Source organism: Mesorhizobium sp. M3A.F.Ca.ET.080.04.2.1 (genome assembly GCF_003952525.1).
GTDB lineage: Bacteria > Pseudomonadota > Alphaproteobacteria > Rhizobiales > Rhizobiaceae > Mesorhizobium.
The window spans coordinates 1,909,286-2,139,971 of record NZ_CP034451.1 but is presented as its reverse complement, the minus strand read 5'-3'; the positions used below and the strand labels follow the sequence as shown (position 1 = coordinate 2,139,971).

The 230,686-nt window shown below is 63.7% G+C and carries 193 protein-coding genes and 2 pseudogenes (2 of these 195 cut by a window edge); 95 read left to right on the top strand and 100 right to left on the bottom strand.

From position 1 onward, the window contains the following. The 6 genes from EJ074_RS10320 to EJ074_RS10295 all read left to right on the top strand — a co-directional run. Positions 1-985, top strand: the 3' portion of a protein-coding gene (locus tag EJ074_RS10320) for a DUF692 domain-containing protein (protein ID WP_129553263.1). The gene continues 50 nt to the left of window position 1, outside the view; the window shows 985 of its 1,035 coding nt (coding positions 51-1,035); its start codon lies off the left edge, out of view; the stop codon is at positions 983-985. Beyond that, positions 972-1,757, top strand: a complete 786-nt coding sequence (locus EJ074_RS10315) for a DNA-binding domain-containing protein (RefSeq protein ID WP_129553262.1) — start codon at positions 972-974, stop codon at positions 1,755-1,757. Before EJ074_RS10320 ends, EJ074_RS10315 begins: the two co-directional genes overlap by 14 nt. An 11-nt stretch (positions 1,758-1,768) precedes the next feature. Further along, on the top strand, positions 1,769-2,239 hold the full coding sequence (locus EJ074_RS10310; RefSeq protein WP_095809018.1) for a DoxX family protein: 471 nt from the start codon (positions 1,769-1,771) through the stop codon (positions 2,237-2,239). Between the two features lie 23 nt (positions 2,240-2,262). Continuing rightward, positions 2,263-2,769, top strand: coding sequence for an NAD(P)H-dependent oxidoreductase (locus tag EJ074_RS10305; protein WP_207210062.1), 507 nt, complete (start codon positions 2,263-2,265; stop codon positions 2,767-2,769). A 445-nt stretch (positions 2,770-3,214) separates the two neighbouring features. After that, a complete protein-coding gene (locus tag EJ074_RS10300; RefSeq protein ID WP_129553261.1) occupies positions 3,215-4,291 on the top strand; it encodes a class I SAM-dependent methyltransferase in 1,077 nt (358 codons plus the stop codon). Positions 4,292-4,342: 51 nt separating this feature from the next. After that, a complete protein-coding gene (locus EJ074_RS10295) occupies positions 4,343-4,648 on the top strand; it encodes an antibiotic biosynthesis monooxygenase (protein ID WP_095809020.1) in 306 nt (101 codons plus the stop codon). Positions 4,649-5,347: 699 nt separating this feature from the next. On the opposite strand, the gene EJ074_RS10290 is transcribed toward EJ074_RS10295, so the two are convergent. Further along, on the bottom strand, positions 5,348-6,160 hold the full coding sequence (locus EJ074_RS10290) for a LuxR C-terminal-related transcriptional regulator (RefSeq protein WP_245454823.1): 813 nt from the start codon (positions 6,158-6,160) through the stop codon (positions 5,348-5,350). Positions 6,161-6,278: 118 nt separating this feature from the next. Here EJ074_RS10290 and EJ074_RS10285 point away from each other — a divergent pair, with 118 nt between their 5' ends. From EJ074_RS10285 to EJ074_RS10265, 5 genes are all read left to right on the top strand, one after another. Beyond that, the gene (locus EJ074_RS10285) at positions 6,279-7,415 is read left to right on the top strand and encodes an ABC transporter ATP-binding protein (RefSeq protein WP_129553259.1); all 1,137 of its coding nucleotides are present in this window, start codon (positions 6,279-6,281) and stop codon (positions 7,413-7,415) included. Beyond that, positions 7,396-8,559 carry a spermidine/putrescine ABC transporter substrate-binding protein gene (locus EJ074_RS10280; protein ID WP_129553258.1) on the top strand — a complete coding sequence of 388 codons (1,164 nt, stop codon included), beginning with the start codon at positions 7,396-7,398 and terminating at the stop codon, positions 8,557-8,559. The genes EJ074_RS10285 and EJ074_RS10280 overlap by 20 nt, the downstream gene beginning before the upstream one ends. Before the next feature lie 77 nt (positions 8,560-8,636). Then, positions 8,637-9,500, top strand: coding sequence for an ABC transporter permease (locus EJ074_RS10275; protein WP_129553257.1), 864 nt, complete (start codon positions 8,637-8,639; stop codon positions 9,498-9,500). Next, complete coding sequence (locus tag EJ074_RS10270) at positions 9,500-10,312, top strand: ABC transporter permease (protein WP_129553256.1); 813 nt, start codon at positions 9,500-9,502, stop codon at positions 10,310-10,312. The genes EJ074_RS10275 and EJ074_RS10270 overlap by 1 nt, the downstream gene beginning before the upstream one ends. Positions 10,313-10,323: 11 nt before the next feature. Next, the gene (locus tag EJ074_RS10265; RefSeq protein ID WP_129553255.1) at positions 10,324-11,085 is read left to right on the top strand and encodes a glucose 1-dehydrogenase; all 762 of its coding nucleotides are present in this window, start codon (positions 10,324-10,326) and stop codon (positions 11,083-11,085) included. Between the two features lie 156 nt (positions 11,086-11,241). Here the strand turns inward: EJ074_RS10265 and EJ074_RS10260 are convergent, their stop codons facing one another. Both EJ074_RS10260 and EJ074_RS10255 read right to left on the bottom strand, forming a co-directional pair. Next, a complete protein-coding gene (locus tag EJ074_RS10260) occupies positions 11,242-12,498 on the bottom strand; it encodes an ABC transporter substrate-binding protein (RefSeq protein ID WP_129553254.1) in 1,257 nt (418 codons plus the stop codon). 331 nt (positions 12,499-12,829) lie between these two features. Continuing rightward, positions 12,830-13,870, bottom strand: coding sequence for an aminopeptidase (locus EJ074_RS10255; protein ID WP_129553253.1), 1,041 nt, complete (start codon positions 13,868-13,870; stop codon positions 12,830-12,832). Positions 13,871-14,117: 247 nt separating this feature from the next. On the opposite strand from EJ074_RS10255, the gene EJ074_RS10250 reads away from it, so the two are divergent. The 16 genes and pseudogenes from EJ074_RS10250 (at position 14,118) to EJ074_RS10175 (ending at position 25,328) form a co-directional block, all read left to right on the top strand. Next, positions 14,118-14,597 carry a hypothetical protein gene (locus EJ074_RS10250; protein WP_129553252.1) on the top strand — a complete coding sequence of 160 codons (480 nt, stop codon included), beginning with the start codon at positions 14,118-14,120 and terminating at the stop codon, positions 14,595-14,597. Continuing rightward, positions 14,594-15,814 carry an Nramp family divalent metal transporter gene (locus tag EJ074_RS10245; RefSeq protein WP_129553251.1) on the top strand — a complete coding sequence of 407 codons (1,221 nt, stop codon included), beginning with the start codon at positions 14,594-14,596 and terminating at the stop codon, positions 15,812-15,814. The genes EJ074_RS10250 and EJ074_RS10245 overlap by 4 nt, the downstream gene beginning before the upstream one ends. Then, positions 15,814-16,173, top strand: coding sequence for a hypothetical protein (locus EJ074_RS10240; RefSeq protein WP_129553250.1), 360 nt, complete (start codon positions 15,814-15,816; stop codon positions 16,171-16,173). Before EJ074_RS10245 ends, EJ074_RS10240 begins: the two co-directional genes overlap by 1 nt. A gap of 2 nt (positions 16,174-16,175) precedes the next feature. Continuing rightward, the gene (locus tag EJ074_RS10235; protein WP_129553249.1) at positions 16,176-16,517 is read left to right on the top strand and encodes a hypothetical protein; all 342 of its coding nucleotides are present in this window, start codon (positions 16,176-16,178) and stop codon (positions 16,515-16,517) included. 45 nt (positions 16,518-16,562) lie between these two features. Continuing rightward, a complete protein-coding gene (locus tag EJ074_RS10225; protein ID WP_245454822.1) occupies positions 16,563-17,282 on the top strand; it encodes a hypothetical protein in 720 nt (239 codons plus the stop codon). Next, complete coding sequence (locus EJ074_RS10220; RefSeq protein ID WP_095807959.1) at positions 17,279-17,671, top strand: phage holin family protein; 393 nt, start codon at positions 17,279-17,281, stop codon at positions 17,669-17,671. The genes EJ074_RS10225 and EJ074_RS10220 overlap by 4 nt, the downstream gene beginning before the upstream one ends. After that, positions 17,668-18,501 (top strand): DUF3618 domain-containing protein, encoded by an 834-nt coding sequence (locus EJ074_RS10215; RefSeq protein WP_129553247.1) that lies wholly within the window; start codon positions 17,668-17,670, stop codon positions 18,499-18,501. The genes EJ074_RS10220 and EJ074_RS10215 overlap by 4 nt, the downstream gene beginning before the upstream one ends. A gap of 129 nt (positions 18,502-18,630) precedes the next feature. Beyond that, a pseudogene (locus EJ074_RS10210) lies at positions 18,631-18,960 on the top strand (DUF892 family protein); the annotation flags it as partial. Further along, positions 18,872-19,126, top strand: a complete 255-nt coding sequence (locus tag EJ074_RS30160; RefSeq protein WP_245454868.1) for a hypothetical protein — start codon at positions 18,872-18,874, stop codon at positions 19,124-19,126. The pseudogene EJ074_RS10210 and the gene EJ074_RS30160, both read left to right, overlap by 89 nt. Before the next feature lie 73 nt (positions 19,127-19,199). After that, complete coding sequence (locus tag EJ074_RS10205; RefSeq protein ID WP_129553246.1) at positions 19,200-20,228, top strand: ABC transporter substrate-binding protein; 1,029 nt, start codon at positions 19,200-19,202, stop codon at positions 20,226-20,228. Between the two features lie 11 nt (positions 20,229-20,239). Then, positions 20,240-21,007 carry an ABC transporter permease gene (locus EJ074_RS10200; protein ID WP_129553245.1) on the top strand — a complete coding sequence of 256 codons (768 nt, stop codon included), beginning with the start codon at positions 20,240-20,242 and terminating at the stop codon, positions 21,005-21,007. Beyond that, entirely contained in the window at positions 20,995-21,684 is a 690-nt protein-coding gene (locus EJ074_RS10195) for an ATP-binding cassette domain-containing protein (protein ID WP_129553244.1), read from the top strand. The genes EJ074_RS10200 and EJ074_RS10195 overlap by 13 nt, the downstream gene beginning before the upstream one ends. Continuing rightward, entirely contained in the window at positions 21,681-22,856 is a 1,176-nt protein-coding gene (locus EJ074_RS10190; RefSeq protein ID WP_129553243.1) for an ABC transporter substrate-binding protein, read from the top strand. Before EJ074_RS10195 ends, EJ074_RS10190 begins: the two co-directional genes overlap by 4 nt. Next, positions 22,844-23,806 (top strand): PQQ-dependent catabolism-associated beta-propeller protein, encoded by a 963-nt coding sequence (locus EJ074_RS10185; protein WP_129553242.1) that lies wholly within the window; start codon positions 22,844-22,846, stop codon positions 23,804-23,806. The genes EJ074_RS10190 and EJ074_RS10185 overlap by 13 nt, the downstream gene beginning before the upstream one ends. Further along, positions 23,803-24,528 (top strand): ABC transporter ATP-binding protein, encoded by a 726-nt coding sequence (locus EJ074_RS10180; protein WP_129553241.1) that lies wholly within the window; start codon positions 23,803-23,805, stop codon positions 24,526-24,528. The genes EJ074_RS10185 and EJ074_RS10180 overlap by 4 nt, the downstream gene beginning before the upstream one ends. After that, entirely contained in the window at positions 24,525-25,328 is an 804-nt protein-coding gene (locus EJ074_RS10175) for an ABC transporter permease (protein ID WP_129553240.1), read from the top strand. Before EJ074_RS10180 ends, EJ074_RS10175 begins: the two co-directional genes overlap by 4 nt. On the opposite strand, the gene EJ074_RS10170 is transcribed toward EJ074_RS10175, so the two are convergent. From EJ074_RS10170 to EJ074_RS10125, 10 genes are all read right to left on the bottom strand, one after another. Further along, positions 25,329-25,745, bottom strand: a complete 417-nt coding sequence (locus tag EJ074_RS10170; RefSeq protein WP_129553239.1) for a c-type cytochrome — start codon at positions 25,743-25,745, stop codon at positions 25,329-25,331. Continuing rightward, complete coding sequence (locus tag EJ074_RS10165; protein WP_129553238.1) at positions 25,726-26,604, bottom strand: cytochrome c oxidase assembly protein; 879 nt, start codon at positions 26,602-26,604, stop codon at positions 25,726-25,728. Before EJ074_RS10165 ends, EJ074_RS10170 begins: the two co-directional genes overlap by 20 nt. Continuing rightward, complete coding sequence (locus tag EJ074_RS10160) at positions 26,601-26,879, bottom strand: hypothetical protein (RefSeq protein WP_245454821.1); 279 nt, start codon at positions 26,877-26,879, stop codon at positions 26,601-26,603. The genes EJ074_RS10165 and EJ074_RS10160 overlap by 4 nt, the downstream gene beginning before the upstream one ends. Before the next feature lie 64 nt (positions 26,880-26,943). After that, positions 26,944-27,549: a cytochrome C oxidase subunit III gene (locus EJ074_RS10155; protein ID WP_095807971.1), complete on the bottom strand. Its 606-nt coding sequence runs from the start codon at positions 27,547-27,549 to the stop codon at positions 26,944-26,946. Beyond that, positions 27,546-29,519: a cytochrome c oxidase subunit I gene (ctaD, locus tag EJ074_RS10150; RefSeq protein WP_129553236.1), complete on the bottom strand. Its 1,974-nt coding sequence runs from the start codon at positions 29,517-29,519 to the stop codon at positions 27,546-27,548. Before ctaD ends, EJ074_RS10155 begins: the two co-directional genes overlap by 4 nt. Further along, a complete protein-coding gene (coxB, locus tag EJ074_RS10145) occupies positions 29,516-30,511 on the bottom strand; it encodes a cytochrome c oxidase subunit II (protein WP_129554030.1) in 996 nt (331 codons plus the stop codon). Before coxB ends, ctaD begins: the two co-directional genes overlap by 4 nt. Before the next feature lie 14 nt (positions 30,512-30,525). Next, positions 30,526-31,059 carry a c-type cytochrome gene (locus EJ074_RS10140; RefSeq protein ID WP_095807974.1) on the bottom strand — a complete coding sequence of 178 codons (534 nt, stop codon included), beginning with the start codon at positions 31,057-31,059 and terminating at the stop codon, positions 30,526-30,528. Beyond that, a complete protein-coding gene (locus tag EJ074_RS10135; protein ID WP_129553235.1) occupies positions 31,056-31,922 on the bottom strand; it encodes a substrate-binding domain-containing protein in 867 nt (288 codons plus the stop codon). Before EJ074_RS10135 ends, EJ074_RS10140 begins: the two co-directional genes overlap by 4 nt. Beyond that, on the bottom strand, positions 31,903-33,777 hold the full coding sequence (locus tag EJ074_RS10130) for a methanol/ethanol family PQQ-dependent dehydrogenase (RefSeq protein WP_281033660.1): 1,875 nt from the start codon (positions 33,775-33,777) through the stop codon (positions 31,903-31,905). Before EJ074_RS10130 ends, EJ074_RS10135 begins: the two co-directional genes overlap by 20 nt. Positions 33,778-33,782: 5 nt before the next feature. Beyond that, positions 33,783-34,508, bottom strand: coding sequence for a heme-binding protein (locus EJ074_RS10125; RefSeq protein ID WP_245454820.1), 726 nt, complete (start codon positions 34,506-34,508; stop codon positions 33,783-33,785). Between the two features lie 857 nt (positions 34,509-35,365). Between EJ074_RS10125 and EJ074_RS10115 the strand changes: the two genes are divergently transcribed. The 14 genes from EJ074_RS10115 (at position 35,366) to EJ074_RS10050 (ending at position 51,164) form a co-directional block, all read left to right on the top strand. Next, positions 35,366-35,695, top strand: a complete 330-nt coding sequence (locus tag EJ074_RS10115) for a low affinity iron permease family protein (protein WP_129553233.1) — start codon at positions 35,366-35,368, stop codon at positions 35,693-35,695. Positions 35,696-36,152: 457 nt separating this feature from the next. Beyond that, a complete protein-coding gene (locus EJ074_RS10110; protein ID WP_095807978.1) occupies positions 36,153-37,127 on the top strand; it encodes a sugar-binding transcriptional regulator in 975 nt (324 codons plus the stop codon). A 45-nt stretch (positions 37,128-37,172) separates the two neighbouring features. After that, positions 37,173-38,618, top strand: a complete 1,446-nt coding sequence (locus EJ074_RS10105) for an extracellular solute-binding protein (protein WP_095807979.1) — start codon at positions 37,173-37,175, stop codon at positions 38,616-38,618. Positions 38,619-38,775: 157 nt separating this feature from the next. Then, entirely contained in the window at positions 38,776-39,699 is a 924-nt protein-coding gene (locus EJ074_RS10100; RefSeq protein ID WP_095807980.1) for a sugar ABC transporter permease, read from the top strand. Positions 39,700-39,708: 9 nt separating this feature from the next. Next, positions 39,709-40,566, top strand: a complete 858-nt coding sequence (locus EJ074_RS10095; RefSeq protein ID WP_095807981.1) for a carbohydrate ABC transporter permease — start codon at positions 39,709-39,711, stop codon at positions 40,564-40,566. 5 nt (positions 40,567-40,571) lie between these two features. After that, entirely contained in the window at positions 40,572-41,690 is a 1,119-nt protein-coding gene (locus tag EJ074_RS10090; RefSeq protein WP_129553232.1) for an ABC transporter ATP-binding protein, read from the top strand. Beyond that, the gene (locus EJ074_RS10085; RefSeq protein ID WP_129553231.1) at positions 41,687-42,811 is read left to right on the top strand and encodes an ABC transporter ATP-binding protein; all 1,125 of its coding nucleotides are present in this window, start codon (positions 41,687-41,689) and stop codon (positions 42,809-42,811) included. The genes EJ074_RS10090 and EJ074_RS10085 overlap by 4 nt, the downstream gene beginning before the upstream one ends. Further along, on the top strand, positions 42,811-44,364 hold the full coding sequence (locus tag EJ074_RS10080) for an FGGY-family carbohydrate kinase (protein ID WP_129553230.1): 1,554 nt from the start codon (positions 42,811-42,813) through the stop codon (positions 44,362-44,364). Before EJ074_RS10085 ends, EJ074_RS10080 begins: the two co-directional genes overlap by 1 nt. An 8-nt stretch (positions 44,365-44,372) precedes the next feature. Next, on the top strand, positions 44,373-45,413 hold the full coding sequence (locus EJ074_RS10075; protein ID WP_129553229.1) for a 2-hydroxyacid dehydrogenase: 1,041 nt from the start codon (positions 44,373-44,375) through the stop codon (positions 45,411-45,413). Positions 45,414-45,459: 46 nt separating this feature from the next. Beyond that, a complete protein-coding gene (locus EJ074_RS10070) occupies positions 45,460-46,977 on the top strand; it encodes a glycerol-3-phosphate dehydrogenase (protein WP_129553228.1) in 1,518 nt (505 codons plus the stop codon). Positions 46,978-47,104: 127 nt separating this feature from the next. Then, the gene (locus EJ074_RS10065) at positions 47,105-48,049 is read left to right on the top strand and encodes a class II aldolase/adducin family protein (protein WP_348627000.1); all 945 of its coding nucleotides are present in this window, start codon (positions 47,105-47,107) and stop codon (positions 48,047-48,049) included. After that, the gene (locus EJ074_RS10060) at positions 48,046-49,320 is read left to right on the top strand and encodes an FGGY-family carbohydrate kinase (RefSeq protein ID WP_129553227.1); all 1,275 of its coding nucleotides are present in this window, start codon (positions 48,046-48,048) and stop codon (positions 49,318-49,320) included. The genes EJ074_RS10065 and EJ074_RS10060 overlap by 4 nt, the downstream gene beginning before the upstream one ends. Further along, positions 49,317-50,183: a TIGR01459 family HAD-type hydrolase gene (locus tag EJ074_RS10055; protein WP_129553226.1), complete on the top strand. Its 867-nt coding sequence runs from the start codon at positions 49,317-49,319 to the stop codon at positions 50,181-50,183. Before EJ074_RS10060 ends, EJ074_RS10055 begins: the two co-directional genes overlap by 4 nt. Positions 50,184-50,198: 15 nt before the next feature. Then, on the top strand, positions 50,199-51,164 hold the full coding sequence (locus tag EJ074_RS10050) for a TIM barrel protein (protein WP_129553225.1): 966 nt from the start codon (positions 50,199-50,201) through the stop codon (positions 51,162-51,164). A gap of 54 nt (positions 51,165-51,218) precedes the next feature. On the opposite strand, the gene EJ074_RS10045 is transcribed toward EJ074_RS10050, so the two are convergent. From EJ074_RS10045 to EJ074_RS10035, 3 genes are all read right to left on the bottom strand, one after another. Then, positions 51,219-52,007, bottom strand: a complete 789-nt coding sequence (locus EJ074_RS10045; RefSeq protein ID WP_129553224.1) for a hypothetical protein — start codon at positions 52,005-52,007, stop codon at positions 51,219-51,221. Between the two features lie 242 nt (positions 52,008-52,249). Then, on the bottom strand, positions 52,250-52,972 hold the full coding sequence (locus EJ074_RS10040; RefSeq protein WP_129553223.1) for a hypothetical protein: 723 nt from the start codon (positions 52,970-52,972) through the stop codon (positions 52,250-52,252). 97 nt (positions 52,973-53,069) lie between these two features. Further along, positions 53,070-55,862: a glycosyltransferase family 25 protein gene (locus EJ074_RS10035; RefSeq protein ID WP_129553222.1), complete on the bottom strand. Its 2,793-nt coding sequence runs from the start codon at positions 55,860-55,862 to the stop codon at positions 53,070-53,072. Between the two features lie 1,166 nt (positions 55,863-57,028). On the opposite strand from EJ074_RS10035, the gene EJ074_RS10030 reads away from it, so the two are divergent. From EJ074_RS10030 to EJ074_RS10010, 6 genes and pseudogenes are all read left to right on the top strand, one after another. Then, a complete protein-coding gene (locus tag EJ074_RS10030; RefSeq protein ID WP_129553221.1) occupies positions 57,029-57,343 on the top strand; it encodes a hypothetical protein in 315 nt (104 codons plus the stop codon). Positions 57,344-57,428: 85 nt separating this feature from the next. Then, positions 57,429-57,920, top strand: a pseudogene (locus tag EJ074_RS30155) (DUF4347 domain-containing protein); the annotation flags it as partial. A 3,000-nt stretch (positions 57,921-60,920) separates the two neighbouring features. Continuing rightward, positions 60,921-61,100 carry a hypothetical protein gene (locus EJ074_RS30150; RefSeq protein WP_165349787.1) on the top strand — a complete coding sequence of 60 codons (180 nt, stop codon included), beginning with the start codon at positions 60,921-60,923 and terminating at the stop codon, positions 61,098-61,100. A 192-nt stretch (positions 61,101-61,292) separates the two neighbouring features. Next, positions 61,293-63,596, top strand: a complete 2,304-nt coding sequence (locus EJ074_RS10020) for a peptidase domain-containing ABC transporter (protein WP_245454819.1) — start codon at positions 61,293-61,295, stop codon at positions 63,594-63,596. A 13-nt stretch (positions 63,597-63,609) separates the two neighbouring features. Further along, positions 63,610-65,016: an HlyD family type I secretion periplasmic adaptor subunit gene (locus EJ074_RS10015; protein WP_129553220.1), complete on the top strand. Its 1,407-nt coding sequence runs from the start codon at positions 63,610-63,612 to the stop codon at positions 65,014-65,016. A gap of 1 nt (position 65,017) precedes the next feature. After that, on the top strand, positions 65,018-66,751 hold the full coding sequence (locus tag EJ074_RS10010) for an SEL1-like repeat protein (protein ID WP_129553219.1): 1,734 nt from the start codon (positions 65,018-65,020) through the stop codon (positions 66,749-66,751). Positions 66,752-66,944: 193 nt separating this feature from the next. On the opposite strand, the gene EJ074_RS10005 is transcribed toward EJ074_RS10010, so the two are convergent. From EJ074_RS10005 to EJ074_RS09995, 3 genes are all read right to left on the bottom strand, one after another. Then, positions 66,945-69,245 (bottom strand): AGE family epimerase/isomerase, encoded by a 2,301-nt coding sequence (locus EJ074_RS10005; protein WP_129553218.1) that lies wholly within the window; start codon positions 69,243-69,245, stop codon positions 66,945-66,947. Positions 69,246-69,257: 12 nt separating this feature from the next. Continuing rightward, the gene (locus EJ074_RS10000) at positions 69,258-70,778 is read right to left on the bottom strand and encodes a phosphomannomutase/phosphoglucomutase (RefSeq protein ID WP_129553217.1); all 1,521 of its coding nucleotides are present in this window, start codon (positions 70,776-70,778) and stop codon (positions 69,258-69,260) included. A gap of 151 nt (positions 70,779-70,929) precedes the next feature. After that, positions 70,930-71,307 carry a hypothetical protein gene (locus EJ074_RS09995; protein ID WP_129553216.1) on the bottom strand — a complete coding sequence of 126 codons (378 nt, stop codon included), beginning with the start codon at positions 71,305-71,307 and terminating at the stop codon, positions 70,930-70,932. A gap of 183 nt (positions 71,308-71,490) precedes the next feature. Here EJ074_RS09995 and EJ074_RS09990 point away from each other — a divergent pair, with 183 nt between their 5' ends. Next, on the top strand, positions 71,491-73,323 hold the full coding sequence (locus EJ074_RS09990) for a GNVR domain-containing protein (RefSeq protein WP_129553215.1): 1,833 nt from the start codon (positions 71,491-71,493) through the stop codon (positions 73,321-73,323). A gap of 172 nt (positions 73,324-73,495) precedes the next feature. Beyond that, positions 73,496-74,296 carry a sugar transferase gene (locus tag EJ074_RS09985; RefSeq protein WP_245454818.1) on the top strand — a complete coding sequence of 267 codons (801 nt, stop codon included), beginning with the start codon at positions 73,496-73,498 and terminating at the stop codon, positions 74,294-74,296. 61 nt (positions 74,297-74,357) lie between these two features. Here the strand turns inward: EJ074_RS09985 and EJ074_RS09980 are convergent, their stop codons facing one another. The 3 genes from EJ074_RS09980 to EJ074_RS09970 form a co-directional block, all read right to left on the bottom strand. Next, a complete protein-coding gene (locus EJ074_RS09980; RefSeq protein WP_129553214.1) occupies positions 74,358-74,588 on the bottom strand; it encodes a hypothetical protein in 231 nt (76 codons plus the stop codon). 342 nt (positions 74,589-74,930) lie between these two features. Continuing rightward, complete coding sequence (locus EJ074_RS09975; protein WP_245420506.1) at positions 74,931-76,181, bottom strand: polysaccharide biosynthesis/export family protein; 1,251 nt, start codon at positions 76,179-76,181, stop codon at positions 74,931-74,933. A gap of 74 nt (positions 76,182-76,255) precedes the next feature. Next, the gene (locus EJ074_RS09970; protein WP_129553213.1) at positions 76,256-77,128 is read right to left on the bottom strand and encodes a glycosyltransferase; all 873 of its coding nucleotides are present in this window, start codon (positions 77,126-77,128) and stop codon (positions 76,256-76,258) included. Positions 77,129-77,423: 295 nt separating this feature from the next. Here EJ074_RS09970 and EJ074_RS09965 point away from each other — a divergent pair, with 295 nt between their 5' ends. Next, the gene (locus tag EJ074_RS09965; RefSeq protein WP_245454866.1) at positions 77,424-78,608 is read left to right on the top strand and encodes a glycosyltransferase; all 1,185 of its coding nucleotides are present in this window, start codon (positions 77,424-77,426) and stop codon (positions 78,606-78,608) included. Here EJ074_RS09965 and EJ074_RS09960 read toward each other — a convergent pair. Then, positions 78,601-79,731 (bottom strand): glycosyltransferase family 1 protein, encoded by a 1,131-nt coding sequence (locus tag EJ074_RS09960; protein ID WP_129553211.1) that lies wholly within the window; start codon positions 79,729-79,731, stop codon positions 78,601-78,603. The genes EJ074_RS09965 and EJ074_RS09960 overlap by 8 nt on opposite strands. 191 nt (positions 79,732-79,922) lie before the next feature. Between EJ074_RS09960 and EJ074_RS09955 the strand changes: the two genes are divergently transcribed. The 3 genes from EJ074_RS09955 to EJ074_RS09945 all read left to right on the top strand — a co-directional run bounded on the left by EJ074_RS09955 (position 79,923) and on the right by EJ074_RS09945 (position 83,546). Further along, positions 79,923-81,194 carry a glycosyltransferase family 1 protein gene (locus tag EJ074_RS09955; protein ID WP_129553210.1) on the top strand — a complete coding sequence of 424 codons (1,272 nt, stop codon included), beginning with the start codon at positions 79,923-79,925 and terminating at the stop codon, positions 81,192-81,194. 63 nt (positions 81,195-81,257) lie between these two features. Continuing rightward, positions 81,258-82,436 carry a glycosyltransferase gene (locus EJ074_RS09950; RefSeq protein WP_129553209.1) on the top strand — a complete coding sequence of 393 codons (1,179 nt, stop codon included), beginning with the start codon at positions 81,258-81,260 and terminating at the stop codon, positions 82,434-82,436. A gap of 141 nt (positions 82,437-82,577) precedes the next feature. After that, positions 82,578-83,546: a glycosyltransferase family 2 protein gene (locus EJ074_RS09945; RefSeq protein ID WP_129553208.1), complete on the top strand. Its 969-nt coding sequence runs from the start codon at positions 82,578-82,580 to the stop codon at positions 83,544-83,546. Positions 83,547-83,655: 109 nt separating this feature from the next. Here the strand turns inward: EJ074_RS09945 and EJ074_RS09940 are convergent, their stop codons facing one another. Next, positions 83,656-85,122 (bottom strand): oligosaccharide flippase family protein, encoded by a 1,467-nt coding sequence (locus tag EJ074_RS09940; RefSeq protein ID WP_129553207.1) that lies wholly within the window; start codon positions 85,120-85,122, stop codon positions 83,656-83,658. A 391-nt stretch (positions 85,123-85,513) separates the two neighbouring features. On the opposite strand from EJ074_RS09940, the gene EJ074_RS09935 reads away from it, so the two are divergent. The 7 genes from EJ074_RS09935 (at position 85,514) to EJ074_RS09905 (ending at position 95,883) form a co-directional block, all read left to right on the top strand. Then, entirely contained in the window at positions 85,514-86,581 is a 1,068-nt protein-coding gene (locus EJ074_RS09935) for an acyltransferase (RefSeq protein WP_165349905.1), read from the top strand. 157 nt (positions 86,582-86,738) lie between these two features. Beyond that, positions 86,739-88,172: a DUF4214 domain-containing protein gene (locus tag EJ074_RS09930; protein ID WP_129553205.1), complete on the top strand. Its 1,434-nt coding sequence runs from the start codon at positions 86,739-86,741 to the stop codon at positions 88,170-88,172. Between the two features lie 17 nt (positions 88,173-88,189). Beyond that, positions 88,190-89,533 carry a DUF4038 domain-containing protein gene (locus tag EJ074_RS09925; RefSeq protein WP_129553204.1) on the top strand — a complete coding sequence of 448 codons (1,344 nt, stop codon included), beginning with the start codon at positions 88,190-88,192 and terminating at the stop codon, positions 89,531-89,533. Beyond that, positions 89,530-90,822 (top strand): polysaccharide pyruvyl transferase family protein, encoded by a 1,293-nt coding sequence (locus tag EJ074_RS09920; RefSeq protein ID WP_129553203.1) that lies wholly within the window; start codon positions 89,530-89,532, stop codon positions 90,820-90,822. The genes EJ074_RS09925 and EJ074_RS09920 overlap by 4 nt, the downstream gene beginning before the upstream one ends. 270 nt (positions 90,823-91,092) lie before the next feature. Continuing rightward, positions 91,093-93,261, top strand: a complete 2,169-nt coding sequence (locus EJ074_RS09915; RefSeq protein WP_165349904.1) for a PQQ-dependent dehydrogenase, methanol/ethanol family — start codon at positions 91,093-91,095, stop codon at positions 93,259-93,261. A gap of 217 nt (positions 93,262-93,478) precedes the next feature. After that, positions 93,479-94,540 (top strand): NAD(P)-dependent oxidoreductase, encoded by a 1,062-nt coding sequence (locus EJ074_RS09910; RefSeq protein WP_129553201.1) that lies wholly within the window; start codon positions 93,479-93,481, stop codon positions 94,538-94,540. Between the two features lie 5 nt (positions 94,541-94,545). Further along, on the top strand, positions 94,546-95,883 hold the full coding sequence (locus EJ074_RS09905; RefSeq protein WP_129553200.1) for a DUF4910 domain-containing protein: 1,338 nt from the start codon (positions 94,546-94,548) through the stop codon (positions 95,881-95,883). 117 nt (positions 95,884-96,000) lie between these two features. On the opposite strand, the gene rfbC is transcribed toward EJ074_RS09905, so the two are convergent. Next, complete coding sequence (gene rfbC, locus EJ074_RS09900; protein WP_129553199.1) at positions 96,001-96,540, bottom strand: dTDP-4-dehydrorhamnose 3,5-epimerase; 540 nt, start codon at positions 96,538-96,540, stop codon at positions 96,001-96,003. A 324-nt stretch (positions 96,541-96,864) separates the two neighbouring features. Between rfbC and EJ074_RS09895 the strand changes: the two genes are divergently transcribed. The 4 genes from EJ074_RS09895 (at position 96,865) to EJ074_RS09880 (ending at position 100,106) form a co-directional block, all read left to right on the top strand. After that, a complete protein-coding gene (locus tag EJ074_RS09895; RefSeq protein ID WP_129553198.1) occupies positions 96,865-98,154 on the top strand; it encodes a class I SAM-dependent methyltransferase in 1,290 nt (429 codons plus the stop codon). Positions 98,155-98,156: 2 nt separating this feature from the next. Further along, entirely contained in the window at positions 98,157-98,972 is an 816-nt protein-coding gene (locus EJ074_RS09890) for a sugar phosphate nucleotidyltransferase (RefSeq protein WP_129553197.1), read from the top strand. After that, a complete protein-coding gene (locus tag EJ074_RS09885) occupies positions 98,969-99,622 on the top strand; it encodes a PIG-L deacetylase family protein (protein WP_129553196.1) in 654 nt (217 codons plus the stop codon). The genes EJ074_RS09890 and EJ074_RS09885 overlap by 4 nt, the downstream gene beginning before the upstream one ends. A gap of 184 nt (positions 99,623-99,806) precedes the next feature. Continuing rightward, on the top strand, positions 99,807-100,106 hold the full coding sequence (locus EJ074_RS09880; protein ID WP_129553195.1) for a hypothetical protein: 300 nt from the start codon (positions 99,807-99,809) through the stop codon (positions 100,104-100,106). Between the two features lie 106 nt (positions 100,107-100,212). On the opposite strand, the gene EJ074_RS09875 is transcribed toward EJ074_RS09880, so the two are convergent. The 5 genes from EJ074_RS09875 to EJ074_RS09855 all read right to left on the bottom strand — a co-directional run bounded on the left by EJ074_RS09875 (position 100,213) and on the right by EJ074_RS09855 (position 105,289). Next, entirely contained in the window at positions 100,213-101,637 is a 1,425-nt protein-coding gene (locus tag EJ074_RS09875; RefSeq protein WP_129553194.1) for a glutamate-1-semialdehyde 2,1-aminomutase, read from the bottom strand. A gap of 312 nt (positions 101,638-101,949) precedes the next feature. Beyond that, positions 101,950-102,711, bottom strand: coding sequence for a response regulator transcription factor (locus EJ074_RS09870; protein WP_245454817.1), 762 nt, complete (start codon positions 102,709-102,711; stop codon positions 101,950-101,952). Positions 102,712-102,973: 262 nt separating this feature from the next. Further along, positions 102,974-103,678 (bottom strand): Crp/Fnr family transcriptional regulator, encoded by a 705-nt coding sequence (locus EJ074_RS09865; RefSeq protein ID WP_129553193.1) that lies wholly within the window; start codon positions 103,676-103,678, stop codon positions 102,974-102,976. A 184-nt stretch (positions 103,679-103,862) separates the two neighbouring features. Beyond that, positions 103,863-104,090 (bottom strand): hypothetical protein, encoded by a 228-nt coding sequence (locus EJ074_RS09860; RefSeq protein WP_129553192.1) that lies wholly within the window; start codon positions 104,088-104,090, stop codon positions 103,863-103,865. After that, a complete protein-coding gene (locus tag EJ074_RS09855) occupies positions 104,087-105,289 on the bottom strand; it encodes an acyltransferase (protein WP_129553191.1) in 1,203 nt (400 codons plus the stop codon). The genes EJ074_RS09860 and EJ074_RS09855 overlap by 4 nt, the downstream gene beginning before the upstream one ends. 295 nt (positions 105,290-105,584) lie before the next feature. Here EJ074_RS09855 and EJ074_RS09850 point away from each other — a divergent pair, with 295 nt between their 5' ends. From EJ074_RS09850 to EJ074_RS09840, 3 genes are all read left to right on the top strand, one after another. After that, positions 105,585-107,009 carry a hypothetical protein gene (locus EJ074_RS09850; RefSeq protein ID WP_129553190.1) on the top strand — a complete coding sequence of 475 codons (1,425 nt, stop codon included), beginning with the start codon at positions 105,585-105,587 and terminating at the stop codon, positions 107,007-107,009. Between the two features lie 301 nt (positions 107,010-107,310). Beyond that, positions 107,311-107,820, top strand: a complete 510-nt coding sequence (locus EJ074_RS09845) for a hypothetical protein (protein ID WP_129553189.1) — start codon at positions 107,311-107,313, stop codon at positions 107,818-107,820. After that, entirely contained in the window at positions 107,796-108,515 is a 720-nt protein-coding gene (locus EJ074_RS09840) for a hypothetical protein (RefSeq protein ID WP_129553188.1), read from the top strand. Before EJ074_RS09845 ends, EJ074_RS09840 begins: the two co-directional genes overlap by 25 nt. 91 nt (positions 108,516-108,606) lie before the next feature. Here the strand turns inward: EJ074_RS09840 and EJ074_RS09835 are convergent, their stop codons facing one another. From EJ074_RS09835 to EJ074_RS09825, 3 genes are all read right to left on the bottom strand, one after another. Beyond that, a complete protein-coding gene (locus EJ074_RS09835; RefSeq protein ID WP_129553187.1) occupies positions 108,607-112,011 on the bottom strand; it encodes an acyl-[ACP]--phospholipid O-acyltransferase in 3,405 nt (1,134 codons plus the stop codon). Between the two features lie 80 nt (positions 112,012-112,091). Next, positions 112,092-112,379: a YiaA/YiaB family inner membrane protein gene (locus EJ074_RS09830; protein WP_129553186.1), complete on the bottom strand. Its 288-nt coding sequence runs from the start codon at positions 112,377-112,379 to the stop codon at positions 112,092-112,094. A gap of 65 nt (positions 112,380-112,444) precedes the next feature. Further along, on the bottom strand, positions 112,445-113,131 hold the full coding sequence (locus EJ074_RS09825; RefSeq protein ID WP_129553185.1) for a PspA/IM30 family protein: 687 nt from the start codon (positions 113,129-113,131) through the stop codon (positions 112,445-112,447). Positions 113,132-113,239: 108 nt separating this feature from the next. On the opposite strand from EJ074_RS09825, the gene EJ074_RS09820 reads away from it, so the two are divergent. The 3 genes from EJ074_RS09820 to EJ074_RS09810 all read left to right on the top strand — a co-directional run bounded on the left by EJ074_RS09820 (position 113,240) and on the right by EJ074_RS09810 (position 116,980). Beyond that, positions 113,240-113,863, top strand: coding sequence for a TetR/AcrR family transcriptional regulator (locus tag EJ074_RS09820; RefSeq protein ID WP_165349902.1), 624 nt, complete (start codon positions 113,240-113,242; stop codon positions 113,861-113,863). 262 nt (positions 113,864-114,125) lie between these two features. Further along, on the top strand, positions 114,126-116,675 hold the full coding sequence (locus tag EJ074_RS09815) for a caspase family protein (RefSeq protein WP_129553183.1): 2,550 nt from the start codon (positions 114,126-114,128) through the stop codon (positions 116,673-116,675). Between the two features lie 29 nt (positions 116,676-116,704). After that, the gene (locus EJ074_RS09810) at positions 116,705-116,980 is read left to right on the top strand and encodes a hypothetical protein (RefSeq protein ID WP_245454816.1); all 276 of its coding nucleotides are present in this window, start codon (positions 116,705-116,707) and stop codon (positions 116,978-116,980) included. A gap of 31 nt (positions 116,981-117,011) precedes the next feature. On the opposite strand, the gene EJ074_RS09805 is transcribed toward EJ074_RS09810, so the two are convergent. Then, positions 117,012-117,581: a hypothetical protein gene (locus tag EJ074_RS09805; protein WP_129553181.1), complete on the bottom strand. Its 570-nt coding sequence runs from the start codon at positions 117,579-117,581 to the stop codon at positions 117,012-117,014. A 180-nt stretch (positions 117,582-117,761) separates the two neighbouring features. Here EJ074_RS09805 and EJ074_RS09800 point away from each other — a divergent pair, with 180 nt between their 5' ends. After that, positions 117,762-118,298 (top strand): OmpA family protein, encoded by a 537-nt coding sequence (locus EJ074_RS09800; protein WP_176478430.1) that lies wholly within the window; start codon positions 117,762-117,764, stop codon positions 118,296-118,298. A 147-nt stretch (positions 118,299-118,445) separates the two neighbouring features. Here EJ074_RS09800 and EJ074_RS09795 read toward each other — a convergent pair whose 3' ends face one another. From EJ074_RS09795 to tagH (EJ074_RS09760), 8 genes are all read right to left on the bottom strand, one after another. Then, positions 118,446-120,056, bottom strand: coding sequence for a caspase family protein (locus tag EJ074_RS09795; RefSeq protein ID WP_129553180.1), 1,611 nt, complete (start codon positions 120,054-120,056; stop codon positions 118,446-118,448). 327 nt (positions 120,057-120,383) lie between these two features. Then, positions 120,384-122,831 (bottom strand): M23 family metallopeptidase, encoded by a 2,448-nt coding sequence (locus EJ074_RS09790; RefSeq protein ID WP_129553179.1) that lies wholly within the window; start codon positions 122,829-122,831, stop codon positions 120,384-120,386. After that, positions 122,828-123,325 carry a DUF1036 domain-containing protein gene (locus tag EJ074_RS09785; protein WP_165349901.1) on the bottom strand — a complete coding sequence of 166 codons (498 nt, stop codon included), beginning with the start codon at positions 123,323-123,325 and terminating at the stop codon, positions 122,828-122,830. Before EJ074_RS09785 ends, EJ074_RS09790 begins: the two co-directional genes overlap by 4 nt. Positions 123,326-123,336: 11 nt before the next feature. Beyond that, positions 123,337-125,847, bottom strand: coding sequence for a serine/threonine-protein kinase (locus tag EJ074_RS09780; protein ID WP_129553178.1), 2,511 nt, complete (start codon positions 125,845-125,847; stop codon positions 123,337-123,339). Further along, on the bottom strand, positions 125,844-126,620 hold the full coding sequence (locus EJ074_RS09775; RefSeq protein ID WP_129553177.1) for a PP2C family serine/threonine-protein phosphatase: 777 nt from the start codon (positions 126,618-126,620) through the stop codon (positions 125,844-125,846). The genes EJ074_RS09780 and EJ074_RS09775 overlap by 4 nt, the downstream gene beginning before the upstream one ends. A gap of 117 nt (positions 126,621-126,737) precedes the next feature. Then, positions 126,738-130,274, bottom strand: coding sequence for a type VI secretion system membrane subunit TssM (gene tssM / locus EJ074_RS09770; protein WP_129553176.1), 3,537 nt, complete (start codon positions 130,272-130,274; stop codon positions 126,738-126,740). 22 nt (positions 130,275-130,296) lie between these two features. Further along, the gene (tssL, locus tag EJ074_RS09765) at positions 130,297-131,829 is read right to left on the bottom strand and encodes a type VI secretion system protein TssL, long form (protein WP_129553175.1); all 1,533 of its coding nucleotides are present in this window, start codon (positions 131,827-131,829) and stop codon (positions 130,297-130,299) included. 268 nt (positions 131,830-132,097) lie between these two features. Then, positions 132,098-133,177, bottom strand: coding sequence for a type VI secretion system-associated FHA domain protein TagH (gene tagH / locus EJ074_RS09760; protein ID WP_129553174.1), 1,080 nt, complete (start codon positions 133,175-133,177; stop codon positions 132,098-132,100). A gap of 304 nt (positions 133,178-133,481) precedes the next feature. Between tagH (EJ074_RS09760) and tssI the strand changes: the two genes are divergently transcribed. From tssI to EJ074_RS09745, 3 genes are read left to right on the top strand one after another with little or no spacing between them, the layout of a single operon-like run. After that, positions 133,482-135,809: a type VI secretion system tip protein TssI/VgrG gene (tssI, locus tag EJ074_RS09755; RefSeq protein WP_095808039.1), complete on the top strand. Its 2,328-nt coding sequence runs from the start codon at positions 133,482-133,484 to the stop codon at positions 135,807-135,809. Between the two features lie 8 nt (positions 135,810-135,817). After that, positions 135,818-136,243, top strand: a complete 426-nt coding sequence (locus tag EJ074_RS09750; RefSeq protein ID WP_095808040.1) for a DUF6484 domain-containing protein — start codon at positions 135,818-135,820, stop codon at positions 136,241-136,243. After that, the gene (locus tag EJ074_RS09745) at positions 136,243-136,596 is read left to right on the top strand and encodes a hypothetical protein (RefSeq protein ID WP_095808041.1); all 354 of its coding nucleotides are present in this window, start codon (positions 136,243-136,245) and stop codon (positions 136,594-136,596) included. The genes EJ074_RS09750 and EJ074_RS09745 overlap by 1 nt, the downstream gene beginning before the upstream one ends. On the opposite strand, the gene EJ074_RS09740 is transcribed toward EJ074_RS09745, so the two are convergent. The 17 genes from EJ074_RS09740 to tssA are packed head-to-tail and all read right to left on the bottom strand — an operon-like array spanning position 136,589 to position 156,706. Then, the gene (locus EJ074_RS09740) at positions 136,589-137,455 is read right to left on the bottom strand and encodes a hypothetical protein (protein ID WP_129553173.1); all 867 of its coding nucleotides are present in this window, start codon (positions 137,453-137,455) and stop codon (positions 136,589-136,591) included. The genes EJ074_RS09745 and EJ074_RS09740 overlap by 8 nt on opposite strands. A gap of 13 nt (positions 137,456-137,468) precedes the next feature. After that, the gene (locus EJ074_RS09735) at positions 137,469-138,494 is read right to left on the bottom strand and encodes a DUF4150 domain-containing protein (RefSeq protein WP_095808042.1); all 1,026 of its coding nucleotides are present in this window, start codon (positions 138,492-138,494) and stop codon (positions 137,469-137,471) included. Beyond that, the gene (locus tag EJ074_RS09730; RefSeq protein WP_095808043.1) at positions 138,495-139,517 is read right to left on the bottom strand and encodes a 3-oxoacyl-ACP synthase; all 1,023 of its coding nucleotides are present in this window, start codon (positions 139,515-139,517) and stop codon (positions 138,495-138,497) included. It lies immediately after the preceding gene. After that, positions 139,514-140,620 carry a DUF2169 domain-containing protein gene (locus EJ074_RS09725; RefSeq protein WP_129553172.1) on the bottom strand — a complete coding sequence of 369 codons (1,107 nt, stop codon included), beginning with the start codon at positions 140,618-140,620 and terminating at the stop codon, positions 139,514-139,516. The genes EJ074_RS09730 and EJ074_RS09725 overlap by 4 nt, the downstream gene beginning before the upstream one ends. Next, positions 140,620-141,162, bottom strand: coding sequence for a type VI secretion system-associated protein TagF (gene tagF, locus EJ074_RS09720; RefSeq protein WP_095808045.1), 543 nt, complete (start codon positions 141,160-141,162; stop codon positions 140,620-140,622). Before tagF ends, EJ074_RS09725 begins: the two co-directional genes overlap by 1 nt. Beyond that, entirely contained in the window at positions 141,144-144,683 is a 3,540-nt protein-coding gene (gene tssM, locus EJ074_RS09715; RefSeq protein ID WP_129553171.1) for a type VI secretion system membrane subunit TssM, read from the bottom strand. The genes tagF and tssM (EJ074_RS09715) overlap by 19 nt, the downstream gene beginning before the upstream one ends. 1 nt (position 144,684) lies before the next feature. After that, positions 144,685-146,019: a type VI secretion system protein TssL, long form gene (tssL, locus tag EJ074_RS09710; protein WP_129553170.1), complete on the bottom strand. Its 1,335-nt coding sequence runs from the start codon at positions 146,017-146,019 to the stop codon at positions 144,685-144,687. 4 nt (positions 146,020-146,023) lie between these two features. After that, complete coding sequence (gene tssK, locus EJ074_RS09705) at positions 146,024-147,358, bottom strand: type VI secretion system baseplate subunit TssK (protein WP_129553169.1); 1,335 nt, start codon at positions 147,356-147,358, stop codon at positions 146,024-146,026. Between the two features lie 38 nt (positions 147,359-147,396). Continuing rightward, entirely contained in the window at positions 147,397-147,849 is a 453-nt protein-coding gene (gene tssJ / locus EJ074_RS09700; protein ID WP_095808049.1) for a type VI secretion system lipoprotein TssJ, read from the bottom strand. Between the two features lie 3 nt (positions 147,850-147,852). Next, positions 147,853-149,304 carry a type VI secretion system-associated FHA domain protein TagH gene (gene tagH, locus EJ074_RS09695; RefSeq protein ID WP_129553168.1) on the bottom strand — a complete coding sequence of 484 codons (1,452 nt, stop codon included), beginning with the start codon at positions 149,302-149,304 and terminating at the stop codon, positions 147,853-147,855. Then, positions 149,301-150,386, bottom strand: coding sequence for a type VI secretion system baseplate subunit TssG (tssG, locus tag EJ074_RS09690; RefSeq protein ID WP_129553167.1), 1,086 nt, complete (start codon positions 150,384-150,386; stop codon positions 149,301-149,303). The genes tagH (EJ074_RS09695) and tssG overlap by 4 nt, the downstream gene beginning before the upstream one ends. Beyond that, on the bottom strand, positions 150,350-152,224 hold the full coding sequence (gene tssF / locus EJ074_RS09685) for a type VI secretion system baseplate subunit TssF (protein WP_129553166.1): 1,875 nt from the start codon (positions 152,222-152,224) through the stop codon (positions 150,350-150,352). The genes tssG and tssF overlap by 37 nt, the downstream gene beginning before the upstream one ends. 1 nt (position 152,225) lies before the next feature. Further along, positions 152,226-152,981: a type VI secretion system baseplate subunit TssE gene (gene tssE, locus EJ074_RS09680; protein ID WP_129553165.1), complete on the bottom strand. Its 756-nt coding sequence runs from the start codon at positions 152,979-152,981 to the stop codon at positions 152,226-152,228. Continuing rightward, positions 152,968-153,417 (bottom strand): Hcp family type VI secretion system effector, encoded by a 450-nt coding sequence (locus EJ074_RS09675; protein ID WP_165350064.1) that lies wholly within the window; start codon positions 153,415-153,417, stop codon positions 152,968-152,970. Before EJ074_RS09675 ends, tssE begins: the two co-directional genes overlap by 14 nt. Positions 153,418-153,476: 59 nt before the next feature. Next, positions 153,477-154,982: a type VI secretion system contractile sheath large subunit gene (gene tssC, locus EJ074_RS09670; RefSeq protein WP_095808055.1), complete on the bottom strand. Its 1,506-nt coding sequence runs from the start codon at positions 154,980-154,982 to the stop codon at positions 153,477-153,479. Between the two features lie 3 nt (positions 154,983-154,985). Next, a complete protein-coding gene (tssB, locus tag EJ074_RS09665; RefSeq protein WP_129553164.1) occupies positions 154,986-155,522 on the bottom strand; it encodes a type VI secretion system contractile sheath small subunit in 537 nt (178 codons plus the stop codon). 20 nt (positions 155,523-155,542) lie between these two features. Beyond that, a complete protein-coding gene (gene tssA / locus EJ074_RS09660) occupies positions 155,543-156,706 on the bottom strand; it encodes a type VI secretion system protein TssA (protein ID WP_129553163.1) in 1,164 nt (387 codons plus the stop codon). Positions 156,707-157,039: 333 nt separating this feature from the next. Here tssA and EJ074_RS09655 point away from each other — a divergent pair, with 333 nt between their 5' ends. Continuing rightward, complete coding sequence (locus EJ074_RS09655; protein WP_129553162.1) at positions 157,040-159,895, top strand: ATP-dependent Clp protease ATP-binding subunit; 2,856 nt, start codon at positions 157,040-157,042, stop codon at positions 159,893-159,895. A gap of 74 nt (positions 159,896-159,969) precedes the next feature. Continuing rightward, positions 159,970-160,239: a hypothetical protein gene (locus tag EJ074_RS09650; protein WP_129553161.1), complete on the top strand. Its 270-nt coding sequence runs from the start codon at positions 159,970-159,972 to the stop codon at positions 160,237-160,239. Positions 160,240-160,358: 119 nt separating this feature from the next. On the opposite strand, the gene EJ074_RS09645 is transcribed toward EJ074_RS09650, so the two are convergent. Continuing rightward, positions 160,359-161,324 (bottom strand): LysR family transcriptional regulator, encoded by a 966-nt coding sequence (locus tag EJ074_RS09645; protein WP_129553160.1) that lies wholly within the window; start codon positions 161,322-161,324, stop codon positions 160,359-160,361. Positions 161,325-161,406: 82 nt separating this feature from the next. On the opposite strand from EJ074_RS09645, the gene EJ074_RS09640 reads away from it, so the two are divergent. Further along, positions 161,407-161,937 (top strand): hypothetical protein, encoded by a 531-nt coding sequence (locus EJ074_RS09640; RefSeq protein WP_129553159.1) that lies wholly within the window; start codon positions 161,407-161,409, stop codon positions 161,935-161,937. A 14-nt stretch (positions 161,938-161,951) separates the two neighbouring features. Here EJ074_RS09640 and EJ074_RS09635 read toward each other — a convergent pair whose 3' ends face one another. Further along, positions 161,952-162,491, bottom strand: coding sequence for an Lrp/AsnC family transcriptional regulator (locus tag EJ074_RS09635; RefSeq protein ID WP_129553158.1), 540 nt, complete (start codon positions 162,489-162,491; stop codon positions 161,952-161,954). A 48-nt stretch (positions 162,492-162,539) separates the two neighbouring features. Here EJ074_RS09635 and EJ074_RS09630 point away from each other — a divergent pair, with 48 nt between their 5' ends. Together EJ074_RS09630 and EJ074_RS09625 are read left to right on the top strand one after the other, a co-directional pair. Next, complete coding sequence (locus EJ074_RS09630; RefSeq protein ID WP_129554024.1) at positions 162,540-163,727, top strand: MFS transporter; 1,188 nt, start codon at positions 162,540-162,542, stop codon at positions 163,725-163,727. Positions 163,728-163,785: 58 nt separating this feature from the next. Beyond that, positions 163,786-164,211 carry a GNAT family N-acetyltransferase gene (locus EJ074_RS09625; protein WP_129553157.1) on the top strand — a complete coding sequence of 142 codons (426 nt, stop codon included), beginning with the start codon at positions 163,786-163,788 and terminating at the stop codon, positions 164,209-164,211. On the opposite strand, the gene EJ074_RS09620 is transcribed toward EJ074_RS09625, so the two are convergent. Further along, entirely contained in the window at positions 164,208-165,323 is a 1,116-nt protein-coding gene (locus EJ074_RS09620) for an anhydro-N-acetylmuramic acid kinase (protein ID WP_129553156.1), read from the bottom strand. The genes EJ074_RS09625 and EJ074_RS09620 overlap by 4 nt on opposite strands. Before the next feature lie 212 nt (positions 165,324-165,535). Here EJ074_RS09620 and EJ074_RS09615 point away from each other — a divergent pair, with 212 nt between their 5' ends. From EJ074_RS09615 to EJ074_RS09585, 7 genes are all read left to right on the top strand, one after another. Continuing rightward, positions 165,536-166,225, top strand: coding sequence for an SDR family NAD(P)-dependent oxidoreductase (locus EJ074_RS09615; protein WP_129553155.1), 690 nt, complete (start codon positions 165,536-165,538; stop codon positions 166,223-166,225). 159 nt (positions 166,226-166,384) lie between these two features. Continuing rightward, a complete protein-coding gene (locus EJ074_RS09610) occupies positions 166,385-167,404 on the top strand; it encodes an isopenicillin N synthase family oxygenase (RefSeq protein WP_129553154.1) in 1,020 nt (339 codons plus the stop codon). Between the two features lie 644 nt (positions 167,405-168,048). Next, the gene (locus tag EJ074_RS09605) at positions 168,049-169,209 is read left to right on the top strand and encodes an SWIM zinc finger family protein (protein WP_348626999.1); all 1,161 of its coding nucleotides are present in this window, start codon (positions 168,049-168,051) and stop codon (positions 169,207-169,209) included. Continuing rightward, a complete protein-coding gene (locus EJ074_RS09600) occupies positions 169,206-170,642 on the top strand; it encodes a DUF5691 domain-containing protein (RefSeq protein ID WP_129553152.1) in 1,437 nt (478 codons plus the stop codon). Before EJ074_RS09605 ends, EJ074_RS09600 begins: the two co-directional genes overlap by 4 nt. Positions 170,643-170,661: 19 nt before the next feature. Continuing rightward, positions 170,662-171,741 (top strand): AAA family ATPase, encoded by a 1,080-nt coding sequence (locus tag EJ074_RS09595; protein ID WP_129553151.1) that lies wholly within the window; start codon positions 170,662-170,664, stop codon positions 171,739-171,741. 3 nt (positions 171,742-171,744) lie between these two features. After that, positions 171,745-174,000 carry a DUF5682 family protein gene (locus EJ074_RS09590; RefSeq protein WP_129553150.1) on the top strand — a complete coding sequence of 752 codons (2,256 nt, stop codon included), beginning with the start codon at positions 171,745-171,747 and terminating at the stop codon, positions 173,998-174,000. Then, positions 173,993-175,228: a VWA domain-containing protein gene (locus EJ074_RS09585; protein ID WP_129553149.1), complete on the top strand. Its 1,236-nt coding sequence runs from the start codon at positions 173,993-173,995 to the stop codon at positions 175,226-175,228. Before EJ074_RS09590 ends, EJ074_RS09585 begins: the two co-directional genes overlap by 8 nt. A gap of 22 nt (positions 175,229-175,250) precedes the next feature. Here EJ074_RS09585 and EJ074_RS09580 read toward each other — a convergent pair whose 3' ends face one another. The 4 genes from EJ074_RS09580 to mtnK all read right to left on the bottom strand — a co-directional run bounded on the left by EJ074_RS09580 (position 175,251) and on the right by mtnK (position 179,795). After that, the gene (locus EJ074_RS09580; RefSeq protein ID WP_129553148.1) at positions 175,251-175,976 is read right to left on the bottom strand and encodes an MgtC/SapB family protein; all 726 of its coding nucleotides are present in this window, start codon (positions 175,974-175,976) and stop codon (positions 175,251-175,253) included. A 189-nt stretch (positions 175,977-176,165) separates the two neighbouring features. Then, entirely contained in the window at positions 176,166-177,230 is a 1,065-nt protein-coding gene (fba, locus tag EJ074_RS09575) for a class II fructose-bisphosphate aldolase (protein WP_129553147.1), read from the bottom strand. A gap of 202 nt (positions 177,231-177,432) precedes the next feature. Next, positions 177,433-178,527, bottom strand: coding sequence for an S-methyl-5-thioribose-1-phosphate isomerase (gene mtnA / locus EJ074_RS09570; protein WP_129553146.1), 1,095 nt, complete (start codon positions 178,525-178,527; stop codon positions 177,433-177,435). Further along, positions 178,524-179,795, bottom strand: coding sequence for an S-methyl-5-thioribose kinase (gene mtnK, locus EJ074_RS09565; protein WP_129553145.1), 1,272 nt, complete (start codon positions 179,793-179,795; stop codon positions 178,524-178,526). Before mtnK ends, mtnA begins: the two co-directional genes overlap by 4 nt. A 136-nt stretch (positions 179,796-179,931) precedes the next feature. Here mtnK and EJ074_RS09560 point away from each other — a divergent pair, with 136 nt between their 5' ends. From EJ074_RS09560 to EJ074_RS09550, 3 genes are all read left to right on the top strand, one after another. Beyond that, positions 179,932-181,443: a sugar ABC transporter ATP-binding protein gene (locus EJ074_RS09560; RefSeq protein ID WP_129553144.1), complete on the top strand. Its 1,512-nt coding sequence runs from the start codon at positions 179,932-179,934 to the stop codon at positions 181,441-181,443. 77 nt (positions 181,444-181,520) lie between these two features. Continuing rightward, positions 181,521-182,516 (top strand): ABC transporter permease, encoded by a 996-nt coding sequence (locus tag EJ074_RS09555; RefSeq protein WP_129554023.1) that lies wholly within the window; start codon positions 181,521-181,523, stop codon positions 182,514-182,516. Positions 182,517-182,560: 44 nt separating this feature from the next. Further along, positions 182,561-183,613 (top strand): substrate-binding domain-containing protein, encoded by a 1,053-nt coding sequence (locus tag EJ074_RS09550; protein ID WP_129553143.1) that lies wholly within the window; start codon positions 182,561-182,563, stop codon positions 183,611-183,613. Between the two features lie 62 nt (positions 183,614-183,675). On the opposite strand, the gene EJ074_RS09545 is transcribed toward EJ074_RS09550, so the two are convergent. From EJ074_RS09545 to EJ074_RS09535, 3 genes are all read right to left on the bottom strand, one after another. Further along, positions 183,676-184,752, bottom strand: coding sequence for a D-alanine--D-alanine ligase family protein (locus EJ074_RS09545; protein WP_129553142.1), 1,077 nt, complete (start codon positions 184,750-184,752; stop codon positions 183,676-183,678). A gap of 236 nt (positions 184,753-184,988) precedes the next feature. Then, positions 184,989-187,043, bottom strand: a complete 2,055-nt coding sequence (locus tag EJ074_RS09540; protein WP_129553141.1) for a bifunctional aldolase/short-chain dehydrogenase — start codon at positions 187,041-187,043, stop codon at positions 184,989-184,991. Positions 187,044-187,127: 84 nt separating this feature from the next. After that, positions 187,128-188,093, bottom strand: a complete 966-nt coding sequence (locus EJ074_RS09535) for a sugar-binding transcriptional regulator (RefSeq protein ID WP_129553140.1) — start codon at positions 188,091-188,093, stop codon at positions 187,128-187,130. Positions 188,094-188,298: 205 nt separating this feature from the next. Between EJ074_RS09535 and EJ074_RS09530 the strand changes: the two genes are divergently transcribed. The 4 genes from EJ074_RS09530 to EJ074_RS09515 all read left to right on the top strand — a co-directional run bounded on the left by EJ074_RS09530 (position 188,299) and on the right by EJ074_RS09515 (position 195,493). Next, positions 188,299-189,939 (top strand): acyl-CoA synthetase, encoded by a 1,641-nt coding sequence (locus EJ074_RS09530; protein ID WP_095808080.1) that lies wholly within the window; start codon positions 188,299-188,301, stop codon positions 189,937-189,939. A gap of 367 nt (positions 189,940-190,306) precedes the next feature. Next, positions 190,307-190,912, top strand: coding sequence for a TetR family transcriptional regulator (locus EJ074_RS09525; RefSeq protein ID WP_129553139.1), 606 nt, complete (start codon positions 190,307-190,309; stop codon positions 190,910-190,912). A 55-nt stretch (positions 190,913-190,967) separates the two neighbouring features. Next, positions 190,968-192,119, top strand: a complete 1,152-nt coding sequence (locus EJ074_RS09520) for an efflux RND transporter periplasmic adaptor subunit (RefSeq protein WP_165349900.1) — start codon at positions 190,968-190,970, stop codon at positions 192,117-192,119. Positions 192,120-192,343: 224 nt separating this feature from the next. Next, a complete protein-coding gene (locus EJ074_RS09515; RefSeq protein WP_129553138.1) occupies positions 192,344-195,493 on the top strand; it encodes an efflux RND transporter permease subunit in 3,150 nt (1,049 codons plus the stop codon). Positions 195,494-195,592: 99 nt separating this feature from the next. On the opposite strand, the gene EJ074_RS09510 is transcribed toward EJ074_RS09515, so the two are convergent. The 19 genes from EJ074_RS09510 to EJ074_RS09420 all read right to left on the bottom strand — a co-directional run bounded on the left by EJ074_RS09510 (position 195,593) and on the right by EJ074_RS09420 (position 214,360). Next, on the bottom strand, positions 195,593-196,219 hold the full coding sequence (locus EJ074_RS09510; RefSeq protein ID WP_129553137.1) for a sarcosine oxidase subunit gamma family protein: 627 nt from the start codon (positions 196,217-196,219) through the stop codon (positions 195,593-195,595). Continuing rightward, positions 196,212-199,196 (bottom strand): sarcosine oxidase subunit alpha, encoded by a 2,985-nt coding sequence (locus EJ074_RS09505; RefSeq protein ID WP_281033657.1) that lies wholly within the window; start codon positions 199,194-199,196, stop codon positions 196,212-196,214. The genes EJ074_RS09510 and EJ074_RS09505 overlap by 8 nt, the downstream gene beginning before the upstream one ends. Beyond that, complete coding sequence (locus EJ074_RS09500; protein WP_129553136.1) at positions 199,196-199,471, bottom strand: sarcosine oxidase subunit delta; 276 nt, start codon at positions 199,469-199,471, stop codon at positions 199,196-199,198. The genes EJ074_RS09505 and EJ074_RS09500 overlap by 1 nt, the downstream gene beginning before the upstream one ends. A 69-nt stretch (positions 199,472-199,540) precedes the next feature. After that, complete coding sequence (locus tag EJ074_RS09495; protein ID WP_129553135.1) at positions 199,541-200,794, bottom strand: sarcosine oxidase subunit beta family protein; 1,254 nt, start codon at positions 200,792-200,794, stop codon at positions 199,541-199,543. A gap of 91 nt (positions 200,795-200,885) precedes the next feature. Next, positions 200,886-202,190, bottom strand: a complete 1,305-nt coding sequence (gene glnT / locus EJ074_RS09490) for a type III glutamate--ammonia ligase (RefSeq protein ID WP_129554020.1) — start codon at positions 202,188-202,190, stop codon at positions 200,886-200,888. Between the two features lie 120 nt (positions 202,191-202,310). Then, positions 202,311-203,639: an FMN-binding glutamate synthase family protein gene (locus EJ074_RS09485; protein ID WP_129553134.1), complete on the bottom strand. Its 1,329-nt coding sequence runs from the start codon at positions 203,637-203,639 to the stop codon at positions 202,311-202,313. 15 nt (positions 203,640-203,654) lie between these two features. Then, on the bottom strand, positions 203,655-204,386 hold the full coding sequence (locus EJ074_RS09480; protein ID WP_129553133.1) for a GXGXG domain-containing protein: 732 nt from the start codon (positions 204,384-204,386) through the stop codon (positions 203,655-203,657). 4 nt (positions 204,387-204,390) lie between these two features. Next, complete coding sequence (locus tag EJ074_RS09475; protein WP_129553132.1) at positions 204,391-205,287, bottom strand: glutamine amidotransferase family protein; 897 nt, start codon at positions 205,285-205,287, stop codon at positions 204,391-204,393. Positions 205,288-205,378: 91 nt separating this feature from the next. Next, positions 205,379-205,699, bottom strand: coding sequence for a hypothetical protein (locus tag EJ074_RS09470; protein WP_129553131.1), 321 nt, complete (start codon positions 205,697-205,699; stop codon positions 205,379-205,381). Continuing rightward, positions 205,696-206,385 carry a hypothetical protein gene (locus EJ074_RS09465; protein WP_129553130.1) on the bottom strand — a complete coding sequence of 230 codons (690 nt, stop codon included), beginning with the start codon at positions 206,383-206,385 and terminating at the stop codon, positions 205,696-205,698. Before EJ074_RS09465 ends, EJ074_RS09470 begins: the two co-directional genes overlap by 4 nt. A gap of 46 nt (positions 206,386-206,431) precedes the next feature. Next, positions 206,432-207,835: an amino acid permease gene (locus EJ074_RS09460; RefSeq protein ID WP_095805473.1), complete on the bottom strand. Its 1,404-nt coding sequence runs from the start codon at positions 207,833-207,835 to the stop codon at positions 206,432-206,434. A gap of 14 nt (positions 207,836-207,849) precedes the next feature. Next, positions 207,850-208,011, bottom strand: coding sequence for a hypothetical protein (locus tag EJ074_RS09455; protein WP_095805474.1), 162 nt, complete (start codon positions 208,009-208,011; stop codon positions 207,850-207,852). Between the two features lie 16 nt (positions 208,012-208,027). Then, positions 208,028-208,405: a hypothetical protein gene (locus tag EJ074_RS09450; RefSeq protein WP_095805475.1), complete on the bottom strand. Its 378-nt coding sequence runs from the start codon at positions 208,403-208,405 to the stop codon at positions 208,028-208,030. 10 nt (positions 208,406-208,415) lie between these two features. Next, positions 208,416-208,703 carry a hypothetical protein gene (locus tag EJ074_RS09445; RefSeq protein WP_095805476.1) on the bottom strand — a complete coding sequence of 96 codons (288 nt, stop codon included), beginning with the start codon at positions 208,701-208,703 and terminating at the stop codon, positions 208,416-208,418. Positions 208,704-209,152: 449 nt separating this feature from the next. Then, positions 209,153-209,938 carry a glucose 1-dehydrogenase gene (locus EJ074_RS09440; protein WP_129553129.1) on the bottom strand — a complete coding sequence of 262 codons (786 nt, stop codon included), beginning with the start codon at positions 209,936-209,938 and terminating at the stop codon, positions 209,153-209,155. Positions 209,939-209,946: 8 nt separating this feature from the next. Beyond that, positions 209,947-210,711, bottom strand: a complete 765-nt coding sequence (locus tag EJ074_RS09435) for an SDR family oxidoreductase (RefSeq protein ID WP_129553128.1) — start codon at positions 210,709-210,711, stop codon at positions 209,947-209,949. Positions 210,712-210,817: 106 nt separating this feature from the next. Continuing rightward, positions 210,818-212,326 carry a sugar ABC transporter ATP-binding protein gene (locus EJ074_RS09430; RefSeq protein WP_129553127.1) on the bottom strand — a complete coding sequence of 503 codons (1,509 nt, stop codon included), beginning with the start codon at positions 212,324-212,326 and terminating at the stop codon, positions 210,818-210,820. A gap of 31 nt (positions 212,327-212,357) precedes the next feature. Then, complete coding sequence (locus EJ074_RS09425; RefSeq protein ID WP_095805480.1) at positions 212,358-213,296, bottom strand: sugar ABC transporter substrate-binding protein; 939 nt, start codon at positions 213,294-213,296, stop codon at positions 212,358-212,360. 131 nt (positions 213,297-213,427) lie between these two features. Next, positions 213,428-214,360, bottom strand: a complete 933-nt coding sequence (locus EJ074_RS09420) for an ABC transporter permease (protein ID WP_245420330.1) — start codon at positions 214,358-214,360, stop codon at positions 213,428-213,430. 327 nt (positions 214,361-214,687) lie between these two features. On the opposite strand from EJ074_RS09420, the gene EJ074_RS09415 reads away from it, so the two are divergent. Next, positions 214,688-215,644 carry a sugar-binding transcriptional regulator gene (locus tag EJ074_RS09415; protein WP_245454814.1) on the top strand — a complete coding sequence of 319 codons (957 nt, stop codon included), beginning with the start codon at positions 214,688-214,690 and terminating at the stop codon, positions 215,642-215,644. On the opposite strand, the gene EJ074_RS09410 is transcribed toward EJ074_RS09415, so the two are convergent. The 7 genes from EJ074_RS09410 to EJ074_RS09380 all read right to left on the bottom strand — a co-directional run bounded on the left by EJ074_RS09410 (position 215,641) and on the right by EJ074_RS09380 (position 225,381). Then, entirely contained in the window at positions 215,641-217,134 is a 1,494-nt protein-coding gene (locus EJ074_RS09410) for an FGGY family carbohydrate kinase (protein ID WP_129553125.1), read from the bottom strand. The genes EJ074_RS09415 and EJ074_RS09410 overlap by 4 nt on opposite strands. Positions 217,135-217,141: 7 nt before the next feature. Further along, positions 217,142-218,464: a homoserine dehydrogenase gene (locus EJ074_RS09405; protein WP_129553124.1), complete on the bottom strand. Its 1,323-nt coding sequence runs from the start codon at positions 218,462-218,464 to the stop codon at positions 217,142-217,144. Between the two features lie 337 nt (positions 218,465-218,801). Beyond that, on the bottom strand, positions 218,802-219,905 hold the full coding sequence (locus tag EJ074_RS09400) for a mandelate racemase/muconate lactonizing enzyme family protein (RefSeq protein ID WP_129553123.1): 1,104 nt from the start codon (positions 219,903-219,905) through the stop codon (positions 218,802-218,804). 27 nt (positions 219,906-219,932) lie between these two features. Further along, positions 219,933-220,625, bottom strand: a complete 693-nt coding sequence (locus EJ074_RS09395) for a GntR family transcriptional regulator (RefSeq protein ID WP_129553122.1) — start codon at positions 220,623-220,625, stop codon at positions 219,933-219,935. Positions 220,626-220,784: 159 nt separating this feature from the next. Then, entirely contained in the window at positions 220,785-221,939 is a 1,155-nt protein-coding gene (locus tag EJ074_RS09390; protein WP_095805486.1) for an efflux RND transporter periplasmic adaptor subunit, read from the bottom strand. Between the two features lie 14 nt (positions 221,940-221,953). Further along, positions 221,954-225,151, bottom strand: coding sequence for a multidrug efflux RND transporter permease subunit (locus tag EJ074_RS09385; protein ID WP_129553121.1), 3,198 nt, complete (start codon positions 225,149-225,151; stop codon positions 221,954-221,956). Further along, positions 225,145-225,381: a hypothetical protein gene (locus tag EJ074_RS09380; RefSeq protein ID WP_129553120.1), complete on the bottom strand. Its 237-nt coding sequence runs from the start codon at positions 225,379-225,381 to the stop codon at positions 225,145-225,147. The genes EJ074_RS09385 and EJ074_RS09380 overlap by 7 nt, the downstream gene beginning before the upstream one ends. A 248-nt stretch (positions 225,382-225,629) precedes the next feature. On the opposite strand from EJ074_RS09380, the gene EJ074_RS09375 reads away from it, so the two are divergent. After that, positions 225,630-226,211: a TetR/AcrR family transcriptional regulator gene (locus tag EJ074_RS09375; protein ID WP_129553119.1), complete on the top strand. Its 582-nt coding sequence runs from the start codon at positions 225,630-225,632 to the stop codon at positions 226,209-226,211. Between the two features lie 254 nt (positions 226,212-226,465). On the opposite strand, the gene EJ074_RS09370 is transcribed toward EJ074_RS09375, so the two are convergent. The 5 genes from EJ074_RS09370 to EJ074_RS09350 all read right to left on the bottom strand — a co-directional run. Beyond that, positions 226,466-227,488 (bottom strand): LacI family DNA-binding transcriptional regulator, encoded by a 1,023-nt coding sequence (locus tag EJ074_RS09370; RefSeq protein WP_129553118.1) that lies wholly within the window; start codon positions 227,486-227,488, stop codon positions 226,466-226,468. Between the two features lie 56 nt (positions 227,489-227,544). Further along, on the bottom strand, positions 227,545-228,339 hold the full coding sequence (locus EJ074_RS09365; RefSeq protein ID WP_129553117.1) for an ATP-binding cassette domain-containing protein: 795 nt from the start codon (positions 228,337-228,339) through the stop codon (positions 227,545-227,547). 4 nt (positions 228,340-228,343) lie between these two features. Next, a complete protein-coding gene (locus tag EJ074_RS09360; protein WP_129553116.1) occupies positions 228,344-229,330 on the bottom strand; it encodes an ABC transporter permease in 987 nt (328 codons plus the stop codon). A 105-nt stretch (positions 229,331-229,435) separates the two neighbouring features. Then, the gene (locus tag EJ074_RS09355; protein ID WP_095805493.1) at positions 229,436-230,368 is read right to left on the bottom strand and encodes a substrate-binding domain-containing protein; all 933 of its coding nucleotides are present in this window, start codon (positions 230,366-230,368) and stop codon (positions 229,436-229,438) included. 272 nt (positions 230,369-230,640) lie between these two features. Next, positions 230,641-230,686 carry the 3' end of a fumarylacetoacetate hydrolase family protein gene (locus EJ074_RS09350; RefSeq protein ID WP_129553115.1) on the bottom strand. Its footprint extends 1,112 nt past the window's final position, so the window shows 46 of its 1,158 coding nt (coding positions 1,113-1,158); its start codon lies off the right edge, out of view; its stop codon occupies positions 230,641-230,643.

The window sequence follows — 230,686 nt, the reverse complement described above, 5'->3', positions numbered from 1 at the left end:
TCTTCGCTCGCCCCACATCGCAGAGATGCTGACACGGCGGCCGTCCGCCGGCTGGCTCGAGGTCCACGCCGAGAACTACATGGGTGACGGCGCCGGCGTCGAAGCGCTGGAAAAACTTCGCCAGATCTACCCGCTCTCCGTGCACGGCGTCGGTTTGTCGCTGGGCAGCGCGCGAGGCCTGGATCACGATCATCTGGAGCGGCTGCGCAAGGTCTGCGAGCGCTTCGAGCCCGATCTGGTTTCCGAGCATCTCGCCTGGAGCGTCGCCGACGGCGCCTATCTCAACGATCTCTTGCCGCTGCGCTACGATGAAGAAGCGTTGGCGATCGTGGCGCGAAATGTCGAGACCGTCCAGGATACGCTGAAGCGGCAGGTGCTGATCGAAAATCTATCCGCCTATGTCGCGTTTGCCGACTCATCAATGACAGAGGCCGAGTTCCTCGCCGAGCTCGTGGCACAGACCGGCTGCGGTTTGTTGCTCGACGTAAACAACGTCCAGGTCTCGGCACACAATCTGCAATATTACGCCAAGGCCTTCATCGATGCACTGCCGGCCGAGGCGATCGGAGAAATCCACCTTGCCGGCCATGCAACCAACCAGGTCGGAACCGACACCGTGCTCATCGACGACCATGGCTCGCGCGTGCCGCCGGTCGTCTGGGCGCTCTACCAGCATGCCATAGAGCGGCTTGGCCCGCGACCGACCTTGATCGAGTGGGACACCGACGTTCCCGTTCTCGACGTGGTGCTTGGCGAAGCGATGTGGGCCGACATGCTGACCGCTTCGATCATGTTCAACCGCAAGCAAGCCACGCGGCGCGAGCAAACGACAAAAACGCGTGCGACGCTGATCCACCTTTCCGTCCAAAACGAAGCGCCGACCGGCATGCCCGTCCTTGCGGCGTTTGCCGCTGCCAGGTGCGCCAGGCCGTGCATGTCCGCGGCGCTTGTCTCAATCGAGGAGGAATACCATGCTGCCGCTTGAACACTTGCAGACCACCATGGCGCGGTCAGTGCTGGCCATGGAGCCAGTGGTCGCCGCAAATATGCTGACTGCCGGCAAGGCAGATCCGTTGGCGCGTCTGCGGATTTACCAGAACAACACGCGCAGTTCCCTGACAGCAGCGCTGATGGCGGTGTTTCCCGTGACCGTCCGCCTCGTCGACGAACGCTTTTTCCGCTTTGCGGCGAGCGAATTCATTCGGCGGCATCCGCCAGTGGAGTCGCGGCTGGCACGTTATGGCGCGGGCTTTCCACGCTTCCTGAAAACGATCGACACGCTGTCCGACATGCCGATCGTCGCCGAAACGGCGCGTCTCGAATGGGCCATAGCGGAGGCGCTCGACACGGCGTCGCTGCCGCCCCGCAGCCTCGCAGAATATGACAACACCGACCTTGGGCTGTCGCCGGATATCCAGCTCCAGCCCTCGCTGCGGTTGATCGTCTCGCACTGGTCGACCCTGTCGGTATGGAAGGCGCATCAACAAGAGACGGCGGTCGACGAAAACATCACCTGGGCAAGGCGTCCCGAACGCGTGGCGTTGTGGCGATCGGGGAACTACGTGCGGCTTTTTCTGCTCGACCGCGCGAACTTCGCCTTCTGGCATTCGCTGAAACACGGCTTCGGCCTCGAGCATGCCACTGGCCGCGCCTTGGCGCTCGACCCGGCCTTCGACCTGGTTTCGGCCCTCGTGCGTCTGTTCCGCGACAGGCTCGTCACTGACGTGCGCGTCGCCGCGAATTCCCCCTCAAACTGACGGAGACAATCATGACCGCAATATCGGAGCAATCCTCGTCCAACCCGGCCGGCCTTGTCGGCCTCTACAGGCGCATTATCAAGCTTCCAGAACACACTCCGTTTTCGCTGATCCAGCTCGCCGCACGCGTCGCGGTCGCGCATGTCTTCTGGCAGTCGGCGCAGAGCAAGCTGGCATCCTGGCCGGTGACGCTGCAACTGTTCGCCAACGAATACAACCTGCCGTTCATCGACCCTTCGATCGCGGCTCCGCTGGCGACGACCGCGGAACTGACGGGCTCGGTGCTGGTCTTCTTCGGGCTGTTTTCGCGCCTTGCGGCCCTGATGCTGCTCGGCGTCGTCTCCGTCATCCAGATCTTCGTCTATCCGGAAAACTGGGCCGAGCACCTGCTCTGGGCCTCGTTGCTGCTTCTCGTTCTGACGCGCGGCGCCGGTGTCTTCTCGCTCGACTATGTGGCCGAGCGAACCCTCCCCAGAAAATGAACATTTTCGGCGGGTGAAAGCAGGTGCGCATTTTCATCGTTCACGCACACCCTGAGCCCAACAGCTTCAATGGCGCCCTGACCCGAGAGGCACAGGGCGCGCTGTCTGGGGCGGGGCACGAGGTCGTTGTCTCCGACCTCTACGCCATGGGTTTCAACCCCGTATCAGATCGCCGCAACTTCACGACCGTGCGCGACGCGACCTACTATCGCCAGCAGGCTGAGGAGGCGAATGCGGCTGCCCACGACGGGTTTGCTCCCGACATCCAGGCGGAGATGGACAAGCTCTTCTGGTGCGACGCCTTGATCCTCCAGTTTCCGCTCTGGTGGTTCGGGCTGCCGGCGATCCTGAAAGGGTGGGTGGACCGGGTGTTCGCGTCGGGTCGCCGCATCTATGGCGGCGGCAAATGGTATGATCGCGGCGTCTTTGCCGGAAAACGCGCGATGTGTTCCGTGACAATCGGCGGGCCGCCACCGATCTATTCCGACCGAGGTGAATGGCCCGATAGATTCGATCCTGTTCCCCATTAACCACGGTATGCTCTACTTTGTCGGCTTCACCGTGATCGAGCCTTTCCTTGTGCACGCACCTGCGCGCATCAGCGACGGTGAACGCCGGATTTTCCTTGAGCGTTACCGTGAACGCGTCCTGGGGCTCGCAGACGCTCCTACTATAGCGTATCCGAAGCTCGCGGACTTCGATGAAACCCATGTTTTGAAGTCCGCGGTGTCCAGTTCACTGGCACAGAGCGCCACGCCAGCCGGAGTTTCCTGAGCTAGCGCGTTCGTGCTCGTATCTCGGGGTTGGAAGTCCTGCTCTCACCGCGAAGTCCCAGAGGCGGTCACGTTGCTGTGAACCTGTAACGGTCAGTCGCTACGGATCGAACAACAGAATGTCATGGCGAGGCCTTCCCGGAAGGAAAACTGGCTTGTCGCCCATGGCAAGTGTTTGGGATCGAGCCGGAGGAGAAAGCCGATGCTAGAACGCAATAAGGAGACGCAACCCGATCAGGAAAAGCTGGAGGCACTCCTCGGCAAGATGGTCGGCGATCTCGGCGCCATCACCACCGGTGCCGCCGTGCTGCTGGGCGACAGGCTGGGCCTGTTTGCGGCGTTGAGCGAAGGTGGCAAGATGACCGCACGACAGCTCGCCAAACGGACCGGGACGCAGGAACGGCTGGTGCGCGAATGGCTCTCGGCGCAGGCCGCAGCCGGCTATGTCGAATATGACGAGGCCGGCGACAGCTTCTACCTGAGCCCCGAGCAAGAGCAGGTCTTCGTTAATGAGGATAGCCCGGCCTTCATGGCCGGCGCGTTTGAGGTTGTCTCAACGCTGTGGCTCGACGAGGAGAAGGTGCGTCAGGCCTTCCGCTCCGGCAAGGGTTTGGGATGGCACGATCACAGTGCCTGCTTGTTCCGCGGCACGGAACGCTTCTTCCGGCCGGGCTACAACGCCAACCTGATCGGTTCCTGGCTGCCGGCGCTCGACGGTGTAGTCGAGAAGCTGGAGCGGGGCATAGACGTCGCTGATGTCGGATGCGGGCATGGCGCCTCGACCGTGCTGATGGCCAAAGCGTTTCCAAACTCCCGTTTCGTCGGCTTCGACTACCATGCCCCTTCCATCGAACGGGCGCGCGTCGCCGCCAAGGAAGCAGGTGTCGCCGGGAACACACGCTTCCAGGTGGCGCCGGCCAAGGATTTCCCCGGCACCTACGATCTCGTTGCCTTCTTCGACTGCCTACACGACATGGGCGATCCGGAAGGCGCGGCCAGACATGTCCACAAGGCGCTGAAGCCAGATGGCACTTGGATGATTGTCGAGCCTTTCGCGCACGACCAGCTTTCGGCCAACCTCAACCCGGTTGGCCGCATCTACTACGCCGCCTCCACTTTCATCTGCACGCCCGCATCGCTATCCCAGGAAGTCGGACTCGGGCTCGGCGCCCAAGCCGGCGAAGCGAGGCTGCGCAAGGTCGTGGCGGGCGGCGGGTTCAAGCGGTTCCGCCGCGCCACCGAGACGCCGTTCAACATGGTTCTCGAGGCACGTCCATGAGGGCGGGCCGAAAGCTCGTCATACAGTTCAAAATGCCAACAGGAGGAAGATATGGCTGCTTACAACGTCGTCCGATTCCGCACCAGGCCTGGCAAAGAAGAGGCCTTCATCGACGCGCACAAAAAGGCGAAGCTTGACGCCAAGGGCTTTCGCAAGGCCGCGCTGGTCAGGACTAGTGAGCGGACCTTCTGCGTCGTCGGCGAATGGGAGGACATAGATAGCCTGGCGGCGGCACGACCGCAGATGATCGGCCTGCTCGACACCATCCGCGATCTGCTGGAAGATCTCGGTGGCAACCTCGGCGTGACAGACCCCGTCTCGGGCACGGTCGTCGCCGACATCAAGACAAACGGTTGAAGCGACGTCGTGTGACCGCCCCGCAGAGACTCTGCGGCGGCACCACGCGGGACGCAAAGTCCGGCTTCCTTTTGACCAAGCCGAAAGCGGAAGGTCCGCTTTCGGTCCCTTTTCGGCAGTCGAATGATCGAGTTTGCGAGGGCTCAAGCATCGCGTTATGTTGCGGCCGGCTTCGGCACCCTGACGGTACTTTTGAACGCAATGGGCGCATACGTTTCGGTGCAGTGGGAAGGTCAAAAGGCCCGATTGATCTCGATAGTTCACGAAACCTCGAAAATTTTTCCGCCGAAAATTTCCCTTTAAAATCAACACCGTAAGTTTTTGGCGGGCCATGCGTCGGCTTTCGGTACCGTAGGCAAGGAAAAACCCAGCTAGATCAATGACCTAACTGGGTTAAAGACAATTGAGTGGGAGTAAAGCCTGCCATCCCAGGCTTTGCATGGGTTTAGCCATGCCGCGGGCATTCGTCACCTCTTGTGCGTGATTTCACTGGGTCTGTCGGAACCAGGAAGTGTGATTGGAGGAACCATTGAGATCGGCGGCCTTTGTCTGCGCGCGCGCCCGGCATGGTCTCACCGTTCCGTATGCCGACCACATCGGGTCCGGCTCGAGGTGATGCGGCATGGCAATCGCATGTGGCGCGGCCAGCTCGCCAGCAAGCTGACCGATCGGCACGTCCCACATTGCCATAAGCCCTGGTCAGCCGATGCGCGCGTCGATGATCTCGACGAAGCGCCCGAAGAGGCCCGCCTGCGACTTGATCTTGAGCTTGCGGTAGATGTTGCGGCGGTGGACCTTGACGGTCCCGGGCACGATCCTAAGCGCCCTGGCGATCGATTCAGTCGAGTGGCCCTGAAGCACCAGGTCAACGACCTGCTTTTCGCGCGAGGTCAGCGAAAGGCTTTTCCAGATATGCGCGCGATCGAGTTCGCTGGCTGGCGCAACGATCTCGCCCGGCGATGGGATCGCAATCTCGTCAGCAGGCAGGGCCGGCCAGCGCAGCCTGCAGAAACCAATCACCGCCGGCGCCATGTCGCGCAGCAGCCTGGCGTCGGCGGTGCCGAACGGCCCCGAGGCGCGCTGGCGCATCAGCGACAGCACCAGCGCATCCTTGCCGGCCAGCGGAACGAAGAAGCCGACCTCCTCGGCGAGCCGGGTCTGGCTGTAATAGGAACGGTGGTATTCGCTGGCATAGAAGCGGTCCGGTGCCAACTCGCGCATGCGCCAGAAACCCTCCTTGCGCTCGACCGCGGCGTGATGGAAGGGGTCGAGCAGATAGGGCCCTTCCTGATAGAGCGCGACGAACACATGGCTTTCGGCCGGCGAGAAGGTCTCGAACAGCAGCGGCGGCCGCGCGGCACCCCGATAGCCGAAGATCACGCAGTGGTCGAAGCGGACATGACCGCGTAGCCAGCCGACGATCGCCTTGCCGAAATGGTCGCCGCCGGTCTCACGCGCCGCGGCGATCACGGCGGCGAGCGCATTGTAGTCGTCACTGCGGGAGGTGGCCAATCCATACCCCTCTAAACGATAAAATCGGCTAAATATACCACCTGGGAGGTATATACTAGCCAGCATTGGCTCTGCTAGCGTCGTGACATTGCCTCACGCTGTCGCTGGAGCCCGTGGCTTGACTGCAGTGCCCGATATCGAGTTCCGCGCGGTCACCAAGCGCTACGGCGCCGTCACCGCGGTGAGCGGTATCGACCTTGCCATCCCGCCTTCCGCCTTCGTGGCGCTGCTCGGACCCTCCGGCTGCGGCAAGACGACTTGTCTGCGCATGATCGGCGGCTTCGAGCAGCCGAGCGAGGGCCAGGTGCTGATCCGCGGCCGCGACATGGCTGGAACGCCGCCCTATCGGCGCCCGGTCAACATGGTGTTCCAGCAATACGCGCTGTTCCCGCATCTCGATGTCGAGGAGAACATCTCCTACGGGCTGCGTCAGGCGAGGCCGCGGCTGTCCTCCCGCGACATCGCCCGGAAGGCGGGCGAGGCGTTGGCCATGGTGCAGCTATCCGGTTACGGGCGCCGCAAGATTCACGAGCTTTCCGGCGGCCAGCAGCAGCGCGTCGCGCTCGCCCGGGCGCTGGTCAACAAGCCGGCGGTGCTTCTTCTCGATGAGCCGCTGGCGGCGCTCGACAAGAAGCTGCGCACCGACATGCAGATCGAGCTGCAGAACCTGCAGCGCGAGATCGGCATCACCTTCGTTCTGGTCACCCACGACCAGGAGGAAGCGCTGTCGATGAGCGACTTCGTTTGCGTCATGAATGGCGGCCGTGTGGTGCAACTGGGCCAGCCGAGCGAGATCTATGACGAGCCGGCCGATCTGTTCGTTGCGGATTTCGTTGGCAAGACCAATCTGCTCAGGGGCAAGGTGACGGGGCTCTGCGGCGACCTCGTCGATGTCGCGCTCGACGACGGCACGGTGATTGCGGCGCGCAAGCGGGTGCCGCTCAGCCGTGGCGAGGCCGTTTCCGTCAGCCTGCGGCCGGAATCGCTGAGCCTTTCAGCACCCGGCAGGGGCAGCCTGCAAGGCGTCGTCCGCAACCGCATATTCCTCGGCTCGACCGCGGAATACGCGATCGAGGTGTCGGGCATCGGGTCGCTGCTCGCCAAGGCCGATCATGTGATGGGCAGGGGCAATCTCTTCAAGCGGGGCGAACCCGTCGCCATCGGCTTTGCCGCCGAAGCGCCGCTGGCGTTTCCGCAGCCCAAGAACAACGGGACCAACCAGAGGGAAGACCAACATGTCGAAATCCTATCGTGACGGACTGCCGATAAGCCCTGAAAAATTCGTCGACCAATTGATGCGCCTGAAGCGCGGCTCGATCAGCCGGCGCGACTTCCTGGGCCTTACCGGCCTTGGCGTCGCCACGGCGGTAATGGCGCGCGAGCTCGGCATCATGCCGGCGCCCGCCTTTGCTGCCGAGAGCCTTGGCGATCGCATGTCGATCGCCACCTGGCCGAACTACCACGATCCGGCGACGTTCGAGAGCTTCAAGGCTGAGATCGGCGTCGCCGTCGAGGTCAACGTCTTCGGATCGAACGAGGAAATGCTGGCCAAGCTGCAGGCCGGCGGTTCGGGCTGGAGCCTTTTCGTGCCGACCAACTACACCATTTCGACCTACAAGAAGCTCGGCATCATCGAAGCGCTGGATATGGCCAAGCTAGGCAATTTCGACGGTTCGCAGGAAGATGCGCGCTTCACGGCCGAAGGCACGATCGATGGCACGATCTACGCCGTGCCGAAGAACTGGGGCACGACCGGCTTTGCCGTCAACACCAAGAAGCTCGCCAAGCCGATGTCGAGCTGGAAGGAGTTCTGGGACACGGCCATGGTCGAAGGCGACGGCCGCACAATGGTGCATGACTACCAGCTGACCACCATCGGCAACGCGCTGAAATACTATGGCTATTCCTTCAACTCGCTGAAGCAGGACGAGCTCGCCAAGGCAGAGGAATTGCTGCTCAAGGTCAAACCGCATCTGTTCGCGGTGTCGAGCGACTACCAGCCGTCGATGCGCTCCGGCGACGCCTGGATGACGATGTGCTGGACCAATGACGGCGCGCAGCTCCATCGCGACATTGCCGAGATTGCCTATGTGCTCGGCAAGGAAGGCGGCGAGATCTGGACCGACTTCTACGCCATCCCGAAGGATGCGCCCAACAAGCCCGCCGGATACGCGCTGCTCAACTACCTGATGAACCCGAAGATCGCTGTGAAGGAGCATCTGGCCAATGGTGCCCCCTCGATCGACGCGCGGGTCAATGCGCTGCTGCCGAAGGAGGTGCTCGACAATCCGATCCTCTATCCGGCCGCCGATCTTCTGAAGCCGCTCGAGTTCGGCGCCGCGGCGACACTGACCGATCCGGGCCGCGCCGAGCTGATGGCGCGCTTCAAGTCGGCTTGAGCCGGACCGGCGTCAAGTCCGATCCAGACAAATTGACCGGCGGATGTTCGTCCGCCGGTGCCGAAACGGCTTTCTCGATGCGCGGTACTCGTTTTCGCAAAAATCTGGTGACGGCGCTGCTGCTTGCTCCAGCAGCGCTGTGGCTGATTGTCTTCCTGGTGCTGCCCTTCATTGCCATCGCCATCTTCAGTGTCGGCGAGCGGGCGCCGGAAGGCGGCTACCAGGCCGCGCTCACATTCGCGCAATATGCAAATCTGCCGGCGCGGGCGAACGCGTTCTGGAACACGATGGTGCTGGCGCCGGTCGGTGCGCTGGGCTGCCTGCTCGTCGCCTACCCCGTCGCCTATTATCTTGCGCTGCGCGCGCCGCAGCGCTGGCGGCTGATCCTGCTCGCCCTGATCGTCATCCCGTTCTGGACGAGCCTTTTGATGCGCACCTATGCCTGGCTGTACATCCTTGGCGGGCGCGGCATTCCGGCCCTGCTTGCTTATGTCGGGATCGAGGATCTGCGGCTGATCAACACGCCGGGGGCAGTGCTGCTCGGGATCGTCTACGGCTACCTGCCGCTGATGATCCTGCCGATCTATGTCAGTCTGGAGCGGCTGGATCGTCGGCTGCTGGAGGCGTCCGCCGATCTCGGCGCGACGCCCTTGTCGACATTCATCGGCGTGACGCTGAGGCTGTCGCTTCCGGGCGTGATGACCGGCTTCTCGCTGGTGATGATCCTGCTGCTCGGTGAATATCTGATCCCGACCCTACTCGGCGGCGGCAAGGTGTTCTTCATCGGCAACGCCCTGGTCGACCTCTTCCTGCAGTCGCGCAACTGGCCGTTCGGTTCGGCCATCGCCATCACGCTGGTGCTGGTCTCGGTGGTGGTGCTGATCCTTGCCAACCGCATCTCGACCCGGCTCTCCGGCGCCCGCCGCGTGGACTTGATCTGATGCGAGCCTTCGTCGTCGCCGTTTTCGCCTTCCTCTATCTGCCGATCGCACTGGTCGTGCTGTTCTCCTTCAACGCCGGCCATCACGCCAGCGAGTTCACCGGCTTCTCGACGCAATGGTACGGCAAGGCGCTGTCCAACCCGTTCCTGGTCGAGGCGCTGAAGAACAGCCTGATCATCGCCACGACCAGCGCTCTGCTTGCGGCCTTCTGTGGCACCGCCGCGGCGCTCGGGCTGCAGCGTGTCGGAGCGCGCACGCGGGCGCTGTTCGAGGCGCTGCTGGGTGCCGCGATCGTCGTTCCGGGGGTCGTGATCGGCATCTCGACACTGGTCGCTCTGGTACAGCTCTTTGCCGTCGTCAATCCGTTCCTCGCTTCGCTATGGCCGGCCGACCAGCCGCCGCGGCTTTCTCTCGGCTATGGTTCGATCATCGCCGCGCACGGCCTGTTCTCGATGGCGCTCGTGACGATGATCGTCGGCACGCGGCTGAGCAGCCTCGACCGCAATCTGGTCGAGGCGTCGAGCGATCTTTACGCTACGCCGCTGACGACGTTCCGCGCCATCGTGCTGCCGCAGATCATGCCCGCCGTGATCGCGGGCTTCCTGCTCGCCTTCACCTTCTCTTTCGACGACTTCATCGTCGCCTTCTTCGTGGCTGGCGCGCAGACGACCTTGCCGATCTATGTCTTTGCTTCCATCCGGCGCGGCGTGACGCCGGAGATCAACGCCGTCGCGACGATCGTGCTAGCCGCGTCGGTGCTGCTCGTCCTGCTCGCGCAATGGCAACTCGGCCGACGAAAACCATCGCCTTGAAAGACACATCCATGATTCTCAAAGATCGTATCGCCGTGGTGACCGGAGCTGGCTCGGGCATCGGACGCGCCGGCGCCACAATCATGGCAAGCGAAGGGGCGGTCGTCGTGGTCGCCGACCGGGACCTCATTGCGGGCGAAGCCACCGCGTCCGGCATTCGCGATGCCGGCGGCCGCGCCGAAGCTGTCGGCACCGATGTCGGCGACGACAGGGCGGTGGAGGAGCTGATCGCGGGAACGCTCGGCAGGCATGGCCGGATCGATATCTTGCACAGCCATGCCGGCATCCAGGTCGGCGGCACGCTGACCCAAGTCAGCACCGACGGCATGGATGCCTCGTGGCGCATCAATGTGCGGGCCCAGTTCCTCGCGGCCAAGGCGGTCATGCCGGCGATGATCGCGCAGGGCGGCGGCGTCATCCTCAACACCGCCTCGAATTCGGGCGTCTTCTACGACCGCGAGATGATCGCTTATGCCACCTCCAAACACGCAGTGGTGGCGATGACGAGACAGATGTCGCTCGATTACGCAAAGTATAATGTGCGGGTCAACGCGCTTTGCCCCGGCTGGGTCGACACGCCGTTCAATGAGCCGTTCATTGCCCAGATGGGCGGGCGCGACGCTATCGAACGTTACGTGCGGATGAAAATTCCGATGGGGCGCTGGGCAAGCGCTGAGGAGATCGCCGAAGCCATACTGTTCCTCGTCTCCGATCGCTCTTCCTTCATGACTGGCCAGGCGCTGGTCGTCGATGGTGGAGAGAGCATCGGCTGAGCGCTGGCTCGCTTTGATCTCTCGGGCGGTAAGCAGGAATTCGGTGCACGATCGGGTGGAGCGCCGCTATCGTCTACCTGCGCTGGCGGCGACCTTGGGCCGGCTGGCCGATCGGCACGTAGCTTGCGGCTTCGCCGCGGATTGGCGTCGCCGGCATCAGGATACCGGGCCATCGTACCCCTTGTCGGGCAGGCAACGCACCCTGACGCCGACAATCTCGTCCCAGCCGTTGGTTATGACGTCCCTCGCCCTCTCCTGGTCCTCGAGCGTCGGAAATATCTTGTCTGGATCGTGGATATCGGGATGTTGGAGCCTCCCGCGCCAATCGATTGGGACCGATCCATTGCGAACGAGGTCTGCGATCCGGATCGGATAACATTGGCCTTTCAACCATGCGAGCTGCACCTCGTCTGAGTAAAGGTATTCCATCCAAAGCCGCGCAGCGTTCGGATGCTGAGCACCGGCGCTGATCGCCTGGACATAGAGACCCGCGGTGAAGCCGGTCCTTGGCCTGACGACTTCGATCCTCGCTGTCCCGCCAAGGCGGTCGCGGTCGGCGAGCGCAAGGTAATCCCAGCGAATCAGGATCGGCGTGCGGCCCTGAACAAGCGAGTTGGAATCCCCGATTACGGGCACGAAATTGCCTTTCTCATTGAGATCGGCGAAGAACTTCAGCCCCTGAGCGGCGGCTTCATCCGCATTGCCCTTTGTTCCGGACAAGCCCGCCGCCAAGATGCTCTGGATTGCTTGATTTGAAGAGACGTTGCCGGCGAGTCCAACCGAGTTTCGATACTCCGGCGCAGCAAGATCCGACCAATCCTGCGGGATCTTGGCGACGAGGTCAGCGTTGATCTCGAAGGCGATGGCTCCATAGTAGCCGCCATACCAATGCGCTTGCGCATCTTTGGCGCCTCCCGGGATTGTCTCCCACTTTGAGACTTTGTACGGCAGCAACAGGCCTTCCTGTTTTGCCGATGAGGCGAACGACACGCCGACCTCGATTACATCCGGGATCTGGTAGTCGGCCTTGGCTCGCCCGGCCTTGATCGCCTCAATCTGATCGGCTGAGCTGGCACTGGGTCGAAGTTCTTTGACCGTAAGACCGTATCTGGCCTTGAAACCATCTATGATGGCGCCGTATCCGCACCAGTCGCGCGGCAATCCCATGACGGCAAGCTGCCCTTCCGCTCTGGCCGCTGCGACCAGGTTTTGCATCGGATCGGCGGCCGCTGCATGGGCGCAGACCGATACGGCGCCTGTTGACAGCGCGGCAGCTCCGGCCAGGCCTGCTGCCTTGAGCGCATCCCGGCGACTTATCGGTCGATGATCATCAAGAGATTCAGTGCTGTCTGTATGTTCTGCGCTTGATCCAGGTCTCACGGTGCAATCCTCCGCTGGCTGGGTTCGTCGCATCTCCACGTTGTCGGTCTTTTGGGCGTCGATAATCGTTCTGCAGGGTGGTGGCACGCATTCGCGTCACGTGTCCCGAGGGCGACTATAGCATTTTGCGAAGCCGGGATATGCAGGTGAGAGCGGACAATGAAGGTCTGTTGATCTCGCTCGCCGTCGCTCACAACTGGTACACCGGTTACCATGATCCGGTCACCGGCTATGAATGCTGCGACGACAAGAAGGACTGTGGGGTCATCAACCCGCGATTTGTCGAGCCGCTGCCCGGCGGCGGTTTCAATGTCCGCACCGACAGCGGCAGCAAAGCGCCGCTGCCCATCCTTGCTGGTTCATGTCAATCACATGTATCTGCAGCCCTGAGCGCTGCAGCACGGGAAGGCTTGTGCAAATCCGCGATCCGTCGAACAGAAGCGTAGAACCTTGGATAGTCCCCGGAGCACAAGTCGAACAAACGAAGAAACGCCGGAACCTGTTCGCCGTAGACAGCAGTCGCGGCGAGCTTTGCGTTGTTGATCGGCGCCTCGAACCAGGCGTCGTATCCCCGGTATCCGGCCCACTGCTTGTCGCGCATGTGCCGGTAGCGGATCCGCAGCTTTTCGATCGTCGCCGCTTTCGCAGCCGCCATCCGCTCCGGGCTACGGGAACTTTCATAGACCTGCCTCAACTCGTCCCGAGTATTCGACACCAGTCCGAGAAAATCGGCCCTGCGCTTGCGATCGGCTTCGTAGCGGCGCAATCCGGCGCGATCGCCGGCTGCGCGGAGCCATTTCCTGACGCCGGTGGTTTCAACGGCAACAGCGAACGCCTCGTTGAACGCGGAATCGTCATCGACATAGATGCGCTGATGCGCCAGTTCATGAAAGATAAGGCTTGCAAGATACGTGTCGTCCTGACGGAGCATGGTGCTTAGCAGCGGGTCGCTGGACCAGCCCAGTGTGGAATAAGCGGTGACGCCCGTGACATAGACGTCCAACCCCTGTCTATGAAGCTCGACGGCGCTTTCAGCCGCGGATTTGCGAGCAAAGTAACCCCGGTACGGAACGCAGCCGAAAACCGGAAAGCACCATGTTCGTGGCGCGAGCGAGAATTGCGGCGCGGCAAAAACGGCCCAGGTCACAGCGTCCCGACCGATGTCGACATAGCTGCGGTAGCTGTTGTTTTCGGGCAGTGCCAGTTCATCGGTCGCAAACCGTCGTATGGCGCTGGCCGACGTCAACTTGGTGCGCAAAGCTTTAGGCGTCGAAGGGTCATGGATCAACTTCCCGACATTCCTTCGCGCGGCCATGATCTGCGCATGACCCTCCAACGACTGCGCGTAGTAGGAGATGCTGGTGCAGCCGGCCACTCCGCAGGCCACCAGCACCGCGGCAAGCATTCGAAGAACGCGCTTCACAGCCTGCCCACCGCTGCTCATCTCCCCTGGAGCAAATGTCTTAATCCCCGCTCTCAAACAGGCGCAGGAATTTTCGTCAAGGTCTGGCGGGGCAGCGGGTCCGACTTTCGACTTCGGCAGGATTGGCAAATGCTGCCCCACGCGGGATGCCGCGCTCCTCTCGAAGATGCCAGATTAGCGGCTGCAATCTGGCCCTCGCGCCGTTCCCCCTGACGGCGGAACTTTCCAGGTGGCAACCGCTTTTATCTTGATGGTTCCTGGCGGTCGCGACGAGGGCAAGGTATGGGGTGGCGTTGCTCGGGCGATCCGTCTTGCCCTGCCGCTGGCGGCACTCGCATCCTGCTCATCGTCCGAAACCATCGACGAGCAATCCAAGCTTGCCGCCTCGACAGCCCAGTCCGCTGTGCTGGTGACCGACGCCTGGATTGCGGGCGCGGCGCCGTCCCCCTACGCAAAGGCCGCCTTGCAATCCTTCGCCGAGACGCTCGGAGAGTGCGATCGACAAGTGAGGTCGATCAGTTCCCCTGATGCTACCCAGCCAACCGATCTAACGGCGGCGATGAGACGCCTGTCGGAGGCCGCGGGCCGGGCCGGAACCGCGGTCGGCGCCGACGAACGGGCACAGGCCGGCCAGGCACGGCAGGACCTTCAAGCCGCCCAACCGAGGCTCGGCGAGGCCTACGCGGCGTATTTCGCGCCGCAACGATGAAGAAGCTCCTTGAAATTTCGCTTGGCATCGTCACCAGCGTTGGCGGCTTCCTGGAGGTCGGCTCCATGGCGACGGCTGCGCAGGCCGGTGCCTTGTTCGGCTTCCAACTGGTGTGGGCGATCCTGTTGGGAACCATCTGCATCATCTTTCTCGTCGAAATGGCCGGCCGCTTCGCCGCCGTCAGTCACCACACGATCGCCGACGGTATCCGCGAACGCTTCGGCTTCAACGCTTTCCTTTGGCCGCTGCTTGCAGTCTTGCTGGTCAATTTTCTGGTTCTGTCGGCGGAGATAGGCGGCGTTGCCATTGCCGCCGAGCTTGCCACAGGGATCGGCTTTCAGTGGTGGGCGCTGCCGGTGGCCTTCGTCGCTTGGCTGCTGTTGTGGAAGGGCACATTCGGCCTCATCGAGAAGGGGGTCTCGATGCTGGGTCTGGTCACCCTCTGCTTCGTGGTCGCGGCGGTGATGCTCGACCCGGATTGGAAACAGCTTGCCGCCGGCGCCGTGCCCAGCCTGCCGCATCATGATGGGCCGAACTACTGGTTCATGGTCGTCAGCATTCTCGGCGCTTCGATATCGCCCTACCTCTTCATGTTCTATTCCTCGGGCGCGATCGAGGATCAATGGGACAAGAGCTATCTCGGCACCAATCGGGCCATTGCCTGTCTCGGCATGAGCTTCGGCGGAACGATTTCTGTCGGCGTGCTGATCGTGGCTGCGCTTGCGCTCGGCGCACATGGCGTCAACCGGGTGGACGACTACAACCAGCTCCCGCTGATGCTGATTCCCATCTTCGGCTTCTGGGGCTTCGTCCTCTTCGTCGCCTCGCTGGGCATAGCCTGCTTTGGTGCGGCGCTCGAAGTTGGCCTCCAGCAGGCCTATCTCGTCGCGCAGGGCTTTGGCTGGACCTGGGGCGAGAACCTCAAGCCGCGAGAAGATCCGGGATTCAGCTTGGTCTACACGCTGACGCTGTTCCTTGCCGCCGTCCCGATAGCGCTCGGTCTCGACCCGCTGAAGCTCACCATCTTCTCGATGGCACTCACGGCGGCCAGCCTGCCGCTGACGGTGGTCCCATTCCTCTTCCTGCTCAATGACGAGCGCTATGTCGGCAAGCATCGCAACGGCATCGTGTCGAACGCAGCCGTGATCTTCATCATCGCGCTCGGCTTCGTCCTGGCCGTTGTGAGCATTCCGCTGCAGATTTTGGGAGGCACTTGATGCAACTGCTTCGCGACATTCTGGATAAACAGGTCGTCGACCGCGAGCAGGTCAAGATCGGCAAGGTCGACAGCTTAGTCGCCGAACTGAGGCAAGGCAAACCGCCGAGGATCGTCGCCGTCGAACTTGGATCGATCGCGCTGGCTCGTCGGCTTGGCGCGAGACCAGGGCAATGGGCCGCACGGCTCACGGCAAGGCTGCGCGGGAAGCGGTACGCTCGCCCGCACCGCATCGCCTGGCGCAAGGTGCGCGACATCGGCGTCGACATAGAATTCGACATCGACGTGCGCCGGACCAGAATCTTTGCCTGGCAGGACTGGCTGCGCGATCACCTTGTCGGTCGAATCCCGGGAGCCTGAGGATGGCGAATGTAAACCTCGAGCTTCTGGCCGGTCGCCGCGTCCTCTCGCAAAGCGGCAAGAGCATCGGCCGCCTCGAGGAGATCATCGCGGAGGCGGATGGCGAGGATCTCGTCGTCACGGAATTCCACGTAGGCATCTTCGCCGCTTTCGAACGTCTGTCCGCCTCGATGTTAGGCACTGCGTTGCTGGATTTCTTTGCGCTGCGCCGCCGCCAAGGCCTCTACCGCATACCCTGGGACAAGCTCGATATTTCCGATCCCGCACATCCCAGATTGCTTTGCGACGATCAGGAGCTTGCAGGCTTCAAGGCCACCGATCCCCGGCCAAAAGCTGCCCGCTAAAAAGCTGCTCATCGAAGGGAACATCGCAGCCTGCGTGGAGTTGGATTGCCATGGAGGAGCCTGCGCCATGAACAGTGTCATCTATTTCATCGGTCTCGTCGTCGTCGTGCTCGCGGTGCTCTCTTTCCTCGGCTTTCACTAGGAGGCACCATGCAGCGTGACAATGATAAGGGCCGCGAGCCCGCCGACTTCGCCCGGGCGAAGAGCGAAATTTCCGATCGTCTTCAGCAAGAAACCCAGAGCGCCGCAGAGGTGCTTCACGATGCGCGTGACGAGGCTGCCCGCAGGGCAGGCGACTATGCCTCGGAAGCCAAGCACGCCCTGTCCGAAAAGGCGGAGGAAACGCAGCGCGACATCGGGTCGAGCCTGGCGGCGTTCGGCGGCGCCTTGCGCGCCGCAAGCGAACATCTCGCCAACAATGACCAAAACGCGGCGTCAAAGTTCATGCTCGAAGCCGCCGGCGGATTGGAAGGGCTTTCGTCCTCCTTGAAACAGAAGCCTTTCGGGCAGGTGCTTGAGGACATGCAATCCTTCGGTCGGCAAAATCCTGGAACGCTGATCGCCGGGTCGGTGTTGGCCGGGCTGGCACTCGGGCGATTCATAAAGGCTTCGCCGCCCGAGGCAGACGGCTCGACCCGGGCCGCAACCGGCCCCGGCAATTCGGCGCAGACACGTGTGGAACCAGGCCGGCCCCGGGACAAGTCCCCATCCTCCTGGGGCTCCGACGGTGGCTTCCCCAGCAAGGCAGCGGAGCTGAAGAGATGAGCACTCAGGACAATCCAAGCCTCGCCACGCTGATCGGCGATCTGGCCCAGCAGGTGAGCACGCTCGTCCGAACGGAAGCCAGGCTCCTGCGGGCCGAAATCTCAGAGAAGGCCAGCAAGGCTGGAGCCGGTGCCGTCGAAGTGCTGGGTGGCGCGATATGCCTGCTCGCCGCGCTGATGGTGCTGTTGCAAGCGCTGGTCATTGCCTTGACCCGCTTGGGGCTCGGCGCCGGATGGTCCTCTCTGCTCGTCGGGGTGGTGGTCGCGGGGCTGGGTGTCATCCTGATGCGGACCGGCATGGCAAGCATGGCGCCGTCCGAACTGACGCCCGACCGCACCGAGGAACAACTGAGACGCGACGCCGCCATGATCAAGGAGCAAGCGAGATGAGCGACAAATCTGCAGCCGAACTCGAACGCGAGGCCGAAGCCGCGCGGGCAAGGGTGGTGGATACCGCCGACTCCATTCGCGACAAGATGACTCCAGGACAGCTGTTCGACGAGTTTACCGGGCTGTTCGCGGGCGGGGACTCGCAGATGCTCCGCAACCTGAAGGCTCAAATGCGCGACAATCCCTTGCCGCTTGCCGTGGTCGGCGCGGGTCTTGCCTGGCTGATGTTGGGCAGCGGCCCCTCGGCTGCAAGCACCGGCTATGCAGCCCCCCGCAATCCGGGCCAGCCTGAAGGCGCCTCCGGATCCGGCGTCGGCGGCATGATTTCTGATGCGGCCGGATCGGTCACCGCTGCTGCCAGCGGAGCAGCCGACACGATCTCGGGCATGGCCAGCAGTGCCTCGGAATCAGTTGCGAGTTCTGTTGCAGGAGCAGGCTCAGTCACCAGCGACATGGCGGCGAGAGCCAGTCGCTCGGCGCAGGAACTGCTCCAGAACCAGCCGTTGGCCGCAGCAGCGGTCGGTCTCGCGGTGGGAACCGCGATAGGCGTGATGCTGCCCCATACAGCGGTCGAAGACGAGCAACTGGGCGGCTACCGCGAAAAGCTTCGCGACACCGCCGAAGCCACGCTCGAAGAAGGCCTCGACGCGGCAAAGGAGGTTGCAGCCGAAGCCTATCGGACAGCCAGCGACGAAGCTGGGCGGCAGGCGTCGGGCGAAGGCACGCTGGCGGACAAGGTTAGCGAGGTTGTCAGGTCCGCCGCCGACAAAGCCGACGAAGCAGTGCGGGAGCGGTTTTCCAATTCGGAGCCGCCTCCCCAAAAAACGTAGCCGCTGTTCAATAACCGCCTTCAAGAAAAGTCGAACTGTCTGCGGTTCGGACAAGCACCAATCCAGGAGATGACCAATGCCGCAAGCGCGCGAATGGATCATCCGATGGCTTAGGGACAAGCGGAGACGATGCTGTCCGGCCAACTGAGCCGGCTCGATCGCTGGCCCGAACTCAAGGAGCGGATTCGCGGTCACCTGGAAGAAACCACGGAACAGACCAGGCGGTTGAAGATCAGCCTCGACCGTCTCGGCGAGGGGTCCTCCATGATCAAGGATGCAGGCGGCAAGCTGACTGCGATGGCGCAGTCGATCAGCGGCATATTCGCCGGCGACGATGAAGGGGTCTCTGGCCAGCTACACGTTCGAACATATGGAGATCGCTTCCTGCACCACTCTCATCGCTGCGGCTCGCACCGCTGGCGAGCCGAGGTCGCTCGCGTCTGCGAGCAGAAACTGCGCGAAGAGGAAGCGATGGCTGAGTGGCTCAAGATCAACCTGCCGAAGGTCACGGAGACGTTCCTGGGGCGGGCTGATGCCGATCGCGAGAGCGCAAAGCGCTAAGGAGCCCGCCTCGACGCTCAAGAGACATGCGACGGCGCCACGACGTCACCATTGCCGGACCTGACCGTTTTGCGAGCAATCCAGGAACATTCCTGGCCCAAAAAGGTTGGGAGCGTTCAGTCGCGTCCGGAGCGCTCGTGCTGATCTCGAATGTCCAACAAGAGCCGGCGACCCAAGCTGTTCGCGCTTGTGTTTCGCGACGCGCGCTGCTTGCGGGACTGTCTGCCTCGCTCCTGCTCGGCACGGTTGCCGCAGCCCAATCGGCAATTGTTCGCTTTGGCGTCCTTGGCTTCGGCACCGCCGCCTGGGAGCTGGACGTGGTCCGCCGCCATCGGCTGGATACCTCGAACGGGGTTACGATCGAGGCGCGAGAACTGGCTGGCCCGGAGGCCGGCAAGACCGCACTGCTCGCCGGCAGTGTCGACGTCGTCGTCACGGACTGGGTCTGGGCCGCGCGCCAGCGCAGCGAAGGCGCCGATCTTGCTTTCCTTCCCTATTCGCGCGCCGTTGGCGCGCTGGAACTGCCCGCCGGCTCGTCCGTGCGCGGCCTGTCGGAACTCGACCGAAAGAGACTCGGCATTGCTGGCGGTCCGCTCGACAAGAGCTGGGTCCTGTTGCGAGCGCTCAGCCTTCGTCAGACAGGACATGACATGGCCGAGCGCGTGCAGCCGGTGTTCGGCGCGCCGCCACTGCTGGAGCAGGAATTCCTGGCGGGGCGGCTGGACGCGGTGCTGACGTTCTGGAACTTCGCGGCCCGGCTGGAGGTCAAAGGCGCGCGGCGGCTGCTGAGTGTTGCGCAGATGCTGCAGGGGCTGGGCGCCCCGGCCGAATTGCCGATGCTGGGCTACGTCTTCAATGAGAGCTGGGCGCGCGCAAACCCGAAGACGCTCGCCAACTTCATCAACGTCACCAAGGCCGCCAAATCCTTGCTCGCTACTTCGGACGAGGAATGGCAGCTCCTGGCGCCCCGGCTTGGGACCGAAGATCCACGCCTGCAGGCCGCGCTGCGCAATGCCTACCGGGACGGAATCCCGCATCGCTTCGGCAAGGAGGAACGGGACGGCGCGGCGCGTCTTTTTTCGATCCTGGCCGACCTCGGCGGCGAAGCTTTGGTCGGCAAGGCAAAGAGCCTCGATCCCGGCGTTTTCTGGACAATACCCGCCTGAGGCTCAACACCATGACCGACATCTCAGCCGCTTCCGTAGATAGCCAGCGTTGGCGGTCGGCCGCGGCGATGTTCGCGATGCTTTTCGTCTGGCAGGCCGTGTCGGCGATCGTCGCCAGCCGTCTGTTTCCAGGCCCGGCGGAGGTTGTCGCGGTTCTCCTCAACGAAGCTTGGCGCGGTGATCTGGCGTTCCACCTCGGCATCTCGCTCGCGCGGGTCGCGGTAAGCCTGAGTATCGCCATGGTGGTCGGCGCGGCGCTGGGTTACGCCGCTGGCCGCTCGCAAGGCGCCGACCTCTGGCTGAAGCCCTGGATCGTTCTGTTCCTCAACGTGCCGGCGCTGGTCACCGTGATCCTGATCTATGTCTGGCTCGGGCTCATTGAGACAGCGCTGGTTCTGGCGGTTGCGCTCAACAAGATCCCGAACGTGGCGGTGACGATCCGAGAAGGCGCCAGCCGGCTGGACAAGGACCTGGCCGAGATGGCCGAGATCTACCGCTTCGGCCATGCGACCATGTTGCGCCATGTCGTGCTGCCGCAACTGGCGCCATTCTTCATGGTGGCTTTGCGCAGTGGCCTGGCGCTGACCTGGAAGATCGTGCTTCTCGCCGAACTGCTTGGCCGCTCGAACGGGGTCGGCTTCCAGTTGCAGGTCTACTTCCAGAACTTCGATGTGCCGCGCATCATGGCTTACGCCATCAGCTTCGGCATGGTCATGCTGGCGCTTGAATATGGCCTGCTGGCGCAGATGGAGCGCCGCTTGACCGGATGGCAGCGCTGATGCTGGAGATCAGGATCGAGGCGAAGGCCTTTCCGACCCAGGGCGGCCGCAAGCGCCGCGCGATCTTCCGAGATTTCGCGCTGGATGTGCCGGAGGGGCAAGTCTGCGTCCTTGCCGGGCCGTCCGGCGTCGGCAAGTCGACGCTGCTGTCGATCGTATCGGGCATCGACCGTGGATTCGGCGGGACCATAAGCGGTCGTGCGCTGCCGGTCGGCATGATGTTTCAGACCCCGAGGCTGCTGCCCTGGCTGACCGCCTTGCGGAACATTGAGCTGGCAATCCCGGGACGAGAGCATGAGGCACCGCGATGGCTCGCGGCTGTCGGCTTAGAAGATCACGGGGAAGACCATCCGCAGCGCCTGTCGGGAGGCATGGCGCGGCGTGTGGCGCTTGCGCGCGCCCTTGCCGTCGAGCCGGCGCTGCTGCTGCTGGACGAGCCATTCGCTTCGCTCGACGAGACAACGGCGGAAGCGATGCGCCTGCTTCTCGGCGGTATCTTTGCAAAGCGGCGGCCGACCACTCTGCTGGTCACCCACGATCTGGCGCACGCATCGGCGCTGGCCGACCGCGTCGTCGTTCTCGAAGGCTCGCCGGCCGGCATTACGCGCGATGTCGCGATCGCCCGAAGCCATGGATCGGCGCCGCCGCGGGCGGGGCAGGGGGGCAGTGTCGGATGAGGCTGGCGCTGACTGTTCTCATGCTGCTTGCTATGGCAGTCCCCGGCTTGGCGCAGCGCCAGACGATGACGATCGGCTATCTCGGCGAGCAGCGCAAAGCAGCTTTGCCGCTGGGGCCGCTCGACGAGGACGTGAGTGATGATGGCCTGCAGGGTGCGCGGCTCGGCATTGCCGATGATGACAGCACCGGCCGCTTCCTTGGCCAGCATTTCCGCCTCCAGGAGCGGATATTGAAACCGGGCGAGGCGCCGGCCGGTGCGATCAAGGACTTTGCCGGCGCAGACATCAGCTTCGTCGTCGCCGATCTCGATGCCGACCGGCTTCTGCAGGCGAGCGCCTCGCCCGGCGCGGAGCGGATGACGCTTTTCAACAGCCGCGCTCCCGACGACCGCCTGCGCCAGGAGGACTGCCGCAGCAATGTGCTGCACACCATTCCGAGCCGTGCCATGCTTGCCGACGGCCTGGCGCAATATCTGGTCTGGAAGCGCTGGCAGCATTGGTTCCTGCTCGTCGGGCCACATCCCGAGGATCAGGCGATGGCGGCCGCGTTTCGTCGGGCGGCGACGCGTTTCGGCGCCGAGATCTCGACCGAGCAGACCTGGACATTCCGGCCGGCCAACGGACGAGCCGACACCGGGCACGTCACATTGCAGACCGAGATTCCCGCCGCCACGCAGGTTGGTGACTATGACGTGCTCGTCGTCGCCGACGAGGCTGACGAATTCGGCGCGTACCTCGAAGGCCGCACGGCCTTGCCGCGGATCATCGTCGGCACGCAGGGCCTGGTCGCGACCGGCTGGAGTCCGGTCAACGAAGAGTGGGGCGCCAGGCAATTGCAGGATCGCTTCCGCAGGCAGGCCGGGCGCTGGATGCGCCCCAGCGACTACGCCGCCTGGCTCGCGATGCGCAGCATCGGCGAGGCGGCCACCCGCCTGCACGGTCTCGATCCGGTCGCGATCGGCAAATATCTGCGCAGCGATGATCTCCTCCTCGCCGGCTTCAAAGGACAGGGATTGAGCTTCCGTCCGTGGGACGGCCAGATGCGCCAGCCCATTCTTATCGCCGGCTCGCGACTGCTCGTCTCCAGTTCGCCTCAGCCTGGCTTTTTGCATCAGCGCACGCCGCTCGACACGCTGGGCATCGATCGCGAGGAAAGCGAATGCAAGTTCTGACCGCGCTTCTCCTGGCGACCTTCGCTCTTGCTGGTCCCAGCGCGGCCGAGACCATCTATGTGTCCAACGAGCAGGACAACACCGTGGCAGTGGTGGATGGAGCCAGCATGACGCTGTCGGCGACGATCGACGTCGGCCGGCGCCCGCGCGGGATGGCGCTCTCGGTCGACGGGAAGGAGCTGTTTGTCGCCGAAGGCGATGACAACCGCATCGACGTCGTCGACCTCGCCAAACGACAGGTGGTCGGCCAACTCCCTTCGGGAACCGATCCGGAATTCTTCGTTGTCCATCCGGACGGCAAGCGGCTGTTCGTCGCCAACGAGAACGACAATCTGGTCTCGGTGGTGGACATCGCGGCTGCCAAGATCGTCGGCACCGTCGATGTCGGCGTCGAGCCTGAAGGCATGGCGGTCAGCGCCGATGGCCGCTACGTCGCCTGCACCTCCGAAACCACCAGCATGCTGCATCTGATCGACGCCGGCACGCTTGAACTCGTCGACAATCTGCTGGTCGACACGCGGCCGCGCGCGGCAGCGTTCTCGCCCGACGCCAAGCAATTGTGGGTCTCGTCCGAGATCCGCGGCACGGTCACCGTGTTCGACACGGCGACACGCGAACAAACCGGCAAGATACGGTTTGAGGTGCCGGGCATCCGACGCGAAGGCGTGCAGGTGGTCGGCATCGAAATGTCCCGCGATGGGGCGAGCGCCTATGTGGCGCTCGGACCCGCCAACAGAGTTGCCGAGGTCGACGCCAAAACGCTCGCGGTCCGCCGCCTCTATCTCGTCGGCCAGCGGCCGTGGCACGTCGCGCTCTCCGATGATCAGAAGCGGCTGATCAGCGCCAACGGCAATTCCGGCGACATCTCGTTCATCGATCTGGAGAACCAGGAGGTGGTGAAATCGCTGCCGGTGGGGCGCGGCCCGTGGGGAGTCGTGATCGGGCCATGAACGCTTTGTCGGTCGCCAATCTGGGTCACAGCTTCGGGAACAGACGAGTTCTCGACGGCGTGTCATTCTCGGTAGCGGAGGGCAGGATGTGCGTCCTGCTCGGACGCAATGGCGCCGGCAAGACGACGCTGTTCTCGCTGATCACCGGCCTTTATCACGCCCGTGCCGGTTCGGTGCGCGTCTTCGATCACGCGATGGACGCCAATCCGGCCGCCGCGCTTGCGCGAATGGGTGTCGTCTTCCAGCTGCAGACGCTCGATCTCGATCTGACGGTAGGCGAAAATCTGCGCTACCACGCCGCCCTCCACGGGCTTACCAAGACGGTGAGCCACGAGCGCTCTGTCGAGGAACTCGGCCGTCTGGAGGTGCTGGACAGGATCGACGACCCGGCCCGGGTGCTTTCAGGCGGGCAGCGGCGGCGGGTCGAGATCGCGCGTGCTTTGATGCACAAGCCGCGCCTCCTGCTGCTCGACGAGCCGACCACCGGGCTCGACCTGCCGGGCCGGCGCGCGCTCGAGCGCCACGTGCGCGCGCTTTGCCGGGAGCGTGGCATCGCGGTGCTGTGGGCGACGCATTTTCTCGAAGAGGTGGCGGCCGATGACGATGTCGTGGTTCTCCACCAAGGCACGGTGCGCTGGGCCGGCCGTGGCGATCGGATCGCCGCCGATTTCGGGGTCGCCGGCATCGCGGAGGCATTCGACTTGCTGACGGAATCGCCATGAAGACGGACCACGCATTGCGGGCGCTCGATGGCATCCTGCGCAGGGAAATGCTGCGCACGCTGCGGCAGCGCGGCCGGCTGCTTTCGGCGATGGTGCGGCCGCTTGTCTGGCTGGTGATCTTCGCCGCCGGCTTCCGCTCGGTGCTCGGCCTGTCGATCACGCCGCCCTATCAAACCTATGTCCTCTACGAGGTTTACGTCGTGCCCGGACTGGCTGCGATGATGCTGCTCTTCCATGCCATGGCAAGTTCGCTGGCGATGGTCTACGACCGCGAGATGGGCAGCATGCGCCTGCTGCTGACGGCACCGCTGCCGCGCTGGTACCTGCTTGCCGCGCGCCTGCTGGCCAGCGTCATTGTCGGCCTGCCGCTGGTCTATCTCTTCCTGCTCATCGCGCGCTACTGGGACGTGCGGCCGCCGGTCCTCGGCTATCTCGCGGTTTTTCCGGCGCTTGTGTTGTCGGGGCTGATGCTCGGCGCATTCGGCCTGCTTATCTCCTCAATATCGACCCAGATGGAGAACTTCGCCGGCGTCATGAACTTCGTCATCTTCCCGATGTTCTTCGCCTCGACGGCGCTCTATCCGATCTGGCGCTTGGCCGAAGCTGGGCCGGTGCTGGCAACCGTTGCCGCCTGGAATCCGTTCAGTTCGGCGGTCGAACTGATCCGCTTCGCGCTCTACCTGCGCTTCGATCCGGTTTCCGCACTCATCGTCCTTGGCTGCCTCGGTCTTTTCTTCCTGACAGCTGTGATCGGCTATGATCCAGGCCGCGGCCTCTGGTCCCGGCGCTCTGCAAGCTGATCACTTCAAGGCGTAGAGATAGGCCGCGATGTCGCGCGCCTGCTGCTCCGTGATTTTCGTCGAGGGCATGGCGGTGTGCGGATTGATCTCCCGGGCCGAACGTATCCAGCGGATCATGTTTTGCGGATTGTTCGCCATCACGCCGCCAATGTAGACCCGGCCTGCCAGGCTTGCGTCGAGGCGCGGACCGACCTGGCCTTGCGCGCCCGCAACGCCACTGATCGTATGACAGCCGGAGCAGCCATTCGCCGTCATGATCGGAATGGCGCGCTCCCCAACGCCGCCTGTAGCGACGTCCGCCTCGTGCCTGACGCGATCGCTTCGGTCGGACCACAAGGTCATCCCGGAGATGATCGCAACCAGCAGGACAAGAGCGGCGCTGGCCCCGGCAACAAGCCTAGACAGCGCGGAGTGCATCTCTCGCCTCCCTTGTTGCGCTCGTCCGGATCCACAGCCCGGCGAGCAGCAAGGCGGCCCCGCCATAGACCAGCCCGGCCGGAACCCACATCACCAGCCCGGCAAGCTGCTGGTCTTCGAGCGGGCTCAGGTTCCATAATCCAGCGCCCGCCGCGTTCTGCGGATACCAGAGTTTCGGCGACAGCAGCAGCAGAACGCCGAGCAGGCCGGTATGCAGCGAAGTGAAGAACAGATGCATGACCGCGCTGCCATAGGCCTGCTGGCGGCCGAGGCGCGGCAGAAGCACCCACCAGAAAAGCAGGGCGGTGCCGAGGAAGCTCGCATGCTGCGCATAGTGCGGCACGCCGTGCCGCAGGGCAGCCTCGAACAGGACGGGGATGTGCCAGATCCAGATTGCAATGCCGTGGATGATTGTCGCGTTGAGGGGACGGCTGGCAAACCTCCAGAGAGCCTGCAGCACGCTGCCGCGCGTGAACTTTCGCATGCCCCGCCGAAGGGCGGCGGGCAAAGCCCAGATCAGCACGGCGGCCGGGCAGGCGGCGACCAGCAGCGGCGCGGCGACCGCCATCAGCAGTTCATGCTCGGCCATATGCGCAGTGAATATTCGTTCGCCCAAGGCGTGGATCGGGCTGACGAGCGTTCCCGTCAGCACAGCCCAGCCTGCAGCGAACAACAGCGCCTGCCGTGTCCGCAGAGGCCTGCCCTGGGCGCTGCGGCGCCACAGCCGGACCGCGCCCATCGCATAGAGGAGCGCAATCGCGGCAAGCGGAAAAGTTATGGGAAGCGCGATCGTCCATCCGACCTCGGGCGCGCCGGCACCATAGCAGATCGAGGTCGAGAAGAACGCGTCGAAGCTCATCGCAGGCACTCGTCGAGAATAAGCGCGGCGCTGCCCTGCATGACGATGACGAGAGCAAACAGCGACGCCGAAAACATGCCGAGATCGGCGACGAAATCCTCGGTGCTGCGCGTGCGCTCCGGTTTGAAGGCAGCGCCGCCCCGGCGCTTCGCCTGCCACGACAGCGCACCTCCGAGAAGCGAGAGCAGGACGAGCAACAGCGCCACGGGAAGCACGACCGGCACCTGGCGATTGCACTGCCAGGGCACCAGGGCGTAGTTCAGCTGCGTCGACACGGCCCATGCCAACGGGCCGGACAGGAGCCCAGCCCAGGATATGCCTAACCGCAAAGCGCGCATCTCAGCCTAGCCTCGGGACCCAATAGATAAGCAGATAGATCGGGATCCAGGTCAGCACCACGAAATCCCAGTAAAAGACGTTGTCGCCGACGTCGCCGAAACGGCGGCCGTTGTAGCCATGGCGCGTGAACATCAGCACCGTCAGCACGATCGTATCGCCGACATCGGTGATGAGGTGCGTGGTGTGAAGGCCCAGCAGCACCCACAGCATCGAGCCGTAGGCATTGGTGTCCCAGTAGATATTCAGCGCCGGGAACTCGAACCAGCGCACGATGAGCGGGGCGATGCCGAGCAGCGACATGACCACCAGCCAGATTCGCACCGGCGTCATGGCGCAGTGCTCGGCGTGGCGGTTGAGGATGTGGTTCGGCACCACGCTGACGATCAGAAGCAGGGTGACGATGGTGCCCGGCCAATGGTTGGGTTGCGGTGCGCCGAGCGGCCATTCGGACCATGACAGCGCCAGGTAAAGATAGGCGCCGGCCGCCAGCGCGAAGCCGGTGCCTTCCAGCGCCATGAAGCCGAGCGTGCCCCACCATGTCGGGCTGCGCGGACCAACCCCAAAGCTCGGCAGGGTTGAAAGATCGGCGACGGGGCGCTGCTTCATTCCTCGTCCTCCGGATCGCCTTTCGGCCAGAACCATCCGATTAAAGTGACGGCGATTGGCACCGCGCCCCAAACGATCGCCCACGGCGTGAAGATCGAGTAGAGGAAGGTGGCGCCGACCGCGACGGCGGCAAGCAGCGGCCAGATCGATGGCGTCGCCGATTTTTCCCGGATATCGGGGCGGGCTTCGGCCACCGTGGAGATGAGCAGCTCGCGTGCATCGACCCGAAGCCCCGTCGCTACAGGCATTGCCTCGCGTTCGGCCCAGAGCGGCTCGACATGGCTGACGACCGGAATGCGCGCGAAATTGTAGCTTGGCGGTGGTGACGAAGTCGCCCATTCCAGCGTGCCGGCATCCCAGGGATTGTCACCCGCGGGCACACCCCTCATGGCGCCATGCACGAGGTTGAAGGTGAACAGAACGAAGCTCAGAAAGAAGAGCGCCGCGCCGGCGGTGATGAAGAGATTGATGTTCCCCCAGCCAAGCTCGGCCGGATAGGTGTAGACCCGTCGCGGCATGCCCCACAAGCCGACGATGTGCATCGGGAAAAAAGCCGCGTTGAAGCCGATGAAGGCCAGCCAGAAGTGCAAGCGCCCGAGGGCCTCGCTCATCATCCGCCCCGTGATCTTGGGAAACCAGAAATAGGCTGCGCCAAGCAGCGGAAACACCGATCCGCCGATCAGCACATAATGGAAGTGGGCGACGACGAAATAGGTGTCGTGCACCTGCAGGTCGAGCGGCACCGAGGCGAGCATGACGCCGGTGAGGCCGCCGATGACGAAGATGAAGAAGAAGCCGAAGACGAACAGCAACGGTGTGCGGATCACCGGCCTGCCGTCCCACAATGTCGCGAGCCAGCAGAAGATCTGCAAGCCGTTGGGAATGGCGATCATCATGCTCGACGCGGTGAAGAAGCTGGCGCCGAGCTTCGGCAGTCCCGTCGCGAACATATGATGGACCCAGAGGCCGAACGACAGGAAGCCGACCGCGATCAGCGACAGGACCAGACCGAGATGGCCGAAGATCGGTCGCCGCGCGAAGGCGGGAATGATCGCCGAGACCATGCCCGTCGCCGGCAGGAAGATGATGTAGACCTCGGGATGGCCGAAGAACCAGAACAGATGCTGGAACAGCAGCGCGTCGCCGCCCTCGGCCGGATTGAAGATGTGCGTGCCGACCAGGCGGTCGAGGATCAGGAAGGTCGAGGTGATCATCACCGCCGGCATGGCGAAGACGACGACGAAGGAGGTGACCAGCATCGCCCAGACATAGAGCGGGATCTTGTCCAGCGACATGCCGGGCGCGCGCTGCTTGAGCACGGTGACGATGGTGGCGACGGCGACCGCCAGCGACGATACTTCGGTATAGGTGATCATCTGCGCCCACACGTCGGCGCGCTTGCCGGGGGCGAATTCGGGTCCGGACAGCGGCACATAGGCGAACCAGCCGACGTCCGGCGCCATCGAGAGGGCGAAAGAAACCCAGGCAAAAATGCCGCCCGAGACGTAGATCCAGTAGCTGAAGGCGTTGAGGCGCGGGAAGGCGATGTTGCGGGTGCCGACCATGAGCGGCACCAGGTAGATGCCGGTCGCCTGCACGATCGGCACGGCGAACAGGAACATCATCGTGACGCCATGCATCGTGAACAGCTGGTTGTAGAGGTCTGGTCCGATCAGCCCGCGCCGCGGTCCGGAGAGCTGGATTCGCATCGCGACCGCGTTGAGTCCGCCCAGGCACAGAAAGACGAAAGCCGTTATCAGATAGCGCCGCGCAACGATTTTGTGGTCGACGCTTGACAGCGCGCCGACGATGCCGGACGGCGTCCGCCACGTCTGCGTCAGCCAGCGCTGCAGACTGGCGTCGTCCATGCCGGTGTCGCGCGGCCCGTCCCGTTCGGGGGCAAGATCGCCCTTACCGGCGGTGTCGCGCTGCGGCAAATCGCGCTCGCTGGTCAGGTCGGCGCTGCTCATCTCAGCCCCTCGAGATAGGCGACGATCGCGTTGAGCTCGTCGCCGTTGAGGCTGACCACCGGCATGTGGGCGCCGGGCTTGATGCCTTGGGGATCGGCTATCCAGGCGGCGAGATTGCCGCGGCTCATCGTCAGGGTTCCGGCCGCGAGCGTCTGCCGGCTGGCTATATGGGTAAGATCGGGCGCAACCGTTCCGCCGGCCCTCGTGCCGCCTATTCGGTGGCACATCACGCAGGGTCGCTTGACAAACAGGTCTCCGCCGGCCTTGGCCTCGCCGCTCGTCGGCGCGGCGGCCGGCTGCAACTGCTCGTTCAGCCAGGCATCGAATTTCGGCCGCGGCTCGGCGACGATGAATGTTCCCATATTGGCGTGCTGGGCGCCGCAGAACTCCGCGCACTGGCCACGGTAGATGCCCGGCTTGTTCGCCTCGATATCGAGCACGTTCATATGGCCGGGGATGAGGTCCAGTTTGCCGGCCAGGCTCGGGATCCAGAAGGAGTGGATCACGTCGGTCGAGGTCACAATCAGCCGGACCGGCTCGCCGGCAGGGATGTGGATCTCGTTCGCCGTCGTCAGGATCCGGTTTGGCTGCGCGTTCTCGTAGCGTACTTCCCACCACCATTGGTGCCCGGTCACGCGGATGGTCAGGGCAGCATCCGAGCCGATCGCCGCCAGCGTGCGATTGGCGAAGAAGCTGAGCAAGGTGAGCCCGATCAGGATCAACGCCGTCACGCCAAGCGCGGCTACGACCACGCGGAACTTGCGGTCGTCGGCGCCGGCGTCGAGCACAAGCGGCTCGGTGCGTTGGCGCGAGCGCAGGACCAGTGGTGCAGCCAGAGCGATCATCACCAGCACCCACACCGCCGCGCAAAGCCCGGTGAAGAACCAGATCAGCCATGCCAGCTCACTTGCCGCGGGACCTTTCGGGTCGAGCGCCGATTGCCAGCCTGCGCATCCCTGCAGAAACAAGACGCAGGCCATGGCGGATGCCATCGAGCCGAGGCGCCTCACGGCGATTTCCCCAATGTTGCGGCATCCGGCAGGCGGTTTTCCGACGGATGCACCATCATGTCGTCATTGCGCGACGGCGCGGCTGAAGAGGGCGCCTTGCCGCTCAGCGAACGCACGAAGGCGGCAAGCTCCCAGATCTGGTCGTCGGGGATCTTGTCGCGGAAAGCCGGCATGCCGTTCGGCCGTCCGTCGCGGATGGTGGCGTGGATGCTTTCCATCGAGCTGCCATAGACCCACTTTTCGTCCATCAGCGCCGGTCCCATGCCGCCGCCGCCATTGGAGTGGCATCCCGAACAGTTGAACCAACCGAACAGCCGCTTGCCTTCGCTGAGGTGAAAGGCGTTCGCCTCGAAACCGGCGGCCTTGTTGTCGCTGGGCGAGGGCCGTCCGCCGCCCGGTTCCAGCGTCGTCACCGGCGTCGGCTGCTCGCCGGACCCGAGCGAGGATTGCGGTCGGGTGTCCCGCTCCTCGCGCTGGCAAGCGGCGAGCACCAGAGACGCGCACAGCAGCATGGCGAGGCCGGGCTTCATCGCACCGGGCTCCCGGCGGCATCGAGGCGGGGAACGCCATACTGCGCCAGCACCGCGTCGATCTCCGTCTTGTGCTTGGATAGCGCGGCATCGACCTCGCCGCGCAGACGGTCGTCTTCGCGCCGGACGCCCATGGAGATGTCATAGACCATCGGCAGCAGAGGTCCGTCGATGCGGGGCGCGACCGGCCTGATCCTGAGCGGCACCTTCTGTTTCGCGGCGAAATAACCGGCGAGCGGTCCCCACACGACCGCGAGATCGATCTCGCCGCCGGCCACCGCCTCGACGATCCGCGCCGGAGGATTGGGGGCGGAATAGTCGCCATAGACGGGATAGCCGACCAGACGGCCGACGATGCCGCGGCGGCCGAGCGCCTGGACCGGCGGCGAGTTGGCGCCGTCGTCGCCGATGAGCTGAACGCCGATGCGAATGTCACGCAGGCGCGGGTCGTTGAATGACGAGATATCCGGGCCGTCCTGTCTTGTCACGAAGACGTAGGAGGAGCGGTAGTAGGGCGTGGTGGTGCGCAGCATTTCAACATTGGCCGGCGTGCCAAGCACGAGATCGCAGAGCCCGGCCTTCAGCGTGTTGCGGACGAAACCGCGTCGCTGTGCCCACCATGTGTAGGTCAGGCTGGCGCCGAGTTCGGCGGCGACGATACTCGCAATCTTGTTCTCGAAGCCCTGGCCGGCCGTGTTGGAAAAGGGCATGTTGTTTGGATCGGCGCAGACCCTGAGCTCGCGCGCTTCGGCAGCAGCCGCCGCAAGCAGCAGGGCAAGCGCCGCGACCCAGGCCATGAGGCGCTGGAACGCCTTTCGCCGGCGCAAGCTCAGGCCGAACGCATCAGGGCAGCCGGAACACATAGAGCGTGCCTCCCGGCGTGGTCACATTTTTCAGGTCCTTCATCACGTTGACGAAACCCAGCGCAGCCGTTGCGTCGCGCGGGTCGAGGTCGCCCGAGACGATGGCGCCGGCCCAGCCGCCGACGCCCGACAGGATCGCGACATACTGATGCCCGTCGGGACCGCGATAGGTGATGGGCTGGCCGATGATGCCGGACGAGGTCTTGAACTGCCAAAGCAGATCGCCGGTCTCGGCGTTGACCGCCTTGAACCAGCCTTCCATGGTTCCGTAGAAGACGACGTTGCCGGCCGTGGCGACGGCACCGCTCCATACCGGGAAATTCTCCTTCAGGCTCCAGGCCGGCTTCGCAGTGGCTATGTCCCAGGCGGTGAAGGCGCCGCGATTGCCGCCGGGCCCCGGGATCATGCGCACGTTCATGCCGACATAGGGCGTGCCGGCGATGTAGTTCACCTCGACGCCCTCTTCGTCCATGCACAAATTGTTGTGCGGGATGTAGATGAGGCCGGTCTTCGGCGAGAATGCCGAAGGCTGCCAGTCCTTCGCGCCGGAGGCGGTCGGGCAGATGTTGCGCACAACCTTGCCGGTGCCCGTCTTCTTGTCGGGGTTTTCGATCAGGCGGCCGGACTTGAGATCGACGCCCTTGCTGGAATTGACCGGCCCATAAGGCGTCGCCGAGAGGACCTCACCGGTGGCCCGATCCAGAACATAGAGGTAGCCGTTGCGCTCGGGCCGGACCAGCACCTTGCGCGGCTTGCCCTGCCAATTCATGTCGAGCAGGATCTGTTCGTTGATGCCGTCGTAATCGTGAAGGTCGTGCGGGGTCCACTGATAGAACCATTTCGCCGCACCGGTGTCGGGATCGCGCGCGAATATTCCTGCCGTCCACTTGTTGTCGCCCGGCCGCAGGTCCGGATTCCATGGCCCGGGATTGCCGGTGCCGTGGAAGATCAGGTCGAGGTCGGGGTCGTAGGAGATCCAGCCCCACATATTGCCGCCGCCGATCTTCCACGCCTCCGGCGGCCATGTGGTGACGCCTAGGTCCTTGCCTTTGTCCACGTCGTAATGCGGCTTGAAATCGGGCCCGATCAGCACATCCTTGTCTGGGCCGGTGCCGAAGGCCGTCCAGACGACATGACCGTCGCCGGCATCGAGCGCCTTGACCCAGCCGCGCACGCCCATCTCGCCACCCGAGTTGCCGACCAGCACTTTGCCCTTCACCACCAGAGGCGCCATGGTGATGGTCTCGCCCATGTTGATGTTGCCGATATGCGTGTTCCAGATCGGTTTGCCGGTGTTGGCGTCGAGGGCGATCGTGTGGCCGTCCAGCGTATTGAAGAATATGCGTCCGTCGGAAAAGGCCGCGCCCCGGTTGACAACGTCGCAGCAGGCAACGCCTTGCGCCGCAGGTTCGGGGTTGGGCTCGTACTTCCATTTTATCGGCGCGCCGGGCTTGGAAAGGTCGAGCGCGTAAACGAAGTTGGGAAACGGCGTCACGATGTACATCGTGTTGGCGATGACCAGTGGCGCCGCTTCCTGGCCCTTGTTCACGCCGGTCGAAAAGGTGAAGGCGACCTGCAGGTTCTTGACGTTGCTTTCGTTGATTTCCGAAAGCTCGCTGTAGCGGGTCGAGGCATAGTTCTTGGCCGGCATCGTCCATTGCCCGTCATCGGGCGGCGCGGCCGATGCCGGCGGCGCTATCGCCGGTATCGCGGCGGGCTGCTGCGATGCGGCGGTCAGGAACGGGCAGCAGGCCAGCACGACGACAGCAAGGATCCTCGATCCAGGAAGGCTGCGCGCTGTCGCAGCGTCGCCAGCTCGCCGCTCGCCAAGGCACTTCTCTGTCCATTGCGGCATGCTCTTCATTTGGCAACGGAGCCCCCGACTCCAGCCCCCAGTTCCGCGGCGATATCGGCCTCCTTGCCCGCGCACAGCGGATGGCCCCAGCCGGATGCGCTTTTGCCGCCGGCATCGAGGTCGTAGACGATGGCGTCCTTGCGATTGGGATTGACGCCGGCCGGAACCTTGTCGAGGCCGAGCGCCGCCCGAACGCGCCAGGCGACATTGTGATCGGCGCAGGAGGAATCACCGCTGATGCCAAGACCGCCGACGATCGTCTTGCCGTCATAGAGGGCGAGGCCGCCGCCAAACACCACCACGCCACCGATCGGCTTGCCGATCAGCGGATCGTTGACGCTGCCGAACGTCCTGGCCTCGCCGGCAAAGGCCGCCGCCAGGTTGACCGGATTGGTTGCCTGCAGGCCGAAGAGCGGGCCGCCCGGCTGGACGCCAGCATAGAGATTGGCCGTCGACAGAGCCATCTGAGCCAGGCTCAAGCCGTTGGCCGTGTTGGCCTTTTCGGCGGCGATCAGCCGGCTGCCGGGCCACTGCGCATCGATGCTGGGACCGCTGAAGGCGACCGCGCAGACCGTGCCGTCGCGAGCCACGATCGCAGCCCATTCGTTTGTTTCGAAGCCGCCATTGGCCGGCCCTCCGCTCGCCTTGACGCTGGCCTTCAGCGCGGAGAGCAACTTGTCGTGATCGGCCGGGCAGGGCGCTTGCGCCCAGGCCGTATCGTGCTGCAGCAAACCGATCGCCAAACCCACGAGGCTGACAGCTAGTGAAAGAAACCGACGGCGATCCATGGGCCTCAAAGCATTTTGTTGACTTCGGCACAGGCGAAGCGACCGACGCCTGATGGCGACGCCACGTCCACCATCGCTGCAGGCTGATCTCGCTCTTGCTGCGCGCCTCCGAACTGGCCTGCCGCGGCTTTGTTCCTGGTTACGCGTGGAATATTGGGCTGGATCCTGCCCCTTGGGCTGCGAACCTCACCGCAGAGCCAGTGTGCCTAGCTTCTGTCAGACTTTGCTCTCGTCGCGGTTCTGCTCCTCCGTTGTGACCGAAGCCTGCCCGATCCACGGGCGGGCTTCGCTCCTTCGATGGGCGGGCAAGGTTCGCTCTGGAGACGAGTAGTGCGCCAGGATTTGGCGCCAAGCGACCCGTCAGCCGGGTTCTCGCGCCGACGCTCGTGTTCTGCGATATGCCGCCAATAATGCTGCCTTGGCAGCTTCCCTGCGCTTCTTGATCTCCAGCGCTCTCAGGAAAGCGAGAGCGCCTACGTCGCAGGCATGTCTTGAAGGTCCGTTGGAACTGATGATTATTCTGGCCTGGTCCAGCGTCAGCCCATGCCTTTCCGCGAAGGCTTGTGGGTCATAGGCGTCGTTCCAGTTCGCTATCGGCTTGGTCATCTTGTCTCCTGGCTGGCTTGTGAAGCACAGAACGCGCTGGACAGGCCAAGGTTTCAAAGCCTGAAATCCGCTGGCCGTGTTGGTGAGTTCGCCGCACGCCGGGAGGCATTTCACAGCCGGGCGCCCATCATTTGTGATTGACCGCCCTCGGGTTCGGCGCGCTACCCCTTGAGCAAACCAGGATCGACGGGACCATGAACCGCCTTCTATTCCTCTTGGCCGATTTCCTGTCCCGACCGCCGGGCTTCTATCTCATCGTCGCCGCGATGGCCGCGTGCACGCTGCTGGTGCCTCTTGGCCTGACCAACGTCGTCACCTATGCATTGTCGGTGGCCGCCATCATCATCACGGGCGTCGTCCTCATCCAAAACTATCGCGACACGGCTGCGATCCACGCCAAGCTCGACGAGATCGTCCTGCGATTGAATGAAACAGAGAACGAATTGGTCGGTCTGGAGCACGCCGACCCGGAAGAGATAAAGTCGAAACTGGCGCAGCTTGAGGCGGAGGCAGCCTCCAAGTGAAGCTGACGGCAACGCGCTGCCACGTTCCGGGGAACAAGCGCTGTGGTCCCGCGTTCGCACGCAAATGGAGCAGCTTCGTTCAGATTTCGCAGCGATGGCGCAGCCTGGCTATTGGATTGCCATTGGCTTTTTGCTGCTCCCCTACGGCGTGGGAGTGTTCTTCCTGGTGAGGACGTGCCACTGCCTGTGACTTAACGCCACTTCCGATAGCGAGGAGTTCCATGCGGGCGCAGACGATGCCGTCTGACGGCTAAGCGCGATCTGCACAGTCCTCAATCTGTCGTAGCGACGACGTCCCCGCCGCCAGGCCGCTGGGATCAGAAATCCACGTGAATCGCTGTACGCCGCTCCGGGCACTGACACGGCTTTTGCGCTGGAGGGCATTCGCCCCACTTGACTTCTGCGGCGCCGTGTGAAAAATTTTGCAGCAACTGATAAAAATATCAAAAGGGCGGAAATGGTTGGGTTCGGCAACGGCCTCCTGCGCGACGACGAGACCAGCATGGCCGCCCGCGCCGCCTGGCTTCACTACGCCGGCGGCCTGACCCAGTCGGAGGTCGCCAAGCGGCTCGGCCTCACCAGCCTCAAGGCGCATCGCCTCATCACCAAGGCCAACCAGGAAGGCTTGGTGAAGGTCTATATCGACGGCGAGGTGTCGGAATGCGTCGCGCTCGAGGACGAGCTTTCTCACCGCTATGGTCTCGACTACTGCGAGGTTGTGCCGGATTTCGACACCGAGGACCTGCCGCTCAAGGCGCTCGGCATCGCCGGCGCGCAATTCCTCAAGCGCGAAGTCGAGCGCGGCGAGGACACGCTGATCGGCGTCGGCCATGGTCGCACACTCGCGGCTTGCGTCGAGTACCTGCCCCGTACATCCGCGGACCAGATCCGCTTCGTCTCGCTGCTCGGCGGCTTGACGCGCAAATTCTCCGCCAACCCGCACGACGTCATTCATCGGCTGGCTGAACGCACCGGCGCCGAGGCCTATGTCATGCCGGTGCCGATGTTCGCCAACACCGTCGAGGATCGTGCCGTGCTGCTCGGTCAAAAGGGCATCAGCGAGGTCTTCGATCTGGCAAGGTCAGCCGACCTTCTGCTTGCCGGCATCGGCACTGCCGAGCAGGAGGCCTCGCTCGTTGCCACCGGCATGATCGGCAAGGCCGAGATGGAGGAGACCCGGCGCAACGGCGCGGTCGGCGAACTGCTCGGCCACTTCTTCGACGAGGCGGGAAGGCCGGTGGCGACCACGGTTTCCAGCCGCGCGCTGGCGTTGGCGCGCGAGGACATCGCCAACCGCAGGATCGTCGCCGTCGCCGGCGGCAAGATCAAGGTTCGCGCCATCAAGTCAGTGCTGGAGGGGCGCTTTCTCAAGGGCTTGATAACCGACGAGCGGACGGCGCGGTCGCTCGTGGAACAGACGCCGGTCGGGTAGCCGGCACCGCTTTGGTTGAAACTACCCTTTGGAGGAGAAGAGGACATGCATGAGAAAGAGAAAGACCTGATCGATGCGTTCCTGCGCGAACAAGTCGACCGCCGAGGGCTGATCAAGGGGCTGGGCGCCATGGGCCTTGCCGCCGGCACTGCCGGCGTCCTGCTCAATCTTGGACAAACGCGCGCGCTCGCCGCCGATTTCGACTGGCAGGCGCACAAGGGCAAGACGATCAAGCTCCTGCTCAACAAGCATCCCTATGCCGATGCGATGATTGCCGACCTCGACAATTTCAAGCAGCTGACCGGCATGAACGTCACCTACGACGTGTTCCCGGAAGACGTCTATTTCGACAAGGTGACGGCGGCGCTCTCGGCAAGCTCGCCGGAGTACGACGCCTTCATGACCGGCGCTTACATGACCTGGACCTACGGCCCGGCCGGCTGGATCACCGACCTCAACGAATGGATCAAGGATCCGGCCAAGACCAATCCGAAATATGCCTGGGATGACTTCCTGCCCGGCGTCAGGAACTCCTGCGCCTGGAACGGCAAGCCCGGCGGTGCGCTCGGTTCGGAAGACGCCAAGCAGTGGTGCATTCCGTGGGGCTTCGAGCAGAACAACATCACCTACAACAAGGCGATGTTCGACAAGGCCGGTGTCAAGGTTCCCGGCAACATGGACGAACTGGTCGCCGCGGCTGCCAAGCTCACGAAGGATGTCGGTGGCGGCGTCTACGGCATCGGCGTGCGCGGCTCGCGTTCCTGGGCGACCATCCATCCTGGCTTCCTGTCGGCCTATGCCAATTTCGACCAGAAGGACCTCAACGTCTCGGCCGACGGCAAGCTGTCGGCGGCCATGAACACCGCCGAATCCAAGGCCTTCCACAAGCAGTGGGTGCAGATGATCCAGGAGAGCGGTCCGAAGGACTGGTCGACCTACACCTGGTACCAGGTCGGCACCGATCTCGGCGCCGGCGCTTCGGCGATGATCTTCGACGCCGACATCCTCGGCTACTTCATGAATGGCGGCTCCAACAAGATGGCCGGCCAGCTCGCCTTCGCCGGCTTCAAGGCCAATCCGGCCGCCAAGGCGCCGACGCCGAACATCTGGATCTGGTCGCTGTCGATGTCCAACTTCTCCAAGGACAAGGACGCCACCTGGTACTTCATGCAGTGGGCCTCCGGTCTCGATCACTGCCTCTTCGGCGCAACCAAGATGGACTTCGTCAACCCGGTCCGGCAGGCGGTCTGGAAGGACGAGATGTTCCGCGAGAAGCTCAACAAGAGCTATCCTGGTTATGTCGAGATGTTCGACGCTTCCGCGCCAGGCGCCAGCATCAAGTTCACCGCGCAGCCGCTGTTCTTCGATCTCACCACCGAATGGGCGGCGACCCTGCAGAAGATGGTGGCCAAGGAAGTGCCGGTCGACGAAGGGCTCGACAAGCTGGCCGAAAGCATCAACGGCCAGCTCAAGGAGGCCGGTCTCGGCTGACGGTTGACAGGGCTGGTCCGCCTCGCGCGGGCCAGCCCGGAATTGAGGACAACTTCGCGACGCGGTGCCAAGATCCGGCATCGCCACCTCGCCCCACCGGCCGCCTTGCTCCCTGGGCGGCCGGCAGGCGGTAGCACAGGATTGACGGAACAGCGCGATGACCGCGGCCACCATGCACAAAACCAGGCCCTCCGGCTTCAGGATCAGCAAGAGGGTGTTGCCCTATCTCCTGAGCCTGCCGGCCTTGCTGGTCTGCATCGGCATCCTGATCCCGTTCCTGACTTCCGTAGTCTATTCCTTCCAGCGCTATCGGCTGAGCCAGCCCTGGGCGCGCCAGTTCAATTGGGGCGACAATTACATCTCCTTCTTCACCGATCCGAAATTCTGGAACACGCTGGAGATATCGCTGCTTTATGCCGGCATCACCGTCGGGCTGGAGCTGCTGCTCGGCCTCGGCATCGCCATGCTGCTGCAGAAGCGCACGACGCTGAACAATTTCATCTCGATCATGCTCTTGATGCCGCTGATGACGGCGCCGGCGCTCGCCGCGCTGATGTGGAAGCTGATGACCAATCCGGGCTTCGGCGTGCTGAGCTATCTCGCCAGCCTCGTCGGCCTGCAGGATTTCCGCTGGGCGTCCTCGCCCTCCACGGCGCTGCTCACCGTCGTGCTTGTCGACATCTGGGTCTACACCCCCTTCATCATGATCCTGCTGCTTGCCGGCCTGCGCAGCCTGCCGACGCAGCCTTTCGAGGCGGCGGCGCTCGACGGGGTGCCGAGGAGCTTCGTCTTCTTCCGCATCACCTTGCCGATGCTGACGCCTTACATCCTGACGGCGACGCTGTTCCGCCTGCTCGATTCCATCCAGCAGTTCGACATCATCTACGCCATGACCCAAGGCGGGCCCGGCGACACGCTGACCGTCTTCCAGGTCGAGGCCTATCTGAACTTCTTCCAGTCGACCAATGTCGGCCGCTCAGCGGCGCTGATGATCATCCTGTGGGCGATCACCTATTTCCTATCCAACATCTTCATCAAGAACTGGCTCAGGCTGCGCGAACGCGCGCGCGGCCTGTCATAGGAGCCCGGGATGGAACACACCTCGCTTCTCGAACGTGTCCTGCGCGGCGCAGCACTAACCCTGGTCGTGGTCTTCTTCATGTTTCCGATCGCCTGGATCTTCATGATGTCGTTCCAGACCAACGAGACGATTCTGCGCATCCCGCCGCAGCTGGTCTTCGAGCCGACGCTCGCCAACTACACGGCGCTGATCACCGGCAAGCTGGTCACCGCCGCCGGCACGCTCGACATCGCCTTCATGCGCAACCTGTGGAACTCGGTGTTCCTGTCGGTGACCTCTGTCGCGCTCTCATTGCTGCTCGGCGTGCCGGCTGCCTATGCGTTTGCCCGCCATAAGTTCCGCGGCTCTGAAGACATCGCCTTCACGCTGCTGTCGTTCCGCTTCGCGCCGGCGCTGTTGGTGCTTCTGCCTCTTACCCTCTATTTCCAGAAGCTGGGGCTGGCCAACACCTATATCGGGCTGATCTGGGTCTACCAGCTGATCTGCCTGCCGCTCATCCTGTGGATCGTGCGCGGCTATTTCGAGGACATCCCGGCCGACATCGAATACGCCTACCGCATCGCCGGCCATTCCTGGTTCGCCACCTTCCGCAAGATCGCGCTGCCGCTTGCCGGGCCAGGCATCGCGGCTGCCGGCCTGCTCGCCTTCATCTTTGCCTGGAACAATTTCGTCTTCGCGCTGGTGCTCGCCTCCGCCGACAAGCAGCCGGTGACGGTCGGCGCGCTCGCCTTCATCACCTCTTCGGGCATCCAGTACGGCCAGATCTCGGCGGCGATCGTCCTGTCGATCACGCCGACGCTGGCGCTGGCGCTCTATGCGCAACGCTATCTCGTCGAAGGTCTGTCGCTCGGTGCTGTGAAAGGGTAGTTCGGATGGCCAGCCTCGAGCTCAAAAATATCGTCAAGCGCTACAAGAGCCAGACGGTCCTCGACAACCTGTCACTGACCGTGGCCGATGGCGAGACGCTGGTCCTGTTCGGACCCTCCGGCGCCGGCAAGACCGTGCTTCTGCGCCTTGTCGCCGGCGTTGTCGACCCGGACGAGGGCAAGATCCTCATCGGCGGCGAGGACATGACCGATGTCGATGCCGAATTCCGCGGCGTCGGCATGGCCTTTCAGAACTTCGCGCTGTTTCCCCATATGAGCGCCTTCGGGAACATCGCCACGCCGCTCGAGGCCAAGCGCACGTCCGAAAGCTCCATCAAAACCGGTGTTGAAAGCGTCGCCAAGCTGCTGAAGATCGGCCATGTGCTCTCCCACAAGCCGCGCGCGCTGTCCAACGGGCAGAAACAGCGGACCGCGCTTGCCCGTGCGCTGGTCGGCTCGCCGCCGCTGCTCCTGCTCGACGATCCGCTGCGCAACGTCGATGCCAAGCTGCGTTTCGAGATGCGCCTGGAGCTGCCGCGGCTGCTCGCCGACCGCGGCGCGACCGTCATCTACGTTACCCAGGACTACAAGGAGGCGATGGCGCTCGGCGACCGCATTGCCGTCATGTCGCAAGGCGTGGTCATGCAGCTCGGCACGCCCGAGCAGATCTACCGCGAGCCTGCCAATATCGAGATCGCACGGCTGTTCGGCGATCCGACCATCAATCTGCTCGACGTCAAGCCGCAGCGCGATGGCAAGGGCATCTATATCGGGCTGTCGAATGTGCAGGTGCATCTGGCGGGCGCGCCCGAGGCGGCGATCGGTCGTGACTGCATCATCGGCCTGCGGCCCGAGGCGCTGCATTTCGCTGGCGAGCGCGAACCGGGCGCCATTCCGGTAACGGTCGAGGCCGAGACGCCGCTCAATGAGAAGATCGTCACGCTGGTTCGCACCGTGCGCGGCCGCGAAATCCTCGTCTCGCGGCCGGCCGGCACACCGGGGCACAGCGGCGGCAAGACCCATATCGCCGTCGATGCCAAGAGCGCGCTGCTCTTCGACCACGCGAACGGCGAGCGCATCGGCTCGAAGAACGTCGTCAATCTGCGCAACGGAGAAGCGGCATGAGCACCAGTGCCCTCAGCATTTCCGGTGTCGACAAGTTCTATGGCCCGATCGATCGCGGCGTGCATGCGGTGAAGAACCTGACGATCGAGATCGCCAAGGGCGAGATCGTGGCGCTGCTGGGCTCCTCGGGCTGTGGCAAGACTTCGACTTTGCGCATGATCGCCGGCTTCGAGGAGGTCTCGCGCGGCGAGATTTCGGTGGCCGGCCGCAAGGTGCACATGCTGGCGCCGGTGAGGCGCAATGTGGCGATGGCCTTCGAGGGCTATTCGCTCTATCCGCCGCTCACCGTGCGCGAGAACATGGCCTTCGCCCTGAAGGCCTCCAGGCTGCACAAGGGCGACGTCGAAGCCAAGGTCGCCAACATCGCCAAGCTGCTCGAGATCGAGGACATTCTCGACCGCTATCCAAGCTCCATCTCGGGCGGCCAGCAGCAACGCGCCAGCCTCGGCAGGGCGTTGATCCGCAATGCCGATCTGCATCTCCTCGACGAACCGATGGGCCAGCTCGAGCCGCAGCTGCGCGCCGTCCTGCGTGGCCGCATCAAGCATTTCATCAAGGAGCGCGGCCTGACCGCGATCCTGGTCACCCACGACCAGACCGAGGCCAACGCTCTGGCCGATCGCATCGCGGTGATGGAGGGTGGCGTGCTGCAGCAGTTCGACACGCCACAAAGGATCAAGGAACGGCCGGCGAACCTGTTCACCGGCACCTTTGTCGGCGAGCCGCCGATGAATGTATTCGAAGCATTTGTCGGAAGCGCCGCCGGCAAGGTCAATCTGCGGCTCCCCGACGGCCTCTCGCTCGACTACGACCAGGATGCCTTCAGCGCGCCGGTGCGCGACCTGCTTCTGAGCCGGGAACGAGTCGTCATCGGAGTCAGGCCCTATGCGGTCCGCCGTTCCAAGGACGGCGTTCCGGCCACCGTCTCTGCCAATCAATGGTTGGGCGACCAGACGCACATCGCGGCCGATTTCGCCGGCGGCTCGCTGGTTCTGGTGGAGCATGACCGCACGCGCCTGGAACTGGGCGAGCCGATCAAGGTCAGCATCGACCCGGCCAATCTGCACGTTTTCGACCAGGCGAGCGGCAACGCCATTGCGCACGGCATGGAGCTCGCCTGATGCGGGATGTGCTGATCGGCATCGACGCCGGCACGTCTGTCATCAAGTCCGTCGCTTTCGATACGGCGGGCCGCCAGATCGCGGCCGCGGCGCTTCCGAACCGATACGAAACCTTGCCGGGCGGCGGCGCCGAGCAGGATCTGGCGCGCACATGGACCGATACAGCCACCACCTTGCGCCAGATGGCTGAGAAGGTGCCCAACCTCGCCGAGCGCGTCATCGCCATTTCGGTGACAGGGCAGGGCGACGGCACATGGCTGATCGACAAGCGGGGCGAACCGGTTGCAAAAGGCTGGCTATGGCTCGACGCGCGTGCGGCCAGCATCGTCGACGAGATCCGCGCCAGGCCCGAAGACCGGCTGCGCTTCGAGAGGACCGGCAGCGGCCTCGCTGCCTGTCAGCAGGGCTCGCAGTTCGTGTTCATGAAACGCAACATGCCGGGCGTGCTCGGCCAGGCGGCGACTGCGTTCCACTGCAAGGACTGGCTCTATTTTCGCCTGACCGGCGAGCGCGCCACTGATCCTTCCGAAAGCACCTTCACCTTCGGCGATTTTCGCACCCGCGAGTATGACGATGACGTGCTCGAGGTGCTGGGCTTGGCAGACCTCAGGCATCTGCTGCCGCCGATCGTCGACGGCACCAGGCAGAGCGCCAGTCTTTCGCAGGAGGCTGCCGAAGCGACGGGGCTCACTGCCGGCACGCCGGTCGTGCTCGCCTATGTCGACGTCGTCTGCACGGCGCTCGGCGCCGGCCTGTTCGACCGCCAGCGCAAGCCGGGCTGCTCGATCATCGGTTCCACCGGCATGCATATGCGGCTGGCCGAGACGCCGGCCGAGGTGCTGCTCAACGAAGCCAAGACCGGCTACACGATGACCATGCCGGCGCCCGGCGTCTTCGCCCAGATGCAGTCGAACATGGCGGCGACCCTCAACATCGATTGGGTGCTCGGCCTCGCCTCCGGCATCCTTGCCTCGCAAGGCATCACGCGCTCGAACGGCGAGATGATCGCGCTGGTCGAACAATGGATCGCCTCGTCACAGCCGGCATCGCTGATCTATCAGCCCTATGTCTCGGAGGCCGGCGAGCGGGGGCCGTTTGTCGACGCCAATGCCAGGGCCGGCTTCGTCGGCATTTCTTCGCGGCACGGCTATGCCGACATGGTGCGCGCGGTCTTCGAGGGCCTCGCCTTCGCGGCGCGCGATTGCTACGCCGCCATGGGTCCGCTACCGCGGGAGGTCCGGCTTACCGGCGGCGCGGCCCGCAGCCCGGCGCTGCGCCGGATTCTGGGCGCTGCCGTGGGCGCCGACATTCGCATCAGCGCGCGCGAGGAGGCGGGGGCGGCTGGCGCGGCGATGATCGCCGCGGTCTGCGTCGGCCTCTATCCGTCGATGGACGACTGCGTCGGCGAATGGGTGACACCGCTGCTTGGCCAGGCCGAGCCCAGCGACCGGGAGCTCGCCGCCATATACGAAGCCATGGCTCCCTCCTACGCAATGGCACATGAGGCGCTGCGTCCGGTCTGGCGGTCGATGGCCGCATCGAAAGTGAATTGAGAACTGGCATGCACAGAAAGATTGCGATCATCGGCGACCGTTTCATGCTCCCGGATGTGTTCCGGTCTCAGATCGAGAAGGCGTGCGGCGACAGCCTCGACATCCGCACCCTCGAAACCGCCTGGCCCGACCAACCGATGGAGTTCGGCAATCCGGCGCTCGGTCTCGACAAGATCAAGGAGTATTTCGGCCATCCGGACGAGGTGGTCGGCTTCATCGGCGATGCCGAGATCCTGGTCACCCAGCTTGCGCCACTGTCGGAAGGCATGATGCGGCGCCTGCCGGCACTGAAGCTAGTGGCGGTTTCGCGCGGCGGTCCGATCAATATCGACATGGCTGCCGCCCGGGCCCATGGCATCCGGGTCGTCAATGTCCCCGGCCGCAACGCCAGCGCCGTCGCCGAATTCACGATCGGCGCCATCCTGGCCGAAACGCGCCTGATCCGCGTCGGTCACGAGGCCCTGCGCAAGGGCGAGTGGCGCGGCGATCTCTACCGTGCCGACCGCACCGGCCGCGAGCTCAGCGAAATGACCGTCGGCGTCGTTGGCTATGGCAATATCGGCACCAAGGTGGTGCGCCTGCTGCGCGCCTTCGGTTGCCGAATCCTGGTCTGCGATCCCTATGTGCAATTGAGCGCGGAAGACCGCAACGCGGGGGTGGAATTGGTCGCGCTGGACGACCTCCTTGCCCGTTCCGATGTGGTGACGATCCATCCCCGGGTGACCGATGAGACGAGGGGCCTGATCAACAAGCAAACAATTGCCAGGATGAAGCCCGGCGCGATCTTCATCAACACGGCGCGGGGGCCGCTGGTCGATTACGACGCGCTCTACGAAGCGTTGCTTTCCGGCCAGATCGCCAGCGCCATGCTGGAGACCTTCGCCATCGAGCCGGTGCCGGCCGACTGGCCGTTGCTGCAGCTGCCGAACGTGACGCTCACTCCGCACATCGCGGGCGCTTCGGTACGCACCGTCACCTATGCGGCCGAGCAGGCGGCCGAAGAGGTGCGCCGCTTCCTTGCCGGCCTGCCGCCGGTCAATCCCTGCTGAAGGCCGCCGCGATGATGCAAAGAAGCGGGATCGGAGATCAGCGCGCATGACCGGCGGCAGCGAGATCGTCGACCTCTTCATCATCGGCGGCGGCGTCAACGGCGCCGGCATCGCCCGCGATGCGGCTGGCCGCGGCCTGTCCGTCATCCTGTGCGAGAAGGACGATCTTGCCGAAGGCACCAGTTCCCGCTCCGGAAAGCTGGTCCATGGCGGCCTGCGTTATCTCGAATATTACGAGTTCCGCCTGGTCCGCGAGGCGCTGATCGAGCGCGAGGTGCTGCTCGAATCCGCCCCGCACATCATCTGGCCGATGCGCTTCGTGCTGCCGCACAGTCCCGACGATCGGCCGGCCTGGCTGGTGCGGCTCGGCCTGTTCCTCTACGACCATCTCGGCGGCCGCAAGCGGCTGCCCGCCACGCGCACGCTCGACCTTCGCAAGGCGCCGGAGGGCGCGCCGATCAAGGATGCCTTCAAGCGGGGCTTCGAATATTCGGATTGCTGGGTCGACGACGCCAGGCTGGTGATCCTCAACGCGCTCGACGCAGCCGAACGCGGGGCGAGGGTCTTCACCCGCACTGTCTGCACCGCCGCCCGCCGCGAGAACGGCCTGTGGGTCGTCGAGATGCGCGACGGGAGCACCGGCGTGAAGACGATGGTGCGGGCGCGGGCGCTGATCAATGCGGCCGGCCCTTGGGTCAACGACGTCGTCAACCGTGTCGCCGGTCAGAACTCCAAGCGCAATGTTCGCCTGGTCAAGGGCAGCCACATCGTCGTGCCGAAATTCTGGGAAGGGCGGCAGGCCTATCTCGTCCAGAACGACGACAAGCGGGTGATCTTCATCAATCCCTACCAGAACGATCTGGCGCTGATCGGCACCACCGACATTCCCTACGAAGGGCGGCCCGAGGACGTCAAAGCGGACGGCAGCGAGATCGACTACCTGATCAAGGTCGTCAACCGCTACTTCAAACGTGGGCTTTCGCGCGGCGACCTCGTTCACTCCTTCTCCGGCGTTCGGCCGCTCTATGACGACAATGCCGACAACCCAAGCGCAGTGACCCGCGACTACATCTTCGAACTCGACGCGCCGGAAGGCCATGCCCCGCTGCTGTCGATCTTCGGCGGCAAGATCACCACGTTTCGCAAGCTGGCCGAGCACGCGCTGGATCGCATCCGGCCCTTCTTCCCGAACATGGGCAAAGCCTGGACTTCCGATGCGCATCTCCCCGGCGGCGATATTGCCAACGCCGACTTCGAACAGTTCCTCGGCGATCTTGGCCGCGACTATCCGTGGATGCCGGCCTCCCTGCTCAAGCATTATGGCCGCCTCTACGGCACGCGCACCCGCGCCCTGGTCGGCGCCGCCAGCTCCGTCGCTGACCTCGGGCGACAGTTCGGCAGGGACTTCTTCGAACGCGAGGCCGCCTATTTGCTCGAACACGAATGGGCTTCGACCGCCGCCGACATTCTGGACCGCCGCACCAAGCACGGGCTGCATCTTTCGCCGCCGGAGCGTGCGGCCTTCGAGGACTGGTGCGCCAATCGATTGGCGAAGGCAGGCTGATGGCTGCTCGCATCGATCAGGACGACGCCCAGTCCAGGCGCTTCGTAGTCTGTCGGCCAGCGTCGGCGCCGATCCGCTGCTCGTCCAGGGCGCCGGCGGCAACACCTCGCTCAAGCAGAATGGTCTGTTGTGGATCAAGGCGTCCGGCACCTGGCTGATGAATGCGGCGGCCAGCGATATCATGGTGCCTGTGGAATTGGCGCCCCTGCTCGAGGCGGTGGCGCGACGCAGCCCGGCGGCGGAGAAAGCCGACCAGTTCACGCCGGCCGATCTCAACCCGCACCGGCTGCGGCCTTCCATCGAAACCACCGTGCATGCGCTGCTGCCGCAGAACATCGTCGTCCACGTCCATTGTGTCGAGACCATCGCCGCTGCGGTTCAGGCCAACGCCGAAGCGCTGCTTGCCGAACGCCTGCGCGGTCTCGACTGGGCTTTCGTGCCCTATCGCCGGCCGGGCCTGCCGCTGGCGCAGGGCATCGCCGAGCGGCTGGGGCCGCGCACCGACGTGCTGGTGCTCGGCAATCACGGGCTCGTCGTTGCCGGCGAAACCGTCGCCGAGGCGAGCCTGCTGCTGCGGCGCGTCAGCGGCCTGCTGGCCCGCCCGTCGCGTGCCGCTCCGGCGCCCGATGTCGACGCGTTGCTGCGACTGGCCATGGGCAGCGACTACCGCCTTCCGCGTGCCGTCGAGGCTCACGCGGCGGCGACCGACCTCGTCAGTTGCCGGATCGCGGCGTCCGGCAGCCTCTATCCCGACCACGTCATCTTCCTGGGTATCGGATCAGTGATCGCTGGCCCGAAAGAGAACGCGGCCGCTGTCGCCGCGAGGATGAGCGCGTCCGGCCAGCCATCTCCCGTATCGATCCTGTTTCCCGGCAAGGGCGTCCTGATGCGGCGTGACGCCGATGCCGGCGCCGAGGCGATGGCGCGCTGCCTGGCCGATGTCGCCGCGCGCATCGATCCGGCGGCGCACGTCAACTATCTCAGCCCGCAGGAGAATGCCGAGCTGCTGAACTGGGACGCGGAGAAATATCGCCAGGAGTTGAACCGGCGCAGCGGGGCATCGCTGCAATGACCGCGCTCGTCGTCGGCATCGACGTCGGCACCTCGGGCGTGCGCGCTGTCGCCATGGACGCGAGCTTTGCGATCCATGGCCAGGCTGGCGTCGCGCTCGCCGATTTCGGGACCGATTGGCGGGACCCGGCGACATGGTGGCGAGCGGTCGAGGCGGCCCTCACAGCGCTGTTTGCTCGGGTCGATGCCGGCCAGGTTCGCGCGCTTGCTGTCGACGGCACCTCCGGCACCATGCTGCCGGTCGACGGCGCCGGCGAGCCGCTGAGCGGGGCATTGATGTATTCCGATAAGGTCGAGGACGCCGCCATTCTCTCGGCGATCGCTGCCGAGGCGCCGCCGGAAAGCGCGGCGCATGGCGTCACCTCCGGCCTTGCCAAGCTGCTGCTGTTCCAAAGTAGATTGAAGCCGGCCCGGGTTCTCCACCAGGCCGACTGGATCGCCGGCCGTCTCACCCGACGCGTCGCCGTTAGCGACGAGAACAATGCGCTTAAGACCGGCTATGACCCGGTTCGGCGCCGCTGGCCCGATTGGATGGGCAGGACCGGCGCCGACATGGCCTTGCTGCCGCAGGTCCTTCCGCCGGGGACGGCGATCGCAGCGATCAGCGCCGAGAGCGCGAAACGCTTCGGGCTGGCCGGCGATGCGGTGGTGGTCGCCGGCACTACCGACGGCTGCGCCTCCTTTCTTGCCACCGGAGCCGCCCGCGTCGGCGACGCCGTCACCGCGCTCGGCTCCTCTCTGACGCTCAAGGTAATGTGCGAGACACCCCTGTTTGCGCCTCAGTTCGGCATCTACAGCCACCGCATCGGCGACGCCTGGCTGGCCGGCGGCGCGTCGAACACCGGCGGCAAGGTGCTGGCGCATTTCTTTCCCGTCGAGCGCATCGTCGAACTCTCCGGGTCGATGAAGCCGGACCGGCCGACCGGCCTCGATTATTATCCCTTGATTGGCCCCGGCGAACGCTTTCCGATCGCCGATGCCGGCCTCGCGCCGCGCCTCGAACCGCGCCCGGCGGATGACGCGCATTTCCTGCAGGCGATGTTGGAGGGCATTGCCGCCATCGAAGCACGGGGCTACCGCCAGCTTGCCGATCTCGGCGGGCCGGAGCTGCGATCCGTTCGCAGTGTCGGCGGCGGCGCGCGCAACCCGGCGTGGACGGCAATCCGCGTGAAGAAGCTGGGCGTGCCCTTTCTCGATGCGCTTTGCGAGGAAGCGGCGGCCGGAACGGCAAGGCTGGCACTTCAGGGCGCACGCCAGGCGGGGCTTATATGAGCACCGCCACGACCAAACCCGTGGTGCTGCGAGACCTTGCTGACCTCGCCGGCCGCTACGATCATTTCCTCATCGATCAGTTCGGCGTCCTCCATGACGGCAGCGTCGCCTATGCAGGGGCGATCGAGGCGCTGTCGAAACTGAAGGCCGCCGGGAAGTCGGTTGTGCTTTTGTCCAATTCCGGCAAGCGGTCGGCCCCGAACGAGGATCGCCTGGTCGGGCTCGGCTTCAAGCGCGGCTCCTGGGATATCTTTCTCAGCTCCGGGGAAGTCGCCTGGCGGCGATTTGCCGGGCTGGCAGGGCACCCCGGCCTTGCGTCCGGCACACGCTGCCTGCTGATTGCGCGCGATGGCGACAGGAGCGCTGTCGACGGGCTCGATCTCGAGCTGGTCGATGACGCCGGCCGCGCCGACATCATCCTGCTGTCGGCAAGTGAAGGCGACCGCTTCGAGCTCGACCACTATCGTCATTTGCTGGCGCCTGCGGCGGAGGCCGACGTGCCGTGCCTGTGCACCAACCCCGACAGGATCATGTTGACCAGATCGGGGCCGCGTTTCGGCGCCGGCCGGATCGCCGAGCTGTACGAGGAACTCGGCGGCCGGGTCGAATGGATCGGCAAGCCGTATGGGGCGATCTACGAGGTCGCGCTCGACAGGCTGGGCAATCCTGCGCGGGAAAGCGTTGTCGGGATAGGCGACAGCGTCGAGCACGACATTGCCGGCGCTTCTGGTGCCGGCTTGTCATCGGCGCTGGTGCGTTCCGGCATATTGGCCGCGATGAATGGTCAGGAGCTTGACGAGCTGTTTGCCGGTCACGGCGCCCGGCCGGACTTTGTCCTGCCAAGCTTCGTCTGGCAGGCCTGAGCAGGAGGTGAGATCTTGCCTTTCACGTTGTCGCTGAACACGAATCCCCTGGTCAACCGCTTCGCTGATCCAGACGATCTGATCGACGCCATCGCCTATGACATCGGCGTCAGGGACGTCCAGCTCACGCATGAGTTCGTCAATCCCGGCTGGCCGGCGGCGACGATCGCTAAGTTTATCCGGCTGTTCCGCGCAGCTCTGGCGCGCACCGGCGTGCGCATCACCTCCGGCATGACCGGTCCCTATGGTCGGCTCAACCATTTCGGCCACCCGGATGCCGATGTCCGCCGCTACTATGTCGACTGGTTCAAGACCTTCGCCGACATCTCGGTTGAGCTTGGCGCGAACGGCATCGGCACGCAGTTCGCCATCTTCACTCATAAGGACTATGACGATCCCGAACGCCGCGCCCGCCTCCTCGACATCGCGATGGAGTGCTGGCGCGAGGTCGCCGAGCACGCCAGGGCGGCCGGATTGACCTATCTGTTCTGGGAGCCGATGTCGGTCGGCCGCGAGTTCGGCCACACCATCGAGAGCTGCCGGGCGCTACACGAGCAGATCGAGGCCGCCGGTCTTGCCATTCCGCTCAAGATGATGGTCGACATCGACCATGGCGACGTGACGTCGAGCAATCCCGCCGACATCGACCCTTATGCCTGGGCCGAGGCTTTCCCGCGAGAGTCCCCGATCATTCACATCAAGCAATCGTCGATGAACAAGGGCGGCCACTGGCCCTTCACCGAGGCCTACAACAAGGATGGCCGCATCACGCCCCAGAAATTCCTGGAGACGGTGCGGCGCGGCGGCGGCACCGACAACGAGATCTGCCTCGAGCTGTCGTTTCGCGAGCGCGAGCCTGTCGACCATCAGGTCGTCGCCATGATCCGCGAGTCGGTCGACTACTGGGCGCCTTTCATCGATCCCGGCAGGTCGGCTTTGGCCCCACGCAGCACGGCTCCGACATCCAGACGCGGCGTCTGACGACTTCGGTTCGCATGTGAGCCGGGGCGCCTGGGCGATCGAGCGGGGGATCTGCTAAGCAATATGCAGCATGTCGCGCAAGTGCTCCGGCAGTCGCGGTGAAGCCTGCAAATCGGCACAGCTTTTTGCCCATTGCGACAGATAGTCGGCGATCGGAATTCCGCTGCGCCCCGGCCAGCGATTGAGCGCGCCCAGCGCCTCGACGCAATCCGGCACCCGTTCGTATTCCGCCAGGATGTTGAGGGACATGGCTTTTGCGAATGGATTGAGGTTCGGAACCTCGATTTCGCTTTGGTGATTGGCGAACCAAAGGGCTGGATCCTGGGTAAGCCCCTGGGCGTCCGCCAAAGCGGCGTAGCCTTTGATGATGTTCTCGCGATACTTGCCAATGGCGTCGCCGAAGGCGTTGTCGCCTGCGAAGGGCGGGTTCTTTTTCCACTCCTTCGCCAGGCGCCCCAATCCGCGCAGCGAGAAGGCTTCGACCATGGCTTCCTCGAGCCATTGGCAGGGCGGGGCAGGTTTGGCATCGGCCTGCCAGCTGTTGGCAAACACATGGCCGAGTTCATGCCCGAACTGGTAGGCGAGCTTCGACCAGTCCCGCTCGCCGATGTCGACGATGATCCAGGCCATGCTGCTGCCGTCGCGATGCAGCCAGATGGCCGGTGGGCCGGATGTATGTTCCTCGACGCGCAATCGCGCCGGCTGCCGGTCGGAGAGGAGGCGGACGCCGCCGAGGCATGCGTGCCGCATGCGCTCGACCACCTGAACGGCAGCACCCTCCAGCATGCCGCCCCAGTCTCCGGCAAGCTCGATCGGGGCGGTGAGCAGGGAGGTCGAGGGCACGGTTTCGGGAGATGACGGCGATGGGGCCGTGGAATTGCCCTGCGTGCTACTGCTTCGCCGCTTGACCATTGTTGAAACCGACGCGAGGGCCGCGAGGACGAAAACCAGCCCCGTAAATTCTCGCCTTCTCAGCAACCGACGTCACCTCATGATTGCTGACAGTTGAGATGGGTTCGCGGTTGTACATTTCTTGACGAGTATGCAGGAGCGCAAATGTTGGATCCGATCGCATTCATAATTTTTTATCTTCCGAACACACGGCGAGAAAGGAGCGCGTACTGGATTGCCTCAGCTCTACCAAGTTGAGACAAAAACATGGCTTGTTGCCGCCTGGCCTCCTCATGACCGTAACCACTGCCAGGAGGGTGTATTACGGAAACTGACGCATCCCGCATGACCGACAGCTTGTTCGCGAAGCTGTAGGCGCAAGCTGCCCAATCGATTCCCCAGCCAAGATTGTTGTCGCTATATTCAAGCGTGCGCAGGAATCTAACGACGGAAACCGTCAGCGCCCATACGATGCAGTCTGTCATCGCAACGACCTTTAGATGTGGATCGCGCGTATTCATGATCTCCACGTTTCGCGTGGGGAACGCCGTGTTGTCGATTTCGGGAGACCAAATTCCCAGACTCGAGTCATTATAGAATCGCTTGTAGCACAAATCGACCAACTTACCAAAATCATCGGCTAGGACGTCTCCCTGTATCTGCAAGAGAATATCGCCATCAAAACATTCAAGAGCTCTTTTGAAGGCCATTCCGTAGTAATGACTGCTATCAATCTTCAGCCAATCGTCATTGATGACACCTTCTGGAATAGGATCCAGAGAAGAGTCAATGACAGTAGCTTTTGCAGACCGAAGGCGTGCCTGTTGATATATCCGGGTGACGTTGTCGACCTTATTTGGCCAACAAAATATTATTGTGTGTATACGCAATCCGTTGTTTGTAGATGTATGGTTCAAGGAAGATCACTCGCGCCGGAGTTTACATATGGTCCAATGGCAGTATGAGACTGTCTCGGAGCGGAAACAGCATCAGTCAGGTGCTAGCTGTTCCTTTCTAACCGTGGTCCGTAGTTGTTCGATCTGAAGGCAGCCCGTCATCCAGGACAACGAGTTGCGGCATGCAGAGGTAAGCCTGCATCGAGCCATAGGCCCCACACATCGCGCAATCGATGCCGGTGTCGTCCAGCACCACGGGAGTCCCGGGAAATGGGACAAGGCGGCTTCGCAGCGGCAGCAACTTCTCGAGAAGGATTCGCGCCCCTCTTGGCGAGACGGTGTAGGCCTGCGTTCCAAATGAATGCTGCAGGCGGATGAGCGATCTGGGGAACTTTTCCGACTGAAACAACGCAGTTCTGTTGGCGTAGCGGCGATCGTAGAATTCCAGCTTGGCGTTCGTAAGACCGAAATCCAGCCAGATGAACGAGGGATCAATTATATAACCCCACTGTATCAGGTCCCAACCTGCCGGCGCTCGGGACAGGATGTCGGCGGACTCCTCCATGAATCGATACGATGCGCGAACGTCATCTTCAAAGACGGTAATCGTCCTGTTCTCCGAAACCGACCGCTTCCACAAATTGATATGTGACAGCGCGCATCCCAGTGTCCCCGGGGGATAGGGACAGTCATCGGTGATCATACCGTCCTCGATGAGCGCATCCCTGTCCAGGGAAGCGCCATCGACGGCCGACACGCGAACCGTATTGTGCATCAGATGCCAATTATGACTTTGATACCTGTTCCAGCGCTCGGCGCTGCGGTCCAGGTTGATCAGATGTATCTTCGGCGGGTCCGTCAGCTCAGGTCGCGCCAGCATCGGAGCGGGCCCAGAGCCCGTGGCGCCGCTCAACAAGGGGACGTCGCCCGCGTTGCGCAAAAGCTCGCCTGCGCGTTCGATCCCGCCACTCACGTAGTATTCATGATCGCCGAAGGTGATGTAGCCGTAGACCTGCCGGTTATCCATGTACTGGACGATGCCGGATCGTCGGGCGCTGTCGGCAAAGATGACATATTCATATCGCGATGTGCCGTCCTCATATGTAAGCTCGGTCAGCACGTCGGCGCGCACAAGATAGGTGCAGTGCACGAGCGGCATCTCGATGACGCCGCGCACATGGCGGTTGAGGACCCAGCCATATTGATCGCACTTCGCATAGTAGCCGTTCGCGTCGACCTCGGCGTGGTAGTTCGAATAGTATTGGCCCGGCGAGATGGAGCGCAGCAGCGGCGCCACGATCGGCAAGTCGAGCGCGACCAGCTCTCGCAGCGTGGCCGACCGCACGAAATTGTCGACGTCGACGACGAAATAGAAGTCGCAATTGTGCTCGAGGGTCTTGCGCAGGCTGATGTTGCGGATCCGGCCAAGCACCTTGAAACGCGTCTCGTTCCATTCGTGCTCGCGAAACTGCTCGACCCGGTCGGCTACGTCCGAACTGTCGAACTCGACCGCCGCATAGAGTTGGCCGACGCGCTCCACCCATTCGCGCAATATCTGCTCGGTTCTGTCGGTGTTGTTGTTTGTTCGGATGTAGAGGACGATCGAGTCCTTAGGATAGTCGAGCGACTCGATGCATGCCAGGTAAAGCGGCAGCGCGGGTTCTTTCTGTTTGGCCAATATCGCGACCAGGACGCGCGGCGTGCCCCTTAGCCGCGAGCGCAGCGGACGCTGCGCAACCAGCCTGTGCTGCTCGACCAGGCTCTCGGCGCCGAGCCTTCCCAATTCCGGTGACTCGCGGACCTGGAGCTTGTCAGAGGCGAAACGGGCATTGGCGGCCACGCGCTTCACCATGTCCGGCGGCAATTTGTCAGAGGCCAGCAATTTCAGGCAGGCATCGAGCGACTCCCGATATGCGCCCGCCCAATATGCGTTGACCGAAAACTCGTCGAGCAGCCCGTAGTCATATACCCAAGGCTGAACGAACAGGCCGACTGGCTCCTTGAGGTCCAGGCCGCGACGCGCAAACTCCTGCCCTTCGGCGTTTCGGCCTTGGTTGCGGCAATAGTTGCTCGCTGCGTGCAGAGCTTCCCCGCGAGTGGGTACGGTCTGGGTCGCACGCTCGTAAACCGCGACGACCTCTTCGAAGTCCCGCCCGAGGGCCGCCATGAGGTTGCCGGCCTCGAGCAGGCTTACATAGATCTCCTCGCTCCAAAACCCAAGTTCGGCGCGCTTCAGATAATGTTGCAGCGCCTTTTCACGTTCACCGCAATCTCGGTAGCTCTGCGCGAGATAGAAGGTGTAGCGCGAGATCAGGAACGGGTCGGTCTCGGTTGTAAGCGCATTCTCCAGCACGGCCGCATCGTCCTGGTATTTTCGCGGGTTCTGACTGCGCGCTCCGCCGCGTCCTGTCGCAATGCGGAACCCCTCGGCATTCTGTCTCGTGATGGCGCCTGGAGGAGCCTCGAGATATTCGTGCAGCACGCCCTTGAAGGAGAAAGGCAGTCGGTTGCGGCAGATCTGCGGGCGATAGAACGAAATGCCGCCATGAGACACCTCGACGTCGTACAAATCGTGTTCCATCCGCGATTTGAAGACGGTCGGCTCGAAGTCGGGATCCTGGATCAGCACATCGTCGGCATCGATGATCATCGCATAATCGACAGTCTCGACCTCGCGCAGTCTCTCGAGGGCGAAGCTGCGGTTGTATGCAAAGTCCCGCCAAGGCTCGTCGATGACGGCACCGGCGACGTTGTGTGCGGTGAGAAAGCCGCGGATGAGGTCTTGTGTGCCGTCCGTGGAACCCGTGTCGACGATGAGAATATAGTCGACAAGCGGCAGGACGCTGGTCAGGCATTGCTCGATGACTTTCGTCTCGTTCTTGACGATCATGCACAGGCCGATGGTGCTCATGCCAATCCTTCAGCGCGGCGACGTTTCTTGCACGCCTGTTCGAAATGGTGAAAAGGGGGTGCTTGCGGCCCGCCGCGCACACCAGGCGCTGCGAACCAGCACCTGCAATTTGCCGTTTCAAAATCGACGATCATTTGAGGCAAAGATGTTTGCCGCTTGTCATGTTTTTGACTGTCGCCCCTCGGATGACCGCGAGCTGAGACAATCATATTTGCACCGCTCTGCCATCTGCGACAGCAATCCTTTTAGATGAGTATTCATCCGAGTTTACGCTCTATGCATGCCCCCGCGCGATCATTGCCAGGCCTTGTGGCAAAACTCGCGGGTTCTATCTGGCAAGTTGCGCTCTTTCGGGCGGTTTCAGGTCGCCCGCTACCACGCCGCCTTCGCCTATGGTGAGCCAGCCTTTTCGCAACGGCAAGAGCCGGCCGGACCTCCCCGAACAAATCGAGACGCTGCCAGGCAGGCCAGGACCTGGCCGCAAGCAATTTTTTCTCGACTAGCGGCACCGGTCTAAGCCTCGGATTTTCAACGTCCTTCCGACCGGGCCCATAGTGCATCGCAGTTCTGCTATTCATAAGTTGTAAACTAAACCATTTACAAGGTTATAAATTTCGAATTTACTAATGTCTAATGTAACGGGAGGGTATCCGCGGATCGAGCGAAAGGACCGCCGTTTCGCGTATGTCTGCTGAGCTAGTAGGAGTATCCGGGAGCAAGCCCTTCATGCGTGAAGGCGCACTGCTTTAGGCGTGCAAGCGTATCGTCGGGTCAACTTCAGCCTGTGATCCACGGCCGGCCGTCTCCCCATTGATGTTCCATCGCCAGTAGTCGGTTCCCTCTCGCAGTCGTCGTCGAGAAAATCGCGACACGCGTGATGGAGTTGACAGTGGTTCGAGTGATATCGCCCACCAAACGGTGTCGCGCTGGCGCGGCTTCCCGTCTCGCTCTGTCTCCGCCCCGCCCAAAGCTCGCCGCCCTCAAGAGTTCACCAGCGACTGCCATGCGCTCGTCTCGGAAGCTGCGGCGCTTTCATGAACTTGGAACTTTTTCGGCTCTCGCCAACGTGGCCCGCCCGGGCGGGCGGCGGGCGCTCCGCACGGACTGAAACCCAAAGGACGAAAGAAAAGCGGCGGCGCAAGTCGCAACGGATCGAGGAGGATATAATGAGCTACACAGCGAGCTTTGCGGTCATGGAAGTCACCGTCCGAGGCGTCCTGCCCATAGGCGACTCGACCGAGAACGTAACCTATTTCGTGCTCGACACCGCCAAGAACTCGATCGTCGGTCAGGTCATTCTTCCCAAGGCCGTCAAGCGAAGCCTCGCCGTCGCGCTCACCGTCAAGGTCCCAAGCACCGCCGGCTCATTGGCGATCGGCACGTTTGACGATGGCGGCAATTTCCAGGTCGCGAGCTTCCTGCGGGTGGAGATCCCTGCGGTTCAACATCCCGATGGTGCCGTCGGGGCGCCCGGAAGATGACGCCGCTGCTTGTTCCCGTCGCTCGCCGGTCAGGTCGGTGAGCGGTTTCCCCTTGAATTGAATTCAAAGCCAACAGGAGCCAGTTATGGCCCGCGTCTCTGAAATTCTCTTTCTGGATCCTTCGGTCTCCGACCTGCAAACCATTCTCGGCAATCTGAGGCCGGAAGTCCGGGCTGTCATGCTCGACGGCCGCCGACCGGCCGCGCAGCAGGTCGCCGCTACCCTTGAAGGCCACGAAGGCCTGGGTGCGGTCCACATCATGGCGCACGGCGCGCCTGGGCGGGTCGTGTTCACCGCGGGAGAATGGTCAGTCGAAAAATTGCAGGATGCGGCTGATGATTTCGCCGCCATCGGCAGGGCGCTCGCAGCAAATGGCGAGCTTCGGCTGTGGAGCTGCCAAACAGCGTTCGGCGATGCCGGCGAACGGTTCATGGCGACGCTGGAAGAGGCCGTTGGCGCGGACGTTTGTGCCTCGACGTCGCTGGTCGGCGCGGCCGCCCTTGGCGGAGCATGGGATATTGCCGTTGGTTCGTCCAAGACGTTGCCGCCGCTGAGCCCGGAAGGTGTGGCAAATTACGCGGGAGTCCTTGTGGCGGGCGACCTAACGCTCACTGGAACGATCGACCCGGGTTCAAGCAATAACATCAATACTTACTATTTGGTCGATACAGATGGTACGGTAATTACAACAGATGACACGGTTGTTGGCAGCTTTCAGTTGCCATCAGCAGCCAACGCTGCGGTGCCAAATTTTTCGATAACGGTAACAGTTCCAGAAATTGGACATAACTATCTGATCTACGACGCGGGCTTCCATCTATACGGTTCGCTTAATTTTGTCACCGACACTGACCCCGGTACTCCTGGCGATCAACCAGGTTATCAATTTGTTACTGCGCCGATCAACAACGTCGGCGCTCCCGGCAACAATGGCAATCACTTTACTGGTGGCCTCTTAAGTATTGCGAGTTCAGGCACCGTGGGTCCGACAGGCCCGGCAGGTGCGACCGGCGCCACGGGCGCAACCGGGGCTACGGGCGCGACCGGGGCTACGGGCGCGACAGGCGATACCGGGGCAACCGGTGCGACGGGCGATACCGGCGCCACGGGCGCGACAGGCGCGACGGGCGATACCGGAGCCACGGGTGCGACTGGCGACACCGGTGCAACCGGGGCCACAGGCTCGACCGGTGCGACGGGCGATACCGGCGCCACGGGCGCGACAGGCGCGACGGGCGATACCGGAGCCACGGGTGCGACTGGCGACACCGGTGCAACCGGGGCCACAGGCTCGACCGGTGCGACAGGTGACACAGGTGCAACGGGTGCAACAGGAGCCACGGGCTCGACCGGTGCTACCGGCGCGACGGGCGATACTGGCGCCACGGGTGCGACCGGCTCGACCGGAGCCACTGGCGACACCGGCGCAACCGGAGCCACAGGCTCGACCGGAGCTACAGGTGCCACTGGCGACACGGGCGCGACTGGCGCAACGGGTGCAACCGGCTCAACTGGCGCCACGGGTGCGACTGGCTCGACCGGAGCCACAGGTGCCACTGGCGACACCGGCGCAACTGGAGCCACAGGCTCGACCGGAGCTACAGGTGCCACTGGTGCCACAGGCGACACGGGTGCGACGGGAGCGACTGGCGCAACGGGTGCAACCGGCTCAACTGGCGCCACGGGTGCGACTGGCTCGACCGGAGCCACAGGTGCCACTGGCGACACCGGCGCAACCGGAGCCACAGGCTCGACCGGTGCGACGGGTGCTACTGGCTCGACGGGCGCTACTGGTTCTACCGGAGCAACCGGCGCGACAGGTGCAACCGGAGCGACTGGTGCGACCGGAGCAACCGGATCGACTGGTGCGACCGGAGCAACCGGATCGACCGGAGCAACTGGAGCGACTGGAGCAACCGGCTCGACCGGAGCGACAGGGTCGACTGGAGCAACCGGGCAGACAGGTGCGACTGGTTCCACCGGAGCAACCGGGGCTACGGGCTCAACTGGAGCAACCGGAGCTACTGGTGCGACTGGCTCTACTGGAGCGACAGGCTCGACCGGCGCGACTGGAGCAACTGGGTCGACCGGAGCCACAGGAGCGACTGGCTCGACCGGAGCAACAGGCTCGACTGGGGCCACAGGTGCAACTGGTGCGACGGGAGCTACCGGAGCGACAGGGTCGACCGGTGCGACAGGTGCTACGGGCTCGACTGGCGCGACCGGAGCGACAGGCTCGACCGGCGCGACTGGAGCAACTGGGTCGACCGGAGCGACTGGCGCAACCGGCTCAACTGGGGCCACAGGTGCAACTGGTGCGACGGGAGCTACCGGAGCGACAGGGTCGACCGGTGCGACAGGTGCTACAGGCTCGACTGGCGCGACTGGAGCAACTGGGTCGACGGGAGCGACAGGCGCGACTGGTGCGACTGGTTCGACCGGAGCAACCGGGGCTACGGGCTCGACTGGAGCAACCGGAGCGACTGGCGCAACCGGCTCAACTGGGGCCACAGGTGCAACTGGTGCGACCGGAGCGACAGGCTCGACAGGCGCGACTGGTGCTACCGGTGCGACTGGTTCCACCGGAGCAACCGGGGCTACGGGCTCGACTGGAGCAACAGGAGCGACTGGCTCAACGGGGGCCACAGGTGCAACGGGTGCGACAGGTGCCACCGGAGCGACCGGCTCGACCGGAGCAACAGGCTCGACTGGGGCCACTGGAGCAACAGGAGCGACTGGCTCAACGGGGGCCACAGGTGCAACGGGTGCGACAGGTGCCACCGGAGCGACCGGCTCGACCGGAGCAACAGGCTCGACTGGAGCCACGGGAGCCACAGGCTCGACTGGGGCCACCGGAGCCACGGGTGCAACTGGAGCCACAGGTGCCACCGGAGCAACAGGCTCGACTGGAGCCACGGGAGCCACAGGCTCGACTGGGGCCACTGGAGCGACCGGAGCCACGGGTGCAACCGGAGCCACGGGTGCAACTGGAGCTACTGGAGCCACAGGTGCTACCGGAGCTACGGGTGCAACAGGTTCGACTGGAGCCACGGGTGCAACTGGAGCTACTGGCTCGACAGGGGCAACTGGAGCGACCGGAGATACCGGGGCCACCGGAGCCACAGGCTCGACTGGAGCCACGGGTGCGACCGGAGCGACAGGTGCCACCGGCTCGACTGGCGCCACGGGTTCCACCGGCGCGACCGGAGATACCGGGGCCACCGGCTCTACCGGTGCGACAGGCGGAACCGGGGCAACCGGCGCGACTGGCGCGCCTGGTCCGACGGGTGCGACCGGACCGACCGGCGGCGGCGGTGGGACAGGTCATAGTGAGGATCATCCCAACAACGGTGGCGGCAACGATCCGGACGGCAGCGACAGCAGCAACCCGGGCAAGGGTCACGGCAATGACGGCTCCGACAACGACGGCGCGCCTGGCAATAGTGGCAACGCCAATGTCACTGCCAGCACGCTGGGGCTGACGGACACCAAGCAGTTCCTGCAGTCCGATGCGGACGGCGGCGACAGCAGCGGTTCCGCCTCGTTCGGGAACCTCGTCAGCCAGGCTGTCGGCTCCGTGACGACCGATCTCTTGAACGTCCTCAATACGATCAAGGGCTTTGGCCAGAACCAGAACAAGTCATCCGGCGCGACATCCGACCTGACTTCGGACAAGGGCAAGCAGGGTGCTGGATATGGCCAGACCGACGACACGCTGAAGAAGGCTCTGAAGGATATTCTGAAGCCGAATGAATGAGTGTTGGTCTAAAACAATGCGCGCGGGCCTTGCGGAAACGCAGGGCCCGCGTGCTCACGTCCTGTTTGCAGGCAAAGGGGTCGTATCGCGGGCCTGTTCGGACTATGATGGCTCTTGCCGGAAACCCCGGCTGAGGCGGTGTGACCGGAGCATCCTCGAACTCTCGCTTGTAGGTTGCAGGGGGAGTGCACGGTGAGCGTACATCTGAGCCCACAGGCGGACCCGGCCCGCAACCAGCCAGAAGCGCAGGCGGATACGGCCGGCCAGCTTGGAAGCGAGACCGGCGCCGGGCGGATTCCTGGCGGGCCAGCCGAGTTCGACCGCATGGGGCCGCGCCTCAAGGCGATGCTTCAGGTCGCCCGCTATCACGGTGTCGAACTCGATCCGAACGAATTCAGGGCGGCGAGCGGGGGCGCTGTTCCAAGCGCCGCCGATCTTTCGCAATGGGCTCAGAATGCCGGCATGTGGTCGCGCGCGCTCCGCGTCCGCTGGTCGCATCTCCAGCGCTTCGAGCATGCCGGGCCGGTCGTCCTGCTGTTCAATGATGGCGGCGCTGCCCTGCTGACCGGCGCCAGCGCCGAACGCAACGTCGTTTTCCTCAAGAGCGTCGATACGCCCGACGATGCGGAGGCGGTCCCCATCGACGAGCTCCGGCTTTTGCAGGTGTGGTCGGGCGAAGCGGTCCTGTTGCGGGCGGCGCGGTCCTATATAGCCGCCGACGCACCCTTCACCTTCCGCTGGCTGGTCGATCTGGTGCGGCTCGAGGGCCGGCCGCTCCGCGACATCGGCATCGCCTCGTTCACGCTCAGCATCCTGACCATCCTGCCCCCGCTGATCGTCATGACGGTCGTCAACAAGGTGCTGCAGTTCAGCAGTGTCTCGACCCTGGTGTTGCTCTCCGCCGTCATCGCCGTCGTCTTCATCTACGAGACGCTGCTCGGCCACGCCCGACGGCTGATCATCAACGTCGTCGGCGCGCGCCTCGACACCAAGCTGAACCTGCATGTTTTCAGCAGGCTGCTACGCCTGCCGCTCGACTATTTCGAGCGACATCCGGCCGGCGAGACCATGTACCACCTGGCGCAGGTCTATCGCATCCGCGAGTTCCTCACCGGCAAGCTCCTCAGCACGTTCCTGGACCTGATCACGCTCGCCGTGCTGATCCCGGTCATATTCTACATCAACGCCACGCTCGCCTGGATGGTGCTTGCCTGCGCGGTCGTGATCATGCTGATCATCTTTGCCTTTCTACCGCCGCTGCGCCGGGGCTACCAGGACGTGGTCGACGCCGAGACCTGGAAGGCGGCTGCGCTCGGCGAGACCGTCGTCGGCATCAAGACCGTGAAGGCGCTCGGCCTCGAACCGCAACGCAAGGCGCTTTGGGACGAACGGGTGGCCGACGCAGGCAAGGCGCGTCTCGCCTTCGGGCAACTGTCCAATTGGCCGCAAACCCTCGTCACGCCGATAGAGCGCGTCATGGTTCTCGGCACCATGCTGATCGGCGCCTATCTCGCGATGAGCGACCGGTCGGGCTATATGGTCGGCAGCCTGTTCGCCTTCATGATGATCGCGCAACGTGTCGCGCAGCCGCTGGTCGGCCTGGCTCGGCTGGTCGAGGATTACGAGGAGGTCGGCGCCGCGATCGGCGAGGCAGCGTCGGTTCTGAACCGCCCGCTGGAAAGCAGTTCCAATTCTGCCGGCCTGCGGCCAAAGCTCGTCGGCGAAATCAAGTTCAGCGATCTGACTTTCAGCTACATCGGCACCAAGACGCCGGCGCTCGACCGCGTCAGCTTCGAGGTTCCGGCTGGCACGATGTTCGGCATCGTCGGGCGCAGCGGATCCGGAAAGTCGACGATTGCGCGCCTCCTGCAGGGCATCAATCGCGACTACAGCGGTTTCCTCAAGCTTGACGGGGTCGATCTCAAGGAAATCAACCTTCGCCACCTTCGCCAAGGTCTGGGTGTTGTCCTTCAGGACAATTTTCTGTTCCGCGGCTCGATCAGGGACAACATCATCGCCGGACGTCCCGGCCTGACGCTTTCGGACGCCATGCGTGCCGCTCACCTTGCCGGCGCGGCCGAGTTCATCGAACGCATGCCGAACGGCTATGACACCTATATCGAGGAAGGATCGCCCAACCTCTCGGGCGGCCAGAAGCAGCGGCTGGCCATCGCCCGCGCGCTGATCCACGATCCGACCATCCTCATCCTCGACGAGGCGACGAGCGCGCTCGACCCGGAGAGCGAAGCGGTGGTCAGCGCCAATCTCATGCGCATCGCCAGCGGCCGCACCATGATCATCGTTTCGCACCGGCTCGCCTCGCTAACCGAGTGCGACCAGATCCTGGTCATGGAACAGGGCAAGGTGCTCGATGTCGCGCCGCATCCCGTCCTGCTGGAGCGGTGCGGGCTCTACCGGCAGCTGTGGATGCAGCAGAACCGGCATCTTGACGGGCGCCATGGCCGCCTGGCGGCCGTGCCGCCCCGGCTCGTTTGAGGGTCGGCCGGCCATGAGCAGCGCGACCTATCCCACCCTTCCTGCCCGCCGCCGGCTGTCGCAGGCCAGCGATCCGACCGCGCCGGCCATCCTCGAGTTCCAGTGGCCGTCGACAGCGGTCGCCAATGCACCCATTCCGCTGGTGGCGCGCAGCATCGTCTGGATCATCACTAGCCTGGTCGTCGCATTGATCGCGCTCGCGGCGCTGATACCGGTAGACCAGGTTGTCACGACCCGGGGCATGGTCGTGTCGCAATCGCCCAACATCATCGTCCAGCCATTGGAGACAGCGATCGTCCGTTCGATCGAGGTGCGCGAAGGCCAGCGCGTCAAGGCCGGCCAAGTGCTGGCTCGCCTCGACGCCACCTTCGCCTCGGCCGACCTCGCGTCGCTGGCGACCCAGGTGGCGACGCTCGAAGCCGAGGTGGCGCGCCTGAAGGCGGAGGCCGACGGCAAGCCCTTCAGCTATGACGGACTGGATCCGAGCTGGACGTTGCAAGCTTCGATCTTCGAGCGTCGCAAGGCAGTGTTCGATGCCAAGCTGGAAAGCTTCGACCGGCAGCGTGACGAGTTGAGCTCAGTCATCTCGCGCTCTCAGTCGGACGCCGAGGGTTATCGGCAAAGGCTGGCTGTGGCGGCGTCGATCGAGAAGATGCGTCAGCAACTCGAGGAAAGACAGGTCGGAAGCCGTCTCAACACGCTTCTCGCCGAGGACAATTCGGCTGAGATGGCGCGCGCGCTCAGCAACGCCGAGCAGACGACGGAGGCCGCCAAGCGTCAGCGGGCGTCGGCTGAAGCGGAGCGTGACGCCTACATTCAGAGTTGGCGTGCCGAGGTCTCGCAGAGCCTTTCGGATGCCAATTCTCGCGTGTCCGACGCCCGCGAGCTTCTCAACAAGGCGAAGCTGCGCAAACAGCTGGTGGAGCTGAAGAGCGAGGCCGATGCCACCGTTCAGTCGGTCGCCAAAGTCTCGGTCGGCTCGGTCCTGCAGTCCGGGGAGCGCCTGATCACCCTTGTTCCGGCCGACGCGGTGCTCGAGGTCGAGACGAACATTGTCGGCCGCAGCAGCGGCTTCGTTCATGTCGGCGATCCCGTGGCCATCAAGTTCGACACCTTCGCCTATTCGCAATACGGCCTGGCGCACGGAACTGTCCGCATGGTCAGCCCGGACTCCTTCTCCGCTCGGGAGCAGGCGCGCGATCCAAACAGCTCGTTGGCCATGCTGCCCGCGGATGCAGACCTGTTCTATCGCACGCAGATTTCCATCGACGATGTCGCCCTGCATGGCGTGCCCCCCGGCTTTGCGATCAGCCCCGGCATGCCGGTCACCGCGGACGTGAAGGTGGGCCGCAGGACCGTGCTCAAATACATTCTCGGCGCCATGCTTCCGATAGGCCAGGAAGCGATGCGGGAGCCATAGCATGGCGATGCTGGACCGACTGACCGGCTATGCTCGTCCAACGCTTGCATTGCGCCGGGCGATCCAGCTCTCCGGCGACGGCAAGCCCGCCGAGGCCTTCCCGCTCATGGCAATTGCGGCGCGTGCCGGAATCGCGGAGGCTGAGTATCGGGTTGCTCGATGCTATCTCGAAGGTTTGGGCGTTCCGCCCAGCCGGTCAGAAGGTGCGCGCTGGCTGCGGCGAGCGGCCGATCGCGGCAACTCCGACGCGCAATCGCTCCTCGCCGCCCTTTACGCGGCCGGACTGGCAAGCCGGGAGGGCGACGGGAACGGCGCCGCTTCGGCGACCCTGTTCGAACGGGATGTTTCTCGAGAGCCGGACTGGGCAGCGGCGCTCGACCTGGCAACCAAGGCCGCCGAAGCCGGCTCCGCTGCAGGACAGGCGGTACTTGGCTATATCCTGAGCAGGGGCCCCAAAGCGATGCGCGATCTCGATGCCGCGCATGGTTGGTATGAGAAGTCCGCGGCCGCCGGTTGTCCGGAAGGATGCCTTGGTCTTGCCCTTTCCCTGGTCCGGCTGCGGCAGCCGGAGCATAGGAGCAGGATTGCCGCCGAGGTGCGGCGCGCCGCCGATGCCGGGCTGCCGACGGCGATCTACCTTCTTGCGGTCCTCACCGAGCACGGGATGGGTGTGGCCGTTGATCTCGAGGCAGCCGCGCAATTCTACCAGCTGGCCGCGGAGAAGGGCCTTGCATCCGCTCAACTGCGGCTGGGGCACGCGCTGATCGACGGCAGCCTGACGGACAAGGATCCCGTTGCCGGCGAGGCCTGGATGCGCCGCGCCGCCCTGGCGGGAAATCTCGATGCGGCTTATCGGATCGGCGAGCGGCATGTGAAGAGCCCGCGTCCGGACTACGCCGAGGCCGCGACGTGGTACCGGCGGGCGGCCGAGGGAGGTCACCAGCCGGCCGCACGTGCCTTGGCCTCGCTTTACCTCTCCGGGAACGGGGTCGCTCAGGATGCCGATGAGGGGGCACGCTGGCTGCGCGTGTCCGCGAACGGCGGAAATCAACAGGCGCAGGTCGACCTTGCCAACCTGGTGCTATTGGGGGCAGGCGAGCCCACCGACCGCAGCAGCGTCGCCGGATGGTTCGAGGCTACCGCCTCGTCGGGCGACCTGATTGCAGCGTTCAATCTTGGGCTCTGCTTCGCCGAGGGCATCGGTGTCCAAAAAGACGAGGAGCAGGCGGCACGATGGATGGGGCGCGCTGCCGAAGGCGTGGCCGAGGCGCAATATATGTATGCGCGCATGCTTCAAAATGGACGCGGCATGACCGCCGACCAGAAGCAGGCCCGGCTCTGGTTCGAGCGAGCGGCCAATGGCGGCATGGTCGACGCGCAGCTGGCGCTCGCCGAAATGCTTCTCAACGGGCGCGGCGGCGAATCCATGCCCGTGGCTGCGGCGCAACTTTTCAAGCGGGCCGCCGCGGCCGGCCACGCCGGGGCGATGTTTGCGATCGGCGCGCTGTACGAGAGCGGCAAGGGTCTTTCACGTGACCCTGCAACTGCCCAGAAATGGTTTACCGCCGCGGCCGAGCGGGGGCATGGCCATGCGCAGCTGATGCTAGGACGCTACTTGTCCGAGGGCCTCGCCGGAGAGCGCGACCCTGCGGCAGGCCGCGTCTGGCTTGAACGGGCGGCGGCGCAGGGTGTTCAAGAGGCCTTGGACGAGCTTCGGGAACCTGCCACGGTCTGAGCGCCGTCATTTCGGCAAAAAAGGTCCCCGGCGGATTGCCCTGCCCGGCACTCATGCCGTGCCGTGCGCAGGGGAACCCGCCGCGCTTACGACGCGTCGAGGGGCGGTTCGCAAAAGCGTGCAGCGGTTTGCGCGACATGCAGAAAACAAAGACTTAAAGCGCGTCGCCTGGAGCCGTTCAGCGCGAGGTGCTTTAGGCAGAGACGCGCCTGGCAGCCGGCTTGTCCGGTTCTGAAGCTGGCCGCGGGAAGGGCTCGACCTGTCCTCCGGTCTTGTCCAGATACTGCATGAGCGCGGTCACAAGGTGGTAGAAGATGCTGGCAGGAACTTCGCTCGCCACCGACCGTCCGCGCTCGTCGATCCTGTCGATCCACAGGCCAAGCGGCGCCGGATCGATGTGCCATCTGAAGAGGCGGGCGACGCGGGCCTCGATCTCCGGCTTCAGATCCGGTCCGCCGATACCGTCCAGGGCGGCGGCCGCCTTCACGGCCTCGCATTGCGGCCAGCTTCGAGAGACCCGGTCGAGGGGGATTCCGGTCCGCGACACGGCCGCGTAGGCCAGGCCCGTGGCGCGGTTCAACCCGCTGGCGACCGCCGAGGAATAGAGCTTCCTTGCATAGGCCGCCAGGTCCTTCTGTCCGCTCGCCTTGGCGAAGTCGACGAGCAGGGAGGCCCATTCGAAATGGTGCCCCGGCTCGGTCCACTGGCCATCGTCTCCCGGCAAGGGCTGCCAATCGCCGTCGAAACGTTCGCCGAGCGTCCAGCTTTCCGGATCGAAGAAATGGCACCGGAAGAGATCGATGACGCGCGCGGCGCGGCGCAGATAGGCGCGGTCGCCGGTGACGTCATGCCAGGCAAGAAAGGACTCCAGCATATGCATATGCGGGTTCGAGAAACGCGCCCCTTTCCACCCGGGGGACTCGAGGAAGCCGTTCAGGCTGTTGTCCTCCAGATGGTTGTCGATGAAATGGAATGTCTCCTGCGCCAGCCGCAAGGCATCCTGGTGGCCGCATCGATGCGCATGGGCAAGCGCCAGCAGCACGCAGGAATGGTCATAGGCGTCCTCCGCCGGGTCAGCCACGCTGCCATTGGGTTGAAGCGTGCGCACCCACCCGCCGCGCTCGGTGCGGCCATGTTTGGCGATGAAGCTGATGCCGTGGTCGATGAGCCTGTCGGCCGGTCCGGTCCAGCCGCGTTCCTTGGCCACGGCAAAGGCGTAGATCTGCCGCGCCATCGTGCGCATCCGCTTGGGTTTGCCCAACGGTCTTGCATCGAAGCCGAGAGCTTCGTGGAAGCCGCCATGGACATCGTCGACACCCGCGGTGGACCATAGTGGCAGGGTCTCGTCGAAGAGCCAGTGCTCGACGCGCTTGCGCCAGGATCCGCTGACGATCACGCGGTCTTCCGACGGCGTGAACTTGGTCTCCAATCGCCCGCTCTTCTCCAACTGCTCGACGACTTTCTTGACGTTCTGGCTGTGGCTGACGGGAGCGACGAAGACGGCATCGGTTGTCGCCACCACCGCCACATCCTTCATGCCGATGACGGTCAATAGCCTTCCCTGACTTCTGAGGTAGGAACCGGTACAATCCATGGCGACGACGTCGCCCATGACGACATTGCCGTCGTCGTCGGCCGGACTCGCCTCGAGCAGCGATTGCCAAGATCCTAGGTCGTTCCAGCGGAATGAAGCGGTCGCCATCGCGATGCCGCGCGCCTGCTCCATGACCGCATAGTCGATCGATATCGAGGGGATGGCCGAATAGAAGCTCAGCGGCAGATAGATGCCCGAGACCTCGACACGCGCGGCCTTGTAGGCCCGCTCGGCCGTCTCCCAGATCTGCGGCTGGAACTCCAGAAATGCTTGCCTCATCGTCTCGGCGCGGAACAGGAAGATGCCGGCGTTCCAGTAGAACCGTCCCGAAGAGACATATTTTTGCGCCGTCTCGGCGTCGGGCTTTTCGACGAAGCGCGACACTGCGGCCACGCCGTCGCCCTTCGCCGCAACCTCGATGTAGCCGTATCCGGTCTCGGGATGGGTCGGCTGGATGCCGAACACGACGATGCTTCCGGATTGGGCGGCGGGACTGCCCGCCTCGACGGTCTGCCAGAATTGCGCCTCGGTCGATATCTCGTGATCGGACGGGACCACCAGCACAAGGGCGTCGCCGCCATGTTCGGCGATGGTCTGCAGCGTGGCTATCGCAACCGCCGCGGCGGTGTTGCGCCCGACCGGCTCGAAGATCGGCCTGCCGCCGTTCAGGCCGAGCGGGGATATGTCGGAGAGGACGCGTTCGGCATGTCGCTCGGATGCGATCAGATAGACGGGCGTCTCGCCGGCCGGCCGGGCCTTGAGCCGCCGCACCGTCTTGGTCAGCATCGAGCCGTCGCCCGAGAGGTCGTGGAACTGCTTGGGATTGTCCTCGCGCGAGAGGGGCCACAGCCGTGAGCCGACGCCTCCGCTCATGACGAAACTTACGATCCGGTCCGGCATGGTCCAGTTCCCTCAGAATGTCTGGTTATAGGCTCCGACCCCTGGATTGCGGCGCAGGACCGCATCGAGAGCCTCGAACATCTCCCGACGTCGTTCAGCCGAGACGGGGCTCTCCACCACGACGACGATTTCGGGCTTGTTCGACGAGGCCCTGACGAGGCCCCAGGTGCCGTCCTGGGCAACGACGCGCACCCCGTTGACAGTGACGAGATCAGCCAGCGGCTGCCCGGCGAACTCGATCCCGTCCTCCCTCATTTTCGTGAAGTCTCCGACGACCTTCGCGACCACCCCGTATTTCTCCTCGTCGGCGCAGTGGGGCGACATGGTCGGGGTGCCGAAGGTCAACGGCAGGTCGCGATAAAGCTGCGCAAGCGTCTTGCCTGGATTGCGGTCGAGCATCTCGCAGACTGCGATCGCCGTGACGAGCCCGTCGTCATAGCCGCGCCCGATCGGCGGATTGAAGAAGAAATGTCCCGATTTCTCGAAGCCGGCCATGGCGCCGAGTTCGGCAACACGCCTCTTGATGTAGGAATGGCCGGTCTTCCAGTAATCCGTCGTCGCGCCGTTTTGCGCGAGAACGGGATCCGTCATGAAAAGCCCGGTCGACTTCACGTCCACCACGAAGACGGAGTTCGGATGCAGACCGGAAATGTCGCGCGCCAGCATGACGCCGACCTTGTCGGCAAAAATCTCGCTGCCCTCATTGTCGACCACGCCGCAACGGTCGCCGTCGCCATCGAAACCGAGCCCGAGATCGGCGCCCGTCTCGAGAACCTTGTCCCGGATCGCATGCAGCATCTGCATGTCCTCGGGATTGGGATTGTAGCGCGGAAACGTGTGGTCGAGTTCGACATCCAGCGGGATGACCTCGCAGCCGATGCGCTCCAGCACCTGCGGCGCAAAGGCCCCCGCGGTGCCGTTGCCGCAGGCAGTCACCACCCTCAGCTTCCTCCTGATCTTCTTCCCGGCGGTCAGGTCTTCGATGTATCTGTCGCGGAATCCGGTGATGTACTCGTAGCTTCCGCCGCCCACCAGATCGAAATCACTATCCAGCACGAGCTTTTTCAGGGCTGTCATTTCCTCCGGGCCGAAGGTCAGGGGCCTTTGGGCTCCCATCTTCACACCGGTCCAGCCATTTTCGTTGTGGGAGGCCGTGACCATGGCCACCGAGGGAGCGTCGAGCGCGAACTGCGCGAAATAGGCCATGGGGGAAAGCGCCAGGCCGATGTCCTTGACCCGCGCTCCAGCCGCCATCAGGCCGCAGACCAGCGCCATCTTGATGGCCATGGAATAGCCGCGAAAGTCGTGACCGGTGACGATCTCCGGACCTACGCCCATTCGGCGGATCAGCGTGCCCAGTCCCATGCCGAGCGCCTGCACGCCCATCAGGTTGAGTTCGGGCTCTTTCTCGGAACCCGCATGGCCGAACCACCAGCGCGCGTCATATTCGCGAAAGCCAGTGGCTTTTATGAGAGCGCTGGTCTCGAAGGTGAATGAATTCGGCTTGGCCTGGCCGACAATGTTCAGGGTCACGGCTTCTGCTCCGCAATTGCCGCCCAGTCATTACCCCAAAGTCCTATCATGCTGGCGGTCGCGCGCCGCTTCATGAATTCGGATAGCCCGGCACCGCCTCATCCGATAGGTGCATGCCCGCCGATGGCCGAAAGGATATCTCGTCCGGGCTCTAACGGTTCGTATCCTGAACGGTGCGCGTCCCGTTCAGGCTCTCACGAAAGCTGGCCTGCAAATGCCGCTGATCGCATTCCATGAGACAGTCGATGAAAGGCGTTTCCGACGCCTGGCTCGCCTTCTCGAGGGCATTCGGTCTGAAATCGGGCGCGAATCCGCGGAACTCCAGTCGTCCGGTGAGAGAATGGAGCAATGCGCAGCGTTCTCCTTGGAGGCGATGGACAACGGCGAGGATTCCAAGCGCCTGTCCGCCAAGGTCGATGCACTCGCGCGGACTCTGGCGATGAACCGGGTAAGACAGGCATCTCTGGAAGAACAGATCGCGCTTGTAGACGGTGCTCGGGCAGGGCTGTCGCGCATTCTCGATTCCCATAGGGTGTAGGTCCTACGCCAATTGGCGGCATTTACCTTCCTTCAGCCGGGGATAGTCTCTTTCGGGCAGTCTGGGATCGCGGGGCCTCAGCCTTCAATGAAAATATCAGCCGGAGACCAGGGATCGTCTGCATCTCGACGGCAGGCGCGCAAGATTGCGACCTGCGCCGGCAGGAGACATTGAATGGACCGCATGTTCCCCCAGAGATGGCCCTCGGCAACGGACCAGCTGGCTTCCGCCAGTCACGAGTTCATCGGTCTTTCCGACATAACCGGATTTTTGAAATGCTATGTCGGAACGATCGTTGCCTCGCTGGTCGCGGCATTCCTGGTGGCCTTGTTCTACAATTCAACCACCGACCCGGCTTTCACGGCGAGCACGCAGATCCTGATCGAGCCGAGGCTGCCGCAGCATCTCCAGGACGGCGGCGAGGTGACCCTGTCCTTGGACACCGCCCAGGTTGAAAGCCAGATCGCGGTGATGCAGTCGGAAAAGATCGCGGCGATGGTTCTCAACCAGCTGAAACTCGTCGACGACCAGAAGTTCAACCGGCCTCAGACTCCGCCGCTCCTGGACCGGTTCAGGAAGGTAGAAGCGATGCTGGTCGAGGCTGTCGGCCTGCGGGATAGCGCGCGCTTCGGCTGGCTTCGGGAGCATTTCGGTCTGAGCATTCGCGAAACGCCGGCGACCCTCACCGAATATGAAAAGGGCCGGCGCGCGATGTCGATCTTTCGAGACGGCCTCGACGTCCGCCGGGTCGGCGTTTCCTACGCCATAGACATATCCTTCACCGCCCTCGACCCCGAAGCCGCAGCCAACATCGCCAACGCGACGGCCGATGCCTTCGTGCGTGAGCAGATCGAAACCAAGGCGGAAGCGGCAAAGGAAGGCGGCGCGTGGCTGGAGACGCGTCTCGAGCAGCTTCGCACCCAGATGAACAAGGCGATGGCGAAGGCTCAGGAGTTCCGTTCACGGCACGACTACAGCGTCAATGGCGAGGGAGCGGCGGAAGACGAGGCGAACGCTGTCCCGACGCTTGAAGAGCTCGAGACGACCGCCGAGACCTATCAGAAGATGTATGAAAGCTTTTTGCAGGCCTATACCAATTCGGTGAATCAGCAATCCTACCCGGTTGCCGACGCGCGGGTGATCACCGCCGCCACCGCGCCGCTCTATCCGAGCGCCCCAAGGCCGAAGCTGATCCTGGTGTTCGCGGCCGTCGCCGGGCTCATTCTCGGAATCGCGCTCTCCTTTGTGCGGCATACGTTCGACTGGACGATAAAATCGCCGCGGCACATCCGTGACAATCTGGGCGTCGAATGTGTCGGAGAACTGCCGCACATCGGCAGGGGCAGGGAGACCGGTCGGGTCGATGAGGTGCTCAGGCATCCGCATTCCCGATACAGCCACAGCCTCAGGAAAGCGCGGACCGAAATCAGCCTTTCCGAGACCGATCATCCGATCAAGTTCCTTGGTTTGACTGCCGTGTCCAACGACGGCTCGAAGAGCTCGGTCGCCAGCAATCTTGCCACGCTCTATTCGATGTCCGGCCTGAAGACCCTGGTGATCGATGCCGACGTCCGGCAACCGACCATGACGACGCGACTGCTCGGTCCGTCGAGCGGGCTCGACAGACCCTGCCAGGATCTCGTCCGGCTCAACATCATCTGCACTCCGGGCCGCCCGTTCGACTTGCTTCCAAGTTCGGTGGTGGATGCCAAGAACCTGCTGGCGGCGAAGAACATGGAGGCGTTTTTCTCGGACCTGGCCGCCTGCGATCTCGCCGCCTACGCCTATGACGTCGTCATCCTCGACCTGCCCACGCTTGCTTCGGGGCCCGACATGCTGAAGGTCGGCTCGATCCTGGACGGCGTCGTTATGGTCGCCGACTGGGGCAAGACGCACCTCGAGACGCTCAAGGATCTTACCAGGATGCTGCAGACCAGCAGGACGCCCATTCTTGGTGTGCTCCTGGCGCGAGCCCGGACGATGACGTTCTCGCACCGCAAGGCATGAAACGGGTTGCTCTATGTTTTTCTTTTTCGAGGTCGCCAAAGCGTCGAGGGGATCATTCCTTGGGATTAGGGGGATAGCCCCGGAGCATTTGCGCTACCACCTTTGCCGTCCTTGCCCGCTGGCCCTGGGCTTGGAACATTAACGCGAACAAGTTCGAACCGGCGACCGGCCCATGACAACCAACGCCTTCGAGAAGCAGTCGCATAGGGGACCTGGCATCTGGGTCCCGCCATTTCTGCCGGTGACCGCCGACAGCCGGCCGGCGGTCGCGCATGCTGTTTCGGCGTCCGAACCCAACAACGCCGGGGCGGTGTTGACGGACCTGTCGCCGTCTTTCAGGACAGGAGCGACAAACCCTCCTTTGGGTGGGCTCTCGAAGCGGATCATGGATCTGGTCATAGCCACGACAGCGCTGGTCCTGGCCACGCCCGTGATGATCGTCGTTGCACTGCTTATCAAGATAACGGCAGGAGGTCCGGCAGTGTTCTCGCACAGCCGGGTGGGCTTCGGCGGCAAGCCGTTCAACTGCTACAAGTTCCGCTCGATGGTCATGAATTCGGAAGAAGTGCTCAAAGCATATCTCGAGGCCAATCCGGATGCCGGCATGGAGTGGAAGGAGACCCACAAGATCAGGGACGATCCTCGCGTCACGCGGCTCGGTTGGATGCTTCGCAAGTCGAGCCTGGACGAGCTTCCCCAGCTATTCAATATCATCAGGGGCGACATGAGCTGCGTGGGCCCAAGACCTATCGTGCACGACGAGCTGAAGCGCTACGGCGATCACGCGGGGGAGTATCTCCGCACCAGACCGGGGCTAACCGGCCTATGGCAGGTCAGCGGCAGAAGCAGCGTGGACTATCCGAGCCGCGTGGCATTGGACAGCCAGTATGTGCGCAACTGGTCAGTCTGGCTCGACCTCACGATCCTCGTCAGGACCGTGTTCGCGGTGATGCGCTTCGACAGGGCGTCCTGAGACCGCACCGGCAACGTTTAGCAACGATGGAGCGTGACGCTTTCCGGCGCCCGCGATTCAGTCACCGCTCGTTCCGCCTCCAACGCGCGGCCAGAGAAAGCCCGACGATATAGGCGCAGGCCAGCGCGAACGCCAGGACGAGGAATCTGGTTACGGTGACGTAGCCGGGCAGTCCAAGGCCGTTCCAGGCAAAGCTGCCGATCACGAGCAGCGCAGTCGCCGCGATCAGGGCGGGAGCTTTGAAGCGCAGCCCCATCAGAACGCCTGCCGCCGATACAGCGACTACACTCATGAGCACCGACATCTCCAGTTAGGGTACCACATGGGACCGTTGGCCTGCTGCGGCAGGGGTACCCGGCTATTGCAATTTGCCGTCGGGCGAATCCCGTGCGCTGATGCGGAAAGCGATCGAATGCACTGATATGCGGCCTCAAAATGCATGGCAAGTGCCGGGGTTGAATGATCCCCTGCCTATCGCCAACCTGCCTGCACTTTTTTGGTGAGTGTGGCCAGGGCAGTTCAATTGTGGAGAGGAAGTCTCCCGCTCGCTATCGCAAGCGCGGTGATATTTGGGTCGATAATCGACGACGCCCGGCGGACGACGATCGGCCGCCCTCGCGATCATCCACGCCGGTCAGTTGGTTCCCTGAATCGGAAGCGTCTCTGCCTGCATGCCTCCGGCTGCCGGCAGGGCGGCCAAGCCGGACTTCGGCCTGGGAATCTCGATCTTCACGGTATCGCCCGGCTCTATCGGGGTCGTTTCCTCAACCGCGAGTTCTTCCGACCCGCCTGCCGTCGTCCTGACGATCTTGAAGACGGGCTTGGCACTTTGCGCACGCTCCCTCAAGGCAAGCAGGGCAGGGGCCGTGACCTCGGTGTCATGCAGCAGTTGCACCGCGGTGTCGGCTTTGCTGGTGATTTCATTGAGCTGCTGCTGCGTTTCACGCAAGGCGCCTGCGATCTCGTTGGCGTGCTGATTGCCGAGGTTGAGGATCTCGATGTCGGTCTTGCTTATCTCCTGCCGCACCCGCAACAGCGAGGTCTCGGCTACCAGTTTGTCGCTCTGCATCTGGGCCAGCGTACCCTCCAGGGACAGCTCCCGCGGCGCCACCGCCAGCCCTTTCTGCACCAGCGTCGAGACCCCGGCGAGTTCCTTCTGGATGAGGTCGATCTGTTTGTCTCGGAAGGTCAGCTGCTGGCCGAGCGAATCCAGTTCCTTTTCCAGAAACTCCTTCAGTTCGCGCAGGGAGCGCAGTTGCGTCGTCATGGCATCCCTGCGGACGGCGAAGATCTTGCGCTCCTGCTCCATCGCCACCGCGACCGTCGGATTGGAAGCCCGCTCCTTCAGCTCTGGGGGGAAGGAGATCTCGTCGCTGCCGGCCTGTTCGGACTCCAGCCGCGCCTTGCGGGCGAGCAGGCTGACGCTGGACTGCGCCAGCAGATCTACGTCGCCCTGGCCCGCGATAACTTCACGCTCGAGCCTCGGCAGATCTTCGTCGCGTGTCCGCAAGCCGCCGGCGACACCCATTGCCTGCAACACGGTCAGTCCGGGTCTGTACGGAAACTCGCCCGGCTGCGCGACGTTGCCGACTACGTAGAACGGTCTGTACTGGGCGATTTCAACGGCGACATCCGGCGGCCGTCCAAGACCCATCTGCTGCATCAGGCGGCTGCCGATCGCGCGGGCAAGATCGCCGGGGGCGGTTCCCTGCGCGCGTATCTGGCCGACAAATGGAAGGAAGAGCGTGCCGTCGGCGCCGACGGTGAAATCGTCGTTGAGCGCCGTCCATTCGAAGAACACGTCGCGCGATGCGCGCCATTCGTAGACTTTGAGCCGGACCTTGTCCTGCGGGCCGAGGAGATACTCGGCAGCCTTCGCAGGCATCGTGCAAGCACCCGCGGCCGCCGCGAGTGAAGCCACTGCCGTTATCATCCATTTCCGCATTGTCGTGTCCACCGTCAGATCTTCAGGATGTATTCGGGTTCGATCCGTCCCATGGCGACATGGCGGATCGCCAGCATGTTGCCTCTCAACCTGCCCCTGCGGTCGACATAGGGCTCCGGCCGCAGGCTCTTTGCGAGGTTGGCCGCAATGTTCCTGAACATCAGCGGAAGCACGAAAGAAGCTGGAACGGAGCCTTTCCTGATCAGATAGATGGGATTGGCGACCTGGGAGTAGCCGAACCGCTCTCCGCTTACGCGTCCTGTCTTGATGCCGAGATGGACGCCTCTGATCGACGTCACACAGACCACTCGGCCCCTGGCTCTCAGTTGGCTGGTGAAATCAATGTCTTCCTGCCAGCCGTAAAGGACGAGGCGCTCGTCAAAGCGCAGATCGCCAACGAGCGAGCAGCGAACGGACATGTTGCACCCGTAAGCGCCGACATGGTCGACCACCGATGGTTCGTCAGGTCTTTTGCCCGCGGCCTCGCGCAGCGCCGCTTCGGCATCTTGCCAGGTCAGGCCTGCATTGCCGGCTCCGTCCCTGACGACGTGCCCCATCACCACGGCCCATCCGCCGTTTTCCGCGAACGCCTTCTCGACCTGCTCCAGATAATCCGCGGAGGGAACGAAGTCGTCATCGAAGAATGTGATGACGTCAAACCGTCCCAGGCAGGATGCCAGAGCGGTGTTGCGCTGTGCGCACAATCCCACCGGCCCGAACACCAGCGACAAGGCGAAAGGGCAGCTTTCCGGCAGCTCGACATGCGCGGAGCCGGGCGCCGACAATATGACCTCGTCGGGAAGCCTCGTCTGGCCGCCCAGATAGGCAAGCAAGCGCGCGAGCTGTTCCTTGCGGCCGAGGGTCGGGATGATCACTGCAAGTTTCATGCTCGATCCACGCGTCGGTTTGCACGAGGCTAGACCGATCAGCGGAGCGAAACAGCATGCATAAAAGGTGACGAAACCAGCCGGGCCTACCTCCGGGCCTAGGCTTTCGGAGTATTCCCGCCGGTGAACGTCCCAGCCATAAGGATGAGGCAAGCATGCGCGCGAAGCAGTCGATACCCGATCGGACAACTTGCCCGAAGCGTTCCGTGGAACGGAGATTGCGGGGTCTATTGGTGCGAGAGGATCCATGCTCCACGAACGCTCTTCCGATTTGGCGGTCGCCGCCAAGATCGAGATGCCCATCGACGAACTCCCCGACGCGCCGGAGCTTCGCGTCGACAGACAAGCAAGGATAGCCGTCGTTCACGACTGGTGCCCGAACTTCCGCGGAGGCGAACGGGTCCTGGCGCAAATCTGCAAGCAGTTCCCCAATGCTGAAATCTTCACGCTTTTCGATTTCCTGACTGCGGAGGTGAAGGAACAGTATTTTCGCGACGTGGAATTCCACACCTCCGCGGCCAATCGGCTCCCGATGGTGCAGAAATTCTACCGCTCGCTGTTCTTTCTCTGTCCCTTTCTGATCGAGCAGTTCGACGTGACTGGGTACGACGCGGTGATCTCGTCTTCAGCCGCATTCTCGCGTGGCGTGATCACGCGGCCGGACCAACCTCATCTTTGCTATGTGCATAGCCCCGCCCGCTACGCCTGGGATGAGCAGTTTTCCTATCTCCAGCAGGGGCGGCTTGGCTTCGGGCCCAAGGGTATGCTCTACCGGTACATGCTCCATCGTCTGAGGACGTGGGACACGAGGACCGCGCACGGTCCGGACCTGATGCTGGCGAACTCGACCTACGTTCGCTCCCGGATCCAGCACATCTACGGACGCGACGCACGCGTCGTCTTTCCGCCGGTTGCGCTCGCCGAACTACCCTGCGTGGAGGATAAGGACGACTACTACGTTTCGGCATCCTTTCTGGCTCCATATAAGCGCACGGACCTGGTCATCCGCGCCTTCAACGAAATGCCGCAGCGGCGCCTGGTGATTGTTGGCGAAGGGCAGCAATCGGCCAGCCTGCGCGCGCTTGCCGGCCCCAACATCAGTTTTTCCGGTTACCTGCCCCGGCAGGACTACGTGGATACCGTGGCGCGCGCGAAGGCGATGGTCTTTGCGGGCTGCGAGGACTTTGGCATAGCCCTGGCCGAGGCGCAGGCCTGCGGAACGCCACTGATCGCTTTCGGCCGCGGCGGGGCAGTCGACATCGTGCGCCGCCTCGGCTCATCGCCGGAGCCGACGGGCGTACTGTTCAAGGCCCAGACGGTCGATCACCTCAAGGATGCGGTCGAACTGTTCGAGGAGAACAGCCTCGCGATCGCGCCCGGCGCCTGCTCCAGGAATGCGGAACGGTTTTCCGAAGAGAACTTCGACCGCGCCATCCTGGAATCGCTTGCGACCGTCCAGGCATTGCACGAGATCAGGTGAGTTCGCGAACCCTGACGATCCTGGTCTGCGTATCGATGCCGTCGGCGGCGGCCATCGCTTCGAGATAGCGCAGGGCCGTCGCCCTCCAGCTGTATGCCGAGGCTCTCGCCCGCCCCTTGCTGATCATCTGCAGGCGCAGGGAATGGGAATTGTGGAGCTGCATGAAGCAGTCGAACCAGGCGTCGGGTTCGTCCGGAGGCGCAAACAGCGCCGAGCTGCCGCAGACTTCAGGAAGGCTCGCTCGGTCGGAAACCACCACCGGGCAGCCGAGAGCCATCGCCTCGAGGGCGGGCAAGCCGAAGCCCTCCGTGAGCGAGGGAAAGGCCAGGCACAGCGACTCTCCCAGCAATGCCGCCAACTGGCCGTCGGAGATACGGCCCAGCCAATGGACGTTTTGGGCATCGATCCTGGCTTGTCCCGACTTGAAGACGTGCGGCTGAGACATGCCGACAATGGCGATCTCGAGCCCGGCTTCGGCTAGGCGCCCAGCCATGTTGAGGACAAGCCCCACATTCTTGTGAGGAGTCGTGCTGCCGACCATGACGATGGTGTTGCGCGAGGCTGCCTTTCGTGTCGCCGACGAATGTTCAGGGTTCCATCGCAGGGCATGCTCATGGCCGTTCGGAGCCACGAAAGCCCGTTGCGCGGGGATGACGCCGCGGCGGACCAACTCGCCCATTGAGTAGTGGGAAACGGTTGAGAGGCTGCATGCGGACTTGCCGAGGCACGGCAGCAAAGCCCTATAGGCGCTCCTGAAGGCCAGCGAGTAGCTTTGCGGGGCATTCCAGACATTCGCATCATGAATGCAGACGATATGTTTTCGCGAAAGCAAGGGTCCCGTGTTGCAAAGGCTGAGCAGGCCGCTGCCGGCAAGCGATGCGGGCAATTGCGTCTGCTCCCATACATGGCCGCTCGCGCGGCCGACCTCGCGGCGACCGATGCAAGCCAGCGGCATCTCCTCCGATTCCGGCGGACAGTGCAGTGCGACTTCCAGGCCCCGCGCCAGAGGCACCTGTTCTGCGATCAGCGTGTCGAGGCAATGGACGACCTCGCGCGCATAGCGCTGCACGCCTGTCGTCGACTGAGACAGGAAACGTCCATTGATTGCCCAGCGCCGTGCCATGGCACCCCCTTCGACTTCAGTCTGGAGCGGCGAGGACGCCGGGTCACCATGGCCATCGGGTCATCCGGCTAAGCGGAAATCATTCGGATGGGCGAGATGGGATGCGCCTTCTACCTCAAACGTCTGAGGACCTCGCTGTCGCCGGGAATGCTAGTCTTTTGCTCGGGCGCCGAAAGTACCGGGGAAGGGGCATGGCAAAACTCGAATACGACGCGACGGAGCTGCCATCGAACCCCAAACAGTGGAACGGGCATCGCGCCGGCATACCATTGACGAGGTCGCTTGCCGAGAACGCCGAAAACCTGATCGGGCATCCCGGCTGGCGGTGGGCCGAACAGAAAACCTCAAGACGGCGCTGGACCGTCAACGGAGATTTCACGACGCTTCGGCCGAACGGAGTGGCCCGTTATGCCCGCGAGGTGACCATGGCGCTCGATGCGCTCATCTCGGAGCGGCATCCGCTCGCTCGCGACCTCGAGATCGATCTTGTGGCGCCGCGCCCGCTTTCCGAACCGCTCCAACTCGACGCCATCCCGGTGCGGGTCGTTCCCGAGTTCAGCAAGCCGCGGCTCCCGCAATTCTGGGTGCAGGCGCAGTTGCCCAGGCACGTGCCCGGTGGATTGCTGAGCTTCTGTAATCTCGCTCCCGTCTTGGTGAGGCGCCAGATCGCATGCATTCACGACATGCACACCAGGCTTATGCCGGCGAGCTATGGACGGGGTTTCCGATGGGCGCACCGCCTTATCCTGCCCGCGCTCGGCAGGCGGGCGGCCCGCATCACAACCGTCTCGCAGCTGTCGCGAAGCCATCTGGTGGGATTCGGCATTGCCCCGGATGAAAACATCGTCGTCACCTATAATGGCAGCGACCACGCGAAGAGATGGGATGCAGCAAGATCCTCGTTGAGCGTCGATCGCGGCAGGCCCTATGTCCTTTGCCTTGGCCGGCGGGATCAGGAATACAAGAACATGGGACTTCTCGCCAGGGTGGCCCAACTTCTCGACGATATGGGTCTCGACCTCTGGATGCCAGGCGACGTCGACGAAACCACGATCCTTCGCTACGTCCCGAAACTGCCGACCAATATCGTCCTCCTCGGGCGCATCGGGGATGATGATTTCAAGAAGGCGCTCGAAGGCGCTCTGTGCTTCCTGTTTCCGTCACGCATCGAGGGCTTTGGGCTTCCTGCGGTCGAAGCAATGGCGTCGGGCTGTCCCGTCATTGCCTCGACCTCGCCCTGCCTCCCGGAGGTCTGCGGCGACTCGGCCTTGTATGCCGACCCCGAGGATGTCCATTCCTGGGCCGAGAAGATCCGTCAGCTCATGAACAACTCATCGCTGCGAGAGTGGTTGATAGCCAAGGGACATGCTAGGGCAAGCAGCTATTCGTGGCGGTGGATCGCCTGGAAATACCTCGAGCTGATGGTGCAGGTGGACGCCGATTTCGAGGAGGTCGCCGGTTGACGCAGCGTGGGCAGCCACGTTCTCGCGCCCCAGTGGATGACGGACTTGATCCAGGAGGGCAGCATGAATGAGCGGATCGATCCAAACCGACTGGACGCCGCGGGCGGACAGGCCTCCTCCAGGACGGTTCTTTTCGACAACTCGCTGTCGATCCTGAACAGGACTGGCGCCTATCACATTGCCAAGGATCTGACGCGGGAATTCGTCCCTGGCGGGGCCGGGATCCGCTACTGGCGGCTGGGTTCCTTCGCTCCCGAAGGCCTGGTCCGCAAGATTGTGGCTCGGCTCATGATGCTGGAAATCAACTGGCTGCAGGATAGCGAGTTTCTGCTGATCCGTGACGAGGTCGAAAGGTGCGGCTTCCGGCTGTTTCTGGATCCGCTTTATGTTCTCAGGTCACGTCTGACTGACAACGATATCGTCCTGTGCCACGATGTCGGGCCGCTGACGCATAGCGAGCTCTACGACGAACGGACCAGCGCCAACTACGAACTTGCTTATCAGAAGATCCGGCGCGTCAAGCCGGGACTCGTCTTCGTCAGCGATTTCTCGGCAAAGCAGTTCAGGTCCCTTTTCGGCTCTGATTTCTGTTTCCTGCGGACCATCCCCCTGTACCTACGCACCGAACTGTTCGACGGCTCGGCGGAGAAGGTCCCTGGCGTCGGCAGCCGCTATTTTCTCACGGTCGGCGCATTCGAAACCCGCAAGAACCAGATCGCCGCCCTTAAAGCCTATCGGGACGGCAGTTTCCATCGCGAGGGGATAGACTATGTGCTATGCGGGTCGCGCGGTGATGGTCATGCGGAGATCGCGGAGCTTGCCAGAGCCACTCCTGGAGTGAAGCTCATGGGCTTCGTGCCGGATGCACAGCTACGCTGGCTCTACGCAAACGCCGAGGCTTTCCTGCTGCCTAGCCTTCTCGAAGGTTTCGGGATGCCGGCACTGGAGGCCGCCTATATGGGATTGCTGCCGATAGTGTCAGCCGACAGTGCGCTGGTGGAGGCGGTGGGCGGCCAATGCTTGCAGGTTCGGCCGGATCATCCCCCGGCAATTGCCGGCGCGATGTGGAAAGCGCTTTCGCGAAGCCCGGAGGAGAAAGCCCAAACGAGCCGATCTCTTCGCGACACGGCGGCAACCGCAACCAAGGATCGGTTCCTGCAGCAATGGAAGGATTTGCTGGCCGCGCACACCACTGCAAATGCAGCACTGCACGATCTGCAGGCGGGACATCAAATACCCTAGGCCTAATGTCGTATCTACCCAACCGTTTTGCCGAAATGCGTGACTGGTACGCTGTCTTATACTTGGCCGCACTGGAGCTTATGCATTGCTTTCATGAAACCCGGCAGCCATCACCAACGAGATCAGGCAGCAGGAGATGAAGTGACCAGCGTCGACGTCATCATTCCGTGCTATAACTACGCGCATTATCTGCCCCAATGCGTGAACAGCGTCGTCAGCCAAGATGTCGACGATCTGAGGGTGCTGATCATCGACAACGCCTCTATCGATAAAAGCGTCGAGGTGGCTCGTCGCCTGGCCGAAAAGGATCGCAGGATCGAGGTTGTATGCCACGAGACCAACCTCGGGCCTCATGCCTCTTTCAACGAGGGTATCGACCGGGCGCGGGCTGACTACTTCATGATCCTGTGCGCCGACGACATCCTTGTGCCGGGCGCCCTCCGGCGCGGCATGGAGATTCTGGAACGCTGTCCGGAAGCGACCTTCGTCCTTGGGGCCAGTTCGCAGCCGTTCATGGGCGATATACCGCCTGAACTGGACCCGCTGCCTGAGGGCGGCAGTCTTTTGAGCGGACGCGATTACATCAGGCAGTGCTGCGCTGCTGCCGGAGAAAATTCCGGGGCGCATGCAATTCTCGTCCGGACGCCTGTCCAGAAATCCGTGGGCTACTATTGCGCCAATCTCACACATATGGACGACCTGGAAATGGTGATGCGGCTCGCCAGCATGGGATCGGTCGCAAGGCTGCGCGGAGCGCTTGTATCGCAGCGCATGCACGTCACGAACCAACTGAGCGTGCTGTGGCATGACCGCCTGAGCGACCTTCAGGAGCGCGAGGCGGCATTCAACAGCTTCTTCTGCCGAGAGGGCTGGGACATACCCGGTTCGAAACGCCTGCATCGCACTGCCATGCAGCAGATCGCGGCGACCGCCTTCTGGTCGGCGGCATCGCATTTCTACAGGGGCAAGCTGTCCGCAGGGCTCAGCCTCTTACGTTACAGCCTCGGGCTAGATCCGACCTTGGCCATATTGCCCCCCGTCGATTATCTGTTCCGCACCCAGGGCGCCCTCCGCCGCATGGCGGCAGTCATGTCGGGCGCGTCGCGATGAACGCGCTCATGTAGCCCCGGATTGCCGCAATCGAATTCGCTGGCCTGACGGTACCGTTCAACGACGGGCTTGCGGCGCTTTCTGCCTGAAATGGCAGTTCAGGACACGATCAAAAACTGAACCGCTCTCGCGTTGCCGCTTGGCGGAAGATCCGCAGCGCGTTCACCATTTCGTCCAGCAGTGGATGACGGGTGACCAGCAGGCCGCAAATCCATCCCGTCGCGACGAGCGCGCCGGCAAAGAGCGCTTGGATCAGCGAAAGCTGAAAGCTGAAGCCATTGGCCATGAGAACGGCAAGCGAGCCAACCATGCTTGCGCCGGCGACGACCGCGCTCCTGCGGACGGCGAACGCAATCTCGCGCCATTTGATGGAAAGCCGTCGGCGCACGAAGCTGAGGGAGACAAATGCCTGAAACGGCACGATGACCATCAAGCTCAATGCGGCGCCATGGAGTCCGGCAGACAGGACGGCTGTGGCCATGACTGCGATCGAGACAGGAACGACGATAAGCGTCCGCAGGAACATGTCCTTGATCGAACCCATTGCAACCATCACCGGATAATTCAGCTCGAAGCTGAAGGAAAAGAGCGACGCGACGGCAATGATCTGCACCAGCGGGGCGGCCTCCCTCCACTGGTGGCCAAGCAATGTATCCACCGTCGGGTAGGCCAGCGCTGCAAGTGCCAGCAGCGCTGGCCAATGAAGGCAAGTGATCAATTCAAGAGCGCCCAGGTATGGTTGTTTCGGGTCGCTGCCTTCCCTCAGCGACCGCGAGAACGCGGGAAGGACGACCGACATCGCGCCGCCGAGGATTAGTTTGTCCGGTATCTGGCATACCGTGAGGCCGCGGCTGAACAATGCGGCCGCTCCTGGCGATATTAGCCGGCCCAACAGTAAGGGCGGGAGCGCCTCGTATCCTTTCGACAGGAGCACCATCGCACCGTTGTAGCCGCCGAAGGCAGTCATTCCGCGCCATTGGCTGAATGTCGGCTTGAACATCCAGAAGTGTGGCCATAGCGCAAGGGCAAGAAGCGATGTGACGACACTGCTTGCAAGCCACGCCCAGGCAAAGCTCATATAGCTGAACCCCGCCAGCGCCAGCGCCACGGTCGTCATTCCTGCCGCGGCAGCTCCGGAAACGTTTATTAGGGCGACCCTGCCGAAAGCCATTTCCCGCCGGAGCAGAGCGATCACCTGGATGGCCACCGTATCGACAACCACGCAAACGGACACTAGCCGCAGGTAGGGAACCAACTCATACTCCTCGAAGGAGGACGCCAATGCCGGGGCGGCTGCCACCAGGAAGGCGGCGATCCCCAACGAGACGGTGAGCATCAAGCTGAATGCTCCGCGAATGTCCCTGCGGCTCAGAACAGGACGCTGGATGATGAAGCTGGAACTGGCGAATTCGCGTGCCGACATCGCCATGCCCAGGATCGCCAGGCAGATCACCGAAACGCCGATTTCAACAGGGGTCAGAATGCGGGAAACAGCGGCGATTGTGGCAAAATTGAACGCAATCGTGATGTAGCGTTCGCCTGAACTCAGCAGAAGTGCGCGTCTGACGATATTCATGGGCATCCCGAATGTCGGCGGCGACGGACAGCGCCACCGGTCCCGGTCGGAGACACGCAGAAAGACCACAGATGGCCTGCGCGGAGTAGCGGTCAAAAGGACGTAGGTCCGACGTTTGATTGAGCCTGACGAGATTGCCTGACAGCACCTGCGCGAGCAGATAGGGCGGCGCGTTCAGAAACAGGGGTCTCGGCTATCCAAAATCATTCGCCCGCACGTCGAGGACCCGAAATGGGCGGTCTTGGACATCGTCCCGTCACCCGCCTTGTTCGGTTCTTGCCCCGGCCATGCAATAGCCATACGACGTAGCACGCCCCGCCGGAGTGATACGTTGCCTTGCCGCACGATGCGCCTAGGGTCAGCATCTTGTTCTGACATGCCAGGAAATGTGATGAGCAGGCGGGACCGCGAACTGTATGGACTGCAGATGCTTCGCGCTATTGCGGCCTTCGCGGTGATCGTCCGTCATACCCTTGAGATGTCCTATGGATCGGCGGGGCGCTTCACTCCTCCCTGGATAGCGAAATCGGGTGGAGCAGGGGTCGATCTGTTCTTCGTGATCAGCGGCTTCATCATGGTCTATGTGAGCTTTCCGCCTGGTCGACTCCCGGATTCCCCGAAGGATTTCATGGTCAAAAGGGCAACACGCATATTCCCATTGTACTGGATCTGCAGCGTCGCCATCGTTGCAATATCGGCGGTCGGATTTCTCCGAAATAGGCACATAGAGTCGTCTACGATATTAAATTCGGTATTTCTCCTGCCGGGAGATAAGTTGGTTTTCGTCGCCTGGACACTTTCATACGAGATATATTTTTATCTTATCTTTGCGATATGCCTCGCAATCGGAAAAATGCCTTTCACTTCTATATCGGCCATGATCGTTATGATCCTCGGAGTTGTATTTGGGGGGCGGATTCAGAATCCGATATTCGCTGATTTCGTCTCCAGCCCACTGGTCCTGGAATTCTGTTTTGGGATCGTTTTGGCTGTGTTGTTTTGCGCCGGCGCACAATGGAGAGTCCCGGCAGTTGTCGGGGCGCTTGGGTTTCTCGCGATAATCGTGGCTTCGATCGTCGCGGTGTCTCCCGAAGGTTTGTCCGAGGCGTCTCGGGTCATCTTCTGGGGGCTTCCGGCCGCTCTGATCGTGGCGGCTTTTCTCAACGTCGATCGGCCGCGGTCTAGGCTGGGCCGAGCGGCTGTACTGCTCGGCGACGCGTCTTACGCGCTGTACCTCACTCACATCTTCGTCATGCTGGGCTATGGCTGGCTAATCAAGTCGACGTTTGTCGGAGGCGTTTCGCAGGTTCCCTTCGTTCCCGCGATCATATCCATATGCATCATCGTCGGCGTGCTGACGCATCTGCTGATGGAAAAACCAATTCTGGAATTCATCAGGAAGACCCTGAAGCGCCAGCGGAGCCGGGGGCCTCTCGAGGCTGGCAACTTGCCAAGCTAATCCAACCGACGGCTGCCATAACGATGCAGCCCCGGGACAGGGTTACGTCCGAAGCGGTAGTGCGGGCACTTCATTCACCCGTATGGGCAAATTGCTTTCCATGAACGCAATCCCGACTATCCAGCCTGATTTGAAACGGGCAGGGAGGGCCCTTGCCATGTCCTTTCGTTTCGCAGCAGCCGCAGCCTGTCTGCTGGCCACCGTCGCGCCTGCTTCCGCTGATCTCATCTGGGGGGTCAACGGACATCCGATAACCGCCTATCCCGGCATATCGGTGGAAAGGCAACTCGACTACCTCAAGGATCTCGGCCTGAAATCCTACAGGGTGAACGTCACCGGCGAGGATAACGTCGATAAGCTTGCCGCACTTGTCGATGCCGGAAAGACGAGAGGTATCGAGATCCTGCCCGTCATCACGCCTGGGGGCATCGATCTGGAAAAGGATAGCCCGCAGGAGCTCTACGGGAAGAGCCGGAAAATGGCGATCGCCCTCGGCAGCAGGTTCAAGGACGACATTCGCGCTTGGGAACTCGGCAACGAGATGGAGACCTACGCCATCATCAAGCCCTGCGAGAAGCGCGACGACGGAACCCAATACCCCTGTGCATGGGGGCCTGCCGGCGGAACCGAGGCTCTCGACTACTACGGGCCGCGCTGGGTGAAGGTAAGCGCCGTCCTCAAAGGGCTGTCGGAAGGCATGACGGAGGTCGATCCGGGCATCAGGAAGGCGATGGGCACCGCCGGATGGGGCCACACCGGCGCCTTCGCGCGAATGAAACAGGACGGAATCGCCTGGGACATCTCGATCTGGCACATGTATGGCGATGATCCGGAATGGGCCTTCCGCGACATTGCCGGCTACGGCAAGCCGATCTGGGTCACAGAATTCAACAATCCTTATGGGAGTCAGCGCGGCGATCGGCAGCAGGCCGACGGTGTCAAGCAGACAATGACGCGCCTTCGCGAACTCAGCGAGAAGTACAAGGTCGAGGCCGGTCATATTTATGAATTGTTGGACGAGACCTACTGGGCGCCAAGCTTCGAGGCCAAGATGGGATTGGTGAGGCTCGCCGCCGCATCCGACGGCAATTGGAGGGCTGGCGAACCGAAGCCAGCCTACAAGACGGTGCGCGATCTGATCCGCGGCCCGCAGCCGCCGCTCAAGCCGCGTCGGGAATGCGATCCCCAGACCACGGCCGCAGACAAGCCCGTCCATGTGAGGCAGGCGAGCTTCGTCTATTGCCTCATACTGGGCCGCGAAGGCGATGCGGCCAGCGTGGAGCGGTGGTCCGTAGCCCTGGAAAGCGGAAACAGCAAGCTTGCGGACATGATCGTGGAAATGATGCGCACGGATGATTTCGAATCCAGATACGCGACGTTTGGCCTGACCGACAGCGCCTACATCAATTTCCTCTTTCAGTTGCTTCTGGGCCGCGGCGCGGACGGATACGGGCTGGAGACCTATGTCACTCAGTTGCGTGCCGGATCCATGACGCGGGAGATGGTGGCCTATGGCATCATCACTTCGGCGGAGTTCAACTCCAGATACGCCGCTACCCGCGAAGCCTCCGCGGTGCCGGCCCCGGGCTAGCAGGAAAAGTGGGCATCATGGCAATGCGCCTCGCCTCTGCGCTGATGGCCGTCATCGCATTCGCGGTCGCCTCCATCGGAAGCTGGGCATGCGAAAGCTCCGGCGGGACGCAGTTTCCGCTGCGGGTCGAAGCTAGGAAGAGCTATCCGGTCGACAAGAATGGCCGCCCGTTCTTTATGCAGGGTGACTCGCCCTGGTCGCTTATCGCCGATCTGACCGACAAGGAAGCTTTTCTGTATCTCGAAGACCGCAAGGCGCGCGGGTTCAATACCATACTGGTCAACCTTCTCGAGCACCGCTTCTCCCGCAATGCGCCGGCAAACGCCTATGGCGAGAGGCCATTTGCGCAGGGCGGAGATTTCGTCGTGCCGAACGAGGCATATTTCGCGCATGCCGATCGCGTCCTGCAGAAGGCATGCGATCTGGGTTTCCTTGTGCTCCTCGTTCCGGCTTATCTCGGATATGGCGGCGATGCCGATGGGTGGTATCAGGAAATGGCAACTGCCGGCGCGGGAAGACTCGCCGCCTATGGGCGTTTGGTCGGAAGTCGGTACCGGCGTTTCAACAACATCATGTGGGTCAATGGCGGCGACTACGATCCTGCGCGCAAGGACCTGGTGAGCGCCCTCGCTAGAGGCATTATGGAAGAGGATCCCGACGCTCTCAGCACGGTCCACGGCGCCCCGGAAACGGCCCCTCTGGATTTCTGGGGTCACCAGCCCTGGCTCAGCGTGAACAACGTTTACACCTATGGTCCCGTCTATGCGGCAGCGGCCAGGGAGTACGATGCCGGCAGGGGCATGCCCTTCTTCCTGATCGAGAGCGCCTATGAGTTCGAACACGGCGCCGACCAGTACCGGGTCCGCGTCCAGGCCTACCAGGCGATCCTGTCGGGCGCTTTCGGGCACCTCTACGGCAACAACCCGATCTGGCATTTCGGCGGTCCAGGCCTTTGGCCGGTGGACATGACGTGGCAAAAGGCGCTCGACACGCCCGGCGCGCGGAGCATGCAGATCCTGCATGACTATTTTTCGTCCATCAGGTGGTGGCAACTGGAACCCGACACCGGCAATGATTTGCTGGTCGGAGGACAGGGCGGCTACCACGCCCGTACACTATCGGCGCGGACGACGGATCGTTCGCTTGCGGTCGTCTATCTGACCTCCGGGAGGGGCATCACCCTCGATCTTGCAAGGCTCGCTGGGCCGCAGGTCTCGGCTCGCTGGATCGATCCTTCCACAGGACGGAGCGAAACAGTGGCTGGATCCCCATTTTCCGCGGATGTCCGGTATTTCGCGCCGCCGAGAGGCGATCACGCCGATTGGCTGCTGGAACTTCGTTCGCCGGTACAAAGCCAATGACCGCTACGAATGACGCCGATCGTTTTGAAAGCCTTGTGATTGCCGACGAGGTCAAGTCGGTTTCTCCCACAGGCCGACAAGGCACAGGGCGGCGCAGGACACGTCAGAGAATAGCTCTTTTCGGTCTTTTCGGCTGCGGCAATCTCGGCAATGAAGGTTCGCTCGAGGCAATGATCGGGTTCCTGAGACGAGAGCGGTCGGAGGCGGAACTTTCATGCATCTGCCGGGAACCAGATATCGTCAGGCAAGCGTTCGGCATCAAAACCTTGCCTATACGGCGGAAAGGCCCGGTCAACGGCCTGGCGGGAAAAATAAACCGGCTGTTCCTGAAAATCCCAGGAAAGCTCGCTGATTTTGCGCGAGCGTTCAGGCACGTACGCAAGGCGGATGTGATGATTTTCCCGGGCACCGGGATACTGGATGATTTTGGCGAACGGCCTGCCGGCATGCCTTACGACATTCTGAAATGGTGCTTGGCTGCCAGGCTCGCCGGCACACGCATTGCCTTCGTCAGCATCGGGGCAGGGCCAATCAGGAACCGGCTGAGCCGCTTCTTGATGATATCGGCGGCGCGGCTGGGTCACTACCGGTCTTATCGCGATCTCCAATCCAGGCAGTTCATGGAGCGCGCCGGGTGCGACAGCCGTGCAGATGCGATCTATCCAGACCTGGCCTTTGGCCTGCCCGTGCCGACCCCTTCCCGCCGAACCGATCCGAAGGTGTTGAGGGTGGGGGTGGGCGTCATGGCCTATCGTGGCTGGTATGGTTTTGCCGAAGGTGGCCAGTCGATCTTTTCGCGCTACATCGGCAAGCTGGCTCTTTTCGTCGTTCACCTCTTGGACAGCGGACACGAAGTCAGACTTCTCACCGGCGATGACGAGGACAGTATTGCCGTCGATGCCGTTCTGGCCGCCGTGAGGAGCTTCAGACCCGACTCGAAGCTGGCCCATGAACAGGTCAAATCCCTCGACGATGTTATGGGGCAGATCGCGCTCACCGACGTCGTCGTCGCCACGCGGTTCCACAACATCGTCTGTGCCTTGAAGTTGCGCAGGCCGACCATCTCACTTGGCTACGCCAGCAAGAATGATGTGCTGATGGAGCAAATGGGCTTGGGTGAGTACTGTCAAAATGTCGAAACATTCGATGTCGACATGCTCATTGCGCAGTTTTCGCGGTTGGCGGCAGACCTGGAAAAATGCGAGCAGGCCATAAGTGAGCGGCTCGTCGAACTAAGGGACCAAATCGAGAGACAGGAACTGCGCCTTCTCTCGGGGGTGGTCGGCTGAGGTGTGCCGTGCGGAGGTGGGACAAGCAATCGATACCTGCCCAAGGTCCAGGAACCTCTCGTAGAAAAGATGGCATCGGGAAGCGGGCAAGAGTGGGGCAATGCCGTTCGTCCCTGACCGAGTGTCTTTGTTCCGAAAATTTCAACATTTCGCGGTATGCATCGGAAATGCGGTATTCGCGGATTCACACAGATCGCCGTGCAGCTTCGACCCTGCGCTGCCCTGACTTCAATCACGACCCCGGCAGAGGGATTTTCCCCGGCGGCTGCTGTGTCCGACATCCTCGATGCAAATGCCCAAGGCGCAAGCAGCTCCCTGAAATGGTATAATGCTATGGGCGCAGCGACTAATCGCAAACTATATCTGGCCAGGCCTTTATTTATATTGCTGCTTGCTGCCATAGTTTTCGGAATCATACTATACGATAAGCTGCGTGAAGGAGAGGTGAGCAGCACGAAGCTTTGGCACTCGCTGACTTGGCGGCTGGAACTTTACGGCCGCAAGGCGGTCGGGGGTGTCCCGGATCTGTCCTGGGGCGAGCTCTTCCAGATGACGAAGCCGTCAAGTGGGTTCGTACTAACTACGACGGTGACGGAGGCGCGCTCGCTGGATGCTGCGGTCAGCAATCCTTATGTCAGTTCGGCAGACCTTAGTGCTGGCGCAGAGATATTTCGCAGGAACTGCACGGCCTGTCACGATGGATCAGGGGCTCACGCTCCGCTACTTGACCGGCCGCTCAGACACGGCGACAGCGACTTGGCCATCTACAAGGTCGTGCGCGACGGGATTCCTCAGAGTGCCATGGCATCCCACGCCGATCTGTCGTTCGACAATCGTTGGAGAGTTGTTGGCTATATCAGATCACTTCAGGCCAAGACTTCGGCCAAGAGCGACGACAGCGCGCGTCGACTTGATATCCGCGTCAAGGGCGACGACCTGCTAGCCCCGAATTCGGTCCAATGGTTGACCTATTCGGGATCATTGGACGGTCATCGATATTCGCCGCTAGCCGAAATCACAAAGGAAAATGTGTCGAGGCTTCATGTCCGCTGGGTTGGCCAGTTCGACACTAATGACCGTGTCATGGAGGCGACGCCGCTCGTAGTCGGGGGCACGCTCTTCACCAGCGTGCCGCCGGCCAGCATCGTCGCCTTTGACACAAAATCAGGCAGCGTGATCTGGAAGTTCGACAGGCCTATTCCCGACAACCTGCCGATGTGCTGTGGCCGGGTCAACAGGGGGCTTGCTGTACTTGGCAACACTCTCTTCATCGGCACCTTGGACGGCGTTCTGGTCGCCGTCGATGCCAACACTGGCAAGGAAGTCTGGGAAACCATGGTGGCCAAGCCCTCCGAAGGGTTCACGATGACGGGGGCACCTTTGGTCGTGAACAAGGCTGTCATCGTCGGCGTCGCCGGTGGCGAATTCGGCATCCGCGGATTCCTGGCGGCCTACGATCCTGAGACAGGCAAGGAGAAGTGGAAATTCAATACCATCCCCGGTCCTGGTGAACCAGGGCACGAGACCTGGAAGAACGATGCCTGGCGTACCGGTGGCGGTCCAACATGGGTGACGGGCAGCTACGACCCGTCGCTCGATCTCCTTTACTGGGGCGTGGGCAATCCAAGTCCTAATTATAATCACGATGTACGCCCCGGTGACAACTTGTTCACCAACAGTGTGATCGCGCTGCGGGCGAGTACCGGCAAGCTCGAATGGCATTTCCAGTTCACGCCGCATGATGAGCATGATTGGGATTCGAATCAGACGCCCATCCTTGCCGAACTAACGATCAATGGCGTCAAGCGCAAGGTGATCTGCTGGGCAAACAGGAATGGGTTTTATTATGTGCTCGATAGGGCTACAGGCGAATTCCTGACCGGCGTAAATTTTGTGGAGCAGAATTGGACCGATGGCCTGGATCGGGCGGGACGGCCAATTGTGCCTGAAGGCGCTTCCACTTCAGGACGTCTCATAAAGCCAGGAAGCGGCGGAACGAACTGGCCGAATCCGGCCTTCGATCAAAGTCAAAGTTTGTTTTTCGTGCCGGCGACAGAGTCGGCATCGATTTTTACGAAATCCGATGATGGCGTCGAGCGTGGGGAGGGTGGACTGTTTGTAGGCAGCGGAGCCGCGACGGTCGCTCCGCCGATGAGGTTCGTGCGAGCACTCGACGCTGCGACCGGGAAGAAAAGGTGGGAATTCCATTCTCCCTATGCACAGGACTCAGGTTACGGCGGACTTCTAGCGACTGCCGGCGGATTGGTTTTTGGCGCTTCCGCAGGAGTGTTGTTCGCGCTCGACTCCGCTACGGGTCGGGAGGTTTGGCGCATGTCGATTGATGGCGATACCCGAGCGGCTCCCATATCGTTTGTTGCCGACGGCCATCAGGAAATAGCAATCGCATCTGGACGAGCCCTCTTTGTTTTCGGATTGTGACCTTGCAGAATGCATTCCAGAGACCGAAACCGAATCCTCCTTTCCAAGTTTCCAACGCGCATCCTCCGAAAGGTTTAGGAGCGCGCTACCCGAAAGACGTAGCCGGTTGCCAGCTTTCGTCCAACTGGGCATGCCGATCTCCCATTGGCGTTCTCGCTCGCTCCTTTGAGCCCAACTAGCCTCTCCGCGACTCTGGGCGCTTGCGAAAAGGTGTGCGATGAAAGTCATGGTAACCGGCCATCAAGGCTATATCGGCTCGGTGATGGTGCCGATGCTTCTGCGCGCAGGGCATTCGGTCAGCGGCTACGACAGCGATCTCTACCGCCGCTGCACCTTTGCCTCGGGAGGAGCGCAGGTTGCCGTGCCGTCCATCCTGAAGGACGTGAGGGATGTGACTGCGAGCGACCTCGAGGGATTCGATGCCGTTATTCACCTCGCCGCTCTTTCCAACGACCCCTTATCCGACCTCGATCCCAATATCACCTATGAGATCAATCACAAGGGAACGGTCCGCTTTGCGAAGGCTGCCAAGCAGGCTGGGGTTACCCGCTTCCTGCTTGCCTCTTCATGCAGCAACTATGGGCAGGCAGGAGACGGCATGGTCGACGAAACGGCCGAGCTGAACCCGGTCACTGCCTACGGCTGGTCGAAGGTGCTTTCGGAACGCGACATTTCGGAACTGGCCGACAGCAACTTCTCCCCGATCTACTTCCGCCCCGCCACGGCCTACGGCCTGTCGCCGCGCCTGCGCTTTGACATCGTGCTGAACAATCTCGTCGCCTGGGCCGTCACCAAAGGCGTGATCCTGCTCAAGTCCGACGGTACGCCATGGCGGCCAATCGTCCACATCGAGGACATTTCGAGGGCCTTCATCGCCGGACTGGAAGCGCCGCGCGAGGCCGTTCACAACGAAGCCTTCAATGTCGGGCGCACGGAGCACAACTACCGGATCCGCGACATAGCCGAGATCGTGGCCAGCGTCGTGCCGGGCTGCCGTCTTGAATTCGCCTCCGATGCCGGCCCCGACAAGCGGTCTTATCGCGTCAGCTTCGATAAGATTGCGCGCACGCTGCCTGCCTTCAAGCCGCGATGGGATGCGCGCAAGGGTGCCGAGCAGCTGTACCAGGCCTACGCCAAGTCGAATGTCACGCTCGAGGAATTCGAGGGGCCGCGCTTCCAGCGCATCGGCCACATCAAATATCTGCGGGCCAATCAGTTCCTGGACGAGCGGATGCGGGTCACCGAACCCTCGCGAAAGCTGGAGGCAGCGGCCGGTTAGCGCGAATGGAACACGTGGTCCCGGCGCGGCTCGGCCAGCCGCCGTCTTCCACCGGTCCTGGGCAGGAAATCTACGCGTTGGCCGAACGCCTCTTTCCGATCTGCCGGAGCATCACCGGGGAGGGCGTGCGTCGAACGCTGGACATCCTCTCGGAGCAAATCGATCTGGCACGGCATGAGGTGCCCACCGGAACCCGGCTGTTCGATTGGACCGTTCCGCAGGAATGGAACATCCGCTCGGCAAGCATTATTGGCCCGGATGGACGCAAGATCGTGGATTTCGCTCAATCCAACCTGCACGTCGTCAACTACAGCATAGGTTTCAAGGGGGTTCTGACGCTCGACGAGCTGCGTCCGCACATCCATACACTGCCCGAGCAGCCGCAGCTGATCCCATACCGCACAAGCTACTATGCCCCGACTTGGGGGTTTTGCATGGCCCATGACCGCCTGGCCGACATGCCTGACGGTCTATACCAGGTGGAGATCGATGCGGAGCACAGGGACGGCAGCCTCACCTACGGCGAATATCTGCATCGCGGTGAGACGGAGCGGGAATTCCTTCTTTCCGCCCACATATGCCATCCTTCGCTTGCCAACGACAATTGCTCGGGCCTGGCGTTGCTGGCAACGCTTGCGAGAATCCTCAAGACAAGGAAGACGCGCTACAGCTACCGCTTCCTCTTTGCTCCGGGCACGATCGGCGCCCTGGCCTGGCTGTCCCGCAACGAGGATCGGCTGCATCTGATCGATCACGGCCTGGTGCTGTCATGCGTAGGCGACCCCGGCCCCCCGGCCTATAAGCGCAGCCGTCGCGGCGACGCCGCCATTGACCGCGCGATGACCCATGTCCTCCGCCGCGAGGACGGGGCAAAGCTGATCGATTTCTCGCCCTACGGCTATGACGAACGGCAATATTGCTCGCCGGGCTTCAATCTCCCCGTCGGCATGTTCCAGCGCAGTGTCCACGGCACCTTCCCGCAGTACCATACCTCGGCCGACAATCTCGATTTCATCCGGCCGGAGCACCTGGAGGATTCCTTGCGTATCCTCATGGACGTGATCGACATCGTCGAAAATGACTGGACGCCGCTCAATCTTTTTCCCAAGGGCGAGCCGCAACTCGGCAGGCGCGGTCTCTACGCTGCCCTGGGCGGGCAGAAGTCTTCGGGCGCAACCTCGATGTCCCTGCTTTGGGTGCTCAATCTTGCCGACGGAGAGCATTCCTTGCTGGCGATGGCGGAGCGCTCGGGACTGCCGTTCGGGGAATTGGCCGCCGCGGCGAGGCTGCTTTCGGACCACGGCCTCCTGGCCGAGGCGGCGTTCGAGCACCGCTCTCGATAGCGTCAAGCCCGAACGAGTCTAAGAGAACCGCTGCATGTCGCGCAAAAGTGTGCAGCGGTTTTCCGAAAACGACATGCACAGAGCGCGTCGCCCGGATCCGTTTCAGCGCCAGGCGCTTTAGGAAGCCAGCTTCTTCAGCAGCGGCCAGTTGACGTCCCTTTCCGATATCGCGGTCGGCATCAAAGGCCAATTTATCGAAAAGACGGGATCGTTGTAGCGCAGGCCCGTCGATGCGTGTGGCGTATAGAATTGCGATATCAGGTAGGAGACCTCGGCGTCGTTCGTGAGCGTCTGGAACCCGTGCGCAAGCCCGGCGGGGATATAGACCTGTTTCATGTTTTCGGGCGTCAGTTCGAAGCCCAGCCACTGGTGGCGTGTCGGCGAATTCGGGCGCAAGTCCACCACCACATCGAAGATGGCGCCGCGGACGCAGGAGACGAGCTTGACCTCGGCGTACGGCTCCTCTTGATAGTGCAATCCCCGCAGCGTTCCTCTTTTGACCGAATGCGACCGGCTGTGCTGGACAAAACGTGTCGCCAGCCCGCAATCGGCCATCTCCTTTTCGCAGAAAAGGCGAGTAAACGAACCGCGGTCGTCGATTACCGGCGTCGGTTCTATCAGCCAGACGCCCCTAAGCTTCGTTTCTGTGAATCGCATGTCGACGTTCGCCCAACGCTGGCCAAATGGGAACCAGCGGCCCGATTGTTTGCACCGCCCGCCGGGGCCGAAAGAGCTACCTAAGCGTTAGAGACTTCTCCGATTGCGGTAGGCACGACTGACCTGACTACCCATTCGGAGGTCCTGGCGCGATCGCCGTCCTTGTCGTTTCCCCGTAAGGATTAAGGCACCCGACAGATTGGCAAATCGAATCCGGGTCCGCCCCATTCTAAGTTGCTTCATCTACCTCCGGGGCGCAGCGGCAGCAGGTTCGTCGTAAGGCTACTGCGTCCCCTTTTTCAAATCAGTCGGGCAGGAGCGGGGATGAACATTCAGGCTGTCGAAGTCGTTCGCGATCACAACACGGCACGCCGGCCTGTCGGCTGCAGGCTCTGCGGGTCCCGGCTGCGCCACACGCTGGTCGATCTTGGCATGTCGCCGCCGTGCGAGAGCTTCCTGCGAGCCGACCAACTGGACCAGGTGGAACTCTATTATCCGCTCAATGTCCTGGTGTGCGATACCTGCTATCTGGTGCAGCTCAAGGAGTACATGAGCCCCGAGACCATCTTCAGCGAATACGCCTACTTTTCTTCCTTCTCGACAAGCTGGGTCGCCCACGCGAAAACCTATTGCGAGGCGATCACGAAGCGGCTTGGACTCGGCGCCGACAGCCTCGCGGTGGAACTCGCCAGCAACGATGGCTATCTTCTCCAGCATTTCCTGCCGCTCGGTGTTCCGGTGCTTGGCGTCGAGCCGGCAGCCAATGTTGCACGCGCCGCTCTCGAGAAGGGCGTGCCGACCAGGGTCGATTTCTTTGGCGTCCGCCTGGCCATTCAGATGGTGGCCGAAGGTCTCCGCGCCGATCTCATCATCGGCAACAACGTCCTGGCCCAGGTGCCTGACCTCAACGACTTCGTCGCGGGAATGAAGATCCTGCTCAAGCCGCAAGGCGTCGTCACGCTCGAGTTCCCGCACATAGAGCGGTTGATGGCCGAAAACCAGTTCGACACCATCTACCACGAGCACTTTTCATACTTCTCCTTGCTGACCATCGACCTGATGGCCACCCGCCACGGGCTGCGGCTGATCGACGTCGAGGAACTGCCAACCCATGGCGGCTCGCTTCGGGTCTATCTCGCCAACGAGGGCAGCAGCTGGCCTGTGAATGACCGCGTCGCCAAACTGCTCGAGCGCGAAAATCGGCACGGGTTGACGGAAATGGCGACCTACGCCTCTTTCGGCGACAAGGCCCAGCGCGCGAAGCGCGACCTGCTGGCATTTCTGATCTCCGCCAAGAACGAGGGCAAGAAGATCTGCGGCTATGGCGCGCCCGGCAAAGGCAACACCTTGCTCAACTACTGCGCGATAGGCCCCGACTTCCTCGACTTCACCGTAGACCGAAATCCCTACAAGAATGGTCGCTTCACGCCGGGCATGCACATCCCGATCAGACCAGTAGACGCGATCGACCACGCGAAGCCGGACTATATCCTGATCCTGCCGTGGAACTTGAAGGACGAGATTATCCACCAGATGCATCACGTCGCCGCCTGGGGCGCGAAATTCGTGGTGCCAATTCCTTTCGTGGCAGTGATCGATCCATCGGAGCTATAGAGATGAAAGTCGTCCTTTTCTGCGGCGGCCGCGGCACGCGCATACGTGACTATTCAGACGCCATACCGAAGCCGATGATTCCGCTCGGCCATCAGCCGATCCTGCGTCACGTCATGCAGTGGTACAGCGACTACGGGCATGACGAATTCGTCTTGTGCCTGGGCTACAAGGCCAATGTCATCAAGGACTTCTTCCTCAACACCCGGCCGCAGACCTTCTCCGATTGCATTGTCACGCATGGCGGCCAGGACGTGAAGCTGCTCGGCGACACGGTCAAGGATTGGAGCATCACGCTGCTCGATACGGGCATCTGGCGCAACATAGGCGAGCGTCTGTGGGCGGCGAAGGACCATGTCAGGAACGAGAAGATGTTTCTGGCCAACTACTCCGACGGCCTCACCAATGTCGACCTCGACGACGTGATCGCGAAGTTCGAGGCCAGCGGCAAGATCGGTTGCTTCCTCGCTGTGCGCGCGCCGCTCACATATCACCTGGCCGACATTGCCGAAGACGGCCGCGTGCGTGAGTTTCGCACGACCGAGACCTCGGAGATCTGGATCAACGGCGGTTATTTCGTGTTCCGGCCCGAAATCTTCGACTACATGCGGGACGGCGAGGAACTCGTTATCGAACCTTTTAGGCGACTGATCGACGACAATATGCTGATGGCATACAAGCATGAGGGGTTCTGGCGTTCCATGGATACGTTGCGCGACTGGCAATCGCTGGAAGACATGGTCGAAAAGGGCGACATGCCCTGGAATAGGAAGATCACCGCCGAGAAAGTTAGACGCAGCATGGTGATGGCTGCATCATGAAGGGACTTGGCCTCGCACGTCGAGGGGAGGACCTCTCCATCCTCTGTCTGGGGGCCCATTCCGACGATATCGAGATCGGCGCGGGAGGAACGATCCTGAGCCTGATCGCTTCGGGAACCAAACTGAACGTCCACTGGTGCGTGTTGAGCGCCGGCGGTCAGCGATCGGCCGAAGCCAGGGCGTCGGCGGAAGCCTTCCTCCAAGGCGCGAACTCATCCAACGTCGAGGTGGCGGATTTTGAAGACAGTTTCTTTCCCGCCCACAGTCGATCGATAAAGCATTGGCTGATCGATGTAAGGTCGCGCACTGCTCCCGACGTGGTGTTCACTCACGCCAGGTACGATGCCCATCAGGATCATAGGGAGGTCAATCAACTGACCTGGAACGTCTTCCGCGATCATCTGGTACTCGAATACGAGATCCCGAAATGGGACGGCGATCTCGGCCAGCCGAATGCCTATGTGCCGCTTGCGCCCGATGTGCTGGAACGCAAGATCGACCTGCTGCATGAGCACTTCGGGACGCAGCGCTCCAAGGACTGGTTCGACCGCGACACCTTCGTCGGGCTTGCAAGATTGCGCGGAATGGAATGCCGGGCGCCCCAGCATTTCGCCGAGGCGTTCACGCTTCGCAAAGCCAAGATTCTTTAGGGGACCTGCAGAAGGCAACCAGCCGCGAATCGGCAGTGAAGGGGCCGAACGTCCCGGTCGATCTGCTACCAAGCTGCCTGCCGTCGTCCGGCGAAACTGACCTTCGCAGGAAAGACAGGCTAAAAAAGCGATTCAAGCCAAGGCACGATCTTAACGTGCTGTGAAGTTGGGGGGACTTACTAAGGTGCGCAACGCACTTGCTCCTGGATTTTCGCTCAACGAAGCACGCATTGGCACGGTCCAGGGCGGGGAAGCTGGTATTTTGGTCTGGAGGTTCAACCAATTGGTTGCAATCCTTACCCGGATCGATGAGGAAGCCTATTCGACAAAGGGCAAATGGTTCCTCGAGACGGGGTTCGGCTTGCTGAGCGGGCAGCACAGGAATTTCGATACGATCGAGGAAGCCGTGACTTGGGTGGGCCGACACACTTTCCCTGATCCTGCTCACTCGGCAGATTCATTGGCGGATTCGGTTGCGTTTTAAACAAGCTCCCGGCCAACTCCTGCCGCCGGTCATGTTCCTCGCCGCGCGGGGTTTTCGCCATACTGCATGTCGCGCAAAAGTATGCAGCGGTTAGGCTTCCGGGCGGTCAAGACGTCGCTATGAGCTGGCTTGCCGATTGCCCCTTGGTTCCAATGATTGCGGCTTGCGGAGTCTCTTGAGCTGCGCTGACTTCGGCCCGTTCGTCTCCGCTGTTGTAGCGGCGGAAAACGACCCTTGACGGTCGACCAACCAGGAAGCGGCTGGCTCCCGACTCCAGGGCCTGCGCATAGACCGCCAGCGCCCCATCGACGGCCTCTATGGTCTTCATGACCGCAGCATTGTCGTGCGTGTAGCTGACGACCAGAGACGGCATGAGCACCCCACGCCTGATCGTCTCCTGCAGGAACAGCGAGCGATATGCCTGCGATGGCTTGCCGTCGAGGTCGAGCGTGGCAAATGCCAGGCAGCAGGGTCGGCCGACGACCTTGAAATGCCGATCCACTCCATGGCGCCTGGCCGCCTCCTCGATACCGTCCCTCAGTTTCGTTCCCTGATCATACAGGTGCTCGACCACCGGTTCGTTCTGATAGACCCGCATGGTCGCGATCGCCGCGGCGAGCGCATGCGTCTCCGCGCCATGCGTGGTTGACAGCAGGAAGACTCTCGGGCGGTCCGTATGCTCCAGCCCGCCGAGACGCATGTACTCGCGTTTCCCCGCGAGGGCGGAGACTGAAAACCCGTTGCCGAGCGCTTTGCCGAACGTCGACAGGTCCGGCTCGATTCCATAAAGTTTCTGCGCCCCGCCCGCATGCCACCTGAAGCCGGTGATCATCTCGTCGAGGATGAGCAGCGCGCCGTTGTCCCTGCACAGCCGCTGGACCTTGTGCAGGAACCCGTCTGTCGGATCGTCGCCGCGGGATGGCTCCATGATCAGAGCCGCCAGCCTGCCTGGGTAGCGGTCGAAAAGCTCCTTGACGCTGGCGACGTCGTTGTAGCGGAAGGTGACGGTAAGATTTCGGACCGCCTCTGGAATCCCTGCATTCATTGGCGTGGTCCCGATGAACCAGTCGTCCGTCGAAAAGAAGGGATGGTCCGCGCAGCAGGCAACGAGATCGCGGCCCGTATAGGCACGCGCAAGCCGGACGGCCCCAGACGTTGCATCCGACCCGTCCTTGCAGAACTTTACCATCTGAGCGCCGATCAGCTCCAGGAATGTCTCGGCGCAGTCGACCTCGATCCTGGCTGGACGCGTGAAATTGCAACCCCCGCGGATCGCTTTCTCTGCCGCCCTGAGCACGCTCGGGTAGGCGTGTCCCAATCCGACGGAACGGTTGCCCATGCCGTATTCGATGTACTCGTTGCCGTCGACGTCCCAGACATGGCAACCCAAACCGCGCTCGATGAAACCCGGCGCGAGGACGGGATATTGGTCCTCGCCCTTTGCATAGGTGTGGCAGCCGCCCGGGATCAGTCGGCGACCACGTTCCTGCAGGCGGACGGATCGTTGAAAACGAAAGCCTTGCTCAGACATGAGGAGAACTCCACTCAGTCAGCAAGTCTACAAGTTCGGCCCAGGATTTCGCGTTCTCCATAAGGTCATCGGTTAGCACTTATGGCGGATACGCTGGCGCCGACTGCTTGGCTGCAAGCACGGGCCTTGCCGGCAACTCCGAGCGGCCTCCGCTGCCGGCAAGGCAGCGGAGGTCTGGATCCCTACTTCTTGAAGATTAGGCAATCGAGGGCGGCCCACCTCTGGTGGGCCATTCTTGATCCATGTACCCCAGAAGCGTCCAGCGGTTCTGGGGCAAGAGATGGATCAACAAAAGACTAAAGCGCGACGCACCTAAGGCCGCTCTTCTATCGAAGCTCCTTCGGAGAAGAGATCGTTGACCTTGTAGGCAACTTCAGTGCGGTTGGTCGCCTTCAGCTTCTTCATGATGTTTCGGATATGTACCTTCACAGTGCTTTCGCGCAAGTTCAGCTCGTAGGCGATGATCTTGTTTGCCTTGCCGCGCCGGAGCGCCTGGGCGACCTCGGTTTGCCTCAAGGTGAACATTCGCGTCAAAGGCTGCGTTTCGCGGCTGCCTGAGTCGATCAGATGCCGCATCGACAGAACACTGCTCGCCGGGACGAATATGCCTCCGGCTGCCGCAAGATTGATCGCCTCGACGCAGACATCGATGCCGACCGAGGTTGGAATGTAACCTCGTGCGCCACACTCGAGAGCTGCCAGTATCTGCGCGAGGTCCTCGTTGTCGGCGAGGACGACCACGGGGACGGATTTGAACTCAGACGATATGCGCCTGATCTCGTCTGCCGTGGCATGGTCGGTGACCTTCCGGCCGCCGAGATTGAAGAGAATGGCCACCAGGGGAGGGGCCGAACCCTTCTTCATGCGCCATTCTTCGATGGAACCCATGGCGGCGACCGCCATGCCGAGCTCGTGATCCACAAGGGCCGATGCGAGGCATTCTCGGTCGAGGGCCCTTCCATCTAATATTAGGAGGCATTCCTTGTGAGCATGTTCTGTTCCGTTACCGGGAACTCTTGGCTGGTTGTCTGAAGTGTACTTAAGCAGTCCTGCTGTTGAACTCATACTACCCACCCTTTTGCATTCAAGCCGCTTCCGGCGGCCGGCGTACCCCTTGCTTGCTAGATTTTGGAAAAGTGATCCCCAATCCCAAACGGGCTTCAGACTACACTGTCTCAGCCTGACGTCCGTAGCCGCTCCTCGGTACCCCACACAAAGAACGGCCAAAGCCAGTTTAGAGCAAATTTATTAGCGATCGCTAACCTAGGTTAATTTTTGGTAAATTTCCAATGACCGGAAAAGGCGTGGCTGAACTGGACCCAAAAGCCAAAGGAAACTAGCTGAGGTATTCTCTTTCGAAGCTGGCCAATTTGACCAAGTTCTTGCGGTTGAGCATCTCTACATGGCCGCCCTTGAAAGAGACGAGATCGGCGTTGCGCAGTTCCCTCAATGTCCGGTTGACGTGAACGGGGGTCATTCCCAGGATGTCTGCCAGTTCGTTTTGAGTGAGTGGACAGTCGTATTTTCCCTGAGAGGACAAGCCGACATTGGAGAGCCTTTCCTCCAACTCGAGCAGGAAGTGAGCGGTCCGGCTCATTGCGTTGCGCCGCCCGACATTCACCACGTGCTCGGCAAAAATGGCGTTCAGCCGCGCCAATGCGTGGGCCATCTTGCTGCCGAGACTGCCCTTCGACAACATGCCTTCGACCAGCGCCTTCCTTGGAATTTCGTAGACAGTAAGTTCGGATGCAGATGCCAGCGATGCGAACCGAGGTCCGTCTACGGAACGGAAACCGACAATGTCGCCCCAGAGAGGGGTGTCGATGATCTGCCGGTCGCCGTCAGGCAGCCCGCGATAAAGCAAAGCCCAACCCGATTTTACGATGAAAATCGTGTCGTTGTCGTCGTCCTGGCGGCACAGGATCGAATGCGGCTTATAGACTCTCGTGGTCGTGCCGGGAAAATCGTTGTTGGACCATTCGATTTTCGACGATGTCCCCTCCGCGGGACGCGAATGCATGAACTGCGACAGTGCCTGCATGGAGACCCGCGAGTTTGTCAATCCCGGCACAACCTACAATAGTTGCTCCTCGAAAGCCAGATGCATGCCGCTTTTCGCCGGTCACTGCTTTTGTCTGATACCGCACCGGGCAATCAGTACGCCACGGCGCGCTGGCTGCCCGCAACGATGAACGTACCTTTTCGCGTCACTGACAACCGCATGCTCAGGCGTTTCCTTTGGGAGTGGTTTCGCTCAGCCATCTCATTTCGGTAGCCGTCCCAACGGGCTGGCTCGCAGCTTCGAAGGCGTCGATCAGCCTCTTTGCGGCCTTGTTGGCAGCGTGCGACTCCGAATACTTGGCTTGCACGGCCCGGGCCCGGTCATACACTTCTTTCAGCCGCTTGACCTCTTTGGCTCCCAATAGTCCAAGCGCAGCCGGATGCCTGGTCATGCCGCTTCTCCTTCTCGCGTCGGAACGTCGAGCAATCCGTTGTCTGCCGGCCGATGCTTGCGGCCGCCGGCGATCCGCCTTTCGAAATGCCAGAATGACAAATGCGCTATCGTGACCGTTACCGTGTAGGAGAGCACAAAGAACACGAGCCTTTCGGCTAACGAGCGTGCTGGCAACACGCCGATATGGCCGAGAATGAAGGCTGCCGCGTTGATTGCCAAGGCATGGAAGATGTAAGCCCCGTAAGATATCTCCCCGATGCGGTGAAACAAGAGCGGTCTCAGAAGCCAGGACAGGGATCGGTCGCCCGTGGCGGCGAGGGCCACCAAACCGCCAGAGGCGATGGCCAGCGCCGTATAGAGAAACACTTCCCTATATTGCCCCCACAATATGCCTGAAACGACGTTCCTGACTATGGCGATGCCCTGGGCATGCACCACTGAATAGTTCAGCCATGTGTAAGTCGCGGCATAAGCCAGCATGGCCGCGGCGCCTGCGCAGGCGAGGGGCCGAGCCAGCCTATGCAGGAGCCCGTAGCGCTGGGCAAACGCCAGGAGCGCGCCCATGGCAAAGGAATCAGTGTGGAGGAAAGACCCTGAATAAATCCGGTAAGCGCTCACCTCGCTGTCGAGATGGAGGCTGGCAACTTCCGTTGCAGCCGCGAACCTCAGGGGGGTGGCCGCGACAAGGGCAGCAAAGAGCAGCAGGATCACGATCCGCTTCGACGCCAGCACCAGCACGACCCCGTAAACGAGATAGAACTGCATCTCGACGGATATCGTCCAAAGGTGACCCACGGGCCATTCCGACAAAGTGCCTCTGCCCAGCCCCATCGCGATGTTGTGAAAAAATCCGAAAAGCGAGAGAACGTCGACAAAGTCCGGATGAGTTCCACTCAGGAGGGCCAGCAAAAGGCCGACGCCCACATAGGCGTAGTAAACCGGGATTATGCGGAGGGCCCTGCGGCGGTAGAAACTGCGCAGCCGCTCCATCGGGGGGCGGTTCGCGGGCCTTTCTATGACCGACAGCGTGACCACGAAGCCGGAGATCACGAAAAACAGCCAGACGCCTGTCCAGCCGAAGGGCATCAGCCCGCAATGCTGCGCCACGACAGCCGTCATCGCAAAACACCGGAGTGCGTCGACAGGGCCGACGCGCCCGGTTTGGTCGGCCGGCACATCGGAACTTTTGGCAAGCATCACTTAGCACCCAGCGCCCGGATGACCCGATCCGAGCCGGAGGCCAGCTTACATTGTGCCGAGGTCTGCAGGACATTCGCCCCCGCTTAAGCTTTAATGGGTACCGCCAGGCCGGCCCTGCACCCATTCAGTCAGAAGGCGTATCTGCCGTCATCCTACCGCTGTGGGATGTCCGACTACGCCCTTTGGTCCCCTTGTTCGGGACTCTCTCCTGCCGAACTATGCACTGTGAAGAATACTGTCTGTCGGCTGACGGACTTCCAACACGCGACGCATGCGAGAAAGGCCGGGGGGCATGCAGTTCTCGATTCCGGGACTGGCAGTGTGCGCCGTTGTCTTGATCGTCGCCTACTATTCCCGCGGCATGCTGATCGTCGGCCTTCTGGCATCCCTGGCGTTTGGGGCGACGTCCGCGATGACCCTGACCTCGATCGGTGGATCCACTCCGCTCATCTACACTTTGTTTGCAGCGCTGCTGGTGACCGCCGTTAGCGCGAGGCGCCACATCTGGATTGAGCTTGGAAGCGTGTTGGGGAGCATTCGCCCGATCTGGATTCTCGCCAGCCTCATGGCTTACGCGATTATCGGTTCATGGTTGTTCCCAAGATTCTTCGCCGGTCAAACAGTCGTCTTCGTCCAGGCGAAGACGCGAGGCGGGGTTGTCGAAGCCGCCTTGGCCCCGGTCTCAGGCAATACTTCGCAGACAGGATATTTCATTCTGGGCGGGCTCACCGCCATCGCGCTTTGCACGCTGCTGCTCCACTCCAACAGGATCGACCAGATACGCCGGGGATTTTTCCTGTGGTGCGGCCTGCATGCGGGCTCGGGGCTAATCGATTTTGTCGGCAAGAATTCGGGCGCTGGAGATTTGCTGGCTCCGATCAGAACCGCCAGCTACCAGCTCATGACGGGTGCGATCGAGGCAGGGTTCGTTCGGATCAATGGAGCCTTTTCGGAGGCCTCCTCCTTTGCCGCCGCGTCGCTCGCCTGTCTGGCCTTCTCCTACACCTATTGGAGGAACACCAAATCGCACCTTGCGCAATGGCTGGCAGGGATACTGCTCTTCCTGGCCATTCTGTCGACCTCCTCGACCGCCTATGTCGGCCTGACGATCCTCTGCATCCCGGTCGCCATATCAATGACGACCTCGGTCCTCAGGGGAAAGGTCGAGCGCGAGGAGATACTGATCATCGCTATCATGGCCCTGGGCACAGTCGCCGTGCTCGGCATCAGCCTCTACAATGCCGGGGCGCTGGATCCCTTCATCAGGCTGATCAACTCAACAATCATCAACAAGGCGAACTCCGCCTCCGGCGAGGAGCGTGCCTATTGGAACGTCAAGAGCCTGCAGTCCTTCCTGGACACCAGCGGTCTCGGCATCGGCTTCGGCAGTTCGAGGGCGTCCAGCTGGCCGATCGCGGTTCTGTCTCAGCTCGGCTTGTTCGGGTCGCTGATGATGGCGATCCTGGTCGGCATCCTTGCCCGCGGAGTCGGTCGAGAGCGTGAGTGGCTGGACCCGGAAACGGATGCCGTTGTCTTGAGCGTCAGGAACGCTGCCCTTGCCAGCATCGTTGCCATCTCATTGTCAGCCGGCAGCGCCGATCCGGGCATGATCTTCTTCATAGCGTTCGCCGTTGTGTGCGCCGCGAAAGTTCGCGCTCGGCGCAGCAGCATCGCATTCGAACGCACGCGGCATCAGTTGGTCGCACACGCGGCGTGACACGCCGCACCTGGAGACCAGCAAGTATCGACATTCTCCCTTTACCGTGTCTTAGCCGGACGCCGCAATTCTACGGCCTTCCAGGCCGCGCGCGCCTTTCTCGCAAACACCGTCCCGCGCGGCTCGCTGGCGGCTCTCGCGGTGGCGGGCGCCGCCGTAACCCTCCAGCGGCTCGTTCTGCCGGTCGTTCACTGGGCCGACGCCGGCCGCCAATGGAACCTTTTGCGGCCATGGACACGATAACGGCTTCACGCGCCACCCCTGTGCGCCACGTCATCTCCATGCTTGATGGAACCGGCGCATGCCGTTTGACGATAAGCTTGTCGCCGATACGATCACCTCTCTCCCTTCGCTCCTCGGCCTGATGATCGTGATCGCGGTGGTTAGCGGGCGAGACCCCGGCGACCCGCTGTCGAGGCGCTTTCTGTTCGGCTTGCGGGTCCTGGCGGTGCTGCTTGCCTGCCGCATTCTGGATTGGATCACCGGCCTCGGTGTTTTTCGGCTCGCCACCATCGTTGCGGCAGGCCTGTTGCCGCTGGCGGCGCTTTTGTTGACCGAGGGCTTGCTGCGCAGGCATGCGCCACTTGTCCTTAAGTCTTTCGCTGCCGGCGGCGCGGTGCTCTTCCTTTTGCTGGCGATGGTCCCTGAACGCTTCGTCGAGCCATGGCGGATGGCGCTGCTTCTGCTTTTCCAGTTCGGCGGCTTTGTAGCCATCGGCTACCTCGTGGTGATGCGCGACAGAGCCAGCCTGTCCTCGGCTGAAAACCGCACCGTCGAGCGCTTTCGTTGCTGCTCATCATCCCGTTCATGATCACGGACTACCGGCCGGGTCTGGTCGACATGCCGGTGCGGCTTGGCCGCATCGCCATCCTGTTCCTGTGCTGGCTGACGATCGGCCTCGGGCGGGTAGGCCTCGGCCATCGCGACACCATCGCGGCTTTCGCCGTCATTGCACTGAGTTCGGTCTTCGCCGGGCTCGCGCTGGGCGGCATCGACCACATCGGCTGGCGCGGCAGCGTCCAGGCCGTGGTGATCGTCCTTTCCGCTTCGCTGCTCGCCGTCATCTACAACGACAGCGTCAGCCTGAGCGCCGAGAAACGGCGCGAATCCCTGCTCAAGCACGTGGCCGAAGGCGACCTGACGGACTCGGCCCGCTTCCTGCGCGGGTTGCAGAACCACATCCTCGTCGAGGGCGCGCTGATCCTGACTACGGGCGAACTCGGCGACTTCGATTTGAAGGTGCTGTCCGCTGCGCTCAATCAGGCGCCCGTGCGCTCGATGCCTGATGTGCATCCCGAGTCGCCGCTGGACCAGGACACGCGCGAACAGCTGATGTGGCTGTTCGAGAAATATGAGGCCACCCACGTTCTTTTGGCCGACAAGCGACCCATTGACCCTTGTGCTGCTCAAGATGCCTGCGTTAGCCGCGTCTGCGGGGGTGGAGATGGAATGCGCGCCGTTCAGCGGATGGCGATACTGATCTTGCAGCGGGAGAGAGCGGCCTGATCGCCCCGCATGGCGAGGATCTCCTGGATTGTCGATCCGTTCGCGGATTTAGCAGGCCGACGTTAGACGCCGGCCTGCTGCGCGATTCTGATCAAGCCGCCCTGATCTTCGTCTCCTCATCGCCGCGCACCATCTTCGTCACGGCGGCGAAGTCGAGCTTGCCGGAGCCGAGGACCGGCACTTTCTGCACGACGCGCACTTCGGCCGGCACCATCAGGTCCATGGCGCCGTTCGCCTTGGCGAAGGCCAGGAAGTCCGCCCGAGTCGCGTTGGTTGCCTCCGTGACAAGGATCAGCTTCTCGCCCTTGCGGTGATCCGGCACCGTGGCGACGGCAGACAGCGATCCCTTCCACAATTCGCCGGCGAGCGCCTCGACGGCCGCCAGCGAGATCATCTCGCCGCCGATCTTGGCGAAGCGCTTGGCGCGGCCACGAATGGTGATGAAGCCCGCCTCGTCGACGGTGACGACGTCGCCGGTGTCGTGCCAGCCGTCCTCCAGCGGTTCGAGCACCCCGGGCTTTTCGGCACGCAGATAGCCGGCCATGACATTGGGGCCGCGCACATGGAGCCGCCCGCCCTCCTCGACACCAGGCACCGGATCCAGGCGATACTCCATGCCGGGCATGATTTTGCCGACACTGCCCGACTTGTTGTACATCGGCGTGTTGATGGCGATTACCGGCGCGGTTTCGGTCACGCCGTAGCCTTCGAGGATGCGCAGGCCGAACTTCTCCATGTAGGTCATGCGCGTGGCAGCCTTGACCGGCTCGGCCCCGGCGAAGCAGTAGCGCACCGAACGGAAGTCGTAAGGGTGCGCCGTGCGCGCATAGCCCGAAAGGAACGTGTCGGTGCCGAAGATGATCGTCGCGTTCGAGCCGTAGATCAGTTCCGGCACGATGCGGTAGTGCAGCGGCGACGGGTAGAAATAGACCGGCACACCCGAGATCAGCGGCAGCACCGTTCCCGCCGTCATGCCGAAGGAGTGGAAGATCGGCAGCACATTGAACACCTTGTCGCCCGAATGGAAGTCGATGCGCGAGGCCGCCTGGGCGGCGTTGGCCAGGATGTTGCGGTGGGTGAGCACGACGCCCTTGGGCGTGCCCTCGGAGCCCGATGTGAACAGGATCGCCGCCACGTCGTCGGGTCTGCGCGCGACCCGCGGCTTGCCTTTGCGCAAGAGGCCGAGCAGCTTGTCCTTGAGGCCGATTGTGGCCCGCAGGTCATCGAGCCAGACGATCTCCACCGAGCGGCCGATTTCTTCGACCACCGCGCCGAGCTTTGCCTGTTCGACGAAGGCGCGGGATGTGAGCACGGTCCGCACCTCGGCCGCTTTACAGGCGGAGAGAATGTTCGCCGCGCCCGCGGTGAAGTTGATCATTGCCGGCACCTTGCCGGCGGACATGACACCGAGCAGCGTGGCGCATGAGCCATTGGCGTTGGGCAGCATGACGCCAAGCGTCTGCTGGTCGGCATAGAGCGTCTTGAACTTTTCGCCGAGCACGGCGGCACCGGTGAGCAGCTTGCCGTAGCTGAGCGAGCCGGTGACCGGGTCCTGCACCGCGAGTTGCTTCATGCCGCGGTCGTTTGCTGCCAGGATGATCTTCTCCAGCACCGTCCGGTCGATATCCTGGGTGCGGAAGACGAGATCCGACATCACCTGGTAGAGCGCGGCACCGGCCGCGGCGCGGCGCTTGCGGCCTTTCAGCTCCGGCGGAACCTCGAGCCTCACCGGCTCCAGGATGGTCACGTTGACCTTCGGGAACAGCCGGCGGCGCACATGCTGCGACGTCAGCCGCGAGAAGTAGCTCTTCTCCAGCCCGTCGATGCGCACCGGCACCACCATCGAGCCGGTCTTGTCGGCGACCATAGCGGCGCCGTCATAGACCTTCATCAGGCCGCCGGTGACGGTGATGCGGCCTTCGGGGAAAATCACCAGCGGATCGCCGCCCTGCACGATCTTGATCAGCGTTCGGGTCGACATCGGCTTGGCCGGATTGAGCGGCAGGGCGCGGGCGAGCTTCAGGAAAGGCCTCATCCACCATGCCTGCGCGATCGTGTAGTCGATGGCGAAGACCGGCTCCTCGTCGGTCAGCGTCAGCGCCAGCGGACCGTCGAGAAAGCTGACATGGTTGAGCGCCAGGATGGGCGCCGGGCCAGCCGCCTTGAGGTTTTCCATCCCTTCCACCTCCAGGTGATGGAAGGCGCGGAACAGAATGGAGACGAAATCGCGGAAAGGATTGGTCGGCAGGTATTTCAGCATCAGCCAGGCGGCGACGGCATTGATCGCGGCAAGGCCGGCCAGCACGCCTGCAATGGAGACGCCGGCGCCCTGGATGGCCGCAACGAGGCCGCCGCCGATGGTCATGAAGCCGGCGCTGACGACGTTCACCGCGGCAACGATACGAGCGCGCCGGTCCTCCGGCGCCCAGGCCTGCACGGCCGCAAAGGTGGGCACGACCAGGAAGGCGCCGGCGATAGCCAGGCCGGCCAGATCGATGGCGACGCGAATGGTGTTCTGCCCGGCGAAAAAGGCAGCGAGCGTCTCGGCCTGGGCCGAACTGTGCAGTCCCCAAACGCTCCAGGCGAGGTCCAGTCCGAACACGGCCATCAGCGCGGTGCCGACCGGAGCCGGCAGAAGCACCATCCGCCCCTGCGACATCCATGCCGCAATGGCGGAGCCGACGGCGACCGCGACCGCGAATACGGCGAGATAGGCGGTCACGGCGATCTCGCTGCCGCCGAGCGAATTCTTGACCAGAGGGGGCAGGAGGGAAAGGACGATAGCTCCGACCAGCCAGAACCAGGAGGCCATCAGCGCCGCCCGCCATATCCGCTGGTTCATCCGCAACTCGCCGACCAGCCGCCAAGTGGAGCGCAGGATGTTCGTGTCGATCGCAAGGTCCGGCGCCGCCGAGCCGGTCGACGGGATGTAGCGGCTGACCAGCCAGCAGCCGACCGCGAGGATCATCATCATCGGGCCGAACACCGCAACGCCAATGCCATCGGCCGAGACGATGCCGCCGACGATCGTGCCGCCGAGGATGGCGGCGAAGGTGGCCGACTCGATCCAGGCGTTCGCCCGGGGCAGTTCCCTGCGTTCGAGATGATCGGGCAGGATGCCGTATTTGATTGGCCCGAACAGCGCCGAGATCACGCCGAACAGGAACAGCGCCGTGAGCAGCACCGGAATGGACGAGAGCGCGATGCCGATGACGGCCAGCAGTGCGGCGCCGATCTCGACGAATTTCAGCCTGCGCGCCACGAAAGCCTTGTCGAACCGGTCGGCGATCTCGCCGCCGAGGGCGGAGAGAAGCAGGAACGGAGCCATGAAGATTGCTCCCGCCAGTGTCACCAATGACGCCGCCTGGTCCGCCGCCAGCGTGTACAGAATGAGGAATACCAGCGTGTTCTTCAGAAAGTTGTCGTTGAAGGCGGACAGGAAGTGCGTCCAGAAAAGTGGCGCGAAGCGCCGTGACGTCATCAGATGGTTGTTCATGGCCATTTCCATTTGGCAAAGACCGTTATAGTGACTGGCGGTTGCTTGCGCGGTTCGAGCCCTGTTGTAGCGCGAACCGGTTACGTTTCGTTACTGCGGTTGATGTCCATCAAGAGCTTCTCGGCCTTGGCATATTCCAACCTGTTGATGAAGCGGCCTGCCTCCTCGGCGTCGCGCAGCGTCTTGGTGATGGTGATGGACGTATGGACGAGCATGATTGCGGCCATCGCGTAAAACCCTTTTGCGGCAAAACTTGCCTCCATGAAGTAGATGCCGCCCGCCATCATGCTGGCGGCGATGGCGAAACTGGCCATGGTGAACATTTTCCAGGCGCCGGAATCCTTGGGAGCGTAGCTGTTGGTGGTCATCGATAGGGTCCTTTCGTTTCTGCGGTAGGTTGGGCAGGTGTCGGCCTGTTTCAGGCCGGATACAGTCAGGCCGGCCTGGAAACCCTCTTCGCCAGCCGTTCGAGCACGACATCGGCGCTGTTTCTCAGCGGCGCGCCGCACCCGGCGGCGGCCAGTTTCTCGCTCATCGCGGCCGGATCGCCCGTCTGCTCCATCTCGGCCATGGCGGCCGCGGCGGCGTCGATCTGCTTCTGACGCGCCCGCAGGCGAGACAGCGTTTCCTCGGCATCCTGGAGCGCCGACAAGGTTGATCCGGGAGCGGTCTCACGCAGCCGCTGCGTCTTGTCCGCGGCGGCCGCAATGCGCTGGCCGCGCTGCAGGTCGCGCAGGCGCATTTCGGAGGCGCGAACGATCCGCTTCAGCCGCTCGATTTCCGTGCCGAAGTTTTTCTGTGCGTCTTCCGACGCGGTGCGCTCGGCCTCTAGCAGGGCGATCGTTTCGGCCGCCTCGCATGCAAGTTCATTCTGTTCCTGTTCGAGCGCCGCAACCGTGCGCTTCTCCAGATCCTCAATGCGGTCGACCAGCTTTTTATGTTGCTGGACCTCCTGATCGTTCTGGGCAATCGCAATGGCGACCGCACGGCGGGCGGCAGCGATGGCTTCGGCGCAGTCGCGTATCTGCTGGCGCAGGATCACCAGCGCGTTGCGGTCGACCACCGCTTCCGCCGCCTCATGGCTGCGCCCGCGAACCAGCGCAAAAAACTGTTTCAACATTCCCGCTTCTCCTCTATGAACATTGTTCAAAAACGCAGCGTAACACACTGTGAACAACGTTCGAGGTAAAAATGAACGTTGTTCATGAAAATCGGATCGAGAAGGTTAATGACGGCAAAACGGGACGCCAGGCGCGAGGATCTGAGGAGCAGGTTGATCAGCGCCGCACGCCTGCGAATTCAATCATCGGGGCTGGGCGGGCTGCGTGCCCGTGACATTACCGCCGATGCCGGCTGCGCGCTCGGCGCGCTCTATACCGCCTTTGCCGACCTGGACGAGCTCGTTCTTCACGTCAATTCGGAAACCTTGGCACGGCTGGGAGAGGCATTGCGCGAGGAAGCGGCCATGGCCGCGGAGCCAAGCGAGAAGCTCAAGGCGTTGGCAAAGGCCTATGTCGGCTTCGCACGCGGCAACCGAAGGCTCTGGGCAGCATTGTTCGAGCACCGGATGGCGCCCGGCGTGCCGGTGCCGGAATGGCACCTCGCCGAGCACGCCGTCCTTATCCAATATCTGGTCGAGCCCTTGGCGCTGCTCAGCCCGGCGCTCGACCGGGCGCAACTCCTGGCGCGGGCCCGGACACTGTTCTCGGCCGTCCACGGCATCGTTGGCGTGTCGCTCGAGGGTCGGTTCATTGGTCTGGCCGCCGCCGATCTCGAAAGCGAGCTGATGGGCTTCATCGGCACCTGGGTCACTGGCCTGAGGCAGCAGGAAGAGCTCGAACCCGCGAAATGAATCCTGCCTTGCGCGGGCTGCGCGACACCTTGGGCCAGGCGGCTTCCGGTTCATGACATCGGCGAAGACGAGTTGTACCCGCTTGGATCATTGCGGTGCCCCGGGCTCTGGGGTAATTTAGATCCTGATTGGATACGGGGGGATGCCTCGCCGCCGCGACGCAAGCCTCTCGTCATGTCCAGGCAGATTGTGAAGTCTTTAACAGACCTCGGCGCCGCAAGCTGCATTGTGGCCGACAGGTCATAGCAGTTAAGGATTTGCCATGCTGCGATGCTGCGCGTTCCTTGCAGCCGTGATCCTCGTGGGCTTCGCATCCTTCGAAGCGCACGCCGATCGGCGGGTTGCCCTCGTCATCGGCAATTCCGAGTACCGGGATATTCCAGCCCTCAAGAACCCGGACAAGGACGCCGACGACGTTTCCAACACTTTTCGGATGGCCGGCTTCGAGGTGTTCCTGGCCAAGGATCTCACCAAGCTGCAATTCGAGAAACAGTTCCGCAACTATCTCGCCGCGGCCGACGGCGCCGAGCTGGCCATCGTTTACTATTCGGGCCATGGCTTCCAGATCGGCGGCGAGAATTTCCTGATCCCCGTCGATGCGTCCCTGAAGGATGCGGCCGACATTGAGGTCCAGGCGGTCAAGCTGGATGACGTGCTTGAGCAGATGCGCTCGAAGTCCAAGATCCAGGTGATCATCCTCGACGCCTGCCGCAACAATCCGTTTCCGCGCAAGGATTACTGGCTGAGGGACCAGCTGATCACCGCCGGCAACACTGGTCTCGCGCAGGTGAAGAGTTCGCTCAACACGCTGATCGCCTTCGCCACCGAGCCCGGCGCGGTCGCCTATGACGGAACCGGCGATCTCAGCCCGTTCTCGTCGGCATTCTCGCGCCGCGCGCTGGCTCCGAACCAGGAAATACGCACCGTCATGGCGGCTGTGCGCCGCGATGTGGTCGAGGCCACCTCCGGCAAGCAGGTTCCGTGGGAGAATTCCTCGCTGATCGACGATGTCGTGCTGATGCGCCGCGCCACCCGGCCCTCGCTGCCGCCGGTGCTGGAGAAAATCGTGCCGTCGGGCATCGGTCCGGTGGCCCTCGACCTGCCGCAGCCGGTCGACGTCGATGGCGGAGCCGTCACCGTCAGCATCGAGAGACCGCCCGCGCTGGGGCGCCTGACCCTTGACGGCAAGCCGGTCGAGATCGGCGCGCCGATCCAGGGCAAGGATCTGCCGCGCCTGAAGATGGAAATCCCCAAGGGCGTCGGTGCTCAGGAAGAGGTCGACATGCTGGCCTACGCCACGCATGACGAATGGGGCGGCGAGGCGCAGGGCATCATGGTGTTCCGCGTCAAGAGCGGCGAGGGCGCCCAAGGCGAACAGGTCGTCGCCTCGCTCGAGGCCGAGCAGAAGCAGCAGGTCGTGGCGCGGGGACTCCACATCACGGGTGCCGCGGAAGCGATCGACAAGCGCGATGTCGCCATTCCCGTCGGTGTCGGCCCGGTTCCGCTGAAACTGGAGTTTCCGACCAAGGACCCCGCCGTCAGCGTGAAACTGGCGAGCTATCCGGCGACGGGAACACTGTCCCTGCCGGATCGGACACTGTCGCCGGACTCGAGCCTGATGGCCGACGAAGTCGAGCATTTGAGCTACGAACCCCAGATCGGCGTCGCCGCGCCGGTCGAGGTCGGCTTCGAGATCCGGGTCGACAACACGCCTTCCAAGCCTGCCACGATGAAACTGTCGCCTAACGTTGACGCCTGCGACCGCGAGGCCGGCGAACCCCTCGACCTGCAAGGTGTCGTGCCGGGTCTGCTGCCGAACGAGATCAGCAGCAACGCCGTGGACGTCTGCCAGGCGGCGGTGAAAGCGTACCCGGATGTGGCCCGCTTCCGCTACCAACTGGGACGCGCGTTGCTCGCGGTGGGCAAGGTCGATCAGGCAAAGAGAGAGATCCAGGAAGCCGCCGACAAAGGCCATGTGCGGGCCGTATTCGAACTCGGCTACCTCAATGCGACCGGGACCGGAATGCCTGTCAACCGCAAGCAGGCCAATACATTCTATGCCGCCGCTTCCGACAAGGGCGATCCATACGGGATGACGTCCTGGGGCCGTGCTTTGTTCAACGGCTACGGCGTCGAGCGCGATACCGGCAAGGGGCTCGATCTGCTGCTCAAGGCGGCCGCGATGGGGCATACCTATGCCATGAACGATCTCGCCGCGATCTTCACGGAAGGGCGCAATGGCGTCCCCGCCGATCCCGCCCGTGCCGTTGCCTTCCTGAAAGCCGGCGTCGAGCGGCAGGATATGTATTCGATGAACCTGCTCGGCCGCAATTATCTCAGCGGCCAAGGCATCGACAAGGACCCGAAGGCGGCGCTGACGCTCTTCCAGAAGGCCATTGACCTTGGCCAGCCTTATGCCCCGGGCAGCCTCGGCCGCATGTATCGGGACGGCGTCGGGGTGCAGCAGAACCTCGACGAAGCGCAGCGGCTGTTCGAGCTGGCAACGACGCGCGGCGATCAGTCCGGCGCCTATGACCGCGCGGCTCTCGAGATGCAGAAGGGCGATCAGGCTGACCAGGCCGTAGCCGTGCGTTTCCTCGCATTCACAGTCGCACTCGACGCTCGCAACGAGTTGCCAGACGCCAAGGCGACGCTGGCCAAATTCGGAACGAAGGCGAAGACGGCGGCGCTCAAGAAGTTGCGTGGGGAACTCAAGTCGAAGATCGCAGCCAGCGGTTCGCTGGAGGACCAACTGGTCAAGGTGGCCAGAGCGGTTTGGGAACAGGCCAACCCGCGTCGGGATTTGTTCTGAGCAACAGGGAGGCAATGGTGGGCAGGGCATTGAAGCAGGCGATTATTGCAACAACTCTCTCCGGCGTTCTTGCGGCACTCATGGGCTGCACATCTCTGTTGCCGAAATCCGAGCCGACGCCGGTGGCGGTGCAGCCTCCGCCGAAGGTTACCGCCACGACGACGGCGCCGACGGTCGTCAAGCAGAAAAAGGCAACCGCCAAGAAGGTCATCGTACCGGTCGAGGAAGAGCCCAAGCCAGTTGTCGCCCCAACGTTGGGTGGTGGCAGCAGTGGCGGCAGTGGCGGCGGTGGCTGGGGAGGTTGACAAGCAACTGGTTGGCTAAGGTCCAGCGGCTTCAATACCCATCGGCCGCTTGCCGCTGCGCCTCTATTTCTGCAATCTGGATCCCCATGTCGACGAAGGCGGCAAGGACGGCGAACCGGTCCGCGAGCGACACGCGCGCCAGTCCGGCCAGGATCCCCGCGCTGACTGCATGGCCGGCGGGCAAGTGCGCCGGCGCCACCTCGTGCGCCGCGCCATTGTCATGCGATACCGCGGCCAGGCAGATCCAGGCGGCCGGCGTCGCTGGAGGTATTGCTTCAGCCGCCGTTTCCATTGCCGTCCGGTGGCGGGGATCGCCGGGCTCGCCGACCCAGTCGCGAATGAGCGCCAGCAATTCGAGATCCCTGCCGTCGAGCAATTCGGCGAGGTTGCCCAGGCATTCATGCGCCCACCAGACTGCCGCCCGCTCGGGCAGCAGGTAGGCACAGAAGGTGATTGCCTCTTCGGGCACCCGGCCTGCGAGCAGCGCTCGGCAGAACTCGATCGACAGCTGATCCGTTGGCGGCGTCTTCATGTCCATGGCGATGGCCGGGCGGGCAAGGAAGAGATCCCGTGCCGTTCTGGATCGGAACTCATTGGCCATGGCTGCCCCGCCTTCATCCAAGGGACCGACGAGCACTCAAGCCCCGAGCGAGGCGCTGGTCAAGGTCTTAGCCATAACAGCCAAAGGGCCTCGGCAGCGTGTCTTTGTTCACAGACAATGGCTTCGGAATTTGATATGGTCCCGCTAGCGAAATCCGACGCTCAAATGGGAGTAACGGTCATGCGGTGGGCCAGTTCAGCCTTGGTATTGGCGGCCGTGCTTTTTTCGACGCACGTTTCCGCCGATCCGCTTCAGAAATCCGAAGACATCGTGAAGTTCTTCACCGGTCCGGGCAATCTCGGCGCGTCCCGCGGCATCTGTGTCGGCACCGAGGAAGAATGCAAGAGCAAGGCCGACAAGGCAGGGGCGCCGCCGCAAAAGGCCGGCCTCGACATGATGATCAATTTCGCCCTCGATTCAGCCCAGCTCGACCAGACCGCGCGCACCGAGCTCGATGAGTTCGCCAAGGCGCTGAAGGACAACCGGCTGAGTTCGTTCAGCTTTGTCGTCGAAGGCCATACCGATGCCTCCGGCTCCGACCAGTACAATCAGGAACTTTCCCAGCGAAGGGCGCAATCGGTGGCGTCGTTCCTGACCGCGAATGGCATCCAGGCTGCGCGATTGGAACCGATCGGACTGGGCAAGTCGCACCCGCGCGTTTCCGATCCCTACGACCCGGTCAATCGCCGGGTGGAGATGCGGATCAGGACCGAATAGGGCGCCCAAACAGATCCGGCAAAGCGCGCCTCTGCAAGTTGGCTCGAAATTCTGAGGGCGGTTCAGCGACTGAACCGCCCTCTGCATCTCAGCCAGGTGACAGTGATCGAGCTGACAACCTGCACAGGCTGAATCCTGTGCCTTGCCTCAATTCTTGAGCGCGCCACCCACCGCAACGCCGGTGCCGAAGATCAGAGCCTTGGTCAGGAAGTCGTCGTTGTTCCGCGGCGGCGGCTCCTCGCCGATGAGGGTGTCCGTATTGCGCCGCCGCTGCACGGTCTGCTGCTGCTTCCGGCTCGGTTTCTGCGCCACAGGCTTCACGGTGCGGGTCTTCTGCGCCATCTGCTTCTTGGCCGCCGCGGCGCGCGCCTGATCGGCTGCGTGCTTGGCGCGCACCGCATCCATCATCGGGTCGGTCTGCACGACTAGGAACGCCAGCTGCTCGCGCGTCAGATAGGTGGTTTGCGGCAGCCCGTTCTTGCCCTGCCAGACGCCGATGGCCTGGCGGGTTTTCGGACCGATATTGCCGTCGATCTGGCCAAGCTCGTTGCCCAGCGCCTCGATGCGCAGCTGCAGGTCGATGCGGCCGTCGCGATCGAGACCGATGGCGCCTTCCGTCAGCTCGCTGCCGGGCGTCTGCTTCATTTCGTCGGAGATGCCGACCGAAGTACGAACCGCCGATCCGGAATTCGCATTCGCCTCATTGGCATCGAGTGCTGCCATCTGTCGATTGTCGGCCTTCGGGTCCTTCAACTGATCGATGTTGAGTTTGGCCACGGTCGCGAAGCGGCCATTCGGGAACTGTTCGAGATAGGCTTCGTAGAAGGGGATGGAATTCTTCTTCGATGCCTCGTCCCAGAGGCGCTGCTCCACTTCCCACGACGGAGCTTCGCTGGCCACGGGAGCAGGGGCAGGCGCTGCGGTCGCTTCGCCTGGCTCGGCCGCGATCAGCGCGGCTTCGGCGGGGGCCTTGCCGAGGAAGACCTCGCGTCCCAGCGATGCGTTGTGCCACGGCCGCTGCCGACCTTGCGTCGTCTCGGTCACCTCGCCGCGCACGCGCGTCAGCGCACTCTGCAGTTCGACGCCGGGTTCGGTCAGATGCTTGGCCAGAGCCATCGAGTAGGGACTGTCCACGCCGTTGCCGTCGAAGGCGATCGCGCCCGGATCCGTTGCATAGGCGATGAGCACGCCGCCGGTGCCGACGCCGTCCGCTTTCGCTTCGACCGGCGCCAGCCCCGCGCCCAGCGAGCGGCTCTTCGGCAGTGCGGCGGCCAGCGTCCGTGCCAGCGGATTGTCGCGGCAGGCGTCGAGAATGATGACGCCGACCGCGGGATCGGGCGGCAGCGCCGCCATGAACTCGTCGATCTGCACCGTGCGGGTCTTGAGATAGGCCGGCGTCGTCAACTCGGCATCGACCGGAATGAGGTAGTTCTTGCCGTCGACCTGCATGCCGTGGCCGGCATAGAAGATGACCGCGAGGTCGGCATTGTAGGATTCCTCGGTGAACCGGCTGATCAGCGCGTGCATGCCGGCATTGTCCTGGTCCACCCCTTCGATCACGTCGAAGCCGGCATTGCGCAGCGTCGATGCGATGAGTTGCGCGTCGTTGGCGGGATTGGGCAAGGGCACGGCATTGACATATTTGCTGTTGCCGATGACCAGCGCGACGCGTTTTGCGTCGGGCGTGGCGGCCTGGGCGCCGAACGCTGCAAGGACAAACAGGACAAAACCGCCCAACAGGATGGCGAACGTTTTCATGGGACAGCCCTCCGCCCCACAGGGGCGCGCTATTGTTGTCTGCGCATGCTAAATTCCATTAGCGACGAAGTCGCTTCTGCCAAAACTGGCTTCCAAGCGTATGTGATCTCGACCACAGTTCTGGTTCACAAAAATCTTTGCGAACAGGCGTCAATGTAGCATTCGCGGCATCGGAAACCAATCGGCCCGGCCGCTGGCCGCGGCACGCCTGCGCCGAAACCCAATGCATGTCGCTCAGAAGTGCGCGGCGGTTCTGGGACAACGACATGCATCAGATAAAACCTAAAGTGCGTTGCCTAAATCCGTTTCGGCGCGACGCACTTTAGATTAGCCAGGCTCGAACGTGGGTTGAATCGAGTTCACCAGAGCGGTTATCGCCTGCTTGTATTTTTCGAACTCGGGCGACGTTTGCCGGATCTCGGTCGTGGCCGTCTGCTGGCCTGCGTCGGTGATGATCCGCGGCACCTTCTGGCCCATCTTCCGCTCCGCCCAGTCAATGACATAGCTGGCGGACTTGCCGGTGAGGAAGGGGTTGGCCTGGATCACGGCTGACCCCAGCACGGCGCTCAGCTGCGACGAGCCTGGGGAGGCGAGCACCTGATGCGCGCCTTCCATGCCTAGGAAGTGGCACAGATAGAGCCGCCCGGCAGTGATCTGGTGGCCGCGGGCGCGAAGGTAGGCTTCGCCTTCGCGCGCCAGGTTGCGCACCATCTCGCGCGACAGCGTGGCGTCGTAGCGAAGCGCGAGCAGGTCGGCGGTCGACAGCGAGCGGGCGAGATCGGGGCGATAGGTGTTCATCATCCGGATCCAGGTCTTGGAGATGAACTGCCCGGCGCCGGTCGCCGAGGAAAGCGGGTTCTTGGCCCGGGCGCTGCCACCGCTTTCGACATGGACGATGCGGTCGGTCAGCGTCTCGACGGCGGCATCGCCAGATCCGCCAGCACCGCCGGACGCATAGGTTGCGACGGTGGTGACCGTCCCCAGCGGGTCGATCGCCTCACCGTTCTGGTAGAGCTCGAAATGAAGATGCGGTCCGGTCGAAAGGCCGGTGGTGCCGATGAAGCCGATGACATCGCCGGCCTTCACCTTGGTGCCGACGCCGCTTGCCATGGCAAATTTCTGCATGTGCGCGTAGCGCGTCTCGCGGCCGTTGGCGTGCGAGATCTTCACCAGGTTGCCGTAGCTGCCGCCATCGCCCTGGAAGCTGATCTCGCCGTCGAAGGCGGCCAGGATGGGTGTGCCGACCGGAGCGGCCCAGTCGACGCCCTTGTGGATCCGAACCGTGCCGAGGATCGGGTGCTTGCGCGGGCCGAAGGTGGAGGTCATGACCCCGCTGACCGGCGTGACCATGCCGTTCATCACGGTCAGCGAACGGACCTCGTCATTGCCGGTGACGCACGCATATTGCCCGTCGCTCTGCTGGAAGACGAAACAGTCGAGGTTCTTCTCTGCGCCCTGGACGCCGACATAGAGAACCCGTCCCGAGATCTCGCCTTGGCCGCGCGGCGTCTGCGAGTAGATCAGCACCAGGCGCTGGTCCTCGCTGGCGAAAGCGTCGAGATCCTGCCCTCTCGACAGATACATGATGGCCTCGCCGATGACGCTGGTCGGGACCTTGTTGCGCGCCGCCGTCGAATAGATCGCGTCGAGCAGGCGATACTGGCGCTTGGGGCCGCCTTGGTCCGATGCGCCAGAATAGTTGAACAAGTCCTCACGCACCCACGGATCGACACCTGACACGAAGGCGCCGGCCGTGCTGCGCGTCAGCGTGCCGACATAGACATTCTTGGCGTAGATCGAGACCTGCATCAGCGACATGGCCGTGGTCTCGCGGTTCGGCCTGAAGCCGCGCATGGCCACGACATAGCCGGCCTCCAGACCATCGCGATTGAACAGCGCCTTCAGCGCTTCGCCGGCGAGCTTTGCGTCCTCGGCCGAGAAGTGAGCATCCGAGACGACGCTGTCCAGGCTGCGGGCGTTGAGGATCTTGACGAAGGTGTCCGCGGTTGCGTCGAAGCGCTGGTATTCGCCGGTAACGGTCGCGACCGTCGTGTTGTTCTCGATCTGGGTCTTCTTGAATGCGGGAAGCGCTGCCTCGCCCTGATCGATGGTCTCGCCCCAGCCGGCCTCGGGATCGTCGGCATCCGCTTTGGGCGCGGAGCTGGGCGGAGCCGCGTCCGTATCGGGGGCCGGCTGAAGGTCGTTTTGCAGGTCATCCTGCTGCTCCAGCCCACCTTGCTGATCGAGATCGCCCAACTGGTCCTCGGGCGCCGCCGCCGGAGCCGGTGGAGTCTGCGCCGGCACCGATTGGCCCGCCCGTCGCTGCGCCTGGAAGAAGGCGAAATCCTCCTGCGTCGACGGGATCGTCGTCATGAATTTTTCGCTGGCGCTCAGCATCACATCGGACAGGATTTCGATCTGCGGGGATGCTCCGGAACTTTCGAGCTCCGCCGGCCGCGCCACGGTCTGGCCCTTCGTTCCAGCCTCGGCATCCGGGGCAAGAGTGATCCACATCGGATCGCCGGCGAGATCGATGATCGCCGGCACATAGACGGAGGCGTCGGGCGGTACGTCCTGCGCGCCCTCGACGGGTTGCAGATCCTCGTCTTCATCGCCGAACGACCAATAGTCCTTGGTGAGATAGAAGCCGCCGGCCATCGCTGCCAGGGCCAATGCGACAAACCCGCCAAGCACCCGGCGCCAGAGCTTGCGCCTGCGTTCGGCCAGGCGCGCCTGCTTCTTTGCCTTGAAGCTCGTGTCGATGCTGTGCGTCACGGGCTGTTTCCGGTTAGGAAGTACGTCCAGCGCACCTGCTCGAGCGTGTCGACTTCGACGAAGCGGGCCGCGATATGACCGCGCTGCCAGCATTCATCGATGCCGCGTATCGAGAAGCGGCGCCTGTCGATGCACATCTCGATCGAGCCGTTCAGGATCGCGTGGCCGAAGACGTCGGTCGCGTAGATGTAGATGTAGCGGTTGGCCAGTTCCTCGCGGATGACATTCACGCACTGGTTGGCGCCGATCGTCCACCAGCCGTCGGTCTGGTCGGCATTGTCGACCTTCTGTCCGACGGCGAGATTGACGACGTCGAGCGTCTGGTTGCAGACGGTGAACTCGGCATGCGCCTTGCCGACGGGTAGGGTGAAGAACAATGCTGCGCCAAGCAGCCCGGCCAGTCTCCGGCGCCGTAGGTCAGACAGGTTCGAACGCCAGCCGCGCCCCTTGCCTGGTTGGGCCGGGAGGGAAAAGGGCGAGCGGCGGAGACCCATCGGCGTCCGTATTATCCGCCGAGCTGGAAATACTTGGCGGTGGCGGAGAAGCCGGGGCCGCGGGCTTGGATCTCCTTGAGGAGCTTGGGCAGCAATTCCGAGGCTGGGGTCGGTCCCGAGAACATCGCGGCCTGTAAATCCTGAGGCCCTGTGATGACCAGCATCACCTGGGGCAAAGCCTTGCCGGCCGCCTTGTCCGCGGCAGCGAGGTCGATCGGGATGTTGAACGTCGCCTTGTCCGGCTGCGGCACCATACGGTCATCGAGGTTGAACGCGATGCCGCTGTGATTGATCAGCAAAACGTTGGAGATGAGCCCGGCGCGCGTGATCAGTGTGCCGCTGATCGGCGAGCCGTCGGGCACCGACGTGCGGTCGAGAACGAGTTCAGGACTCTCGGCACCGCTCCGGCCGAGAAAGCGCAGCAATGTCGGCACGCCGCACTGGGAAGGGGTGATGAGCCGCACGCTGATGTCCGGCTCGAGATGGAACCGTGCCTGGAAGTCGCCGAGCATCTGCTCGAAGGGTTGGACGGCCGTCCCGAACCCCTCGATTGCTGCGGCCCTGTCGGCAGCCGATGTCACGGTCGCATAGAAACAGTTGCCGCCATTGTAGTCGCGCACCCACGAGGCACGCTCGGCCAACTCCCCGGCGGGCTTTGCTGGCGGCGGTGTAGTCGGCTTTGGCAGATTGATGGCGACGTCCGGCTTGTCCGGTTCAGCCGTCGGCGGCTGCGCCGGCAAAGTCGGCGTTTTCGGCAAGCTTGGTGCCGGCGCCTCGGGCTCTGTCGGCTGGCCGGCTGGCGGGGTGGTCTTCTGGTTCTGGACGACCTCCGGCTGAACGGCAGGCGGCGGGGCGGGCTTCTGGATCGGCGGCGGGGCGGGAGCGGTCTTGCCCGGCGGCGATGCCGGGCCCTTGTGATCGGTCACGACCGTATCGGGCTGAAGCGCGGGTGGCGGCGTCCTGGCGGGCGGTGATATCGGGATGGGCTTGATGGTCGGCGGAGCCGCCGTCTGCTCGTCGCCGGTGACGCTTTGCGGTTGGGTAGCCGGGGCCGCTTTCTGCGCGGGTTGCTGAACCTCGACTGGCTGCGGCTGCCGGGGCTTGGTCGTTTCAGCGGGCAGCGGCGGCTTCGGCTCCTGGTCCGGCACGGCTGTCGGCTGCTTGCTGGCCGGTGGCGTGCCGCCGTCTGGTTGCGGTTGAACCGGTGGAGCAGGCTTGGCCGGCTCATTGGTGGCCGTATCGTCGGGACTCGGCGTCTCCGGCTGAGGCTTGGGTTTCTCCGCCTTGGGCTTCGGCACCGGCTTTGGCACCGGCGACGGGGCCTTCACCACGATTGGCGGCGAAGGCCCCAGGACGCCCGAGACATAAAGACCGGCCGCGGTCACCACGGCCAGTGCCACCACGCTGCCTATCGCGAGGATTGGGGTTCTGGATGGCTTCCCTTGCGGGGTAACCGCGGGCTTGGCCGCGCGCGGAGATGCCGCCGCAGGCCGCGATTCTGACAGGTGCGCCGGCCGCACATGCTGGACGAAGGGCTGTTCGCCGGAAGTTGCGGAAGGCTGCGGATGAACGTTGGACTGCGGCGCGGCGGTCCAGCCTGCCCTCGGCAGGCCCGAGCGCTCGCGCGATCCGAAAGATGCCGGCGGCGGCAATGTGGCGTCGTCGTCTTCGCCGCGCGTCGCCCTGGCGATTTCTGCCATGCTGGCTGGCCGGTCGCGCGGATCCGGCTGCAGCATCGCGTCAATAAGGTCCCGGAAGTGGGGATCGATATCCGACAGGTCGGGCACCGATCGGCGCTTCTCGATGACCTCGTATTGCGAGCCGCTCATGTCGATCGGCTTCCCGCGCAGCGCAGCGGCAAGCACCAGCCCCAAACTGTAGATGTCGGACTGCTCGCTGACCTCGCCGCCATAGAGCCCGAGCTGCTCGGGCGACACGTAATTGTACTTCCCGGCAAACCGGCCGCCGATCAAAGTCTCGCCGCCGACCGTTGCCGATCGCGCGATGCCGAAGTCCACGATCTTGGCGCGCTCCACGCGCCCGCCTGGCAGGATGATGTTGTCCGGGGACAGGTCGCGGTGGATGGCGCCTGCCTGGTGCACGGCGCTGAGGCCGGATGCGAGGCGATGGCAAAGCCTGCGCACGTCTTCCGCCGGCATAGGTCCGCGTCGCAGGACATCGAACAGCGACTGGCCGTCGACGAATTCCATCGCCAGATAGGGCCTGCCGATCCCGGCATCGACGGTGAAGACGTGGTATCGGACAACGGCGTCGTGCGACAGATGATTGAGGATCGACGCCTCCTTGCGGAACAAGGACAGGATCGTCTGGTCGCGTGCGAATTCCGGCAGCACGATCTTGATCGCCACATGGTCGCCGGTCTGGATGTTGTGGCCGCGGTAGACTTCGCCCATGCCGCCGGAAGCGATGCGCTCGTCGAGCTCGTAGATTCCGCTGAGCTGCGTGCCCACCCCGGTGTTGGGTGGGCCTCCCGATATCCGCGTCCTGTCGTCGTCGCTCATCGTTCAGCCCTCTGCCCGGACTGATCCGCATGGAGCGATCCGTTGCGACCGTCGCCAATCTTCACCAGCACGATGGTGACATTGTCCGTTCCGCCGCGCGCCAGCACCATGTCCAGCAGGTTCTGGCAGACCGCCTTTGCCGGAACGGTTTTCACCGCCGCTTCGATCTCGGCATCGCTGACATGCGCCGTCAGCCCGTCCGTGCTCAGCACGAAGACATCTCCCGGCAACAGCTCGCCTTGCTGGAAATCGATGACCAATTCGTCGCTGACGCCCACCGCATGGGTGATCACGTTGCGGCGCGGCCAGGTGAGCGCTTCCTCATCGCTGATCATGCCGCGATCGAGAAGCTCCTGGACTTCCGTATGGTCCTTCGAAATCTGTGCGATCGCACCGTTGCGGACCAGGTAGATGCGGCTGTCGCCGGCCCATAAGCCTGCGAAGCGCCCGTCCATGGCGAGCAGGGCGGCGAAGGTGGACCCGATGGTGATGCCGCGCGATCGCGATATGTTGCGGATCTCGGCATTGGCGCGGCTCAGTCGGTCCTCGAAGCGGGCGCGAAGGTCCGGTGCCGAGCTTGCGATGCCGATCGTTGCCAGGTGGTCGACGATGCTGGCCGAAGCGACTTCACCCGCCTCATGCCCGCCCATACCGTCGGCCACCACCCACAGTCCGGTCTGTGGCTCCACCAGGTAGTTGTCCTCGTTGTGGTCGCGGACACAGCCCTTGTGGCTGACGCCGAAGCTTTCGATCGGAAGGGCGACAGTGCTCACTTTGCCACCAAGCGCTTCTCGAACGCCCTCTGTGCCGACCCACGGGCCACTTGCCCTTGCCACTTTGCCACAAGCGCAAAAATTAGAGTACCGAAATGAAGACCTGGACTGGCCATCTCAGAACGCCTTCGGACAGCTGAAGCCTGAAAGCGCGGGGAGCAGGAACGGGTTGGCCGACGACCCCGCCTGCATCGTGTAGGAGACGTCCCGTCCGCCGATCACGAAGCGCACCTGCTCCTTCCCGTCATTGCTCGGGGCGATGGCCCCCTTGTCCAGGAGCCGCTTGAGCGCCCACGGCCCCTCGAACTTGAGAGCGGACTCGCGGCCGGGCATCTCCGGGACCAGGCTGAGGCTTGCCGATGCCGAAGCGGTTCCGTTCGGCCATATCACCGTGCGCGGCGCGTTGCCGGCCTGGCTGCTCTGGACCGTCTGGCCATCGATGTCGAGCACCGCGCTGTCGGCCTCGCTGTTCAGCGAGAATGGCGTGAAGGTGATGCTGACCGACGGTGTCGATCCGCCCGATGGGAAGAAGGCGCCGCGGATCTCCGCCGCCGACTGGAACGCTTTCAGGGTCGACTTGGCAAGGTCGCGGCCGGCGCGGGCATCCTGCTTCCATGTCCAGTCCTGGCCGGTCATGTCGATCAGCGGCGCAAGGTTGCGGGCGAAGAACCGGTCCATCAGGCCGCCCGGCGCGAACAGCTTGGCAAAGTCGGCCATGGATATTTCTTCCGTGCTGTCGCCGGCGAACGGGTAGCGGCCGTTGACAACCTCCTCGCAGGGGCGCGTGACGGTCTGATCCAGGCTCTGGTTGAGGTTGGCGACCGAGGTTTCGGCGACATTGCCCTCCAACTCGTCCGCGGCCGCGTTGACCATTCGCGCAAGCTGCTTGGGCAGGCGCGAGGAATTGGCGCGCAGCGTCGAAATCTGCAATTGCAGGTTCGCGTTGACGCGCTCCGTCTGCGAGGGGACATCCGCCGCAAGCTTCAGGCTCTGGTAGATGTCGCGGAAATTCTGCGTCAGCGCATCGATCGGCCGGCGTCCGGCGGAACCGCTCACCAAAGCCTGGAAAGGCCTGAACTGAGCCTCCACATTGGCGCCGGCGTTCTGCCCGCCGGACGAAGCCGTGCCGGCACGGCCCTGCGACTTGCCGCCAGCAATCTGCAGGCCGATGCGTGCGAGACCCTTGGCCATGCTGGCCGGATCCTGATCGGCCGTTCCTGCCTCGCCTGCTCCGGCAGCAGCGTCCCTGGTCAAGGCGGTTTCGCCGGCGACAGCCGCAAACAGCCGGTCTATCGGCGAGTCGGCCGACGCGGCGGCGGAAAGCGCGATATATTGCGGCTGGTCCTTCAGCATCGCCTTGAACCTCAGTTGGTCGAGAACGCCGTTCCATGCGATGGCGAATTCCTTGCCGTAGCGGTCGAGGAGCTCGGGACCGAGCTTGGGCAGGTCCTGATCGATGCTGCCTTGCTCGCCGCCGCCGCCGAGCACCCACTGGTCGTCGACCAGCATCTGCGCCATGCGCGACAACTGCTGGAGGTAGAAGCCATTGAAGCCGGCCCGGGTATAGAGGCCGGGGACGCGAAGGTCGGAAAGCTCGCTGCCATCGATGCGTTCGAACAAAAGCTTCGCCTCGGGGCCGGCTTCCGTGGAAACCGAAAAATCCGTCAGCTTGGCACTGTAGACCGCCGACTTGATCAAGGCCGAGGCGCGGTCGGCGACGCTCATGCGCCCGAGCGAGCGTTGCGCGGCCTCGACCAATGGCTGGTTGAGCTCGAAGACCGGATCATAGGCGTCATCGAGTGCGAGCATGGCGCGCAGGTGCTTTTCGAGCTGGGCGCGGCCCTCGCGATTGTTTTCGCCCGGATAGCGGTTCTCCTCCCAGTCCTGCTTCATCCAGGACACGATCAGCTCGTCATCCACCTTCGGCGCCTTGCCGCCCAGCATCAGGTAGATCTTGAGCGGCTCATAGAGCGCGATAGGGTCGGCCATCTTGGCCTGGATCGTCCGCTCGGCCTGAACCAGCAGCCGCGAGCGGAAGCTTCGCTCCAGCGCTTGGCGGTAGGCCGTTTTGCCGGCCGACAGGAGCCTCTCCCGCTGGCCGAGCCCGAAGGTCGCCTGGACCGGCGCCGGCTCACCGGCGGTCTCGAATCCGGCTGGCAGGTTGCGCAGCTGGTCGAGCGGGCCGATGACGTTCTCGAGGTCGACATCGGTTACCGTCGTGCTCTTGAGCAGGGAATCCGCGTTCTGGCGGTACTGCGCCATTGCCTGTCTTGTGGCATCAATGAGCGAGCGGTTGGCCGTGAGGCTGAGACCGAATGCGCCGAGCGCAGCCACGGCCGCCAGCGCGATCGCGGCGAGGCCGCCATAGCGGGCGATCGACGCCCGCCGCTTAGCGCTTCGATCATAGGAAACCCAGTCTGATTCCGGAAAGATCACCTCGGCCAGAAGGTCATGCAGGAAGAAGCTCTTTCCGGTTCCGGAAAGCTGCGCCTGGGACGCGGCGCCGAAGCTGCGGCCGATTGCGCCCAGCACCTGATCGATCGGCGTTCCTTCCTGGGTCCCTGAGGAGAAATAGAACCCACGCAGGCTGACATTGACATGAGATCGCGACGGATCGAACAGGCTGCCGACGAAACGCGCCACGCGGCTCCGCAGCGCGCCGAACTGCGCCGGGAAGCCGAAGATCGATATGCGCGCGACCGGGTCGGCCTCGTCCTGCAGCCGGTCGGCCATCTCCTCCGTCAGGCGTCTTGCCAGAGCATCGAATTCCGCCGGCGTCTCGCCGACCATGTTCCTGTTGCGGTCGGTGGTCTGGAAAGTCGCGCCCCACACCTTGCGCCTGCGCGCCTCGTCGCAATCGCCGAAATAGTCCATGAAGCCGGCGATGAGGTCCGCCTTGGTGAAGAGCAGGTAGACCGGGAACTGGATCTTCAGCGTCTCGTGGAGCTCGCGCAGCCGGCTGCGGATCTCGACAATATGCGCGTCGAGCTGCTGATCATCGAAGCCGATGAGGTCGGCGATGCTGATGGCGAGGATGACGCCGTTGATCGGCTGCCTTGTGCGGTATCTCTTGAGCAGGGCGAGGAAAGCGAGCCAGCTCGCCTTGTCGCGCTGGGCGTCCGAATCCTGTGTCGTATAGCGGCCGGCCGTGTCGATCAGCACCGCCTCATCGGTGAACCACCAGTCGCAGGAGCGGGTGCCGCCGACGCCGGCCACCGGCTGGGCAGTGCCGGAGCCCGCGAGTGGGAAATTCAGCCCGGACTTGACCAGCGCGGTCGTCTTGCCGGCGCCGGGCGGGCCGATGACGATGTACCAGGGGATATCGTAGAGGAAATTGCGCTTGCCGCTCGACCGCTTGAGCGTCGCGATGGCTTCGCTCATGCGTGCCTCGAGCACCTGCGCATCGTCGCTGCGTTCGTCGCTGCGGACGATCGCCGTTTCGAGCGCCCTTTGCGCCTTGTGCCTGCGCCAGAAGCCCAGGCCGTAGACAAGCGCGAGGAGAGCAACGCTCACAGCGATGATCGCAGCCCTCAGCCAGGCGGGCCCGAGCGGACGGCTATCGGCAAAGCGGATCAGCGGTCCGGCATACCAGACCGCCGCCGTGAAACCGGCCAGCGCGAGAACGCTGAATATCCGCAGCACCCAGCGCATCATGAGAGCTTCCGGCCGGCCGCGCTCAAAGTGCCTCCTCCTTGAGGATCATCACGTCGACGCGGCGGTTCGAGGCGCGGCCTTCCGGCGTCGCATTGTCGGCGATCGGCTCGTCCTCGCCCCTGCCGTCGGCGGTTATCCGCGACGGATCCTTGAAGCCCGGCGCCATCATCGCTTCGACCGCCTTCGCGCGGGCGACCGAGAGGTCGAAATTGGACTTGAAGGCGCTCGATTTGCGCGGCTTCACATTGTCGGTATGACCGACGATCCTGATCGGCCCAGGCTCGGCATCGAGGGCCGCGACGATATCCGCCGCGACGGTTTGGAACTCCGGCTTCAGCTCGGCCTTGCCGGCCTCGAACATCAGGGCGTTGTTGATCTCCACCACGATGAAGTTGCCCTGCGTGCCCACCGCCAGCCCGCCGCGCACCAGGTCCTTGGCCAGAGCGGCGCGGATGCGGCTGATCTGGGTGAGCGCGACGGGCGCAGGGACAGGCGCAGGAGCAGGAGCAGCCGCAGGAGGAGCGGCTGTTTCCGGCTCGGCCAGCGGCGCCACGCTGGCGCGCTCGATCGTGACCGGCGTCGATGGATTGAGCGCCAGCAACTCGCGCGCAGTCGCGTCGCCTTCATCGGTGATGAATATTCGCATAGCGAAGAATGCCGCCGTCACCAGCGTCGCCGCGGCCGCCGCGACGGCCCATGGCGGCAACCGGGCGGACGGTTTGGACATCGTTGCCGCCATGCCTTGCCAGTGCGGCGAGATGTCGTCGTCGGCGAGCGGTTGGAAATAACGGATCGTGTCATAGACATCGCGCCGCACGCGCTCGAGATTGTCGCGTTCGCCGGCACGCCCGCGATACTGGCCTTCGAAGCCGAGCGACAGGCAGGCATGCATCAGTTCCAGCAGGTCCTGATGCGCCTCCGGTTTGCCCAGGAGACTGTTCAGCGCCTCGTAGAAACCCGTGCCGGTGGGCTTGCGGTGGAAGAACCGCGCCACCAGGCTGTGCCCGCTCCAGCCGGCGTCCTTCGGCCATGGCAGGTTGCCGACCAGATCGTCGGCGGTTTCGCAAAGGGCAAATCGCGCGATCCGTGCTTCTTCCTCAGCCACGCCGGCTTTCGCCAACTCCCGATCGAACACCTCGATCGCTTCGGCGATGTGTTCGGCGAGCAGACCCGCCTGCCTCTCGACCGGCATCAGCCGCAATTGGCCAAACAGCATCAGCAGCGGTGCTGCCGCGCCGAGGATTGGGTTGGCCGCGCCATATTGCACGCCACCCGCGGCATCGAGCAGGATGTCCTGCTGGAGCTTCGGCGCGGCTGCGGCTGCTGCCGCTTCTGAGGCGGCCCCTTGCTGGATGACGGTGCCGGACGACCAGCCGGTCGGCATCTCCCGGCCGAGGCCAGGGTCGAAGACCGTCGATTCCCTGGCGCCCGGCGGCGCAGGTCCAGTATTGTCCGGGCGACGGCTTTGAGGCGCCGCGGGCGATTGCGGCCGTTGCCGTGAAGCGCGAATGACGGTCTTGCCCGCGCCGGCGGAGGGATCGTCCTTCGAACTCATCGGCGGTTCACCGCCGAGCAGCGAGCATGGAGACGAACCTTATGCCATGGCCTGACGGCGGGCCGGATGGAAAGGCTGATCTCGCCGAAACATGACATTGCTGCACACGCCCCAAGCCACGCCGCTTTGCCCGCCAGGCAAGCTTCCGCGCGCCATCCTAATCGCCCAAGCGGTTAATTGAAATCGGAAAGCAAGATCAGGGTTTCTTCTGTGATACCCGTCACATAGCGTCGGGATCTGCGCCGCCATGAGCCTTGATTGCAATTTCTTATTTGTGCTTGCTGGCCTTGGCGTAGGCTTCGCTGAAATAGGCCAGGAAGACATCGAGCATGCCGTTTTCATGCGTCTCCTCCATGGTCCGCCAGGTAGCGACCAAGGCATCCCAAGCCTGACTTTTCTTGGACGAGAAGGACGTCGGCGGAAGCTTACGGGCGATCGCCTCGGGCGACAGGTCGTCGAGCAACCTGGAAAGTGCCGCCTGCATGGCGGCATAGGTGGCCAACTCGTGCGTCTTCAGATCGCGGAATGCGTCCTCGACACTGTCCGTGGCATCGAGATAGCCGGCCCTGCGCTTGGCGAACATGATCTCCAATATGTCATCGGTTCCCGGCACGAATTTCAGCGGGTTGTTGTCCTCGGCGCCGATCATGGTGCGATGCGGGCTCTTGGCGAGCACCTTGGCAGCCGCGCGCGCCTTGAGCAGCAGCGACAATTGCTCGACGATCATTCTGAGCACCGTGCCGATCTCCGCCGCCACTTCATGCGGGTCGCGCGACTGAATGAGGTCGGGCGAAATGCCGGCGGCTTTCGCGATCTCCCGCAACAACCCGTCGGCTTCCGCCGGCCGAGCCGGCGAGGGCGCCGGCGCCGGCTGCAGCGCAGAGGATGTCGAGACCGGCGCCCTCTGGCTGAGGCGCTGTTCCGCCTGGCCGAAGAACGGCTCATTGGACAATTCGAGCGGCCGGCCTGTCGCCGGCGGCAATTCGCGCTGTGTCGAGCCGGCCCGGGTTTGCGAATGGCCGCTGGTTACGCCTTCTTGCTCGATCGAAACCGAAATGACATAGCGGCCGATCAGCAGCCGGTCGCCATGTCCAAGCCGATGCGGGCCGGCCATGCGCTGGCGGGAGCCGTTGATGAAGGTGCCGTTGCGCGAGACATCATAGAGCCAGAACGCGCCCGCCTGGTAGCGGACCTCGCAATGCCGGCCCGAGATGATTTTGTCCGGGTCGGCGAGCGTCCAGTCGCAATTCTCGCGGCCGATCTCGAAGCTGCGGTCGCGCGCGGCATAGCTGGCCGCGGTGCCCCGGGGCAGCCGGTCGACATTGCTGATCTGAAGCGAGATGAACATCCGGTACGCCGCCGAGCCTCATCGAAAGCACTTATCACTGGCAATCCGGCCGGAAACTCTGCGCTTTTCCCGGCATTGCGTCCGCCATTCTAGCAGCTTGCGGCCGCCGTGGGACAAGAGCGTTTCAGGATGATTTACCGCAAGTGTATTGTGCCGCCACAGTTCTTTGGCCGGCGCCAAAACATGTGCTAGGCTGATTTGGTCCGGTGCGGTGAATTCGAAAAGTTCCCGAACGTGATGCGGTTAACATAGCGGGGGCTTCGATCCATCATACTGGCGGCCGCGTCCAGGAGGGGCACGACCCATGCCGAACGAACGTGCCACGGTTGTGCAGACGCCCGTTGGCGCCGACCTTTTGACCTTCACCCATCTCGTCGGGCGTGACGAGATCAGCCGCTGCTTTTCCTACACGGTTGGCTTCGTCTCCAAGAGCCACGATGTCGACCCGCTGAAGATGCTGGGCGGCCCCGTTTCGGTGGAGGGCGAGTCCGACCCGAAACGTTGGTTCAGCGGCCTGGTGTCGGATTTCAGGCTGACCCGCATCGAGGACCGGCTGGCCTTTTACGAAGCGGTGGTCAGGCCCTGGCTCTGGTTCCTCGGCAACACCACCGATTGCCGCATCTTCCAGAATATGACGGTGGTCGAGATCGTCGAGAAGATCTTTTCGAAATACGGCATCGCGAAATTCGAGAAGCGGCTGCAGGGATCCTATCCCTCACGCGAATATTGCGTGCAGTATGACGAGAGCGACCTGGATTTCGTGCAGCGGCTGCTCGAGCACGAGGGCATCTTCTATTTCTTCGAGCATGACGAGGGCAAGCACACGCTGATCCTGTGCGATGCGATGAGTAAGTTGAAGCAGGCGCCGGGCTACGACAAGGTGCTCTATAATTTCGAGGGCCAGGCCTCGCGGCGCGACGTCGAATACATCACCGAATGGATACCGGGCAGCTCGGTGCGGCCGGGCGCTTATGCCCACACGGATTACGATTTCGAGAAGCCCGGCGCCGACCTGATGGCGAAATCCGCCCAGCCGTTCAGCCACAAGGAAGCCTCGGGTGAGAACTACCGCCAGCCCGGAGCGCATCTCGATGTCGGGCGCGGCGACACGATTGCCGGTGTTCGCCGCGAGGAACTCCAGGCCGTGCACCAGCGCAGCACCGCTGTCGGCACCGTGCGCGGCCTTCATTCCGGCTGCAAGTTCAAGCTGGAAAGTTTCCCGCGCGACGACCAGAACCAGGACTATCTGGTGGTCAGCGCCGAGTACCGGCTGTTCGATCCCGGCTACCGCACCCAGAACGAGGCCCATACCGAGAACTTCAGGATCGTGCTTGGCGTGGCGCCCACCAAATTGCCCTATCGCCCGCCGCGCATCACGCCGCGGCCGATCATGCGCGGGCCGCAGACGGCGACGGTCGTCGGCCCTTCCGGCGAGGAGATATTCACCGACAAATATGCGCGCGTGAAGGTGCAGTTCCATTGGGACCGGCTCGGCAAGAAGGACCAGAACTCGTCCTGCTTCGTGCGCGTGTCGCAGACCTGGGCCGGCAGCGGCTGGGGATTCATCCAGATCCCGCGCATCGGCCAGGAGGTGATCGTCGATTTCATCGAGGGCGACCCCGACCTGCCGATCATCACCGGCCGCGTCTACAACGCCTCGCAGATGCCGCCCTACGGACTGCCGGGCAACGCCACGCAATCGGGCTGGAAGTCCAATTCGTCGAAGGGTGGGGGCGGCTACAACGAACTGATGTTCGAGGACAAGGCCGGCTCCGAGCTGGTCAATTTCCAGGCCCAGAAAGACCACCACCTGCTGATCAAGAACGATCGCAACAAGCTGGTCCAGCACGACCAGTCCGACCGCATCGACCACGACGCCAAGCACTCCGTCGGCCACAACCTCGACGAGGACGTCGGCAACAACAAGACGGTCAAGATCGGCGTCGATCAGACGACGAATATCGGCAACAATGATACTGAGACGGTGGGTGCCAACCGGTCATTGACGGTGATGGCCAACGAGACGATCCACGTTGTTGCGAATTCGACGGAAAATATCGACGCTAACCATTCGCAGACGGTGGGGATCGTCCAGACGATTACGGTGGGCGCTGCGCGTGTGGATACGGTGGGGGCGGCGGAGACGCGCAGTGTCGGCGCGGTGCAGACGAACACGATTGGGGCGTCGCGGAGTATGACCGTGGGGGCCGGACAGAGCCACGATATCGGGGCTTCGGATAATTGGAATATCGCGGCCGATCAGGGCGTCCAGATCGGGGGTGGCCAGACGTTCAAAATCGCCAAGGATCAGGGTAGCGATATTGGCGCGGGACGTTCGGCTAAGATCGCCAAGGACGATTCAACGGAAATTGGTGGTGCGCACTCGGTCAAGGTAGCCAAGAGCAGCCTGTTGGAAATCGGCGAGGACGGAGCGATCAAGGTCGGCAAGGATTTGATCATCGACGCCGGTGCTTCCATCATTATCAAAACCGGGTCCGCTGCGATTGCCATGAAGAAGGATGGCACAATCACGATTGAAGGGAAAAACATCACCATCAAAGGTTCCGGCAAGATCAACGTCAAGGCGTCCAGTGATATCACCATGAAAGGATCCAAGATCAATGAGAACTGAGGTGGTCGATGTCTGAGATGCTGAGCCGTATCGACGGCGTCGTGATCGGTCTTTTTCTGGGCTATGGCGAGGATGCGCCGCTTGTGGTGTTTCCGGGCAATCCTCAGGAAGTTGCGTTGTCGGCGCGCAGCCTAACGGAACTGTCGTCAGATATGATCGGTTCGGAAGTGGCGCTGCTGTTCGAAAATGGCGATCCGCTCAAGCCATTGATCGTCGGACGCATCGTCGATCCGGCGAAAAAGCAAGCCGAAAATAACTTGGTTCGCGATGGCGAGACAGTAAAGATCTGCGCCAGCGAGCGGTTAGAACTCAGATGCGGAAGGTCGGTTATTATCATGGAAAAGGACGGTCACCTGACGATTCGGGGCACGCATCTGGTCAGCCACGCCAGCGCCGCCAACCGTATCCGGGGCGGGTCGGTGAATCTGAATTGATGGCGAAACCACCGGTTCTAGAAAATATCGTGCGTCAGCACGCGGAGATGGCTGCCTTTCTTTGGAATATCTACGACTGGCATCTGCTCAATCCCGATGAAAACCCGGACATGGATGTCGAGCGTCTCGTTCGTCTGATTGAACGCTTGGAGGCGCATCTCGACGGGCTACGCGTCGCGGGTGACGTGGGCAAGAGAATCGCGGAGGAGCGCTACCGCGAGTTTCCCGAGGCGGGAGAGCTGTTTGTGGTCAGGATGCTGACCACCTCCACAACTGTCAAAATATCAGACCTGGATCTCGCAAAGGTTAGAAATTACATACAATCTATTCTCGGAAGTAATAATGCTACCTAAATTCTGTTCCAAGCCATTGACTTCCATCAAATCGACATATCTGGTTAAATCCTGTAGAGACAAGGTAGTAATTGTTGGAGTATAGATAGTAACTATACACGTTTTCTTTGAAACTAACAACATTTTCCCCGTCTATGACGTCCAATCCCAGATGTCCTGCGCCGACAAACATCCGCCCTTTGTATTCCGCTATTGCTCGATAGTTGCGGTCGTCGGGTGGGGAAAAAACCCGCAATTCTGCGCCGTCGAGCAGGGCGCATAGACCGTTTGATCCAACCATCCAGACCCGATCGGCGGCTTGCGCGATTATCCGAAATATGTCTGCGTCTGTTGACAGGTCAATTCTGTTCCATTGGCCGGAGCTGAGTCGGTATAGACCGCCGCCGTCACCGCACGCGTACACGCTGCCATCCGGCGCCTCCGAAACGAGATATACATGCGCCCCATTCGGGATGGGGTATTCCGACAGGGTCGTTCCGTCGAAATGTGCGACGTAGCCTCGTAGTCCGACTATCCAGACACCATGTGCGGACGCGCATAGTTTTGTAATATCCGCATTTACGCTGAGCACCGGTTGCGGGTTCGCGTGAGGGCCGTATCGGAGAGTTTTTCCTGTATGCGCTAGATACACATGTTGATTGTCCGTCTGTAGCATGGAGTATATCCAGCCGCGAAATTCGAAAACCAATTCTGGTCCACCTTGAGTGAAATCATCACAGGTTTTTACCTCGCTAAGATGGATATCCCGGTCCTCGTTAGATTGTATTACTAGACATGAAAGGCCGTTATCGTTATATGTAAATGCTTCCGCGACTTCTACTGAAAATCCGTCTTTTGTAATGTACTTTTCTCTAGCCATTACACATCCTCCTTTACATGGAAGTTACGGGAGCCGTGGTTGTCGGGGCCGGATAATCGCCCTCACCGGGCACTCTGAGCTTTGTTTTCTGTATTTCTTCCTTCGTTTTCTTGGGGTCCGAACATCTTTCCAGATGGTCGTATATTACGGCCTCCAGGCATTCCATTATTTCGTCTTGTTTCTTTTTTGGCTTGGCATTCTTAATTTGGTTATGGTTCTCGCGTACCGACTTGAGCTCCGCATCGATAGCTTCTTTTGCTGTGGGCTGGCGGTAGCGGCCCGTGGGGTTTCCGTTGGCGTCCTTGATTGCGAGAGATTCTTTGAAGGCTTCCTGGTCTCTCGTTTTCTTGCCGTGCTCGGTCGAGTTGTCTGAGCTGGGGCCGTCCATGCAGAGGCAGGGCGCGGTGCTGGCGCTATAGCCGTTGCTGCCGTTGAAACCAGGAATACTTTGGGCTCTGGAACCTCGTTTGTTCTGCATCAGGGCATTGCCGAGCATGTGCTCGGATTCTTTGCCGGTCTTAGAGTGATCGCAGGCTTGCTTCTTGTCCGAATGCTTGTGGAGATTGAGATCGGCCAGAACCGATTCACAGTCTATGCCCGCAACGTTCAGCTGAGCCAGATGTGGCCATGGGGGCGCGTTGCCGACCGGCGATGCGTGATTGTTCGTTGCAAGATCCGTCATCCGAATGACGGGTTCGCCGTCAAATTTCACGTCATTGGACCAGGAATTGAAATACTCCTTGCCGGTGTTCTTCGATGTTACAATGCCTTTCTTTGCTGCAGCCCCGGCTTCGGTGCCGCTGGTTTTCGACAAATATGATTTGTTTTTGATATTTACGGTCTTCCCACCGATCTTTACCGTACCGGTACCTTTGTCGGTATCGCTCGCCATGCCGAAACTGGGGTAGGGCACTGGAACGCCGGGAGGCGTGGCTGGATTCTCGGGAGGTGTGAAGCAGACATCCGGAAAATCGGCGATCGTCTTTGCGTCTACCGCTTTGCCAGAGATCTCAAGTCCGTTGGCAAAGACGTTGGACATTCATGCAGCCCTCGCGAGAACAACCGCCGCGCCGCATGCTCCCGCGTCGTTGGACGCTTCGATCAGCACCGGGTTGCCGGCAGCATAACCCTTGCGAGCTGCTTCAAAAGCCATGCCGAGCATGAGTGGAACGACGGCGGCGCCGATATTGCCGATTGACTCCGCTGGGGACCAGATGTCCTGAAATTCGTGGCGTCCACGCAAAAGCCGCAAGCTCGCCAAGGCACTCTGCTTGAACCAATATTGCTCGCCGACAAGGTCGGCGATACGATAACCAAGGAACCTCATCTCAATGCCTGCTTCATCGAGTGCGGCGCGATAAGCCTCGGTCATTCCGCCGCCCCGCAGCGCCCGGTCTTCTGGGTTGTAAATCTCAGCTCGTTCCTTCGCGAGACCAACGCCGGATACTCTGAACCCTCCCGTCTTTGGCTTCGTGCACACGACAGCGGCTGCAGCCTCACCCGGCATGAAGCCATTCGGATTGTCGCCTGTCAGCAACCGTTCCCGATCCAGATAGTGCGCAATCGCCCCGGATGTCAGGTAACTGTCGACCCCAGCAATGACGACCGAGGACGCTTGACCCGAGTTGAGTAGCTTTCTGGCATGATCGAGCGCCACATGGCCGGCAGGGCGACCATGCGTGATAATCCGGGAGCCGTCATGCGGTTCGATCTGGACAATCTCGACGATTTTTCGAAGCAAAGCGGATCCGTCGCCGTATGGTCGTCCTGCGCGATCGTCTTCAGCGAGGCAAAGAAGCACCGGCATCTGACGGCTTTGGCGAGGCGCCAAGTTGATTGCCTCGCTGATGGCTCCAGCCGCCATGTGAGCCAACCGTTTGGCGCCGATCCAGTTTCGGGGAAGGGGAACTGGCGCCCCAATGAGGGCGGCAGCCTTCGCCCCAATAAACTGTGTTTCCTGAAATCCATCCAGCCTTGCCCGCATCGCCGCGCAACTCGACGGTGCGTCGAGGCCGACTGCCGTTACCATCCCAATCGATTCGATATCCAGGCTGGCGCTCATGCGGGCTCGTCCTCCTCAAAGCGAAGTGGGAAATTGAAACGTCGGATGTAACGTTTGCCCGTAGCACGGGCGAGTAACATGGCTTTCGTCGGTGTGCCGACCCAGCATTCAGAAAAATCCAGGATGGTGCGCTGGATGCGTTGCGACACCCTCCACACAAGCGAGAAGCGCCGGTTTTCCGGGTCAAACAAAATTGTGTCGGGTTGGATGTTGCCTTCGAATGCCTTCTCTCGTCTCTTGAACAGCGCTATCGGCAGGGCGGTCATTGGCAGGCGAAAGGAAACGCGGCCTTCCGGCGTCAAGTTGATGAGCACCACCTCCTCGCCACCACGCGGCAGGTCGATCTGCTGGTCCGGCGGAGCCATCTGGTAGTAGCGCTCGTCGAAATCCTCGGGGAGAAAAGGAAAGACGTTATCGATCCAGTTCTGGTCATACGTTCCGCCATATTCGATCCGACCCGGCCAGCCGCGGCCCATTGGCCCGAAGCTCATCGGCTTGTAGTCGCCGAAGGGCGAACGGATTTCCTCGTCTACCGCCTGCGTATTCGGCAGCCGTAGCCCGGGGATGAGGCGCTGGTTTCTTGTACGCGACCAACCGGTGCCGACCGGGTTGTACCTGTAGCTGGCCGGAAGGGTGTCTTCCGGGTCCAACCGGTCCACCCCACCCCAGGCAACATCATAGGAAATCGGCAGCTTCAGGAAAGGCTGCGGCGCGGTCGCGGTGAACACCGGGCCGATGGCGCGCCATTCGCGATGGCCGACGACTTCGAAGAGTTTCGACCAGTTGCCGACCTTGATGCCGACCGGCACGCGCTCCGCCGGGCGTCCTCCCGGCGCATAGGCGCAGCCATTGGCAATCACATCGCAGCGCGGCTTGCGGAAGGCGAAGTCCGTCTCCCACAGCGTCGCCGAATAGCCGGGCACGCCGGTCTGGGTGTCGGCCATGACCAGCGGAACCTGCTCGGCCGATTTCTGCACCAGCCCGCCCGGCTTCGTTGGGAAATCGAAGGTGCCCTTCACCACCACGACGATCCACTCGTGGCCGGCCTTGTCCATGCCCATGGTGAACTGGTGCGGATATCCCATCTGGTTCCAGATCTGCATCAGCTGGTCTCCCAGCTCGTTGCGAAGATCTGTTCCACCGTCTTGTCCGGCGCCTGCGGGTCGACGTCGAAAATGTCCGAATGCGCCGTCCACATCACCATGTCGTCAATGACATCATCATCCTGGTCGATAGCTGGCACGGCCAGGGCGGCCAACGCCGTGTCGAGCGCGTCGGGTGTGAGCTCGCCTCGCTGCGCGGCGAAGGCCGCTTCCTCGATGCCTTCGAACCAGGCGTCGGCATAGGCGAGCTTCAGCGGCGCTTCGGCAAGCCTCGCGACAACACTTAAGGGAAACTGCCGGCCAACCCTGTCGGCGCTCCGCAAGATGATGCCGGCCGACGCGCCGAAGGAAGTCGGCCCAGCCAGGAAGCGCAAGGCGGTCTCAGCCGGCCAAGCCTCAAGCCCAAACAGCGGCACGATGTGCTGCGCCAGCCAGCGGTCCCACACACGCACAAAATCGCTGGTCAGCCGCCGCGTCACGAAATCGCCGGTGGCGGGCATCTTACCGTAGAAGCCGGGCACATTCATATCTGCGGCGGACATGTGAATTTCTTGAACATCTCTAGCGTGTACGGGTTCTCGACGCTCGCCGCCTTCAGCTCGAAGTCGGCATACATGCCCTTCGTGCCGAGGCGCAGGCTGTAGACGTCGGCGAGTTTGGTGCCGTCGAACTTGCCGCCGCGCAGCATTCTCAGCCACGCCCAGCTGCCGGTCTCGTTCAGCATCACCTCGGGCGAGCCGTCGACCGGCTGGAAGGCGAGCGAGATCACGCCGGTGCCGTCCTTGCCGGGCCACGTCATCGGCTGCGGCCGGGTCGCGTTGTTGTAGTAGACGAGGCTCTGACCATCGAGGTTGAGCGTCACGCGCGTGACATTGGGCGACAGGTCCTTCGGCTCGAGCGTGAAGTTCATCACCGGGCCGGTGCCGCCGGGGAACAGGTCGTCGCGGATGTGCCGCGCCTGTTCGAATGCCGCCAGCGCCGAAGCGTCGAGCCCGAAATCGGCGCGCCATTTCCATGGCTGGCTGGCGGTGTCGACATAGTTGATCAGGTGATCGTTGATGAAGGCGTCGATCAGGCCGGCCGGGCCGAAGAGGCGCTGGAAATCGCGCACATTGACGTCCACCGCGCTGTCGGGGCTGAACGGGTAGCGGTTGTTGAGCGCGGCCTGGCAGAAGGGCAGGATGTCGGCGCGCCAGATGGCGTTGAGCTCGTTGGTGACGGCTTTCTGCGTCAGCCCGCTGGTGTCGCCGGCAATGCCGCTCAGCCAGTCGTCGATCGGGTCGGGCAGGATCTGCGCCTGCCGGGCGACGGCGCCCGTCAGCTCGGCGAGCCCGCCCTGCTTCTTGATGGCGTCCTGCGGGTCGGGGTTCGCGGTCACCGTCTGCAGCACGTTGGAAAGCGCCGTCAGCGCCACCACGGCTGCGTCGAGCGCCGGCGGCTGGCCATCGACCTCGGCGATCGTGCCCTTGAGGCGTTTGAAGTGCTCGGCCACCAGGCTGCCGGTCATGTCGACCTGGTCGGCCGAGCCGGCGCGCGGCAGGAGCTTCGCTCCGGTCTTCACCACCTTGCCGAGCTTGCCGAGCTTACCGAGCAGCTTGGAGCCGGTCTTGGCGGCGCCGCCCTTGTCGTCGGCGGGCGCTTCGTCCGATCGCGTCAGGTCGGTTTCCTGGACCACTGCCGTCAAGAGCCGTTTCAATGCGGAATCGGCGCTCGAAAGGTCCTTCAGATTCTCGCTGGCGACGTTGAGATCAGCCAGCGGCGCCAGCCTCATGTCGCGCAGGAAGCTGTCCCACTGCGCGATGTAGTCGTCATAGTAGAGCTTTAGTATGTCCTCGGAGAGGGCCGAGACGGAGGTCTCGGCATTCTCCGAGCAGCCGCCGGCGAACACCGCGCGATCGAGCGCCGCCTGCGCGGCAACATCCTCGACCCGGTCGAGGACGGCGTCATGGAATCCGGTATAGGTGAAGGCGCCGGGAACACCGACGCGCAGCGTCTTGTCGGAGCGGCGCGCGAACACCTTGGCGCCGTTGGGGCCGGCGAAATTGGCGGGCACCCATTCCTTGACGGCCGCCACTTCCGGGTCGGCCAGCAGCTGCTTGTAGGCGCGTTCCGGCAGCGAGATCGTGCATACCGTCTTCAGCGCCTCGGCCACCAATTCCTTGTCCGGCGCGACGTAGCTGTCGTCGACCGTCATGCGGCGGATCGCGGCCAGCTGGTGCTGTTCGGCGTCGGCAGTGGGGAAGGGCGGCGCGGGCGCGAACTCCGGCAGGCTGTTCACCCACCAGTTCTGCACGAAGTCGGGGTCCATCTGCGACAGGCCGGTCATCATGCGGTACGTCTTCAGCGCGCCGAGCATGAAATCCGGATCGCGGATCTGCCGCCACATCGTGGCTTCCAGCAGCGCCACCATATGCGGCTCGAGCACGTTGCGCAGCGCATGGTCGTAAGTATCGGTCTGGGCGCGCACGAGCTCTGCCGAGGCGGATGGCCCGAGCAGGTCATGCGGCGCATCGGGTGGCGACGTCCGCGACGTCGCAACTGCATCCATCGCGGCCAGCGCGCTGTCCATCGTCGGCTCCTCCACCGAAGCCGGCGTGGCAGCGACTTCGGTCAGCGGCGCCTGCAGCGCCTCGAACTGGCCGGCCTGCGCGGTGATCGCATTGCGGTTGTCGTAGTAGGACCAGCCGAACAGACCGGCGGCAAGCAAGGCAACGAGCGCGCAGGCGGTTGCGGCACCGCGCCAGATCCAGGCGCGCCGGCGCTGTGCCAGCGGATCGAACGTGCCGAGGCCGGCTTCCTTGAAGATGACCTCGGTCAACAGGTTCCTGAGGAAGAAGCTGCGCTTCTCGACGCGCGGCGCGAGCATGGCGCGGCGCGGCGGCAATCCGAAGGAGGAGGAAAGCGCCGCCGTCAGCCGGTCGATCGGCGCTCCTTCCTGTGTCGCCGAGGTCAGATAGAGGCCGCGCAGCCAGGCGGCTTCCTCGTAGCGGCTCTCGCCGAACATCGCCTCGACCAGCACCTGGACCGGCTCGGAGAGGCTGGCAAGCTGGGCCGGGAAGCGGAAGATCTCGGCGCGCGCGGCGAGTTTTTCCTCATCCTCCAGCCGCGGCACCAGCCGCCGCTCGAGTTCCGCCGCTAGCGTGGCGAGTTCCTTCTCGATCGTCTTGGCATCGACACGGGCGTCGAGCGGGAAGGTCGTGCCCCACACCTGCTCGCGCGCGGTCGTCGACAGCCCGCCGAAGAAGGCCTCGAAGCCTTTGATCAGGTCGGCCTTGGTCAGCATCAGATAGACGGGAAGGCGGATTTCCAGTCGGTCGTTCAGCTCCGCCAGCCGGCGGCGGATCTTGCGGCCATGCGCCTTGATGGCCTCGTCGCCTTCCGAAAGCGTGTCGATCGACAGCGCGACGATGACGCCGTTGAGCGCCCGCCGGCCGCGATGCTTCTTGAGCAGATCGAGGAAGCCAAGCCACTCCGCCGCATCGACATCCGGCTGGCTTTCCTGCTGGACGTAGCGTCCGGCGGTGTCGATCAGCACCGCATTCTCGGAGAAGAACCAGTCGCAATTGCGCGTACCGCCGACGCCCTGCAGGTCGTCGGTGAGGTCGATCGGGAAATTGAGGCCCGACTGGCGCAGCGCCGTGGTCTTGCCGGTGGCCGGCGGCCCGACGATCACATACCACGGCATCTCGCGCAGGAACCTGCGGCCGCCGAGCTTGCGCCGCTTGAGCTCCGCCATCACCTCGCCGAACTTGGCGCCGACGGCGGCGACGCTCTCCTCGCCGGGGGTGAGCTGCTTCTCCGCCACGGGTGCCGCGATCTCGGCGACGAACATGCGGTTGGCGCGGATCGCTCGGCGCTGCGCGATGATCAGCCAGATCAGCCACAGGATGATCAGCCCCGCGATCATGGCGATGCGCACATTGTCGGAATCGAACGGCGCATACGGCCCGACCTGGACGATCGGACCGAACACCCAGATCAGCAGCGAAAGCAGCGCGATGCCAATCAGCGTCCAAAGGAAGCGCGAGGTGAGCACGGCCCAGAGGAAGCGCAGGATGAACATCTCAGAGCCTCTTCTCGACCAACACTTCGACGCGCCGATTCAGCGCCCGGCCCTCGCGCGTCGCGTTGTCGGCCACCGGATCGGTCTCGGCGCGACCTTCGGAATGGATGCGCTCCTGCGGCACGCCGGCCTGCACCAAGAGGTTGGCTATGGTCTCTGCGCGCGCCTCCGACAGCCGCTGGTTGGTCGAAAGCGGATTGGATCTTTGCAGGCGCACATTGTCGGTATGGCCGACGACGGTGATGTTTCCGATCAGCTCCTGATTGGCCAGGATGACCTTGGCTATTGCTTCGACCAGCGGCTCGAAGCCTGGGGTTAGCGTCGGCCGCGACGACTGGAACAGCTCGGGATTGGAGGCTTGGATGACCAGCTTGGCCAAGGACACGCTCTCCGTGCCGCTCAGCGCCGCCTTGAGGTTGTCCGGCGCTTCGGCCTTGAACTCCGGCAGCAGCGCGAAGTCGACCGGTTCCGGCGGCGGGGCTTCAGGCTCGGGCGCTTCAACCTTGGGCGGGGCGCGGGCGACGTCGGTGCGTGCGGGCGGCGGCAGGGCCCGAACCAGCGCGGAAAGCTCGACCGCCTGGCTGCTCAGCATCATGGAAAGGCCGATATGCGCGGCGGCGGCGATGACCACCGCAGCAAGCGCCATCACCCAGATCGGAACGATGAAGCGTTGCGGCTCGTCGGAAGCGATCACGCCTCTCCAGTTCGGCGACAGCGGCGAATCCTCGGCGTTGGCATTGCGCAGGAAGCGGGCCGCCGCCACGCGCACCGCGTTGATTGAACGGTCGCCGGCGCGGCCTGGCACGCGGTATTTGCCGCGGAAGCCGAGCGCCAGGCAGTGATATTGCAGCTCCAGCAACTCGCGGTCGCGGTTCGGGTGCCGCTCCAACTCGTCGAGGCGGGAGAAGAACTGCGTGCCGGCATCGACGTCGCCGCGCAGCATGACGACCAGCGGCTGGCGCGGCCATGCGCTGGCCCCGCCCCAGGGCGTGTTGAGCGCTAGGTCGTCGAGCAGCGCCGCCACCACCCATGCGGCCTGATCGGCGCGCTCCAGCGAAGCGCCGGACTGCATCGCCGCATCGCGTGCCCGGACCAACTCGTCGAGCAGGCGCGTGCGCAGCACTTCCGGGTTTTCCGGCGCCAGCGCGCTTTCGAGCTCAGGTGCGAATTCGAGCAGCGGGGCGAATGCGTTGACGAGCGTGTTGGGATGGGCGCGCGACCGCTTCACCGGCGCGCCCGGCGCCAGCGGCGCCATCGGCCGCGGCGCCGCACCGGTCAGCCGGATGCGTGTGCGTTCACGATCCTCCGACAGTCCGAAAGGATCATCCCGGCTCATGGCCTCACCTGTTCACCGAATAGCAGTCGACCTGCGGCTCGCTCGGCAGCACACCGGAGACGCCGATGACGAAGCCGGGTGCGTCGAGCAGTGAGGCCCAGTGCTCGCTCTTCTGGTCCAGCTCCAGGCACAGCCGGTCGCCGTCATAGGGAATCTCGCGCGGCTGCGAATGAAGCGGCTTCAGCGGAATGCCGGGCAGGCGCGACTTCCACAGGCCTTCGAACTGGTCCGCCGAGCCAACCGTCGCCTGGTTGACGAAGATCTTGCGCAGCGCGTCCTCCGACAGTTCGGATCCGACGCGGATGACGATCCGGCTGGCGACCAGGAGCTTCGGGTTGTCGATGCGCACCTTCCAGACATTGGTCGAATGCCGCATGACCGGCAGCGCGCGCGATTTCGGCTCAATGTAGCGCAGGCTGAGGATCAGCGAACGGAGCGCATCGGCCAGCGCCATGTAGGCCGGCCCGGGCGCCATGTGGTCGTAGGCCGGCAGCTCGCCGAGCCGGCGCGAGCTGGACCCGTAGGTCGCCATCTCGCCGGCGAGGCCGGCAAGCTCGAGATAGAGTTCGGCCGGATGGAAGACGTCCTGCGCCAGCATGTGGGCAAGCCGCGGCCGCGCCGCATTGGCCAGATGCAGCATCAGCAGGTCCTCGACGCTGCGGCCAGGGCCGCCCATCACCATCTTGCCATGCGCCTCGGCGATCTGGTCGAGGCCGGTGACCACCTCCTGCAGCAACTGCCGGTACCAGGCGACTGCGCCGGTGATCAGCGTCGGCGGCAAAAACGTCTCGTCGAGCGAGACGCCGCCGTCGGCGCGAATACCCTTGATGTCGGCGACCGGCAGCGCGGTGTAGCCGCCGACCGATTTGCCCGGGGCAAGCAGCACTGCCTGCGGTCGGGCGATCTCGATCTCCTCTGGATCGGAACCTCCCTGGACGGCATCGCGCACCGAAACGATCTTGCCGTGATAGCGGGCGCCGGTGGAGGCGGCATGCGCCGGATCGAAACCGATGCCGCCGGGCGGCTCGAGCGGCAGCGCGACCAGCACCGATCCGGCGCCGGTGTCCGCCGTCACCGGCAAGGGTTTCGGCGCATCCATGGTCTCTGGAATGGAGAAAGGCGTGCCGTCCGGAAATATCCCCCTGGCCGACACGATGGAGACCTGGCCGGCATCGAGCAGCGACTGGTCGAGCGTCAGCTGCTGGAAGCCGAACGTATGCAACTGCCCGGCCTGCAAAGCGCCGCGCACCATCCCCTCGAAGAACCGGTCCTGCTGCTGGAAGTGCTGGGTCCTCAAGAATAGACCCTCGGACCACAGCACTCTGTTTGCGTCGCTCATGCCGCTACTCTCTGCACGGAACCATCGTTGACCGCCTGTCAGGCGGAAATGCCGCCGCTGCCGAGCGTGACATTGACGGTGAATTTCGACCCTGGCGATACAGACTTGGTTGTACGCCAATTGCGCCCGCCAGGCTCGCGGATGAGAGCGACGAAGCCCAGCGCCGTCGCGTTGGGCTCGACGGTGATCGTCTTGGCGGCGGTCTTTCCCGGCGCCACGGAGATGGTGTCGGATCCGATGAGGTCGGCGCCAAGCGCGGAGCCCGCATCGCCCTGCAGCGCGAAATAGTCGGCTGAATTGAACTTGCCGGTGCTGCTCAGACGCATCACCAGGACAGTTACCGGCCGGTCGCCGCCGCCCGGTCCCGGATTCATGCCGGCGCCACCGGTCACATTGACGGAGATGACCGATGGTTTCGGCGGGCCGCTCTGGCATGCCGCAAGCAGCCCCGTCGCGCCGATGGCAACGATGAATTCGCGTCTGTCGATCATGTCTCACTCCTCTTCATATGCATCCCTGAAATCGGCGCCGATTTCGCCCAGGAAGCTCGACTCCGCGCTTTGGGCGATGTCGCGGTGGCGTTTCTGGTAGAGCTCCCACAGCTTGGCGTTGCGCCCGCCGGAAAGCAGGTTGCCGAGCGCGGAATTGGACTTGAGCTCTTCCTCGATCGCCGCCGGGTCGAAGCGGTCGATCATACGGCGCAGCGCTGCTTGCACGCCGCGCCAGGCACGCACATGGTGCTGCGCAAGATCGCGCACCGCGTCGGCGATCGCCGCCTCGCCGGAGAGGAAGCCGGGGCTGCGCTCCGAGATGATGGTGACGATGACATCCTCGGCGGTCGGCAGGAATTTGAGCGGGTTGACTTCGGAGGCCCCGACCACCGTCTGGGCGACGCGCGCGCTTCCCTTCTCCTCGGCGCGTTTGCGCAGGAGCTGTATCAGGCCTTCCAGCATCAGCCGATATTCGCGCCCGAACTTTTCCATTTCGGCGATCGCGTCGCGGCCGGGAAAATCGGCTTGCTCGACGCCCATGCCGCGTAGGAACGCCGCCCGAAGCGCCATCTCGGTCGGCGCCGCCTGCACGGCTTGCGCGGCCCGGGCGGGCCTGGGGACGGGGATGGGGCGTCGCGCGGGAGCGGCTTCCGCAGCTTGCGCAGGCGCGTCCCATGGATGGGCAGGCTGTTGGCGCTGGGTCTCGGCCGGCCCGGCCTGACCGTTGCTCTTCCCCGAGGCGGGGGTTGCGCTCGGCCCAAACCCGAAATCGTCGTCGAAGCTGGTCGATCTCGGCGCGGGCTCCGCCGTGCTGCTGCGGGACGGCATCTCGTCGAAACCGAACGGATCGGAGCGGCCGGGAGGTGGAACCTCGCTGGATGCCGGTGTCGCTACGGGATCGAGACTGAACGGATCGTCGAAGGCGGGCGAGCTGTGCTGGTTCGAGGCGCGCTCATAGGCGCCCGGCACCGGCTGTTCGAACGGATCCGGCAGATCGGCCGGCCGCGGCCGCCGCGGCTCTTCCTCCACCTTGGCCGAGAAGAAATCGTCGCCGCCGATGCTGACCGGCGCTCGCGACTGCGCCTGTGAGCGCTCCTGGTTGGCGACAGGCACCTGCATGGCTGCCGGCTGGCTCGCCGCAGCCTGGATCTCGACATAGACGACATAGTCACCCAGCCTCAGCCGCATGCCGTTCTGCAGGCGCGCGGAGCGGCCGGCGCCGAGCGGGCTGTCGGAATCGTCGATGAACAGCCCGCTGCTCGAGGTGTCGGTGACGAAATAGCCGTCGCGGCCGCCGCTGATCTTGCAATGGGCCCGCGAGACGAACATGTCCGGATCCTCGATCTGCCAGCCGGCATCGGCGCTGCGCCCGATCACCAGTTCGCCCTCGTCCAGGCGGGTCTGTCTGACCACCTGGGAGCGCGGACCCTGTTCGAGCGTCAGCAAGAGGCTCATGCCGCCACCCCTGCCGGTTCCGGTCGCCAGCCGACGATCGTGCGCAGCTTGAGATCGTCGGCATCGCCCCATTCGGCAGGCCGTGCCAGCCAGGCGGTGCGGCCGAGCTGGACGGTCCCGATCTGCGGCGGCGGCACGGCTTCGCGCGCGAGCACGATGCGAAGATCGATATCGAGCGCTTCCCCGATCATGTCGCGGACCGCCTTCTTGAACAGCGCCAGGCGCCGTCCGCCGGGCAGGAACGCCTTGAAATCGTCGAAGGAGAGCGGGCCGACGCGCAGTTCGATGCGGCTCTGGCGGCTGAAGACGCGCGGGCCGATCGTGGCCCCGCGCCCGAGCGCCGCATAGGCCTTGCCGACTTGGCTCTGCAGTGCTGTGGGGATGCCGATCCAAGCGGCGACGAATTCCTTGATCTGCACCGGCACCTTGAAGGCCGTGGCAAGGAACAGCGTCAGCCGCTCCGGACTGTCGACCTGGTTGGCGAGCGATCCGGCCTGGCGCAGCCTCACCGTGTCGAGCTGGGGGTCCTGTGTGCCTGGCAGGCCAATGCCGGACATGGCTTCGAGCATGGCGCGGACGCGGCCGCCGACCGAGCGCTCGACCTGCACCGCCGGATGCGCATCCGCCCAGGCGCGGTAGTAGAGGGCGATCAGGCGGTGCTGGAGGATGTTGACGAAATCGACGAAGGTCGTGTCGCTGGTCTGCTCCGCCTCGGCGCCGCTGAACCACCGCTGCGACAGCCGGTCGAGCACCCAGCGTGTCAGATGCAGCGGCATCGGCCCTTCCGGCCCGAGCAGCCCGAGATTGGCGACCGTTATCCGCGCCGGAGTCTTGTCGCTTGCCTGTTGAAGCTTGACCACGTCCTTGGCCGAGAAGCTCAGTCGCACGTGCTGCCCGAGCCTTGCCGGCTCGTGGTTCGGCTGGCCGGAATAGCCGAACAGTCCTCCCCTCTGCTCCAGCCTGCGCAGCAGCTCGAAGAAGTCGAACCCCTCGGACAGCACCTCGGCCTTTTCCGGTGTGCCGGCCCCCTCCGCGGCGGATCTGACTAGATCAGGTAGCGATTGCCGGGCGTCATCGGCCATGGCACATCCTCCTGCTTCTGCAGCAGCCGCGTGCGGGTCCGCACGAAGCCGTTTATCCCGGCGTGCCGGGCAAACAGCCGCGCAAGCAGAGCCGAAAGCAGCAGCGTGCTTTGCCCTGCCAGCACCGACTGGTCGACATGCAGCGTAATCTCCGTGCCCCGTCCGAAGCACATCGGCCCGTCGATCTGCAGCCGCTCGATGACGGGGCGCGAGTCGATACGGGTGATCGAGTGGACGTTTCGGGCAAGGCTGGGGTCGCCGCGGTCGGCATAGAGGTCGAGCAGCGCATGCAGCGGGTCGACACCACGACCCTCCTTGGCGAGGCTCAGGAAGTTGAGCGCCAGTTGCGACACCAGCCGCCAGGCGAGATTGTCGGCCCGCGATTCACCTTCGGCGCCAGCCGGCAGCGAGGCCGGGATCGCCGGCTGCGGCGGCCGCAGGGCGCCGAGCAGCCTCACCGTTTCGACCGGGTCGGCCGTCTCCAGCGTCAAAGTCGGGGTGTCGTCCAGGATCGGCAGGTCGCGGTTGGTGCAGAGCGCCGTCACGTCGAGGCGCTTGGGCGTGCGGTTCGCCGGGCTTCCGGCCGGGCGCGAGATCGCCAGGAAGACATCGTCGCCCGTGTAGGAGGTGCGGGTCAGGCCATCGCGCCGTTCGTCCTCGGTCGCCCGGCGCGGGCGCCGTTCCGTCGAATAGACCCAGCCGCTGCCGCGATTCTGCCCCAGGCTGAAAAGCTCGGGGATCGCGGCCTCGCTGCCTTCCGCATCGGCGTCTTCCACCCGGGTGACCCGGAAGATCTCGAAATCCCGCGCCCGCGTCCGGTCGGCATGCACCACCTGCCGCGTGCGGCGCGGATCGATCTCGATGACGTTGCATTCCCGTTCGAAGAGATTGATGACCGGCGTCACGAAGAGCTCGAAATCCGCCGGCGTCACGTCGGCGAGCTCCGGCACCGGGCGCCTGAACAGGAAGATGATCTCGATCCCCGCCTCGCACTTGCGCACCACTGGCTGCAGCCCGCGGACGCGCACATAGTGGAAGCGTTCGGGGATCATGAAATATTCGCGCAGCAGCCGGTATCCCTCGAAGGTTGGCCGGGTGCGGGGCATCAGCGCCTCGTCGTCGCCAATGCCGACCATTTCAGGCTCCGGCAGAGCCGTGAGCGGGTTGCTCTTGCCCTCCGGCCGCGCGCCGAGCGCAGAGCAGGCGCCGAAGATCGCGTCGAAAAGCAGCGGGGCCTTCGTGCGCCCGGCGAAATAGAGGTCGAGCCGATCGAGCGACAATTCGCTGAGCTTGGCCTTTCCGGTGATGGCGAGCGCGATGCGAAATGCTGCTTCGCCGCGCACGCCGCCGACCGGGCCTATGCCGGCCGCAGCCAGTCCGCTGCGATCCTGAAAATAGCTGACCGATGTGATCGCGATTGGCCACAGCGTGACCTCTTGCGCCGTGGTGAAGGTCGAGCGCGTCGAGAGGCCGGGATGCAGGCTGGAAACCAGGCGCGTCCCACGTCCGACGGCATGGCCGGCGATCATCGACTGCACCTGCTGGCCGGGCTTGAACGCCGCCATCGCCGTTGCCGGTGCCGGTGTGACCAGGTCCGGATAAAGCACGTCGAGCACGGCGCGCGAGAAGCGCGAGCGCTCCGCATCGACCTTCAGCCGCGTGCGCGCGGCAAGGAAGGCGACGCCGTCGAGCAGCCGTTCGACATAGGGGTCGGGGCAGGGAACCGTGTCGAGCGAAAGATTGCGGGCGACCGCCGGATGCATGTCGGCGAACTCCGCGGCCAGCGCGCGGATGTGGGTCAGTTCCTCTTCGTAATACTCCAGGAACACCCGGTCCATCTCAGGTCTCCCTGAGTTCGGTTCGTGCCAGGCCGTTGTCGAGATTGATCGTGGTGCGCAGCCGCATGCGTTCCGGCGTCGGCGTCATGATCAGCACGGCGTCGATCTCGATCTTCAAGCCGAAGCTCTTGTCGCCGAGGGTGACATTGACCGTCGTGGCGCTCTCCTTGAGACGCGGCTCGAAGGTTCCGAGCACCGCACGGATCTCGCGCGCCAGCGCATCGCGGTCGAAATCGCGCGAGGAACGGCCGGAAAAGGAAGGCACTCCATAGTTGACGACGCTTCGCCGCACTTCCGGGAAATCCGCCAGCGAGGGCAGTTCGTCCAATGCCTGCTCCTGTTCCGCGTCTGAAAGGAGCGGCATGGACTCGAAGCGCTCGGTGTTGAACAAGGCCTCGATATCACGCCGCACCGCCTCCCTCAGCACGCGCGCCGACACCACCACGCCGCGGCTTTCGATCTCGACGCGGTGCTCGGTCTGGAAGGCCAGCCGGTGCAGCCGCCGCTTCTGTTCGGCCGTCAGTTCGGCGTCGGCGTCGATGGCGCGTGCGCTGCCGGCAAGAAGAGCCTCGACGCGCTCGGCGCCGAGTTCTTCCTGCAGCAGTCGGCGCAGCCCCTCTATCTCGGAGGTCAGGCCGGGCAAGTCGTTGATCAGGCGGTCCCAGAGGGAAGGCTGGACCGCCTCGCGCTTCGCCCGCGAACTGCCGGCAAGCTGCGCCTTGCTCGCGCCGGCCCGCCGGACCTCACTTGCCGACATAGACATCCATTTCGATTTCGTCGTCCTTGTTGTAGACGAACTTGATCTTCTTGTAGGCGAAGCTCACTTCCTCCTCGATCAGGTCGGCTTCGTCGTCGGCCTGTTTCATGTCGTACTCCATGATCGAGGCATCGGTCAGGGTGACGACCAGATAGTCGCTGGTCTCGCCGTCGATGGTGCGGCGTGCCGAAAACACCACTTCATCGAGGGCCTTGTTGTCGAACAGTGCCTTCTTCAGATAAGGCGAGGCCTTGTCGTAGTGCTTGGTGAACTTGATCATTCCCAGGGCCACGCGCCCGCGGCGCGAAAGCGAATTCGGATCGTAGGGCGCGACCATCTTGTAGTCGACGCCATGGACTTCGATCTCGTCCTCATGGCCGTCGCGTACGCTCGGACCCTTGATGTCCGGAACTTTCAAAAAACCATCGATTTTCATTGAAGCCATTGTCTTTCTCCACCGCTTTCACACGAAACAAAGATGACTCTGCTGCAATTTCAGCCCTTCACTGACGGCAGTTCCGATACCAGCCGGAGCGAGGCATTGATGCCTTCCAGCTGGTAGTGCGGACGCAGATAGAACCGGGCATTGTAGTAACCGGGCCGGCCTTCGACGCTGTCGACCTGGACCTCTGCCGCGGCAAGCGGGCGCTTGGCGCGCGCCTTGTCGTCGGCGAAGGCTGGGTTGGCCAGCACGTATCGGTTGATCCATTCGGTCAACCAGATCTGCATGTCGGTGCGTTCCTTGAACGAGCCGATCTTGTCGCGCGCAATCGCCTTGAGGTAGTGCGCGAAGCGCGACACCGGGAACAGGTAGGGCAGGTTGGCGCTGAGCCGCTCATTCGCCTGCGCGTCGGGATCGACGAGGCGGCCGGCGCGGGTCTCGTCGTCCTGCAGCGAATGGGCGCCGATGAAGGCCGCAAGGTCGGTGTTCTTCCGGTGCAGGATCGGCATCAGGCCGAGCTTGGCCAGTTCCGCCTCGCGCCGGTCGTCGATGGCGACCTCGGTCGGGCATTTCATCGCGATCGAGCCGTCGTCGGTCGGGAAGGCGTGCACCGGCAGGTTGAGCACCGTGCCGCCGTTTTCGACGCCGCGGATCTGCGTTCCCCAGCCAAAAAGCTTGTGGCTGCGGTTGATGTTGACGCCCATCGGGAAGGCGGCGTTCATCCAGACATATTTGTTGTGGTCGCCGCCCACTTCCTCCTCGAAGGTGAAGCCCTTCACCGGAACCGTCTCCGTGCCGTAGGGCAGACGTGCCAGGACGCGCGGCATGGTGAGACCGATATAGCGGGCGTCCTCGCTCTCGCGCAGCGACTGCCACGAGGCATAGGCCGGGTTGTTCACGATCATCTGCAGGTCCTGCGGGTTCGGCAGTTCCTGCCAGCTGTCCATGCGGAACAGGCGCGGTGACGCCGCGGCGATGAAGGGCGTGTGCGCCGAGGCGCAGACGCCGGAGATGTTGCGCAGCAGCCCGACGTCGCGCGGATGGTTGGAGAATTCGTAGGCGCCGATGATGCAGCCGATCGGCTCGCCGCCCAGCATCGAATACTCGTCCGTGTAGACCTTCTTGAAGATCGGGCTCTGGTCCCACATCTGGCCTTCATAGTCTTCGAGCGTGTCGGCCAGCTGCTCCTTGGAGATGTTCATCACCCGGATCTTGAGCTTCGTATCCGTCTCGGTGTTGTTGACCAGATACCAGAGGCCGCGCCATGTGCCTTCCATCTCCCGCACTTCCGGCGCATGCATGATCTCGTTGACCTGCGTCGTCAGCATCTTGTCGATGCCGGCGATCAGCGACTTGATCGACTTGATCGCATTGGAAGAGATGGTCGTGGTCTCCGAGCGCGACTGCGCCGCGAGCGCCAGGTTTCGCACCAGCTGCTGCAGCTTTTCGCTGTCGTCCTTCTTGACCTTGAAATCCTTTTCCAGCAGTCCGCTGAATTCGCCGAGGTCTATCGCTTCCGCTTCGGCTGTGGCGGCTGCGGTCTTTTGCTGTTCAGCCATGACTTACTCCTCGCCCTTGCCGTCATCCATCGCCTGGCTGGCGATCTTGCTCAGCAGCGGCTCGTTGTTCAGAAGCTGCGCGATGCGCTTTTCGGCGTCGACGCGGCCGTCCATGAAGCCGAGCAACTCTTCGAGCTGACGGCGCATCTTGAGGATCTCGGCCAGTTGCGGGACCTGCTCGGCGATCTTGTCCGGAGCAAAATCGCCCATCTTGGAGAAGGTCAGATCGACCGCCAGTTCCTCGTCGCGCTCGGCGCCCTCGGCTTGCGGCAGCGTGTTCTTCACCCGCGCCTTCACGCGCGGCCCCATTGCCTCCATGAACTTGGGGAAGCGATTGGCGTCGGTTTCGACGAATTTGCGGTCGAGCACCGACCTTGACGCTTCCTTGGTCTGTGAGGCCCCGGCAAGATCGGCCATCACGGCCATGACGAACGGCAGTTCGATGGTCGTCGGGCTGCCGTAGGTTTCAACGTCGTAGGCGATCTGCACGCGCGGGGCGCGATTTCTTTCGATGACCTTGGCTTTGCTCTCTGCAGGCATGCTATTTACCTTTCATTCTTCTAGGCCGGCTTCTTGGGATCGGGGACACCGGCAAGCAGCCGGAATTCCTTCAGCCCCGACGGGGCGAGATCTTCCATCAGTTCAACGAAATCCATGTGCACCATGCGCCGCACGCGTCGGGCGAGATGCGGGATCGGGCTCGACGGCTCGGTGCGGTCGTAGAAGGCGACAACCAGGTCGAGGCATTTGACGACGTCGTCGCGCGAGGTGATCCGGTCGGGCAGTCCGGTGCTCGCTTCCATAGAGCTTGCCACACTTGCCATCCTTTCGGCTCCCATCGCTGCGGCTCCGTTGCGGGCCGGCGCTGCCGCTTCCGCCGGTTGCGGAGAGGGCTTCGCGGCCCCGTTCGCCACTGCGCCGGCGACTGAGTTCCGCTCCAGCGTCGTCAGCAGGCGCTGCAGGAATCGCTTCAATTCCGGAACGGTGGATCCGCTGCCTTCGATGCGGGCGTTGAGCGCGGTCTCCACTGCCTCGAGCGCCGCGATCGCCGCGCGGCCATCGGCGATGAGCGACGTCATCGCCTCGCCGGCCTGGTCCATCTGTGCCTTGCATCCGGTGCGCACCCGGTTGACCAATTGGCTGTGGGTGCTGGTCAGCGCCGCCTTTTCGGCCGCGCTCAGTCCCGAAGCCGCCTCCTGCAGCATGACCTGTTCTTCGAGGCTGCCCTTTTCCAGATCCTCGCCTTTGATCGGCCCGACCGTGCGCGGGGCAAAGAAGACCATGCCGCGCAGATCCTTGAGCAGCCCGTCCTGGCTGTTTTGCAGGTCGATCAGCGCATTGATGCGCCGCAAGGCAGCCTCGCGCGGCGTCGCGCCTGAGCGCAGCGCCGGATGCATCGTATCCCAATGCCTGTCGAAGGTTTGGGCAATCAGCGTCAGGCCTTCAGCGAGCCCGCCCAGCTGGTCTTCATTGGCAAGGGCACGCACCACCAGGACGAGAAGGCGCAGGTCCCGGCCGTGCGAACGCAATTCCTCAGCCTTGGTGATTATGACGGACCAGTCGACCGGAACATCGACTTCCGATTTGTTGTTTCCTTCGTATTCGACCTTTTTCTGCTGTTCGGTCAGGCGCTCCAGCTCATGGAAGGCCGGGTCGTTGCGCAAGTCCTCTCCCGACGGATTCGCACCGTTCAGAGGATTCAGCCAGAGTGCGAGATCGATCACACCTACCCCCAGCCAGCGGCCCTGAGACCCCTATGTGACGCAACGTTATCACACGGCCTCACTCTACCACAATTGACCAGCTGCTCAAAAACTAACGGAACCTAAACGCCCGGTTTCTTTGCCGGAAACCCATCGCGCGATTGCCGGACCCGGTATGTGAAATGCCTCGCATAGCGGGGCACGGCAATCCGGTGTTTGCTGCAGGACAGGCGAGGCTGCGTGGCCGGGAAGCATGCCCCGGACCGTATCCGGTCGCCTTGTTCGTCACACGCTTTGTCAAGCCGCCGCATATATGGCAGGGTATCGGCGGGCAGATTTTCGGGAGCAGGTTCGATGGAACAGCGCCGGGCATCGCAGGGCTTCAAGCGCAAGGAACTGGTCGCCAAGCTCAATCCCACCGGGGTGCGCGCCTTCAAGGCGGCGGCGGACACGGCCAAGCTGCGCGGCAACCCCTATGTCGAACTCGTCCATTTCATCGAGCAACTTGTGCTGTCCGAGCGCTCGGACGTGCAGATGATCGTCGCCGACGCCGGCATCGATCCCAGCCGACTGACTGCCGACCTGACCCGCGCGGTCGACAGGCTGCCCTATGGCGCGACTTCTATCGAGGAATTTTCCGACCACATATTTCACGCCATCCAGGAAGGCTGGAACCTGGCGACGCTGGAGTTCGGGGTGGAAGAGGTGCGCAGCGCCCATATCCTGCTCGCCTGCCTGAAGACCCCGGTGCTGGAAGGTCTGCTGTCCAAGATCAGCGCCGAGTTCGACAAGATCGATGCCGACGGCGTCATTGCCCGCTTCGCCGATGTCACCGAAGGTTCTCTGGAAGCCGGCTCGCCTGCCGCCGCAGCTCCCGACGAGAAGCCGATGAAGCGTGGTCCGGGCGGGGATTCGGCGCTGGCAAAATACGCCACCGACCTTACCCAGCGCGCCCGCGACGGCAAGATCGACCCGGTCGTCGGCCGCGATCCCGAGATCCGGCAGATCGTCGACATCCTCATGCGACGCCGGCAAAACAACCCGATCCTGACCGGCGAGGCCGGCGTCGGCAAGACGGCGGTGGTGGAAGGATTTGCCCTGCGCATTTCCCAGGGCGACGTCCCGCCGACATTGCAGAACATCAGTGTCCGCATGCTCGATGTCGGCCTGATGCAGGCGGGCGCCAGCGTCAAGGGCGAGTTCGAGAAGCGGCTGAAGGCGGTCATCGACGAGGTGCAGGCCTCCGAGGTTCCGATCATCCTGTTCATCGACGAGGCGCATACGCTGATCGGCGCCGGCGGCGCTGCCGGGACCGGCGACGCGGCCAATCTCTTGAAGCCGGCGCTGGCGCGCGGCGAGCTGCGCACCGTCGCGGCGACCACCTGGGCCGAATACAAGCAGCATATCGAGAAAGACCCGGCGCTGACGCGGCGCTTCCAGGTGGTCAAGATCGACGAGCCGTCGGAAGCGGTGGCCGTGCTCATGCTGCGCGGCGTCGCCGGCGTTCTGGAGCAGCACCACAAGGTGCAGATCCTGGACGAGGCGATCGAGGCGGCGGTCTCGCTGTCGCACCGCTATATCCCGGCGCGGCAGCTCCCTGACAAGGCGGTCAGCCTGCTCGATACCGCCTGCGCCCGCGTCGCCATCTCGCAGCATGCCACGCCGGCCGAAGTCGAGGACATTTTGCGCCGCCGCCAGGCGCTCGAGGTCGAGCAGGGCATCATCGGCCGCGAGGCGGCGATCGGCATCGAGGTGGCCGACCGGCAGGCGAGGGTCGAAGCCGGGCTGGCGGAAGCCGAGACGACTTTGGCCGCCGCGCAGGAGCGCTGGGAACGTGAAAAGGCGCTGGTGAGCGAGATCCTCGATCTGCGCGCAAAATTGCGCGGCGAGGGTGTGCCGCTCGATGCGGCCGCGCGCGAGGATGCCGCCGTTGCAGCGGAAGGCGCGGAAGCGGCCGAAGTGAAGGCGCCGGAGCAGAAAACCGCCGAAAGCACGGACGCCAAGCCTTCCAAGGTCAAGGCTGACAAGGCCAAGAAGTCCAAGGCTGAAGCGACAAAGGCTGCAGCGGCCAAGGTCGAAGCACCTGCTGCCGAGGCAATCGCCGGTGGTTCGACGCCGGACTCGGCCGCCGATCTGGCGCGGTTGCGCGAACTGATGGCCGAGCTTGCCGCGGCGCAGGGCGAGACGCCGCTGATCCTGCCTTCGGTGGACCGCAACGCCGTCGCCGCGGTCGTCCAGGACTGGACCGGCATCCCGACCGGACGCATGCTGTCAAGCCAGACCGAGAAGGCACTTAGGCTCGCCGCTACGTTGTCCGAACGCGTGGTCGGCCAGGATCACGCGATGGAGATGATTGCCAAGCGCGTGCAGACCAGCCGCGCCGGCCTCGGCGCCCCGGAAAAGCCGGTCGGCGTCTTCCTGCTCTGCGGCCCTTCCGGCGTCGGCAAGACCGAGACCGCGCTGGCGCTGGCCGAGACGCTCTATGGCGGCGAGCAGAATCTGATCTCGATCAACATGTCCGAATTCCAGGAGGCGCATACCGTCTCCACGCTGAAAGGCGCGCCGCCCGGCTATGTCGGTTACGGCAAGGGCGGCATCCTGACCGAGGCGGTGCGCAGGAAACCCTATTCGGTGATCCTGCTCGACGAGGTCGAGAAGGCGCATCCGGACGTGCACGAGATCTTCTTCCAGGTCTTCGACAAAGGCATGATGGACGACAGCGAGGGCCGCCGCATCGACTTCAAGAACACGCTGATCCTGCTCACCTCGAATGTCGGCTCCGAGGTGATCATGGACCGCACCAAGAACGGCACCGTGCGGACCGGCATCGACGATCTGGATTCCGCCTTGCGCGCCCCGCTGCTGAAAGTGTTTCCAGCGGCCTTTCTCGGCCGCGTCGTCACCATTCCCTACTATCCGCTGTCGGATTCCATGATCGAGGCGATCACGAGGCACCAGTTCGGCAAGATCGCGCGGCGCCTCAAGGTCACCAACGATGCCGAGCTGGTCATCGGCGAGGGCGTGATGGACCTCGTCAAGGCGCGCTGCACCGAGATCGAGTCCGGCGGGCGCATGATCGACGCCATCCTCACCAACACGCTGCTGCCGGAGCTGAGCCGCGGCGTCCTCAATCGTTCGCTCGAGGGTCAGAAGATGACGAAGGTTACCGTTGGCGCTTCCGCGGAAGGCTTCACCTATTCCTTCGAGTAGACAGGCATCAGCAGGGAACCTTTGTCGCGCTTTGGATATTGTGCGGATATCTGTATGGCCGGGAGGCACTGCCTATGATGACCAAATCCGTCGTGATCGCCGCCCTCGCTGTGGGGATCGGCTGCGGTGTATCGGCACCGTCCTCAGCTGGAAGCCGCGACCATCGCCTTCAATCCGAGCGCTATGTTCCCGCGGAGGGCGACCTGATCGACATCCTGTTCGGCGGCCCGCGCTACTACGACCAGCAGCTGTTCACGACAGGCGGCGAACCCTGCTCCTATCAGCGAACGGGACCGGACGCGAACGCCATCAACAAGATCAACGACCATCACTGCGGGAAGTAGCCGGCCCGTTGCGCAGGGCGCGCCCTGAGGAGCACTGGCGCCGGACCGCCGCGGTCTGGTGAGCCGCGTGCAGCCGGTTGCGCGGGCGTCCTTGGCGCACACCGCAATGGACGCGAATTCTACTCCGTTGCTGGCTCCCGCGACTTCCCGTTGCGTGTCCGCCTTTGCGAAATGTCGCCGTCGCCTTGCCTGACGTGATCGATGAAGGCCCGCAGCTTGGGCAAGACCTGATGCCTTTGCGGGTAATAGAGAAAAACGCCCGGCGAGGTGACGGCAAACGGCCTTAGAAGTGCATGCAGGCGCCGGTCGGCGATCGCGGAGGCGGCGACCGGGCCGGGCACTTGCGCTAGGCCCACGCCCCGGATCGCGGCGCCGAGAAGCGTGGAATAGTCATGCGCGATGAGCGGTCCGGTGACGATCGCCTCGATCGCCTTGTTGCCGTCGACAAAGCGCCAGGGTGCGACCGAGCCATCCGTGCGGCGCATGCGCAGGCAGGCGTGACCGCGCAGATCCTCGATCTGTGCTGGACGGCTCCGGTGATGCAGGTAGTCGGGGCTGCCGACCACCACGAATGGGAATGACGGCGTCAACCGCACTGCCACCATATCGGGGGCGATTAGTTCGCCCATCCGGATGCCGGCGTCGAATCCCTCCGCGGCGAGGTCGACCAGTTCTCCGCTTGCGACAATCTCCAGCTCGATCTCGGGATAGGCCTGGCAAAAGGAGGCGACGAGCGGCTCCAGCAACACCGGGAGCACCGCACGTGGCACCGATAAGCGCAACAGCCCGGTCGGTCGCTGGCCGAATTCGCGCGCGATCTCGGCTGCGGCGACCAGTTCCTCGAAGGCGGGTCGTGCGCGCGCAAAAAAGCGCTCGCCGGCTTCGGTCAGGCCGACGCTGCGCGTCGTGCGGAGAAAGAGCGCGACGCCGATGCGGGCCTCGAGCGTTCTTACTGCCTGGCTGATCGCGGACGGCGTCACCCGCAGTTCCGCGGCTGCCTTGCGGAAATTCCGGTGCCTGGCGACGCTCAGGAACGCCTCGACGCCATCCAGAGCGCCATGCCTGACTGTGAAGTTCTGCTTCATGACCAATCTACATTATCGCGGATAGTTGTCGGGAGGAAGCACTCCTATGTTGCAGGAACCACGCTCATCCGGGAGAAAGCAAATGTCACCGGCGACGATATTTATGATCCATCTCGTTCTTGGCTATGTGCCGTGGCTCCTCGGTTTCGGCGCCTATGCCTGGCCGAGACTCCGATCGATGGAGCCCATCCAGGCGCAGCGGGCGATCGCGACGCTGCACAGCTTCCGCTTCTTCGGGCTGGTCTTCCTGCTTCCGGGCGTGGTCGGTCCGAACCTGCCCGCCGGTTTCGCCGTCTTCGCCGCCTACGGCGATTTCGCAACCGGGCTCCTAGCCATGCTGGCGTTGGCTTGCGTGAGAAGACCGTCGATCTTCTGGCCCTCGGTCGTCGCCTTCAATCTCGTCGGGATGGTCGACATTGCGGTCGACTATTTTCACGGCAGTCAACTCGGCCTGCCGGAACTGGCCGGCCAGCTGGGCGCCGCCTACGCAATCCCGATGCTTTATGTGCCGCTGCTGATGATCACGCATGTCGCTGCAGTCTGGCTGCTCGTGCGTGCACAGCCCAAGCCGGCTCGGGCGCCAGGCGCAGGAAGGGGCGCCGGCATCGCCTGAATATCGACGCGATCTCAGTAAACCGGCGTCGCCATGTGACGTGGCGCTGGCCAATCTGCCGTGATCTCCGGCTGCACCGGTCGTTCGAGATAGGTCGACAGCACGACATAGCTTCGCGTCGAGGTGACGCCGGGCGTCTCGTAGAGCCGCGCCAGCAGACCTTCGAGCGCCCGGGTGTCCTCAGTGCGCACCTTGAGCAGCATGCAGGTGTCGCCGGCCACCGTATGGATCTCCTCGACTTCAGGATATTCCGAGACCGCCATCAGCTCCGGCGTCTTGCCCCAGCCCCTGGTGTCGATATGCACGAAGGCGAGCAGCGGCTTCTTCACCGCCCGAGGATCGATGATCGCCGAGGTGGCGCGGATGGCGCCGCTGCGCTTGAGCCGCTTGACCCGTTCATGCGCCGCAGGCGGCGACAGGCCCACGCGATCGCCGAGTTCGGCATAGCTGATGGTGGCGTCATCGACGAGCGCGCCTAATATTCTTCGGTCGATCGGGTCGATGTCGCGGGCCGCGTGCCTGTTCCGCTGAATGCCATCTGTTTCTTCATCCATCGCAGAATTCCTCATTGAGGCCTAATGAAATTCGGCCATTATGACGATATGTCGAACAGTGATCAATCAGCAATTCTCTCGGTCACCCCGCGCGCGCCGATCCCAGCGGCAGCCTATCTGCTGACCGGCTGCATCGCCGTCATCGGCTCCAACTCGCTGGTTCTCGGGCCGATCGCGCCTGCCGTCGCGGCATCGTTCGGAGCGAGCGTGCCGGCGGTGATGACCGCCTCTGCCGCATTCGGTCTCGGCACCTCGGCCAGCGCGCTTTTCCTCGCCCGCTACATCGACAGGATCGGCGCGCGGCGCATGCTGCAGGGTGCATTGCTGTTGCTCGGACTGGCGCTGGTCGCCTGCGCGCTGGCGCCGACCGTGGCGGCGCTGGTCGCGGCTCAGCTCGTCGCCGGCATTGCCGCCGGCATCGCTATGCCTGCCATCTATGCCAGTTCCGCGGCGATCGCGCCGCCCGGCCGCGAAAGCGGCACGATCGGCGTCGTGCTGACCGGCTGGACGCTGTCGATGGTCGCCGGCGTCTCGCTGTCGGCGGTGCTTGCCGATCTCATCCATTGGCGCGCTGTGTTCGCTGCCGTTGCGCTGCTGGCCGGAACCGCTGTCGCCGGCCTGACCGTCAGCTCGCTGCGCGACGCCAGAAAAAGCGGCCCGGCCCCTTCACCCCTCGGCGCCTTGGCCGTGCCCGGCATCCCGCCGCTGCTGATTGCCTGCGGCGCCTTCATGACCGCCTTTTACGGCGTCTATGGCTATCTCGGCGATCATCTGCATGAACGTCTCGGCGAACCTGTCAGCGCCAATGGTCTAGCGGCAGTCGCCTATGGTCTTGGCTTCGGCGCGGCGGCACTGCTTGATAGCGTCATCGACCGTTTGGGCGCTCGCCGAGTCATGCCCTTTGCCTATCTGCTGGTCGGAGCCGTCTATGTCGCGATGGCTTTGCTCAGCGGCAGCTTCGGCCTGCTCATGGCAACGATAGCGGTCTGGGGTCTTGCCAACCATTTCGGGCTTAACGTTCTGGTCATGCGGCTGACGGCGCTCGATCCGGCACGGCGCGGCACCATCATGGGCCTGAACAGCGCGGTCACCTATCTCGCCGTGACCGTCGGCACTGCCGGCTTCGGCCCTCTCTATACGAGCCTCGGCTTCGCCAACTGCGCGCTCATCGCCGCCCTGCTGATGCCGGTGGCGGCGTCGGCCGCGGCATGGCGCTCAGCGGGTGCCCGGCAATAGGCTTGCGCCCCCATTCGCTCCTTCGCTAAGGCTGGTTTGCGAACCGGACCGAAGCCCGATGAAGACGACGCTCGAGATCACCGCCGAGCCCTTGCCGCAGGACCTCGCCTTTCTCGGCGAAAGGCTGACGGCTTTCAACGATGGCGATGTCGGCGCCTCGGACCGGAAAGCGCTGGCGATCTTCGTGCGCAACGATGATGGGGCGATCGTCGCCGGCATCTCCGGCTACACCGCCTGGGGCTGGCTCTTCGTGCAGTGGCTCTGGGTTGACGAAGAGCTGCGCGGCCGGCGCATGGCGGCCACTATGCTCGAGGCAGCCGAACGCGAAGCGCTGGCGCGTGGCTGCCAGGGCGCCTGGATCGACACCTTCAACCCGATCGCCGCCAAGGCCTATCAGCGCCAGGGTTACCAGCCCTTTGGCACGCTCGCCGATTTTCCCGTCGGCCGCAGCCGCATCTTCCTGCAGAAGAGACTGTCTGATTAACCTGCGAGTCTGCCGTCGCTCATCGGCCGCGGCACGCCGGTCGTGCTCGGGAAACTGATCGGCAGGCCCCGCAGCACCCGGACCGCGAGGAATGCGAAGCACTCGGCCTCCACCGCGTCGCCCTTCCAGCCGAGCGCCTCGGCCTGCACCACCTCGACGCCGGCACGGCGGCCGAGCATCGCCATCATCGTCGGATTGTGGCGGCCGCCGCCGCTGACCGCCAGCCGCTTGGGCCGGCGCGGCAACAGGTCGAGCGCTTTGCCGACGGCGGAGGTGGTGAAGGCCGTCAGCGTCGCGGCGCCATCCTCCACGCCCAGTCCCTCGGCCATGGCTGCCGTGAAGTCGAAGCGGTCGAGGGATTTCGGATAGGGTGCCGTGAGATAGGGATGCTGCAGCAGCCGCCCAAGTCTTGCCTCGTCGACCGTGCCGACCGCCGCAAGCTTGCCGTCGCGGTCCATCTCGCCGAGACCCTTCGACTTGACGAAATCGTTGACCGGCGCGTTGGCCGGCCCGGTATCGAAGGCGACGATGTTGTCCTTTCCATCCCACCAGGTGATGTTGGCGACGCCGCCGAGATTGAGCACGGCGGTATCGCCGCTGGCGTCCGCCTCCCGCAGAAGCGCCCTGTGATAGGAAGCGGCGAGTGGCGCGCCTTGCCCACCGGCCGCCACATCGGCCGAACGAAAGTCATAGGCGACCTTGGTGCCGAGCAGGGCTGCCATCAGCTCGCCGTCGCCCAGCTGGCGCGTGCGGCCGATGCGTCCCGGCTGGGGGGCGCGATGCAGCACGGTCTGGCCATGGAAGCCGACCACGCCGATATCGGCCATGGTCAGCCCATAGCTCGCGACGAGGCTCTTGACCGCTGCCGACTGCGCGCGTGTGAGCGCTTCTTCCGCCTCGCGAAAGATCGCCGGTTCCGGGCCGTCGAAATTCCAGGCGCGCGCCTGGCGCAGCGTCTCCTCGAGCAGGCTGCGGATCGGTTGCGGGTAGGGGGCTAGAGTATAGGTGCCGAAATCGGCGATGCGCTCGCCGTCGGTCTTGATCAGCGCTACGTCGATATTGCCGTCAAGCACCGTGCCGGTCATCAGGCCGACGGCCCAGATTGCTTCCATGATCGCTTCCTCGAATCGCCGCTGGAGCAGATGTCGGACGGATCGGTCCGACAGGCAAGTCCTTCGCGATCGCCGGCGATCGTCGCATGGGTCGGCGGCTCTTTTGCGCCAGATACCGGAAATGGATTGGCGCCTTTCTTGCTTCCTGTCGCGCAAGGCGCGAGCTTGTGAAGGTCGGCACCGCCCGCAATGTCATCGCAAGGAGGAAACCCATGGCAGCCAATGTTGCAGTGATTGCAGGCGCCGGGCAGGGCCTCAGCGCTTCGCTGGCACGGCTCCTCAGCAAGCAAGGCTTTCGCGTCGTCCTTGCCGCACGCAATGTCGACAAGCTTGCCGCGCTGGTCGATGAGACCAGCGCGCAGGCGGTCGAGACCGATGTGGCGGACGCCGCCTCCGTCGCACGCCTGTTTGAGGCTGCGGACAAAGCCGGTCCGCTGGAAATCGCCGTCTTCAACGCCAGCGGGCGTACGCGCGGCCCGATCGCCGAGCTCGACCCCGAGGCGGTGAAGCAGGCGCTGCTCGTCGGCGCCTATGGCGGCTTCCTGGTTGGCCAACAGGCGGCGCGCCGGCTCTTGACGCGCGGCTCCGGTTCGATCCTGTTCACCGGCGCTACCGCAAGCCTCAAGGGCTTTTCCGGCTCGGCCGGTTTTGCCATGCCGAAATTCGGCTTGCGCGGGCTGGCTCAGTCGATGGCGCGCGAGCTCGCCCCGAAGAACATCCACGTGGCGCATTTCATCATCGATGGCCAGATCGAGCCGCGCGGGCAGGCTGCCGAGCCAGACCGGCCGGATCGCCGCCTCTCGCCGGATGCGATCGCCGAGACTTATCTCTCGGTCCATCGCCAGCATCGCAGCGCCTGGAGCTTCGAAGTCGAGCTCAGGCCATGGGTGGAGACGTTCTGAACCTGCTGGCGCCAGGGCGATTTCGAACGCAATTTGCTCGATGAGCCGAAATAGAACCCCGACTTTGCGCCATCGGCATCAAGTTTGGTCGGCGCGTCGCTTGGACTGCGGTGGTGGGCATGTCATCGTGCAGGACAAGTCCCGCAAAGGAGCCTGGCCATGGCGCGAATAGTCCCGGTGCTTGATCTCGATCGTCTCGACCAGGGCGTGTCGGAACGGCGAACCTTTCTCGTCGACCTGCGCACCGCCGCCCGTGACGTCGGCTTTTTCTATCTCAGCGGTCACGGCATAACGCAGCCGGACATCGATGCCGTGCTCGGCGCCGCGCGGCGCTTCTTTGCCTTGCCGGAGGCAGACAAGCTCGCCATTGAAATGGTGAAGTCGTCGCAGTTCCGCGGCTATACCCGTGCCGGCGGCGAACTGACCAAGGGCAAGGCGGACTGGCGTGAGCAGCTTGACATAGGCGTCGAGCGCGCGCCGATCCCGCAAGGGCCCGGCGTGCCTGCCTGGACGCGCCTGCAGGGCCCGAACCAGTGGCCGGCGGCACTTCCCGACCTGAAGCCGGCGCTGCTTGCCTGGCAGGCCAAGGCAACGGAGGTGGCGATCCGCCTGCTCAAGGCTTTTGCGCTCTCCCTGGACCAGGCGGAGGATGCCTTCGATCCGATCTACCGCGGCGAGCCCAATCACCGCATGAAGATCGTTCGTTACCCAGGCCGCGATGCCACCGGCGGCGACCAGGGCGTCGGCGCTCACAAGGACGGCGGCTTCTTGACCCTGCTTCTGCAGGACGAGAACAAGGGCCTGCAGGTCGAGTATGACGGGCGCTGGGTGGACGTCGATCCGATCCCGCAGACGCTGGTGGTCAATATCGGCGAACTGCTCGAACTGGCGTCCAACGGCTATCTGAGGGCAACGGTCCACCGCGTCATCACGCCGCCGGCCGGGGTGGAGCGGATTTCGGTTCCGTTCTTCTTCAGCGCCCGGCTCGACGCGACGATCCCGCTGCTCGATTTGCCGGAGGAACTGGCGGCTGAAGCGCGCGGCCAGGCAAGTGATCCGGACAACCCGCTGTTTCGCAATGTCGGCACCAATGTGCTGAAGAGCCGGCTGAGATCCCATCCCGACGTGGCGCGGCGGCACTATGCCGATCTCCTCGAGAACGCCGCGGCCGCCGGCTGAAGATTTGCTTCCTGCGAGCGATTTTTTTTCACCTTCGCGTCAGTTTTTGGAATTTCGTTCGTGGAAAATACACCGCTCACGCCCCAAATAGAGGGCATCGTCTGGCGTTCTCCTCCCATTGCGCCGGACGATGTTCCCCTCTGAAGGTTATGACCTTCATTTTTGGCCGGGCCGCTTTTCGCGCCCGGCCTTTTTCTTTGAGTCAGAAAATTCCTCATCAGACAGCCCCGCTCGGTCGACGGCTGCTAGCGCGTGAAGGCGTATCAACGGTTGGCCCGTCAGTTCGCCACGGCAACGAAACGTTAGACAACGTGCCAACTTTGCCGTTGCTGGAGCTACACCAGCGCGCCGCAAACAGTTATCTATCTTGCGACGTCATGCTTCGGGGGTGAGGGCGCGGCTTGCAGCTGGACTTGAAAACGATCGAGGCGCTCGCGCCCGACCAGGCATCGCTTGCCGCCGCGGCCAAGCTGACCAAGCGGTCGAACTGGCCCCGGCTCGAGACGAACGAACAGCTGGGGCTCGTCTGGGGCGAATGCCAGGGCTCGGGGTCCAATCCCTACCGCGTCGTGTTCGACCTCCGCGATCACGGCAACAAATGCACCTGTCCGTCGAGAAAGTTTCCGTGCAAGCACATTCTTGCATTGGCGTGGATCGGCGCCACGGCGCCCGCCAGCTTCGATCGTGTTGATCAGACGCCGGAGTGGGTGAATGACTGGCTTGGCCGGCGTCGCAAGCCCAGTCCGCAGCCGACGCAGACGGCGGCCGATTCGCAAGTCAAAAGCATCGACGAGGCGTCGCGGCCCGAGCAGAGCGATCCCGTTGAAGACGCCGCAGCTGCCGAACGCCGCGAAGCAGCTCAGCGCAAGCGGGCCGAGGACACGCGCAGCGCGGTTTCGGCCGCGCTCGACGAGCTCGACCAGTGGATTGCCGACCAGCTTCGGCTCGGCCTTGCCGGGTTTGTCGAGGCGTGCAGCGAGCGCTGCCGTCGCATCGCCGCACGGCTTGTCGACCTCAAGGCGACCGCGCTTGCGGGCCGCATCGACGAGCTGCCTGCGCGGCTGATGACGCTGCGCAGCGAGGAACGGCCCGATGCCGCGATCCGTGAGCTCGGCAAACTGGTGCTGCTTGCCAAGGCATGGCGCGCCGCGCCCGACGACGCCGAGCTGAAACGCCTGGTTTCGACATCGGAGACCCGCGAGCAGATCCTCGCCAATCCGGATGCCGTGCAGGTCGAGAGCGACTGGGAGGTGCTCGGCGAGAAGATCGAGACCCGCCGCGATGGTCTGGTCAGCCACGCGACCTGGCTGCTCGATCTGCAGAGCCCGACGCCGCGCTTCGCCGTTCTGCTCGACTTCTTCCCAGCCTCGGCCGGCCGGCGGTCTGGCGCTTTTGCGCCCGGTGATCGGTTCAAGGCGAGGCTCGTGTTCTATCCCTCCCGCAATCCGCTGCGGGCGCTGGTGGCGGAACGACTGGGGGATGTGACCTCAGGGGCAGCGTGGCCCGTTTTTAGCCAGGGCGCTGCCGGCGATCCGCTGCAGGCGTATTCGACCTTCCAGGACAATGCGCCCTGGCTCTCCGAGTGCCCGGTCATCCTGCCGGCTGGCGCCATTCTGACGGATGAAAGAGACGGTGTCTGGTGGCAGGCGGGAAGCGGTCCGAGCGCCATCGCCCTGCCCGTGGAGGGCACGGTCAACCACACCCTGCTCGGCATCGAACTCACAGCCACCGCCGCACTCTGGAATGGCGCCAGGCTCGAGCTGCTGGCGTCGCAAAGCAACATCGGGAGGCTCGATCTGTCATGAACGAGCTGGAGCAGGCAGGGCTGGCGAGGCTGCGCGACGGCTGGATTTCGGGTGGCGCGGTTTTCGAACTGGCCCCGATCGAATGGAAGCATGTCGCGGCTGCCGCGACGCCGGACGAACAGGAGCGGCGGCTTCTGGCGATCGCCGCGCAGGCGCTGGACGTCGCGCTTCGGCCGGCCGCACCCAAGACCTTGAAGCGTCGCCCGCCATTGCCCGTGCTCGCGCTGCCGAGGCTTCCCGATCGGCTGCGCCCGCTGCTGCGGGCGGCGCTGAGGCAAGCAGCGGATGCCAGGCGCAAGACGCTGGTGGTCAAGCTGGTGGCCAGCCGCGGCTACGTCACGCATCCGATGGACTGGATACCCGCAGCATCTGATCAGAACGCCCCGGACGTCTATGCGCCGTGGATCGATTGGCAGACAAGCGCCGAACAGGAACGGCATGGCTCGCATGAGAAGCTGAGCGCCGGAAACTGGGCCGACTTCTACCCCGCCGCTCGGCGCGTCGCGCTGGCCGCGATGCGCCGGAGCGATCCGGCCGCCGCCCGGCTGCTGATCGAAGCCAAGGCATCGGCTGAATCGGCCGAAGTCAGGCTGTCGCTGGTCGAGCTCTTGCGCATCGGCCTCGGTCCCGACGATGCGCCATTCCTGAAAAGCCTTGCCACCGACCGCTCCGGCAAAGTCCGCGAACTGGCGGGCCGCATGTTGGCGATGCTGGGCGAACATGGCGAGGCTGGGCCTGACGTTCCAGTCACCGAACTTGCCGGCTTCATTGAGGAAGGCAAGGCCGGCTTCATCCGCCGCCGCATCACATTCGGCCCGGTGAAGACCAAATCGCATGCGCAGGAGCAGCGGCGCGCCGAGTTGTTCGAGCTCTGCAATCTGGTCGATCTCGCTGCCCGGTTCGGGGTCACGGAGGTCGACTTCATCACCGGCTGGCAGTTCGGCACCGACCACAATGCCGATATCCTTCTCTCGCGCATGGTAGCCGCCTCCGGCAGCGACACTGCGGTGGCGCATATGGCCGACATGCTTGTCGCCGAAGGTGGCAAGCATGTGTTTCGCGCGCTTCAATTGACGCCGCGCTTGGACAATCGCCGAAAACGTGTGCTGGTCCGGTTGATCCTTAAGCAGGCGAACTACCTCGGAATGCTCAATCTGGCGGAAAACCTCGACGCTGGCTGGCTGGACTGGGACGACCTGACGAATGGGCAAGTGCTCCCAGCGTTGCGTTCCATCATTGGTGGAAACGACGATGCCATGCGGCAAGGAGTTCACGACTTCCTCGAGATAATGGGCTTTCTTGCTACCGCAACAGCTGCGACGAGACTGATCGAAGATTTAGTTGCAGCCGGCCTGCCGCCCGCCTCGCCATCGCTTGGCCTGCTGCGCCTCAATGCGGCACTGGCCGAAAATCCTTCCCAAATCGTCAGATGATCAACCCGGAGAAGATCGCATGAACGCAGCCATCCGCCTTCCGGCCGAGCAGCTCTACGCCTCCGAACTGCAGGCGCTCGCCCGCGGCGACGACCGCCAGAAGCCTGCCGGCTGGAGCCTGTCGCCCAAGGCCGTGCTGACCTATCTGATGGGCGGCAAGGCGAGCGACGGCACGCTCATCACCCCGAAATATGTCGGCCGCCGACAACTGATGGAAACCGCGATCGCCACGCTCGCGACCGATCGGGCTCTGCTTCTGCTCGGTGTTCCCGGAACGGCGAAGTCCTGGGTCTCGGAACATCTCGCCGGCGCCATCATGGGAAACTCGACGCTGATCGTGCAATGCACCGCGGGCACCGACGAGAACCAGATCCGCTACGGCTGGAACTATGCCCAACTGCTGGCAAAGGGCCCAAGCCAGGAGGCGCTGGTGCCGACGCCGCTCTACCGCGCCATGCAGGAAGGCAAGCTCTGCCGCCTCGAAGAGCTGACCCGCATGGGCTCCGACGTGCAGGACACGCTGATCACCGTGCTGTCCGAAAAGATGATGCCGGTGCCGGAGCTGAACACCTCGATCTATGCCCAGCGCGGCTTCAACATCATCGCCACCGCCAACAACCGCGACAAGGGCGTCAACGAGCTGTCTTCGGCGCTGAAGCGGCGCTTCAACGTCGTGGTGCTGCCGCTGCCGGACGACATGGCGGAAGAAGTCTCCATCGTCTCCAGGCGCGTCGGCGAGATGGCAGGGGGACTGGATCTGCCGGTGCCGAAGAATGTCGGCGAGGAGATCGCCCGCGTGCTCACCATCTTCCGCGAGCTGCGCTCCGGCGCGACATCAGACGGCAAGGTGACGTTGAAAACGCCGTCAGGCTCGCTCTCCACCGCCGAGGCGATTGCCACCATGATCGGCGGCCTCAGCCAGGCAGCGTGGTTCGACGGCGGCAAGCTGCACGCCGAGGGCCTTGCGCCCAGCCTCGTCGGCGCGATCGTCAAGGATCCGGTCCAGGACAAGATCGTGCTGGAGGAATATCTCGAGACGGTGCTGAAGAAGCGGCCGGACTATGCCGGCTATTATGCGGCGCTCAACGCGGCCATCTGAACCATGACCCAGGGCGGCATCAGCTATTTCGGCATCCGCCATCATGGGCCAGGCTCCGCCGAAAGCCTGGTCAAGGCGTTGCAGGAATTGCAGCCGGTCGCCGTGCTGATCGAAGGGCCGACGGACGCTTCGCCGCTGCTGCCGCTGCTCGCCAGCCCCGACATGAAGCCGCCGGTGGCGCTGCTCTGTTATCCGGAGGACGATCCCGCCGCGACCAGCTTTTGGCCCTTCGCCGAATTCTCGCCGGAGTATCAGGCAGCGCTTTGGGCCGTCGCCAACAAGGCGGCGTTGCGCTTCATCGACCTGCCGTCCGCGGCGCGCCTGGCCGAGATGGCGCCTGACAATCCGGCAGATGCCGATGCGGCGGAAGCTGATGGCACGGCACCGGGCGAAGAAATATCGCCCGTCCATGATCCGATCGGCATGTTGGCGCGCGCCGCAGGCTATGAGGACGGCGAAAGCTGGTGGTCGGACGTCATCGAGCAGAATCCCGAACCTGGCCCGATCTTCGCGGCCATCGCGGAAGCGATGACGACGCTGCGCCACGGCGAGGCTTCGATCGGCAAGTTCGAGGCCATGCGTGAAGCGCATATGCGGCTGGAGATCGCCGCCGCGCGGAAGGAATTCGACGGTCCGCTCGCGGTCGTCTGCGGCGCCTGGCATGTGCCGGCCTTGCAGGCGGCGCATACGCAAAAAAGCGACCAGGCGCTGCTCAAGGGCATCGGCCGGCGCAAGACCACGATGACCTTCGCGCCATGGACCGGACCGCGCCTGGCGCTGGGCTATGGCTACGGCGCCGGCGTCCTCGCGCCCGGCTGGTGCAAGCACCTGTGGCAGGCGCGGGGGCAGGACGACGCCTCGGTCCTGTGGCTGGCGCGGATCGCCGCGGTGCTGCGGGCCAGGGGCCATATGATCTCGACCGCCTCGCTCATCGAAGCCGAACGCCTGGCGCGGGCGCTGGCGGCCATACGCGAACGGCCGAAGCCGGGTTTCGAGGAACTGCGAGACGCATCGATCGCCGCCCTCTTCAACGGCGAGGCCTTGCTGTGGAAGATGGTCGAGGCGGAGCTGCTGCTTGGCGCCGATGTCGGCGAGATTCCGCCCGATACGCCGCTCGCGCCGCTGATCGACGATTTGCAAAGGAACCAGAAAGCGGCCCGGCTGAAGCCCGAAGCGCTGGAGCGGGAACTCTCCGTCGACCTGCGCAGCGAAAGCGGGCTCTTCCGATCGACGCTGCTGCACCGGCTGAACGTGCTTGGCGTGAACTGGGGCAAGCTGACGGATACCGGCCGCAGCCGTGGCACCTTCCGCGAGCGCTGGATGCTGGCCTGGCAGCCGGAATATGCCGTTCGCCTGGTGGAGAACCTGGTTTATGGCCCGACGATCGAGAAGGCCGCCAACGGTCGCCTGATCCAGATGATCGGCGCTGCTCCGACGCTCGATACGCTTGCCACGCTGGTCCAGGGCGCCATCACCGCCGCGCTGAGCGAGGCGTCCGCGGCCGGCCTCGCTGCACTCGAGGAAAAGGCAGCGCACAGCAGCGAATGTCTGGAACTCCTGGCCTCGGTGCCGCCGCTCGCCGACATCATCCGCTACGGCGAAGCGCGCAAGACAGAGACGGAGCGCCTCGCCGGCCTGCTGGAGCGGCTGATCATCGAGGGTTCGATCGCGCTGCCCTACGCCGCCCGCGATCTCGACGCGCAGGCTGCAGGCGCGCTCATGGGGGCGATGCGCAAGGCCGACGAGGCGATCAGGCTGGTGGAGCCGGACGAGCATGTCCTGGAGGCTTGGCGCAACGGCCTGGCGGCCGTGCTCGATTCGTCGCGCTCGACGGCGCTCGTCGCCGGCTGCGCCGCGCATCTGCTCTACGAGGCCGGTCTGCTGTCCGCTGAAGCCGCGGCCGACCTGCTGGGGATGCGCCTGTCGCCCGGAACGCCGATCGCCGATGCCGCTGCCTTCTTCGAGCGCTTCTTCAGCGGCGCCGGCCAGAGGCTGATCTATGACGAAGGCCTGCGCGGCGCCGTCGATGCGTGGCTGGCTTTGCTGGACGAGGAGGCATTCGTAGCGCATTTGCCGTTGCTGCGCCGCGTCTTTTCCAACCTGGACAGCATGGAGCGCCGTCGCCTGATCGAGGCCGTGCTTGGCAAAAGAGCAAGCCTGCCCGCCGGGCTGACGCCGGTGCCCGACGGCGGCGAGGCCTGGCGCCGGCATTTTAGTCTTCTGGGCAAGCTGTTTGCAGGGGAGGCCGCCAATGGATGAGGAATCGATTGCGCCGGACCTCGATCCGACGGAAGGGCCGCGGGAGCGCCGCTGGCGGCTGGCGATCGGTGCCGACGATGAGACTTCGTCGGCGCTGTCGGCGGAAGACCGCAAGCTTTCGGCGGCACTCGATGCGCTTTACGGCGACGGCAGCGGCGACACCGCCGGCGACCCGCGCAAGCGGCGCGGGGGACTCGGCCGCTCGGCGCCGCGTGTTGCACAATGGATGGGCGACATACGCTCTTTCTTCCCCGAGCAGGTCGTCCAGATCGTGCAGAAGGACGCCTTCGAGCGGCTGAACCTGAAGCAGATGCTGATGGAGCCGGAATTCCTCAAGGCGATCGAGGCCGACGTCAATCTCGTTGCCGATCTGGTCTCGCTGCGCTCGGCAATGCCGGACAAGACCAAGGACATCGCCCGCTCGATCATTTCCGACATTGTCGCCAAGCTGATGCAGCGGCTCGAGCAGAAGACAGCCGAAGCGATACGCGGCGCTCTCGACCGCTCCAGGCGCACCAACCGGCCGCGGCAACGCGACATCGACTGGCCGCGCACCATCGCCGCGAACCTTCGCCACTACCAGCCGGAGCACAAGACCGTGGTGCCGGAAAAGCTGGTCGGCTTCATGCGCCGCCAGCGCCGGTTGGTCGATCTCGACGAAGTGACGCTCTGCGTCGACCAGTCAGGCTCGATGGCGAGCTCGGTCATCTACGCCTCGATCTTTGCTGCGGTCATGGCCTCGCTGCCGGTGGTGCGCACCAAGCTGGTCTGCTTCGACACCGCCATCGTTGACCTGACGGAAGAGCTCAGCGATCCGGTCGAGGTGCTGTTTGGCGTCCAGCTGGGCGGCGGCACGGACATCAACCAGGCGGTGGCCTATTGCGCCGAGCGCATCGAGCGGCCGACCAAGGCTCATTTCATACTGATCACCGATCTCTATGAAGGCGGCAACGGCCAGGAACTGCTTCGCCGACTGGCCATGCTGGTGCGGTCGGGCGTCAATGTCGTGGTGCTGCTGGCGCTCACCGACCAGGGCCGGCCCGGATACGATCCTTCCATGGCCGGTTCGGTGGCGGCGCTCGGCATCCCGGTCTTTGCCTGCACGCCGGACCATTTCCCCGACATGATGGCGGCCGCACTGCGCCGCGAGGATATCGGCGCCTGGGCGGCGGGCGCGGATATCAAGCTCGTTCGCGCCGACGCCGAAACGCCAAACGCGGCCGAGTAGCTTGGGCGAATTTGGGGCTGGCTCAGGACGGCTTCTCGCCGATCATTTCGAACCGCTCGACCGAGCAATGTTGGCCGATCACTGCGAGCACGTCCGTCGCCGGTTCGAGCGCATCGGGCTGCTTCCACTCGAGCTTGAAGGAATATACGAAGCTGTCGCGGCTGGCATTGTGCTCCATGCCGACGAAGCGGGCGGTGTAACCGAGTGGCTGCACCATTTCTTGAAGATCGGGTGGTGAACTCTTCGGCCATGAGACCGAGACGATCGCCTTGTGGTCGCGGGAAATCTGCAGATCGACCCATTTCAACGCCTGCAGCGTCACCAGCGTCAGCACCGTCGCGGTCGCGCCGAGGCCGTACTGGCCCCCACCGAAGGCGAGCCCGATCATCGTCATGATCCACATGGTCGCGGCGGTGGTGACGCCGGTGACGAGGTCGCCGCGGCGCAGGATGGCGCCGCCGCCGATGAAGCCGACGCCCGTGAGCACGCCGAGCGCAAAGCGCATCACATCCATGCGCACGAACGAATCCGGACCCTTGCCGACGACGTCGAGCAGCATGTTGGCCTGCACCATGGCAACGGCGGCGGCAAGGCCGACGAGAATGGTCGTCCGCAGCCCTGCCGAATGGCCGCGCGCCTCGCGGTTCAGGCCGATCAGGAAACCGGCCAGCAATGTGAGCAGCAGCCGCGCGACGAGGTCCGGCCAGGTCGGGTGAAGCGGCATGTCGCAGCAAAGCGGGTCGAACATCGTCCGTCAGGGCAGCGCAGCCGCGCCCTCCGTTGCGTCTGGACTGTTCAACTTAGCTTGACCGCCGATGGTTCCGCTGCGACGCCCTTCGGCTTCGCAAACGGCTCTTCACCTGGCAGCGATGCGCGCCGCCAAGGAAGCGGATAGGCTTCCCGCGACCGAGGTCAGCCGGTCGCGGGAGATGGTCGCTTAGCCGAATTTCGGATCGAGGCTGCCCGACTTGTAGCGCTTGGCCATGTCCGACAGCGGGATCGGCTTGATCTTCGGCGCGTTGCCCGCGGTGCCGAACTGCTCGAAGCGCTCCTTGCAGAGCTTCTTCATGGCGGCCATAGCCGGCGTCAGATATTTGCGCGGGTCGAACTCGCTGGGGTTCTCGGTCAGCACTTTGCGGATCGCGCCGGTCAGTGCCATGCGGTTGTCGGTGTCGATGTTGATCTTGCGCACGCCGTGCTTGATGCCGCGCTGGATTTCTTCGACCGGCACGCCCCAGGTCGGCTTCATCTGGCCGCCATACTTGTTGATGATCTCCTGCAGCTCTTCCGGCACCGATGACGAGCCGTGCATGACCAGATGCATGTTGGGCAGGCGGCGGTGGATCTCCTCGATCACGTTCATGGCCAGCACCGCGCCGTCCGGCTTGCGCGAGAATTTGTAGGCGCCGTGGCTGGTGCCCATGGCGACCGCCAGCGCGTCGACATGCGTGTCGCGCACGAACTGCTCGGCCTGCACCGGGTCGGTGAGCAACTGATCGTGGCTGATTTCGCCTTCGACGCCATGGCCGTCTTCCTGCTCGCCGCCGCCGCTCTCCAGCGAGCCGAGAACGCCGATCTCGCCTTCCACCGAGACGCCGCCCCAATGCGCCATGTCGACGACGCGCCGGGTGATGCCGGAATTATAGGCATAGTCGGCCGGCGACTTGCCATCTTCCTTGAGCGAGCCGTCCATCATCACCGAGGTGAAGCCGTACTGGATCGCGGTGACGCAGGTCGCTTCGTTGTTGCCATGGTCGAGATGCATGCAGACTGGAATGTCGGGGTGGATCTCGACCAGCGCATCGATCAGCTTGGCCAGCACCACGTCATTGGCGTAGGCGCGCGCGCCGCGGCTGGCCTGCAGGATGACCGGCGACTTGGTCTCCTCGGCCGCCTCCATGATGGCGAGCCCCTGTTCCATGTTGTTCATGTTGAAGGCAGGCACGCCATAGCCGTGTTCGGCGGCATGGTCGAGCAATTGTCTCAATGTGATGCGAGCCACCCAATAGTCTCCCGTAAGCTGGTTTCGAGCCTGTGTTCATAGGCCGTCCGCTCGTCGGCCGGCCGGATGCTTCTGGCCGGAATCCCGCTGGACCGCAACCTTCGCCGAAGCAACTCTTGTTACGGAATGATGGAAATGCCGGCCATGAGGCGCGTTGCCGCGCGTTTGCCCGGTAACCGGTGACAAATTTCGCCGAAAGCGCTCAGCCGCGCTCGGGAAACATCGCCTTCAGGGCCTCGCGCGAGGCGTTCGCCACGCCGCGCTCGGTGATCAGGCCGGTGACCAGCCGCGCCGGGGTCACGTCGAAGGCGGGGTTGGCCGCCGGCGTCGTGTCGGGCGAGACGCGCACCTGCGCGACCTTGCCGTCGGCCGTCTTGCCCCAGACCAGCGAGACTTCGTCGCCGGAGCGCTGCTCGATCGGAATCTCGGCAAGCCCGTCGCCGACCGTCCAGTCGATGGTGGGCGAGGGGAGCGCGACGTAGAAGGGGACGTCGTTGTCGGCGGCGGCGAGCGCTTTGAGATAGGTGCCGATCTTGTTGCAGACGTCGCCATTGGCGGTGGTGCGGTCGGTGCCGACGATCACCATGTCGATGTCGCCGTGCTGCATCAGGTGGCCGCCGGCATTGTCGACGATCAACGTGTGCGGCACCCCGTGGCCGGCCATCTCCCAGGCCGTCAACTGGGCGCCCTGGTTGCGCGGCCTGGTCTCGTCGACATAGACATGCACGGGAATGCCGGCCTCGGTCGCCAGATAGATCGGCGCGGTAGCGGTGCCGTAGTCGACCGTCGCCAGCCAGCCGGCATTGCAATGGGTCAGGATGTTGACGGTCTCGCCCGGCTGCTTGCGCGCCGCGATCTCCTTGATGATGGCAAGCCCGTTCTCGCCGATGGCGCGGTTCAGCCCGACATCCTCGTCGGCGATCTCGGCGGCGCGCCGATAGGCGGCCTCGGCGCGCTGTTCGGGCGCGAGCGGTTTCAAAAAGCGTTTCATCTCGTCCAGCGCCCAGCGCAGGTTGATCGCCGTCGGCCGCGTCTCGTGCAGGGTTTCCCACGCCGCGTCGAGTGCTTCGTCCGACGCATCGTCCCTCATCTGGATGGCGACGCCGTAGGCGGCGGTGACGCCGATCAGCGGGGCGCCGCGCACCCACATGTCGCGGATGGCGGTTGCGATGCCGGCGACGGTTCCGATCCGCTCGATGCGGAACTCGTGCGGCAGCCAGCGCTGGTCGATGATCTCGACCGAGCATTTGTCGTCGCTCAGCCAGATCGTGCGGTAGTGGCGGTCGCCGACGTTCAAATTCCGCTCTCCTGTTCGATCAGCGCGGCCAGATTGTTGACCTCGTCGATGATGTGGATCCGGCGCCGGTTCACGGCGATATGGCGGCCGAAGCGTAGCGCCTTGGCCTCACATGTGGCGCGCAGATCCGCGTCGGCAATGGTCTCGAAATCGGCGTTATGCGCGAGGCCGAGTATGCGCCGGTGCACCTCGATGCCGGCAAAGCCGAGCAGGTCGGTCCAGATGCCCGACAGCATGTGGTCGAGCGCCTGCTCCGAGCCGAGCCGGTCGCCCTGATCCTCGAACAGGCTCCTCTGGTAGAGCATGCCGGTGCGTTCTGTCCGCCACAGATGCGAGAACTCGGCGCGGAAGATGGCCCAGGTCTCGGCGGTGACCTTGAGCAGGTAGGCGCGCATCGAGTCCCGGCTGCCTTTTTCCTCATGACCGCGCTGAGAGAAGAAGGCCATCCAGAAATTGGCGAGCAGCATGCCGACGTCGAAGGCGATCGGGCCGTAGAAGGCGAATTCCGGATCGATCATACGGGTTTCCGTGTCGGTGACCATGATCGAACCGGAATGCAGGTCGCCATGCAGCAGCGTCTCGGCATTGGCGGCGAAAAGGTGCTTCAGCCGCTGCGCTTCGACCTTGAGGTTGCGGTCGGCGCGCAGCTCGGCCACCAGGCCGTCAAGCTGCGGGCTGGTGTGCCGGTTCATGCTGGCATCGAAATAGGGGTCGGAGAACACCAGGTTCTCGGTGATGTCGCAGAGCTCGACATTGTCGGCGAACAAAGCGAGATCGGCCTTGCGCTCCTTTGCCGCCATCGACAGGTCGGAGCCGCGAAACAGCGTGCGGGCCATGAACAGGCCGATGTCGAGCGCGATGTTCGGCAGCTCGCGTCCTTCAATCAGCGCGCGCCTGAGAATGATGTGCGGCGACAGATACTCCATGACGATCAGCGCCTGGGTCTCGTCGAAATGGTAGATCGCCGGTACCGAGCCCGGCGCCCGCGCCTCCTGCCTGGTCAGCGCATGATATTCGAAGAAGGAGCGCTTCAACGGCAACGGCCAGCTGTCGCCGACCAGCCGCACATAGGGCAGCGCCTGCTTGACCACGGCGGCGCCCTTGTCGCCCTCGACGATGAAGACGAGGTTCAGATTGCCGTCGCCGACTTCGCGCACTTTCCACTGGCCGGCATCGCTACCGATCCGCTCGGTCAGCGCTTCGTTCTCGCCAAGGCGGCTCGCCAGCGTCTCCACCGACAATGCTTCGAAAGGCCTCGTCTCGGTCATCCTCACCCTCCTGCTCATGTCTTCCAACGATAGCGGAGCCATGGCGGCGGGGCCAAGCTAGGTAGCGCTTTGTCAATTGTCAATCGTGTTGACAATTGCCGAGCGAGCCCATAGCGTCGACGTCAGGGAGGAACGAATGGGCGCAGACGCCGTGTTCCGTGTGGAGGGCCTGAGGAAATCCTTCGGCCACAACGAGGTGCTTGGCGGCGTCTCGCTCGAGCTGTTCGCCGGTGAAGTGATCGTGCTGATGGGCGCCAACGGCGCCGGCAAGTCCACCCTGGTCAAGATCGTCAGCGGTGTCTACGACCGCGACGGCGGCACGATGCGGCTCGCCGGTGTGGCCTTTGACCCGAAGACGCCGGCAGAGGCCATCCGCGCGGGCGTCGTCACCGTGCATCAGAACATCAATGACGGCGTGGTGGCCGATCTCGACGTCGCCACCAATCTGACGCTGGACAGGCTGAGCGGCAAGGGCGCCTCGCTGTTGTTCAAGCCCGCCAATGTTCGTGCTGAGGCCAGGGCCGTTGCCGACCGCATGGGGCTGGCGATCGATCTCAGGGCACGCGTTGCCGACCTTTCGCTCGCCGACCGCCAGATGGTGGCGATCGCCCGGGCGATGGCGCATCGGCCCAAGGTGCTGATCCTCGACGAACCGACCTCCTCGCTGTCGAGCGCCGAGGCCGACCGGTTGTTTTCGCTGATCGACCGGCTGCGCGGGCAGGGCGTCGCCATTCTCTACATCTCGCATCGCATGTCGGACATCAGGCGGCTTGCCGACCGCATCGTCTCGAAGCGCGACGGCGTCATCTCCGGCGTCTTCGACACGAAGCCGCTCGACTATGAAGGCGCCGTCAACGCCATGCTCGGCCGCAAGATCCATCTCGACCGGGTCGTTGCCAGAAGCTCGGCGCGCGCGGTTTTCCGCGCCGAAGGCCTGCAGATCGCGCAAGGATCGAAGCCGATCTCGATGACGCTCGGCGCCGGCGAGGTGGTGGCGATCACCGGCCTGGTCGGCGTCGGCAAGACAGCGCTTGCCGAAACCTTGTTCGGCGTGCGCAGCCCGCTTGCCGGCGCCATGCATATGGACGGCAAGTCCTACGCGCCTCAGTCGGCGCGCGACGCGATCGCCGCCGGCGTCTACCTCGTCGCCAAGGATCGCGCAGCCAGCGGCATCGTCAGCGGCTTCAACATCGAGCGCAACATCAGCCTGCCGTTCCTCAAGCGCATGTCGGGCCTCGGAGTCATGAAGAAGCGCGCCGAACGCGCTGTGGCGCGCCGCCAGATCGTCGAGCTCGGCATCGTCTGCCGCTCCGAGAAGGACGAGCTGTCGGCGCTTTCGGGCGGCAACCAGCAGAAGGTGATGGTGGGGCGCTGGATGTCGCAGGCCTCGCGGCTGTTCATCCTCGACGAGCCGTTCCAGGGCGTCGACATTTCGGCCAGGCGCGACATCGCCGCGAAGTTGCGGGCAAGCGCCGACGGCCGCGCTACGCTTCTCTTCGTCACCGAGCTCGACGAGGCGCTGGAGACCGCCGACCGCATTCTGGTGATGTCCGAACACACCATTGTCGGCGAGCACAGGAATGCCGATATCGACCTCGACCGCCTGCTGGCGGAGGTGGCCGGCGGGCCGCTTCACAGCGCCGCGTGAGATCGCCGGATGACGAGATTTGGAGTGCAGGCATGAGTTCCAGTTTGGCGGAGAGGGCAACTGCGCGGGAGCGTTCGATGACATTGCGCGACTATGCCATCCGCTATGGCTTCATCGTCCTGCTCTTCGGGCTGATCGCCTATTTCGCGATCGCCGCCGACGGGTTCGTCTCGCCGCAGAGTGCGGTCTTCATCTTCCAGTCGGTGGCGATCACCGGCGTGCTGGCGCTCGGCGTCACCGCGACACTTGTCGTCGGCGGCTTCGACCTGTCGATCGGGTCGGTGGCCACCAGCGCCATGATGGCGGCGTCCTATGCCATGGTGGTGCTGGAGCAGAACGCCGTTGTCGCCGTCATTGCCTGCCTAGTCATTGGCGTCGCCGTCGGCCTGATCAATGGCTGGCTGATCGTCTACATGCGCGTGCCGGACCTGCTCGCGACGCTCGGCATGATGTTCCTGCTGCTTGGCCTGCAGCGCATCCCGACCGAGGGCCGTTCGATCGCCACCGGGATGACCATGCCCGACGGCTCGGTCGCCAACGGCAAGTTCACCGAGGCCTTCCTGGCGCTCGGCCGTCACCGCATCGACTTCTTCATCCCGAACCTCATCCCGGTCTCGGTGGTGGTGCTGATCATGCTTGCGGTGGTGATCTGGTTCTTCCTCGAATACACCCGTTTCGGCCGCATGATGTACGCGGTCGGGTCCAACGAGCGCGCGGCCGAACTCGCCGGCGCGCCTGTCAAGGCATACAAGATCTGGGCCTATGTCATTTCGGGAGTTTTTGCCTCGATCGGCGGGATTTTGCTCGCCGCCCGGCTTGGACGCGGCGATATCGCCTCGGGCAATAATCTCTTGCTCGACGCTGTCGCCGCCGCACTCATCGGCTACGCGGTGCTCGGCGCCGCCAAGCCCAACGCCTTCGGCACGGCCGTAGGCGCGGTCTTCGTCGGCGTCCTCCTGCAAGGCCTGACGATGATGAACGCCCCTTACTACACGCAGGATTTCGTCAAGGGCGCGGTTCTCGTCGTCGCCCTTGTCTTCACCTTCGCCCTTTCCGGCAGGGGCAAGAGATAGTTTTCGACCGGGGCAGATTGAACAAAACAACGGAGGAAAACGAAGTGAGCATCACAAGAAGACTTTTCGGAAAGGCCGCACTCGGCCTTGCGGGCGCGGCGCTGCTGATGCAGGGCACCGCATTGGCAGCGGATCGTCCGGCGCCCTTCGACAAGCCCGGCGTCAAGGTCGCCCTCGTGCGCTATCTCTCGACCGGCGACTTCTTCCAGGCCTATCTCTCCGGCGTCGAGGCGCAGGCCAAGGCGCTCGGCATCGATTTGCGCGTGCTGGACAGCCGCCAGGACGCGGCGCTCCAGGCCGACATGGTCGACCAGGCCATCGCACTCGGCGTGCAGGGCATCATCATCCAGCACGGCCTGACGGAATCGATGAAGGACGCCGCCCAGCGCGCGGTTGATGCCGGCATCAAGGTCGTGGCCTTCGACGTCAATGTCGAGAACCCGAAGATCCCGCAGATCGAGCAGTCCGACCGCGACCTCGCGCGCCTGGCGCTCGAGCAGGCGGTCAAAGACAATGGCGAGAGTTGGAAGGCCGGCTACGTCTACGTGGCAGGCATCGCGCCGCTCGACCGCCGCAACGAGACCTGGGTGGACGTGAAGAAGAAGCATTCGGGCATCAGCGAGGTCGCCATGTTCGGTACGCTCGACAACCCGATCGCCAATTCCGTCGCCAACCAGGCGCGCTCGGTGCTGCAGGCGCATCCCGACATCAAGGTGATGTTCGCGCCCTATGACGAGTTCGCAAAGGGCGTGAAGATTGCCGTCGACGAGGCCAGCCTGAACAAGGACATCAAGATCTACTCGGCCGACATCTCGACTTCGGATATTGCCGCGATGCGCGAGCCCGACAGCGCCTGGGCCGCCACCGCCGCCACCAACCCGGCCGTGGTCGGCCAGGTTTCCGTCCGCGCGCTGGCGCAGCTGCTCGCCGGTGAGGATCCCGGCCACAATGTCATCGTGCCGCCGACGCTGATCACCCAGAAGGAGCTGATCGACAAGGACATCAAGAACATGGAGGATCTGTCGGCCAAGCTGCCGCAATTCGCCCATGCCGACGTCGCGATGCCGGCCTGGATGCCGAACCCGAACGCGAAGTAACATCGCTTGCGATGGCAATGAAAAGAGCGGCTCCGGGGCCGCTCTTTTTGCTTCTTCGGTCCTCAGGCCGATCGCGCGGCGCGGGAGAGCCCATGCGCCACCAGCCGGTCGATGACGTCCGGATAGCTGACGCCGCTCGCCGCCATCGCCTTGGCGTACATGCTGATGTCGGTGAAGCCGGGAATCGTGTTGAGTTCGTTGATCAGGAGCGTCAGGTCCGGCTTCACAAAGAAGTCGACGCGGGCCATGCCGTCGCAGCCCAGCGCACGGAACGCCTTCGCTGCCGTCTCACGGATGTCGCTTTCAACTCTTTCAGGCAGTTCGGCCGGCACCTTCAGCGCCGCTCCATCCTTGTCGATATACTTGGCGTCGTAGCTGTAGAAGCCGTGGCTTTCGGCCGGCACGATTTCGCCGGGGCGGGAGATGAAGAGACCTCCCTGCGTATCCTCCAGCGCACTGCATTCAATCTCGCGGCCACGGATGAACTCCTCCGCAAGCAGCTTGCCATCGTGCCTGAAGCCCTCAGCGATCGCGGCTTCGTAATCCGCTTCGCTGGAAACTTTGCTGACGCCGACCGACGAGCCCTGGCGGGCCGGCTTGATGAAGACGGGAAGCGCGAGCGCGTTCGCGATCTCGGCGAAGGCCGGCACGGCCTCGCGCAGGATGGTGACAGACCGTGCGACGGACAGGCCCGCCGCCTTCAACAAGCGCTTGGCGATATCCTTGTCGAGGGCTGTCGCCGAACCCACAATGCCGCAGCCGGCGAGCGGCACGCGCGCCACTTCCGCCAGCCCTTGCACAGCGCCGTCCTCGCCATGCAGGCCGTGCAGGACGGGAAACAGGATGTCGATCGCGGGCAGTTCGTGCGGCGGCCCGTCCGCGGGGATTGCCAGCATCCGTCCATGTCCGCCCGGCACCAGGCAGACCTGCGTGCCGGCCGAAGGTTTCGCCAACTCGCCACGCTCGAAGCGGCTCAGCAGCCATTGGCCTTCGCGCGTGACGAAGATCGGAACGGCATCGTATTTCGCCGGCTCCAGCGCCCGCATCACATTGGTCGCCGACAGCACCGACACGTCATGCTCGGCCGAGCGTCCGCCGAAAAGCACACCGATGCGAATTCTTTTCGTGGCCATGGACATCTCCACCAATGATCGGGGGTTGGAAACTGACCCCGACGCCGCGGCGGCGAAGAGGCATATCGTATACTCGTATACGAGATTCCGTTTCGCATTCAAGCCGTCGACCCAAGGAAAAGATTGAAGCGGGATTTTGGCCGGTCAGGGCAGGGGCGGTAGCGCAGGCCTTCAATTGCGCGGGGCGGCAAAAGAAAAGAGCGGCTCGAGGCCGCTCTTTTGCTGGGGTGCTGCTTCGACGCCTACCGCAGCGCCGCCGCAATATTCCCGCCGTCCACCGTCGTCACGTCGGCGGTGGTGCGATCGGCGAGCGCCTGATGCAGGAAGGCCTGCGCCACGTCCTCGGCCGTCACCTCCTGTCCGAGCAGGTTGCCGGACATGTATTCCTTCTCCGACACGCCGCGCGCGCCGGAGCGGCTGGCAATCATGAAGTCGGTCAGCAGACCCGAGCGGATGCGATCGGCGTTGACCGCGTTGGAGCGGATGCCATGCGCGCCATAGTCCAGCGCATATTGCCTGGACAAAAACAAGGTTGCGGCCTTCGGCAGGCCGTAGGCGCCGAATTTCGGCCCGGGATTGATCGCCTGCTTGGAGGTGTTGAAAAGCAGCACGCCGCCGGTGCCCTGTTCCAGCATGATGCGCACCGCATTCTGCGCCGCCGACTGATGGGCGAAGAAATTGAGCTCGAAGCTCTTGCGCAGGGTGGCGTCGTCGAGCTCGCCGATCCGTCCTTCCCAGGCAGCCCCGGCGTTGGAGACCAGGATGTCGACGCCGCCATAGACCGCGACCGCTTTGTCGAAGGCAGCCCGCATCTCGGCCGGATTGGTGATGTCGGCGCCGACGCCGATCGAATTGTTTCCGGCCGCCTTTGCCGCCTCCGCGGCCTTGGCGGGATCGAGGTCGACGACAACCGCATGCGCGCCGTTGGCGGCGAAGAGCTTGGCCGTCGCGGCGCCGATCGCGCCGCCGCCGCCGGTGATCAGCACGATCTGGCCGGTCAGCGGCTTCGGCTTGTTGGAGGCGAGCTTGGCCTGCTCCAGCGACCAGTATTCGAGCGGGAAGAGGTCGGCCTTGGAGAGCGGCTGGAAATGGCCGATGGCCTCCGCACCGCGCACCGCTTCGATCCACATCTCGCCGATGTCCGAGGCGATCTTGGCATCCTTCAATGTGCGGCCATGACCGAACATGCCGAGGCCCGGGACCAGCGTCAGCCGCGGCATCGGGTCGAGCATGGTGCGCTTGACGTTGTCGAGCGCGTCATTGGCCTCGAAATAGGCGCGGTAATCCTTGGCGAAAGCCTCGACATGGCTTCGGATGACGGCCTTGTAGTCGCCGAGCGCGTCGGCGTCTGGCGCCGGCACAGCCATCGGCCCGGTCTTGATGCGGATCGAAAGATCCGGCGTCGACACGCCGCGTCCGGCCAGCTCGGCGATCCCGGCCGAATTGACGAAATCGACGATCGCATCGGATGTGCGGAAATCGCTGATCATGCGGTCGAAGCGGCCTTCGCCGCGCGCAACCGCCACCGCGCCGCGCAGCATCGGCGCGATATCGCTCGGCCTGGCCAGTTTCGCCGGCAGCGCCGCCTTTGCCGCCTTGGCCTTGCCGTTCTTCGCGACATAGTCCTCGGCGGCGGTCACATAATGGATCATCCGGTCGTAAGCCTGTTTGGCATCGTCGCCGAAGGTGAAGATGCCGTGCTTGTCGAGGATCAGGCCCTCGACGCTCGGGTCGGCGTCAAAGACATCGCCGGCTGCCTTGGCCAGGTCGAAGCCTGGCATGATGTAGGGCACGTAGCCCATCTTCTCGCCGAACACCGTCTTCACCAGCGCCTTGCTGTCTTCCTGGTCGACAATGGCGAGAACGGCAGTCGAATGCGTGTGATCGACGAATTTGTGCGGCAGGAAGGCGTGGAGCAGCGTCTCGACCGACGGGTTTGGCGAGGAAGGGTCGATGAGGTTGGAGCGCTGCAGCGCCACCATGTCCTCGTCCGAAAGCTTGGCAAGAGCGCGGGCTTTCAGCAGCGCGCCCATCTTCACCGCCGGCAGTCCCTGTGGCTCGATGATAGCCATGTCCCAGCCGCTGCCCTTGACGCAGAGCACGTCCCACTCGTCGCCGATGAGGTCGGTGGCCCTGGTCTTGCACGAGGTATTGCCGCCGCCATGCAGCACCAGCCGCGGCTCGCCGCCAAGAAGGCGGGTCGTGTAGACGCGCAGCGCCAGGTCGCGGCTGACGCCCTTCCTGCCATAGTCCGCAACCATCTTTTCCGCGTCGGCGTCGTTCCAAAGGTTCTTCATTTCTCCGTCCGATGTCCGTCTTCTTGCTGCTCATGAAACATAGGCCGCGACGTCCTGATGACAGAAGCGGCGAGGGTGATTCTTCTAGGAAGCCTTCTTGCTGGCCATTCCGGCGTGCTCGAGAAGGCGTTCGGCCATGCGGGCGCCGATCACCAGATGCGTGCAGAGTCCACCGGTCATAGCCGCCAGCAGCGGCTCGAACTTGCTGTCCTCCTGCACCACCATCAGCCGCTTCTCGATGGCGCGCAGCGACGCGAGCTCGGCGGAAATGACGCGTCGGTTGTAGCTGCAGTCGAGCGCTTCGCCTTTCTGGTCGATGATCTGTCCGGCGATGACGCCGGCAGCACCTCGGCTGCGCAAGTCGCGCATTTCGGCGGGATTGAGCGCGCCGCATTTCACGACATGGCTGTCCGAATCGACCGTGCCCACGGAATACAGCGCCAGGTCGCAGTTGCTGATCCCGGCAAGCTGGTCGCGGATCACCGGCTCGGCGCGCAGGCCCTTTGCCAGTTCCTCGGTCGAGAGCACCAGGGGCGCGTAGAAATTCAGGCCCTTGGCGTTCAGCCGGCGCGCGATCTCCATCGTGCACTGGTCGGGCCGGTAGGAATAGGGCGCGCCGAGATTGCCGCAGAGCTGCACCACCGTGACGTCCTGCAGGTCGGCATAGGACATGATGTCGGCGATGGTGTAGACGGTGCGGCCCCAGGCGACGCCGATGCGATCGCCTTTCTTCACCAGCTCCAGAAAGACGCTCGCCGCCAGCACTGCTATGTCGGTCGAGGGATCGGCGACATAGGCATTTTCCGGCGCGATCCATACGGCGTCGAGCGCGAAGGCGTCCTCCAGTCTGCGCGCGGTCACGTCATCGGTGAACAGCTGCGTCGAGGTCGAGATGTTGACGATGCCGGTCTCGCGCGCCTTGCGCAGATACATGGCGACGGACGCCCGCGAAATCTTGAGCTGGGTCGCCACTTCGTCCTGGCGAAGGCCATGGGCATAGTAAAGCCAGGCGGCCTTGTGGATGAGCTGTTCTGCCGGTCGGATCGCCATGCCGTCTCCTCGACTGACATTAGTCACGGCTCTCGACAAAAGTCAAATCGGCATTATCGGCATGATTTGTCGGTCTGCAGGATTGGCTCGAAACGAGGCATTCTGCCAGACGCCCATATCATAGCATTTTCCCGCCGTTCGCGGGGGATGGCATGATTGCCGCCATGCGGCTAGAAAGCACGAAAAGCACTCTGGGGAGGACGGGATGGCCAATCCCTACGAACAGGATCTCGACCGCAACGCCGCCAACCACCAGCCGCTGACGCCGCTGACCTATCTGGAGCGGGCGGCCAAGACCTATCCCGATCATGTCGCCATTATTCATGGCAGCCGGCGCATCTCCTATCGCGATTTCTGGCGCCGTTCGCTGAAGCTCGCCTCGGCGCTTTCGAAACGTGGGATAGGCAAAGGCGACACCGTGACGGTGATGCTGTCGAACACCCCGCCCATGCTGGAAGCGCATTTCGGCGTGCCGATGACAAAGGCAGTGCTGCATTCGCTGAACACCCGGCTCGACGCTGCCGTGCTCGCCTTCCAACTCGACCATGCCGACACCAAGCTGCTGATCGTCGACCGCGAGTTCTCGGGCATCGTCAGCCAGGCGCTGGCATTGGCCAAGGTCAAGCCATTGGTCATCGACTACGACGATCCCGACTACGCGGCCGATGCGCCCTATCCCAAAGGCGAGCGGATCGGCACGCTCGACTACGAAGACTTCGTCGCTGAAGGTGACGAAGCATTCGCCTGGTCGTTGCCCGACGACGAGTGGGACGCCATCTCGCTGAACTACACCTCCGGGACAACTGGCAATCCGAAAGGCGTCGTCTACCATCATCGCGGCGCGGCGCTGATGGCCTATGCCAACACAATCCATGCCGGCATGGCCAAGCACGCAGTCTATCTCTGGACGTTGCCGATGTTCCATTGCAACGGCTGGTGCTTCCCCTGGACGCTTGCCGTGCAGGCCGGCACCCATGTCTGCCTGCGCTGGGTGCGGGCGAAACCGATGTATGATGCCATCGCCGACCATGGCGTCACCCATCTCTGCGGCGCACCGATCGTCATGTCGGTGCTGATCAACGCGAAGGACGAGGACAAGCGCCAGTTCCCGCAGACCGTCACCTTCAACACCGCCGCCGCGCCGCCGCCCGAAGCCGTGCTCTCCGGCATGGCCGATGCCGGCTTTGCCGTCACCCATCTCTATGGGCTGACCGAGACCTACGGCCCGGCGGTCGTCAACGAATGGCACAACGAGTGGGACGAACTGGAAAAAGGGCCCCGAACGGCAAAAAAGGCGCGCCAGGGCGTGCGCTATGCTGCGCTCGAGGGTCTGACGGTGATGGACCCCGAGACGATGGCGGAGACGCCTGCCGACGGCGAGACCATCGGCGAGGTCATGTTCCGCGGCAACATCGTCATGAAGGGTTATCTGAAGAACCGCAAGGCGACCGACGAGGCCTTCGCCGGCGGCTGGTTCCATTCGGGCGATCTCGGCGTCATGCACCCAGACGGCTATATCCAGCTCAAGGACCGCTCCAAGGACATCATCATCTCGGGCGGCGAGAACATCTCGTCCATCGAGGTTGAGGACGCGCTCTACAAGCATCCCTCCGTCGCGTCCTGCGGCGTGGTGGCGCGCGCCGACGAGAAATGGGGCGAGGTGCCGCTCGCCTATGTCGAGCTGAAGCCCGGCAAGACCGCGAGCGAGGCCGAGATCATCGAACATTGCCGAGGCTTGCTCGCCCGCTTCAAGGTGCCGAAGGCGGTGGTGTTCGCGGAGATTCCCAAGACCTCGACGGGCAAGATTCAGAAGTTCAGGCTGCGGGAAATGGCCAAGGGGGCGTGAGCTCGGCGAGGCTAGGAATTTCGACGTCGGCGGGCTAGCGCCCCCCTCTGTCCTGCCGGACATCTCCCCCACAGATGGGGAGATTGGCCATCACCTTGGCCTTCGCCAATCTCCGACGTCGCAGCATATAGCGCCTGCATCGAAGCTTCCGATCTTCCCCCAAGTGGGGGAGATGTCCGGCAGGACAGAGGGGGCGCGAAGGATCGCTGTGCTCGAGGTTTTCACGCCGCACCCCCGCCCGCGCTCCCCGCCTGTCACCATCTGTCACCAATTATACGCGTACGTCGAATCCGCGTTGACATTTCGCTCGTTTCGATTTACGAGTGACGAAAATTGAAATTCGTCACTCATCAAACGACAGAGAGTTATGTCAGAAGCCGCCCACATCGTTTCCGATCCCGCCAGACAGGAGAATGTGACTCGCATTCTCGATTGCGCGGAACGCCTGTTCAGGCACTACGGCTACGGCAAGACCAACGTCGCCGACATTGCCCGCGAGCTCGGCATGTCGCCGGCCAACATCTATCGCTTCTTCGCCTCCAAGGTCGAAATCCACCAGGCCGTATGCGGCCGCATGCTCGGCGCCAGCTACGCCATGGCTTACGAGATTTCGCGCCTGCCGCTCAGCGCCGAGGAGCGGCTGCGCCGCTACGTTCACGCGCAGTACAAGATGACGCTCGAGGTCATGCTCGACGAGCAGAAGGTGCATGAGATGGTCATCGTCGCGCTGGAGCGCGACTGGGGCGTCATCGACAAGCATGTCGACCGCATCCACGACCTCCTCGCCGAGGTGATCCGCGACGGCATCGCGGCCGGCGAGTTCAGGGAGCAGGATCCGGTCATTGCCTCCCGCTGCTTTGGCGCTTCCACTGTCATCCTGTGCCATCCGCAGATGGTCGCGCAATGCCTGGCCAAGACCAACCGGGCGATGCCCGACGACCTCATCGATTTTGCCATCAGAGCCTTGAAATAGCCGCCGCCCGCCGGGTGCCGGTGTCGACGATCATCTCCACTTCGGGAGTGCTAAGGTGTCTTTGTCCAGTTTCGTCCTCCGCAGGCTGCCGGTCGCCGGCCTCATCGTCGCGGCGCTCGGGCTTGCCGGCTGCAGCCAAGAGAAGAAGGCGGAAGTTCAGGAAGTCATCCGGCCGGTCAAGATCGTCGAGATCGGTGAGGCGCAGACCACCCGCCAGCTCGACTATTCCGGTTCCGTGCGCGCCCGTACCGAGATGAATCTCGGCTTCCGCATAGCCGGCAAGGTAACCGAGCGCCTCGTCGACATTGGCCAGCATGTCAATGCCGGCGACGTGCTCGCCCGCGTCGATCCGTCCGACTACGAGCTGTCGGTGAAGAGCGCGAAGGCGAGCCTCGACGCCGCCGAACGGCAGGTCGAGACCGTCGATCTCGCCAGGAAGCGCGCCGAGCAGCTCTATGCCAAGAATTTCGCGCCGAAGTCGCAGCTCGATCAGGCTGTGCTCACCTATGACCAGGCCGTGGCGACGCGCGATGCCGCCCGTTCGACCCTGGCCCAGGCGCAGAACCAGGTTCGCTACACCGATCTCAAGGCCAGTGAAGACGGCATCGTCACTACCATCTCGGCCGATATCGGCCAGGTGGTCGGCGCCGGCACGCCGGTGATGACGGTGGCTGTCGACGGTGAGAAGGAGGTGCTGATCGCTGTGCCGGAGATGGATATTGCCGGCTTCAAGCCGGGCAAGGATGTCAAGGCGAGCTTCTGGTCGGACGACGCGCTCGTCCTCGACGGCAAGGTCCGCGAGGTCGCCGGCAGCGCCGATCCGCAATCGCGCACGTTCGCGGTTCGTGTCTCGCTGCCCAACGACCCGCGGGTCCTGCTCGGCATGACCGCCAATGTCGAGGCGACCGTCGGCAGCAAGGCTCAGTTGGTGTCGATCCCGCTGACCGCGATGACCGAAAAGGACGGCAAGCAGATCGTCTGGACGGTCGACCGCGCCTCGGAGACGGTGCATCCGCGCCCGATCAGGGTTGCCAATTTCACCGCCGACGGTGTCGCTGTGGCGGACGGCCTGAAGCAGGGCGACGTGGTGGTGGCGGCCGGCACCCAGTTCATGACCGAAAATCTCAAGGTCAAGCTCTCGGGCGATGCAGAGCAGCAATCCGCCTCGGCGAGCGACGACGTCGCGGCAACCAGCAGCGTGCGCTAGCGACGAAGAAATGCCTGCCTCGCCGAGGGCCGGGCAGGCCACGGTTTCCGGGCGACAGGCGCCCGATCGCCAAGATGCCGGCATGATGGCTCCCCCGCGTCCATGCCGCTCCAGAGCGATTGCGCGTCTCTCCGCCGCAGGGCCCTGTCGCCCGGAAACCCGACAGAGACATCACGACTAAACGGCAAGCGTGCCTTGCCGACCAATTGGACTGGACTTGTGCCATGACCACCGACAGCAGCACTGAGAAGCGCCCCTTCAATCTCTCGCGTTGGGCGATCGGACATCCGAGCATCGCCCGTTTCCTGTTCGGCCTGATCATCGTTGCCGGTGCGCTGGGCCTGATGCGCATGGGCCAGAAGGAAGACCCGGATTTCACCTTCCGCATCATGGTGGTGCAAGCGATCTGGCCGGGCGCCTCGATCCAGGACATGGAAGACCAGGTCGTCAACAAGATCGAGCGCAAGCTGCAGGAAACGCCGCATCTCGACTTCGTGCGCTCCTACACCCGCGCCGGCAGCGCCATCATCACCTTGCAGGTCAAGGGCGACACCAATCCTGAAGAGGTGAAGGACGCCTTCTACCAGGTGCGCAAGAAGGTCGGCGACATCGCCAGCGACTTGCCGCAGGGCCTGCTTGGTCCCTATTTCAACGACGAGTTCGGCGACACGTTCATCACGCTGCATTCGATCAGCGGCGACGGCTTCACCTATCCGGAATTGAAGAAATTCGCCATCCAGGCGCGCGACATGCTGCTGACGACGCCGGGTGTCGAGAAGGCGGTCATCATCGGCGACCAGCCGGAGAAGATCTATGTCGACGTCTCGTCCAAGGCGCTCGCCGAGCGTGGCCTGACCATCCTCGACCTGCAGAACGCGATCAAGGGCCAGAACGCCGTCGACCCGGCGGGCTCGGTCGATACCGGCCTGCGCTCCGTTCGCATCTCGGTCGAGGGCGACGTCACCAAAGCCGCCGACATCCGAGAACTGAGGTTGCGCTCCGGCAACCAGGTGACGCGGCTCGGCGACATCGCCACAGTTACCTCCGGCCTCGAGGACCCGTTCGAGCGCAAATACCGCTTCAACGGCCACGAGAGCGTCCAGGTCGGCGTCGTCATGGCCAAGGGCTTCAATGTCAGGGACGTCGGCAAGGATGTCGAGGCGACCTACAAGCGCTTCGAGGAGGGGCTGCCTTATGGCGTTGCTGTCGACCAGATCTCCGACCAGCCCGAGGTCGTCAAGGATGCCGTCAACGAGTTCATGGAGGCGCTCGGCGAGGCGCTGCTGATCGTGCTCGTCGTCTCGTTCCTGTCGATCGGCTGGCGCTCCGGCCTGGTGATCGCCATCGCCATTCCGCTGGTGTTGGCCGCTACCTTCGCCATCATGTACGAGATCGGCATCGACCTGCAGCGCATCTCGCTCGGCGCGCTGATCATCGCGCTCGGCCTGCTCGTCGACGACGCCATGATCGTCGTGGAGATGATGGAGCGGAAGCTGGAGGAGGGACTGGTCAAGATCGAGGCGGCGAGCTTTGCCTATTCCTCGACCGCCTTCCCGATGCTCACCGGCACGCTGATCACCACCGCCGGCTTCATCCCGGTCGGCTTCGCCGCCTCCACCGCCGGGGAATATGTGCGCACGCTGTTCTATGTCGTCGGCATCGCGCTGGTCGTGTCCTGGTTCGTCGCGGTCTATTTCACGCCGTGGCTGGGCCACATGATTCTGAAGCAGCGCAAGCACGCCGGCTCGCATCACGATGTCTTCGACACCGGCTTCTACCGCCGCCTGCGCGCGACGGTTACCTGGGCCGTGCGCCATCGCATCATCGTGCTGGTGATGACGCTGGTCACCTTCGGCACAAGCCTGTGGGCCTTCCAGTTCATTCCGCAGAACTTCTTCCCGCAGTCCTCGCGACCGGAGATCCTAGTCGATCTCTGGCTGCCCGAAGGCACCTCGATCAAGGAGGTCGAAAAACAGGCCAAGGCGCTGGAAGCCAAAATGATGGACGACCAGGACAAGCGCTTCATCGCAACCTATATCGGCGAGGGCGCGCCGCGCTTCTTCCTGCCGCTCGACCAGCAGCTCAGGAATCCGAACTTCGCCCAGCTCCTGGTCATGGCCAAGGACGAACCGGCGCGTGAACGGCTGATCCTCAAGCTGCGCGGCATTCTCGCCGAGGATTTCCCCTCGATCCGCGCCAAGGTCGATCGCCTGTTTCTCGGCCCGCCGACCGGCTGGCCGGTGCAGATGCGCGTCATGGGTCCGGACCGCAAGGAAGTGCGCCGCATCGCCGACGAAGTGAAGGAGCGCTTTCAGGCCAATCCGCTGCTCGGCGCCGTTCATGACGACTGGCTGGAGCCGGTGCCGGCGATGAAGCTGGTGATCGACCAGGACCGCGCCCGCGCGCTCGGCGTCACCTCGCAACGCATCCGCCAGATGCTGCAGGCCACCATGGCTGGCGCGCCGCTCGACGACTTCCGCGATGGCGAGGAGACGGTCTCGATCGTCGCCCGCGAGCCGGACGCCACCCGCCATCTGCTGTCCTCCGTCGACTCGGTGTACATCCCGACCGACTTCGGCGGCTCTGTGCCGCTGTCGCAGGTGGCGAAGGTCGTGCCCGTGATGGAGCAGGGCATCGAATGGCGACGCGACCGCCTGCCGACGATCACCGTGCGCGGCACGCTGCCCGACGGCGTGCAGTCGAACGACGTCGTCACCAAGATGTACAACGACATCAGGAACCTGCGCGCAGGCCTGGCGCCCGGCTACAAGATCGAGATCCAGGGTGGCGCCGAAGACTCGGCCGAAAGCCAGGCCTCGATCGCGGCCAAAGCGCCGATCATGCTGGCCATCATCGTCATCTTGCTGATGGTCCAGTTGCAGCATTTCGGCAAGGCGATGCTGGTGCTGGCCACCGGTCCGCTCGGCATCATCGGTGCCGCGGCAGCGCTTCTGATCAGCGGCGCGCCATTCGGCTTCGTCGCCATTCTCGGCGTCATCGCGCTGCTCGGCATCATCATGCGCAACTCGATCATCCTGGTCGACCAGATCGACCAGGACATCGCAGCAGGCATGGAACGATCGGAGGCGATCGTGGGTGCTGCCGTGCGCCGCTTCCGGCCGATCATGCTGACGGCGTTGACCGCCGTGCTGGCGCTGATCCCGATCTCGCGCGCCGTCTTCTGGGGACCGCTGGCCTACGCCATGATGGGCGGCATCCTGGTCGCCACGGTGCTCACCATCCTGGTGCTGCCGGCCGGCTATGCCCTGTTCTTCGGCCGCGAGCCCAAGAAGGCTGAGGCCGAAGAGCAGACACCGGAGCCGGCCGACATTGAAGGCATTGAAAGGCCGCAGTTGGCGCTGGCCGCGGAATAAGAAGGTGGCGACGTCGTGTCATCCGCCATCGGCGCAAGCCGGTGGCGGATGATCCCGTACCAAGGGGACAGAGGCGCGCGAAACCCGGCTGGCCGGGCGTCAGCCAAGTTCTTCGGCAAGCGCCACCGCCGCACCATATTCGGCGGCGGAGTCGAGCATTGTGTGCCAGAGGCTCTCGGCGAAGGTCGCGAACACCAGCAGGTTGAAGACGGCCTGGCCGTCGTCCCGGTCCTTGCCGCGCCAGAGCGTCGCGCTCGTATGGTCGATCGATGTTGCTGCTGCGGCGCCGACGGGGAACGCGTCAGGGTGCAGGTCGATCGACGACAGCTTGGCCAGCATTGTTCGGGCCTTCGCGCCGGAGATGCTGACCAGTACCCGCGCATGCGACTGGTCGGACAGCGAGGCCGAACCGGCAAAGCTTGGAACCAGCGCGTCCATACTGTGCCTGCCGCCTTTCGACAGCACAAAGAACTGGTCCGGCCCGGACCAGATCAGTGTCGCGTCGGGCGTGCTGACCGCCTTCGGCGTTTCCGGCGCGGCGATACCGAAGCGCGCCTTCGCAGCATTGAGCATCGCTGCCGCCTTGCCTCGCCGCGCCATCACCTGGATGAGCTCGAAATTGCGGATGTCGGTCAGCGACACACCCGCATCGCCCTTTGCGCCATAGGGGCCGGCAACAAGCGCGCGCTCCAGGGGGCTATGAACGTCCCAGGAAAACTCAGCCACGCTGGCGCCCTCCATCCGGATCATAGAAGACGGAATGGCAAAGCTCGACATCGTAGTCCTCACCGCGCAGCGGATCATGCGCGCGCACGATCTCGCCGATACGGTCGCGGCCGCGCTCGACCAGTCCGAGCCCGATCCACTGGTCGAGCATCGGCGAGAAGCACACCGAGGTGACATAGCCCTGGTCGTTGCCGGGACCGGGGACTTCGCCCTTCGGAATGATGTGCGCGCCGGAGCGCAGGCGCCGCGCCTTGTCGGTCGGCTTGATGCCGACGACCACCTGCCGGTTCGGCGCGATCAGCGCCTCGCGGCCGGCCATGACGCGGCCGACGAAATCCTTCTTGGTCGACATCATTTTGCCGAGGCCGAGGTCGCCCGCCGTGGTGGTGCCGTTGAGCTCGGGCCCAGCGACATGGCCCTTCTCGATGCGCATCACGCCAAGCGCTTCGGTGCCATAGGGTGTCACGCCGAACTGCTTGCCGGCAATCATCAGGTTGCGCACTAGCGCCTCGCCATAGCGCGCCGGCACCGAGATCTCGAAGGCCATCTCGCCGGAGAATGAGATGCGGAACAGCCGCGCCTTGATGCCGCCGCGCAACACGACTTCACGCGCGCCCATGAACGGAAAGCCTTCGTTGGACAAGTCCTCGACCGGATCGACGACCTCCTTCAGCAGATCGCGCGTCTTCGGCCCCGCGATCGAGAACTGCGCCCATTGGTCGGAGACCGAGGTGAGCTGCACGTCGAGTTCGGGGAACAGCACCTGGCGGCAGAACTCGAGATGCTGCATCACCAGCCCGGCTTTGGCGGTGGTGGTGGTGAGGAAATAGTGATCCTCGGCCAGTCGCGAGGTCGTGCCGTCGTCATAGACGATGCCGTCCTCGCGCAGCATCAACCCGTAGCGGGCCTTGCCGACGGCGAGGTTCGAGAAACTGTTGATGTAGACGCGGTCGAGGAAGGCGCCGGCATCAGGACCGAGCACGTCGATCTTGCCGAGTGTCGAGACGTCGCAGAAGCCGACGCCGCCGCGCACCGCCTCGACCTCGCGGGTCACCGATTCCAGCCAGTCCTTCTCGCCGGCGCGCGGGTACCATTGCGCGCGTTTCCAGAGACCGGTGTCGACGAACACCGCGCCCTGTTCCGCCGCCCAGTGATGCGACGGCGTCAGCCGGATCGCATGGAAATTTTCGTCGCGGTGATGGCCGGCGAAAGCGCCGATGGCGATCGGCACATAAGGCGGCCGGTAGATCGTCGTGCCGGTCTCCGGAATGGACTTGCCGGTGACCGCCGCCATGATGGCAAGACCGGCGACGTTGGAAGTCTTGCCCTGGTCGGTCGCCATGCCCAGCGTGGTGTAGCGCTTCAGGTGCTCGACCGATTCAAAGCCCTCGCGCTGCGCCAGTTCGACGTCGGACGCGGTGACGTCGTGCTGCAGGTCGACGAAGGCCTTGCCCTTGCCGGCGACGTGCCAGAGCGGAGTAAGCGAAAAAGCCTCGTCACTGGCGACGGGCATGGATCCGGCATCGCCGCCGCGTCCTGTATCGCGGGCCGCAGCCGCACCGGCTTCAAAGCCTTCGCGCAGACAGGCCCCAAGGCCGAAAGCGCCGTTGGCGGCGCCCGCGGCAACCATGCCGGGCGGCGCGCCGTCCGGCACGAAGGCAGCGATGTCGTCGCGCCATTTAGGCCGCCCGCGATGATAGGAGGTGAGCCCGACCGCCGGGTTCCAGCCGCCGCAGACCGCAAGCCCGTCCGCCTCGACTTCGGCCCGCGCGCCGCCGGTCAGCGAGACGGTGATCTTGCGCACGCCGTCCTTGCCGCCATCGACGCTGCTGACGGAGCCGTGCAGCACCGGGAAGCCTGCCTTGCCGGCAAGCGAGCGGTGCGCGGGCGAAACGTCGGGCCTCGCATCAATCACCGCTGCGACCTGCAGTCCCGCGCCGAGCGCCGTTTCGACTGTGCGCCAGCCATCCGCATTGTTGGTGAACAGCGCGAGGCGTCGCGCCGGCGTTGCCGCGTAGCGGCTCATGTAGCTGCGCATGGCCGACGCCATCATCACGCCCGGCGTGTCGTTGCCGGCAAAGACGATCGGCCGTTCGATCGCGCCGGCAGCGACCACGCACCGCTTCGCAACAATGCGCCACAGCCGCTGCCGCACCTGGTGTTCCGGCGGGACCGGCAGATGGTCGTTCACCTTTTCGATCGCGCCATAGGTGCCGCCGTCATAGACGCCGAACAGCGTCGTGCGCGGCATGATGCGGACATCCGGCATGGCCGAGAGTTCGCCGAGCGCGCGCGCAATCCACTCGGCCGCCGGCAATCCGTCGATCGTGCCGCCATCGGCAAGCAGCCGGCCGCCGAGGACGAAATCCTCTTCGCACAAGATGACGCGCGCGCCGCTGCGGCCTGCCGCAAGCGCCGCCGCCAGGCCGGCCGGGCCGGAACCCGCGATCACCACGTCGCAATGCGCCCAGGCCTTGTCGTAGTGATCGGGATCGGAAACGCCCGCCGCGCGCCCGAGGCCGGCGGCACGGCGGATCATCGGCTCGTAGACCGACTCCCAGAACTTCGCCGGCCACATGAAGGTCTTGTAGTAGAAGCCGGCGACGAAGATCGGCGCGAACAGCTGGTTGACCGACATCAGGTCGAAATTGAGTGACGGCCAGCGGTTCTGGCTGGCGGCTTCGAGGCCGTCATAGAGCTCGGCCGTCGTCGCCTTGGTGTTCGGCTCGCGCCTGGCGCCGCTGCGCAGTTCGACCAGCGCGTTGGGCTCCTCCGAACCCGCCGTCAGGATGCCGCGCGGGCGGTGATACTTGAACGAGCGGCCGACCAGCTTGATGCCGTTGGCGAGCAGCGCCGAAGCCAACGTGTCGCCCTGGAAGCCGACAAGCGTCTTGCCGTCGAAGCGAAAGCTCAGTGGAACCGACCGGTCGATGAGTCCGCCGTCCGCCAGCCGGTGTGTCTGTGCGCCGCCAATCATCACGCACCGACCTTTGCCGCACCGGCGCCCGCTGCCGCCTCAACCAAAGAAATTTCATGCGTCAGCGTGTTGCGGGTGACCTTCAGCCACGCCCGGCAGCCGCCGCCATGATACCAGTGCTCGTCCATCACGCCGGCGACGTTGTCGCGCAGGTAGACATACTCGTAGACCGCGTCCTCGCCGGCATGGGCCGCGGGGCGTTTCGGCTTGGCGTCGCCGAGATAGGTGAACTCGCCGAGTTCGCGTTCGCCGCAGAAGGGACAGACTATCCGCATGGTTCCGAGGGCCTCAGAGCATGATGCGAAAAAGTGTGGAGCGGTTTTTGGATGCCATCATGCTCATCTCTAGTGCAGGTTCGGTTGGGCGCCCTGGCCCTTCTCGTCGATCATGGCGCCGCGCTGGAACCGGTCGAGCCGGAACAGCGCCGCTTCCTTGTGCGATTGATCGCGGGCGATGAGATGGGCAAAGACGAAGCCGGAACCCGGCGTCGCCTTGAAGCCGCCATAGCACCAGCCGGCGTTGAGATAGAGACCATCGACCGGGCTCTTGTCGATGATCGGCGTGCCGTCCATCGACATGTCCATGATGCCGCCCCATTGGCGCAGGAGCCGCACGCGGCCGATCATCGGGATCAGCGCCATGCCGCCTTCGCAGACATCCTCCATGACCGGCAAATTGCCGCGCTGGGCGTAGGAATTGTAGCCGTCGAGGTCGCCGCCGAAGACAAGCCCGCCTTTGTCGGACTGACTGACATAGAAGTGCCCGGCGCCGAAGGTCATCACGTTGGGCAGCAGCGGCTTGATCGCCTCCGAGACGAAGGCCTGCAGCACGTGGCTTTCGATCGGCAAGCGCAGTCCCGCCATCGCCGCGACGCGCGAGGATGACCCGGCGACCGCCATGCCGATCTTGCCGGCGCCGATGCGGCCGCGCGAGGTCTCGACGCCGGTCACCTTGCCGTTGGCGTCGCGCAGGAAGCCGGTGACCTCACAGTTCTGGATGATGTCGACGCCGAGCGCGCTCGCCGCATGCGCGTAGCCCCACACCACGGCGTCGTGCCGCGCCGTGCCGCCGCGCCGCTGCAAGAGACCGCCTTGCACCGGGAAGCGCGCATTGTCGAAGTTAAGGAAGGGCAGCATCTTCCTGAGCGCCGCCTGGTCGAGCAGCTCGGCGTCGATGCCGTTGATGCGCATCGTGTTGCCGCGCCGCGCGTAAGCGTCGCGCTGTGCGTCGGAGTGATAGAGGTTGAGGACGCCGCGCTGGCTGACCATCGCGTTGTAGTTGAGGTCCTGCTCCATGCTTTCCCACAGCTTCATCGACAATTCGTAGAAGCCGGTGTTGCCGGGCAGACCGTAATTGGAACGGATGATGGTGGTGTTGCGCCCGGCATTGCCGGAGCCGATCCAGCCCTTCTCCAGCACCGCGACGTTGCGGATGCCGAACTCGCTGGCGAGAAACCAGGCCGTCGCCAGCCCGTGACCGCCCCCGCCGATGATCACGACGTCGTAGCGGTCTTTTGGCGCCGCATCCCGCCAGGTGGTCGTCCAATTCTTGTGGCCGGAGAAAGCGGCGCGGGCGAGCGAGAAGATCGAGTATTTCATGACGTCATTCCGGGGCCGCTCGCCTCACGCTGGACTGTTCCTGGACCGCCGTATGTGCCGACATTCGCTTCACGCTTTTTGGTCCGATGCTCTAGATATCCAGCGTGTGGTCGCGTTCCCACTGCGTGAAATGCGAAGCATAGGAATTCCATTCCTGGTGCTTCAGCTTTAGGTAGGCCGACGAAAATTCCTCGCCCAGCGCCGCCTTGAGCGATTTGTCGTTGTCGAATTCGCGCAATGCGTCGAGCAGGTTGAGCGGCAGTTTCGGTGCGTCGGTCACCGTATGGCCGAGCTGGTACATGTCGATGTCGTAGCGCCTGCCCGGATCGGCCTTGGAGCGGATGCCGTCGAGACCGGCGGCGATGATCACCGCCTGCAGCAGATAGGGGTTGGCGGCGCCGTCCGGCAGGCGCAGTTCGAAGCGGCCGGGGCCGGGCACGCGCACCATGTGGGTGCGGTTGTTGCCGGTCCAGGTCACCGTGTTCGGCGCCCAGGTCGCGCCCGAGATCGTGCGCGGCGCATTGATGCGCTTGTAGGAATTGACCGTCGGATTGGTGATCGCGGCAAGCGCCGAAGCATGCTTCATGATGCCGCCAAGGAAGTGCCTGCCCTTGGCCGACAGGCCGAGTTCCATCGACTTGTCGGCGAATACGTTCGTCTTGCCGGTCTCGTCCCATACCGAGATATGGGCGTGGCAGCCATTGCCGGTCAGCCCCGGGAAAGGCTTGGGCATGAAGGTCGCGCGCAGGCCATGTTTCTCGGCGATCGAGCGCACCATGAACTTGAAGAAGGAATGCTTGTCGGCGGTCGCCAGCACGTTGTCGAAGGCCCAGTTCATCTCGAACTGGCCGTTGGCGTCTTCATGGTCGTTCTGGTAGGCGCCCCAGCCCAGCGACAGCATGTGATCGCAGATCTCGGCGATGACGTCGTAGCGGCGCATGACCGCCTGCTGGTCGTAGCAGGGCTTGGAGGCGGTGTCGTACTGATCGGAGATCGCGCTGCCGTCAGGCGTGGTCAGAAAGAATTCGGCCTCGACGCCGGTCTTGACATGCATGCCGTCGCTCGCCGCTTCCGCGATCAGCCGCTTAAGCGTGTTGCGCGGCGCCTGGCCGACGAGCTTGTCGTCCATGATGCAATTGGCGGCGACCCAGGCGACTTCCGGCTTCCAGGGCAGCTGGATCACGGAATCCGGATCCGGCACCGCCAGCATGTCGGGATGCGCCGGCGTCAGGTCGAGCCAGGTGGCGAAGCCGGCAAAGCCGGCACCGTCCTTCTGCATGTCGGCGATCGCCTGCGCCGGCACCAGCTTGGCGCGCTGCCCACCGAACAGGTCGGTGTAGGAGATCATGAAATACTTGACGCCCCGTGCCGCAGCGAATTCCCGCAGATCGCTCATCCCGGCGTCTACATTCGTATCGACCATCTTGTTCATTGCGATTCCCCTGTGCGGCGCCAGACGATTTCTTTCTCTGGCGCCTCGTTGACGTTTTCGTTCTCTTGGGACGGCTGGCTGTCCTTAAAGACCTCCCTTCCCCGGGATCCAGCTGGTGCCGGCGAGCGGCACGCCGGCCATGGCGGCGGCTTCGATGGAGAGCGCGACGAGATCCTCGGGCTCGAGATTGTGCAGGCTGTTCTTGCCGCAGGCGCGGGCAATGGTCTGCGCCTCGAGCGTCATCACCTTGAGGTAGTTCGCCAGCCGCCGTCCGGCGGCGATCGGGTCGACCCGCTTCATCAATTCGGGGTCCTGCGTGGTGATGCCGGCCGGGTCGCGGCCCTCGTGCCAGTCGTCATAGGCGCCGGCCGTGCTGCCGAGCGCGTTGTAGTCGGCTTCCCAGCGCGGATCGTTGTCGCCGAGCGCGACCAGCGCCGCGGTGCCGATCGAAACCGCGTCGACGCCGAGCGCCAGCGCCTTGGCGACGTCGGCGCCGTTGCGGATGCCGCCGGAGACGATCAGCTGCACCTTGCGGTGCATGCCGAGGTCCTGCAGCGCCTGCACCGCCGGCCGGATGCAGGCCAGCGTCGGCTGGCCGACATTCTCGATGAACACTTCCTGCGTCGCCGCCGTGCCGCCCTGCATGCCGTCGACGACGACGACGTCGGCGCCGGCCTTCACCGCAAGCGCGGTGTCGTAATAGGGCCGCGCCCCGCCGACCTTGACATAGATCGGCTTTTCCCAGTCGGTGATCTCGCGCAGTTCCAGGATCTTGATCTCGAGATCGTCCGGCCCGGTCCAGTCGGGATGGCGACAGGCCGAGCGCTGGTCGATGCCCTTGGGCAGCGTGCGCATCTCGGCGACGCGGTCGGAGATCTTCTGGCCGAGCAGCATGCCGCCGCCGCCGGGCTTGGCGCCCTGACCGACGACCACCTCGATGGCGTCGGCGCGGCGCAGGTCGCGCGGGTTCATGCCGTAGCGCGACGGCAGGTACTGGTAGACCAGCTGCTTGGAATGGCCGCGCTCTTCCTCGGTCATGCCGCCGTCGCCGGTGGTGGTCGAGGTGCCGGAGAGCGTGGCGCCGCGGCCGAGCGCCTCCTTGGCCGGGCCCGACAGCGAGCCGAAGCTCATGCCGGCGATGGTGATCGGGATCTTCAATTCGATCGGCTTCCTGGCGTGGCGCGTGCCGAGCACCACCGAGGTGTCGCAGCGCTCGCGATAGCCTTCCAGCGGATAGCGCGAGATCGAGGCGCCGAGGAACAGCAGGTCGTCGAAATGCGGCAGCTTGCGCTTGGCGCCGGCGCCGCGGATGTCATAGATGCCGGTCGCTGCCGCGCGGCGGATCTCGGAAAGCGTGTAGTCGTCGAAGGTCGCGGATTTGCGCGGCGTCGTCGGCGGATTGTGATAGGTCATTTTGATGGGTCCCTCTCAATACGCGTCGGCGTTGTCGATGTTGAAGTTGTAGAGCGTGCGGGCCGAGCCGTAGCGCTTGAATTCCGCCGCCTTGACGCCGGTCACGCCGGCCCTGTCGAGCAGGCCCTGCAACAGTTCGAGGTGCTCCGGCCGCATCTCCTTGGCGATGCAGTCGGCGCCCAGGCTGCCGACCTTGCCGCGCACGAACAGCCGCGCCTCGTAGATGGAATCGCCGAGCGCATCGCCGGCATCGCCCAGCACCACCAGATTGCCCGACTGCGCCATGAACGCCGACATGTGGCCGACATTGCCGTGCACGACGATGTCGATGCCCTTCATCGAGATGCCGCAGCGCGAGGAGGCGTTGCCCTCGATGACCAGCAGCCCGCCGCGGCCGGTGGCGCCGGCATACTGGCTGGCGTCGCCTTTGACCACGATCGAGCCCGACATCATGTTCTCGCCGACGCCGGGCCCGGCCGAGCCATGCACGGTGATCGCGCCGCCGGCATTCATGCCGCCGCAATAATAGCCGACGCTGCCGCGCACATCGACGGCGACCGGCTGGTCGACGCCGACGGCGACGGAATGGCTGCCTTTCGGGTTGAGCACCTCCCACGCGGTCTCGTTCGAGCCGGGGGTCAGTTGATGAAGCGCCTGGTTGAGCTCGCGCAGCGGCTGCTGACCGAGATCGAAGATCCTCGCATGGCCTTGCTCGCGCTGCGCCTTCGAAATGGTTGTTGCCGGCATGGGCTCAATGCTCCCAGAAATAGACGGTTGCAGGTTCCGGTTCCCAGACTTTGGCGTTCTCGATCCCGGGCAGATTTGCGAGCGCCCGATATTCGGAGCCGAAGGCGACATACTGTTCGGTTTCGGCCATCACCGCCGGCTTGCAGGCGATCGGATCGCGCACCACGCCGAAGCCGTTCTTGGTGCCGACGACGAAGGTGAAGAAACCGTCGAGGTCGGACAGCGTGCCCTCCAGCGCCTCGCCGAGATTCTTGCCATGCGCGATCTTCGAGGAGAGGTAGGCGGCCGCCACCTCGGTGTCGTTCTCGGTCTCGAATTTCATGCCCTCGCGCACCAGCTCGCGGCGGACATTGTTGTGGTTGGACAGCGATCCATTGTGCACCAGGCACTGGTCGGCGCCGGTCGAGAACGGGTGGGCGCCCAGTGTGGTCACCGCCGATTCCGTCGCCATGCGGGTGTGGCCGATGCCGTGCGTGCCGGTCATCGAGCGCACGTCGAAGCGTTCCACCACGGCTTCCGGAAGGCCGACCTCCTTGTAGATCTCGACCGCCTCGCCGGCGCCCATGATGCGGACATCGGGTCTAAGCGACCGAAGTGCTACGCGTGCCGGCTCGACCTTTTCGGGCGTCGTCCTGATCAATGCATGGGTCGATTTGACCGCCACGCTCACCGGCGCGTTGATCGCCTTGGCGAGTTCGACATCGAGGCCGTGGAAGTCGCGCTCGGGTTTCGGCGACTGAATGGTGATCTTGGCCTCGTTGCCCGTCGCCGCGCCATAGATGGCGATGCCGGCACTGTCTGGGCCACGGTCGGTGAGACAGATCAGCATCTCCGACAGCATCGCGCCGAGTTTCGGTTCAAGCGCCTTGTCCTTCAGGAAAAGTCCGACGATTCCGCACATGTCAGCCTCCGATGTTGTGGCTTCTAATGGATGTACCGAATGAAAGAATGGAATTCAATGGCATGAAAGAAATTTGCCTCTGGTTATAGTTCTACTTTGCACCGCTTCCCGTGCTGTCCCCGTCCGGACCGGTTCGGTGAGCCCAAATCGCGTGGCGGACCCGCGCTATCCTGTAGGCGTCGAGGATCGATAGCGCATAGATGAGAAACCCGCCGGCATGGCGGCCGATGAAGCTGGCATCCGCCGGCGCCACCTTGGTCGTCACCCAGGCCAGAATGACCATGAAAAACAGGAATTGCAGGCCTCGCGCAGGCAAGCCGAGCATGACATGCCCGTTGCCCGGCAGGACGATCGCCGAGGCCAGCACCAGGTAAGGGTTCGAAGGCGGAGTTTGCGTGGAGCGGTCGGTCATGCGGCCTGCCTTTCACGCCGGTTGAGCGCATCGCGAAGCGAGGACGCGGCATCAAGCAGCCTTTCGATCAATGCCGGGTCGAGCGCTGCGTCGCCGAAAGCGGCCTGCCGGAACACGCCGTAGCGCGCCCGGTCGGCCTGGGCCAGCAGCCAGACGATGCGCACCCCGTTGGATGTGATCAGCAATTCCTTGGCGCGGCCTTCGGCAAAGATCCCGGCATGCGCGGCAATGACCTCCTGCGGGAAGGCGACGCCTGGGCGATCGGTCCTGACCACCGCTTCGTCGGGAAGGGTTGCCGCCTTGGGCAGCGTGTGTTCGAGATGGTCGAAGTTGGAGAAGGTCGTGGGCGATCCCGGCCGCATCATCATGTCGAAGGTGCCCGGCACCGCGACCGCCTCGGTGATCGTAGCACTCAGCCAGCGCGTCGGCAGCTTCCTGGTTGCGAGCGTGTCGACGATGGTGCGTATCTGTACGCGTCTGCCGTTCCAGGAACCCGCCCATGCAGCGACCCCTGCCATGCCGTCGGAGATATCGACGGCGTCGGCGATGACGGCGCGGATGCCGGCCTCGTCGGCAGCGCGCGCCGCGCTTGCCCTGCCGCGGCTGGTGCGCGCAAGCCAGGCAAGGTGGAGCACGACCGCAAATGCGATCGCCCCGGCAAACAAGACTGACGTCAACTCAGACATCTCGACACGCCAGAGCCCGCCGTCACCCGGCGGGCTCTCTTCCCGCTCAATAGCCCTGCGGCTTCGGCCACGGCATGGTGAACTGGTCGCCGCGCCGCACAAATTTGTAGCGGTAGAAGTGGAACCAGACCGAGATCAGGAAGTAGAAGGCGATCATCGCGATCAGTTGCGAGCCGAAGCCGAGGAAGATGGCGAAAAAGGTCACCACGCACAGGCAGAACAACACGATTGCCGGCAGCGGGTGGAAGGGATGCGTGTAGCCGCGCTGAATGGAACCCAAAGGCCACTTCTTCCGGAACATCATGATGTTGATGCTCATGAAGGTGTATTGCAGCACGCCCGACAGGATCGAGAAGGTGATCGCCTGATTGAGGTCGGCGATGAAGGCGAAGGCCAGCGCGATCGGCAACAGGAACAGGATCGAGCGATAGGGCGTGCGATATCTCGGATGCACCGCCGAGAACCAGCTCGGCAGGTAGCGGTCGCGGCCGAGCGAGAACCAGGCGCGCGCCGCGTCGTTGATGCAGCCATTGGCCGAAGCCAGCGCCGCCAGCAGCGTCGCGATGAAGAGGAGGTTCTCGAGCAGCGGGCTGCCGGTCAGCTTGCCGGCATCCCACAGCGGGTAATAGGTGATGCCGAGATATTCCCAGGGCATCATCGAGGCGCAGACATACCAAGTCATGGCGGCGGCGATCAGCAGCGTGATCATGCCGGCCATCGTGCCGTAGGGCAGCGAGCGGGCAGGCGAGCGCACTTCCTCTGCGGCCTGCGTGGTTCCTTCGATGCCGAGATAATACCAAATGCCGAACTGGAAGGCGGCAATGACGCCGATCCAGCCATAGGGCAGCGCGTTGCCGGGCGTGACCAGCTCATTCAGCTTCAGCACCGCGCCCTGCGTCCACGGGCTGACCGAGAAGAACAGGATCACGATCGAGATATAGGCGATCGCGGTGATGACGAAGTTGACGTTGAGCGTCATCAGCACGCCGCGATAATTGAGCCATGCCAGCACCACGATGGTCGCCGCGATAAAGGAATTGTGGGTCAAGCCTTCGACGCCTGCCTTGGCGACGATCGTGTCGCCAAGCAGGATCGCATCCGACACTTCGAGCATGGTGTAGGCGAAGACCAGGAACAGCGCGACGTTGAAGGCCATCAAAGGCCCGACGATATGCTTTGCCTGCGCGTACTGGCCGCCGGCGGCGGCGACGGTCGATGTCACCTCGGAATCGATCATGGCGACCGAGGTGTAGAGCAGGCCGACGACCCAGCAGACGATCAGCGCTGCCAGCGCGCCGCCCTTGTCGGCAGCGAAGTTCCAGCCGGTGAACTCGCCCACCAGCACGATGCCGACGCCGAGCGCCCAGACATGGGCTGGGCCGAGCACTCTGAGCAGCGAGACCCTGTCGCCATGGATTACTGTTTCTCTTACTTCAACCGCGGCCGTCATTTGTCAGTCCCCACTCAAATCCGGTGTTTTTCGGAAACGGCTTCAAGCTCGCCTTCGCGCGAGGAGGTCAGGGTGTCCTCGGAATAGCGCGTATCAACCTTGAACCAATCGAAGAGCATCCACAGCGCGAGCAGGATCGAGATGCCCCAGCATGCGTAAGAGACTGTCAGCCACATGGTCTTGTCCCCCGGATTACTTGTCGTCGAATTTTTCGTTGATCACCTCGCGATATTCGCGATCGGAGGCGCGGAACAGGAAGACGAAATAGGCGATCAGCACGACCGCCATGATGATCAGCGTCGGCCAGTCGATGATGTAGTGGAAGCGGTTCTGGATGATGTCGTGGGCCGTCTCCGGCGTATAGCCGAGCTTCTCCCAGATCGATGCCATTGTCGGGTTCTGGCCGAGCGCCTCCCAGGTCTTGGCGTCGAGCGCGTCGATCGACTTCGCCGCTCCGGCGAGCCCCAGTTTCAGCGGCAGCCACAGCGCCACGAAAATGGCGACGACGACGATGGCGATGTCGAAGACCTGGCCGGCCTTGTTTTGCTGCGGCGGGATGTAGCGGGACATGGAATTTCCCTCAAGACTGGCGGTTGCGGTAGGCGTCGGCGTTCTTGATGTCGAGGCCGTAGATGAAGTCCTTGTCTTCCCTGTAGTGGTTGAGCATCGCCAGGATGGCGGCGGTGTTGAAGATCAGCACCGCTGCTGCCGCGACCACCACCACAAGCTTGATCCCGCCGTGCGGGATGTAGGCCCAGGTCATCAGGAGGACGAAGAGGATCGTTGCCCAAAGGCAGACGATCAGGAGCACGGAGCCACGCACGTCGGAACGATACAGCGCCTCGATGCGCTGCTGCAGGTTGGACATCGGTTTTCCCCTTCTTGTCGACGTCCGGCCCCGAATCGGCCGACCGTCCCTCTTTCAACAGAGTGAAATTTTTTTCATAGGTTCCGCCCGATTCCAGGAATTGTCAAGCCGGTTTTGCGCCGGCCAAACCGTTTGGTCCGCCGGCTGCACCTTGCCTGTGGATAAAACTACTTGCCTGCAGGAAAATTGCCGCCGCCGGACGGCGCCTTGAGCGGCAGGGGGATGTCGGCGGCTGCGGTGCGGCACCGGAGGGCTGCTTCTGGGAACTGCCCATGGCGCGGGCTGGTCAGCTCGTGCCGGTTTGCCGATAGCAGATGATCGAGAGATCGTGAATCCGCAGCCGGTTCAGGTTCCGTTCCGTGCGGCGCGTCGGCGTCGAAAAAGGCCTGCCCCGCTTCACCGGGCAAAGGCGCCTCGAGGCATCGCCCTCGAAGCCATCGTCGGCCCGCTCACGACATGATTAGTCCGCCGTCGACATTGATGGTCTGGCCCGTGATATAGGCGGCATCGTCGCTGGCGAGGAAGCTGACCAGCCCGGAAACATCCTCGCCGCTGCCGGCGCGGCCCATGGGAATGTTCTTCACCCACTCCGCCATGAGCTCGCCCGGCTTGTAGTTCCCGAGCAGCTTGCCCCAGGCAGTGTCGTTGTAGGCCCACATGTCGGTGTCGATTATGCCGGGGCAGATGGCATTGACGGTTATCTTCTCCTTGGCTACTTCCTTGGCGAGGCTCTGGGTGATGCCGACGACGCCGAATTTCGAGGCCGCATAATGCGGCGTGTAGATAAAACCCTGCCGCGCCTGGCCGGACGCGGTGTTGATCAGCCGGCCGCCTTCGCCATGCTTGCGCATGCGCCCGATCGCTTCCTGGCAGCACAGGAACACGCCCTTGGTGTTGACCGCCATCACCTTGTCCCATTCGGCTTCCGTCATCGCTTCGATCTTTGCGATGGTGATGACACCGGCGTTCTGCACCGAGATGTCGACGCGCCCGAATTCCTTTTCGGCGAGATCATAAAGTGCCGCGACCTCGTCCTTCTTGGTTACGTCCATGCACATCGAAGCGACCTTGGCGCCCGCGGCCTTCAGGCTGGCGGCGACCTCGTCGACACGCGGGTCGATCGCGCTGATCACCACCGCGGCACCTTCCGCGGCGAAGCGCCTGGCCATGGCCGCCCCTATGCCGCCGCTGGCGCCGGTGACGACCGCCGTCTTTCCTTCGAAACGCTTCTGCATTTTCTCTCCTACCAGCAGACGAAGCCGCCATCGACGATGAGGTCGATGCCGGTGACGAAACTCGCGGCCCGGCTCGCCAGGAACACGGTCGGGCCGACCATCTCCTCCGGCGTCGCCATGCGGCCCATCGGCGTGTCGCGCTCGAAGATCTTGATCTGCTCGGCCACTTCCGGCCGCTTGTTCATCGGCGTCAGCGTGTAGCCGGGACTCACCACATTGACGCGCAGGCCGCGGTCGGCCCATTCCATGGCAAGGCTCTTCGACATGTGGATCACCGCCGCCTTCGAGGAATTGTAGTGCGCCTGCGTCAGGCCGCGATTGACGATCGAGCCGGACATCGAGGCGATGTTGATGATCGAGCCCTTGCGGCGGGTAAGCATGACGCGCGCCTCGGCCTGGCAGGACAGGAACACGCCGCTGACATTGACGTCGTAGAGCTTCTGCCATTTGTCCAGCGGCAGCGTCTCCGCGGGCTCGGCCCCGGCGACGCCGGCGTTGTTGACCGCAATCGTCAGTGCGCCGAGTTCCTTTTCGGTGCGGTCGATCGCGGCCGCGAGGTCGCTTTCCGATGTTACTGAACCGTTCAGCACCAGCGCCTTGCGGCCGAGCGCCTGGATCTTGTCGGCCGTCTCTTCGAGTCCGCCTTTCGAGCTGTGGCCGAAGCAGGCGACGTCGGCGCCGGCTTCCGCGAGCCCGATGGCGATCGCTTGGCCGATGCCGCTGCCGGCGCCCGTCACCAGCGCCACGTCGCCGCTGAGATCGAATAGATTCATGTCGCTCCTCTCCTGAAATGGAGGGGCGCCAACATTGCTGGCGCCCCGCGCGGTCCGGTGCCTGGGAGGGTATCACCTGCTGCGCTTTGTTCCCATCTGCCGTGCCTCAGCTCGTCGCGAGTTCCATCACGGCGACATTGCTTGCTTCATCGCGATCGAGAATGCCGCGCTGGCGGCCGCGGCTCAGCACCAGCACGCGGTGCGAAAGCCCCAGCACCTCCTCGAGGTCCGAGCTCACCACGACAACCGCCATGCCGGAGCGGGCGAGATCGGCAATGACGTCGTAGATCGCCGCGCGGGCGCCGACGTCGATGCCGCGGGTCGGCTCATCGAGGATGAATACCTTCGGCGGCCGCGAGACCCATTTGGCGATGATCACTTTCTGCTGGTTGCCGCCGGAAAGTTTTGAGACCGCCTGGTTCGGCCTGCCCTTGACGCCCAGCCTGGAGATGCCGGCCGCGGCGAATTTCTGAACCGCCTTGGGAAACACCCAGCCCTTCGGCGCGACATGGTCGAAATTGCCGAAGGCGAGGTTCTCGCCGATGGTCTGTTCCAACACTAGGCCCTGCGCCTTGCGGTCTTCCGGCACCAGCACGACGCCGGCCTTGATCGCCGCCGCCGGGCCGCTGAGATGCACCGGCTGGCCGGCGACGCGCACCGAACCCGAAGAGATCGGATCGGCGCCGGCGATCGCGCGCACCAACTCGGTGCGGCCGGCGCCGATCAGGCCGGCGATGCCGAGGATCTCGCCTGCCTTCACCGCGAAGGAGACGTTGTTGAAACTCTTCTCCGGCGAGGACAGGTTCTCGACCTCGAGCAGCGTCTGGTCGCTTGGAGGGGATAGCTTCGGGAACATGCGCTCGACGCTGCGGCCGACCATCTGCTCGACCACCGTGCGCACCGGGATGTCGGCGCGCTCGTGCCTGGCGACGATGCGGCCGTCGCGCATCACCACGACGCGGTCGGCGATCTGCGCGATCTCGTCCAGCCGATGGCTGATATAGATGAAGGACATGCCTTCGGCCTTGAGCTTGCGGATCTGCTTGAACAGAAGTTCCGTTTCCTCGCCGCCGAGCGCCGCGGTCGGCTCGTCGAGGATCAAGAGCTCGGCATTCAGCGTCAACGCCTTGGCGATCTCCACCTGCTGCTGGGCGGCGACGCGCAGTGTGCGTACCTTGCGCTCGGGCGACACGTCGAGGCCCAGCCGCTTCAGCTGCGCCGACGCCTTCGCGTTCATGCTCGCGCGGTCGACGCGGCCGCCGCGCATCGGCAGGCGCCCGACATAGACATTTTCCGCCACCGACAGGTCCGGCAGGAGCTTCAATTCCTGATGGATCATGCCGACGCCGGCCTCGATGGCCGCGGCGGGATTGGCGGGGGAATAGGGCGTCCCCCGCCAGATGATGGTGCCGGCATCGGATTTGATCGAGCCGGCGATGATGTTGGACACCGTCGACTTGCCGGCGCCGTTCTCGCCGAGCAGCGCCACGACCTCGCCCGGCCGCACCTCGAAGCTCGCATCGGCCAGGACCTGCACCGGTCCGTAGCTCTTGCAGAGGCCATTGACGAAGAGCCCGTTATGCGGTGCCTCGCCAGGATGAGGGTCAAGGGGCATCGTGATGCTCGCTCAGGGTCTCAGCTAGCCCTCAGGGGTGCTTCTCGATGAACTGCGCGACATTGTCCTTGGTGGTCAGCGTCGCGTCCTGCAACTGTTCGGCAGGCAGCTTCTCGCCGCCAACGATCTTGATCGCCGAGTCCACAGCGAGCCGGCCCATGCCCTGCGTCTGCTGCGTCGCGGTGACGTCGAACACGCCGTCCTTAAGCGCCTTAAGCGCAGCCACGTCGCCGTCGAAGCCGGCGATCCAGACCTTGTGGTCAGGATTGGCGACCTTGACCGCCTGGGCCGAGCCCAGCGCCAGCGCGTCGGCCTGGCCGAAGATGATCGAAACATTCGGATGAGCCTGCAGCAGATCCTGCGCCAGCTTGAAGCCTTCGTCCTGGTGCCATTGCTCGCTCCAGAGCTCGCCGACCACCTTGATGTCCGGATAAGCCTTCAGCGCTTCGCCGCAGCCCTTCGAGCGGTCGACTTCCGGCGTCGTGCCCTTCTGGCCGTGGATGATGACCATCTCGCCCTTGCCGCCGGCCTGCTTGGCAATGTAGTCGCACACCGCCTTGGCGGAGTTGACGCTGTCGGTGGCGATGAAGGTGTCGCCCGGCGCGCCGTCGGCATTGCGGTCGACATTGATCACCGGAATGCCGGCGGCCTTCGCGGTCTTGGTCGGGACGGTCGCGGCGGTGGCGCCGGCCGGGATGTAGATCAGCGCGTCGATGTTCTGCGTGACGAGATCCTGCACCTGGCTGACCTGCGTGGCCGAATCGCCCTTGGCGTCGACGGTGATGACCTCGATGCCCTTCTCCTTCGCATAGGCTTCGACCGACTGCTTGATCTGGTTGAAGAAGTCAGCTTGCAGATTGGCGACGGCAAGTCCGAGCTTCTTGGCGTCCTTGGCCGAGGCCGCATCGGACAGCCCGAGCAGCGGGACGATGGCCGCCGCCGCAAGCAGCAGTGAACGTTTGGTCAGCATGTTTTTCCTCCGTTGGTGTTCAATCCCGTCCAGCCTGCGCATCGCGGCGCCCCGGCCGGACAGTCCCAGTCTCGGATCGACCGATCCGTTCCGCCCGGACATCCGGGCGAATTCCTATTGTCGCCCGCTCTTCATTGTGCTCGGCGCCGCCAGCTATCTGTGGCGACCGCCAGCGCGATGACCACGCCGATCACCACCTGCTGGATGAAGGGCGACACGCCGAGCAGGTTGAGGCCGTTGCGCAGCACGCCGATGATGAGCACGCCGATCGCCGTGCCGCCGATCGAGCCGATGCCGCCCGACAGGCTGGCGCCGCCGATCACCACCGCGGCGATGGTGTCGAGCTCGTAGCCGACGCCTGAGCTCGGCTGCACCGAATCGAGCCTTGCCGCGAGCACGATCCCGGCCAGCCCGGCAAGCAGACCGCAGATCGCATAGACCCAGTTGGTCAGCGACTTGACCGGAATGCCGGACAGGCGGGCGACCTCGGCGCTGCCGCCGATGGCGTAGAGACTGCGGCCGGTGGCGCGATAGTTGAGGAAGATGGCGAAGATGATCGCCAGCACGATCATCAGCCCGACGGTCACCGACAGGAAGCCGAAATGGCGCACGATCGACAGGTTGGTGAACCAGTCGGGAAAGCCGACGATCTGCGATCCGTCGGTGATCATGTTGGCGAGGCCGCGCGCCACCGACATCATGGCGAGCGTTGCGATGAAGGGCGGCAGTCTGGTCACCGTGACCAGCAGTCCCGAGACCAGGCCGCACAGGGCGGCGACGACAAGCGCCGCGGCGATGCCCACCGGGACGCCGAGGTTGAGATAGTCTGGGTAGGCAACATAGCCCATCACCATCGAGGCAAGCGCCAGCACCGAGCCCACCGAAAGGTCGATGCCGCCGATCAGGATGACCAGCGTCATGCCGATCGCCATGATGCCGAGCACGGTCACTTGATCGAGCACGTTGAGGATGTTGCGGAAGGTCAGGAAGGTGTCGGTGGTCAGCGCCAGCGCCAGGCAAAGCAGCACCAGCCCGATCAGCGGTCCCATCGTTCCGGCAAACAGCGCCGAAAGCTTCGCACTGGACGCGCCCTGCGCGGCGCTGGTGCCAGCCTTCAACTCGCTTGTCTCGTTGCTCACGGCCACTTCGTCTCCTCCGTCCGCGGCCGGCGATGCGTCGCCGTCCGCTCCTGTTCACCAGGCATCCTCCCTTGTGAACAATTTATCTTTGATATGCAATTTTGTTCAGCTAAAACGTTCATCAGAACATTGTCAAGTGCCGGCACGCATTCGGGGGCGGTTTGCGCCAGCGGCCGGTTTGCCATAGGGAAGCTAGGGCGGCGCATCATCGGAAGAAGTTCAAAGTCGGCCGGGAGGGACACGAGGTTGGCGGTGATCGAGAACGAAAAGGCCTCGCGCTTCCCCGATGCGGAGCTCAAGGCCCGTGCCGCCTGGCACTATTATGTCGAAGGCCTGACGCAGGAGCGGATCTCGGAAATCCTCGGCGTCGGCCGCATCAAGGTGCACCGGATACTTTCCGCCGCGCGCGAGGAGGGCGTGGTCCAGTTCCGCATTCGCGACAGCGTGGTCGAATGCGTGCAACTGGAGGAGGGCCTGAAGCAGCGTTTCGGTCTCAGCCAGGCCGTGGTCGTGCCGTCGGCGGCCGACAGGAGCAACGCTCCGCTGATGATCGGCCATGCCGCCGCCGCTTATCTCGCTGATAACGTCAATCCTGGCGATGTCATCGCTCTTGGCTGGGGCCGCACGCTGAAGTTCGCCATCAACGAACTCCCGCGCCGGCCGATCGCGCGAACCACGGTGGTCTCGATGCTCGGCGGCCTTACCCATGCGCAGCCGCTCAACCCGACCGAAAGCGCCTGGGAGTTCGCCGAAAAGATCGGCGCCGAATGCTATCTGCTTCCGGTGCCCGTCTATGCCGACAGGCCGGAACAGCGCGATGCCTTCATGAGCCAGCGCAGCGTCCAGGACGTCGTCTTCCGGGCGCGGCGCGCCAACATCGCGGTGCTCAGCGTCGGTTCATTCTCGCAAGAGAGCCCGATCGCCAATTACGGCTTCATCAAGCTCAGCGAGTTGGAGGAACTGCAGGCCGCCGGTGCGGTCGGCGATATCCTTTGCCACTTCATCGATGCCGAAGGCCGTCCAGTCGACCACGAGGTCAACCGCCGCGTCTGCGCCTATCCGCTGCAGGAGCTTTCGGACATTCCCAATATCATCCTGGTCTCGGGCGGGCAGGAGAAGGTGGCCGTGATGCGCGCGGCCCTCGCCAACACCAAGATCTCGATGCTGATCACCGACGAGGACGCCGCCAAGGGCCTGCTCAGCCGCTAATCTTGCGCTACCTCACCCAACCGGGTGTGGATGTCGCGCGTCGCTTGATAGAGGTCGCGGTAGATCGCCTTGCGGGCGCGGTAGATAGGCACCAGCGCATCAGCGGGATCGACTTGTCTTGCCGGCGGTGCGGCCATCGCCTTTGCCGCGTCTTCAGGTGAAGCGAACCAGCCGATGGCCGAGGCCGCCAGCATGGCCGCCCCAAGCGCTGCTGCCTCGTTGACAGGCGAGACGAAAAGCGGCCGCTGGAGCACGCTCGCCATGACCTGCATCAGCAGCGTCGAATTTGTTCCGCCCCCGGCCGCGATCATCGATCCGGCCTTGCCGGTCTGCGCTTCCATCGCATCGGTGGCGATAGCCTGCTCGAAGGCGATGCCTTCCAGCACCGCGCGGAAGAGATGTTTCGGCTCGTGATCGAGCGACAGGCCGACGATTGCGCCGCGCGCCGCACCGTCCCAGTATGGGCTCATGACGCCGGCCCAATAGGGCATGACCAGCAGGCCGTCGCTGCCCGGCGCAACCGTCATCGCCGCCTTTTCAAGAACGGCAGCCGACGGCGAGCCGGTGGTGCGTACGATCCAGTCGACCAGTTGCATGCCGGAGCGCAGCACCGTCTCCAGCATGAAGCCGCAGCCGGTCGGCGAAACCAGCGTGCGGAAGGCATCCGACGTCGTGACCGTGCCGGCATAGTTTCCGCTGACGACGCCGGAGCCGAGCGAAAGATAGCTCTTGCCGGGTCCGTAGACTCCCATGCCGAGGCCCATCGCCTGGCCGTCGCCGGCGCCGGCGACGACCGGTGTGCCGGCTTTCAGGCCGGTCGCAGATGCGATCCTTTCGGAAACGCCGCCGCAGATCGCGCCGGGCGCAGCCAGTTCGGGCAGTTGCTGCGGCCACAGGCCTGCCGCCTCGACCAGCCGCGGATGCCAATTGCCATGCGCGATGTCCAGCAGGCCGAGCGGATCGGCGCTCGCGGTGCTGGTGACGAGCCGGCCGGTCAGCCGATGGACCAAGAAGGCGTGCACGTCGACCAGCGCTGCCGCCTCGGCGAGTGCCTCTGGCTTGTGTTCCTTCAGCCAGGCGAGCCCATAAAGCGCCGGCGTCGGATCCGGCGGCTTGCCGCTCCAGTTGCGGATCGCCTCGCGGCCAAGCTCGGCCGAAAGCCGGGCCACCTGGCGGCGGGCTCGTTCGTCCAGCCACAGGATAGCGGGGATCAGCGGCTTGCCGGCGGCGTCGATCAGCGTGAAGCTCTCGCGCTGGTGAGCGATCGAAAGCGCCTTGACGCGTGATGCGCCGACCCTGTCGGCGACCTGTTTCAACGCCGACAAAAGCGCCGTCCACCAATGCTCCGCGTCCTGCTCGAAATGCCCGGGCGCGGGGTTGGAAAGCGGATAGGTCTCGCGGGCCTGGAAGAGTTCAGTGCCGTTGCGTGCGAAGGCGATCGCCTTCACGGCCGTCGTCGAGGCGTCGATCCCGATTACGACATCGTCCATCAGAAGGTCAGGCCGCGTTGGTTACGAACCGTCCGTCCGCCTGGTCGAGACGACGGCGGATCTGGGTTATCACCATCGAATCGTCGGGTACACAATTTTCATAGGTCAGGAAGTCGCCGGCCTTGACCGGCTTCACCACCTTGGCGCGCTCGGCGAGGCCGAGCGGCAGTGCGCCCCTGGCGCGCGCATCCTCCCAGGTCATGGCGAAGCCGCGATAGTCGTTCTCGCCGATCATGCCGAGCGACTGGCCGGCGCCGAGATGGGTCTTGGCTACCGCCACCGCCTCGGCCACCGGATGGTCGAGCGGCTCCATGTCGGCGCGCTTGTAGACCACCGCGCGCGCCGCCGACAGCGGCACTTCCAGGCTGGTCAGGTGATAGGGGCGGAAGATCGTGAAATAGGGACCCTTGCCGACCTTGAGGTCGATCATGCGCTCCAGCACGCGCGGGTGCTTGGTCTCGATGATGCAGAACACGCCGGGCGCGACACCCTTGCCGATCGAATAGTCGACAACGCCCTTGCGGTGCAGCACGCCGCCATCCTCGCGCGGGCAGAGCACGCCGGCCAGTTCTTCCAGCGTCGCCGTCGGCCCGTGCATGCCGGGCACGTCGGGCACAAGGCCGGTGGCGTTGGCGATGGCCACCATCTCGATAGCAGTCTTGGAGCCGTCGACGAACTCGACCAGCATGCGCGCATTCATGTTGCGCTCGGCTGCTTCCTTCTCGTAGTCGGCCGGCACCGCATCGATCTTCAGCGGGTTGTTCTTGCCCTTGCCGGCAGCGACAATTGTGAAGCCGAGACTCTTGGCGAAGCCGATGATCTCCAGCGTGCAGGCGGGCTCGTCGCCGGCCGCGCCGGTATAGACGACGCCGGCCTTGCGCGCCTCTTCCTTCAGGAAGCGGCCGATGGTGATGTCGGCCTCGACATTGAGCATGACGATGTGCTTGCCGTTCTTCATCACTTCGAGCGCGAACAGCGTGCCGATATTGGGGTTGCCGGTGGCGTCGATGATGACGTCGATGCGGCCGGCGGCGGCGAGCGCATGCAGGTCCTCGGTGACGGCGATCTTGCCGGCCTCGATGGCGCGGTCGATTGCCGAGGCATTGGGGGCCTGCACGATGTCGGACCTGTCATGGCCGGCAAGCAGCGCCGCGTCGATCGCTGCCTGCGGCCGCACCTCGGAGATGGCGCCGATGCGCATGCCCGGCATAAGGGCGACCTGAACGACGATATCCGTCCCCATCTGTCCGGCGCCGGCGAGACCGATGGTGATCGGACCTTGGCTTTCAGCGCGCTGCAGGAGTTCCGCTGCGAATTGCGGATGGGACATGTCGCTTCCTCCAGTCCTTGGCGCGCCACGGCGCCGCGATCATCAGTCTGAACATTCCTATTTCTATTTGAAAAATATTTCAACCTGTCTTTGCGGCCGCGCCGCGAATCCAAATGCGAGACGAGGTTCCAGCGGCAATGCGGGACCTTCGGTGTCGGGGAAGGGGGCAGCGGGAACTTCTGGAACTGTCGGTCTTGAGTAAAAAACGCCATCGCCTTCAGCATGGCGGACGACTGAATGGCACTGCCTGTGCGGGTGCGCCACCGTCTTCGTCTCCAGCAGACGTAAAGCGCCTCAACCCGGGATGGGCATCGCCTTCACATGCGGGGCCATCGTCTCAGCCGATCGCGAAGAAGGGCTTGCCGAGCAGGTCCGGGACGACATCGATGCCGAGGCCCGGGCCGTCGGGAATGCCCATGCGGCTGCCGGTCACCGGCGGTTTGTTGGCGGCGGTGCGCACCGTCACCCATTCGTGGAAGGCGATCGCGTGCAGCCGGCGCTCTTCCGGTGTCGACAGCGACAAGTGCGCCATGGCGGCGGTGTCGATCTCGGCCCCGCCGGTGTCCTCGACCGTGATCATGAAACCGAGATCGACGGCGACGTCGCGGATCTGGCGCGTCCTGGTGACGCCGCCCAGCCGCGAGATCTTCAGCGTCAGCCCGTCGGCCGCGCCCAGGCGGTGAATCTCCAGCATCTCCTCGAGCGAGGTGACGGATTCATCCAGCACCATCGGCTTGTCCAGCATACGCCGCACCGACATGTTCTCCTCGAGCGTCGTGCAGGGCTGCTCGAACGTGTAATCGATGCCCCGCGTGGCATCGGCGAACTGACGCGCCTGGAAGGGCGTCCAGCCGGCATTGGCATCGCAGAAGATGACCGTGCCCTTGGGCACGGCGGCCGCAACGGCGGTGACCCGCTCGATGTCGTCGCGCACATTGCCGCCGACTTTGACCTGCAGCCGGTGGTAGCCTTCCGTGACGATGCGCTTAGCCAGCGCCGCCATCTGGTCGAGGGTGCCGTGGGTGACGACCTTGTAGAGCTCAGCCGTTTCGCTCTCGCGGCCGCCGAGCATCGTCACCAGCGGCACGTCGGCGGCGCGCGCAGCGAGGTCGCAGCAGGCCATGTCGAGCGCGGATTTCACGTAAGGGTGGCCTTTGAACACCGTGTCCATCAGCCTGCCGATGCCGGCGAGGCCGCGCGGGTCGTGGCCGATGAGATGCGGCGCGATTTCCGGCACGCCCGCGCGTGTTCCCGCTGGAAATGCGGCCGAGTAGAAATTGCCGAGCGGCGCCATTTCGCCCCAGCCGGTCGCGCCGCTGTCGCAGGTGATGGCGACGATCACCGCGTCGAAGCAGTCGGCGACCCGCCCCTTCGACATGCGATAGGGGCCGTCCACGAAGGGCTGCACGACATGATAGGCTTTTATGGTCTTGATCTTCACGTTGTCGTCCGTTGTCAGCTGGAATGGTCAGGCGCTCTTCGACATGCGCTTTTCAAGGCTGCGCGCATAGGCGAGAAGCTCTTCGAAATCGTGGTCGATGTGCTCGCGCGCATGGCGCTGGGCCGCGCGCATGTCGTTGCCTTTGAGCAGTCGCACATAGGATTCGTGCACATCCTCGGCCGGCACCAACTCGTTGCGCGCGCGCTGGTGCAGCGCGAAATACATTTGCAGCCGACTGGCAAGTCGTTGCCAGGTTTCCGAAAGCACCGAATTGTCGGCCCACTCGTAGATCAGCCCGTGCAACTGCAGCGCCGTCTCGATCTGGCGGGTGGTGTCGAGCGCCCGCGTCGCCTGCTTGACGCTCGCATGGCGGCGGTCGAGCTCGTCGAAGAAGCGCCGGTCGCGCAGCGGCCAGGCCTGCTCGATGGCGAACTCGTCGAGCACCTTGTTGAGCGAATAGACATCGATGATGTCCTTGGCGGTGACGTCGATTACGAAGGTCCCGGCATAGGGAATGCTGGTCAGGATGCCTTCCTGCACCAGTTCGCGCATCGCCTCGCGCAGCGGAGCCCGGCTGACCCGCATCTGCTCCGAAATGCGGAGCTCATTGAGCTTCTGTCCGGGCTCCAACTGGCCGGTCAGGATGGCGCGCCTGAGCAGCGCCACGATCTCGGCCCGGCGCGTCGTATCTGCAATCGGACTGAAGTCCACCTTTGCCATGCGCCTCACTTTGAATGAACCGGCGGCCAGACAAGCAGATTGTCGACAATCCAACAAGAAGATTGGCGACCGCTTTTGTGCGGATTGCGACACACAAAAGAAGACGGCGCCCGCGACGTGGCTGTCGAGGGCGCCGTCGGACCGGATCTGATGGGGGAATCAGCTGGCCGGTTTGGCTTGCGGCAAGGGGGAAACCGGCATTCCGGGTCCGATCTTCTGCAGATTGCCCGTGATCACCTGGTCGGTTTCGGAAATGCCGGAGGTCACGGAAATCAGCTCGCCATCGGTCGGCCCGAGCGAGACCAGTTTCTGGTCGACCGTGTTGCCTTTGCCGAGGACATAGAGGTACTTGCCGAGCTGGCTGGAACCGAGCGCCACCTGCGGCACCATCAGCGTGTTGGGCTGTTCCTTCACATGCAGCCGCACGCGCACATACTGTCCCGGCAGCAGCGTGAACTTGGCGTTGCCGATCGTTGCCCGCGCCGTGATGGTGCCGGTTGAATGATCGATCGTGTTGTCGATGAAGGTCAGCTCGCCCTTCTGGCTGGGCTCGCTCTCGCCGGGCAGAAGCACGTCGACGGCGACCGCACCGGCCGCCTTGGCTTGCTCGATCTGTACGAGGTCGGTCTCGCTCGGGTTGAAGGTGACGTAAATCGGGTCGAGCTGCACCAGCGTGTTGAGCACGGTGCCGGCCACGCTCACCAGCGTGCCGACCGAGGCCTGGTTGCGGCCGATGCGCCCTGGAAAAGGCGCCTTGATCTCGGCATAGCCGAGATTGAGCTCGGCGGTTCGCACCGCCGCTTTGTCGAGCAGCAGCGCCGCTTCGGCTGCGCGCAAGGTGCTGGTGCGCTGGTCGAAGCTGTCCTTGGCGAGATAGCCGCTCTTGGCGAGCTCGCTGCCGCGCCCGAGATTCGAGCGCGCATAGTCGAGCGTTGCCGTGTCGCGTTCGACCTGCGCCTTCGCCTGGTCGAGGGCGGCCTGGTAGTCCTCGGGAGCGATCCGGTAGAGCAGGTCGCCCTGCTTGACGTCGCTGCCGTCGGCCGCATTCTGCTCCTGCAGATAACCGGGCACGCGCGCCTGCAGCGTAATGCTGCGGATCGGCTCGACGCGCGCAGCATAATCGAGGTAGATCGGCAGCGTCTTCTTGACGACGTTCACCACGGGCACCGGCATGACGAAGGCTGCCGGCGCGGGCGCCGCGCCCGCCGTGCCGCCATTGAGGCTGAGATTGCCCATGTCCAGCAGGTGCACGCTGGCCATCGAGACCGCGCCCAGCGCGACGGCCGTTCCCAAAGCGATTTTCCATTTACGCATGTTGGTCTCCAGTCCTATTCAGCCGCCTGGGCGAGCGGCTCAAGCGCCGGCTCGGCGGTCGGTTCAATGTCTTCCTGGTGCAGAGATTCCCGATGCCCCGCGGCGGGTTCTTTCTCGCCGCGCTCGCGCAGCTTCTCGATCACCGCGTAGAAGACCGGCACGAAGACCAGCGACAACACCGTCGCCGCCACCATGCCGCCGAAGACGGTGGTGCCGATCGACTGGCGGCTCGCCGCACCTGCGCCCGTCGCGAACATTAGCGGCAGCACGCCGAGGATGAAGGCGAAGGCGGTCATCAGGATCGGCCTGAGCCTTAGTCTTGCTGCTTCCATAGCCGCCTCGACGATGGTGAGACCCTCCTCGCGACGACGTCGGGCGAACTCGACGATCAGGATCGCGTTCTTCGCCGCCAGGCCGATCAGCATGACGAAGCCGATCTGCGAATAGACGTCGATCTGCATGCCGCGCAGCAGAAGCACGAGGAAGGCGCCGAACAGGGCCAGCGGCACGGCGAGCAGCACCATGAACGGCATCGCCCAGCTCTCATACTGCGCCGCCAGGATCAGGAAGACGAAGACGATCGCCAGCCCGAACACGACCGAAGCGATCGATCCGGCCTTGAGCTCCTGATAGGTGATGCCCGTCCACTCATAGCCGAAGTCCCGCGGCAGCACATTCGCCGCCGCCCGTTCCATCGCCGCCACCGCCTGTCCCGACGAGAAGCCGGGCGCGGCGCCGCCATTGATCAGGGCGGAGGCGTTGTTGTTGTAGTGCGGCACGGTTTCCGGGCCGACGATCGGCACAAGCTTGCCGAGCGTGCTCAGCGGCACCATGCCTCCGGAAGCATTGCGCACGTAGAGCCGCGAGATGTCGGTGGCGTCGGCGCGCGCGTCCTTGTCGGCCTGGATCGTCACCCGGAAGGTGCGGCCGAACAGGTTGAAGTCGTTGACGTAAAGCGAGCCGAGATAGATCTGCAGCGTGTTGAACACATCGGGCAGGTTGAGGCCGAGCAGCTTGGCCTTGCTGCGATCGAGGTCGTAGTTGAACTGCGGCGTCGAGGTCGAGAAGGACGAGAACAGCTGCTGCGGATTGAGCTCCGGCTGCTTGCGCGCTTCGGCGATCAGCGCCTGCGTCACCTCGTTGAGCGCCGCGCTGCCGCGGCCCGAAAGGTCCTCGACCTGGAACTCGAAGCCGCCTGTGGTGCCGAGGCCCGGAATCGAGGGCGGATCGAAGGACAGCGCGAAGGCTTCCGGGATCTGCAACAGCTTGCCGCGCACCTGCTCGACCAGCTTGGAAGCGCTCTGGTCAGGCCCGCGCTCGTCCCACGGCTTCAGGATCGCGAACTCGACCGCCGAGTTCGACTGCGCGGCGCTGGTGAGGAAGTTAAGCCCGCTGATCGAGCCGACGATGTCGACGCCGGGCGTCGCCTGCAGGATGTCTCGCGCCTTCTGCGCCACCGCATCGGTGCGCTCCAGCGAAGCACCGTCCGGCAGTTGGATGACGACGAAGAAATAGCCCTGGTCCTCCACGGGAAGGAAGGTGGAGGGAAGCTTCTGCCAGACGAAATAGGTGGCGACCAGGCCGGCCGCGAACAGGCCGAGCATGGCCCAGCGCAACCTGATCAGGACACGCACGCCATGGGCATAGGCATGCGACAGCCAGTCGAAACCGGCATTGAACCAGCGGAACAGGACGAACTGCGTCTCGCCGCGATGGCGCAGGAAGGCAGCACTCAGCGCCGGGCTGAGCGTCAGCGAGTTGAAGGCCGAGATGCCGACCGAGATCGCCACGGTGAGCGCGAACTGATTGTAGAGCCGGCCCGACACGCCGGGGATGAAGGCGACCGGAATGAACACCGCCATCAGCACCGCGGTGGTAGCGATGATCGGGCCGGTGACTTCGGCCATCGCCGCCCGCGTCGCGGCAAGCGGCGAAAGCCCGGCTTCCAGCTGTCGCTCGACATTCTCGACCACCACGATGGCGTCGTCGACGACGAGGCCGATCGCCAGCACCATGCCGAGAAGCGACAGCATGTTGAGCGAGAAGCCCAGCAGGTACATCACCGCCAGCGTCGCGATCAGCGACACCGGAATGGCGATGGTCGGGATGATGGTGGTGCGCCAGCTCTGCAGGAAGATGAACACCACCGCCACGACCAGCACCAGTGCCTCGCCGAGCGTGATCAGCACGTCGTGCATCGAGGCCGAGACGAAGCGCGTCGTGTCGTAATGCATGGCGTAGTGGACGCCTTTCGGGAAGCGCGCCGACAGTTCCTGCATCTTGTCCTTGACCCGCTGCTGCAGGTCGAGCGCATTGGAGCCGGGCATCTGGTAGACGGCAAGCACCACGGTCGGGTCCTTGCCGAAGAAGGCGGAGGACGAATATTGCAGCGCGCCGAGCTCGATGCGCGCCACGTCGCGCAGCCGCACGAGCGATCCGTTTGCCGAATTGGCGCGCACGACGATGTCGCCGAATTCTTTCGGGTCGCTCAAGCGGCCGACTGCGTTGACCTGCATTTCGAAAGCGGTGCCGGCCGGTGCCGGCGACTGGCCGATCTTGCCGGCCGCCACCTGCACGTTCTGCTCGGCAATGGCGTTCTGCACGTCGACGGCGGTGATGCCGAGATTGGCTAATTTGTCCGGGTCGAGCCAGACGCGCATCGAATAGCGGCGCTCGCCGAAGATCTGCACATCGCCGACGCCGGGTAGCCGCTTCAACGGGTCGACCACCTGCAGATAGGCGAGGTTGCTCAGCGCCACCGGATCGACGGAGCCGTCCGGCGAGGTGAGGTCGACGATCAAAACGAAGTTGGGATTCTGCTTCTTGATCGTCACGCCGCCCTGATTGACGATGGCCGGCAGGGAGGATGCGGCCTGCGAGACGCGGTTCTGCACGTCGACGGCCGCCGTGCTCAGCGGATAGCCGACATCGAAGGTGATGGTGATGGTCGAGGAGCCGTCATTCGAGCTCGTCGACGACATGTAGGTCATGCCTTGCACGCCGTTGATCTGCTGCTCGAGCGGCGTGGTCACCGTGTCGGCCACCACCTGCGCGCTTGCGCCCGGATAGTGTGCGCTGACCACGACCTGGGGCGGCGTGATGTCGGGGAACTGCGAGACCGGCAGCAGGAAATAGGCGATCGCACCGGCAAGCACCATGATGATGGCGATCGCCGACGCGAAGATCGGGCGCGAGATGAAGAATCTTACCATGACGCGGTTGCCTCGCCGAACGGTCTGGCGGAATGGCGCAGGCGCCGGGCCCGGCCGGAGCCGGAGTCCTCCAGGAAGGATGGCAGGATCGTGCCCGGCGCGTTTTCCGGCGCGCGCGAACGCAGCATCCGCTCGAAGGCTTTCGGGTCGATCCCGTCCGCCTTCATCGCCAGCCGGATCATCGGATCCCGGATGGCTTCGTCGATCGTCAGGTCTTTGCGCTTCTGCATAGGAGTAGCTCCTTGCTCGTCCCGCATCGGTTGATCACGGGCCGCTTTTTTCTCGAATTCACCGGCCGAAGCCGCATGACAGGCAGGTTTTGCGTCCTATCTCACTCTGGCAGGGGTGTCGGTGGCCTTGTCGTTTGACGGGGAGCGATATAGGTGTTACCAGTAAGTAACATTCTGGAAGTTACAGACCGGTAACACCCTAGTCAAGAGGTGACCTCGGTTTTTTTGGAAACGAAAGGAGATCAGTCATGACCGACGGCGTCGCGGAGCGTTCCCGCCCCCGGGATCGAATCCTGGAGACGGCGCAGGACATGTTCCACAAGCACGGCATCAAGGGTGTAGGTGTCGACGCCATCACCGAGGCTGCCGGCACCAACAAGATGACGCTCTACCGCCACTTCGAATCCAAGGACGACCTGATCATCGAATGCCTGCGCGCCACGGCGGCCAAGGCTTCAAGGATCTGGGATGAGTTCGAGGCCCAGCATCCCGGCGACAAGCTGGCGCAACTGCATGCCTGGGTCCGCAAGGCCTCGGAAATGCTGAGCGCCGACAGCCGCGGCTGCGATATGGCCAATGCCGCCGTTGAGCTTAGCGAGGCCGACCATCCGGCAAGGCGCGTCATAAAGGAACTGAAGGAAGCCCAGCGCGAACGGCTGGTGGCGCTCTGCCGGGATGCCGGCGTCGGTCAGGCGGAGTTGCTCGCCGACACACTGTCGCTGCTGCTTGAAGGCGCACGCGTCTCGATGCAAAGCGTCGGCGCAGAAGGCCCGAGCGCGCAGTTCGTGCGCATGGCCGAGAGCCTGATCGCCTCATTCCGGGCGCGCTGACGGCCGTCTCAGTTTTTCACGGGCAAAGAAAAAGCCCGCTGCCGGGAGGAGGAGGCAGCGGGCTTCGATTTCGAATACGGCACGGGAGGAGGTGTACCGCATTCACCGTCGATGTCTGGGAGGAGGAAGACATCCGACACGGTGATACATACGGGTTGCCCAAGGCGTCGGCAATTGCGAAACATGCATGGCTGCTGTGCAGATTTGCCGGATCAATCGTCAGACAAATCGAAAGGCCCGCCGTCGGCGCCAGCTTACTGGACCGGCACGTTTTCTTTGAAGATCAGCCGCGGCTCGATGAATTTCTTCGTCAGATAGGGTGCCGACGAGGCGATCGAACCTAGCAGGCGGATCACCGATTGCTCGGCGATCAGCCGTGCGTTCTGGTCGATGACGACGTCGGCGAGATCGTCGACCAGATAGCGGCGCGTCTCCCTCGTCAGGTCATGGCAGATGAACACCGGCTTCTTGCGCGGCCGGGATTCCAGCAGCGCCTTCGCCACGCCTGAGCGTCCGGCACCGACACAATAGACGCCGAGCAGTTCCGGCTCGTTGTGCAGCGCCCTCATCGTTGCGCTGTAGCTGATGTCGGGCTCGTCGTTGATTTCGACGGCGCTGGATATGGTGAGGTTGGGGAATTCCTCGCTCAGCACCGAGCGAAAACCCATCTCGCGTTCCTCATGGCCGCGATAGGAACGCGAGCCAACCACCATCGCCAGATGCCCGCTCCGGCCGCCGAGGAAGCGGCCCATCAGCAGCGCCGCCGTGCGGCCCGCAACGCGGTTGTCGATGCCGACATAGGCTGAGCGCGGTGCCGCCGGCACGTCCGAGACCAACGTGACCAGCCTGATCCCGGCCTCGACGAGCTCGCGCAGGATGTTGCGCGTGCGTGGATGGTCGACGGCGATGACGCCGACGCCATTGGCCTTGAGCGACAGGTTCTCGACCGCTCCCTGCAGCGCGCCGGGCGAAATGCCGGCAAGGTTGTGAATGCGGCAGGAGGCCACCAACGGCAGGCGCGCGGCATAGTCTTCGATGTGATGCGCAAGATCGGCCATGAAGGCGTTGGAGCCGATCGGCAGGAAGAATTCCAGGTGCGCCGGCTTCGACGGCAGCACGACCTGGTCGAGCGTCGGCAGATAGCCGAGCTGCTTGGCCGCCTCCATGACGCGCTGCCGGTTGGCCGCGCTCGCGCCCGGCCGGTTGTTCAGCACCCTGTCGACCGTTGCGGTAGACAGGCCGCAGCTTCTGGCGATGTCGGCTACGGTGGCTTTCATGGGTCCAGTCATAGGATGGGATGCGAGCCCCTGTCAGCAAATCAACGTCAGGCCAATCAGCCATGCGGCTGCGGGCCGTCGGCGATGGCGTCGCTGATCTCCTTGTCCGACATGCCGGTGATGATGCGCTCGACCTCGGCGACGGTGGTCATCTTCGGGTCGATGTCGTCGGCCACCACCTTGCCGCGGCGCATGACCACGATGCGGTCGACCACCTGGAAGACGTGATGGATGTTGTGGGCGATGAAGATGCAGGAATGCCCGGAATCGCGCGCGCTGCGAACGAAGCTCAGCACGCCCTGCGTTTCGGCGACGCCGAGATTGTTGGTCGGCTCGTCGAGGATGATGAGGTCGCTGTCGAAATGCATGGCGCGCGCGATCGCCACCGCCTGTCGCTCGCCGCCCGACAGCGAGCCGATCGGCGTCGTCGGCGGAATGTTCTTCGAGATGCCGACCTGCTTCAGCAGGTCGCGCGCCACCGAGTTCATTGCCTCCTGATCCATGCGGTTCAGGAAGCGCGGCGGCTTGATCGGCTCGCGCCCGAGGAACAGATTGCGCGCGATCGACAGCTGCGTGACCAGCGCGGAATCCTGGTAGATGGTCTCGATGCCATGCGCGATGGCGTCGCTGGTGCTGCGCAGGTTCACCTTCCGGCCGCGGATGAAGATGTCGCCGCTGGTCAGCGGCACCGCGCCCGACAGCACCTTGATCAGCGTCGACTTGCCGGCGCCGTTGTCGCCGAGCAGGCCGACGATCTCCCTCTCGTCGACGTGGAAGTTGGCGTCGACCAGCGCCTGAACGCGCCCGTAGGACTTGCGGATGTTCTGCATGCGGATCAGTGGTTCGGCCATGGGTTCACGTCCCTGCCTGGTGCCGGCGTTCGAGCCATGAGTGCAGCGCCATCATGCCGAGGATGATCGCGCCGATGAAGATGTTGTAGGCGAGCCCCGGGACGCCGATCAGTACGATGCCGTTGCGCATGACGCGCAGGATCAGGATGCCGAGGACCGTGCCGACGATGGTGCCGCGGCCGCCGGTCAGCGCCGTGCCGCCGATGACCACCATGGCGATGACTTCCAACTCGTAGCCGGTGCCGCTGTTCGGGTTGGCGGCCGAGGTGCGCAGCGACGAGATCACGCCGGCGAGCGAGGCCATCACCGCCGACAGGATGAACAGATCGACCTTGACACGGTTGACGTTGACGCCGCGCGCGCGTGCGGCATTGGCATTGCCTCCCGCGGCCTGGATCCAGTTGCCGGTGCGGCTCTGCGTCAGCACGTAGCCGAGCGCGATTGCAGCACCTATGAACCAGAACAGCGAGGCGTATATCCGAAACGGTCCGATGTAGAAATCGCCGACCAGGATGTCGGCGAGCCAGCTGCCTTCGGCGCTCCAGGTGCGCTGCGGAAAGCCATCGGTGACGAAGAGCGCGGTGCCGCGCACCACCAGAAGCATGCCGAGCGTGACGAGAAACGACGGAATCTTGAGGCGGGTGACGAACCAGCCATTGACCAGCCCGACCAAGGCCGCGACCACGAGCGCGATGAGGAAGCCGATCTCCAGCGAGGTGACACCGCCGTTGAACAGCGTCCACATCAGCACCGGCGAGAAGCCGAACAGCGAACCGACCGAGAGGTCGAATTCGCCTGAAGTCATCAGCAGCGTCATCGCCAGCGCGATCAGCCCGAGTTCGACGGTGAAGGCGAGCGTGTTGGAGATGTTCTGCGGCGACAGGAAGTCGGGGTTGATGCCCCAGAAGACGGCGATCTCGACGATCAGCAGCACCAGCGGGCCGAATTCCGGCCGCGCGACAAAACGTTGGATGAAGAAACGGTTTTCCATTGAGCCCGCGACGCAGTTGATTGGCTGAGGCCCGCACCCATCGGGCAGGCTCCCGGCACAGGGAAGCAGTCGCGGCCCGAAAGCCGCGACCGTCGGTGTCAGGACTTACTTGCCGGATAGGATCTTGTCGTACACACCGGCGGTATCCTTTTCATAGAGCGCGCCCGTGATGACGTCGAAGCCCGGAGGAATGCCGGCCGACGCCATCGCGGCAAGCGACAGCGCGACGTAGCTGGTCGCCTGCGGGTCCTGCCACTGTGCGGCATTGACATAGCCGTTCAGCACCTCTTGCGTGGTGTCGAGCGAGTTGCCCCAGCCGACGACCGGGATTTCGCCCGGCTTGACGCCGACCTGGTCGAAGACGCGCTTGATCGACCCGGTGACGAGATCGCCGAGACCGATGATGGCCTTCACCTTGCCCTTGTTTGCGGTGAGGTAGTCGACCATGCGGTTGATCACCTCGGCCTGGTCGAGCGTCGCCTCGGTCACCTCATAGGTGATGCCGAGCGGCTCGAACACGCTCTTGATGCCTTCCTCTTCCTGGACGCCATAGGTGGCGCCGGGAACCTCGACGGGCATCCACACAAAGTCGCCCTTCTTCACCAGGCCCTTGTCCACCAGGTACTGCGCCCAATGCTTGCCGAACGTGGCGTTGTCGCCGCCGACATAGGCGTTGAAATCCGCCTTCGGGTCCGGCGTGTTGAAGTTGATGATTGGGATGTTGGCCGCGCGGGCCTCCTTGACGACTTCGACGAGGCTGCCCGGGTCCGGGCTGGTGGTGGCGATGCCGTCGGCCTTGGCCGAGATGGCGGCCCGGATCGCCTCCTGCTGCGAGGCGACATCGCCATTGTGGAACGAGGTGTTGACCTTGTTGCCGGTGTCGCTCGCCCATTGCTTGGCGCCGGCCAGGAAGTAGGTCCAGACCGGGTCGGCCGGTCCGCCATGCGAAATCCAGTAGAACGTCTTGGCCTCGGCCATCGCCGGAATGGCGATTGCCCCGATCAAGGCGAGCACGAGCAGTCTTAGCCGCGAAAGCATTCGATTTCCTCCCGTGTTGAAAACCAACTCCTCAGGCGCGATGCGGTCCGCAAGGCCCGCGTCTCCTGCCAGCGCCCAGCGGGTGTCTCTAGGGCATTCCCTTTTTCGATCGCTGACAAGCCTCCATCGCCAATGGATGTTGGCACAGGCGCACACGCCATCAGCAATCCCATCAGATTGCATCAGTTCAGGTGATATTTTTCGGGGCAAGCGGCGCCGTCAGCCCATCAGCTTGGTCGGATGGGCAGTGACAATCTGGCTCCGGCGCGCCGCTAGATCAGGCCTGCTCTGGCGAGGTCGCGCATGAGGTGGCTGGTG

Excerpts from the sequence above, each read along its gene's own strand:
- EJ074_RS10315 (WP_129553262.1), top strand. The coding sequence starts at position 972 with ATGCTGCCGCTTGAACACTTGCAGACCACCATGGCGCGGTCAGTGCTG.
- EJ074_RS10310 (WP_095809018.1), top strand. The coding sequence starts at position 1,769 with ATGACCGCAATATCGGAGCAATCCTCGTCCAACCCGGCCGGCCTTGTC.
- EJ074_RS10300 (WP_129553261.1), top strand. The coding sequence starts at position 3,215 with ATGCTAGAACGCAATAAGGAGACGCAACCCGATCAGGAAAAGCTGGAG.
- EJ074_RS10295 (WP_095809020.1), top strand. The coding sequence starts at position 4,343 with ATGGCTGCTTACAACGTCGTCCGATTCCGCACCAGGCCTGGCAAAGAA.
- EJ074_RS10280 (WP_129553258.1), top strand. The coding sequence starts at position 7,396 with ATGTCGAAATCCTATCGTGACGGACTGCCGATAAGCCCTGAAAAATTC.
- EJ074_RS10275 (WP_129553257.1), top strand. The coding sequence starts at position 8,637 with ATGCGCGGTACTCGTTTTCGCAAAAATCTGGTGACGGCGCTGCTGCTT.
- EJ074_RS10270 (WP_129553256.1), top strand. The coding sequence starts at position 9,500 with ATGCGAGCCTTCGTCGTCGCCGTTTTCGCCTTCCTCTATCTGCCGATC.
- EJ074_RS10265 (WP_129553255.1), top strand. The coding sequence starts at position 10,324 with ATGATTCTCAAAGATCGTATCGCCGTGGTGACCGGAGCTGGCTCGGGC.
- EJ074_RS10260 (WP_129553254.1), bottom strand. The coding sequence starts at position 12,498 with ATGCGACGAACCCAGCCAGCGGAGGATTGCACCGTGAGACCTGGATCA.
- EJ074_RS10255 (WP_129553253.1), bottom strand. The coding sequence starts at position 13,870 with ATGCTTGCCGCGGTGCTGGTGGCCTGCGGAGTGGCCGGCTGCACCAGC.
- EJ074_RS10245 (WP_129553251.1), top strand. The coding sequence starts at position 14,594 with ATGAAGAAGCTCCTTGAAATTTCGCTTGGCATCGTCACCAGCGTTGGC.
- EJ074_RS10240 (WP_129553250.1), top strand. The coding sequence starts at position 15,814 with ATGCAACTGCTTCGCGACATTCTGGATAAACAGGTCGTCGACCGCGAG.
- EJ074_RS10235 (WP_129553249.1), top strand. The coding sequence starts at position 16,176 with ATGGCGAATGTAAACCTCGAGCTTCTGGCCGGTCGCCGCGTCCTCTCG.
- EJ074_RS10220 (WP_095807959.1), top strand. The coding sequence starts at position 17,279 with ATGAGCACTCAGGACAATCCAAGCCTCGCCACGCTGATCGGCGATCTG.
- EJ074_RS10215 (WP_129553247.1), top strand. The coding sequence starts at position 17,668 with ATGAGCGACAAATCTGCAGCCGAACTCGAACGCGAGGCCGAAGCCGCG.
- EJ074_RS30160 (WP_245454868.1), top strand. The coding sequence starts at position 18,872 with ATGGAGATCGCTTCCTGCACCACTCTCATCGCTGCGGCTCGCACCGCT.
- EJ074_RS10200 (WP_129553245.1), top strand. The coding sequence starts at position 20,240 with ATGACCGACATCTCAGCCGCTTCCGTAGATAGCCAGCGTTGGCGGTCG.
- EJ074_RS10195 (WP_129553244.1), top strand. The coding sequence starts at position 20,995 with ATGGCAGCGCTGATGCTGGAGATCAGGATCGAGGCGAAGGCCTTTCCG.
- EJ074_RS10190 (WP_129553243.1), top strand. The coding sequence starts at position 21,681 with ATGAGGCTGGCGCTGACTGTTCTCATGCTGCTTGCTATGGCAGTCCCC.
- EJ074_RS10185 (WP_129553242.1), top strand. The coding sequence starts at position 22,844 with ATGCAAGTTCTGACCGCGCTTCTCCTGGCGACCTTCGCTCTTGCTGGT.
- EJ074_RS10180 (WP_129553241.1), top strand. The coding sequence starts at position 23,803 with ATGAACGCTTTGTCGGTCGCCAATCTGGGTCACAGCTTCGGGAACAGA.
- EJ074_RS10175 (WP_129553240.1), top strand. The coding sequence starts at position 24,525 with ATGAAGACGGACCACGCATTGCGGGCGCTCGATGGCATCCTGCGCAGG.
- EJ074_RS10170 (WP_129553239.1), bottom strand. The coding sequence starts at position 25,745 with ATGCACTCCGCGCTGTCTAGGCTTGTTGCCGGGGCCAGCGCCGCTCTT.
- EJ074_RS10165 (WP_129553238.1), bottom strand. The coding sequence starts at position 26,604 with ATGAGCTTCGACGCGTTCTTCTCGACCTCGATCTGCTATGGTGCCGGC.
- EJ074_RS10155 (WP_095807971.1), bottom strand. The coding sequence starts at position 27,549 with ATGAAGCAGCGCCCCGTCGCCGATCTTTCAACCCTGCCGAGCTTTGGG.
- ctaD (WP_129553236.1), bottom strand. The coding sequence starts at position 29,519 with ATGAGCAGCGCCGACCTGACCAGCGAGCGCGATTTGCCGCAGCGCGAC.
- coxB (WP_129554030.1), bottom strand. The coding sequence starts at position 30,511 with ATGGCATCCGCCATGGCCTGCGTCTTGTTTCTGCAGGGATGCGCAGGC.
- EJ074_RS10140 (WP_095807974.1), bottom strand. The coding sequence starts at position 31,059 with ATGAAGCCCGGCCTCGCCATGCTGCTGTGCGCGTCTCTGGTGCTCGCC.
- EJ074_RS10135 (WP_129553235.1), bottom strand. The coding sequence starts at position 31,922 with ATGTGTTCCGGCTGCCCTGATGCGTTCGGCCTGAGCTTGCGCCGGCGA.
- EJ074_RS10130 (WP_281033660.1), bottom strand. The coding sequence starts at position 33,777 with ATGCCGCAATGGACAGAGAAGTGCCTTGGCGAGCGGCGAGCTGGCGAC.
- EJ074_RS10115 (WP_129553233.1), top strand. The coding sequence starts at position 35,366 with ATGAACCGCCTTCTATTCCTCTTGGCCGATTTCCTGTCCCGACCGCCG.
- EJ074_RS10110 (WP_095807978.1), top strand. The coding sequence starts at position 36,153 with ATGGTTGGGTTCGGCAACGGCCTCCTGCGCGACGACGAGACCAGCATG.
- EJ074_RS10105 (WP_095807979.1), top strand. The coding sequence starts at position 37,173 with ATGCATGAGAAAGAGAAAGACCTGATCGATGCGTTCCTGCGCGAACAA.
- EJ074_RS10100 (WP_095807980.1), top strand. The coding sequence starts at position 38,776 with ATGACCGCGGCCACCATGCACAAAACCAGGCCCTCCGGCTTCAGGATC.
- EJ074_RS10095 (WP_095807981.1), top strand. The coding sequence starts at position 39,709 with ATGGAACACACCTCGCTTCTCGAACGTGTCCTGCGCGGCGCAGCACTA.
- EJ074_RS10090 (WP_129553232.1), top strand. The coding sequence starts at position 40,572 with ATGGCCAGCCTCGAGCTCAAAAATATCGTCAAGCGCTACAAGAGCCAG.
- EJ074_RS10085 (WP_129553231.1), top strand. The coding sequence starts at position 41,687 with ATGAGCACCAGTGCCCTCAGCATTTCCGGTGTCGACAAGTTCTATGGC.
- EJ074_RS10080 (WP_129553230.1), top strand. The coding sequence starts at position 42,811 with ATGCGGGATGTGCTGATCGGCATCGACGCCGGCACGTCTGTCATCAAG.
- EJ074_RS10075 (WP_129553229.1), top strand. The coding sequence starts at position 44,373 with ATGCACAGAAAGATTGCGATCATCGGCGACCGTTTCATGCTCCCGGAT.
- EJ074_RS10070 (WP_129553228.1), top strand. The coding sequence starts at position 45,460 with ATGACCGGCGGCAGCGAGATCGTCGACCTCTTCATCATCGGCGGCGGC.
- EJ074_RS10060 (WP_129553227.1), top strand. The coding sequence starts at position 48,046 with ATGACCGCGCTCGTCGTCGGCATCGACGTCGGCACCTCGGGCGTGCGC.
- EJ074_RS10055 (WP_129553226.1), top strand. The coding sequence starts at position 49,317 with ATGAGCACCGCCACGACCAAACCCGTGGTGCTGCGAGACCTTGCTGAC.
- EJ074_RS10035 (WP_129553222.1), bottom strand. The coding sequence starts at position 55,862 with ATGAGCACCATCGGCCTGTGCATGATCGTCAAGAACGAGACGAAAGTC.
- EJ074_RS10030 (WP_129553221.1), top strand. The coding sequence starts at position 57,029 with ATGAGCTACACAGCGAGCTTTGCGGTCATGGAAGTCACCGTCCGAGGC.
- EJ074_RS10015 (WP_129553220.1), top strand. The coding sequence starts at position 63,610 with ATGAGCAGCGCGACCTATCCCACCCTTCCTGCCCGCCGCCGGCTGTCG.
- EJ074_RS10010 (WP_129553219.1), top strand. The coding sequence starts at position 65,018 with ATGGCGATGCTGGACCGACTGACCGGCTATGCTCGTCCAACGCTTGCA.
- EJ074_RS10005 (WP_129553218.1), bottom strand. The coding sequence starts at position 69,245 with ATGCCGGACCGGATCGTAAGTTTCGTCATGAGCGGAGGCGTCGGCTCA.
- EJ074_RS09995 (WP_129553216.1), bottom strand. The coding sequence starts at position 71,307 with ATGGGAATCGAGAATGCGCGACAGCCCTGCCCGAGCACCGTCTACAAG.
- EJ074_RS09990 (WP_129553215.1), top strand. The coding sequence starts at position 71,491 with ATGGACCGCATGTTCCCCCAGAGATGGCCCTCGGCAACGGACCAGCTG.
- EJ074_RS09985 (WP_245454818.1), top strand. The coding sequence starts at position 73,496 with ATGACAACCAACGCCTTCGAGAAGCAGTCGCATAGGGGACCTGGCATC.
- EJ074_RS09980 (WP_129553214.1), bottom strand. The coding sequence starts at position 74,588 with ATGAGTGTAGTCGCTGTATCGGCGGCAGGCGTTCTGATGGGGCTGCGC.
- EJ074_RS09975 (WP_245420506.1), bottom strand. The coding sequence starts at position 76,181 with ATGCCTGCGAAGGCTGCCGAGTATCTCCTCGGCCCGCAGGACAAGGTC.
- EJ074_RS09970 (WP_129553213.1), bottom strand. The coding sequence starts at position 77,128 with ATGAAACTTGCAGTGATCATCCCGACCCTCGGCCGCAAGGAACAGCTC.
- EJ074_RS09965 (WP_245454866.1), top strand. The coding sequence starts at position 77,424 with ATGCCCATCGACGAACTCCCCGACGCGCCGGAGCTTCGCGTCGACAGA.
- EJ074_RS09960 (WP_129553211.1), bottom strand. The coding sequence starts at position 79,731 with ATGGCACGGCGCTGGGCAATCAATGGACGTTTCCTGTCTCAGTCGACG.
- EJ074_RS09955 (WP_129553210.1), top strand. The coding sequence starts at position 79,923 with ATGGCAAAACTCGAATACGACGCGACGGAGCTGCCATCGAACCCCAAA.
- EJ074_RS09950 (WP_129553209.1), top strand. The coding sequence starts at position 81,258 with ATGAATGAGCGGATCGATCCAAACCGACTGGACGCCGCGGGCGGACAG.
- EJ074_RS09940 (WP_129553207.1), bottom strand. The coding sequence starts at position 85,122 with ATGAATATCGTCAGACGCGCACTTCTGCTGAGTTCAGGCGAACGCTAC.
- EJ074_RS09935 (WP_165349905.1), top strand. The coding sequence starts at position 85,514 with ATGAGCAGGCGGGACCGCGAACTGTATGGACTGCAGATGCTTCGCGCT.
- EJ074_RS09930 (WP_129553205.1), top strand. The coding sequence starts at position 86,739 with ATGTCCTTTCGTTTCGCAGCAGCCGCAGCCTGTCTGCTGGCCACCGTC.
- EJ074_RS09925 (WP_129553204.1), top strand. The coding sequence starts at position 88,190 with ATGGCAATGCGCCTCGCCTCTGCGCTGATGGCCGTCATCGCATTCGCG.
- EJ074_RS09920 (WP_129553203.1), top strand. The coding sequence starts at position 89,530 with ATGACCGCTACGAATGACGCCGATCGTTTTGAAAGCCTTGTGATTGCC.
- EJ074_RS09910 (WP_129553201.1), top strand. The coding sequence starts at position 93,479 with ATGAAAGTCATGGTAACCGGCCATCAAGGCTATATCGGCTCGGTGATG.
- EJ074_RS09905 (WP_129553200.1), top strand. The coding sequence starts at position 94,546 with ATGGAACACGTGGTCCCGGCGCGGCTCGGCCAGCCGCCGTCTTCCACC.
- rfbC (WP_129553199.1), bottom strand. The coding sequence starts at position 96,540 with ATGCGATTCACAGAAACGAAGCTTAGGGGCGTCTGGCTGATAGAACCG.
- EJ074_RS09895 (WP_129553198.1), top strand. The coding sequence starts at position 96,865 with ATGAACATTCAGGCTGTCGAAGTCGTTCGCGATCACAACACGGCACGC.
- EJ074_RS09890 (WP_129553197.1), top strand. The coding sequence starts at position 98,157 with ATGAAAGTCGTCCTTTTCTGCGGCGGCCGCGGCACGCGCATACGTGAC.
- EJ074_RS09885 (WP_129553196.1), top strand. The coding sequence starts at position 98,969 with ATGAAGGGACTTGGCCTCGCACGTCGAGGGGAGGACCTCTCCATCCTC.
- EJ074_RS09875 (WP_129553194.1), bottom strand. The coding sequence starts at position 101,637 with ATGTCTGAGCAAGGCTTTCGTTTTCAACGATCCGTCCGCCTGCAGGAA.
- EJ074_RS09865 (WP_129553193.1), bottom strand. The coding sequence starts at position 103,678 with ATGCAGGCACTGTCGCAGTTCATGCATTCGCGTCCCGCGGAGGGGACA.
- EJ074_RS09860 (WP_129553192.1), bottom strand. The coding sequence starts at position 104,090 with ATGACCAGGCATCCGGCTGCGCTTGGACTATTGGGAGCCAAAGAGGTC.
- EJ074_RS09855 (WP_129553191.1), bottom strand. The coding sequence starts at position 105,289 with ATGCTTGCCAAAAGTTCCGATGTGCCGGCCGACCAAACCGGGCGCGTC.
- EJ074_RS09850 (WP_129553190.1), top strand. The coding sequence starts at position 105,585 with ATGCAGTTCTCGATTCCGGGACTGGCAGTGTGCGCCGTTGTCTTGATC.
- EJ074_RS09845 (WP_129553189.1), top strand. The coding sequence starts at position 107,311 with ATGCCGTTTGACGATAAGCTTGTCGCCGATACGATCACCTCTCTCCCT.
- EJ074_RS09835 (WP_129553187.1), bottom strand. The coding sequence starts at position 112,011 with ATGAACAACCATCTGATGACGTCACGGCGCTTCGCGCCACTTTTCTGG.
- EJ074_RS09830 (WP_129553186.1), bottom strand. The coding sequence starts at position 112,379 with ATGACCACCAACAGCTACGCTCCCAAGGATTCCGGCGCCTGGAAAATG.
- EJ074_RS09825 (WP_129553185.1), bottom strand. The coding sequence starts at position 113,131 with ATGTTGAAACAGTTTTTTGCGCTGGTTCGCGGGCGCAGCCATGAGGCG.
- EJ074_RS09820 (WP_165349902.1), top strand. The coding sequence starts at position 113,240 with ATGACGGCAAAACGGGACGCCAGGCGCGAGGATCTGAGGAGCAGGTTG.
- EJ074_RS09815 (WP_129553183.1), top strand. The coding sequence starts at position 114,126 with ATGCTGCGATGCTGCGCGTTCCTTGCAGCCGTGATCCTCGTGGGCTTC.
- EJ074_RS09805 (WP_129553181.1), bottom strand. The coding sequence starts at position 117,581 with ATGGCCAATGAGTTCCGATCCAGAACGGCACGGGATCTCTTCCTTGCC.
- EJ074_RS09800 (WP_176478430.1), top strand. The coding sequence starts at position 117,762 with ATGCGGTGGGCCAGTTCAGCCTTGGTATTGGCGGCCGTGCTTTTTTCG.
- EJ074_RS09795 (WP_129553180.1), bottom strand. The coding sequence starts at position 120,056 with ATGAAAACGTTCGCCATCCTGTTGGGCGGTTTTGTCCTGTTTGTCCTT.
- EJ074_RS09785 (WP_165349901.1), bottom strand. The coding sequence starts at position 123,325 with ATGGGTCTCCGCCGCTCGCCCTTTTCCCTCCCGGCCCAACCAGGCAAG.
- EJ074_RS09780 (WP_129553178.1), bottom strand. The coding sequence starts at position 125,847 with ATGAGCGACGACGACAGGACGCGGATATCGGGAGGCCCACCCAACACC.
- tssM (WP_129553176.1), bottom strand. The coding sequence starts at position 130,274 with ATGATGCGCTGGGTGCTGCGGATATTCAGCGTTCTCGCGCTGGCCGGT.
- tssL (WP_129553175.1), bottom strand. The coding sequence starts at position 131,829 with ATGAGTTCGAAGGACGATCCCTCCGCCGGCGCGGGCAAGACCGTCATT.
- tagH (WP_129553174.1), bottom strand. The coding sequence starts at position 133,177 with ATGTTCATCTCGCTTCAGATCAGCAATGTCGACCGGCTGCCCCGGGGC.
- tssI (WP_095808039.1), top strand. The coding sequence starts at position 133,482 with ATGCCGAACGAACGTGCCACGGTTGTGCAGACGCCCGTTGGCGCCGAC.
- EJ074_RS09750 (WP_095808040.1), top strand. The coding sequence starts at position 135,818 with ATGTCTGAGATGCTGAGCCGTATCGACGGCGTCGTGATCGGTCTTTTT.
- EJ074_RS09745 (WP_095808041.1), top strand. The coding sequence starts at position 136,243 with ATGGCGAAACCACCGGTTCTAGAAAATATCGTGCGTCAGCACGCGGAG.
- EJ074_RS09740 (WP_129553173.1), bottom strand. The coding sequence starts at position 137,455 with ATGGCTAGAGAAAAGTACATTACAAAAGACGGATTTTCAGTAGAAGTC.
- EJ074_RS09735 (WP_095808042.1), bottom strand. The coding sequence starts at position 138,494 with ATGTCCAACGTCTTTGCCAACGGACTTGAGATCTCTGGCAAAGCGGTA.
- EJ074_RS09730 (WP_095808043.1), bottom strand. The coding sequence starts at position 139,517 with ATGAGCGCCAGCCTGGATATCGAATCGATTGGGATGGTAACGGCAGTC.
- EJ074_RS09725 (WP_129553172.1), bottom strand. The coding sequence starts at position 140,620 with ATGCAGATCTGGAACCAGATGGGATATCCGCACCAGTTCACCATGGGC.
- tagF (WP_095808045.1), bottom strand. The coding sequence starts at position 141,162 with ATGTCCGCCGCAGATATGAATGTGCCCGGCTTCTACGGTAAGATGCCC.
- tssM (WP_129553171.1), bottom strand. The coding sequence starts at position 144,683 with ATGTTCATCCTGCGCTTCCTCTGGGCCGTGCTCACCTCGCGCTTCCTT.
- tssL (WP_129553170.1), bottom strand. The coding sequence starts at position 146,019 with ATGAGCCGGGATGATCCTTTCGGACTGTCGGAGGATCGTGAACGCACA.
- tssK (WP_129553169.1), bottom strand. The coding sequence starts at position 147,358 with ATGAGCGACGCAAACAGAGTGCTGTGGTCCGAGGGTCTATTCTTGAGG.
- tssJ (WP_095808049.1), bottom strand. The coding sequence starts at position 147,849 with ATGATCGACAGACGCGAATTCATCGTTGCCATCGGCGCGACGGGGCTG.
- tagH (WP_129553168.1), bottom strand. The coding sequence starts at position 149,304 with ATGAGCCTCTTGCTGACGCTCGAACAGGGTCCGCGCTCCCAGGTGGTC.
- tssG (WP_129553167.1), bottom strand. The coding sequence starts at position 150,386 with ATGGCCGATGACGCCCGGCAATCGCTACCTGATCTAGTCAGATCCGCC.
- tssF (WP_129553166.1), bottom strand. The coding sequence starts at position 152,224 with ATGGACCGGGTGTTCCTGGAGTATTACGAAGAGGAACTGACCCACATC.
- tssE (WP_129553165.1), bottom strand. The coding sequence starts at position 152,981 with ATGTCGGCAAGTGAGGTCCGGCGGGCCGGCGCGAGCAAGGCGCAGCTT.
- EJ074_RS09675 (WP_165350064.1), bottom strand. The coding sequence starts at position 153,417 with ATGAAAATCGATGGTTTTTTGAAAGTTCCGGACATCAAGGGTCCGAGC.
- tssC (WP_095808055.1), bottom strand. The coding sequence starts at position 154,982 with ATGGCTGAACAGCAAAAGACCGCAGCCGCCACAGCCGAAGCGGAAGCG.
- tssB (WP_129553164.1), bottom strand. The coding sequence starts at position 155,522 with ATGCCTGCAGAGAGCAAAGCCAAGGTCATCGAAAGAAATCGCGCCCCG.
- EJ074_RS09655 (WP_129553162.1), top strand. The coding sequence starts at position 157,040 with ATGGAACAGCGCCGGGCATCGCAGGGCTTCAAGCGCAAGGAACTGGTC.
- EJ074_RS09650 (WP_129553161.1), top strand. The coding sequence starts at position 159,970 with ATGATGACCAAATCCGTCGTGATCGCCGCCCTCGCTGTGGGGATCGGC.
- EJ074_RS09645 (WP_129553160.1), bottom strand. The coding sequence starts at position 161,324 with ATGAAGCAGAACTTCACAGTCAGGCATGGCGCTCTGGATGGCGTCGAG.
- EJ074_RS09640 (WP_129553159.1), top strand. The coding sequence starts at position 161,407 with ATGTCACCGGCGACGATATTTATGATCCATCTCGTTCTTGGCTATGTG.
- EJ074_RS09635 (WP_129553158.1), bottom strand. The coding sequence starts at position 162,491 with ATGGATGAAGAAACAGATGGCATTCAGCGGAACAGGCACGCGGCCCGC.
- EJ074_RS09630 (WP_129554024.1), top strand. The coding sequence starts at position 162,540 with ATGTCGAACAGTGATCAATCAGCAATTCTCTCGGTCACCCCGCGCGCG.
- EJ074_RS09625 (WP_129553157.1), top strand. The coding sequence starts at position 163,786 with ATGAAGACGACGCTCGAGATCACCGCCGAGCCCTTGCCGCAGGACCTC.
- EJ074_RS09620 (WP_129553156.1), bottom strand. The coding sequence starts at position 165,323 with ATGGAAGCAATCTGGGCCGTCGGCCTGATGACCGGCACGGTGCTTGAC.
- EJ074_RS09615 (WP_129553155.1), top strand. The coding sequence starts at position 165,536 with ATGGCAGCCAATGTTGCAGTGATTGCAGGCGCCGGGCAGGGCCTCAGC.
- EJ074_RS09610 (WP_129553154.1), top strand. The coding sequence starts at position 166,385 with ATGGCGCGAATAGTCCCGGTGCTTGATCTCGATCGTCTCGACCAGGGC.
- EJ074_RS09600 (WP_129553152.1), top strand. The coding sequence starts at position 169,206 with ATGAACGAGCTGGAGCAGGCAGGGCTGGCGAGGCTGCGCGACGGCTGG.
- EJ074_RS09595 (WP_129553151.1), top strand. The coding sequence starts at position 170,662 with ATGAACGCAGCCATCCGCCTTCCGGCCGAGCAGCTCTACGCCTCCGAA.
- EJ074_RS09590 (WP_129553150.1), top strand. The coding sequence starts at position 171,745 with ATGACCCAGGGCGGCATCAGCTATTTCGGCATCCGCCATCATGGGCCA.
- EJ074_RS09585 (WP_129553149.1), top strand. The coding sequence starts at position 173,993 with ATGGATGAGGAATCGATTGCGCCGGACCTCGATCCGACGGAAGGGCCG.
- EJ074_RS09580 (WP_129553148.1), bottom strand. The coding sequence starts at position 175,976 with ATGTTCGACCCGCTTTGCTGCGACATGCCGCTTCACCCGACCTGGCCG.
- mtnK (WP_129553145.1), bottom strand. The coding sequence starts at position 179,795 with ATGACCGAGACGAGGCCTTTCGAAGCATTGTCGGTGGAGACGCTGGCG.
- EJ074_RS09560 (WP_129553144.1), top strand. The coding sequence starts at position 179,932 with ATGGGCGCAGACGCCGTGTTCCGTGTGGAGGGCCTGAGGAAATCCTTC.
- EJ074_RS09555 (WP_129554023.1), top strand. The coding sequence starts at position 181,521 with ATGACATTGCGCGACTATGCCATCCGCTATGGCTTCATCGTCCTGCTC.
- EJ074_RS09545 (WP_129553142.1), bottom strand. The coding sequence starts at position 184,752 with ATGTCCATGGCCACGAAAAGAATTCGCATCGGTGTGCTTTTCGGCGGA.
- EJ074_RS09540 (WP_129553141.1), bottom strand. The coding sequence starts at position 187,043 with ATGAAGAACCTTTGGAACGACGCCGACGCGGAAAAGATGGTTGCGGAC.
- EJ074_RS09535 (WP_129553140.1), bottom strand. The coding sequence starts at position 188,093 with ATGGCGATCCGACCGGCAGAACAGCTCATCCACAAGGCCGCCTGGCTT.
- EJ074_RS09530 (WP_095808080.1), top strand. The coding sequence starts at position 188,299 with ATGGCCAATCCCTACGAACAGGATCTCGACCGCAACGCCGCCAACCAC.
- EJ074_RS09525 (WP_129553139.1), top strand. The coding sequence starts at position 190,307 with ATGTCAGAAGCCGCCCACATCGTTTCCGATCCCGCCAGACAGGAGAAT.
- EJ074_RS09515 (WP_129553138.1), top strand. The coding sequence starts at position 192,344 with ATGACCACCGACAGCAGCACTGAGAAGCGCCCCTTCAATCTCTCGCGT.
- EJ074_RS09505 (WP_281033657.1), bottom strand. The coding sequence starts at position 199,196 with ATGATTGGCGGCGCACAGACACACCGGCTGGCGGACGGCGGACTCATC.
- EJ074_RS09500 (WP_129553136.1), bottom strand. The coding sequence starts at position 199,471 with ATGCGGATAGTCTGTCCCTTCTGCGGCGAACGCGAACTCGGCGAGTTC.
- EJ074_RS09495 (WP_129553135.1), bottom strand. The coding sequence starts at position 200,794 with ATGAAATACTCGATCTTCTCGCTCGCCCGCGCCGCTTTCTCCGGCCAC.
- glnT (WP_129554020.1), bottom strand. The coding sequence starts at position 202,190 with ATGAGCGATCTGCGGGAATTCGCTGCGGCACGGGGCGTCAAGTATTTC.
- EJ074_RS09485 (WP_129553134.1), bottom strand. The coding sequence starts at position 203,639 with ATGACCTATCACAATCCGCCGACGACGCCGCGCAAATCCGCGACCTTC.
- EJ074_RS09480 (WP_129553133.1), bottom strand. The coding sequence starts at position 204,386 with ATGCCGGCAACAACCATTTCGAAGGCGCAGCGCGAGCAAGGCCATGCG.
- EJ074_RS09475 (WP_129553132.1), bottom strand. The coding sequence starts at position 205,287 with ATGTGCGGAATCGTCGGACTTTTCCTGAAGGACAAGGCGCTTGAACCG.
- EJ074_RS09470 (WP_129553131.1), bottom strand. The coding sequence starts at position 205,699 with ATGACCGACCGCTCCACGCAAACTCCGCCTTCGAACCCTTACCTGGTG.
- EJ074_RS09465 (WP_129553130.1), bottom strand. The coding sequence starts at position 206,385 with ATGTCTGAGTTGACGTCAGTCTTGTTTGCCGGGGCGATCGCATTTGCG.
- EJ074_RS09460 (WP_095805473.1), bottom strand. The coding sequence starts at position 207,835 with ATGACGGCCGCGGTTGAAGTAAGAGAAACAGTAATCCATGGCGACAGG.
- EJ074_RS09455 (WP_095805474.1), bottom strand. The coding sequence starts at position 208,011 with ATGTGGCTGACAGTCTCTTACGCATGCTGGGGCATCTCGATCCTGCTC.
- EJ074_RS09450 (WP_095805475.1), bottom strand. The coding sequence starts at position 208,405 with ATGTCCCGCTACATCCCGCCGCAGCAAAACAAGGCCGGCCAGGTCTTC.
- EJ074_RS09445 (WP_095805476.1), bottom strand. The coding sequence starts at position 208,703 with ATGTCCAACCTGCAGCAGCGCATCGAGGCGCTGTATCGTTCCGACGTG.
- EJ074_RS09440 (WP_129553129.1), bottom strand. The coding sequence starts at position 209,938 with ATGCAGAAGCGTTTCGAAGGAAAGACGGCGGTCGTCACCGGCGCCAGC.
- EJ074_RS09435 (WP_129553128.1), bottom strand. The coding sequence starts at position 210,711 with ATGAATCTATTCGATCTCAGCGGCGACGTGGCGCTGGTGACGGGCGCC.
- EJ074_RS09430 (WP_129553127.1), bottom strand. The coding sequence starts at position 212,326 with ATGCCCCTTGACCCTCATCCTGGCGAGGCACCGCATAACGGGCTCTTC.
- EJ074_RS09425 (WP_095805480.1), bottom strand. The coding sequence starts at position 213,296 with ATGCTGACCAAACGTTCACTGCTGCTTGCGGCGGCGGCCATCGTCCCG.
- EJ074_RS09410 (WP_129553125.1), bottom strand. The coding sequence starts at position 217,134 with ATGGACGATGTCGTAATCGGGATCGACGCCTCGACGACGGCCGTGAAG.
- EJ074_RS09405 (WP_129553124.1), bottom strand. The coding sequence starts at position 218,464 with ATGTCCCATCCGCAATTCGCAGCGGAACTCCTGCAGCGCGCTGAAAGC.
- EJ074_RS09395 (WP_129553122.1), bottom strand. The coding sequence starts at position 220,625 with ATGGCAAAGGTGGACTTCAGTCCGATTGCAGATACGACGCGCCGGGCC.
- EJ074_RS09390 (WP_095805486.1), bottom strand. The coding sequence starts at position 221,939 with ATGCGTAAATGGAAAATCGCTTTGGGAACGGCCGTCGCGCTGGGCGCG.
- EJ074_RS09385 (WP_129553121.1), bottom strand. The coding sequence starts at position 225,151 with ATGGTAAGATTCTTCATCTCGCGCCCGATCTTCGCGTCGGCGATCGCC.
- EJ074_RS09380 (WP_129553120.1), bottom strand. The coding sequence starts at position 225,381 with ATGCAGAAGCGCAAAGACCTGACGATCGACGAAGCCATCCGGGATCCG.
- EJ074_RS09375 (WP_129553119.1), top strand. The coding sequence starts at position 225,630 with ATGACCGACGGCGTCGCGGAGCGTTCCCGCCCCCGGGATCGAATCCTG.
- EJ074_RS09370 (WP_129553118.1), bottom strand. The coding sequence starts at position 227,488 with ATGAAAGCCACCGTAGCCGACATCGCCAGAAGCTGCGGCCTGTCTACC.
- EJ074_RS09365 (WP_129553117.1), bottom strand. The coding sequence starts at position 228,339 with ATGGCCGAACCACTGATCCGCATGCAGAACATCCGCAAGTCCTACGGG.
- EJ074_RS09360 (WP_129553116.1), bottom strand. The coding sequence starts at position 229,330 with ATGGAAAACCGTTTCTTCATCCAACGTTTTGTCGCGCGGCCGGAATTC.
- EJ074_RS09355 (WP_095805493.1), bottom strand. The coding sequence starts at position 230,368 with ATGCTTTCGCGGCTAAGACTGCTCGTGCTCGCCTTGATCGGGGCAATC.